This is a genomic window from Arthrobacter sp. 92 (assembly GCF_050260325.1).
Taxonomy (GTDB): Bacteria; Actinomycetota; Actinomycetes; order Actinomycetales; family Micrococcaceae; genus Arthrobacter.
This window is the reverse complement of sequence record NZ_CP189863.1, coordinates 1,247,954-1,478,639: the sequence shown is the minus strand read 5'-3', so window position 1 is coordinate 1,478,639 and position 230,686 is coordinate 1,247,954. Positions and strand designations below refer to the sequence as shown.

At 66.1% G+C, this 230,686-nt stretch carries 194 protein-coding genes, 5 tRNA genes and 2 riboswitches (2 of these 201 cut by a window edge); of the genes, 81 read left to right on the top strand and 118 right to left on the bottom strand.

Translation table 11 applies throughout. The features are described 5' to 3' along the window. On the bottom strand, window positions 1–1,231 hold the 5' portion of the coding sequence (locus tag ACP4XC_RS06735; RefSeq protein WP_427174090.1) for a solute symporter family protein. 386 nt of this gene lie to the left of the window's left edge; the window shows 1,231 of its 1,617 coding nt (coding positions 1–1,231); its start codon is at window positions 1,229–1,231; its stop codon lies beyond the left edge, outside the window. Next, entirely contained in the window at window positions 1,228–1,608 is a 381-nt protein-coding gene (locus ACP4XC_RS06730) for a DUF485 domain-containing protein (protein WP_427175041.1), read from the bottom strand. The genes ACP4XC_RS06735 and ACP4XC_RS06730 overlap by 4 nt, the downstream gene beginning before the upstream one ends. 188 nt (window positions 1,609–1,796) lie before the next feature. On the opposite strand from ACP4XC_RS06730, the gene ACP4XC_RS06725 reads away from it, so the two are divergent. From ACP4XC_RS06725 to ACP4XC_RS06710, 4 genes are read left to right on the top strand one after another with little or no spacing between them, the layout of a single operon-like run. Then, window positions 1,797–3,002, top strand: coding sequence for a sensor histidine kinase (locus ACP4XC_RS06725; protein ID WP_427174089.1), 1,206 nt, complete (start codon window positions 1,797–1,799; stop codon window positions 3,000–3,002). Between the two features lie 60 nt (window positions 3,003–3,062). After that, window positions 3,063–3,782, top strand: a complete 720-nt coding sequence (locus ACP4XC_RS06720) for a LytR/AlgR family response regulator transcription factor (protein ID WP_427174088.1) — start codon at window positions 3,063–3,065, stop codon at window positions 3,780–3,782. Next, complete coding sequence (locus ACP4XC_RS06715) at window positions 3,779–4,129, top strand: hypothetical protein (RefSeq protein ID WP_427174087.1); 351 nt, start codon at window positions 3,779–3,781, stop codon at window positions 4,127–4,129. Before ACP4XC_RS06720 ends, ACP4XC_RS06715 begins: the two co-directional genes overlap by 4 nt. Window positions 4,130–4,136: 7 nt before the next feature. After that, window positions 4,137–5,615: a cation acetate symporter gene (locus ACP4XC_RS06710; RefSeq protein WP_427174086.1), complete on the top strand. Its 1,479-nt coding sequence runs from the start codon at window positions 4,137–4,139 to the stop codon at window positions 5,613–5,615. 10 nt (window positions 5,616–5,625) lie between these two features. On the opposite strand, the gene ACP4XC_RS06705 is transcribed toward ACP4XC_RS06710, so the two are convergent. The 6 genes from ACP4XC_RS06705 to rpsB all read right to left on the bottom strand — a co-directional run bounded on the left by ACP4XC_RS06705 (window position 5,626) and on the right by rpsB (window position 10,688). Further along, a complete protein-coding gene (locus ACP4XC_RS06705) occupies window positions 5,626–6,210 on the bottom strand; it encodes a DivIVA domain-containing protein (RefSeq protein ID WP_427174085.1) in 585 nt (194 codons plus the stop codon). 72 nt (window positions 6,211–6,282) lie between these two features. Then, window positions 6,283–7,203 carry a phosphatidate cytidylyltransferase gene (locus ACP4XC_RS06700; RefSeq protein WP_427174084.1) on the bottom strand — a complete coding sequence of 307 codons (921 nt, stop codon included), beginning with the start codon at window positions 7,201–7,203 and terminating at the stop codon, window positions 6,283–6,285. Further along, a complete protein-coding gene (gene frr, locus ACP4XC_RS06695; protein ID WP_427174083.1) occupies window positions 7,203–7,760 on the bottom strand; it encodes a ribosome recycling factor in 558 nt (185 codons plus the stop codon). The genes ACP4XC_RS06700 and frr overlap by 1 nt, the downstream gene beginning before the upstream one ends. Before the next feature lie 113 nt (window positions 7,761–7,873). Continuing rightward, window positions 7,874–8,611: a UMP kinase gene (gene pyrH / locus ACP4XC_RS06690; RefSeq protein ID WP_427174082.1), complete on the bottom strand. Its 738-nt coding sequence runs from the start codon at window positions 8,609–8,611 to the stop codon at window positions 7,874–7,876. A 149-nt stretch (window positions 8,612–8,760) separates the two neighbouring features. Next, complete coding sequence (tsf, locus tag ACP4XC_RS06685) at window positions 8,761–9,597, bottom strand: translation elongation factor Ts (protein WP_427174081.1); 837 nt, start codon at window positions 9,595–9,597, stop codon at window positions 8,761–8,763. 134 nt (window positions 9,598–9,731) lie between these two features. Beyond that, the gene (gene rpsB, locus ACP4XC_RS06680; RefSeq protein ID WP_427174080.1) at window positions 9,732–10,688 is read right to left on the bottom strand and encodes a 30S ribosomal protein S2; all 957 of its coding nucleotides are present in this window, start codon (window positions 10,686–10,688) and stop codon (window positions 9,732–9,734) included. A gap of 452 nt (window positions 10,689–11,140) precedes the next feature. Between rpsB and ACP4XC_RS06675 the strand changes: the two genes are divergently transcribed. Beyond that, window positions 11,141–11,677 (top strand): murein hydrolase activator EnvC family protein, encoded by a 537-nt coding sequence (locus ACP4XC_RS06675; RefSeq protein ID WP_427174079.1) that lies wholly within the window; start codon window positions 11,141–11,143, stop codon window positions 11,675–11,677. 168 nt (window positions 11,678–11,845) lie between these two features. Here the strand turns inward: ACP4XC_RS06675 and ACP4XC_RS06670 are convergent, their stop codons facing one another. From ACP4XC_RS06670 to ACP4XC_RS06645, 6 genes are all read right to left on the bottom strand, one after another. Beyond that, window positions 11,846–13,036 carry an acyl-CoA dehydrogenase family protein gene (locus ACP4XC_RS06670; RefSeq protein WP_427174078.1) on the bottom strand — a complete coding sequence of 397 codons (1,191 nt, stop codon included), beginning with the start codon at window positions 13,034–13,036 and terminating at the stop codon, window positions 11,846–11,848. 224 nt (window positions 13,037–13,260) lie between these two features. After that, window positions 13,261–13,334 (bottom strand) — tRNA-Ile (locus tag ACP4XC_RS06665). A 120-nt stretch (window positions 13,335–13,454) separates the two neighbouring features. After that, the gene (locus tag ACP4XC_RS06660) at window positions 13,455–14,651 is read right to left on the bottom strand and encodes a glycosyltransferase (RefSeq protein WP_427174077.1); all 1,197 of its coding nucleotides are present in this window, start codon (window positions 14,649–14,651) and stop codon (window positions 13,455–13,457) included. Window positions 14,652–14,776: 125 nt separating this feature from the next. Beyond that, entirely contained in the window at window positions 14,777–15,682 is a 906-nt protein-coding gene (locus ACP4XC_RS06655; RefSeq protein ID WP_427174076.1) for a DMT family transporter, read from the bottom strand. Further along, a complete protein-coding gene (locus ACP4XC_RS06650; RefSeq protein ID WP_427174075.1) occupies window positions 15,682–16,305 on the bottom strand; it encodes a CDP-alcohol phosphatidyltransferase family protein in 624 nt (207 codons plus the stop codon). Before ACP4XC_RS06650 ends, ACP4XC_RS06655 begins: the two co-directional genes overlap by 1 nt. A 43-nt stretch (window positions 16,306–16,348) precedes the next feature. Next, a complete protein-coding gene (locus ACP4XC_RS06645; RefSeq protein ID WP_427174074.1) occupies window positions 16,349–17,215 on the bottom strand; it encodes a phage holin family protein in 867 nt (288 codons plus the stop codon). A gap of 151 nt (window positions 17,216–17,366) precedes the next feature. On the opposite strand from ACP4XC_RS06645, the gene ACP4XC_RS06640 reads away from it, so the two are divergent. Both ACP4XC_RS06640 and ACP4XC_RS06635 read left to right on the top strand, forming a co-directional pair. Then, the gene (locus ACP4XC_RS06640) at window positions 17,367–18,623 is read left to right on the top strand and encodes a multidrug effflux MFS transporter (RefSeq protein WP_427174073.1); all 1,257 of its coding nucleotides are present in this window, start codon (window positions 17,367–17,369) and stop codon (window positions 18,621–18,623) included. Window positions 18,624–18,933: 310 nt separating this feature from the next. Continuing rightward, window positions 18,934–19,341, top strand: coding sequence for a hypothetical protein (locus ACP4XC_RS06635; protein ID WP_427174072.1), 408 nt, complete (start codon window positions 18,934–18,936; stop codon window positions 19,339–19,341). Between the two features lie 93 nt (window positions 19,342–19,434). On the opposite strand, the gene ACP4XC_RS06630 is transcribed toward ACP4XC_RS06635, so the two are convergent. The 6 genes from ACP4XC_RS06630 to ACP4XC_RS06605 all read right to left on the bottom strand — a co-directional run bounded on the left by ACP4XC_RS06630 (window position 19,435) and on the right by ACP4XC_RS06605 (window position 25,881). After that, window positions 19,435–19,507: transfer RNA gene (locus ACP4XC_RS06630), tRNA-Asn, on the bottom strand. 127 nt (window positions 19,508–19,634) lie between these two features. After that, window positions 19,635–19,707: transfer RNA gene (locus ACP4XC_RS06625), tRNA-Asn, on the bottom strand. 90 nt (window positions 19,708–19,797) lie between these two features. Further along, complete coding sequence (gene dnaG, locus ACP4XC_RS06620) at window positions 19,798–21,804, bottom strand: DNA primase (protein WP_427174070.1); 2,007 nt, start codon at window positions 21,802–21,804, stop codon at window positions 19,798–19,800. A 61-nt stretch (window positions 21,805–21,865) separates the two neighbouring features. After that, on the bottom strand, window positions 21,866–23,164 hold the full coding sequence (locus ACP4XC_RS06615; RefSeq protein ID WP_427174069.1) for a deoxyguanosinetriphosphate triphosphohydrolase: 1,299 nt from the start codon (window positions 23,162–23,164) through the stop codon (window positions 21,866–21,868). Continuing rightward, window positions 23,148–24,326 carry a tRNA dihydrouridine synthase DusB gene (gene dusB, locus ACP4XC_RS06610; RefSeq protein WP_427174068.1) on the bottom strand — a complete coding sequence of 393 codons (1,179 nt, stop codon included), beginning with the start codon at window positions 24,324–24,326 and terminating at the stop codon, window positions 23,148–23,150. The genes ACP4XC_RS06615 and dusB overlap by 17 nt, the downstream gene beginning before the upstream one ends. Window positions 24,327–24,426: 100 nt before the next feature. Then, window positions 24,427–25,881, bottom strand: a complete 1,455-nt coding sequence (locus ACP4XC_RS06605) for a YibE/F family protein (protein ID WP_427174067.1) — start codon at window positions 25,879–25,881, stop codon at window positions 24,427–24,429. A 205-nt stretch (window positions 25,882–26,086) separates the two neighbouring features. Here ACP4XC_RS06605 and ACP4XC_RS06600 point away from each other — a divergent pair, with 205 nt between their 5' ends. The 4 genes from ACP4XC_RS06600 to ACP4XC_RS06585 all read left to right on the top strand — a co-directional run bounded on the left by ACP4XC_RS06600 (window position 26,087) and on the right by ACP4XC_RS06585 (window position 30,010). Then, complete coding sequence (locus ACP4XC_RS06600) at window positions 26,087–26,824, top strand: alpha/beta hydrolase (RefSeq protein WP_427175040.1); 738 nt, start codon at window positions 26,087–26,089, stop codon at window positions 26,822–26,824. 2 nt (window positions 26,825–26,826) lie between these two features. Next, window positions 26,827–27,627, top strand: a complete 801-nt coding sequence (locus ACP4XC_RS06595) for a DUF1295 domain-containing protein (protein ID WP_427174066.1) — start codon at window positions 26,827–26,829, stop codon at window positions 27,625–27,627. A 36-nt stretch (window positions 27,628–27,663) separates the two neighbouring features. Then, window positions 27,664–28,494, top strand: a complete 831-nt coding sequence (locus ACP4XC_RS06590; RefSeq protein WP_427174064.1) for a lysophospholipid acyltransferase family protein — start codon at window positions 27,664–27,666, stop codon at window positions 28,492–28,494. A gap of 70 nt (window positions 28,495–28,564) precedes the next feature. Beyond that, on the top strand, window positions 28,565–30,010 hold the full coding sequence (locus ACP4XC_RS06585; RefSeq protein WP_427174063.1) for a short-chain fatty acid transporter: 1,446 nt from the start codon (window positions 28,565–28,567) through the stop codon (window positions 30,008–30,010). 90 nt (window positions 30,011–30,100) lie between these two features. On the opposite strand, the gene ACP4XC_RS06580 is transcribed toward ACP4XC_RS06585, so the two are convergent. The 3 genes from ACP4XC_RS06580 to ACP4XC_RS06570 form a co-directional block, all read right to left on the bottom strand. Continuing rightward, a complete protein-coding gene (locus tag ACP4XC_RS06580) occupies window positions 30,101–31,099 on the bottom strand; it encodes a GNAT family N-acetyltransferase (protein ID WP_427174061.1) in 999 nt (332 codons plus the stop codon). Between the two features lie 2 nt (window positions 31,100–31,101). After that, window positions 31,102–32,487 (bottom strand): glycine--tRNA ligase, encoded by a 1,386-nt coding sequence (locus tag ACP4XC_RS06575; RefSeq protein WP_427174059.1) that lies wholly within the window; start codon window positions 32,485–32,487, stop codon window positions 31,102–31,104. 136 nt (window positions 32,488–32,623) lie between these two features. After that, window positions 32,624–33,724 (bottom strand): DMT family transporter, encoded by a 1,101-nt coding sequence (locus ACP4XC_RS06570; protein WP_427174058.1) that lies wholly within the window; start codon window positions 33,722–33,724, stop codon window positions 32,624–32,626. A 33-nt stretch (window positions 33,725–33,757) separates the two neighbouring features. Between ACP4XC_RS06570 and ACP4XC_RS06565 the strand changes: the two genes are divergently transcribed. After that, complete coding sequence (locus tag ACP4XC_RS06565) at window positions 33,758–33,994, top strand: RNA-binding S4 domain-containing protein (RefSeq protein ID WP_427174057.1); 237 nt, start codon at window positions 33,758–33,760, stop codon at window positions 33,992–33,994. A gap of 19 nt (window positions 33,995–34,013) precedes the next feature. Here the strand turns inward: ACP4XC_RS06565 and ACP4XC_RS06560 are convergent, their stop codons facing one another. Further along, window positions 34,014–34,664: an alpha/beta hydrolase gene (locus tag ACP4XC_RS06560; RefSeq protein WP_427174055.1), complete on the bottom strand. Its 651-nt coding sequence runs from the start codon at window positions 34,662–34,664 to the stop codon at window positions 34,014–34,016. Between the two features lie 148 nt (window positions 34,665–34,812). Here ACP4XC_RS06560 and ACP4XC_RS06555 point away from each other — a divergent pair, with 148 nt between their 5' ends. Together ACP4XC_RS06555 and ACP4XC_RS06550 are read left to right on the top strand one after the other, a co-directional pair. Beyond that, a complete protein-coding gene (locus ACP4XC_RS06555) occupies window positions 34,813–35,610 on the top strand; it encodes an SGNH/GDSL hydrolase family protein (protein ID WP_427175039.1) in 798 nt (265 codons plus the stop codon). Window positions 35,611–35,726: 116 nt separating this feature from the next. Continuing rightward, window positions 35,727–36,257, top strand: a complete 531-nt coding sequence (locus ACP4XC_RS06550) for a hypothetical protein (protein WP_427175038.1) — start codon at window positions 35,727–35,729, stop codon at window positions 36,255–36,257. A gap of 55 nt (window positions 36,258–36,312) precedes the next feature. Here the strand turns inward: ACP4XC_RS06550 and ACP4XC_RS06545 are convergent, their stop codons facing one another. Then, entirely contained in the window at window positions 36,313–37,797 is a 1,485-nt protein-coding gene (locus ACP4XC_RS06545) for a CoA-acylating methylmalonate-semialdehyde dehydrogenase (RefSeq protein ID WP_427174054.1), read from the bottom strand. Window positions 37,798–37,860: 63 nt separating this feature from the next. After that, window positions 37,861–38,763 carry a 3-hydroxyisobutyrate dehydrogenase gene (gene mmsB, locus ACP4XC_RS06540; protein WP_427174053.1) on the bottom strand — a complete coding sequence of 301 codons (903 nt, stop codon included), beginning with the start codon at window positions 38,761–38,763 and terminating at the stop codon, window positions 37,861–37,863. Between the two features lie 232 nt (window positions 38,764–38,995). Between mmsB and ACP4XC_RS06535 the strand changes: the two genes are divergently transcribed. After that, window positions 38,996–39,901 (top strand): LysR family transcriptional regulator, encoded by a 906-nt coding sequence (locus tag ACP4XC_RS06535; protein ID WP_427174052.1) that lies wholly within the window; start codon window positions 38,996–38,998, stop codon window positions 39,899–39,901. 3 nt (window positions 39,902–39,904) lie between these two features. Here the strand turns inward: ACP4XC_RS06535 and ACP4XC_RS06530 are convergent, their stop codons facing one another. The 4 genes from ACP4XC_RS06530 to ACP4XC_RS06515 form a co-directional block, all read right to left on the bottom strand. Beyond that, a complete protein-coding gene (locus tag ACP4XC_RS06530) occupies window positions 39,905–41,023 on the bottom strand; it encodes a zinc-binding dehydrogenase (RefSeq protein WP_427175037.1) in 1,119 nt (372 codons plus the stop codon). An 8-nt stretch (window positions 41,024–41,031) separates the two neighbouring features. After that, window positions 41,032–42,414 (bottom strand): MFS transporter, encoded by a 1,383-nt coding sequence (locus ACP4XC_RS06525; RefSeq protein WP_427174051.1) that lies wholly within the window; start codon window positions 42,412–42,414, stop codon window positions 41,032–41,034. Between the two features lie 268 nt (window positions 42,415–42,682). Next, window positions 42,683–43,882, bottom strand: coding sequence for a homoserine O-acetyltransferase MetX (gene metX / locus ACP4XC_RS06520; RefSeq protein WP_427174050.1), 1,200 nt, complete (start codon window positions 43,880–43,882; stop codon window positions 42,683–42,685). Between the two features lie 12 nt (window positions 43,883–43,894). After that, window positions 43,895–44,010: riboswitch (SAM riboswitch) on the bottom strand. 179 nt (window positions 44,011–44,189) lie between these two features. Further along, window positions 44,190–45,506: a bifunctional o-acetylhomoserine/o-acetylserine sulfhydrylase gene (locus ACP4XC_RS06515; RefSeq protein ID WP_427174049.1), complete on the bottom strand. Its 1,317-nt coding sequence runs from the start codon at window positions 45,504–45,506 to the stop codon at window positions 44,190–44,192. A gap of 45 nt (window positions 45,507–45,551) precedes the next feature. Then, window positions 45,552–45,667, bottom strand: a riboswitch (SAM riboswitch). Between the two features lie 160 nt (window positions 45,668–45,827). Between ACP4XC_RS06515 and ACP4XC_RS06510 the strand changes: the two genes are divergently transcribed. Beyond that, complete coding sequence (locus ACP4XC_RS06510; protein WP_427174048.1) at window positions 45,828–46,466, top strand: VOC family protein; 639 nt, start codon at window positions 45,828–45,830, stop codon at window positions 46,464–46,466. Window positions 46,467–46,609: 143 nt separating this feature from the next. On the opposite strand, the gene ACP4XC_RS06505 is transcribed toward ACP4XC_RS06510, so the two are convergent. Beyond that, complete coding sequence (locus ACP4XC_RS06505; protein WP_427174047.1) at window positions 46,610–47,377, bottom strand: CPBP family intramembrane glutamic endopeptidase; 768 nt, start codon at window positions 47,375–47,377, stop codon at window positions 46,610–46,612. A gap of 145 nt (window positions 47,378–47,522) precedes the next feature. Between ACP4XC_RS06505 and ACP4XC_RS06500 the strand changes: the two genes are divergently transcribed. Continuing rightward, window positions 47,523–48,203, top strand: a complete 681-nt coding sequence (locus ACP4XC_RS06500; protein ID WP_427174046.1) for a histidine phosphatase family protein — start codon at window positions 47,523–47,525, stop codon at window positions 48,201–48,203. Here ACP4XC_RS06500 and hutI read toward each other — a convergent pair. Genes hutI through tdh form a run of 4 tightly spaced genes read right to left on the bottom strand, consistent with a single transcriptional unit; the run spans window position 48,200 to window position 52,960 of the window. Continuing rightward, a complete protein-coding gene (gene hutI / locus ACP4XC_RS06495) occupies window positions 48,200–49,432 on the bottom strand; it encodes an imidazolonepropionase (protein WP_427174044.1) in 1,233 nt (410 codons plus the stop codon). The two genes, ACP4XC_RS06500 and hutI, sit on opposite strands and share 4 nt — an antisense overlap. A gap of 11 nt (window positions 49,433–49,443) precedes the next feature. Next, complete coding sequence (locus tag ACP4XC_RS06490) at window positions 49,444–50,601, bottom strand: NAD(P)/FAD-dependent oxidoreductase (RefSeq protein WP_427174043.1); 1,158 nt, start codon at window positions 50,599–50,601, stop codon at window positions 49,444–49,446. Between the two features lie 50 nt (window positions 50,602–50,651). Further along, complete coding sequence (locus tag ACP4XC_RS06485) at window positions 50,652–51,860, bottom strand: glycine C-acetyltransferase (protein WP_427174042.1); 1,209 nt, start codon at window positions 51,858–51,860, stop codon at window positions 50,652–50,654. Window positions 51,861–51,913: 53 nt separating this feature from the next. Beyond that, the gene (gene tdh / locus ACP4XC_RS06480; protein ID WP_427174040.1) at window positions 51,914–52,960 is read right to left on the bottom strand and encodes an L-threonine 3-dehydrogenase; all 1,047 of its coding nucleotides are present in this window, start codon (window positions 52,958–52,960) and stop codon (window positions 51,914–51,916) included. A 130-nt stretch (window positions 52,961–53,090) separates the two neighbouring features. On the opposite strand from tdh, the gene ACP4XC_RS06475 reads away from it, so the two are divergent. Beyond that, entirely contained in the window at window positions 53,091–53,999 is a 909-nt protein-coding gene (locus ACP4XC_RS06475) for a LysR family transcriptional regulator (RefSeq protein WP_427174038.1), read from the top strand. 80 nt (window positions 54,000–54,079) lie between these two features. On the opposite strand, the gene gatB is transcribed toward ACP4XC_RS06475, so the two are convergent. The 4 genes from gatB to ACP4XC_RS06455 all read right to left on the bottom strand — a co-directional run bounded on the left by gatB (window position 54,080) and on the right by ACP4XC_RS06455 (window position 59,206). Then, window positions 54,080–55,585 (bottom strand): Asp-tRNA(Asn)/Glu-tRNA(Gln) amidotransferase subunit GatB, encoded by a 1,506-nt coding sequence (gene gatB, locus ACP4XC_RS06470; RefSeq protein WP_427174036.1) that lies wholly within the window; start codon window positions 55,583–55,585, stop codon window positions 54,080–54,082. Beyond that, complete coding sequence (gene gatA / locus ACP4XC_RS06465) at window positions 55,585–57,204, bottom strand: Asp-tRNA(Asn)/Glu-tRNA(Gln) amidotransferase subunit GatA (RefSeq protein ID WP_427174034.1); 1,620 nt, start codon at window positions 57,202–57,204, stop codon at window positions 55,585–55,587. The genes gatB and gatA overlap by 1 nt, the downstream gene beginning before the upstream one ends. 5 nt (window positions 57,205–57,209) lie before the next feature. Beyond that, window positions 57,210–57,506 carry an Asp-tRNA(Asn)/Glu-tRNA(Gln) amidotransferase subunit GatC gene (gene gatC / locus ACP4XC_RS06460; RefSeq protein ID WP_427174032.1) on the bottom strand — a complete coding sequence of 99 codons (297 nt, stop codon included), beginning with the start codon at window positions 57,504–57,506 and terminating at the stop codon, window positions 57,210–57,212. 146 nt (window positions 57,507–57,652) lie between these two features. After that, window positions 57,653–59,206: a CitMHS family transporter gene (locus ACP4XC_RS06455; protein ID WP_427174031.1), complete on the bottom strand. Its 1,554-nt coding sequence runs from the start codon at window positions 59,204–59,206 to the stop codon at window positions 57,653–57,655. Window positions 59,207–59,258: 52 nt separating this feature from the next. Here ACP4XC_RS06455 and ACP4XC_RS06450 point away from each other — a divergent pair, with 52 nt between their 5' ends. Both ACP4XC_RS06450 and ACP4XC_RS06445 read left to right on the top strand, forming a co-directional pair. Beyond that, a complete protein-coding gene (locus ACP4XC_RS06450; RefSeq protein WP_427174030.1) occupies window positions 59,259–61,010 on the top strand; it encodes an ATP-binding protein in 1,752 nt (583 codons plus the stop codon). After that, complete coding sequence (locus ACP4XC_RS06445) at window positions 61,003–61,665, top strand: response regulator (protein WP_427174029.1); 663 nt, start codon at window positions 61,003–61,005, stop codon at window positions 61,663–61,665. Before ACP4XC_RS06450 ends, ACP4XC_RS06445 begins: the two co-directional genes overlap by 8 nt. Before the next feature lie 288 nt (window positions 61,666–61,953). Here ACP4XC_RS06445 and ACP4XC_RS06440 read toward each other — a convergent pair whose 3' ends face one another. The 9 genes from ACP4XC_RS06440 to ACP4XC_RS06400 all read right to left on the bottom strand — a co-directional run bounded on the left by ACP4XC_RS06440 (window position 61,954) and on the right by ACP4XC_RS06400 (window position 71,261). Beyond that, the gene (locus ACP4XC_RS06440; protein WP_427174028.1) at window positions 61,954–62,337 is read right to left on the bottom strand and encodes a RidA family protein; all 384 of its coding nucleotides are present in this window, start codon (window positions 62,335–62,337) and stop codon (window positions 61,954–61,956) included. Window positions 62,338–62,376: 39 nt separating this feature from the next. Further along, window positions 62,377–62,880: a GNAT family N-acetyltransferase gene (locus ACP4XC_RS06435; protein ID WP_427174027.1), complete on the bottom strand. Its 504-nt coding sequence runs from the start codon at window positions 62,878–62,880 to the stop codon at window positions 62,377–62,379. 207 nt (window positions 62,881–63,087) lie between these two features. Next, complete coding sequence (locus tag ACP4XC_RS06430; protein WP_427174026.1) at window positions 63,088–63,900, bottom strand: inositol monophosphatase family protein; 813 nt, start codon at window positions 63,898–63,900, stop codon at window positions 63,088–63,090. Then, window positions 63,897–66,176 (bottom strand): NAD-dependent DNA ligase LigA, encoded by a 2,280-nt coding sequence (ligA, locus tag ACP4XC_RS06425; RefSeq protein ID WP_427175036.1) that lies wholly within the window; start codon window positions 66,174–66,176, stop codon window positions 63,897–63,899. The genes ACP4XC_RS06430 and ligA overlap by 4 nt, the downstream gene beginning before the upstream one ends. Window positions 66,177–66,256: 80 nt before the next feature. Beyond that, window positions 66,257–67,234 (bottom strand): PP2C family protein-serine/threonine phosphatase, encoded by a 978-nt coding sequence (locus ACP4XC_RS06420; protein WP_427174025.1) that lies wholly within the window; start codon window positions 67,232–67,234, stop codon window positions 66,257–66,259. A 192-nt stretch (window positions 67,235–67,426) separates the two neighbouring features. Beyond that, window positions 67,427–68,731 (bottom strand): adenylate/guanylate cyclase domain-containing protein, encoded by a 1,305-nt coding sequence (locus ACP4XC_RS06415; RefSeq protein ID WP_427174024.1) that lies wholly within the window; start codon window positions 68,729–68,731, stop codon window positions 67,427–67,429. Next, window positions 68,721–69,329 (bottom strand): PH domain-containing protein, encoded by a 609-nt coding sequence (locus ACP4XC_RS06410; RefSeq protein ID WP_427174023.1) that lies wholly within the window; start codon window positions 69,327–69,329, stop codon window positions 68,721–68,723. Before ACP4XC_RS06410 ends, ACP4XC_RS06415 begins: the two co-directional genes overlap by 11 nt. Further along, window positions 69,322–70,323: a biotin--[acetyl-CoA-carboxylase] ligase gene (locus tag ACP4XC_RS06405; protein ID WP_427174022.1), complete on the bottom strand. Its 1,002-nt coding sequence runs from the start codon at window positions 70,321–70,323 to the stop codon at window positions 69,322–69,324. The genes ACP4XC_RS06410 and ACP4XC_RS06405 overlap by 8 nt, the downstream gene beginning before the upstream one ends. 50 nt (window positions 70,324–70,373) lie before the next feature. Further along, window positions 70,374–71,261 (bottom strand): SDR family oxidoreductase, encoded by an 888-nt coding sequence (locus ACP4XC_RS06400; RefSeq protein ID WP_427174021.1) that lies wholly within the window; start codon window positions 71,259–71,261, stop codon window positions 70,374–70,376. A gap of 203 nt (window positions 71,262–71,464) precedes the next feature. Here ACP4XC_RS06400 and ACP4XC_RS06395 point away from each other — a divergent pair, with 203 nt between their 5' ends. From ACP4XC_RS06395 to ACP4XC_RS06380, 4 genes are all read left to right on the top strand, one after another. Next, complete coding sequence (locus ACP4XC_RS06395; RefSeq protein ID WP_427174020.1) at window positions 71,465–73,048, top strand: acyl-CoA carboxylase subunit beta; 1,584 nt, start codon at window positions 71,465–71,467, stop codon at window positions 73,046–73,048. A 5-nt stretch (window positions 73,049–73,053) separates the two neighbouring features. Next, complete coding sequence (locus ACP4XC_RS06390) at window positions 73,054–73,296, top strand: acyl-CoA carboxylase epsilon subunit (RefSeq protein WP_427175035.1); 243 nt, start codon at window positions 73,054–73,056, stop codon at window positions 73,294–73,296. 61 nt (window positions 73,297–73,357) lie between these two features. Further along, entirely contained in the window at window positions 73,358–75,043 is a 1,686-nt protein-coding gene (locus tag ACP4XC_RS06385) for a DUF885 domain-containing protein (protein ID WP_427174019.1), read from the top strand. 183 nt (window positions 75,044–75,226) lie between these two features. Further along, complete coding sequence (locus ACP4XC_RS06380; RefSeq protein ID WP_427174018.1) at window positions 75,227–76,666, top strand: dicarboxylate/amino acid:cation symporter; 1,440 nt, start codon at window positions 75,227–75,229, stop codon at window positions 76,664–76,666. A 141-nt stretch (window positions 76,667–76,807) separates the two neighbouring features. Here ACP4XC_RS06380 and ACP4XC_RS06375 read toward each other — a convergent pair whose 3' ends face one another. Continuing rightward, the gene (locus ACP4XC_RS06375; protein ID WP_427174017.1) at window positions 76,808–77,359 is read right to left on the bottom strand and encodes a hypothetical protein; all 552 of its coding nucleotides are present in this window, start codon (window positions 77,357–77,359) and stop codon (window positions 76,808–76,810) included. 190 nt (window positions 77,360–77,549) lie between these two features. Between ACP4XC_RS06375 and ACP4XC_RS06370 the strand changes: the two genes are divergently transcribed. Next, window positions 77,550–78,230, top strand: coding sequence for a TetR/AcrR family transcriptional regulator (locus ACP4XC_RS06370; RefSeq protein ID WP_427174016.1), 681 nt, complete (start codon window positions 77,550–77,552; stop codon window positions 78,228–78,230). Window position 78,231: 1 nt separating this feature from the next. Continuing rightward, window positions 78,232–80,769: an MMPL family transporter gene (locus ACP4XC_RS06365; protein WP_427174015.1), complete on the top strand. Its 2,538-nt coding sequence runs from the start codon at window positions 78,232–78,234 to the stop codon at window positions 80,767–80,769. Between the two features lie 26 nt (window positions 80,770–80,795). Here ACP4XC_RS06365 and ACP4XC_RS06360 read toward each other — a convergent pair whose 3' ends face one another. The 3 genes from ACP4XC_RS06360 to ACP4XC_RS06350 are packed head-to-tail and all read right to left on the bottom strand — an operon-like array spanning window position 80,796 to window position 82,671. Further along, window positions 80,796–81,749: a hypothetical protein gene (locus tag ACP4XC_RS06360; RefSeq protein ID WP_427174014.1), complete on the bottom strand. Its 954-nt coding sequence runs from the start codon at window positions 81,747–81,749 to the stop codon at window positions 80,796–80,798. Beyond that, complete coding sequence (locus ACP4XC_RS06355) at window positions 81,746–82,507, bottom strand: cytochrome b N-terminal domain-containing protein (RefSeq protein WP_427174013.1); 762 nt, start codon at window positions 82,505–82,507, stop codon at window positions 81,746–81,748. Before ACP4XC_RS06355 ends, ACP4XC_RS06360 begins: the two co-directional genes overlap by 4 nt. Beyond that, complete coding sequence (locus tag ACP4XC_RS06350; protein WP_427174012.1) at window positions 82,504–82,671, bottom strand: hypothetical protein; 168 nt, start codon at window positions 82,669–82,671, stop codon at window positions 82,504–82,506. The genes ACP4XC_RS06355 and ACP4XC_RS06350 overlap by 4 nt, the downstream gene beginning before the upstream one ends. Window positions 82,672–82,799: 128 nt before the next feature. Between ACP4XC_RS06350 and ACP4XC_RS06345 the strand changes: the two genes are divergently transcribed. The 3 genes from ACP4XC_RS06345 to ACP4XC_RS06335 all read left to right on the top strand — a co-directional run bounded on the left by ACP4XC_RS06345 (window position 82,800) and on the right by ACP4XC_RS06335 (window position 86,330). Beyond that, window positions 82,800–83,486: a Maf family protein gene (locus ACP4XC_RS06345; RefSeq protein ID WP_427174011.1), complete on the top strand. Its 687-nt coding sequence runs from the start codon at window positions 82,800–82,802 to the stop codon at window positions 83,484–83,486. A gap of 232 nt (window positions 83,487–83,718) precedes the next feature. Next, a complete protein-coding gene (locus ACP4XC_RS06340; protein ID WP_427175034.1) occupies window positions 83,719–85,521 on the top strand; it encodes an acetyl/propionyl/methylcrotonyl-CoA carboxylase subunit alpha in 1,803 nt (600 codons plus the stop codon). Window positions 85,522–85,598: 77 nt separating this feature from the next. Beyond that, a complete protein-coding gene (locus tag ACP4XC_RS06335) occupies window positions 85,599–86,330 on the top strand; it encodes a glutamine amidotransferase (RefSeq protein ID WP_427174010.1) in 732 nt (243 codons plus the stop codon). A 91-nt stretch (window positions 86,331–86,421) separates the two neighbouring features. Here the strand turns inward: ACP4XC_RS06335 and ACP4XC_RS06330 are convergent, their stop codons facing one another. Next, window positions 86,422–87,831, bottom strand: coding sequence for an MFS transporter (locus ACP4XC_RS06330; RefSeq protein WP_427174009.1), 1,410 nt, complete (start codon window positions 87,829–87,831; stop codon window positions 86,422–86,424). Window positions 87,832–88,096: 265 nt separating this feature from the next. Here ACP4XC_RS06330 and ACP4XC_RS06325 point away from each other — a divergent pair, with 265 nt between their 5' ends. The 5 genes from ACP4XC_RS06325 to ACP4XC_RS06305 all read left to right on the top strand — a co-directional run bounded on the left by ACP4XC_RS06325 (window position 88,097) and on the right by ACP4XC_RS06305 (window position 95,018). Beyond that, window positions 88,097–89,572, top strand: coding sequence for an MFS transporter (locus ACP4XC_RS06325; protein WP_427174008.1), 1,476 nt, complete (start codon window positions 88,097–88,099; stop codon window positions 89,570–89,572). Between the two features lies 1 nt (window position 89,573). Further along, a complete protein-coding gene (locus tag ACP4XC_RS06320) occupies window positions 89,574–91,763 on the top strand; it encodes a molybdopterin oxidoreductase family protein (protein ID WP_427174007.1) in 2,190 nt (729 codons plus the stop codon). Then, complete coding sequence (locus tag ACP4XC_RS06315) at window positions 91,760–93,346, top strand: FAD-dependent oxidoreductase (protein WP_427174006.1); 1,587 nt, start codon at window positions 91,760–91,762, stop codon at window positions 93,344–93,346. The genes ACP4XC_RS06320 and ACP4XC_RS06315 overlap by 4 nt, the downstream gene beginning before the upstream one ends. A 195-nt stretch (window positions 93,347–93,541) precedes the next feature. Next, window positions 93,542–94,123 carry a hypothetical protein gene (locus ACP4XC_RS06310; RefSeq protein ID WP_427174005.1) on the top strand — a complete coding sequence of 194 codons (582 nt, stop codon included), beginning with the start codon at window positions 93,542–93,544 and terminating at the stop codon, window positions 94,121–94,123. Window positions 94,124–94,265: 142 nt separating this feature from the next. Further along, on the top strand, window positions 94,266–95,018 hold the full coding sequence (locus tag ACP4XC_RS06305; RefSeq protein ID WP_427174004.1) for a YcnI family protein: 753 nt from the start codon (window positions 94,266–94,268) through the stop codon (window positions 95,016–95,018). 90 nt (window positions 95,019–95,108) lie between these two features. On the opposite strand, the gene ACP4XC_RS06300 is transcribed toward ACP4XC_RS06305, so the two are convergent. After that, on the bottom strand, window positions 95,109–95,714 hold the full coding sequence (locus ACP4XC_RS06300) for a cysteine hydrolase (protein ID WP_427174003.1): 606 nt from the start codon (window positions 95,712–95,714) through the stop codon (window positions 95,109–95,111). A 163-nt stretch (window positions 95,715–95,877) separates the two neighbouring features. Between ACP4XC_RS06300 and ACP4XC_RS06295 the strand changes: the two genes are divergently transcribed. Further along, window positions 95,878–96,519, top strand: a complete 642-nt coding sequence (locus tag ACP4XC_RS06295) for a hypothetical protein (RefSeq protein ID WP_427174002.1) — start codon at window positions 95,878–95,880, stop codon at window positions 96,517–96,519. A gap of 34 nt (window positions 96,520–96,553) precedes the next feature. Here the strand turns inward: ACP4XC_RS06295 and ACP4XC_RS06290 are convergent, their stop codons facing one another. Next, a complete protein-coding gene (locus tag ACP4XC_RS06290; protein WP_427174001.1) occupies window positions 96,554–97,969 on the bottom strand; it encodes an NAD(P)H-quinone dehydrogenase in 1,416 nt (471 codons plus the stop codon). Window positions 97,970–98,061: 92 nt separating this feature from the next. Between ACP4XC_RS06290 and ACP4XC_RS06285 the strand changes: the two genes are divergently transcribed. After that, window positions 98,062–98,880, top strand: coding sequence for a purine-nucleoside phosphorylase (locus ACP4XC_RS06285; RefSeq protein WP_427174000.1), 819 nt, complete (start codon window positions 98,062–98,064; stop codon window positions 98,878–98,880). A gap of 66 nt (window positions 98,881–98,946) precedes the next feature. Here the strand turns inward: ACP4XC_RS06285 and ACP4XC_RS06280 are convergent, their stop codons facing one another. Further along, window positions 98,947–99,432 carry an RrF2 family transcriptional regulator gene (locus tag ACP4XC_RS06280; protein ID WP_427173999.1) on the bottom strand — a complete coding sequence of 162 codons (486 nt, stop codon included), beginning with the start codon at window positions 99,430–99,432 and terminating at the stop codon, window positions 98,947–98,949. 162 nt (window positions 99,433–99,594) lie between these two features. On the opposite strand from ACP4XC_RS06280, the gene ACP4XC_RS06275 reads away from it, so the two are divergent. Beyond that, complete coding sequence (locus ACP4XC_RS06275; RefSeq protein ID WP_427173998.1) at window positions 99,595–101,352, top strand: phospho-sugar mutase; 1,758 nt, start codon at window positions 99,595–99,597, stop codon at window positions 101,350–101,352. Between the two features lie 4 nt (window positions 101,353–101,356). Here ACP4XC_RS06275 and nirD read toward each other — a convergent pair whose 3' ends face one another. Next, window positions 101,357–101,722 (bottom strand): nitrite reductase small subunit NirD, encoded by a 366-nt coding sequence (gene nirD, locus ACP4XC_RS06270; RefSeq protein WP_427173997.1) that lies wholly within the window; start codon window positions 101,720–101,722, stop codon window positions 101,357–101,359. A gap of 293 nt (window positions 101,723–102,015) precedes the next feature. Here nirD and nirB point away from each other — a divergent pair, with 293 nt between their 5' ends. The 6 genes from nirB (at window position 102,016) to ACP4XC_RS06240 (ending at window position 108,999) form a co-directional block, all read left to right on the top strand. Next, complete coding sequence (gene nirB / locus ACP4XC_RS06265) at window positions 102,016–104,658, top strand: nitrite reductase large subunit NirB (protein WP_427173996.1); 2,643 nt, start codon at window positions 102,016–102,018, stop codon at window positions 104,656–104,658. 2 nt (window positions 104,659–104,660) lie between these two features. Further along, the gene (gene cobA / locus ACP4XC_RS06260) at window positions 104,661–105,695 is read left to right on the top strand and encodes a uroporphyrinogen-III C-methyltransferase (RefSeq protein ID WP_427173995.1); all 1,035 of its coding nucleotides are present in this window, start codon (window positions 104,661–104,663) and stop codon (window positions 105,693–105,695) included. An 11-nt stretch (window positions 105,696–105,706) separates the two neighbouring features. Further along, window positions 105,707–106,864 carry a uroporphyrinogen-III synthase gene (locus ACP4XC_RS06255; RefSeq protein ID WP_427173994.1) on the top strand — a complete coding sequence of 386 codons (1,158 nt, stop codon included), beginning with the start codon at window positions 105,707–105,709 and terminating at the stop codon, window positions 106,862–106,864. Between the two features lie 153 nt (window positions 106,865–107,017). Further along, window positions 107,018–107,896 carry an FAD-dependent oxidoreductase gene (locus ACP4XC_RS06250; protein WP_427173993.1) on the top strand — a complete coding sequence of 293 codons (879 nt, stop codon included), beginning with the start codon at window positions 107,018–107,020 and terminating at the stop codon, window positions 107,894–107,896. A 92-nt stretch (window positions 107,897–107,988) separates the two neighbouring features. Next, window positions 107,989–108,714 (top strand): deoxyribose-phosphate aldolase, encoded by a 726-nt coding sequence (deoC, locus tag ACP4XC_RS06245; protein WP_427173991.1) that lies wholly within the window; start codon window positions 107,989–107,991, stop codon window positions 108,712–108,714. Window positions 108,715–108,768: 54 nt separating this feature from the next. Next, entirely contained in the window at window positions 108,769–108,999 is a 231-nt protein-coding gene (locus ACP4XC_RS06240; protein ID WP_427173990.1) for a hypothetical protein, read from the top strand. A gap of 119 nt (window positions 109,000–109,118) precedes the next feature. On the opposite strand, the gene ACP4XC_RS06235 is transcribed toward ACP4XC_RS06240, so the two are convergent. Further along, window positions 109,119–109,925, bottom strand: coding sequence for a metal-dependent hydrolase (locus ACP4XC_RS06235; RefSeq protein WP_427173989.1), 807 nt, complete (start codon window positions 109,923–109,925; stop codon window positions 109,119–109,121). Between the two features lie 3 nt (window positions 109,926–109,928). Next, on the bottom strand, window positions 109,929–113,594 hold the full coding sequence (mfd, locus tag ACP4XC_RS06230; RefSeq protein WP_427173988.1) for a transcription-repair coupling factor: 3,666 nt from the start codon (window positions 113,592–113,594) through the stop codon (window positions 109,929–109,931). Window positions 113,595–113,794: 200 nt separating this feature from the next. On the opposite strand from mfd, the gene ACP4XC_RS06225 reads away from it, so the two are divergent. The 3 genes from ACP4XC_RS06225 (at window position 113,795) to ACP4XC_RS06215 (ending at window position 116,213) form a co-directional block, all read left to right on the top strand. Continuing rightward, window positions 113,795–115,318 (top strand): SDR family oxidoreductase, encoded by a 1,524-nt coding sequence (locus tag ACP4XC_RS06225; protein WP_427173987.1) that lies wholly within the window; start codon window positions 113,795–113,797, stop codon window positions 115,316–115,318. 52 nt (window positions 115,319–115,370) lie between these two features. Further along, window positions 115,371–115,868 (top strand): DUF2505 domain-containing protein, encoded by a 498-nt coding sequence (locus tag ACP4XC_RS06220; RefSeq protein WP_427173986.1) that lies wholly within the window; start codon window positions 115,371–115,373, stop codon window positions 115,866–115,868. Window positions 115,869–116,081: 213 nt separating this feature from the next. Further along, window positions 116,082–116,213, top strand: a complete 132-nt coding sequence (locus tag ACP4XC_RS06215; RefSeq protein WP_427173985.1) for a hypothetical protein — start codon at window positions 116,082–116,084, stop codon at window positions 116,211–116,213. Window positions 116,214–116,395: 182 nt separating this feature from the next. Here ACP4XC_RS06215 and ACP4XC_RS06210 read toward each other — a convergent pair whose 3' ends face one another. Then, window positions 116,396–116,533: a hypothetical protein gene (locus ACP4XC_RS06210; protein ID WP_427173984.1), complete on the bottom strand. Its 138-nt coding sequence runs from the start codon at window positions 116,531–116,533 to the stop codon at window positions 116,396–116,398. A 194-nt stretch (window positions 116,534–116,727) separates the two neighbouring features. Here ACP4XC_RS06210 and ACP4XC_RS06205 point away from each other — a divergent pair, with 194 nt between their 5' ends. Beyond that, on the top strand, window positions 116,728–116,952 hold the full coding sequence (locus ACP4XC_RS06205) for a helix-turn-helix domain-containing protein (protein ID WP_427173983.1): 225 nt from the start codon (window positions 116,728–116,730) through the stop codon (window positions 116,950–116,952). Window positions 116,953–117,074: 122 nt separating this feature from the next. Here the strand turns inward: ACP4XC_RS06205 and sufU are convergent, their stop codons facing one another. From sufU to ACP4XC_RS06190, 3 genes are all read right to left on the bottom strand, one after another. Beyond that, window positions 117,075–117,557 (bottom strand): Fe-S cluster assembly sulfur transfer protein SufU, encoded by a 483-nt coding sequence (gene sufU, locus ACP4XC_RS06200; protein WP_427173982.1) that lies wholly within the window; start codon window positions 117,555–117,557, stop codon window positions 117,075–117,077. Continuing rightward, complete coding sequence (locus tag ACP4XC_RS06195; RefSeq protein ID WP_427173981.1) at window positions 117,554–118,885, bottom strand: SufS family cysteine desulfurase; 1,332 nt, start codon at window positions 118,883–118,885, stop codon at window positions 117,554–117,556. The genes sufU and ACP4XC_RS06195 overlap by 4 nt, the downstream gene beginning before the upstream one ends. 124 nt (window positions 118,886–119,009) lie before the next feature. Then, window positions 119,010–121,682 carry a LuxR C-terminal-related transcriptional regulator gene (locus tag ACP4XC_RS06190; protein ID WP_427173980.1) on the bottom strand — a complete coding sequence of 891 codons (2,673 nt, stop codon included), beginning with the start codon at window positions 121,680–121,682 and terminating at the stop codon, window positions 119,010–119,012. A gap of 392 nt (window positions 121,683–122,074) precedes the next feature. On the opposite strand from ACP4XC_RS06190, the gene ACP4XC_RS06185 reads away from it, so the two are divergent. After that, window positions 122,075–123,169, top strand: coding sequence for a hypothetical protein (locus ACP4XC_RS06185; RefSeq protein WP_427173979.1), 1,095 nt, complete (start codon window positions 122,075–122,077; stop codon window positions 123,167–123,169). A gap of 133 nt (window positions 123,170–123,302) precedes the next feature. On the opposite strand, the gene ACP4XC_RS06180 is transcribed toward ACP4XC_RS06185, so the two are convergent. After that, window positions 123,303–124,757 (bottom strand): glycosyltransferase family 2 protein, encoded by a 1,455-nt coding sequence (locus ACP4XC_RS06180; protein ID WP_427173978.1) that lies wholly within the window; start codon window positions 124,755–124,757, stop codon window positions 123,303–123,305. A gap of 1,313 nt (window positions 124,758–126,070) precedes the next feature. Between ACP4XC_RS06180 and ACP4XC_RS06175 the strand changes: the two genes are divergently transcribed. Next, window positions 126,071–127,243 carry a chitinase gene (locus tag ACP4XC_RS06175; protein ID WP_427173977.1) on the top strand — a complete coding sequence of 391 codons (1,173 nt, stop codon included), beginning with the start codon at window positions 126,071–126,073 and terminating at the stop codon, window positions 127,241–127,243. Window positions 127,244–127,424: 181 nt separating this feature from the next. Here the strand turns inward: ACP4XC_RS06175 and ACP4XC_RS06170 are convergent, their stop codons facing one another. The 12 genes from ACP4XC_RS06170 to ACP4XC_RS06115 all read right to left on the bottom strand — a co-directional run bounded on the left by ACP4XC_RS06170 (window position 127,425) and on the right by ACP4XC_RS06115 (window position 147,063). Beyond that, window positions 127,425–128,153 (bottom strand): hypothetical protein, encoded by a 729-nt coding sequence (locus tag ACP4XC_RS06170; RefSeq protein WP_427173976.1) that lies wholly within the window; start codon window positions 128,151–128,153, stop codon window positions 127,425–127,427. A 125-nt stretch (window positions 128,154–128,278) separates the two neighbouring features. Then, window positions 128,279–129,286, bottom strand: coding sequence for a dTDP-glucose 4,6-dehydratase (locus tag ACP4XC_RS06165; RefSeq protein ID WP_427173975.1), 1,008 nt, complete (start codon window positions 129,284–129,286; stop codon window positions 128,279–128,281). A 38-nt stretch (window positions 129,287–129,324) separates the two neighbouring features. Beyond that, entirely contained in the window at window positions 129,325–130,692 is a 1,368-nt protein-coding gene (locus ACP4XC_RS06160) for a nucleotide sugar dehydrogenase (protein ID WP_427173974.1), read from the bottom strand. Between the two features lie 678 nt (window positions 130,693–131,370). Further along, window positions 131,371–134,067 (bottom strand): LuxR C-terminal-related transcriptional regulator, encoded by a 2,697-nt coding sequence (locus ACP4XC_RS06155; protein ID WP_427173973.1) that lies wholly within the window; start codon window positions 134,065–134,067, stop codon window positions 131,371–131,373. Continuing rightward, complete coding sequence (locus ACP4XC_RS06150) at window positions 134,060–136,753, bottom strand: LuxR C-terminal-related transcriptional regulator (RefSeq protein WP_427175033.1); 2,694 nt, start codon at window positions 136,751–136,753, stop codon at window positions 134,060–134,062. Before ACP4XC_RS06150 ends, ACP4XC_RS06155 begins: the two co-directional genes overlap by 8 nt. A gap of 334 nt (window positions 136,754–137,087) precedes the next feature. Next, entirely contained in the window at window positions 137,088–139,769 is a 2,682-nt protein-coding gene (locus ACP4XC_RS06145; protein ID WP_427173972.1) for a LuxR C-terminal-related transcriptional regulator, read from the bottom strand. A gap of 76 nt (window positions 139,770–139,845) precedes the next feature. Then, complete coding sequence (locus ACP4XC_RS06140; RefSeq protein ID WP_427173971.1) at window positions 139,846–142,521, bottom strand: LuxR C-terminal-related transcriptional regulator; 2,676 nt, start codon at window positions 142,519–142,521, stop codon at window positions 139,846–139,848. A gap of 290 nt (window positions 142,522–142,811) precedes the next feature. Beyond that, window positions 142,812–143,396 (bottom strand): aminoacyl-tRNA hydrolase, encoded by a 585-nt coding sequence (gene pth, locus ACP4XC_RS06135; RefSeq protein WP_427173970.1) that lies wholly within the window; start codon window positions 143,394–143,396, stop codon window positions 142,812–142,814. A gap of 87 nt (window positions 143,397–143,483) precedes the next feature. Continuing rightward, window positions 143,484–144,080, bottom strand: a complete 597-nt coding sequence (locus ACP4XC_RS06130) for a 50S ribosomal protein L25/general stress protein Ctc (RefSeq protein WP_427173969.1) — start codon at window positions 144,078–144,080, stop codon at window positions 143,484–143,486. Window positions 144,081–144,353: 273 nt separating this feature from the next. Beyond that, window positions 144,354–145,334, bottom strand: coding sequence for a ribose-phosphate diphosphokinase (locus ACP4XC_RS06125; protein WP_427173967.1), 981 nt, complete (start codon window positions 145,332–145,334; stop codon window positions 144,354–144,356). After that, window positions 145,331–146,881 (bottom strand): bifunctional UDP-N-acetylglucosamine diphosphorylase/glucosamine-1-phosphate N-acetyltransferase GlmU, encoded by a 1,551-nt coding sequence (gene glmU / locus ACP4XC_RS06120; protein ID WP_427173966.1) that lies wholly within the window; start codon window positions 146,879–146,881, stop codon window positions 145,331–145,333. The genes ACP4XC_RS06125 and glmU overlap by 4 nt, the downstream gene beginning before the upstream one ends. A gap of 110 nt (window positions 146,882–146,991) precedes the next feature. Continuing rightward, window positions 146,992–147,063 (bottom strand) — tRNA-Gln (locus ACP4XC_RS06115). A gap of 191 nt (window positions 147,064–147,254) precedes the next feature. Here ACP4XC_RS06115 and ACP4XC_RS06110 point away from each other — a divergent pair. Next, the gene (locus ACP4XC_RS06110; protein ID WP_427175032.1) at window positions 147,255–147,854 is read left to right on the top strand and encodes a TetR/AcrR family transcriptional regulator; all 600 of its coding nucleotides are present in this window, start codon (window positions 147,255–147,257) and stop codon (window positions 147,852–147,854) included. A gap of 214 nt (window positions 147,855–148,068) precedes the next feature. Here the strand turns inward: ACP4XC_RS06110 and ACP4XC_RS06105 are convergent, their stop codons facing one another. From ACP4XC_RS06105 to ACP4XC_RS06085, 5 genes are all read right to left on the bottom strand, one after another. After that, window positions 148,069–149,895: an ABC-F family ATP-binding cassette domain-containing protein gene (locus tag ACP4XC_RS06105; RefSeq protein ID WP_427173965.1), complete on the bottom strand. Its 1,827-nt coding sequence runs from the start codon at window positions 149,893–149,895 to the stop codon at window positions 148,069–148,071. Between the two features lie 48 nt (window positions 149,896–149,943). Next, a complete protein-coding gene (locus tag ACP4XC_RS06100) occupies window positions 149,944–150,906 on the bottom strand; it encodes a 4-(cytidine 5'-diphospho)-2-C-methyl-D-erythritol kinase (RefSeq protein WP_427173964.1) in 963 nt (320 codons plus the stop codon). A gap of 82 nt (window positions 150,907–150,988) precedes the next feature. Next, window positions 150,989–151,876 (bottom strand): 16S rRNA (adenine(1518)-N(6)/adenine(1519)-N(6))-dimethyltransferase RsmA, encoded by an 888-nt coding sequence (gene rsmA, locus ACP4XC_RS06095; protein WP_427173962.1) that lies wholly within the window; start codon window positions 151,874–151,876, stop codon window positions 150,989–150,991. 173 nt (window positions 151,877–152,049) lie between these two features. Further along, the gene (locus ACP4XC_RS06090) at window positions 152,050–153,231 is read right to left on the bottom strand and encodes a ubiquitin-like domain-containing protein (RefSeq protein WP_427173961.1); all 1,182 of its coding nucleotides are present in this window, start codon (window positions 153,229–153,231) and stop codon (window positions 152,050–152,052) included. A 270-nt stretch (window positions 153,232–153,501) separates the two neighbouring features. After that, window positions 153,502–154,389 carry a TatD family hydrolase gene (locus tag ACP4XC_RS06085; protein ID WP_427173960.1) on the bottom strand — a complete coding sequence of 296 codons (888 nt, stop codon included), beginning with the start codon at window positions 154,387–154,389 and terminating at the stop codon, window positions 153,502–153,504. A 165-nt stretch (window positions 154,390–154,554) separates the two neighbouring features. Here ACP4XC_RS06085 and ACP4XC_RS06080 point away from each other — a divergent pair, with 165 nt between their 5' ends. From ACP4XC_RS06080 to ACP4XC_RS06070, 3 genes are read left to right on the top strand one after another with little or no spacing between them, the layout of a single operon-like run. Then, the gene (locus ACP4XC_RS06080) at window positions 154,555–155,688 is read left to right on the top strand and encodes an AAA family ATPase (RefSeq protein ID WP_427173959.1); all 1,134 of its coding nucleotides are present in this window, start codon (window positions 154,555–154,557) and stop codon (window positions 155,686–155,688) included. A gap of 15 nt (window positions 155,689–155,703) precedes the next feature. Beyond that, on the top strand, window positions 155,704–157,182 hold the full coding sequence (locus ACP4XC_RS06075) for a DUF58 domain-containing protein (RefSeq protein WP_427173958.1): 1,479 nt from the start codon (window positions 155,704–155,706) through the stop codon (window positions 157,180–157,182). Then, window positions 157,179–159,719 (top strand): transglutaminaseTgpA domain-containing protein, encoded by a 2,541-nt coding sequence (locus tag ACP4XC_RS06070; protein ID WP_427173957.1) that lies wholly within the window; start codon window positions 157,179–157,181, stop codon window positions 159,717–159,719. Before ACP4XC_RS06075 ends, ACP4XC_RS06070 begins: the two co-directional genes overlap by 4 nt. Window positions 159,720–159,751: 32 nt before the next feature. Here the strand turns inward: ACP4XC_RS06070 and ACP4XC_RS06065 are convergent, their stop codons facing one another. Continuing rightward, a complete protein-coding gene (locus ACP4XC_RS06065) occupies window positions 159,752–161,251 on the bottom strand; it encodes an NAD-dependent succinate-semialdehyde dehydrogenase (protein ID WP_427173956.1) in 1,500 nt (499 codons plus the stop codon). Between the two features lie 142 nt (window positions 161,252–161,393). Then, on the bottom strand, window positions 161,394–162,260 hold the full coding sequence (rsmI, locus tag ACP4XC_RS06060) for a 16S rRNA (cytidine(1402)-2'-O)-methyltransferase (RefSeq protein ID WP_427175031.1): 867 nt from the start codon (window positions 162,258–162,260) through the stop codon (window positions 161,394–161,396). Between the two features lie 138 nt (window positions 162,261–162,398). Here rsmI and ACP4XC_RS06055 point away from each other — a divergent pair, with 138 nt between their 5' ends. Continuing rightward, window positions 162,399–164,105, top strand: a complete 1,707-nt coding sequence (locus tag ACP4XC_RS06055; RefSeq protein WP_427173955.1) for a dolichyl-phosphate-mannose--protein mannosyltransferase — start codon at window positions 162,399–162,401, stop codon at window positions 164,103–164,105. 78 nt (window positions 164,106–164,183) lie between these two features. Beyond that, window positions 164,184–166,013, top strand: a complete 1,830-nt coding sequence (locus tag ACP4XC_RS06050) for an AMP-dependent synthetase/ligase (protein ID WP_427173953.1) — start codon at window positions 164,184–164,186, stop codon at window positions 166,011–166,013. 104 nt (window positions 166,014–166,117) lie between these two features. Here the strand turns inward: ACP4XC_RS06050 and ACP4XC_RS06045 are convergent, their stop codons facing one another. Beyond that, window positions 166,118–167,329 (bottom strand): TIGR01906 family membrane protein, encoded by a 1,212-nt coding sequence (locus tag ACP4XC_RS06045; protein WP_427173952.1) that lies wholly within the window; start codon window positions 167,327–167,329, stop codon window positions 166,118–166,120. 124 nt (window positions 167,330–167,453) lie between these two features. Continuing rightward, window positions 167,454–168,446 carry a stage II sporulation protein M gene (locus ACP4XC_RS06040; RefSeq protein ID WP_427173951.1) on the bottom strand — a complete coding sequence of 331 codons (993 nt, stop codon included), beginning with the start codon at window positions 168,444–168,446 and terminating at the stop codon, window positions 167,454–167,456. 147 nt (window positions 168,447–168,593) lie between these two features. On the opposite strand from ACP4XC_RS06040, the gene ACP4XC_RS06035 reads away from it, so the two are divergent. Then, on the top strand, window positions 168,594–169,403 hold the full coding sequence (locus ACP4XC_RS06035; RefSeq protein ID WP_427173950.1) for an RDD family protein: 810 nt from the start codon (window positions 168,594–168,596) through the stop codon (window positions 169,401–169,403). Window positions 169,404–169,471: 68 nt separating this feature from the next. On the opposite strand, the gene ACP4XC_RS06030 is transcribed toward ACP4XC_RS06035, so the two are convergent. From ACP4XC_RS06030 to ACP4XC_RS06015, 4 genes are all read right to left on the bottom strand, one after another. Then, complete coding sequence (locus tag ACP4XC_RS06030) at window positions 169,472–170,701, bottom strand: L,D-transpeptidase (protein WP_427173949.1); 1,230 nt, start codon at window positions 170,699–170,701, stop codon at window positions 169,472–169,474. Window positions 170,702–170,865: 164 nt separating this feature from the next. Further along, window positions 170,866–172,344, bottom strand: a complete 1,479-nt coding sequence (gene ahcY, locus ACP4XC_RS06025; RefSeq protein ID WP_427173948.1) for an adenosylhomocysteinase — start codon at window positions 172,342–172,344, stop codon at window positions 170,866–170,868. A 127-nt stretch (window positions 172,345–172,471) separates the two neighbouring features. Further along, window positions 172,472–172,702 carry a Trm112 family protein gene (locus ACP4XC_RS06020; protein ID WP_427173947.1) on the bottom strand — a complete coding sequence of 77 codons (231 nt, stop codon included), beginning with the start codon at window positions 172,700–172,702 and terminating at the stop codon, window positions 172,472–172,474. A gap of 91 nt (window positions 172,703–172,793) precedes the next feature. Then, window positions 172,794–173,183, bottom strand: coding sequence for a DUF3499 domain-containing protein (locus ACP4XC_RS06015; protein WP_427173946.1), 390 nt, complete (start codon window positions 173,181–173,183; stop codon window positions 172,794–172,796). 120 nt (window positions 173,184–173,303) lie between these two features. Between ACP4XC_RS06015 and ACP4XC_RS06010 the strand changes: the two genes are divergently transcribed. After that, the gene (locus ACP4XC_RS06010) at window positions 173,304–173,831 is read left to right on the top strand and encodes a metallopeptidase family protein (protein WP_427173945.1); all 528 of its coding nucleotides are present in this window, start codon (window positions 173,304–173,306) and stop codon (window positions 173,829–173,831) included. 55 nt (window positions 173,832–173,886) lie between these two features. Here the strand turns inward: ACP4XC_RS06010 and ACP4XC_RS06005 are convergent, their stop codons facing one another. From ACP4XC_RS06005 to ACP4XC_RS05995, 3 genes are read right to left on the bottom strand one after another with little or no spacing between them, the layout of a single operon-like run. Further along, window positions 173,887–175,524 (bottom strand): DUF5719 family protein, encoded by a 1,638-nt coding sequence (locus ACP4XC_RS06005; protein WP_427173944.1) that lies wholly within the window; start codon window positions 175,522–175,524, stop codon window positions 173,887–173,889. Beyond that, a complete protein-coding gene (locus ACP4XC_RS06000; RefSeq protein WP_427173943.1) occupies window positions 175,517–178,846 on the bottom strand; it encodes a glycosyltransferase family 2 protein in 3,330 nt (1,109 codons plus the stop codon). The genes ACP4XC_RS06005 and ACP4XC_RS06000 overlap by 8 nt, the downstream gene beginning before the upstream one ends. 29 nt (window positions 178,847–178,875) lie before the next feature. Then, on the bottom strand, window positions 178,876–179,421 hold the full coding sequence (locus ACP4XC_RS05995; protein ID WP_427173942.1) for a WhiB family transcriptional regulator: 546 nt from the start codon (window positions 179,419–179,421) through the stop codon (window positions 178,876–178,878). A gap of 366 nt (window positions 179,422–179,787) precedes the next feature. Here ACP4XC_RS05995 and ACP4XC_RS05990 point away from each other — a divergent pair, with 366 nt between their 5' ends. Continuing rightward, entirely contained in the window at window positions 179,788–180,489 is a 702-nt protein-coding gene (locus ACP4XC_RS05990; RefSeq protein WP_427173941.1) for a TIGR03089 family protein, read from the top strand. A gap of 36 nt (window positions 180,490–180,525) precedes the next feature. Here the strand turns inward: ACP4XC_RS05990 and ACP4XC_RS05985 are convergent, their stop codons facing one another. Beyond that, entirely contained in the window at window positions 180,526–181,104 is a 579-nt protein-coding gene (locus tag ACP4XC_RS05985; RefSeq protein ID WP_427173940.1) for a GtrA family protein, read from the bottom strand. A 217-nt stretch (window positions 181,105–181,321) separates the two neighbouring features. Here ACP4XC_RS05985 and ACP4XC_RS05980 point away from each other — a divergent pair, with 217 nt between their 5' ends. The 9 genes from ACP4XC_RS05980 (at window position 181,322) to ACP4XC_RS05940 (ending at window position 190,364) form a co-directional block, all read left to right on the top strand. Further along, window positions 181,322–182,518, top strand: a complete 1,197-nt coding sequence (locus ACP4XC_RS05980) for a 5-(carboxyamino)imidazole ribonucleotide synthase (RefSeq protein ID WP_427173939.1) — start codon at window positions 181,322–181,324, stop codon at window positions 182,516–182,518. Next, on the top strand, window positions 182,515–183,108 hold the full coding sequence (gene purE, locus ACP4XC_RS05975; protein WP_427173938.1) for a 5-(carboxyamino)imidazole ribonucleotide mutase: 594 nt from the start codon (window positions 182,515–182,517) through the stop codon (window positions 183,106–183,108). Before ACP4XC_RS05980 ends, purE begins: the two co-directional genes overlap by 4 nt. Before the next feature lie 10 nt (window positions 183,109–183,118). After that, the gene (locus tag ACP4XC_RS05970) at window positions 183,119–184,753 is read left to right on the top strand and encodes an LCP family protein (RefSeq protein ID WP_427173937.1); all 1,635 of its coding nucleotides are present in this window, start codon (window positions 183,119–183,121) and stop codon (window positions 184,751–184,753) included. A 74-nt stretch (window positions 184,754–184,827) separates the two neighbouring features. Beyond that, a complete protein-coding gene (manA, locus tag ACP4XC_RS05965) occupies window positions 184,828–186,078 on the top strand; it encodes a mannose-6-phosphate isomerase, class I (RefSeq protein ID WP_427173936.1) in 1,251 nt (416 codons plus the stop codon). 4 nt (window positions 186,079–186,082) lie between these two features. After that, window positions 186,083–187,030, top strand: a complete 948-nt coding sequence (locus tag ACP4XC_RS05960; protein WP_427173935.1) for a lipid II:glycine glycyltransferase FemX — start codon at window positions 186,083–186,085, stop codon at window positions 187,028–187,030. Window positions 187,031–187,234: 204 nt separating this feature from the next. Then, complete coding sequence (locus tag ACP4XC_RS05955) at window positions 187,235–187,579, top strand: hypothetical protein (protein ID WP_427173933.1); 345 nt, start codon at window positions 187,235–187,237, stop codon at window positions 187,577–187,579. A 50-nt stretch (window positions 187,580–187,629) separates the two neighbouring features. Further along, the gene (gene istA, locus ACP4XC_RS05950; RefSeq protein WP_427170600.1) at window positions 187,630–188,862 is read left to right on the top strand and encodes an IS21 family transposase; all 1,233 of its coding nucleotides are present in this window, start codon (window positions 187,630–187,632) and stop codon (window positions 188,860–188,862) included. Continuing rightward, window positions 188,859–189,647, top strand: coding sequence for an IS21-like element helper ATPase IstB (gene istB / locus ACP4XC_RS05945; protein ID WP_427173932.1), 789 nt, complete (start codon window positions 188,859–188,861; stop codon window positions 189,645–189,647). Before istA ends, istB begins: the two co-directional genes overlap by 4 nt. Before the next feature lie 78 nt (window positions 189,648–189,725). Further along, on the top strand, window positions 189,726–190,364 hold the full coding sequence (locus ACP4XC_RS05940; protein ID WP_427173931.1) for an endonuclease domain-containing protein: 639 nt from the start codon (window positions 189,726–189,728) through the stop codon (window positions 190,362–190,364). Between the two features lie 107 nt (window positions 190,365–190,471). Here ACP4XC_RS05940 and glpX read toward each other — a convergent pair whose 3' ends face one another. Further along, window positions 190,472–191,494 carry a class II fructose-bisphosphatase gene (glpX, locus tag ACP4XC_RS05935; RefSeq protein ID WP_427175030.1) on the bottom strand — a complete coding sequence of 341 codons (1,023 nt, stop codon included), beginning with the start codon at window positions 191,492–191,494 and terminating at the stop codon, window positions 190,472–190,474. Between the two features lie 191 nt (window positions 191,495–191,685). Here glpX and ACP4XC_RS05930 point away from each other — a divergent pair, with 191 nt between their 5' ends. From ACP4XC_RS05930 to ACP4XC_RS05920, 3 genes are all read left to right on the top strand, one after another. Continuing rightward, window positions 191,686–192,381, top strand: coding sequence for a DUF4245 domain-containing protein (locus tag ACP4XC_RS05930; RefSeq protein WP_427173930.1), 696 nt, complete (start codon window positions 191,686–191,688; stop codon window positions 192,379–192,381). 10 nt (window positions 192,382–192,391) lie between these two features. Beyond that, window positions 192,392–193,006 (top strand): carbonic anhydrase, encoded by a 615-nt coding sequence (locus ACP4XC_RS05925; protein WP_427173929.1) that lies wholly within the window; start codon window positions 192,392–192,394, stop codon window positions 193,004–193,006. Between the two features lie 72 nt (window positions 193,007–193,078). Further along, a complete protein-coding gene (locus ACP4XC_RS05920; RefSeq protein WP_427173928.1) occupies window positions 193,079–194,515 on the top strand; it encodes a class II fumarate hydratase in 1,437 nt (478 codons plus the stop codon). Window positions 194,516–194,689: 174 nt separating this feature from the next. Here ACP4XC_RS05920 and ACP4XC_RS05915 read toward each other — a convergent pair whose 3' ends face one another. Further along, window positions 194,690–195,160 carry an NUDIX hydrolase gene (locus ACP4XC_RS05915; protein ID WP_427173926.1) on the bottom strand — a complete coding sequence of 157 codons (471 nt, stop codon included), beginning with the start codon at window positions 195,158–195,160 and terminating at the stop codon, window positions 194,690–194,692. A 77-nt stretch (window positions 195,161–195,237) separates the two neighbouring features. Continuing rightward, the gene (locus tag ACP4XC_RS05910; protein WP_427173925.1) at window positions 195,238–195,795 is read right to left on the bottom strand and encodes a prepilin peptidase; all 558 of its coding nucleotides are present in this window, start codon (window positions 195,793–195,795) and stop codon (window positions 195,238–195,240) included. A gap of 137 nt (window positions 195,796–195,932) precedes the next feature. Between ACP4XC_RS05910 and ACP4XC_RS05905 the strand changes: the two genes are divergently transcribed. After that, entirely contained in the window at window positions 195,933–196,577 is a 645-nt protein-coding gene (locus ACP4XC_RS05905) for a GNAT family N-acetyltransferase (protein ID WP_427173924.1), read from the top strand. Between the two features lie 70 nt (window positions 196,578–196,647). Here the strand turns inward: ACP4XC_RS05905 and ACP4XC_RS05900 are convergent, their stop codons facing one another. Both ACP4XC_RS05900 and ACP4XC_RS05895 read right to left on the bottom strand, forming a co-directional pair. Then, complete coding sequence (locus ACP4XC_RS05900; RefSeq protein ID WP_427173923.1) at window positions 196,648–198,087, bottom strand: PhoH family protein; 1,440 nt, start codon at window positions 198,085–198,087, stop codon at window positions 196,648–196,650. Window positions 198,088–198,400: 313 nt separating this feature from the next. Then, window positions 198,401–199,162, bottom strand: a complete 762-nt coding sequence (locus ACP4XC_RS05895) for an isoprenyl transferase (protein WP_427175029.1) — start codon at window positions 199,160–199,162, stop codon at window positions 198,401–198,403. 233 nt (window positions 199,163–199,395) lie between these two features. On the opposite strand from ACP4XC_RS05895, the gene trhA reads away from it, so the two are divergent. Further along, entirely contained in the window at window positions 199,396–200,037 is a 642-nt protein-coding gene (gene trhA / locus ACP4XC_RS05890) for a PAQR family membrane homeostasis protein TrhA (protein ID WP_427175028.1), read from the top strand. A 53-nt stretch (window positions 200,038–200,090) separates the two neighbouring features. Here trhA and ACP4XC_RS05885 read toward each other — a convergent pair whose 3' ends face one another. The 3 genes from ACP4XC_RS05885 to mca form a co-directional block, all read right to left on the bottom strand. Continuing rightward, a complete protein-coding gene (locus ACP4XC_RS05885) occupies window positions 200,091–202,280 on the bottom strand; it encodes a thioredoxin domain-containing protein (protein ID WP_427173922.1) in 2,190 nt (729 codons plus the stop codon). Next, window positions 202,258–202,542, bottom strand: a complete 285-nt coding sequence (locus ACP4XC_RS05880) for a hypothetical protein (RefSeq protein ID WP_427173921.1) — start codon at window positions 202,540–202,542, stop codon at window positions 202,258–202,260. Before ACP4XC_RS05880 ends, ACP4XC_RS05885 begins: the two co-directional genes overlap by 23 nt. Before the next feature lie 67 nt (window positions 202,543–202,609). Beyond that, window positions 202,610–203,515: a mycothiol conjugate amidase Mca gene (gene mca, locus ACP4XC_RS05875; RefSeq protein ID WP_427173920.1), complete on the bottom strand. Its 906-nt coding sequence runs from the start codon at window positions 203,513–203,515 to the stop codon at window positions 202,610–202,612. A 115-nt stretch (window positions 203,516–203,630) separates the two neighbouring features. Between mca and ACP4XC_RS05870 the strand changes: the two genes are divergently transcribed. Both ACP4XC_RS05870 and greA read left to right on the top strand, forming a co-directional pair. Continuing rightward, window positions 203,631–204,083, top strand: coding sequence for a DUF4307 domain-containing protein (locus ACP4XC_RS05870; protein ID WP_427173919.1), 453 nt, complete (start codon window positions 203,631–203,633; stop codon window positions 204,081–204,083). Between the two features lie 196 nt (window positions 204,084–204,279). Then, a complete protein-coding gene (greA, locus tag ACP4XC_RS05865; RefSeq protein ID WP_427173918.1) occupies window positions 204,280–204,774 on the top strand; it encodes a transcription elongation factor GreA in 495 nt (164 codons plus the stop codon). Window positions 204,775–204,885: 111 nt separating this feature from the next. On the opposite strand, the gene ACP4XC_RS05860 is transcribed toward greA, so the two are convergent. The 4 genes from ACP4XC_RS05860 to ACP4XC_RS05845 all read right to left on the bottom strand — a co-directional run bounded on the left by ACP4XC_RS05860 (window position 204,886) and on the right by ACP4XC_RS05845 (window position 209,148). Beyond that, window positions 204,886–205,494, bottom strand: coding sequence for a rhomboid family intramembrane serine protease (locus ACP4XC_RS05860; protein ID WP_427173917.1), 609 nt, complete (start codon window positions 205,492–205,494; stop codon window positions 204,886–204,888). A gap of 7 nt (window positions 205,495–205,501) precedes the next feature. Beyond that, a complete protein-coding gene (gene ilvA, locus ACP4XC_RS05855; protein ID WP_427173916.1) occupies window positions 205,502–206,740 on the bottom strand; it encodes a threonine ammonia-lyase in 1,239 nt (412 codons plus the stop codon). A 3-nt stretch (window positions 206,741–206,743) separates the two neighbouring features. Next, on the bottom strand, window positions 206,744–208,099 hold the full coding sequence (locus ACP4XC_RS05850; RefSeq protein WP_427173915.1) for an AI-2E family transporter: 1,356 nt from the start codon (window positions 208,097–208,099) through the stop codon (window positions 206,744–206,746). Window positions 208,100–208,185: 86 nt separating this feature from the next. Continuing rightward, complete coding sequence (locus ACP4XC_RS05845; RefSeq protein ID WP_427173914.1) at window positions 208,186–209,148, bottom strand: aldose 1-epimerase family protein; 963 nt, start codon at window positions 209,146–209,148, stop codon at window positions 208,186–208,188. A 121-nt stretch (window positions 209,149–209,269) separates the two neighbouring features. On the opposite strand from ACP4XC_RS05845, the gene galT reads away from it, so the two are divergent. Genes galT through ACP4XC_RS05830 form a run of 3 tightly spaced genes read left to right on the top strand, consistent with a single transcriptional unit; the run spans window position 209,270 to window position 212,831 of the window. Beyond that, window positions 209,270–210,415: a galactose-1-phosphate uridylyltransferase gene (galT, locus tag ACP4XC_RS05840; protein ID WP_427173913.1), complete on the top strand. Its 1,146-nt coding sequence runs from the start codon at window positions 209,270–209,272 to the stop codon at window positions 210,413–210,415. After that, entirely contained in the window at window positions 210,412–211,572 is a 1,161-nt protein-coding gene (gene galK / locus ACP4XC_RS05835) for a galactokinase (protein WP_427173912.1), read from the top strand. The genes galT and galK overlap by 4 nt, the downstream gene beginning before the upstream one ends. Before the next feature lie 20 nt (window positions 211,573–211,592). Further along, window positions 211,593–212,831, top strand: a complete 1,239-nt coding sequence (locus tag ACP4XC_RS05830; RefSeq protein WP_427173911.1) for an acetyl-CoA C-acetyltransferase — start codon at window positions 211,593–211,595, stop codon at window positions 212,829–212,831. A gap of 226 nt (window positions 212,832–213,057) precedes the next feature. On the opposite strand, the gene ACP4XC_RS05825 is transcribed toward ACP4XC_RS05830, so the two are convergent. Next, the gene (locus ACP4XC_RS05825) at window positions 213,058–213,978 is read right to left on the bottom strand and encodes a Bax inhibitor-1/YccA family membrane protein (RefSeq protein WP_427173910.1); all 921 of its coding nucleotides are present in this window, start codon (window positions 213,976–213,978) and stop codon (window positions 213,058–213,060) included. A gap of 523 nt (window positions 213,979–214,501) precedes the next feature. Between ACP4XC_RS05825 and ACP4XC_RS05820 the strand changes: the two genes are divergently transcribed. The 4 genes from ACP4XC_RS05820 to ACP4XC_RS05805 are packed head-to-tail and all read left to right on the top strand — an operon-like array spanning window position 214,502 to window position 218,630. Next, a complete protein-coding gene (locus ACP4XC_RS05820) occupies window positions 214,502–215,785 on the top strand; it encodes a branched-chain amino acid ABC transporter permease (RefSeq protein ID WP_427173909.1) in 1,284 nt (427 codons plus the stop codon). A 9-nt stretch (window positions 215,786–215,794) separates the two neighbouring features. Then, entirely contained in the window at window positions 215,795–216,763 is a 969-nt protein-coding gene (locus ACP4XC_RS05815; protein ID WP_427173908.1) for a branched-chain amino acid ABC transporter permease, read from the top strand. Continuing rightward, window positions 216,760–217,860, top strand: coding sequence for an ABC transporter ATP-binding protein (locus tag ACP4XC_RS05810; RefSeq protein ID WP_427173907.1), 1,101 nt, complete (start codon window positions 216,760–216,762; stop codon window positions 217,858–217,860). The genes ACP4XC_RS05815 and ACP4XC_RS05810 overlap by 4 nt, the downstream gene beginning before the upstream one ends. Continuing rightward, complete coding sequence (locus ACP4XC_RS05805; RefSeq protein ID WP_427173906.1) at window positions 217,857–218,630, top strand: ABC transporter ATP-binding protein; 774 nt, start codon at window positions 217,857–217,859, stop codon at window positions 218,628–218,630. The genes ACP4XC_RS05810 and ACP4XC_RS05805 overlap by 4 nt, the downstream gene beginning before the upstream one ends. 164 nt (window positions 218,631–218,794) lie before the next feature. Here ACP4XC_RS05805 and ACP4XC_RS05800 read toward each other — a convergent pair whose 3' ends face one another. From ACP4XC_RS05800 to ACP4XC_RS05745, 12 genes are all read right to left on the bottom strand, one after another. Beyond that, complete coding sequence (locus ACP4XC_RS05800) at window positions 218,795–220,144, bottom strand: ABC transporter substrate-binding protein (RefSeq protein WP_427173905.1); 1,350 nt, start codon at window positions 220,142–220,144, stop codon at window positions 218,795–218,797. 165 nt (window positions 220,145–220,309) lie between these two features. Beyond that, window positions 220,310–220,383 (bottom strand) — tRNA-Leu (locus ACP4XC_RS05795). A gap of 20 nt (window positions 220,384–220,403) precedes the next feature. Continuing rightward, entirely contained in the window at window positions 220,404–221,348 is a 945-nt protein-coding gene (locus ACP4XC_RS05790; RefSeq protein ID WP_427173904.1) for an N-acetyltransferase, read from the bottom strand. A gap of 106 nt (window positions 221,349–221,454) precedes the next feature. Continuing rightward, window positions 221,455–222,933: an NAD(P)/FAD-dependent oxidoreductase gene (locus ACP4XC_RS05785; protein ID WP_427173903.1), complete on the bottom strand. Its 1,479-nt coding sequence runs from the start codon at window positions 222,931–222,933 to the stop codon at window positions 221,455–221,457. Window positions 222,934–222,985: 52 nt separating this feature from the next. After that, on the bottom strand, window positions 222,986–224,362 hold the full coding sequence (locus ACP4XC_RS05780) for a S8 family serine peptidase (protein ID WP_427173902.1): 1,377 nt from the start codon (window positions 224,360–224,362) through the stop codon (window positions 222,986–222,988). A gap of 78 nt (window positions 224,363–224,440) precedes the next feature. Next, window positions 224,441–225,388, bottom strand: coding sequence for an exopolyphosphatase (locus tag ACP4XC_RS05775; protein ID WP_427173901.1), 948 nt, complete (start codon window positions 225,386–225,388; stop codon window positions 224,441–224,443). Beyond that, on the bottom strand, window positions 225,385–226,080 hold the full coding sequence (locus ACP4XC_RS05770) for a DUF501 domain-containing protein (RefSeq protein ID WP_427175027.1): 696 nt from the start codon (window positions 226,078–226,080) through the stop codon (window positions 225,385–225,387). The genes ACP4XC_RS05775 and ACP4XC_RS05770 overlap by 4 nt, the downstream gene beginning before the upstream one ends. Window positions 226,081–226,183: 103 nt before the next feature. Then, the gene (locus ACP4XC_RS05765) at window positions 226,184–226,990 is read right to left on the bottom strand and encodes an FtsB family cell division protein (RefSeq protein ID WP_427173900.1); all 807 of its coding nucleotides are present in this window, start codon (window positions 226,988–226,990) and stop codon (window positions 226,184–226,186) included. Window positions 226,991–227,212: 222 nt separating this feature from the next. Continuing rightward, on the bottom strand, window positions 227,213–228,493 hold the full coding sequence (eno, locus tag ACP4XC_RS05760) for a phosphopyruvate hydratase (RefSeq protein ID WP_427173899.1): 1,281 nt from the start codon (window positions 228,491–228,493) through the stop codon (window positions 227,213–227,215). Window positions 228,494–228,615: 122 nt separating this feature from the next. Next, on the bottom strand, window positions 228,616–229,269 hold the full coding sequence (locus tag ACP4XC_RS05755) for a MazG nucleotide pyrophosphohydrolase domain-containing protein (RefSeq protein ID WP_427175026.1): 654 nt from the start codon (window positions 229,267–229,269) through the stop codon (window positions 228,616–228,618). A gap of 121 nt (window positions 229,270–229,390) precedes the next feature. Then, the gene (locus tag ACP4XC_RS05750) at window positions 229,391–230,557 is read right to left on the bottom strand and encodes an adenosine deaminase (RefSeq protein WP_427173898.1); all 1,167 of its coding nucleotides are present in this window, start codon (window positions 230,555–230,557) and stop codon (window positions 229,391–229,393) included. 32 nt (window positions 230,558–230,589) lie between these two features. After that, window positions 230,590–230,686: the 3' portion of a DedA family protein gene (locus ACP4XC_RS05745; RefSeq protein WP_427173897.1), read on the bottom strand. The gene runs 623 nt beyond the window's last position; only the last 97 of its 720 coding nucleotides appear in the window; its start codon lies off the right edge, out of view; it ends in the stop codon at window positions 230,590–230,592.

The window sequence follows — 230,686 nt, the reverse complement described above, 5'->3', positions numbered from 1 at the left end:
CGAAGATGCCGCCGATGATCGCCAGGATGCCGATCACCACAACAGTGCGCCGGGCCACCTTGACCTCCGTGTCGGCGTCGGCTTTGCCCTTGGCAATCACGTTGGCGTAGATGTCGTGTGCAAACGACGCGGCCGCCGTGATGGTGAGGCCGGCCACCACCGCAAGGATGGTGGCGAAGGCCACCGCCGAAATGAAGCCAAGCAGCAGCGGGCCGCCCAGGTGGAAGGCGAGCAACGGTGCGGCGGAGTTGACGCCGCCCGGAGCGGACTTGATGGTGTCGGCCCCAACGAGGGCCGCTGCTCCGTAGCCCAGCACCAGGGTGAACAGGTAGAAGATGCCGATCAGCCAGATGGACCACACCACGGATTTACGGGCTTCCTTGGCGGTGGGAACCGTGTAGAAGCGCATCAGCACGTGGGGCAGGGCTGCGGTGCCAAGGACCAGAGCAAGGCCCAGGGACATGAAGTCCAACTTGGAGGTTTCGGTCTTGCCGTACTGCAGGCCCGGGTTGAGCATGTTCGGGTTCTTCGAGGTTTCCACCGCGCCGCCGAGCAGGTCCGAGAGGTTGAAACCGTAGATGGCCAGGACCCAGAACGTCATGACCGCCGCACCGGCGATCAGGAGCATGGCCTTGATGATCTGCACCCAGGTGGTGCCCTTCATGCCACCGATCAGCACGTACATGATCATGAGGGCGCCGACGACGACGATCACCAGGGCCTGGCCGCCCCAGTCGCTGATACCCAGGAGCAAGGAAATGAGGCTGCCTGCACCGGCCATTTGGGCCAGCAGGTAGAAGAAGCAGACGGCCAGGGTGGAGATGGCCGCGGCGATCCTGACGGGGCGCTGTTTCAGGCGGAACGAGAGCACGTCCGCCATGGTGAACTTGCCGGTGTTGCGAAGCAGCTCGGCCACCAGCAACAGGGCCACAAGCCACGCGACGAGGAAGCCGATGGAGTACATGAAGCCGTCGTATCCGTTGATGGCGATGGCCCCGGTGATACCCAGGAACGACGCGGCGGAGAGGTAGTCCCCCGCAATGGCCGTGCCGTTTTGCGGGCCCGTGAAGGACCGGCCGGCCGCGTAGTAGTCAGCCGCTGTCTTGTTGTTGCGGCTGGCTTTAATCACGATCACCATGGTGATGGCGACGAACAAGGCGAAGATGCCCATGTTCAGGAGGGTGGTGTCCTTGAGGGCGGCCACGTTGACCGCGGGTACCATGCCTGTCATTTCGATGTTCCGATCACTGGGTTGCCGTGCTTGTCGAACTCGTGGCCTTCGATCCCGTGGCGGATCTCGGCCGCGATGGGATCGAGACGCCGGTTGGAATAGCTGACGTACCAGCCTGTGATGGCGAACGTGGAGACAAACTGCAGCAGGCCCAGGATGAGGCCGATGTTGATGTTTCCCCAGACCTTGGTGGACATAAAGCCGACCGCGTAATCGGCCAGGAGGACGTATGCGAAGTACCAGAGCAGGAACGCCACTGCCATGGGGAACACAAAGCTGCGGTGACGTTTGCGCAGTTCCTGGAACTGCTCCGTCGACTGGACTTCCTTGAAGTCCACGGACGCCGCTGCGTCCGGGATTCGGGCATCGTTACCCATCATTCCTCCTCATTGAGTCTTGCCGTCCACACCGGATGCCCTGGTCTCTCACAAACAGCCTCAACCAGTGTGACTGCAATCACTGTGTCCCGTGATGGGGGCTACATTCCATAGCTCTCCGCCGGGCCGTCGCTCAGCGGTCCCGATGCTGCGCCAAACGGCGCCCGGTCCTGCGCTACGCTGGCAGCATGCCGGACTCCCCGCTGCTCACCGCCGCCGCCATCGCCGTGATCGCGATGGCAATCGCCGTCGTCGTGGCTGTTGGCCTGAAAGTCCTGCGGTCCTTCCGTGAACTGGGCACCGACGCCGAGCGCGCCACCTACAAAACCCTTCACGCCGCGTCCCGGGCCGGTCAGCATCTGCGCACCGGGCTGAATCCCGCGGGCGCGGCCAAGGCCAGCCGGCAACTGCGCAGCATCCTGGGCTGCGATGCCCTGGCCATCACGGATACCGCGGGAGTGCTGGCCTGGGACGGTTCCGGCGAGGACCTCAAACCTGCGCTGATGCGGCTCGCCGCCGACGTCCTCTCCGGCGGCCGGACGGCTGTGATCAACGCCGGCGAACTGCTGCCGCCCGGTGCACCCGGGGATAAATCCAGCAGGCAGCGCGCGGCAGTGATTGCCCCCATCAAGGCCGGGACCCGGGTGGTGGGCGTAGTGGCGGCGTTCGCGCCGGCGGCAGGGGCCGGTCTGGTCCGGGCCACCAGCGAAGTGGCCGACTGGGTGGCAGCCCAGGTGGAACTGGCCGAGCTCGATGCATCCCGTACCCTCCTGATGGAGGCTGAAGTGCGTGCCCTGCGCGCCCAGATCAGCCCGCACTTCATCTACAACTCCCTCAACGCGATTGCGTCGTTCATCAACACCGATCCCGTCCGCGCCCGGGAGCTTGTGGTGGAATTCGCGGACTTCACCCGGTATTCGTTCCGCCGCCATGGGGACTTCACCACCCTCGCGGAGGAGCTGCGCTGCATCGACCGGTATCTGCTTCTGGAGCGTGCCCGGTTCGGTGACAGGGTCCAGGTCAGCCTCCGGATCGCCCCCGAGGTCCTCAGCACGGTAATCCCCTTCCTGAGCCTGCAGCCGCTGGTGGAGAATTCGGTCCGGCACGGCCTCGAAGCCAAGGCAGGACCCGGGCATATCACCATTGCCGCCAACGATTCGGGCGCGTTTGCCGAGGTGACCATCGAGGACGACGGCGTGGGCATGGACCCGGAGCAGCTGCGCTCCATGCTCGCCGGGCACAGTGACGGCGACCACGTGGGCCTGCGGAACGTGGACGCCCGGCTCCGCCAGGTCTACGGCGAGGACAACGGGCTGGTGATTGAAACCGCCCCCGGCGAGGGCACACTCATCACCATGCGCGTCCCGAAATCGCAGCCCCGCCACGACGCCTGACCGCGCCGCGTCCAGCGGCCCCGGCGCCGGACCCGCGCTGTGCGGGGCTAACCTGTAACCATGATTAACGTCCTCGTCGCCGACGACGAACTCCCCGCCGTCGAGGAGCTTGCCTTCCTTCTGGGAAGGGATGACCGTATCGGGACGGTGCACCGCGCATCCTCAGGGGCGGAAGCCCTGACGGTCCTCGAGGCCGAAACGGTGGATGCCGTTTTCCTCGACATCCACATGCCCGCATTGTCCGGCCTTGACATTGCGAGGGCCATCGCGCGAAGCAGCCATCCTCCCGCCGTCGTATTTGTCACGGCGGACGAGGACTGCGCGCTCGAAGCGTTCGAACTCGCCGCAGTGGACTACCTGCTGAAGCCGGTCCGGGCAGAACGGCTGGCGAAGTCGGTGGGACGCATCTGCGAGCTCCTGAAGGACGGCGCCGCGACGCCGGAGATGATCACCGTTGATCTGGGCGGAACCACCAGGATGATCCGGCGCGACGACGTCACCTATGTCCAGGCGCAGGGTGACTATGCACGGCTGCACACCGCCGATGCCAGCTTCCTCATCAGGGTTCCGCTGGCCGACCTGGAGCAGCAGTGGGCCGACGCCGGTTTCATCCGAACCCACCGCTCGTACCTGATCGCACTGAATCATGTGGGTCATCTGAAGCTGGCCTCCGCCAAGCCCACTGTCACCGTGGCCGGAGCCGAGCTTCCCATCAGCCGGCGGCACCTGCCCTCGGTCCGGGAGAAGCTCGGGACCACCCGGATCCGGCCGCAGGCATGACGCGCGTCCGGGTGACGGCTCCCCCGTCCGCTGCGAGGCCCGCCGCCGACCCCCATGAGGCCGCCGAGGAATCCGAAGTGGGCCAGGTGTTCGTCCGGTCACTCATCCGCTCACAGTTGCGCCTGGCCCTCGTGGTCGCCGGTGGCTTCCTACTGATCCTGTTCGCCTTCCCCATGATGCTCGGGCTGGTGCCGGGACTGGCCGAGTCGCGGGTTGCCGGGATCCCCTTCGGGTGGCTCCTGCTCGGCGCCGGGATCTATCCCGTGATCGGGCTCAGTGCCTGGCTGTACATCCGCACGGCGGCGCGCAACGAGGCCCGGTACCGGGACCTGGCGGAAGAGAAGTGAGGCCGCTGTGAACCCCGTGGTGGGTATTGCCGCCTTTGCCGCCGTCTCTGTGGCCACGGCGGTGATCGGATTCTATGGGCTGCGGGTTTCCCGGACCACCGGCGACTTCTATGTGGCCTCCCGGACGGTCCGTCCGTGGTGGAATGCCTCGGCGATTGGCGGCGAATATCTCTCCGCCGCCAGCTTCCTTGGCGTGGCGGGCCTGATCCTGCTCTCCGGCACGGACGCACTCTGGTTTCCCATCGGCTACACCGCGGGGTACCTGATGCTGCTGCTTTTTGTTGCCGCTCCGCTGCGGCGCTCCGGCGCGTACACCATTCCGGACTTTACCGAGGTGCGGTTGAATTCCAAGGCCGTCCGCCGCGTCACGAGCCTGGTGGTTGTGGTGGTGGGCTGGCTCTACATCGTGCCGCAGCTGCACGGGGCGGCCCTGACCATCCGGATCACCACCGGTCTGCCGGCCTGGGTGGGGTCGGTGGCGGTGGTGGTGGTGGTCTGCCTGACCGTGGTGGCCGGCGGCATGCGCTCCATCACGTTTGTCCAGGCCTTCCAGTACTGGCTGAAGCTGACGGCCCTGGCGGTACCCATTGTCTTCATCGTCCTGGTGCTCGCCGGCAACGGCTCCCAGGCCGTAGCGGAGGCGTCCGCAAACCCCACGGGGCTGGCTCCGGCCGGGCCCTACCAAAACATCTCGCTGCTGGTGGCGCTGCTCTTCGGCACGCTCGGACTGCCGCACGTCCTGGTGCGCTTTTACACGAATCCAGACGGCCACTCGGCGCGGCGGACAACGCTGATCGTCCTCGGGCTATTGTCCGTTTTCTACCTTTTCCCCACCGCTTACGGGCTGGCCGGCCGGATGTTCGCGCCGGGTTTGGCCCAGAGCGGTCAGTCCGACGCGCTGGTCCTCCTGCTCCCGGGCCGGCTCGTGGGAGGAACTGCCGGCGACCTGTTGTCGGCCCTCGTGGTTGCCGGAGCATTCGCCGCGTTCCTCTCCACAACCTCCGGCCTTGTGGTCTCGCTGGCCGGCGTTATCAGTCAGGACGTGCTGGGTGGGAGCGTCCGCGGTTTCCGGGTGGCGGCGCTGATCTCCGCCGCCGTGCCCCTGGGCTTTGCGTTCATGACGGATTCGATGGCCTTGGCAGGAAGTGTGGGGTTGGTGTTCGCCTTCACGGCCTCAACCATCTGCCCGGCGCTGCTACTGGGCATCTGGTGGCGCGGCCTTACCGATGTTGGCGCCATAGCCGGCATGCTGACCGGAGGAATTCTCTGCGGAGGCTCGATGGTTGCCGGCGCACTCTCCGGCGCCGCGGGCTCCGGAGCCACTGCGCCCGCGTGGCTGGCCCAGCCCGCGGCGTGGACTGTGCCGGCCGCCTTCGCCGTGATGATCCTGGTGTCGCGGGCCACGAAGAACCGTGTGCCGCGGACCCTGACCCGGGTCATGACGCGGCTTCATACTCCGGAGCGTCCGCTGGCAACCGAACGCTGACGGGGGAAGGCTAGTCGATGGCCGCCATCAGTTCGATGACGCGGTCGAGGAACGCATCGACCTGCGTTTCCTCATAGCCGTCCTTGCCTACGGCCGGCCGGAACACGGCGCGGCGGACGTTGTCCACGCTCAGCGGACGGTCCTCCTCCAGGTATCCGATAAGGTCCCGGCACAGGTTGTCGACGTCGATGGTGTTGTAGCTGCTCGCGCGGCCCTTGGCCGGGCGGCGGAAACGCTCGCCGTCCGGGCGGTGCAGGCGGCCCCGCAGGAGCCCGGACAGCTTGCCGATCTCGCGGAGCCATGCGTCCTCGCCGCTCGCCGCGATAAGGTCATCGCGCTCCCGCCGGGCAAATGCGTCCTCCAGCCGGTCCAGTGCAGCGTCCACGCCGGCTGCCGCATAGCCTCCCTTGACCGGGTCGAAGGAGACGGCCCTGACATCGGCGCTCTTGATCACGGGGCTCGCTGCCCCGGGATTCTCGAAGGACACCCGCGCCCGCTGGAGGAACTGGTCAACCTGCTTGGCGTTGTAGCCGTACTGGTTCCGCTGCACGCGGTCAAAGGACGCAGGTATCTGCCGTTGAATATCCACTGTCACAATTTTCCTTCAATGCTGTTCAGATGTTGCTCCGGACCAGTCTAAGGTGTGGACCGATGGCCCGCGGGAACCTCAGGCGCCGGAGAAAGCGGTGAACAGGATAAACGCCGCCGGAGAGGCGAAAACGATTGAATCAAGCCGGTCCATGACGCCGCCGTGGCCGGGAAGAATGCTGCTCATGTCCTTGATGCCGAGCTCCCGTTTGACCATGGATTCGGCGAGGTCACCGGTGGTCGATGCAGCCACCATTCCCACTGCGAGCACCAGCCCCACCCACCACGGTTTATCCAGGACGAAGATGCAGGCAAGGACGCCGACTGCAGCGGCCCCGGCGATGGAACCGGCAAAGCCTTCCCAGGACTTCTTCGGGCTGATCTTCGGTGCCATGGGGTGCTTGCCGAAAGACGCCCCCACCAGATAGCCGAAAGTGTCGTTGGAAACCACCAGGAGCAGCATGGTGGCGATTTGCCAGGCGCCGGCCGGGATGATGCCGCCGGGCCACGGGCCGATGGTGGCCGCGCCTCCCCCCGCGTGCAGGGGCAGGATGGCGAAACTGATGAAGAACGGGACCCAGGCCATGGTGAAGACACCGGCAAAAATGCTGCGGGCCGAGCCGGCGGCGCTCTCAATAGTGCGCCACAACAGCACGGCCACGCTGCTCGCCAGCAACGCGAACAGCAGGCCCTCGAGCCCCCCGAAGTACGCCGCGAACGGCATGCCAACGGTCCCCACCATCACCGGAACGATGGGCAGGCGGGTGCCGCTCACTTCCAGCGCCCGGAAAATTTCCCACACGCCGAAGACGGCGAAGGTGGTGGTGACTGCCACAAAGCCCAGCGGCAGGAACAGAAGGCCCCCCAATACGGCGAAGAGCATTGCGAGCCCCACCACCGTGGCCGCTGGAAGATTCCTCCCGGCCTTGGGTGTGGGGTTTTCCCGCTGCCTCCCCCGTGCCCGGACTCTCGGTCCGGGCGCCTGCTCTGCCTGATTCATCAGACCTCGAGAAGCTCGGCTTCCTTGCGCTTGAGCAGCTCATCGATCCCGTCGACGTGGGCCTTGGTCATGGCGTCGAGTTCCTTCTCGCCGCGGCTGCCCTCGTCCTCGCCGGCCTCGCCGTCCTTCACCAGCTTGTCCAGGGTTTCCTTGGCCTTGCGGCGGATGTTGCGGATGGAGACCTTGGCGTCCTCGCCCTTGGACTTGACGATCTTGACGTATTCCTTGCGGCGCTCGGACGTCAGCTCCGGAATGGTGATCCTGATGACGTTGCCGTCATTCGACGGGTTGGCGCCCACCTCAGAGTCGCTCAGGGCGCGTTCTATGTCGCGAAGGGCCGTCTTGTCGTAAGGAGTGACCAGAATGGTGCGGGCGTCCGGCACGGCGAAGGAGGCCAACTGCTGGAGCGGGGTAGGCGTGCCGTAGTACTCCACGATCACCTTGTTATACAGGCCGGGCGTGGCGCGGCCGGTCCGGATCGAGGCGAAGTCTTCCTTGGCTACTTCAACCGCCTTGTCCATCTTGTCCCCGGCTTCGAGCAAGGTTTCTTCGATCACGATCTCTCCTCAGAAATTTGGTGCATTCCGGAGGGACCGGAGATGCACAGAATTCGTTCCGTCATACTGCCCCACCCGCGGGCGGAACCGTCCATGAATCATCCTAGCCGTTGCTAGGGAGTGACTACCGTGCCCAGTTCCTCGCCGCGGATGGCGCGTGTGACGTTGCCTTCGCCTTCCATCCCGAACACCACCATGGTGAGGTTGTTGTCCTTGCACATCGTCATGGCCGTCTGGTCCATGACGCGGATGTCGCGGCGCAATGCGTCGTCGTAGCTAAGCCGGTCGAGCTTCTCGGCGCCGGGATCCTTCTTGGGGTCTGCCGTGTAGACGCCGTCCACGCCGCTCTTGGCCATCAGGACCACGTCCGCGTGCACCTCAAGGGCGCGCTGGGCAGCTACGGTGTCGGTGGAGAAATACGGCAGGCCCGCACCCGCTCCGAAGATGACAACCCGGCCCTTTTCCATGTGCCGGATAGCGCGGCGGGGAATGTACGCCTCCGCCACCTGGCCCATGGTGATGGCGCTCTGCACCCGGGTTTCGACGCCGGCCTGCTCCAGGAAGTCCTGCAGTGCCAGGCAGTTCATGACGGTGCCCAGCATGCCCATGTAGTCCGCGCGGGATCGGTCCATGCCGCTCTGGGACAGTTCGGCGCCGCGGAAGAAGTTCCCGCCGCCCACCACGATGGCAACCTCGACGTCGGGAACGGCGGCAGCGATCTGCTTGGCGACTCCGCGCACGGTATCCGGATCAACGCCCAGCTTCCCGCCGCCGAAGACCTCACCGGACAGTTTCAGGAGGACGCGCCGCCTGCTCTTCTCTGACTGGACTGAAGTGTTGACGGTTCCCATGGTGCCTTCCCGTAAATAAGCTCTGAGCTAGGTTATCGTGCCTGATGGCCAAAGGTCTCATTGCCCTGGCCGCTATGTGCAGCCCCGGGAGGCTGCGGGTGCATGCAAAAGGGGCGGCCACCGCAGTGACCACCCCTTAGCGTGTCTAACTAGGAACCGACGCGGAAACGCGTGAACGCGGTCGGCTTGACGCCGGCCTCCTGGAGGACCTGCGCCACAGACTTCTTGGCGTCCTTGGCGAATGCCTGGTCAACCAGGACCTCGCCCTTGTAGAAGCCCGTGACGCGGCCTTCCACAATCTTGGTCATGGCTGCCTCGGGCTTGCCCTCGGCCTTGGCCGTTTCCTCGGCGATGCGGCGCTCGGACTCAACCAGCTCAGCCGGCACGTCCTCGCGGGTCAGGTAATTCGGGGACATCGCAGCAATGTGAACGGCGACGTCGTGCGCGGCCGTTGCGGCTGCTTCGCCTTCACCGTCAACGGCGAACAGAACGCCGACCTGAGCCGGGAGGTCTTTGGACGTCTTGTGCAGGTACGCGTCAACGGTGCCGCCCTCAACGCGTGAGATCCGACGGACGACGACTTTTTCACCGAGGACGGCGCCCTCTTCGACGACAACCTCGGACAGCGCCTTGCCATCGACTTCGGTGGCCAGCAGGGTCTCGAGGTCGGCAGCGCCTGAGTCAACTGCCACGGCGAGCACCTTGTCGGCGAGCTGGATGAACTTATCAGCCTTGGCCACGAAGTCGGTCTCGCAGTTAACCTCGATCATCACGCCAACGCCGCCGTCGACCCTGGCAGCAACCAGGCCTTCCGCGGTGGAGCGGCCTTCACGCTTGGTAGCGCCCTTGAGGCCCTTGATGCGGATGATTTCGATGGCCTTTTCGGCGTCACCGTTGGCTTCGTCAAGAGCCTTCTTGACATCCATCATGCCGGCGCCGGTGCGCTCGCGCAGAGCCTTGATGTCTGCGGCAGTGTAGTTCGCCATGTGAACCCCTCTGTCTAGAAATTTATGTGGTGTACGGACTGACAGGACGGCAGCTCACATCGTGAGCGGCCATCCTGTCAGATGCCCCCGGCACTGGATACAGTGCCGGGGACGGTCCAGATTTGCGTGACTGCCTACTTGGCGGAGTCGGCTTCGCCGGCTGCAGCTTCGGTTGCCTCGGCAGCAGCCGGGGCTTCCTCAGCAACCGGAGCTTCCTCAGCTGCGGGAGCAGCCTCTGCTGCGGGAGCTGCCTCTGCTGCGGGAGCTGCGGGAGCGTCTTCAGCAGCAGGAGCGGCGGCCTCGGCGGCGGGAGCCTCTTCAGACTTGCTGCCTTCAAGGAGCTCGCGCTCCCACTCAGCCAGCGGCTCTTCCGGGGTCTCGGTGGTGCCGGTTGCGCGGTTGTGGCGGGCGATCAGGCCCTCAGCAACAGCATCTGCAACAACGCGGGTCAGCAGGTTCACGGAGCGGATGGCGTCGTCGTTACCCGGGATCGGGAAGTCAACCTCATCGGGATCGCAGTTGGTGTCCAGGATGGCAACAACCGGGATGTTCAGCTTCTTGGCCTCATCAACTGCGAGGTGTTCCTTCTTGGTGTCCACGATCCAGAGCACGGACGGTGCCTTGGTCAGGTTGCGGATACCACCGAGGTTGGTTTCCAGCTTGGTGAGTTCGCGGCGAAGAAGCAGCAGCTCCTTCTTGGTGTACGCGGAACCTGCGACGTCGTCGAAGTCGATCTCTTCGAGTTCCTTCATACGCTGGATGCGCTTGGAAACCGTCTGGAAGTTGGTCAGCATACCGCCGAGCCAGCGCTGGTTGACGTACGGCTGGCCAACGCGGGTGGCCTGCTCAGCGATCGCTTCCTGGGCCTGCTTCTTGGTGCCGACGAAGAGAACGGTGCCGCCGTGTGCAACGGTGGCCTTGACGAACTCGTAAGCGCGGTCGATGTAGGACAGCGACTGCTGCAGGTCAATGATGTAGATGCCGTTGCGTTCCGTGAAGATGAATCGCTTCATCTTCGGGTTCCAACGACGGGTCTGGTGTCCAAAGTGGACGCCGCTGTCAAGCAGCTGGCGCATAGTTACGACGGGCATGCCGACGCTCCTTCCGGCAGGTCATTCATGAGACAGCCCATGGCTCTCTTACCCTGCCAATAGTTGACGGTTATTTAGCTTCGCCCAGGTGGGCGTTACTCCTGGCATCCATTGCACGACTCATCCGGACCGTTAAGGTCAGGACCGCAAGAAGCACAATCCTCCGCAGCCTGAAGGCTTGGCTTCGGATGGGAGGTCTGGATACGCGTAGTCAGCCACTGCTCCCCCACACCTCTGAATGAGACGTGCTGACTAGAACGGCTGAAAGGCCAGGTGACTTGGAAGTGACTTGAACCGCCAGCCGGGCATCGTTGAGGGCACAGCAAACTGCTCCGTCAAGTGTACTACAGCAGCCTCCTCCGGTTGGACCATTCCAGGGACCTCCACCGCCCTTTTCCACATAGGCTGCGGCACCGCTTCCCGCCGCCGCGCCCAGGCATCAGGCTGAAGACATGAAAGCCCCAGCACTCCTCGCCATCACCCTCCTGGCGGCCGCAGCAGCACCGCTGTACGGCGCTCCGTCTGCGGTCCCGCCCGGCCCCATCCTGGCTGCGCCGGCGCGGGGAGACTGGAGCTGGCCGCTGCCTCCCAAACCGGTGGTGCTGCGCGGCTTCGATCCCCCGGAAAAACCGTGGATGAGGGGGCATCGGGGAGTGGATCTCCGGACGGCGTTCGACGGCGCCGCGGTCACCTCGCCGGAGTCCGGAACGGTCAGTTTTGTGGGAGTGGTGGTGGACCGCCCCGTGATTACCATCGACCACGGCGGCGGGCTCCGCAGCAGCTTCGAACCCGTGGACAGTGGCCTTGCGGCCGGCGCCCGCGTCTCCAAAGGGGACCTGATCGGAACGGTGCGGCCTGGTCATTGCGGGGCCATACCGTGCGTTCACTGGGGCGTTCGCCGGGGAGAGGACTACATCAACCCATTGTCTCTCGTGACGGATTTAAGGCCTTCCGTCCTGCTCCCGCTGGAGGTGCCAGGTGCCGGCTGAACCGCCGCACGTACTCATACCGCCGCACGTACTCATCGCGGCGGAATCTCCCGGATCCGCGCCGCTTCGAAGTGCCGCTCCTGCCGGCCCGCCCGCCCACGCCGCATCCAGAGACTCTGCTGCCGCCGGCCCGCCCGCGCGCGAACGGCTGACACCGTCGCGCGCCAACTACACGATTGCTGAGATCCCGGTGATGGCACGGCCGGTCACCAGGGTGTTGATCTCGTGGGTGCCCTCATAGGAGTAGATTGCTTCGGCGTCGGCGAAGACCTTGGCCATCTCGTAATCCGTGACGATCCCGTTGCCGCCCAGGAGGCTTCGGCCGATCGCAACACTTTCACGCATGCGTGCGGTGGTGAACGCCTTGGCCATCGCCGACTGCTCATCCCTGGCCTCGCCGGCATCCTCCAACTGGGAGAGCCGGACCATCATGCCCATGGAGCTCACGGTGTTGCCCAACATCTGGACCAGCTGGTGCTGGACGAGCTGGAAGGAGGCGATGGGGCGTCCGAACTGGCTGCGCTCCACGGCATAGCGGCGGGCGACGTCGAACGCGGCCAGTTGCTGGCCGACGGCCTGCCAGGCGACGGACAGGCGGGTGACTTTAAGGACCTTGTTGGTGTCCCGGAAACTGTTGGCGTTGGCCAGCTTGAAGAACCCGGGAACCACCACGTTCTCCAACGTTATGTCCGCGTTCTGCACGGTACGCATGGAGATCTTGTTCTCGATCTTCGTCGCCCTGTAGCCCTCGGTCTTAGTGTCCACAAGGAAGCCCTTGACCTGGTCGTCTTCGATGTCCCGCGCGTAGATGACCACCCAGTCGGAGAAAGTGGCGTTGCCGATCCAGCGCTTCGCCCCATTGAGGACCCAGCTGTCACCTTGGCGGCGGGCAGTCGTGCGGGTGCCACCGGCCACATCAGAACCCCCCAGGGGTTCGGTGAGGCCGAAGGCGCCAATCTTCTTGAGCGCGTAGATGTCCGGAAGCCAGGCGTCCTGCTGCTCCTGGGAGGCGAGGGCTTCAATGGATCCCGTGAAGAGCCCGTCATGTACGCCCATAAAGGTGGCAATCGATGTGTCCGCCCGGGTGGCCTCGGCGTGCAGGATTCCAGCGAAGAGGTTGGAGTACCCCTGCCGCTTGACCGGGCTGACCAGGTCAATTTCAGCGAGCTTCGGAATCAGCTCCATCGGGAACTCGCCGCGGTTCCAGCAGTCGACCGCAATGGGCTTGACCTCCCGGGCGAGGAACTCCCGGACCTCGGCCAGACGGTCTTTCTCCTTCGTGCTGAGCAACTGCTCGAACGCGAAGAAATCTCCGTCGGCATAAGGGAGGTTGCTAATGTCGATTCCAGCTTTGGACATGATGTTCCTTCACTTGCGATCAGCGGCGATCAAAGGTCCCGGGCTCAACGCCACGCGATAAGTTACTCATGAGTAACATAACGCAGGGCCACCCTGACTGCAAGCGGCGGAAACGAAAGTAAAAAACAAGGGGCAAACAAAAAGGAGCCATGGCCGATGTCTGAACATCGGCCATGGCTCCCGCACAACGGGATCCTCGGCGTGAGGACCGTTGGTGTGCTCGGTAGGGCTACTCGGACTTGAACCGAGGACCTTAGGATTATGAGTCCCGCGCTCTAACCAGCTGAGCTATAGCCCCGTGCGTCCCGCCCACCCCCGGCTTGGAACCAAGCCACGGGGTTTCTGGGGCAAAAACACTCTAGCAATAGTAATCGCCCGCACCGCGCAACAGAACTCGGCCAACCCGTGGCGCGGCCCGCTAGACCGCCTTGTCTTCGTAGCTGGCTCCGCGGTAGAGATCCTCGAAGGTCTGCAGTGTTCCTTCGATGCTGTGGGGCTCCACCATGCACCGGCTCGCCTTGCCCATTTGCTTCAGCTCTTCCGGCGGAAGCTGCAGGACGCGGGTGATCTTGGCGGCGAGGTCGTTACTGTCATTCGGAGTGAACAAGTAGCCGTTTTCACCGTCCCGGACCAAATGCGGGAGCGCCATGGCGTCAGCCAGCAGCACCGGAGTGGAGGCGGACATGGCCTCCAGCGTCACCAGAGACTGAAGCTCGGCCGTTCCCGGCATGCAGAACAGATCCGCCCTGATGTAGGCCAGCCGCAACTCGGCGTCGCTGGCCAGGCCAAGGAACTTGACGCGGTCCTGCAGCCCAAGCCGGGCCACCTGGGCCTCCAGTGCGGCGCGGACTTCTCCGCCGCCTACGATCTCCAAGCGAACACCCAGCTCCACCGGCGTCTTCGCTACCGCATCGATCAGAACGTTGACGTGCTTCTCCTCGGCCAGGCGCCCTGCGAAGAGGACTGTCGGGAAATGATGGGGCTCGATGACCTCGCCGTCCTTCACCTCGTAGGCGGCCGAGTCGATTCCGTTGGAGAGCGGAAGCACTTTGCGCAGGAACGCGTGCTGGTGCATGGCCTTCGCCGCGAGCGGTGTCGGCGTGGTGACCACGTCGGCCTGGCCCATGACCTTGCCCATGTCCTTCCAGGAAATCCTGCCCACGATGTCCTTGAACCACTGCGGGAAGGGCAGGAACGGGTTCAGGTTTTCGGGCATGAAGTGGTTGGTCGCCACAACCCTGATCCCACGCTTCACGGCCTCGTAGAGCACGTGCTCGCCGATCATGTAATGGCTCTGAATGTGCACCACATCCGGTTTGACCTTGTCGAAAAGGAGGCTGATCTCCTTCCTGATCTCCCACGGAAAGGTGATCCGGAAGTACTCGTGCGTGGGCACCGAGTGCGAGCGCAGCCGGTGCACGGTTCCCTCTTCGCGGAATTCGGTGTAACTCTTTCCCTTGTCCTGCCGGCATGCAAGCACGTGCACATTGTGTCCGCGGCCGGTCATACCCTTGGCCAGCCGGTATCCGAACTGGGCGGCTCCGTTGACGTGGGGCGGGTAGGTGTCCGCTGCTATCAGAATGGTGAGGGGTCGCTGGCTATCGGGCATGGTCACGTGGAGGGCTCCTGGTGGTCACGGTGCGGTCAGCTGTGGCCGTGGCGGCCGGCTGGCCGTCGGCGCAGTCGCGCCGGGCCTGGTGAAGACTGGCAAATCTGTTGGGGTCTGGACGGTCATCTGCCCTATGACGTTCGCCCCGCAGCCTTCCGCGCGTCCTTCTTGCGCTTGTGGACTTCGGGATGGTGTCGGGAAAGGGCGATTACCCCCACGATAGCAAGGGAACCCGCCGCTCCCATCGAAATGGCCGTCACAGCGTGGACATCCGGACGAAGCTCGCCCAGGATCGCGATGCCAATGGCGATGCCCACCATGGGGTCGATGACCGTCAGCCCGGCGATGACGAGGTCCGGGGGCCCACCGGAGTAGGCGGACTGGACAAACCACGAGCCAAGGCCGCCCGCGACTGCAATGGCCACCACGGAATACCACTGGACGTTGAGCAGGAACAGGCCGTTCGGGTCCAGCAGGTGCTTGCCGATGATGCGGGTAAGAACGGCCACAAATCCGAAGAGGACGCCGGCCCCCAGGATGTAGACGAAGGCGCTCATCCGGTGCTTGAACATCAGCGCCAGTGTGCCGAAGAGACCCACTGCCAGGGCGAGGAGCAGCACAATGGTCAGTTCGTCCTCGAAACTGACGTGATGGTTCTCCTGGGTGACGTTCACAGCAAGCAGGACGAACGTGGCTGAGCCGGTGACGCAGGCGGAGGTGGCCACCACAGTGGCCCTGTTCATGCTCAGGCCTTGGTCCTTGTTGTTCACTATGGTCGTGATCACGAGTGCGATCGCGCCGATGGGCTGCACCACGGTCAGCGGGGCCGAGACCAGGGCGACGGCATTCATTGCCATGCCCACGCACAATAACAGGAGCCCCAGAACCCAGCGGGGGTTTCGGAGCAGCCTCACCAAGCCGTGGGTGTTGAGGGCCAGGCCGCCCGTATCCGCCTTCACCGCGCTGCCTTGGCGCTGAGCGCCGAAAGCCAGGAAAAAAGCGCCCATGACCGCCAGGGAGACCGCAAGCCAGACCATCAGCCGCGTCCGCCGTCGTCGGCCATCCGCATTTTGCCCTTGCGGATGATGGCCCAGAAGTAGTTGTAGGCCGCGATCCAGTGGCCCGCCAGGCCGAGGCCGAGGAAGACCCAGCCGGCCACCAAGTAGAGCTCGGCCAGGGGAAGGGACAGCCTGGAGAGCATCAGGACCGGCGTCCCCACCAGCAGCAGGGCCGTGCGGATCTTTCCGACCCGGCTCACAGGGAGGTCGGGATGGCTGCGGAAGTAGTAAAGCGAGAGCGCCAGCAGGACGGCGTCGGGAACGGCGAGCGCGGCCAGGTACCACCACTGCACAACGCCGGCGATGACCAGCGTGACCGCGACGGTAATGAGGGCGAGCCGGTCGGCTATGGGGTCCATGATCCGGCCAAGGCGGGAGGTCTGGTTGAAGCGGCGGGCGATATAGCCGTCCACCCAGTCGGTGCTGCCCATAACGGCCAGCACCACAATGGCGATGCCGTATTCCTTCTGGGACAGGACGAGCCAGACGAACAGGGGGACGCCCATAAAGCGGACGACCGTCAGCACATTGGGGATGGTGAAGACGAGGTCGTTATCGACCTGCGGCTCACCGGGGCGGCCGCCTGCGCCGATGAACCTCATCCGTTCCCCCTTTCGAGTGCCGGAGACGTCTTCATATCTGAGCTCAGTGGGGTGCCTGGCCTTTAAGCAGCTTCCGCAGCAGGACCAGCAGCACGGTGGTTGACGCGGCCAGGGCCAGCAAAGGCTTCCAACGCGGGTCCGGCTGTCCGTCCGCGCGGGTCAGCATTGACGACGCCGATTCGCTGAGGCCGGCGAACTGGCGGCCAACGCGTTCCTTGCCCGTCTCGAGCCGGTCTTGGGTGGCGCTCAGGAGCGCCAGTGCCTGCGTCTTGACGTCGGTCTCCTCGCCCAGCTCGTCACGGACTTCCGTCAGGTGGCGGCGGCGCTGATCAAGACGTCGCCGCAGCTCCGCTTCCGAAGGCGCGGGGCCGAGGTCAGGCTGGGCGGCCGCCTTTGCCTCTTTCTCTGCTTTGGCGGCCGCAGCCTTCGCGTCTTTGGCTGCCTTTGCCGCCCTGGCCTGTTCGGAGGAGGGATCCAGGACCGCCGGATCGAAGGCTGAGCCTTCCTTGGCGATGCCGAGGTCGTGCTTGAGCCCGCGGATGGTGTCCTCGGGAAGCAGCGGCATGGCTTTTTTGAACTTGCGCAGTCCCACCAGCGCGCCGATCAGGGCGATGATCAGGAACAAGGCGCATACGAGGAGCGCCGCGAGCCACGCCGGCATGATGGTGGCAAGCCCCATGATGGCGGCAACGATCAGCCCGGTAATCAGGAAGGCGACGAAGACCAGGGCGACGGCGAAGAAGGCGCCCGCCACTCCAAGCTGGATGCCTTTTCGCTTGATTTCCACCTTGGCGAGCGCTATTTCGTCATTGAGCTGCCGCGGGGCCAGCCGGGCCACCAGCTTCAGTGTCCTGGGCAGCGCTGACATGCGCAGTCCGCTATTGGTCCGGCCGCTGTGTCGTCCGCTCATCGATCCCGCCTAACTGGTTCCATCTTTGATCCGGATTCCGCTGGATTCCGGGGGCCTGCCCGGTTTCACACAATCCCCGGTGACAAAACTATCATTCAGGTTCCGGCACCTGTTCTGGCAATAAGGCGTGGCGCGGCGTCGAACGCCGGAAATGTCGATTCGGCGGGCCATAGGATGGGTCCCTGTGAGCATCCCCCCTAATCCCGGCGATTCCCTGAGCCGCCGTCGGAGAGTCCTGTACATCCTCATGCTCGGTGCCCTCACCGCGCTGGGCCCCTTTACGATCGACCTGTATTTGCCGGCCTTTCCGGCCCTCGAAGCCAGCCTGAGGGTGTCCGAGACGGCCGTCCAGCTCACATTGACGGGCACCACTGTGGGCTTTGCGCTCGGCCAATTGGTGGTGGGGCCCCTTAGCGACAAGTTCGGCCGGCGTGTGCCGCTGATCCTCGCCACTGCCCTGCATATCAGTGCCTCGCTCGGGGCAGCCCTGTCCACGGACCTGGGCAGCCTGGGCCTGTTCCGGGTACTGATGGGAATCGGCGCTGCCGGGGGCGGCGTGGTGGCCATGGCCATGGTCCGGGACCTGTTCTCCGGCTACGCGATGGTCAGGATGTTTTCGCGGATGGCCATGGTGAACGGGCTGGCGCCTATCCTGGCACCGGTGATCGGCTCGCAGCTGCTGTTGATCATGCCGTGGCCGGGGATCTTCTTCTTCCTGGCCAGCTACGGCACCCTGGTGATCGTCGCGGCCATCCTCCTGGTGCGCGAGACGCTCCCCCGCGAGTTGCGGGGTCGCTCAGGGCTGACGGCGGGCCAGCGGTACAAGGTCCTGTTCACGGACCGGATCTTCGTGGGCCTGCTGCTGCTGGGCGGTATGAACTTCGGGGGCCTGTTCACCTACCTCTCCGCTTCCCCGTTCCTCTTCCAGAACGTCTACGGATTCTCGCCGCAACAGTACGGCCTGCTGTTCGGCATCAATTCGCTGGGCATCGTGGCGGGCGTGCAGACCAGTTCCCGGCTGATCCGGATCGTGGCGCCGCAGTGGATCCTGGCGTGTTCAACGGCGTGGATGGTTCTGATGGCACTGCTGATTGTTGTGTTTGACCGGCTCGGCTTCGGATTGTGGGGCGTAATGGTTCCGCTCTGGTTCTACATCCTGGGCACCGGGTTCACGTTCCCCTGCGTTCAGGTCCTGGCGCTGTCCAGACACGGGGCGCAGGCCGGAACCGCGGCATCCCTGCTGGGCGCCGCGACATTCATGATGGCCGGCCTCGTCTCCCCCGTGGTCGGCTGGTTCGGCGTGGGCTCGGCCACCCCGATGGGCGCCATCCAGGCCGTCTGCATCACCCTCGCGGCGGCAGCCCTCTGGCTCGTGGTCCGTCCGCGCACCGTCCCCTCGATTCACTAGCGTCCCGGGGGACATGCCCATTCTTCGCGGCCGCCCCGGGGGGACATGCCCATTCTTCGCGGCCAGGAACGGGCAGAACGGGCATATGTCCACGCGCCGCGTCCAACACTGAGCATGTCCCGCGGACAGGTGAACGCGCGGGCCGAGCCGAGCAACATGGGCCGCGCCCGTCGTCGCCCCATGCCCTGCAATGCCCCCCGCGCCACCCGCCCTGCCGCCCCCGCACCACCCGCGTCACCGCCGTGGAGGCAGCGCTGTGACAGGGCCCTTGGACCTGTTCCGGCCCGTGCCGCCGCGATAAAGTTGAGGTGTGCCCGACTGGCAGAAGCATCCGCCCCTTCCGGCCACGTGGCAGCGGTGCGATGCCGGCATTCTGCCCCTGTGGTGGGACCGGCTGTGCACGCAGACCAGCGCTCAGTCCGCGGCGATGTACGCGGCCGGCCTTTTCACCGAGGACCGGCGGCGACCCATAGCGCAGTGGTTCAATCCGGCGTTCAACGCGGCGCTCCTGGTTGCCCCGGAAACGTCCCCGGAATGGCCTGTCCAACGCTTCGGCATTTTCTACGCGCCGCCGGGCAGCGGCTTCACCCGCGTGCACTCCGCCCCGCATGAATGGCATCCCCGTGAGCCGCGCAAATCTCCCACTGAGGACGAAGCATTCCAGGCGGCAATCGCCGAAGCGGAGCGCTTCCTCCAAGTCGAGATGGACTTCGTCTGACCGTTGGGCATCCGGGGATCCGGGCAACAGATGAAACAAGGGCAACAAAAAAGATCCCGCGGCCGGCTGTTCGCCGGCCGCGGGACCTGTCCGCTCCTCCTGCTGGACTTGAACCAGCAACCCTTCGATTAACAGTCGAATGCTCTGCCAATTGAGCTAAGGAGGAATGAAGCAGGTATGACATTAGCAAACGTTTTGCCGGTATGGGAAATCGGCCCCGCGGCCCCTTGGCCATACCCCGTCCGGGTATACAAAAAGTCCCCGTGCCGGCGAACCGGAACGGGGACTGCGCGCTCCTCCTGCTGGACTTGAACCAGCAACCCTTCGATTAACAGTCGAATGCTCTGCCAATTGAGCTAAGGAGGAATGAAGCGGCTATAAGCCTAGCAAACACCAGCCCGGGAAACGAAATTGGCCGCCGCGGGGACAAGGTGCCGTGACCCCGGGCGCCTCTGCTTAGGCGTCCGAGCGCAGCGCCCGCCGCTGCATTTCGAGCTGCATCAGCTCCCGGTTCAGCTGCTGGAACAGCTCGGGATCGGCTGAGGAGTCCAAGCGCTGCAGCTGCCCCATCTTGTCCGCTTTAACGCGGGTGATCTGCAGCTCAAACAGGCGGGCCAGGATGTCCCTGCAGTACCGCTGCACGCCCTCGGGTGTGTTGGCGGGCAGCGGGACCACGGACAGCTCGGACACCAGCGGCCGAAGCGGCTCAGGCACCTCCTGGAGCAGCTGCTCCACCCAGCGGACCGGGTCGGCGGCGAAACCGAGCCCCGTGGCCCGGATGGCCTCGTGGATGGCCAGGTACGCCGGCGTGGAGAAACGGGACTCGGAGAAGCGCAGCCAGGTTTCGCCTTCCAGCATTGCCGGCTCCTGCAGGGCGACTTCGAGGGCCTGGCGTTCCATCGCCGCCACGGGATCCCGGGGATCAGGGCGGCTGAATGACGGAAGCACCGCCGACGCCGGCAACGGGGCACCGCCGTGAGCTGCTCCCGGAGGCGGCGAGGAGGGCCCACCATAACCACCGTGGCCGCCCGTGCCTCCCCCGCGCCCCGAAACTCCGCCTTGGGGCCGGTGCGCCTCTGGCGCCTGCCGCTGGCCGGCAGTGGTGCCCTGCGCGGGAACGGCGGCGCGCTTGGCGGCAGATGCGACCACGCGGTTGACCTCCTCCACGGGCATGCCCAGCCAGCCAGCCAGCTCGCGCGCGTAGCCTGGCCGAATGCCGGCATCGCGGATCTGGGCGACCACGGGGGCGGACTCGCGCAGCGCGGCCACACGGCCCTCCACGGTGTCCAGGTTGTGCCTTTTCAGGGTTGCCCTGATGGCGAATTCAAACAGGGGACGGCGGCTCGCGATCAGGTCCCGAACGGCCGAGTCGCCCTTTGACTGGCGCAGCTCACACGGATCCGCGCCGCCGGGTTCCACGGCAACGTAGGTCTGAGCCACGAAGCGCTGGTCCTCCTCGAAGGCCCGCAGGGCAGCTTTCTGGCCGGCGGCGTCGCCGTCGAAGGTAAAGATGACTTCCCCTCCGCTGCCGTCGTCGGAGAGCAGGCGCCGGGCGATCTTGATGTGCTCGGTGCCGAAGGCCGTGCCGCAGGTGGCCACCGCCGTCGGAATTCCGGAGAGGTGGCAGGCCATCACGTCCGTGTAACCCTCCACCACCACGAGCTGCCGGTCCTTGGCTATGCTCCGTTTGGCAAGGTCGATGCCGTAGAGGACCTGGGACTTCTTGTACAGCGTTGTTTCCGGCGTATTGAGGTACTTGGGCCCTTGGTCGTCCTCATACAGCTTGCGGGCGCCGAACCCGATGGTGTCCCCGGCAATGTCGCGGATGGGCCAGATCAGCCGGCCGCGGAAGCGGTCGTAAATCCTCTGCTGGTTACCGGGTCCCCCGGCGCTGAACATGCCCGTCAGCTTCAGCTCCGGGTCCTTGAACCCGCGTCCCCGGAGGTGCTTGAGCAGGCTGTCCCAGCCCTGCGGGGCATAACCGACCCCAAACTGTTCGGAGGCGGCGCGGTCGAAGCCTCGGCCGTAGAGAAAGTTCCGGCCCTCGGCGGCGCCCGGAGTCAGGAGCTGTTCCCGGAAGAACTCGTCCGCGACCTTGTGGGCGTCCAGCAGGCGCTGGCGCTTACCCACATCCTCCCGGTTGGGGCCGGTGCCGCCGTCCTCGTAGTGAAGTTCGAACCCGATCCTTGCGGCCAGCTTCTCCACGGCCTCATGGAACGTGGTGTGGTCCAGTTTCTGGACAAAGGAAATGACGTCACCGTCCTCCCCGCAGCCAAAGCAGTGGTAGCGGCCAACCTGCGGGCGCACGGTGAAGGAGGGCGAGCGCTCGTCATGGAAGGGGCACAGACCCTTAAACGTCCCCAGCCCAGCGCCCTTGAGGGTCACATAGCCGTCAACGACTTCCTTGATGTCGGTCCGCTGGCGTACTTCGTCAATATCTTCGCGTTTGATCAGCCCAGCCACAGAGCCATCCTAGTCCCCGGGCACGACGCCGAAGGCTCGGCTATGGCGTCCAACACCAGCCCTACCAAAGCGAGGGAAGGCTGCCGACGAGCCGTTCGTACATGGCCAGCGCGGAGCCGTCGGTGAGCGAAGCGACCTGGTCGATCACCACGCGCAGGCGGGCGCCGTCGTCCTCCGCAGCGCGCCAGTCCGCGGCGAACATCGGCTCCAGGTGACGGTCCCCGCTGGCATTGAGCTCGGTCACCAAAGCGTGCAGGACCTCGCGCTGGCGCTCATAGATGGGTTGGCGGTGCTCGGTGGTCATCACAAAGGTGGTGGCGAGGCCTTTCATCACCGCGATCTCCATCACCGTTTCGTCCGGCACCATCAGCTCGGCGTTGTACCGGGTCAGGTTTTCGGGACCGTAGACGGCGCGGGTGGTTTCCCGTGCGCTCTGGCAGAACCTGCCAATGAGCTGGCTGGTCATGTTCTTCAGGGCGCCCATGGATTTGCGGCTGCCATCGGCCTCGCGCACCCAGACGTCCGTGGCCTCAAGGCGTGCCAGGGCGGCGTCGATCGCCGCCGGATCGTTGTGGGGCAGGTACCACTGCTTGGCGTAGCCCACCACCCGGGCGCGGTGGTCGGGGTTGTCCATCCAGCGCAGCTGGAAGTGACCGGCCACGATCGCGTCCTCGACGTCGTGCACGGAGTAGGAGATGTCGTCCGCAAGGTCCATGACCTGGGCTTCGAGGCAGGAACGGCGTTCCGGGGCCCCCTCACGGAGCCAGTCGAAGATGGGCAGGTCGTCCTCGTAGGCTCCAAATTTGCTGGTGCGTTGACCATGGATCACCGGCGCATTCAAGGCGGACCACGGGTATTTGGCGGCCGCGTCGAGGCTGGCGCGGGTCAGGTTCAGCCCTGCGGGGTTGCCGGCGGGGTCCAGGACCTTGGGCTCCAGCCGGGTCAGCAGGCGGAGGGTCTGTGCGTTGCCCTCAAAGCCGCCGATGGCGTGAGCCATCTCGTTGAGCGCGGATTCGCCGTTGTGGCCGAAGGGCGGGTGGCCGAGGTCGTGGCTGAGGCAGGCCGTGTCCACGACGTCGGGGTCGCAGCCCAGGACGCGGCCCAGTTCGCGGCCCACCTGTGCCACTTCGAGGCTGTGTGTCAGCCTGGTCCGGACGAAGTCGTCCGTGTCCGGAGCCACCACCTGGGTCTTGGCTCCGAGCCGGCGCAGCGCCGAGGAATGCAGCACCCTGGCCCGGTCGCGTTCGAAGTCCGATCGGTAGGTGGACTTGGGCGGTTCCTCCACCCAGCGGGCGGAGTCATGGGCGGTGTAGCCCTCCAGCACGGGAGCGGTTGTCCTGGTCTCAGCCACCTGATACATCCAGTTCGGCGAAGGAGATGTCCCGTGACTGCTCGGCGTCCAGGGTGCGGTTGAGCAGCCAGTCCTTTGGGAGCGCCGGTTTCTTGGGTGAGCCGGCGCGGCCGCGCGGTCCCTCGGCGTCCAAGCCCGGGTACGGCGAGTCAAGGTCCAGCTGGTCCAGGGTTCCGCGCAGCACCTCGAGGCTGGTCACCAGGGCGAGTTTGGTCCGCAGTTCGCTTCCCACCACATAGCCCTTGAAGTACCAGGCGATGTGCTTGCGGATCTCGCGCAGCGCTTTGCCCTCGTCCCCGAAGGTTTCGACCATCAGCTCGGCGTGCCGGTAGACACTCTCCGCCACCTGGCGCAGGTCCGGCGTGAACCGCTGGTCGCTGCCTTCGAACGCGGCCATGAGGTCTCCGAACAGCCACGGCCGGCCCTGGCAGCCCCGGCCCACCACCACGCCGTCGACGCCGGTCTCCCGGACCATTCGCACCGCGTCCTCCGCGGACCAGATGTCTCCGTTGCCGAGCACGGGGATGTCCGGCAGGGCTTCACGCAGCCGGGCGATGGCGGACCAGTCCGCCTGCCCGGAATAGAACTGCGCTGCCGTCCGGCCGTGAAGGGCGACGGCGGCAACGCCGGAATCGCGGGCGATCCGGCCGGCGTCGAGGTAGGTCAGGTGGTCCTCATCGATGCCCTTGCGCATCTTGATGGTCAGGGGGACGTTTCCCTTGGAGGCTTCCTTGACGGCCGTCTGGACAATCGAGGTGAAGAGATCGATCTTCCAGGGCAGGGCGGAACCGCCGCCGCGCCGGGTCACTTTGGGAACCGGGCAGCCGAAGTTGAGGTCGATGTGGTCCGCACGGTCCTCCTCCACCAGCATCCGGACGGCCTGGCCCACGGTCACGGGGTCCACGCCGTAGAGCTGGACAGAGCGGACTTTCTCGTCGTCGTCGTGCGAAATGATCCGCAGCGATTCCGGGGTGCGCTCGACGAGGGCACGCGAGGTGACCATCTCCGCCACGTACAGGCCGCCGCCGTATTCGCGGCACAGCCTGCGGAAGGCAGAGTTGGTGATGCCCGCCATGGGCGCCAGGATCACGGGGGTGTCCACCGTGATCGGACCCAGTTTGAGGGGCGGGAGTTCCAGCTTGGGGGCGGGAGGCGTTGCTACAACAGTCACCCGACCATTGTCTCAAAGCCGGACAAATCGGGGCGCAGGGTGGTCCCGGGCCGGTTATCCCGTGCCCGCCGCCCCGTTTCCCCGGGTCACCGGCCGGCGATCACTGTCCTGCCGACCGCCGTCCCCTGCGGGGCCCGGACGCCGCGAAATGGTCCTCCTCCGCCGAGGGATCGGGAACGCTCCCACGGACGGCGGCATACCGTGCCCCGCTGTTTGCCGCAAATTCCGGCACACTGTGTTCGGCACGGCTGTTCTCCGCACCGCTGTTCTCACCGCTGTTCTCGGCACCGCCCACGCCGCGGCCGGCCACGCCGCGGCCGGCCGGGACCGCGTTGCCCGCCTGCTTGACGCCGGTCGCCTTGACCACCAGCACCGCAATCACCGTGGTGACCGGGATGGCCAGGACCAGCCCGATGGAACCAACCAGGGTCCTGATAACCTCCTCGGAGAGCTCCGCGCTGGTGAGTGCCTCGCCGAGCGGCCGGTTGTAGAGCATCACAATGATGAGGATGGGCAGGGCAGCACCCGCGTAGGCGAATGCGATGGTGTACACCGTGGACGCGATATGGTCCCGCCCGATCCTCATGGCGGACTGGAATAACTGGCGCGCGCTGGTTTCCGGCGCGAGCTCGTAGAGCTCCCACACGGCGGCGGACTGGGTGATGGTGACGTCGTTGAGCACGCCAAGCCCGGAAATGATGAGGCCGCACAGGATGATGCCGGAGATGGAAATGTGGTCAGACATATTGGTCAGGGTGGCAGCATCGTGGCTGCCGACCCCGGCAAGGTTGGCGGCGTCCGTGGCCCAGGCGGCCAGCAGCGCAGTGATGCCGAGCCCGAAGATGGTGCCGAGTAACGCCGTGGAGGTGCGGGCCGAGAAGCCGTGGGCGAAGTAGAGCACCCCGATCATGATCACCGTGGAACCGACGAGCGCCAGCAGGAGCGGAGGTTTGCCTTCCACGAGACCCGGCAGGATGAAGGCGGCCAGCACGGCGTAGGCCCCCACCAGCCCGATCAGAGCCCGCAGCCCGCGCCAGCGTGCCACGGCGATGACCACCACGGCATACAGGACCGCCAGGAGAATGATCGGCACCGTGCGGACAAAATCCACAAAGATATAGGCGGGCGATCCTTGGGCTGCCGAGGCGCCCGGTGCCTTGGAAAGGTTCAGGTAGCGGATGTTGTCCCCGGTCTTGACGCCGTGGGACTTTGCGATGTCCGGGTTGATGACCACCTTGACCGGGTTGCCGCCCTGGTCCGGCTCCGTGTACGCAAAGGTGCAGTCGCTGCCCTGCGGAGCGGCCTGCGCGGCTTGATCCTGCTGGGAACTCCCCTGGGCGCTGCCCGGGTTCCCCTGGGTGCAGGCTTCCACCACCACGCGCTGGATCTTGCCGGTATCGAAAGTTACCCCCGGCGCCGCCGTGTAGGGGTTGGCCAGGGTGAGTCCCTCCTTGCTCCCTGAGGGCCACATCATGACCATGGCGGCCAGCGTCAGAAGGGTCAGCGGCACCAGCACCGCGGCCAGGAGCCAATTTGCCCTCCGCCGTGCGGCCATCGCCTGCCGTGTCGGCTCCGAATCACCTGTATGACCGTGGGAGTGTCCGGCGCCCATCAGCAGTTAAACCTCATACGTTGAACTCTATGTCCGGCGCCCTAGGGTTTATAAATGTAGGACGAGGAGTCTGGAGGCCCGCGTGAGCAACAGCAGGAACCACGAACGGAAGCCGGCCGGCGCCGCATCCCAGGCGCGGACGGCCGGAGTGGGACACCAAGGAGTCGCGCACCAAGGCGTGACGCGCCGGCCGGCCTTGGCCATACGGGAGGCGTCCGGCACCACCCAGGGTGTGGCCCTTATCCTGCACGGCGGGCGGGCCAACAGCTACGAGGCCGTGGAGGCCCGCCATCTCAGTCCTGCCCGGATGATGCCGTTTGCCCGCGATCTGCACCGCGCGGCCGGCCAATACGGGCTCGCGGTGTGGTCGCTGCGAAACAGCGTGCGTGGCTGGAACGGCGAGGACATGTCCCCGCTGCAGGACGCACGATGGGCGCTGGCCAGGATCCACGAGGAACACCCCGGAGTTCCCGTTTTTCTCCTCGGCCACTCGATGGGCGGCCTTACGGCGGTCTGCGCGGCGGATGATCCCCTTGTGGAAGCGGTGGTGGCGCTCGCCCCCTGGCTCAGTGACGAAACGCCACCGGAACGGGTGGCCGGCTGCAAGGTCCTGATCGTTCATGGAACCACGGACCGTTGGACCAGCCCGGCGGCATCGCTGAAATTCGCGCGCCGGGCCGCCCCGGGCGCCGGGTCGCTTCAGTACGTTTCGCTACAGGGCGCCGGGCACTTTATGTTCCGTCGCGTGCGTCTCTGGCACGATTTGGCCACGGGCTTCTTGTTGAAGGCCTTTAGCGAAACCACCGGTGTTGAGCTCCCCGCAAGTGCGGGCCGCCTCGAATCATCCCTCCCGGCAACCTCCACCACCCTGCCGGTGGTGCTGTGAGCATGCCTTCCTTTCCGTGGCCGGAGTTCCTGGCGAGCCTGCCCTGGACGGCCCTGGCCGTGGCAGGTGTGCTGGCCGTGACGTTCGCTGTGGCACTGGCACAGCACCGGCATTCGGTCATGGACGTCGCGTGGGGCCCCGGTTTCGTGGCCGTCGCCGGGGTGTCCTGGTTGCTCTCGGCCGGAACGGGCGACGACGGCAGGCGCCTGCTGCTGCTGGTCCTCACCGCCGTGTGGGGGCTGCGGCTGGGCGCGCACATTGGCTGGCGAGCCCGGGACGGCCACGAGGATCCGCGCTACCAGGCCATGCTCAGCACGGCTCCCCGGTCCCGCAACGTCTTTGCCCTTCGCCGCGTCTACCTCCCCCAGGGAATCGTGATGCTCTTTGTCTCCCTGACCGTCCAGGTGGGAATGTTCGAAACCGGAGCCCTCGGCTGGCTGGCCCTGCTGGGAGCGGCACTGTGGGTGCTGGGCTTCCTGTTCGAGACGGTCGGTGACTGGCAGCTCGCCCGGTTCAAGAAGGACCCGGCCCGTCGGGGAACAGTCCTGAACACCGGACTCTGGCGCTATACCCGGCATCCGAACTACTTTGGCGACGCAGCCGTCTGGACCGGCCTGTTCCTGATCGCCGCGGACTCCTGGCCGGGAGTGCTGACCATCCTCTCCCCTGCCCTGATGGTGTGGGCCCTGGCCGGCAAGACCGGGAAACCGCTCACCGAACAAGCCATGTCCAACAGGCCTGGTTACCGCGAATACGTGGAATCGACCAGCGGTTTCATCCCCTGGGCGCCCAAACGCCGGTAGTCCCCGGAACGCAACCGAAGCAGAGGAGTCTCCGCGATGCCCTGGCGCCCCAAACCCAACGACCACTTCTACCGGATGATCGTCCGCACCGGACAGCTGTTGCGATGGGCCTTGGACATCCGGGTTCTGGTGACGGGCGCGGAGCACCTTCCCGCGCCGGACCCGCTCAACGGCGCATCCCGGCGCCCAGTTCCGGGCCACGGCGCGGTCATCGCCATCACCCACTTCGGCTACCTTGACTTCGCCTTTGCTGAACTGGTTCTGTGGGCACACGCCCGGGCCCAACCGCGCTTCCTCATCACCCAGGGCGCGGCCGACCACTGGTTCGCGGGGCCGGCCGTCAGCGCCGCGGGGCACGTCGTGGTGGGTTACGGGTCAGGCGCCGGCGCCTACGATGCCGCCGTCGGGAAACTGCGCGGAGGCGAGTACATCGCCATTCTTCCCGAGGCCGGCGTCAGCCGCAGCTTCACGGTCCGCGAATGCAAGACCGGTGCCGTACGGATGGCCGCGGAAGCCAGAGTGCCCGTTATTCCGGTCTCGGTATGGGGTTCCCACCGCCTCATGACCAGGCGCCACGGCTTCTCCATACGCCGGGCCTGGCGTGCCCCTGTCCGGATCCACGTGGGTGAACCCCTCCTGCCGGATTCCCTGCCGGAACCCGCACAGGACGCGCAGGCGGCCACGGAAAGGCTGCGCCGGGTGCTTCAGGCGGGGATCGACGCCGGCATCGCGGATTTTCCGCTGGCCCCGGCCCCCGGCGCGTGGTGGATGCCCGCGCATCTGGGCGGCGGAGCACCCACCGAGGAGGAACGCCGCAGGCTCGACGAGGCGGAAGGACCGCGGCGCGCGGGGGGCCGAAGCCGATAAACCCGCTTCGCTCCAGCGGTTTGACTATGCTCCTTGGGGTAAATCAACTCAATGGAGAGGGATCCTTCCTGTGGCAGACACAGTGCTGACAAAAAGCGGAACCGAAGAACGCGGTCTCGCACGCATCGCCCAAAGGCTCGCGGGCTGGACGGAGAAGTGGTTTCCGGACGCTTACATCTTCGCCCTGGCCGGCGTCGTCCTGATCTCCGTGGCCGCTCTGGCCATCGGGGCCTCGCCCCAGTCCATCGCGGACTCGTTCGGCAACGGCTTTTGGGACCTCACCGCCTTCACCCTCCAGATGGCCATGGTGGTGCTGACCGGTTATGTTGTGGCAACATCACCCCCTGTGGCACGACTGATCGCACGGCTCGCGATGGTACCGTCCACCGCACGTACCGCGGTCACCTTCGTTGCACTGCTGTCCATGTCGGTCTCCTTCCTCAACTGGGGCCTCAGCCTGATCTTCGGCGGCCTGCTGGCGCGGGCGATTGCGCGCCGGAAGGACCTGACAGTGGACTACCGGGCCCTGGGCGCGGCCGCCTTTATGGGCCTCGGCGCCATCTGGGCCCTGGGCCTGTCATCTTCGGCCGCGCAGCTGCAGGCCACAGCGGCGTCGCTGCCGCCGGCGCTCCTGAAGATCACCGGCATCCTGGATTTCGGAACCACGATCTTCACGTGGCAGTCACTGCTCACCTTGGCCATCCTGATTGCCCTGACCGCGGTGATTGCCCATTTCTCGGCCCCAAGCGGCGGCTCCATCCGCACCGCTGCGGACCTCGGCGTGGACCTCGACGATGCGCCAGGCGCCGCCGCTCCCCGTTCCCGTCCGGGCGAGTGGCTCGAATACAGCAGGATCCTGCCCATTCTGGCGGGCGTTCTTACCCTCGGATGGCTGGTCTCGCAGTTCCTCAGCAAACCCTTCCTGGCGGTGGTGAGCAGCCTGAACGGCTACTTGCTGGTGTTCCTGATCCTTGGACTCGTGCTGCACGGCACCCCCCGCAATTTCCTGCAGGCCGTAACGAAAGCCGTGCCCGCGACCGCCGGCATCCTCGTGCAGTTTCCCCTGTACGCGGCCATGGCAGCAATCCTGACCAAGGCCACCGGCAACGGAGGGATGTCCCTTTCCGGGCATCTGGCGGGATTCTTCGCAGACATCGGCGGCGGGGGAGGGTTCGCCGTCGTGATCGCCCTGTACACCGCCGTCCTGGGCCTTTTCGTCCCCTCCGGTGGGGGCAAGTGGCTGGTGGAGGCGCCCTACGTGATGCAGTCCGCCACGGATGTGCACATGAACCTGGGCTGGACGGTGCAGATCTACAACATCGCCGAGGCTCTGCCCAACCTCGTCAACCCTTTCTTTATGCTTCCGCTGCTCGCGGTGCTGAAACTGCGTGCGCGTGACCTTGTGGGCTTCACATTCCTGCAGTTTGTGTTCCATCTCCCCGTGGTGCTGCTGCTCGTATGGCTTCTGGGGATGACATTCGACTTCGTGCCTCCCGTCTTGCCGGCCGGCAAGTAGCAACAAACACCTGCAACAAGACAGAAGGACGGGTGCCTTCCTCAGCGGAAGCCACCCGTCCTTCTCTGTGCCTGGTGTGCCTGAGGCCCGCTACGCGGGGTCGGCCACCACGAGCGTCTCCGCGCCTTGGAGGTGCGCCTTACCGATCTCCAACAACGGCTCGACGACAGCGCGCACTGCGGTCATGGAGTCATCCAGCTCCAGCATGACCGGGTACTGGAACGCGATCAGCGCCAACAGGTCCCGCACGGCGGCCGCGGCGTCCTCCGGGGAGAGCTCCGGCTCGTGGCCGATGAAAACGTCGGAGGGTTGGGCCGGTTGGCCCTGGGCGGCCTGTCCGGGTGCGGGGCTGACCTGGGCATAGCTAATGGCAAACGCCTCGAGCCTGCCCTTCCTGCTCGCCGGCACGCCCTGGCCGAAAGCGCTCGCCTTTGGCGCGCGGAGCACGATAGCACCGTGCGCGCCCGTGAGATCGTCCAGGAAAAGGCGCTGAACGGTGGGGATGCCCAACTCCCCCGGGCTGTCCCAACCGTGCACCGACGTGTAATAGCGGCCCACAACGTCGCTGAGCTCCACCGAGCCGGTGGCGAGGTCCTCCACCTGCTCGGACGCGGCGGCCTCGGAGCCGTCGCCGAAGACCGGCAGCTTAAGCGGCGCCGGGTCCACCACCACCAGCCGTGAACGCTGGATGGGCATCAGTCCCGCCGCCTCGGCGAAGCCGGCGCCAGGGGTGCCCGGCTCAACCTTGCACCGGAGCCGGGACACGCCCGACGGCGAGGCCTTCGTTTCGTGGCGCAGCATGCTCAGCAGGGTGGAACCAATGCCTTGGCGGCGGTGGTCGCGTGCCACCTCGATATAAGCCCACAGCCGTTCCGGATGCAGCGAGGCCTCATGGACCACAGCAGCGGCCACCGGAATGCCGACCCCGTCCACAACGTCCTCGGCCACGATGCAGCGCCGCCACGGTGAGTTGCCTGACGGGGCAAGCGTGCCGCGGAACTGACCGGCCTGCACCGTTTCAGGGTCGCCCCAGATCTCCAGCAGGGCGAGGTCGTCGCCCTCGCGCCACTCCCGGTATTCGATGGCCATGCTCAGGCGCCGATCAGCCGCGCGGCCAGGTAGCCCTCCACCTTGTCCAGGGAGACGCGGTCCTGGCCCATGGTGTCGCGCTCGCGGATGGTGACGGCCTGGTCCTCGAGCGTTTCGAAGTCCACCGTGATGCAGAACGGCGTGCCGATCTCATCCTGGCGGCGGTAACGGCGGCCAATCGCGCCGGCGTCGTCGAAGTCGATGTTCCAGTTCTTGCGCAGCTGGGCGCCCAGGGCCTTGGCCATCGGCGACAGGTCCTCGTTGCGGCTCAGCGGCAGCACGGCGGCCTTGACCGGCGCCAGGCGCGGGTCCAGTTTCAGCACGGTGCGGATGTCCACCCCGCCCTTCGCGTTCGGGGCTTCGTCCTCGGTGTAAGCGTCCACCAGGAACGCCATAAAGGAGCGGGTCAGGCCTGCGGCGGGCTCGATCACGTATGGGGTGTAGCGCTCGTTGGTGGCCTGGTTGAAATAGCTCAGGTCGTGGCCCGACGCCTTGGAATGCGTGGTGAGGTCGAAGTCCGTTCGGTTGGCGATGCCTTCGAGCTCGCCCCATTCAGAGCCTTGGAAGCCGAAGCGGTACTCGATGTCGGTGGTGCCCTTGGAGTAGTGGCTCAGCTTTTCCAGGGGGTGCTCGAAGAAGCGCAGGTTTTCCGGCTTGATGCCCAGGCCGGTGTACCAGTCCATGCGTTCCTTCATCCAGTACTGGTGCCACTGCTCATCGGTGCCGGGCTCCACGAAGAATTCCATTTCCATCTGCTCGAATTCGCGGGTGCGGAAGATGAAGTTGCCCGGCGTGATTTCGTTGCGGAAGGACTTGCCGATCTGGCCGATGCCGAACGGCGGCTTCTTCCGCGAGGTGGTGAGCACGTTGTTGAAGTTCACAAAAATGCCCTGGGCCGTCTCGGGACGCAGGTAGTGCATGCCCTCCTCATTGGCCACCGGACCAAGGAAGGTCTTGAGGAGGCCGGAGAACTCCTGGGGTTCGGTCCATTGACCGCGGGTGCCACAGTTGGCGCAGGCAATGTCCTTCAGGCCGTTCTCGGCCGGTCGGCCCTTCTTTTCCTCGTACTCTTCTTCGAGGTGGTCGGCACGGTAACGCTTGTGGCAGGAGAGGCACTCCACCAGCGGGTCGGAGAAAACGTCCACGTGGCCGGACGCCTCCCAGACCTGGCGGGGCAGGATCACCGAGGAGTCCAGGCCCACGACGTCTTCGCGTCCGCGGACCACGGACTGCCACCACTGGCGCTTGATGTTTTCCTTCAGCTCCGCACCCAGGGGGCCGTAGTCCCACGCAGAACGGGAGCCACCATAGATTTCACCGGCCTGGAATACGAAGCCTCTCCGCTTGGAGAGTGAGATGACCTGGTCGAGAACGGATTTTGCTGCCATGGGGGAAACTCCAATTTCTACAGGGCCGCTGGGTGCGGTCCGCGGTTTCTGGCCCCTGGTCCCCGGCTGGTTGCCGGGCGGGGCGATGCGAAAAGGGGCGTGTAAAAGTAATGTGCAGGAGGCTGCGTGTCCAAGCCTACCGGCCCGGGCTCTCTCCAGGTGGCGCAGCCTTACTGGAGCCGCCCTGTGGCGTCCCGGCGGCGGCTGGAAGCTGGCCGGCTCCGGGTGTGGGTGTGGCGCCCCGTTTCACCGGGCGCTCCCGCCTGAACGCGCCACGGGGCCACGGGAGGGTGGCAAGGATGATGGCTCCAAGAGTGACCACGGTTCCGAGCACCGTTGCCAGTGCCACCACCGTTCCCGGCGTCGGAAAGAACACATCCAGGCCAAGCGAGCCGAGCAACTGTCCCGCGATCATCCCCAGTCCCGTGACCAGCACGCCCAGGCTCCGGACCAGGAGCGCACCCAGCCCGATGAAAGCGCATCCCATGGGGCCGCCCAGGTAGTACCACCACTCCCCCGGCAGCGCGTTACCGGCTCCGGCCACGGCCACTTTGATCAGCCAGGCCGCCCACAGCACGGTGGCGCCGGCGATGAAATTCACCAAGGTGGCCGCAATGGGCGTTCCATAGTGCATCGTGGCCGTTCCGTTCATGGCCTGCTGGAAGCTCATCAGGAAACCGGCGGCAACGGGAAGCAGCACCGGCAGCAGCAGTTGCGCCGGATCCGCGCTGGCGGCTCCCGGGCCACCGCCGAACCGGGGAGACACCGCCCACGCGACGGCTGCAATGGTCAGGACAGTGCCCAGGACCCGGATTCCGGTAACGGACTTCCGGCCCGCCGGTCCGATGCCCATCCGGTCCACCAGGAGTCCGCTAAGGGTCTGGCCTGTCACTGTTGCGACCGTGAACAGGGCCACGCCCAGCAGCCCAACCGTGAAGGACTGGGCGAAGACGAAGAAGGCGCCAATGGCGCCGGCCATCACATAGACGGGCGGGAACCGGCGCTCCCGGAGGGCGGGCACGATCTGCGCCAGTCCGGCGCGGCCCCTGGGCAGCGCCAGGGAAACCGCAATCATCAGGAGCAGGCCGGTGGTGAAGCTCACCACCGCCGCGGCGATGCCGTCGTTGAGGCGGACGCCCAGGGCGCCGTTGATCCGGCCTTGGACGGGTATGGCAAGTCCGGCGGCGACGGCCAGCGGCAGGCCAACGAGGATCGGGAGGCGGGGTGCATGGGTCACTGGATTCACCTTACGTCAGGCATCATTGCTTATATGAGCAACCCCGAAATCGAAGAGATCCCCATCCGCGACGACATGATCCGGCTCGGCCAGCTCCTGAAGCTCGCCAATCTCGTGGAAGACGGGGTCGAGGCCGCTGAGCTGATCAAGAACGGCCTGGTCAAGGTCAACGGGGAAATCGACGACCGGCGCGGCCGGCAGCTCCACGGCGGCGACACCGTCACCGTGAACGGACGGACAGTGCGGGTTTCCACTCCGGCCGGGGCCTGAGGCACTTCGCTGGCCGGGCTTACTTGTTGAGCACCTCGTGGGTGAGGAACTCAGAGACATGGCCAATTTCCTGCTGGTTGATGCTGTGCCACATTCCCGTGTAGAGCACTTTGGTGAGTTTGACGTGCTTGCGGACCCAGCCCATCGTGTAGTCGATCTTGTCGGGGGTGATCACCGGGTCCTGCTGGTCCCGGCCCCAGAACAGCGGCACGGTTCCGGTCAGTTCATCGTCGCGGAAGCTGGGATCGTCACCGGCGTCGATCACAAATCCTGAGAGCCCGACGACGGCGGCGAAGTCGGCGGGACGCTGCCTCAGCACTGTGGTGGCCATGGCCATGCCCATGGAGAAGCCGAGCAACGTGACGGACGGGTGGTTGTCCTTAACTCCGTCGAGCCAGGCCAGGACATAGCGGGCGGCGTCTTTGACAGCCTCCACTGAGTAATCGGGAGAGTCCACCAGCGGGAACCACGTGAAGCCTGGCCCCATGGCGATGGGAGCCCGGACCGCCGCAACCGCGAATTTCCCGGGGAGCATGTCCGCCAGGCTCAGCAGGTCCTGCTCGTTGGCGCCGTAGCCGTGCAGCATGACCAGAAGCGGCTTGCCGGCCCTGGCTTCCTCGGACAGGGACCACTGGACAACGGGGGCAGCAAAGGCATCAGCATGAGTCATGGGTCCATTCTTACAGTTACCCGTCGGTAACAACCTACGGTGGCGTAGCTTTGCGTCGGGAGTGCAGGATAAGAAGGTGACTGAACCAGGAACCGAATCAGAGCCCCGGGATGCCGTGCAAAGCCACCCCTGGGGACGGTATGTGGCCATGGGCGATTCCTTCACAGAGGGGATCGGCGACCCCGAACCCGCAAGTCCGGGCGGCCACCGGGGCTGGGCGGACCGAGTGGCCGAGGAACTGAGCCGCGGGCATGCCGACTTCGCCTACGCCAACCTGGCTGTGCGCGGGAGGCTCCTGCAGCAGATCGTCGACCAGCAGCTTGCTCCCTGCCTCGCCCTGAAGCCGGACCTGGTCACGCTCTCGGCCGGCGGCAACGACCTCATCCGGCCAGGCGGCGATCCGGACGCGCTGGCGGAGAAGCTGGATTCGGTGGTCCACATCCTCACCATGGGCGGGGCCACGGTGGTTTTGTTCAACGGCCCCGATACCGGGTCCTCGGTGCTAAGCCGCATCCGCAGCAAGATCGCCATCTACAACGAGAACCTGCGGACTGTGGCCACCCGCCACGATGCCATCATTGCCGACATGTGGTCGCTGCGCCAGCTAAGTGACCCGCAGATGTGGGACCAGGACCGGTTGCATTTCTCCCCTCTGGGGCATCACACCATCGCGGCCATGGTCTTGGATTCCCTCAACGTCCATCACACGCTCGAGCCGTTGTCGCCCAAACCGATGCCGCAGCGAAGCTGGCGGCAGGCGCGTTCGGGCGACCTGGTGTGGGCACGGGAATACTTTGTGCCGTGGGTGGTCCGCCGGCTGCGCCACCAGTCCTCCGGGGACGGCATCACGGCAAAGCGGCCCACTCCCGGTCCCGTCTTCGGGCCGGGAATGCCGCTGGGCTCGGGCGAAGGTCCGCGTGCTTCGGAGGAGCCCGGCCGGGTCTAGGCGTGCGGACCAGGCGCGCCCGTTTCGCCATGGGCGCACCGGCAACGCCCCGGGGTTAAGCTGCCCGGGGGTTAAGCTGAAGGGACACTTCTGAGAGGCCCGTTACTGTGAGCAGCATGTTCTTCTGGATCATCATTTTGTCGTTCGTGATTCCCGTCGGGATGAGGATGTACAAGCGGTCCGTCCGGGGCCGTAACCGGGACCAGGGCTTCAGCGGACCGTATCCGGGCCAGTTCCCGCAACAGGGCCACGGCCGTCCCGGCGACCAGCCCCGGGACGGTTACACGCAGCAGGACTACTTCGGCGGCTTCGGGCAGATCAACGACCGGCAGCAGCCGACGCCGCCGGGCCCGTTTCCCGTGCCGGGCCAGCAGGCGTACGGTCAGCAGGGTCCCGGGTACGGAACCCCCGGCTATCAGGGTCCCGTCCCGTTCGAGGACAGTCCCGGCTACCCTGCCAACCAGTACCCCGGCAACAGCCCGGCCCAAGAGCGGCAGCAGCCTGCCGCCCCCGCCACTCCCCCTCCGCCGTCGGCTCCGCAGGGTTACCGGGCCCGGAAACTCGCCGAACTGGATCAGCAATACAGCAACGGCGAAATCGCCATGGAGGACTACATGGCCCGGCGCGACGAGATTATGAGGGGCTAGACCGTCCTCAGCGTCCCACCGGGTCCCGCGTCCGCACCCGGACAATCTGCCCGGCTCAGTCCACCTGCGGGAATCCGAGGTCGATGACAGACGTCGACGGATCCGGCCACCGCGTGGTGACCACCTTGCCGCGCGTGTAGAACCTGATGCTCTCGGGGCCGTACATGTGGGTGTCGCCGAAGAGTGAGTTCTTCCAGCCGCCGAAGGAAAAGGTTCCCACCGGCACCGGGATCGGAACGTTGACGCCCACCATGCCGGCCTCGACGTCAAACTCGAACTGCCGCGCCGCTCCGCCGTCGCGCGTGAAGATCGCCACTCCGTTGCCAAACTCATTCTCGTTGACCAGCGTCACGGCCTCGTTGTAGGTGTCCACGCGCACCACGGACAGCACGGGACCGAAGATCTCGTCGTCGTAGACCTTCATTCCCGGCTTGACGTTATCCACCAGGCTGACGCCCAGGAAGAAGCCGTCCGAGTCGAACGCCTGGGAACGTCCGTCCACGACGACGGTGGCACCTTCGGCTTCTGCCCCCGCTACGTAGGATGCCACCTTGTCCCGGTGTTCCGCTGTGATCAGCGGCCCCATCTGGGAGGCCGGATCCGTCCCCGGGCCGATTTTCAGCTCAGCCATGCGGGTGGAGATCGCCTTGACGAGGTCATCGGCGATATTTCCCACGGCCACCAGGACGCTGACGGCCATACAGCGTTCGCCCGCGGAGCCGTAGGCTGCTGAGACTGCGGCGTCGGCGGCCATGTTCAGGTCCGCATCGGGCAGGACCACCATGTGGTTCTTGGCGCCGCCCAGTGCCTGGACGCGCTTCCCGTGGTCGGCGGCGCGCTTGTAGATGGACTGCGCTATGGGGGTGGATCCCACGAAGCTGATTGCCTTGACGTCGGGGTGTTCCAGGAGGACGTCCACAGCCTCCTTGTCCCCGTGCACCACGTTGAGGACGCCGGGCGGCAGACCCGCCTCGGCAAAGACTTCGGCAATGAAGAGGGCCGAGGACGGGTCCTTCTCACTCGGCTTCAACAAAACGGTGTTGCCGCAGGCCAGGGCGCTCCCGATCATCCAGAGCGGCACCATGGCGGGGAAATTGAACGGGGTAATGCAGGCAACCACGCCTACCGGCTGGCGCACCGAGTGGACGTCCACGCCGCTGGAAACCTGCTCCGAGCGTTCGCCCTTGAGCATGTGGGAGAGTCCGGTGGCGAACTCGATGTTCTCAAGGCCACGGGAGATCTCCCCCTCCGCGTCGGAAAGCACCTTGCCGTGCTCGCTCGTGAGGATCGCGGCCAGCTCGGATTTGCGCTGCGTCAGCAGTTCGCGGACGCGGAAGAAGATGGTGGTTCGTTTGGCCAGGCTGGTGGCGCGCCAGCCTGGCAGTGCGGCCCGGGCCGCCGCGATGGCTTCCTCCACGCGGGCTGCGGAGGCGAGGGCAACTTCCTTCTCCTGGACGCCGGTCGCGGGGTTGAAGACGGGGCCAAAGCGGTCGGCGTCGCCAACCCTGCCGCCGTTGATGAAATGCGGGATTCGTTCCATGGGAAAGTCTCTTTCAGGGAGTTCGGTTCAGGGATTGGGGGATCAGGGAGGTGAATGCCGCGGCTAGCCGGCGGACTCCAGTGAACCGTCCACCAGCTTGATGATCATGGAGCAGTCCTTCCCCGACTGGCCTGAGTCGATGAGCCGCTGGAAAAGCTGCTGGACGTGCTGGCCGATTTCCAGCGGGATTCCGGTGTCGCGGGCCGCGCTGATGGCGAGGCCGATATCCTTGTTGGCCAGCTCGGTGGTGAAGGTGGGCGCGAAGTCGTTGTTCGACGCGGCCGTGGGGACCACTCCGGCCACCGGGTACCAGGTGCGCAGCGCCCAGCTGTCGCCGGAGGAGACGGAGGCAATATCCCAGAAGACCTGCTTGTCCAGGCCAAGGCGGTCCGCCAGGACTGCGCCCTCGGCCGTCGCGGCCAGGTTGATGAACAGCATGAGGTTGTTGCAGATTTTCGCGGCCTGGCCGGTGGTGGCGCCGCCGGTCGGGATGATGTTCGCAGCCATCGGCTTGATGTATTCCGTGGCCTCCGCCACGGCGCCCGCTTCGCCGCCGATCATGAATGTCAGGGTCCCGGCCTTGGCTCCGCTCATTCCCCCGGACACCGGGGCGTCCACAAAGCGGAAGCCGGCGGCGCTGGCGGCGTCGTGCAGTGCCTGTGCCGACGCGATGTCGATGGTGGAGGAGTCCACCAGGAGCGTGCGGGTATCGGCGTTCGCCAGGACCCCGCCGTCGCCGAGGTAGACGGCGCGGGCGTGTTCACCTTTGGGCAGCATGGTGAAGACCACGTCCGCTCCGTGCACCGCCTCGGCAATGCTTCCGACGGGCTTGACTCCGCCGGCTTCGGCGGCCGCCACGGCCTCCGGGTTCAGATCGAACCCGCGCACCTCATGCCCGGCTTTCGCCAGGTTCGCTGACATGGAGCCGCCCATGTTTCCCAGACCAATCCAACCGACTACCGCCATGGCGTAAGCTCCTTTGCTTTGTCTAAACGCTTGTGTTGTCTAACGGTTTGTGTGCCGAACCGTGACGAGCGCCCCGCTCTGCGGCCACCCGTCCAAACGCATGTTCCCTGTCCACCATCACACCCTGTTAGAGTGCAATCAAGGGGAAAAACTACAGACGGCGTGTGCATGGATGCACACGAGTCGAAAAGCGCAGGCCACTGACGACCTGCAGAGTGGAAAGGCCCGCACCGTGGATTCGAAACGGCTTCCCAGCCCGGATGACCTGCTGATCCTGCTGACCGTTGCCCGGCTGGGCCGATTCAACGCGGTGGCCGAGACCCTGGGCACTACGCACACCACCATCTCGCGCCGGATCCTGGCGCTGGACCAGCAGCTGGGCGGCCGAACCTTGGAGCGCGCACCCCATGGCTGGGAACTGACCGAACTGGGCGCCCAGGCTGTGACCGCCGCCGAGGCCATCGAGGCAACGCTCGGAGCGCTCTCGGGAGCCATCCGCACGGACGATGATTCCCTCTCCGGGCTGGTCCGGATCAGCACGGCCGATGGATTCGGTGCCTTGTTCGTCACACCCGCGCTGGTGCGGCTTCAGCAGGAAAATCCGCGGCTGAACGTGGAGATGCTCAGCGCCACCCGTAAGGTCAGCCAGAACCGCTCCGGGGTGGACCTCGAAGTTGTGGTGGGGCGGCTGGAGGTCACCAACGCCCAGCCCATCTTCCTCACCAACTACTTTCTGCGCCTCTATGCGGGCAGGCACTACGTGGCGGACCGGGGCGTGCCGGCCACTCTTGGCGATGTCAGTGAACATGGCTTCGTTTCCTACGTGGAGTCGGCCCTGCAGGTGACGGAGCTCGGGCACCGGTCCTCACAGTTGCCGGCCCCGAAAACCAGCTTTCAGGCCACGAGCATCTTTGCCCAGGTGGAGGCCGTGCGCCGAGGCGCCGGCATTGGCCTGCTGCCCAACTTCATGGTGGCCGGCGACCCGGATTTTGTCCCCGTGCTGCCGGAGGTCTTCCAGCGCCAGCTCCCCATCTGGGCTGTGGCGCGCCCCGAGTCGCTGCGCTCGGCGCCGGTCCGCGCCGTGATCGAGGCGATCACGGCCGAAGTGGGCAGCCGGAACGCGGTCCTGGCGGCGTGAGGGCTATGCCCGGAACAGCCGGCGCACCACGTGGCCGGCCGCCAGGGCGTCGAGGCCCTCATTGATCTCGGCCAGCGGCCGGGTGTCCGTATGGAGCAGTTCCACCGGCAGCCGGCCCTCCCGCCACCAGCCGAGATACAGCGGCAGGTCCCGTTCGGGTACGGCATCCCCCATATAGGACCCCAGAAGGCGTTTCCCAGCCCCGGCGAACTGCAGTGCCGGCACGGTGAGTTCTGCCGAGGGATTGGGCAGCCCCACGGACACGACGGCGCCCCCGCGCGTCAGGAAATCCAGGCAGGAGGCTATCACGCCGGCCGATCCCACGGCTTCCACGGCGATGTCCACGCCATCACCGGTGAGGTCCGCGATGAGACGGGGGGCGTCGTCGGGCGTTCCCACGGCTGTTGCACCGCAGTCCCGCGCCAGCTGGTGCTTGGCTTCGTTGGGATCGACGGCGATCACCGCAGCGGCGCCGCCGATTGCGGCCGCCATCACGGCGGACAGGCCCACTGCCCCCAGCCCAAAGACCGCCACGGACTGGCCCGGTGTCAGCGCCGCCGTGTTGAGCACGGTGCCCATTCCGGTCAGCACGGCGCAACCGAACATCGCCGCCGTGGTGTCCGGGACGTCGTCGTCAATCACCACCGCCGACTCCCTGGCCACCACCGCGTAGTCCGCGAAGGCCGATACACCGAGGTGGTGGTTGATCCGCTCACCCGTCCTGCTCCTCAGCAGGGCTTCGCCGTGCAGGAGGTCCCCGGTGCCGTTGACCTCCGCCGCCCGGTGGCACAGCGCGGGGCGGCCCGCCCGGCAAGCCCGGCATTTCCCGCAACTCGGCACGAAGACCAGTACCACATGGTCCCCCACCGAGACGTCCATGACGCCCGGGCCCACGGCAGCCACGCGGCCCACGGCTTCGTGCCCCAGGGCCATGGGCAGCGGGCGTACGCGGGAGCCGTCCACCACCGACAGATCCGAGTGGCACAAGCTGGAGTAGGTGATCTCCACGCCCAGCTCGCCCGCCCGGGGTTTGGGCCGGTCCAGCTCTTCAATGACCAACGGACGGGCCGTCGTGTAGCTGGTTCCGGCCGGAACCGGGGCGTAGAGGACGGCTGCGCGCATCATGACGGCTACTTTCGGGCCGCGGCCAGCAGGTCCGCCGTTCCCTGGGCATCGGCGGCGTCCACATCGTGCAGTGAGATGCCGCGCGTTTCCTTAAGGAAGAACACGGCCACGGCGGTGATGGCGCAGGCGATGAGCAGGTAGATGGCCACCGGGACGGAGGACTTGTACTGGCTCAGCAGGGCGACGGCGATGATCGGCGCCAGCGAACCGGCCACGATGGAGGTCACCTGGTAGCCCAGGGATACACCGGAATAACGCATCCGGGTGGGGAACATCTCCGCCATGATGGCCGGCTGCCCGGCGTACATCAGGGCATGGAACAGCAGGCCGATGATGACCGAGGCCAGGATGATGAGGTCGTTTCCGGTGTCCATCATGGGGAAGGCGAAGAAGCCCCACGTTGCACCGAGCAGGGCCCCAGCCATGTAGACCGGCCTGCGGCCGAAGTGGTCCGAAAGCCTGCCGACAACGGGCACCACGGAGAAGTGGATCAGGTGAGCGACCAGCAGCAGGAGCAGGATCCGTGTGGTGTCCGCGTGGACCACGGTCTTCAGGTAGGTGATGGAGAAGGTGACCACAAGATAGTAGAGGACGTTTTCCGCGAACCGCAGGCCCATGGCGGTGAAGACGCCGCGGGGGTAACGGCGGAAGACCTCGGCCACGCCGTAGCCTTTCTTTTCCAGCGTCACTTCCTTCTGTGCCTCGAGGAAGATGGGGGCGTCACTGACCTTGGTGCGGATGTAGTAGCCAACGACGACGATCACGGCTGACAGCCAGAAGGCGACGCGCCAGCCCCAGCCGAGGAAATCAGCCGAGGACAACATGGAGGACAGCGCAAAGAGCACGCCGGTGGCGAAGAGGTTGCCCAGCGGAACGGCGGACTGGGGCCAGCTGGCCCAGAAACCACGGGACTTGCTGGGGCTGTGCTCGGCAACGAGGAGGACGGCGCCTCCCCACTCGCCGCCGACGGCAAAGCCCTGGGCAAAGCGCAGGAAGACCAACAGGGCCGGGGCCCAGTAGCCAATCTCCTTGAAGCCCGGCAGGCAGCCCATCAGGAAGGTGGATACGCCCACCAGGATGATGCTCAGCTGCAGGAGCTTCTTGCGGCCGAACTTGTCGCCGAAGTGGCCGAACACGATGCCGCCGATCGGGCGGGCGACGAAGCCGACGGCGTAGGTAAGGAAGGCGGCGAGGATGCCGTCCAGCTCCGTGTTGGAGTTGGGGAAGAACATCTTGCCGAAAACAAGGGTGGCGGCGGAGGCGTAGAGGAAGAATTCGTACCATTCCACCACCGTGCCGGCCATGGAGGCCGCCACCACCTTTTTGAGCCCGGAGGCCCTGACATCGGTTTCCTCGACACGCCCCGCGGAGGGGTTTTGCGTAGCCATGATGTGAACTCCTTCGGCGTCTCCATCGACACCCTGTGGACCAGTCGGCACCGGCTGGGTGTGTGATATGCACCACGAGCGCCGGTCCCCTAGAGTATGGACTCACATTGACGCAGGCTCAACGCCCTTTTGTGCAGGTGCGCTCTGCAAAATTGCACACGGCAGCCACACAGCAGCCGCACAGCAGCCGCACGGCGGGACGCGCAGCGGGGCGTGCGGCCGAAGGAGCGCATGCCGCCAGGCGTCCAAATCAGGGATGAACGCGCGCCTAGGAGAAGAACGTGTCCCGCAGCTGCGTGTTCAACTGGCCGATTTCGGTGAGGAATCCATCATGGCCAATGGGCGCCTCGATCACGTGCACGGGCACCTCGCCGGGCAACGCCGCCGCCAGCTCGTACGACTGTGCGGGAAAATACAACCGGTCTGTATCCACCGCCGCCACGAAGAATTCGGCCGTCGCCCGGGCCAGGGCCTCCTTGAGCGGACCGCGCCCCCTCCGGACGTCATGGCTCATCAACGTTTCGGTGATGGCGATGTAACTGTTGGCATCGAAGCGGCGAACCAGCTTGGTCCCCTGGTAATCCAGATAGCTCTCCACCTGATACCGGCCGCGCTCCCCCAGGGAAACACCCTGGAGGGGCGCCTCGCCACCTTGGGCGTTGCGTCCGAAGCGGACATCCAGCTCCTGCGCCGACCGGTAGGTGATGTGCGCAATGCGCCGCGCGAGGGCCAGTCCCGCCTCAGGCTCAGGGCCGCCGTAGTAATCGCCGCCTTGGAAGTTCGCGTCCTGGCGGATGGCGAGCGTCTGCGCCTGCGCAAAGGCAATCTGTTCAGCCGTGCTGCTGGCGCCGATGGAGATCACGCCGCAGCGACGCACCCGGTGCGGGTAGGTGAGCGCCCATTCCAGTGCCCGGGCACCGCCCAGCGAGCCGCCCACCACCGCGTACCAGCTGTCGATGCCCAGCGCGTCGGCGAGCCGCGCTTCCGCCAAGGTGGTGTCCCGCAGCGTGACCAGCGGGAACCGCGAACCCCACGGCCTTCCGTCCGGCGCGGGCGTGGACGGGCCGGTGGATCCATAGCAGCCGCCCAGGATGTTGATCGAAACCACGAAGTATTTGTTGGTGTCCACGGGCGACCCGGGGCCGGCCAGGTGTTCCCACCAGCCCTCCTCGTCAGTCCCGCCCTTGGTGACGTGGGTGCTGCCGGTCAGCGCATGCTGAATCAACACGGCGTTGGAACGGTCGTGGTTGAGCGTTCCCCAAGTCTCGTAGGCAAGGGTGACGTCCGGGAGGTGCCCGCCCGCTTCAAGATCGAGGCTTCCGACGCGCAGGAACTTGACGGTCCCGTCGGGCTGGCTGCCGACGGGTTGGGTGATGTCGGGGGCGGGCATGGCAGGGGCCGGGGCGCCCGCCGTGTGGTTGGTGCTTTGTGTTCCGGGTACACCGCTTCGGGTGACGGCAATCGTCATGTGAGGACCTCTTCATCGCGCTTGCCCGCCGTCAGCTGACCGGCGGACCAGGTCTTCACCCGGGGCACCCCGCCGCGGAAGGAGGGTTGCCGGCCAGCAAGCCGGGGCTGTCGCTGGCACTCATGACCTGATAAGAGTCTACGAAATGGGTTGCGGCAATGGCGAAGAATGTGACACCAATGTGACTCCCGGCGTCCCGGCGTGTGCTGGTCGGAGGGCCGCCGGCTGCGCACGGCTGGACATCCGGAGGCCCGGCAAGGGCCTCCGGATGCCCTGAGTCATCCGTCTTTATTCGCCCCTTGGTCCGCTAGTCGCCCTTGGCGGCGCGGAAGCCGGCGTCGAGGTCGGCAATGATGTCGTCGATGTGTTCCAGTCCCACGGAGAGCCTGACCAGTCCCGGCGTCACTCCGGCCACTTCCTGCTGTTCCCCGGTCAGCTGGCTGTGAGTGGTCGACGCCGGGTGGATCACCAGCGAGCGCACGTCACCGATGTTCGCCACATGGGAGTGAAGCTCCAGTGCATCCACGAACCGCTTCCCGGCCTCCGCTCCACCCGCAATAGTGAAGGCCACCACGGCTCCGGTACCCCTCGGCCCGTACTTGCGTCCGCGTTCGTACCAGGGGCTGGAGGGCAGCCCGGCGTAGGCCACCGATTCCACGTCCTCCCGGGCCTCGAGCCATTCGGCCACGCGGAGAGCGTTGCTCACATGGCGCTCCACCCGCAGGCTCAGGGTTTCCAGCCCCTGGGCGATCAGGAAGGCGTTGAAGGGAGACACCGCCGAGCCGAGATCGCGCAGGAGCTGGACGCGCGCCTTCAAAATGAACGAGAGGTTGGCTCCCAGGGCGCCGTCCTTGCCCAGGTCCCGGGCGTAGACCAGGCCGTTGTAGGTGGGGTCCGGGGTGTTGAAGCCGGGGAACCGCTCCTGGTCCTTGCCGAAGTCGAAGTTGCCCGAGTCAACGATCACCCCCGCGATGGCACTGCCGTGGCCGCCAAGGTATTTGGTGGCCGAGTGAACCACGATGTCCGCACCCCACTCAAGCGGCCGGATCAGGTACGGAGTGGAGAGCGTGTTGTCCACAATCAGCGGGACACCGGCGTCGTGCGCCACCTGCGAAATACCTTCGATGTCCAGCACGTCCTGGCGGGGGTTGGAGACCACCTCGCCAAAGAACAGCTTGGTATTCGGCTGGACCGCGTTGCGCCACTGCTCAAGGTTGTCCGGATCCTCGACGAAAGTGACCGAGATGCCGAATTTCTTCAGTGTGTGCGCCAAGAGGTTGTAGGTGCCTCCGTAGAGGCTGGGGCTGGCCACCACGTGGTCGCCAGCTTCGGCGACATTGAGGATCGCGAAAGTCTCCGCGGCCTGGCCGGAACTGAGCAGCAGCGCCGCGAGGCCCCCTTCCAGGCTCGCCACCCGCTGCTCCACCGCGTCCTGGGTGGGGTTGCCGATCCGGGTGTAGATCGGCGCGAGTTCGGCCAGCGCAAAGCGGTTCGCGGCGCTTTCGGCGCTGGGGAACACAAACGACGTCGTCTGGTAGATGGGGAGCGAGCGTGCGCCGGTAGCGCTGTCCGGCTCCTGGCCGGCGTGGATCTGGCGGGTTTCGAACGACCATGCGTTGGACATCGGAGGACTCCTTCAGCTCAAGGGCACAGCCGGCCGGGCCGGCCAGTGCCGCGCTTGCCGTCCGGCGGGCGCCGGAGGGCCAGGTCTTCACCCGGGGCACCCCACCGCGGAACGAGGGTTGCCGGCCAGCAAGCCGGGGCTCGATGCTGGCGCTCATGACCTGGACCCAGTGTAGGAACGGAAAGCCGGCGCTGAACAGGTTTGTGACGAAGGACGTCAGCGCCCGCTTTTTGGGCGCGTCCGGGCCACCGGGCGAGACATCCCACCACGGTTAGGTAACCCTTAGCTGAGAGCTCCATCACAAAGTGCCAAGATGATGGCATGCGCATGGATCACGTCTCTTACGCCTGTGAACAGGATGGCTTGGCAGCCACCACCGAACGTATTTCTTCCGCCCTCGGCGTCGAAGCCGTGAAGGGCGGGGTACACCCCCGTTTCGGCACACGAAACATGATTATTCCGCTGGCCGGTCACAAGTACCTCGAGGTTGTGGAGGTCCTCAACCACCCGGCGTCGGACAAGGCGCCGTTCGGGCAGGCCGTCCGGGCGCGTTCCGAGGCGGGCGGCGGCTGGATGGGCTGGTGCGTCGAAGTGGACGACCTGGCACCATTCGAAGAGCGCCTGGGCCGCGCGGCAGTCAATGGCAACCGCAAGTTCCCCGACGGACGCGAACTGGTCTGGAAGCAGATCGGCATCCTGGGCCTCATTGCGGACCCGCAGGTCCCCTACATGCTCAAGTGGGAGGGCGATCCCGAGCTTCACCCGTCCAACGCTTATGAGAGCAACGTCAAGATGTCCAGCCTCACCATCGCCGGCTCCGCCGAACGTGTCACTGAGTGGCTGGGCGAGCCGGTGGAGAGGCCGCTGGAAGACGTTGCCGTCAACTGGGTCGCGCCGCACGGAACGCCGGGAATCCTCTCCGTCACGTTCGAGACCGCCTCGGGCGCCGTCACCATCTGAACCCGTCACCATCTGAACCATCCCGATGGTCCGTCAGGACCAGGGCAGTTTGCTGCCCTCAAACTTCGGCCGCTATCAGCGGGTGCCAATGACGCCACCCACCGATAGCGGCCGAATCCTTTTCCCCGCCGGGGCCGCGTGCGCTACCCCAGGCCCATCGCCTTTCCAAACAGGCTGAATCCAACGAATGCCACAATGTCCAGGATCGCGTGGGCGATTACCAGCGGCATCACCCGGCGCGTTTTGGTGTAGATCCAGGCGAAGACGACGCCCATCACGGCGTTGCCGATGAACGGCCCGAACCCTTGGTACAGGTGATAGCTTCCCCTGAGCATGGCGCTGAGGAAGATGGCCAGCGGTGTGCTCCACCCGAATTTGCCGAACCTGTCCAGCAGGTAGCCCACCACTATGATCTCCTCCACCACGGCATGCCGCATTGCGGAGAGGATCAGCACGGGGACCGTCCACCAGTACGCGTCAAGGCCGCTGGGAATGATGGCCGTGGTGATCCCGAGGGCACGGCCTGCGGCGTAGAGGCCCAGGGAAGGAATGCCGATCAGGGCGGCCAGTCCCAGGCCCTGCACCACGTCCATCCCGGGACGGCCAAAGTTGAACCCGAGTTTCTGGAAGGCCGTGGCGCCCGTATGGCCGGCGGGGCGGTGCTCGGACAGGAAGTAAAGCACCAGCAGCACCGGGACCAGCGCGAACACGATGTCCAGCAGCTGGTAGGTCAGGTCGAAGTACTCGCGGCTGCTTTGCGAGCGGTTTAGCGTTGAGGTGCCCTGCGCGAGGGGTGCGCGGGTCATCTTATCCAGCAACTGCACCACCGAATACACGGCGGACTGCCCCAGCGAAAGACCCAGGACAATCCATACTTCTATCCGCAAACGACGGCGGGAGGGAACCAGCATGTTCCTATCTTGCCTGTAGTTGCTGGTACTTTGCTGTTCGCCATGGGAGCCCTCCGGCGCCAAGCGGCGGGCCCGTTCGTAACAGCGGGCAGGCGGCCCGCACCGTCCAAGGTCCGGGACCCGCGCTGGCCTATGCTAGGGACTTATGAGTGCGCCCGGGAAAATCATCATGATCCGGCACGGCCAGTCCGCCGCCAACGCCGACACCTCCATTTACAACCGGGTGCCCGACTACCGGATACCGCTGACGGCGCTCGGTATGGAACAAGCCAAGGCGGCTGGCGAGCAGGTGCGGCGGGAACTCGACGGACGCCCCGTGTGCGTTTACGTGTCCCCCTACCTGCGCGCCTACCAGACGTTGGAGGCCCTCAACCTTGGCTCCCTCACCGAACGCGTGATCGAGGAGCCCCGGCTCCGGGAACAGGACTGGGCTAATTTCCAGATCGCCGGAGACATCGAAGACCAGAAGGAACTCCGCAATGCCTACGGCCACTTCTTCTACCGGTTCCGTGAGGGAGAATCCGGCTCCGACGTCTATGACCGCATTTCCTCATTCATGGAGACGCTCTACCGGCACTGGTCCAAGCCGAGCTATGCGCCCAACGCACTCTTCGTCACCCATGGCCTGACCATGCGGCTGTTCTGCATGCGTTGGTTCCACTGGTCCGTGGAGTACTTCGAATCCCTCAACAACCCGGAGAACGCCGAAGTCCGCACCCTGGTGCGCACCAAGTACGGCAAATACGAACTGGATAGTCCGTTCAGCCAGTGGGTGGACCGCCGGGTGGATGAAACAGTGCTCGACGCCCCGCCCATGATCTTCTAGCGGCCGGCTTCACGGCCGACGCGCTGCTCCACACCCGCGCGCCACACGGAGCGGGTCAGCGGGATGCCGGGCCGGTACGCCAGGTGGGTGGCAGAGGGTGCGTTAAGCAGATGCAGGTCTGCCCGGTGCCCGACGGCGATGGAGCCCACCGCCCGCTCGCCGTCGACGTCGTTCCCTGACTCGCGCCGCAGCGCCAGGGCGCCGCCGTATGTCGCCGCACGGACCGCCTCGTGGACACTCAGGCGCATCTGCAGCACGGCGGTGGTGACGCAGAACGCCATGGAACTCGTGTAGGAGGTCCCTGGGTTGCAGTTGGAGGCCAGGGCTATCTGAACGCCGGCGTCCAGCAGCTGCCGCCCTGGGGCCAAGGCCTGGCGGGTCGACAAGTCACAGGCCGGCAGGCACGTGGCCACGGTTCCGCGCTCCCCGCTCCCTGATGCCTCGTCCCAGCTGGACCAGCTTGAGGCCAGGGCGTCGATGTCCGCGGCGGAGAGATGGTTCACGTGGTCAACGCTCGCTGCGGAGAACTCCACCGCGAGCTGCACGCCGGCTCCTTCACCAAGCTGGTTGCCGTGCACCCGCAGGCCCAGTCCCGCTTCCCTGCAGGCCTGCAGGACCCGGCGGGACTGCTCCGCTGTGAAGGCTCCGCGTTCGCAGAAGACGTCCGCCCACCGCACATAGGGACGGACAGCAGCCAGCATCGGCCCGCTGACCAGGTCCGTGTAGGCGTCCGGATCGGCGCCCTCCGGCACCAGATGGGCGCCAAGATATGTCACTTCATCCACCACGGTGGAGGCAATGCGGGCGCTGCGGGCCTCGTTCTCCACATCCAGGCCGTAACCTGTCTTGGTCTCCAGATACGTGGTTCCCTGGGACACCGCCTCCGCAACGCGGCCCAGGGCCAGCCGTGTTAGATCAAAATCACTCGTGCTTCGGGTGGCGCCGGTGGTCACGGCAATGCCGCCGGCGCTGTAGCTCTCCCCCGCCATCCTGGCTTCGAACTCGGCTGTCCGGTCACCGGCGAAGATCAGATGGGTGTGGGAGTCCACCCACCCCGGCAACAGCGCCCGGCCGCCGGCATCCACGGCGTCATCGGCCGCGGGGGCAGCCGCGGCCGGGCCTATCCACGAGATCCGCTCCCCCTCGATCACCACCGCCGCGTCCTTGAGGACGCGGTGCTGCGCGTCCTGGGTCATCAGCTCGGCGATATTGGTGATGAGGGTGCTCATAGGTCCATTCTTTAGCGCCTGATGGACCATCGGGTGGCGGCAAGCGCATCCACTGTCCGGGATGCCGGACTTCCCTCGCCCGTCCCGGGCAACGCACCCGCGCCCGAGGCTGGGTTCCTGCCTGCGACCTGGCCCGAACCTTGGCCGGCCAGGATCAGCCCGGCCGCCAGCTCGGCAATCCCCGATGACGTCTGGAAGCCATAACCGCCCTGTCCGGCGAGCCAGAAGAATCCCGGCGCCTCCGCGTCGAACCCCACCACAGGAACGCCGTCGGCCGCTTCCGTCCGCAGGCCCGTCCACGCTTTGCGGACGCTGCTGATCCCCAAGGTGGTCACGGTGTTGAGCCGGGCAACGAGGGCCTCGATGTCACCGGGGTGGGGCTGGGCGTCTTCGGGCCCGCTGGGGACCGACTCCGACGGCGAAATCAGCACGTCGCCGCCCTCGGCCCTGAAGTAGAAGGATTCGTCAGCGGCCGCCACCATGGGACAGCCCTCCGGGAGGGGATGGTCGACGGCGACGATCGCAGCCGTGCGGCGGTAAGGCTGGAGTCCGAGCTTCTCGACGCCGCTGATCACCGCAAGCTCGTCCGCCCAGGCACCGGCGGCGTTGACCAGTACCGCGGCTTGGAACGCTTCCTGGCCGGCGCCGATATCCCAGCCTGTTCCAAGGCGTTGGGCGGAGTGGACCCTGGCCCCGGTGATGATGTCCACTCCGCCGGCCACGGCACGCTGGCGGTGGTCCTCCAGCAACACAGGGGCGTTGCAGGCGAAGGAGCCGGTGTCCAGCCCCGCCGCAGCGAAGGAGCCCGGGACCAGGACCGGGCAGAGCTCCAGGGCCTCCTCATGGGAGATCCGATGCATGTGTCCGCTTGCTTCCTGCCGCACCAGGTCTTCGTCGCCGATCAGCATAAAGCTGCGCGGCGAGAGGACCCGCTCCGGAAGTTCGGCGTCCCTCGCCCCGATCAGCCCCAGGGTGCGAAGAGTCAGTTCCTGCACCACAGGAGGACCATAGCTGGGGATCAACTGCCGGGCCGAGCGGGCGGACGTGTGGTAGGCCAGTTCCTGCTCCGCCTCCACCAGCGCCACGCTGCATTGGCCGGCCAGGGCCGAGGCCAGGGACAATCCGGCGATTCCGCCGCCCACAATCACCACATCGTAATTAGCTGACATGGATACATCCTTGCAGACGAGCGCGGGATGCGCCCGGACCGGACGTTCCGTCAGCCGCTGACCGCGGCGCGGCTGGCCACAAACGCCTGCACGCAGGCCTCAACATCCGCCGGGCTGTGGGCTGCGGAAAGCTGGACCCGGATGCGCGCCGCGCCCTTGGGCACCACGGGATAGCTGAACGCGGTCACAAACACACCGTGCTGCAGCATCTGGTCAGCGACCTTGGCCGCCATGACGGCGTCCCCGAACATCACCGGGACGATCGCGTGCTCGCCGTCGAGCAGCTCGAAACCCTCTTCGCCCATGCGGGTGCGGAACTGTTCGGCATTGGCAAACAAGGTGGCCCGGAGCTCTGCCGAGTTCTCCACCAGGTCCAGCGCCTTCAGTGTTGCCGCGACGATGGCCGGGGCCAGCGAGTTGGAGAAGAGGTAGGGCCTGGCCTTCTGCCGAAGCATGGCAACCACCTCGCGGCGGCCCGAGACGTAGCCGCCCGAGGCGCCGCCCAGCGCCTTGCCGAAGGTGCCGGTGTAGATGTCCACCCGGTGCGAGACTCCGGCGTGCTCGGGGGTGCCCGCGCCCGTGGCACCCATAAAGCCCACGGCGTGTGAATCATCCACCATCACCAGTGCATCGTATTTCTCGGCCAGGTTGCAGATGGCTTCCAGCGGGGCCAGGTAGCCGTCCATGGAGAAGACGCCGTCGGTCACGATGATCTTGCGGCGGGCCGGTATTGCCTGGGTGGTGGCTTCGATCAGCTTCGCTTCCAGGTCCGCCATGTCGCGGTTGGCGTAGCGGAAGCGCTGGGCCTTGCAGAGCCGGATGCCGTCGATGATGGAGGCGTGGTTCAGGGCATCGGAGATCACGGCGTCCTCCGCGCCGAGGAGGGATTCGAACACACCGCCATTGGCATCGAAGCAGCTGGAGAACAGGATGGTGTCCTCGGTGCCGAGGAACTTCGAGACGCGGGCCTCCAGGGCGAGGTGCAGGTCCTGGGTGCCGCAAATGAAGCGGACACTGGCCATGCCGAAACCGCGCTCGTCCATGGCGGACTTGGCCGTGGCGATGATCTCCGGGTGGTCCGCCAGTCCGAGGTAGTTGTTGGCGCAGAAGTTCAGAACCTCGGCGCTGGCCTCGCCGATCTGCCCGGCCTTGATGTGGTTGGCCTGCGGCGAGTCGATGTGGCGCTCGGTCTTGAACAAGCCGGCGGAGCGGATCTCGTCCAGTTCGCTCTGCAGTTGGTCCTTGATGGCTGAATACATGGTTTGTGCTCCTGGGCTGGAAGGAATGTTAGCGTGCTGCGGGACCGGGCGGCCTAGAAACAGGTCCAGTCCAGGACCACCTTGCCGCCCACACCGGCGCGGGCGATTTCGAAGCCCTTCTCCCAGTCGCTGGCGGGCAGGGTGTCGGTGACCACCGCGGAGATATTGGCATGGAGCACCGGGTTGGAGGAGAGCATGGCGCTCATGGCGTACCAGGTCTCGAACATCTCACGCCCGTAGATGCCCTTCATGGTCAGCATGTGCGTGACCACTTTGCCCCAGTCGATGGTGATGGACTGGCTCGGCAGGCCCAGCATGGCGATCCGGCCACCGTGGTTCATGTTCTCGATCATTTCCGGCAGAGCCGTGGGGTGGCCGGACATTTCCATGCCGACGTCGAAGCCTTCGCGCATGCCCAGTTCACGCTGGGCGTCCTTGACGCGCGTCTTTGAGACATCGATGGCCAGGTCCACGCCCAGCCTGCGAGCCAGTTCCAGCCGCGGCGCGGAGACGTCCGTGATGGCGATCTTCCGGGCGCCGGCGTGGCGTGCGACGGCAATCGCCATCAGTCCGATGGGACCGGCGCCCGTGATCAGCACGTCCTCCCCCACCAGGGGAAAGCTCAGCGCCGTGTGGACGGCGTTGCCGAACGGATCGAAGATGGCGCCGAGCTCGGGGGTCACGGACGGATCCTGATGGACCCAGACGTTCGTTTCGGGGATCACCACGTACTCGGCGAAAGCACCGTCGCGCTGGACGCCGACGCTCACGGTGTGGATGCACATCTGCCGGCGGCCGGCACGGCAGTTACGGCAGATGCCGCAGACGATGTGGCCTTCGCCGGAGACCCTGTCCCCCACCTTGACATCCCGGACGTCCTCGCCGATTTCCACCACTTCGCCGTAGAACTCATGGCCGGCAATCAGGGGAGCCTGGATCATGCTCTGGGCCCAGGCATCCCACGACTGGATATGCAGGTCGGTTCCGCAGATCCCGGTGGTCATCACGCGGATCTTCACATCATCGGGGCCGGCTTCCGGCTCCGGGCGATCGACCAGTTCGAACCCGGAATGGGCGCCGGACTTATACAAAGCCTTCATTGGCTTCCTCACTCTTGCTAACTCGTGGTTGGTGCTGGTCTCACTTCATTAGAACCACTTAAAAGCATTAGCACAACAGGATTTTCCTCAATCGACGATTTAGTAATTTCTAACGCATAGAATCGGGGGCATGGAAATTCATCAGCTGGAGATGCTGCGGGAGCTCGGCGCCCTGGGCAGTGTCAAGGCGGTTGCCGAAACGCTCCTCGTGACGCCGTCGGCGGTCTCCCAGCAACTCGCTGCGCTGCAGCGCAGCGTCGACGTGCCGCTGACCCGGAAAGAGGGCCGGACCCTCGTGCTGACCGAGGCCGGCCAGGTGCTGGCGGACGCCGGGGCCGCCGTCGTCAGCGCCATGGCTGACGCGCGAAGGGCAATCGGCGCTTATCACGGCTCCACGGTGGCGCCCGTGACGGTCAGCGGCTTCCACAGCGCGGGCCAGGCGCTGTTCGCCCCCCTGGCCCGGCTGCTCGATGCCCCGGGGCAGCCCCGGGTCCTTCTTTCCGACGAGGACGTGGCGCAGCAGGACTTTCCGGCGCTGACGGCGAGGTATGACCTGGTCCTCGCGCACCGCATGGACCACAGCCCCCGGTGGCCGGAGGAGCGCGTGGCCGTGATCCCCCTCGCCCACGAACCCCTGGATGTGGCGCTGGCTGCCGGGCACCGACTGGCGGGACAACTGACGCTGACGGCGGAGGACGTCGTCGGCGAACCGTGGGTGACCAGCCACACCGGCTACTCCCCCGCAGACGTGTTGTCCGCCGTCGCGGCCGTTTCCAGCCGGGAATTGAACATTGTGCACCGGATCAACGACTACTCGACCGTGGCCGCGCTCGTGGAAACGGGCAGCGTGATCGGGCTGCTGCCGCGGCACACGGCCCGGCCGGTGCTCGGCCCCGGGATCGTGCTCCGCCCCCTGCAGGGCATCAGCACCCGGCGCCGCATCGACGTCCTGGCCCGGCCGGAGAACCTCAAGCGCACGTCCGTCATGATCGTCTGCGAGGCACTGCAGACCATCATGACCGGCCTGGTGTCCCCTTAACCCAACTGGGTCGCAGTAGATGCCGTTATGAGCGCTCATAACGGCATTAACTGCGACCCAGTTGGGTTAAAACGCGTGCGTCAGCCTTGGACGCCGAGGCGCTGGAGGATCAGTTCGCGGACGCGGCCGGCGTCGGCCTGCCCGCGGGTGGCCTTCATGACCCCGCCCACGATCGCGCCAATCGCCTGCAGCTTGCCGCCGCGGATCTTGTCCGCGACGTCGGGCTGGGCGGCGAGTGCCGCGTCGATGGCTTCGAGCAGCGGGGCGTCGTCCGAGACCACGGCCAGGCCACGCTTCTCGACGATCTCGGCCGGGGTGCCCTCGCCGGCGAGCACGCCGTCCAGGACCTCGGAGGCCATCTTGTTGTTGATCTTGCCGTCCTCCACCATCTTGTTCAGTTCCACGATGGTGGCCGGGTTGACGCCGAGCTGGCCGGGGTCGACGTCGGCGTTCTTGGCGCGACCCACGATCTCGCCCATCCACCACTTGCGGGCCACCGTGGGGGTGGCGCCGGCGGCGATGGTCTCCTCGATTTCGTCCATGACGCCAGCGTTGACGACGTCGCGGAACTCAAGGTCCGAGTAGCCCCAGTCGGCCTGCAGGCGCTTGCGGCGCGCGGCCGGCGGTTCGGGCAGCGTGGCGCGCAACTCCTCGACCCACTCGCGGGAGGCAACAATCGGCACGAGGTCCGGCTCGGGGAAGTAGCGGTAGTCGTCGGCATCCGACTTCGCCCGGCCCGAGGTGGTGGTGCGGGTGTCCTCGTGCCAGTGGCGGGTCTCCTGGATGACCGGCACGCCGGAGTCCAGGACGGCGGCGTGCCGCTGGATCTCGTAGCGGACGGCGTGCTCGACGGCGCGCAGCGAGTTCACGTTCTTGGTCTCGGAGCGGATGCCGAAGCGTTCGCGGCCGTGCGGGCGCAGCGAGACGTTGGCGTCGCAGCGGACGTTGCCCCGTTCCATCTTGGCGTCCGAGACGCCGAGGTTTTTGACGATTTCCCGGACCGCGGCCACATAGGCCTTGGCGAGCTCGGGCGCGCGGCTGCCGGCGCCCTCGATCGGCTTGGTGACGATCTCAACGAGGGGCACGCCGGAGCGGTTGTAATCCACCAGGGAGTAATCCGCACCCTGGATACGGCCGGTGGCCCCGCCCATGTGGGTCAGCTTGCCGGCGTCCTCTTCCATGTGCGCGCGCTCGATCTCGACGCGGAAGATCGTGCCGTCGGAGAGCTCGACGTCCAGATAGCCGTCGTACGCGATCGGCTCATCGTACTGGGAGGTCTGGAAGTTCTTCGGCGTGTCCGGGTAGAAGTAGTTCTTCCGGGCGAAGCGGCAGGTCTCGGCAATCTTGCAGTTCAGCGCCAGGCCGATCTTGATGGAGGACTCAATCGCGGTCTTGTTCACCACCGGCAGGACACCGGGCATGCCGAGGTCCACCTCGTTGACGTTGGTGTTCGGCTCGTCACCGAAAACATTGGGCGCGGAGGAGAACATTTTGGTCTTGGTGTTCAGCTCCACGTGGACCTCGAACCCCAGGACGGGATCGTACTTCTCCATGGCCTCTTCGAAGCTCAGGGTTGCGTCAGTCATTAGTGTGAACCTCCGTGGCTCGAAGCGGCGCCGGCCGTAGAAGCGGTGGCAGCAGCCGCCGGTGAAGAATCAGAAAGGGTGGGAGCCGTCAGTGAAGGAGCCGTCAGTGAAGGAACCTTGTCCAGCAGCGGTCCGCCCCACTGAGCCTCGAGCAGGGATTCCAGCACAGCGCCGACGCGGTACAGCCGCGCGTCCTGGCGGGCCGGGGCCAGCAGCTGGATGCCCACGGGCAGTCCGTCCTCGTCGGCCAGGCCGCCGGGCAGGGAGAGCCCCGGGACGCCTGCCATGTTGGCCGGGATCGTGGCGACGTCGTTGAGGTACATCGCCAGGGGGTCGTTGAGCTTCTCGCCCAGCTTGAATGCCGTGGTGGGCGCGGTCGGGGAAATCAGCACGTCCACCTTGGCGAACGCGGCCTCGAAGTCGCGCTGGATCAGGGTGCGCACTTTCTGGGCCGAGCCGTAGTAGGCGTCGTAGTAGCCGGCGCTGAGCGCGTAGGTGCCAAGGATGACGCGGCGCTTGACCTCATCGCCGAAGCCTGCGGCGCGGGTGGCGCCCATGACGCGTTCAATCGTCAGCGGACCTTCTTCGGGCAGCACCCGCAGGCCGTACCGGACGCCGTCGAACTTCGCCAGGTTGGAGGAGGCCTCCGACGGCATGATCAGGTAGTAGGCGCCCAGGGCGTACTTGAAGTTGGGGCACGAGACCTCCACGATCTCGGCACCGGCGCCCTTGAGCAGCTCGAGGGCGTCATTGAAGCGGTTCTCGACGCCGGCCTGGTAGCCCTCGCCGTGGAGTTCCTTGATGATGCCGATCTTCATGCCCTCGACGTTGCCGGTCCGGGCGGCAGCCACGAGGTCCTCGAGCGGATCCGGGAGCGAGGTGGAGTCGCGGGGGTCATGCCCGCCGATGACCTCGTGCAGCAGGGCCGAGTCCAGCACTGTACGGGAGACCGGGCCGATCTGGTCCAGCGACGAGGCCATGGCGATGGCGCCGTAGCGGGAGACGCCGCCGTAAGTGGGCTTGACGCCCACCGTGCCGGTGACGGCGGCGGGCTGGCGGATGGAGCCACCGGTGTCCGTGCCCAGCGCCAGCGGGGCTTCGAATGCCGCGACGGCCGCAGCGGAACCGCCGCCGGAACCGCCGGGTATGCGGTCCAGGTCCCACGGGTTGTGGGTCGGGCCGAAGGCGGAGTGCTCGGTGGAGGAGCCCATGGCGAACTCGTCGAGGTTGGTCTTGCCAAGAATCGGCATCTTCGCGGCGCGCAGGCGCTCCACCACGGTGGCGTCGTACGGGCTGTTCCAGCCTTCGAGGATCTTCGAGCCGGCCGTGGTGGGCTGGCCGATCGTCACGATGAGGTCCTTGACGGCAATTGGCACGCCCGCGAGGACGTGGAGCTCTTCGGCGGCGGCACCGCCGGCGGCGCGGATGGCGTCCACTTCAGCGGCGACGGCGAGCGCTTCCTCGGCGTTGACGTGCAGGAAGGCGTGAACCTTCCCGTCGACGGCGGCGATGCGGTCCAGATACGCCTGGGTGACCTCGACGGCGGTGACCTCGCGGGCGGCCAGCTTCTCGGCCAGCGCGGCTGCGGTCAGGCGGATCAATTCGTTGGTATCAGTCATGTTCTCTACGCCTCATCCAGGATTGCCGGGACCTTGAAGCGGCCTTCGTACGCGTCGGGGGCACCGGAGAGGGACTGTTCGGCCGTGAACGTGTGACCCACAACGTCTTCACGGAAGACGTTGGTCAGCGGGATCGGGTGCGACGTGGCCGGGACATCTTCACCGGCGGCTTCGCTTACGGACTTTACTGATTCGACGATGACGGCGAGCTCGCCGGCCATGCGGTCCAGCTCTTCGGCACTCATCTCAATGTGCGCGAGGCGCGCGAGATGCGCCACGTCGTCACGGTTGATCGCAGCCATGGATCTCCCCTGCAATGTAGTTTTGGTTTCCCCCATAGTCTACGTGGCAACAGTGTGCCCGCCTGACGACCCCCAGCGGGCGTCAGACGGGCACGACCGACCCACGGCACAGCCGCAAGCAGCTTGCGGCCGCAGGCAGCTTCACCCTAGCCGATCCCGATAGCTCCCGTCAGCATTCCGACACCGAGCATGACGAGCGAGATGACGGCGGTGCGCCACAGCACCTTCTTGTGGTGGTCGCCGAGGTCAACCTTGGCCAGGGAGACGAGCAACAGGATGGCGGGAACCAGCGGGCTCTGCAGGTGGAACGGCTGGCCGGTGATGGACGCTCGCGCCATTTCGGCGGCGCTGACGCCGTAGTGGGCGGCCGTCTCGCTCAGAACGGGAAGGACGCCAAAGTAGAAGGCGTCATTGCTCATGAAGAACGTCATGGGGATGCTCAACAGGCCGGTGATGACGGCCATGAGCGGTCCCATGTCGGATGGAATGACCTGGACCAGCCAGGTGGACATCGCCTTGACCATGCCGGTGCCGTTCAGGACGCCGGTCAGGACCGCGGCCGCCATGACCATGCTGACGACGGCGACGATGGAGGGCGCGTGCGCGATCAGCTGGGCGCTCTGGTCCTTCAGCTTGGGGAAGTTCACCAGCAGGGCGATGGCGGAACCGACCATAAAGACAAACGGCAGCGGCACCAGGTCCGCGACGAGCAGCACCATGATGGCGACGGTAAGGCCCAGGTTGAACCACTGCAGCTTGGGCCGCAGCGTGGCGCGGTCCGGATCCAGGGCGGTGTCAGCCATGGCGGAGTCACGCTCGTCCACGAGTTCCGCGGTGCGGTCGAGCAGGGCGAGGGAGGATCCGCCGCCTGTGCCGGGGCGCGATCCCTTGCGTCCAAAGCCAAAGCGGGCGGTGCCGTTGCCGCCGTCGGCGGTTCCGCCGTCGAACTCAACGCCGTTGCCCCAGATTTCCGGTGCGGTGGCGCGGAGTCGGTTGCGTTCCTGCAGACCCAGCAGCCAGGCGAAGGCGAAGACCACAACAAGGCCTGCGATCAGCGACGGGATCATGGGAACGAAGACCTCCGAGACGCTGATCTTCAGGGCCGAGGCGGCGCGGGCGGTGGGCCCTCCCCACGGCAGGATGTTCATGGTGCCGTTGGCCAGGCCGGCCACGCAGGTCAGGACAACCGGGCTCATCTTCAACCGCAGGTAGACCGGCAGCATGGCAGCGGTGGTGAGGATGAAGGTGGTCGAACCGTCCCCGTCCAGCGAAACGGCGGCGGCCAGGATGGCGGTGCCGAGGACAACCTTGGCGGGGTCGTTGCCCAGCTTGCGGAGGATCAAGCGGACCAGCGGGTCAAAAAGGCCGACGTCGATCATCAAGCCGAAGTAGATGATGGCGAACATCAGGAGCGCGGCCGTGGAGGTCATGGACTTCATGGAGTCCAGCACCATGGTTCCGATGCCCAGCCCCGCCCCGGCAAACAGTCCGAAAATAGTGGGAACAATGATCAGCGCCAACACTGGCGTCAACTTCTTCGTCATGATCAGCACCATGAAGACCGCAATCATGGCGAATCCAAGTAATACCAGCACAGCCGGCTCCTTCGTCTTTGAACGGCAACACAACGGTGTGATGCGCACTACAGAGATTAGGGTGGCCTCCGTCACGGCTGTGCCTTTGGCTGAATTGATTGGCATACTGCTTATTGGGAGCATTTTGCTCATTTAGCTCAACCGCCCGAGGAGGGCCATGAAGCGCCCCGCGGCCCGTAAGCCCTTGAGGTTTTCCACCCAGACCCTGCTGCTCCAGCTCGCCGTGGTTCTGCTGGTGGTTCTGCTCAGCGGCGCAGTCCATGCGTGGCTGAGCTATGAACGGCTGGGCCGCGAAGCCGAAAACCAGGCTCTCACCCTGGCCCGGACGGTGGCCTCGGATCCCGCTGTGCGTGCCGAGGTGCAGGCCATCAGCGGCGAGGCCGGAACTCCCCCGCCCGCAGCGCTGCTCAAGGGCCCCCTGATGGCGGTGGCCGAGGGCGCCAGGACCCGCACCGGGGCGCTGTTTGTGGTGATCACGGATGAGACAGGCCTCCGGCTGGCCCACCCGGACGCAGAGCGGCTGGGCGAAAAAGTCAGCACCGATCCCTCCGATGCCCTGGCGGGCAAGGAGGTCACCACCCGCAACACCGGCACCCTGGGGCCCTCGGCGGGAGCCAAGGTCCCCGTGTTCGCTCCGGGTTCGGACACCGTGGTGGGCGAAGTGAGCGTGGGGTATTCGACCGAGAGCGTCGTCCAAAGCCTGGCCCGGGACATCGCCCCCATTGCCATGACGGCGGCCGGCGCTCTGCTCGCCGGAATCCTGGCCTCCTTCCTCCTGCGGCGAAGGCTGCAGCGGCTGACCCTGGGCCTGGAGCCTGAGGAAATCAGCACGCTGGTCCACGATCAGGTCGCCGTCCTGCAGGGCGTGGACGACGGCGTGGTGGGCGTCTCGGCCGACGGGCGGATCAGCGTCTTCAACGCCGCGGCGCAGCGGCTTCTCGGACAGCCGGGCCTTACGGGGACCGCGTGGGCGCAGGCCCCGGTGCCGGCACAGCTGAAGGCCCTCACCGAGCCCGACGCCAGTGAAGGCGACGCCGTGGAAATCATTGCCGGCGGCCGCGTCCTGGTTGCCAGCGCACGCAAGGCGTTGCACCGCCAGGAGGACCTGGGCTGGGTGGTGATGCTTCGCGACCGCACCGAACTGCAGCATCTGACCCGCCAACTGGATGCCGTGGGAACCATGTCCGCGGCGTTGCGTGCCCAGCGTCACGAGTTCGCCAACCACTTGCACACCATCGCCGGTTTTATGAGCATCGGGCAGCACCAGCAGGCACGGGAGTATCTGGGGCGGCTCGCCGCCACGGGGCCGCTGAAGTTCCCAGTGGACCAGGTTGAGCTGCTTCAGGACCCCTACCTGCAGGCCTTCGTGGGGGCAAAGGGAGTGGAGGCGGACGAACGTGGAGTGAACCTGCGTATTGGCCCCGAAACACTGGTGCGCGGGCACGTCATTGAGCCCCAGGACGTCACCACCGTGCTGGGAAACCTGATCGACAATGCCGTCAATGCCGCCGTTGCGGGCTCGGCACCCGAGCGCTGGGTGGAAGTTGAGCTACTGGATGAACTGGATTCCGACGGCGGCACCCTTCACATCGTCGTCGCGGATTCCGGGGACGGACTGTTGTCCGCGGACCCCGAGGCGGTGTTCACGGAGGGATTCACGACGTCGGAACGGCCCGCGAGGGCCGGCGCCGGCCAGGGCCTGGGCCTGGCTTTGGCGCGCCAGCTGGCACGCCGGCGCGGCGGCGACGTCCGCGTCCTCGAAACCGGCTCCCCCGGCGGTCCCGGGGCCGTCTTTATGGCAACCCTGCCCCGCACCACGGCCGGCGACCCGGCGCATCCCCCGGCGAAGGAACAGTCGCTGCAGGAGAACCAGCGGGACGGACAACGGAAGAAGGACCACCGTGGCTGAGGATTTCAGGGTGCTGATCGTGGACGACGACTTCCATGTGGCTAAACTGCACGCGGCATACGTCGATTCGGTGGCGGGCTTCCTGGCCCTTCCCCCGGCGGGCTCGGCATCCCAGGCGCTGCAAGCCATCCACAGCCTGCGCCCGGACCTGGTGCTCCTGGATGTGTACCTGCCGGACGGTTCCGGCCTGGACCTGCTGCGCCAGCTCGATGTCGACACCATGATCCTGAGTGCGGCATCGGATGCCGTGTCCCTGCAGCTGGCCTTCCGACGCGGCGCGCTCGGGTATCTGCTGAAGCCCTTCACCGCTGAATCACTGTCCCAGCAACTGCGCTCCTACGCCCGGTACCGCCGGATCCTGGCCCAGCCCGGTGCCGTCAACCAGGACACCGTGGAGCGGGCCAAACGCGCGCTCATTCCAGGGGACGTGACGCCGTCCGCCCGGCCGCGCTCCGCCACCGAGGCTGCAGTGCTGGAATCACTGGAGCCGGGGGAACAGTATTCGGCGGCCGAGGTGGCCGGCCGGGTGGGGGTTTCCCGGGCCACCGCCCAGCGGTACCTGTCCTCGCTGGCCGACGACGGCGCGGTCGAGATCCAGCTGCGCTACGGAACGACAGGCCGGCCGGAACACCGTTACGGCCTCACCGCCACCTAGCGCGAACGGACACTTAAGCACCAGCGGGCGCGTCCGCTGTCGTCGTGCTGAGAGCGGACTGAGCGCGAACGGACACTTAAGCTCCCACACCCGGGCTCAAGTGTCCGCTCGCGCTGCCGTGTCGGGGCTCAAATGTCCGCTCGCGCTGCCGTGTCGGGGCTCAAATGTCCGCTCGCGCTGCTGCGTCCGGGCTCAAGTGCCCGCTCGCGCGGCTGCGTCCAGGCTCAAGCGTCCGATCGCGCCGCTGCGTCCGGGCTCAAGTGTCCGCTCGCGCTGCCGTGTCGGGAGTTAGCCCAAGCTCTTCTGGGCCACGAGTTCGATCTCCACGAGCATATTGGGATCCAGGAACGGCAAAACGTGGACCAGGGACAGGGTGGGCCTGATGTCGCCGAACACCTCGCCATGGGCGCGGCCCGCGTCCTCCCACTTGCTGATGTCCGTGAGGTACAGCTTGGACTGCACCACGTCGGCGAATCCGAAGCCCGCATCCGCCAGCACGGCGCCGAGCTTTTCCAGAATGAATCTGGTTTGCGTGTAAAAGTCCGCGCCGACGGTTCCGTCCTCACCGCTGGCAGCGGTGGCGGAAATGTAGAGGGTGTTGTCCACCTGGACGGCGCGGGAATATCCCAGGGCCTGTTCCCAGACAGAGCCGGTGCCGAATGTCTTGCGCATAGTGTGCCTTTCGCTGGAGTCGGCACCACTTTAGGGCGGCTAGACGTCGAGCCGGTAAACCAGCAGTTTTATGTCGGTGTTCGGGACGAACCAGTCGCGCTCGGGGGCGCGCTTGAAGCCGGTTTTGCGGTACAGCCCATGTGCGCTTTCCCAGGTGCTTCCGGTGGTCAAAGCCACGGCGTTGATGCCCGGGAGCGACTTCGCATGGTCCACGATGGCCTCAACCATGGCCTTTCCCGCGCCGCTGCGCTGGACGGCGGGGTCCACCACAAGCATGCGGAATTCAAGTTCGTCGGCCAAGGCGATGTCGGAAAAGGGCTCTCCGGCGACCGCAAGAGTCACCGACCCCACGATCCGGCCGGCACGCTCGGCGACCCAGATGACTGCCTCGGCGGCCCGCCGGGCGACATCCTGGACCTGAACCATGTAGGGGTGGTCCGCACTCGCAAAATAGCCCGCGGCCAGGTAGGAGTCCCGCGTGATGCGGGCGACGGCGTCGTAATCTGCCGAAACAGCGGGGCGAATGAGTATCTGCGAATGCACTTACCCATGCTAGTCGCGGCAGCATCGCCGGGCCCGCGAAAGAGCATTTTCCGTGACCGAGCTATCAGTCCAGGCGCAACCAGTCCAGGCGCAACCGGAAGTCCAGGCACATTGCCCCCGCCGCGGCTGGCAAGGTGTGGAACAGTCGGGCGGCCCACACGGATGCGCGCCCGGGCACACGACCCTGCGCTGGGAGCCCCGCAGGGATCAGAGCGGGAACTTTCCGGACAGCTCCAGCGTCCCCGCGCAGGTCCAGGCCGCGAGGCGCTCGTCGTCCGAAGGGCCGCCGTCCAGGGGGCTGGTAAGCCGCGGCCTGCGGACCCAGCAACCGGCTTCCTCGGCGATCAAGGCACCGGCGGCGAAGTCGTGTTCGTTGAGTCCACGCTCGCCATAGGCGTCGTGGGTTCCGTCGGCCACCAGGCAGAGGTCCAGCGCCGCGGATCCCAGCCTGCGGACATCGGCGAAGCCGTCCATGAAACCGCCAAGGGCCGCGGCCTGCTCCGCCCGCACGGCGGGATCGTAGCTGAAACCGGTGGCGAGGATCTGGCCGGCGCGTCCCGGTACCGGGCCGCTGAGCTGGGTCCGATGCCCCCGCTCCTCCAGCCAGGCCCCATGCCCGCGTGAAGCGTAGTAGACCCGGCCCAAGGCCGGGGCATGAACGACGCCGGCGAGCCAGACGCCGTCGGAGTCCGCCACTGCCACCGAAGTGCCGTAGTAGACAATGTTCCGGATGAAGTTGGTAGTGCCGTCCAGCGGGTCGATGGACCAGCGGAAGCCACTGGGCTGTTCCCTCCGAACCGTGCCCTGTTCTTCCCCGGTGATGGCATCCTTGGGACGTTCCCGGGAGATGACCTCGCGCACGGCGTTCTCGGCCGCGAGGTCGAACGCCGTCACCCAGTCCCCGGCGGCGCCCTTGTTGCTGACGTCCAGGGCCGCGCCATTCCGGGTGGACAGCACGGCCGCTCCTGCCGCCGCAGCCCACCTGGCCACCGCGAGGAAGGGAGCCGGATCAACGCTCATGCCGGCGAACCCCCGGGGTGGACTTCGAGTTCCTCATCCAGCTCGTCGGTGTCCGGCAGTTCCTCTTCGGCCGGGCCGGCACCTGCTTCGGGACCGGCAGTTGCGCCGGCGCTTTCGCCCGCGCCCGAAGCTGGTCCGTTGGCCAGCAGGGCGCGGAAGCCGTCCTCATCCAGGACCGGAACCCCGAGCTGTTCGGCCTTGTCCAGCTTGGTACCCGCGTTCTCACCGGCCACCACGTAGTCGGTTTTCTTCGACACCGACCCGGCCGCCTTCCCGCCGCGCACCAGGATCGCCTCCTTGGCCTCGTCCCGGCTGAAGCCCTCCAGGCTGCCGGTGACCACGATGGTGAGCCCTTCGAGGGTACGGGGGGTGGACTCGTCGCGTTCATCGGCCATCCGCACGCCGTCGGCTGCCCAGGTGTCCACGATCTCACGGTGCCAGTCCTCGGCGAACCATTCCTTGAGCGCCACCGCGATGACCGGCCCCACGCCGTCGACGTGGGCCAGTTCCTCCTCGGAGGCCTGGCGGATGGCGTCCATGCTGCCGAACGCGGTGGCCAGCGCCCGCGAAGCGCGCGGCCCCACGTGCCGGATGGACAGCGCCACCAGGACGCGCCAGAGCGGCTGCGTCTTCGCTTTCTCCAACTCCTTGAAGAGCTTCTCGGTGGTGGCCGTCGGCTTGGACGGGTTTTTCGCCGTGCCCTTGCTGTAGAAGTACGGCACCAGCTCGAATTCACCCGTGGCAACACCTTTGGAGCGCTTTTCGCGCCGGATGCGGACAGGGGCGAGGTCTTCGGGCGTGAGCCGGAACAGTGTTGCCTCGGTGGTCACCGGGGGGACTTCCGGCTCCGCCGGCTGGGTCAGCGCGATGGCGGCCTCCCAGCCAAGGGCTTCGATGTCGAAGGCGCCTCGGCCAGCCAGGTGGAAGACCCGTTCGCGCAGCTGTGCCGGGCAGGAACGCGAGTTGGGGCACCGGATGTCCACGTCCCCCTCCTTTGCCGGCGCGAGGGGCGTGCCGCAGGCGGGGCATTCCGTGGGCATCACGAAGTCGCGCACGGGCGGATCCTGTTGGTCCCGCAGGGCCAGGACCGGCCCGACGATTTCGGGAATAACGTCCCCGGCCTTGCGGAGCACCACGATGTCGCCGATTTTCACACCCTTGGCCTTGACGACTTCCTGGTTGTGCAGCGTGGCCATTTCCACTGTGGAGCCGGCCACCTTGACCGGTTCCATCACGCCATACGGTGTGACGCGGCCCGTCCGGCCGACGTTGACTGCGATGTCCAGCAGCTTCGTGTGCACTTCCTCGGGCGGATACTTGTACGCCACGGCCCAGCGCGGTACCCGCGTGGTGTAGCCGAGGGCGCGTTGGGTGGCGAAATCATCCACCTTCACCACGATGCCGTCGATCTCGTGCGTGAGGCTGTGCCGCTTGTCTCCGTAGCGTCTGATGAATTCGAGCACTTCCTGCAGTCCGCCCAGGACTTCGAAGTACGGACTGGTGGGCAGCCCCCACCCGCTCAGTTGCCGGTAAGTATCGGACTGGCTGGCCGTATTCAAGCCTTCCCGGGCGCCGATGCCGTGGACGTACATCCGCAACGGACGCTTGGCGGTTTCCGCCGGATCCTTCTGGCGCAGCGAGCCGGCGGCCGCATTGCGCGGGTTGGCCAGTGGCGCCTTGCCCGCCTCAATCAGCGCGGCGTTGAATTCGGCGAAGGCCTTGGACGGGATGAAGACCTCGCCGCGGACCTCCATTTCGGCGGGAAAGCCCGCGCCGCTGAGCTGCTGCGGGATCTCCTTGATGGTCAGGACGTTGTGGGTGATGTCCTCGCCGGTGGTGCCGTCGCCACGGGTGGCGGCGCGGACCAGGACGCCGTCGCGGTAGAGCAGGTTCACGGCCAGGCCGTCGATCTTGAGCTCGGTAAGCCAGGCCGGCGGCGGTGTGCCGTTGCCGAGCTTGGCGATGGAGGCCTCGGCCTTGAGGATCCAGGCCTCGAGCTCTTCGAGCGAAAAGACATCCTCCAGGCTGTACATCCGCTGCAGGTGCTCGACGGCGGCAAACGCGGCGGACACTTCGCCGCCCACTTCCTGTGTGGGGGAATCGTTGGCCACGAGCTCAGGGTGCATGGCCTCAATCGTTTCCAGCCGCCGGTAGAGCTCATCGAACTCGGCGTCGGAAATGATGGGCGCGTCCTCCTGGTAGTAGGCGAAGCGGTGCCTGCGCACCTGCTCAACCAGATCCTCGTACTCAGCGCGCACCGCGTCGGAGGGAACCAACTCCTCAGTGGCCGCGCCGGCAGCGCCGTCCTGTGCTTTACCCTGTGCGGTATTCCCTGTACTCACAGACCTATCTTGCCCTACACCGCTGACAATGTCCGGTTGACCTGGTGCGGCCGCGCATCCCCGGCGCCGTTCGCGCCATCCGTCTCGTGGGGGGCTTCCGGGGTGTCGGCGGCTGCACCGGTGACGGCGGTTCCGTCAGCGGTGTGGATCCGGGGCGCGGCGTCCTGGTCCCCTGCCCCTGCAGCGCGTCGCGATTCAGCGGTGGCAGTGTCGACGTCGTTCGTCACGTTCCTGGCGTCCACCACAATCACCGTCACGTTGTCCCGCCCGCCGCTTCGGAGGGCCGCCTGGATCAATGCATCCACGGCCTCCTGCGGATCGGCCACAGTGCTCAGGACGCGGAACATGTCATCATCAGTCAGTTCCCCGTTGAGACCATCCGAGCAGATCATTATCCGGTCGCCCTCTTCGATGGGCAGCAGCCAGTAGTCCGCCTCGGTTTCGTCTCCGGTGCCCAAAGCGCGGGTCACCACGTGCCGGCGCGGGTGGACCGCGGCCTCCTCCGGCGTGATCTCGCCGGCCTCCACCAGTTCCTGCACCTCCGAATGGTCGACGCTGATTTGCGAGAACCCGCCACGGCTAAGCAGGTACGTGCGTGAATCGCCGATGTTCATGACCAGCCAGTACGGAACACCCATCTGCTCCACCACCACCACACCGGACAAGGTGGTCCCGGCCCGGGATCCGGTGGCCGCACGGATGCGCTCGTCGGCGATCTCCAGATACTGCTGCACGGCGGCGGCGCTTGCGGTGCGTTCGCCGGTGGCCAACTGCGGCATCCCGGCCAGCGTGCGGACGCAGATTCCGCTGGCGACTTCCCCGGCTTCGTGTCCGCCCATGCCATCCGCAACCGCGAAGACGGGATCAGACGCGATAAAAGAGTCCTCATTGAGTTCCCGGCGCAACCCCCTGTCGGTTCCGTAGCCGCAGCTCAGTTGGGGGCCGGGCCCTCGGCCCGCGTGGAAAGTGGCGGCAGCCGGGCCGGAATTCATGCCTGCCTCAGGTGGAGGGTGCGGCCACGCCGGTGCCCGGCGGCAACGGCCCCCGCCGTGGGAACCACATCCAGATTTTTTGCCATACCGGCACCCCCCTGTGTTTAGCCGGCCGGACTATCTCCGCCCCTGCGCTAGGGGGATACTACCGGGAATCACGCCGCCGTGCGCGGCACCCGCCGCCCGGGGCCGTCAGTCCAGAATCAGGCCCTTGCCGCTGCCGCGCCGCAGCAGCACGGGGTGGATCTCGCCGAAGCCACGCACCTGTTCGGCCGGCTGGGGGATCAGCACAAAGCGTTCGTCCTCCTCAAGCGCGGCCGCTGTCATGGAATCCACCAGCACCGCCCCCGGGTCCGCGAGCGCTGTCAGGCGCGCGGCAAGATTGACGGTCGGCCCGTAGATGTCGCCCAGCCGCGAGAGGATCCGGCCCCAGACCATGGCCACCCGGGCTTCGGGCAGGATCTCGTCCTCCGTGAACGCCTGGGATAAGGCAAGGGAAATCTCGGCACCGGCCGCGGGCGTCTCGGCAATGTAGAGCACTTCGTCGCCCACCGTCTTGACCAGCCTGCCGCCACCAACGGAGATGATCTCGGCACACTTGTTCTCGAAGCGCTGCACCAGCTGCGCCAGTGTTTTTTCGTTCATCCGCCGGGACAGGCTGGTGTACGAAACCAGGTCGGCGAATCCCACCGCGCGGGCCAGCGGCAGCGGTGCGTCGTCCTCGTCGCCCTCGCGCCCTTCCTCGCTTGCCTGGAGGCCGGCCTCGGCGCGGACGGCCAGCCGCTGGACGGCGGCGTTGAGCTGGCGGCGCCATGAGTACACGAGCACTTCCTCCAGCGCATCCACCAGTGCCGGGAGTTGGCCGACCAGCTGCTTGCGGGCCACGGCGTCGGGAATGCCCTGTTGGTGGACCATGTCTTCCACGAGGGCTTCCACCTGCCACACCACCATGCGGTCAGTCATCTGGCCGATGGCCCTGGTGACCGAGATGGCAGCCTCCTCGGTCAGCGTCCCCGTCCGCACGAGGTCAACCACGGTGGACAGGGCCGCTTGGTCGCGTTCGGTGAAAGCGACGTCCTCGTCACCAAGATTGGGGAACCCCAAGGCACGCCAAAGTTTCCGTGCGGACAGCAGCGACAACCCTGCCCCGGCCGCCACTTCGCGGCGGCGCAGCTTGCGTTCCCCGCCCAGCAGCCTGGTTTCCAGCGCTTTTGCCGCGAGCCGTTCCGCGGAAATGCTTCCGGTGGGCGGAACCGCCGCGGAAGGTGCGCCGGCGGGCGAGGAACCCGCGGACGGCGGGTCGGCCACGGCAGTCCGCAGGACAGGATTTTCCACGCCTGGCTCGCGGAGCAGCGGGGTGGCCAGCGAGGGATCAGTGGACGGCCCGGTCTCGAGCACGGCGGCTTCGAGGGTGGCTGTTTCCACGACGGCGTCCGGCGGAGAGGCCAGCTCAGAGGTATCCGCCTCATGCACTGGCTGGGCGTTCTCAGCGTTCATCTCTTCCACCTTCTCTCATGTGCCATGTCTCGTGCCGGGCAGCATCGCCGCCCGGGTCCATCCAGCCGTCCGCTTCGGGGACCACGCCGGGCGGGAGGTCGTCCATGGCCTCTAGCACGAAGTTCCGGAACCTTAATACTTCGGGAACATCCGGAACCACCGAATCCTCACCATGGCCGGTATCCAAGGATATATTCCCTGACCGAAATATGCGTTGCAGTAGCGATTGGCTGACACCCACGTGACGAATGGACACCAGCGAAATCTGCTGGTCCCGCCTGCGCAGCATGCCGTAGCGGGCAACTATTCGCCGGTTCGTCAGGACGTAACGGGTGGCCTGCCACCTCAGCACGCGGGGCAGGCAGTACCCCAAGAGTATCCACGCAACCGCTGCGACGCACGCTGCGACAAGCCAGAATGTCCACTCCTTGCTAATCAGCGGAAACAGCCGCGCCGGTTCTCCGCGCACGATCCACGCACTGGCAAAGGCTCCCACGGCAGGGACGAGGATGAACACCGCTACCGGAAAAATCAGCTTCCGCGGCTGCGGGCGGGTTACCACAATGACTTGTTCCCCCGGTTGGAGGTCTTTACGCATAACCGCTTTCGGCGGTCCCCGGCACGGCGCCCGCCGCGCCGGGCGGTGTCCACGGCCGGAGGTGAACCACGTCGCCGGCCGTCACCACGTGCTCATGGGAGGCTGCGTCAACCACCAGGAGCGAGCCGTATTCATCCAGCCGCGTGGCATGGCCGATGATTTCGTGGTCCCCCGGGAGCTGGGCCCGCACCTGCTTGCCAAGGGTGGTCATCACGGCCTCGACGCGCTTGTGCAGCGAAGGGCCGCCCGCAAGTCCGGCAGTAGGGTCGCCGTCGGCGTTGCAGAAACTGCGGTACAGCGCGGCGAACCTGGACAGGTAGCTCTTGAGCAGGACCGTCCGGTCCACCGTCCGGGCATTCTCCAGCAGCACCGACGTGGCTGTGGGAACCGGCAGCTCCGACGCCGTGAGTGTCACGTTGAGGCCGGTGCCGAGCACGACGGCGGGCACGGAACCGTCCCCCATCGACCCCATCTGAGCCAGGATTCCTGCGATCTTGTGACCTCGGACCAGCACATCATTGGGCCATTTGAGCTCGGCCGGAATGCCAGCCGTTTCAAGAAGCGCCTCACGCAGGGCCAGTGCCGCAAGCAGGGAAAACCAGGAGTAGGTGTGGGTTGGGAGCGGACGCCCCTCAGCGTTGGCCGGACGGAGGACCACCGAAACGGAGACGGAGCTGAGCGGCGGCGCTTCCCACCGCCGGTCCAGCCTGCCACGGGCCGCGGTTTGGTACTCGGCGGTCAGCACGGAGAGGTCCGGCCACGCGCCGGGATCCGCGGCCACGCCCTCAAGCAGGTCGGCGTTGGTGGACCCCGTCGAATCGACCACCACTATCCGCGGGATTCCCGTGGCCGAGAGGAAGTCCCCACTGGACAGCGAGGCCCTGTCGAGGCCCTCCCGGACGACGTGGTGCGGGGCCGGCTCCGCTGCCGTTTCAGGTTCCCGGGCGGAAGAGTTGATCGGTTCCTGGCCGTCGGCAGGCTGTGAGGCGTCCATAGTTGAATCCTACCGAGTCGCCGCCTGCCCGGCTGCTGCCGATCCTGTTCTCAGAGGAAAATGTCAGGAACCAGCCGGCCCTCCGGGGCGCCGAGGCTGTACGGCGAGAAATCGGAAACGCCGGCACCGGCGAGCACCTGCTCGTCGGTGTAAAAGTTGCCGCTGCCCGCGCCCGGCGCCGGAGAGTTGCTCCCGGTCAGCACGGCGTGCGCCGCATCGGCCATGATCTCCGGGCCCCGCGCGCCCTTGACGATATTTTCACCACCCGGCATATTCCGGATGGCCGCGGTGTCGATCAACGTGCACGGCCAGAGTGAATTCACGCTGATGCCATCCCCCTTGAGCTCTTCCGCCAGCCCCAGGGTGGTCAGGCTCATCCCGTACTTTGCCATGGTGTAGGCCAGGTGCAGGCCGGCCCACTTGGGGTCCAGGTTCAGGGGCGGGGAAAGAGTCAGGATATGGCCGGCTGTGGATTTCCGCAGGGCCGGCAGCGCGAGTTTGGACATCAGGAACGTGCCGCGGACGTTGATGTCCTGCATCAGGTCGTAGCGTTTCATGTCCACGGCATCGGTCTTGGACAGGTCGATCGCGGACGCATTATTGATGAGGATGTCGATCCCGCCAAAGCGTTCGACGGCGGCGGCCACCGCGCCGGCGACGTCGTCGTCATTGCGCACGTCCCCCACTATGGGGAGGGCCTGGCCGCCGGCTGCCTCCACCTGTTCGGCCGCACTGTAGACAGTGCCCTCAAGCTTGGCGTGCGGCTCGCCTGTCTTGGCCAACAACACGACGTTGGCGCCGTCGCGGGCCGCTCGGACGGCGATGGCAAGGCCGATGCCGCGGCTGCCGCCGGACATCAGGATGGTGCGTCCCTGGAGGGAGGCCGCGGACTGGTACGGGCCCGGAGCGGTGCCGGAAGCGTCGTTGCTTGAAGTCATACCGAACACTCTAACCGAAGCATGTTACTCGCGGGTAACATATCGGGCGCGGTGCCCCGGCGCCCGAAAATTGTAGGTTTTCTACAGCGGTCCGGGTCAATTGCGTCACTAGACTAGCCAGCAGGGCCCAATTTTTGTGCGGAAGCTACTTAATCCGCCGACTCAGGGCCAGCGACTATCAGCTACAGAGCCGGAGACACTTGATGAGCCACGATCTGACCACGACCGCGGGAAAGATTGCAGACTTCCGCGACCGCCAGGCGCGCGCGGAGCAGCCGTCCGGCCCCGAGGCTATCGAGAAGCAGCACGCGCGTGGAAAGCACACCGCCCGTGAGCGCATCGACATGCTGCTGGATGCAGGCTCCTTCGTTGAATTCGACGCGCTGGCCGTGCACCGGTCCACCGCCTTCGGAATGGAGAAGAAGAAGCCCCTCGGCGACGGCTTGGTCTCCGGCTACGGCACCGTGGACGGCCGCCCGGTGGCCGTTTACAGCCAGGACTTCACCGTGTACGGCGGCTCGCTGAGCCAGGTCAACGGCGAAAAGATCGTCAAGGTGCAGGAATTCGCGCTGCGCAACGGCTGCCCCGTGGTGGGCATCCTTGACGGCGGTGGCGCCCGCATCCAGGAAGGCGTGGCCTCACTGGCCATGTTCGCGGACATCTTCCGCAACAACGTGCACGCCTCGGGCGTGGTCCCGCAGATCTCCCTCATCATGGGCCCCTCCGCCGGCGGCGCGGCCTACTCCCCCGCCCTCACCGACTACGTGGTCATGGTGGACAAGACCTCGCACATGTTCATCACCGGCCCGGACGTCATCAAGACCGTCACGGGCGAGGACGTGGACATGGAAACCCTCGGCGGGGCACGGCAGCACAATGCCACCACGGGAACCTCCACCTACCTTGCGTCCGACGAATCCGACGCCATCGAGTTCGTGCGCGAACTGCTGGATTTCCTCCCCTCCAACAACCTCGCGGAGGCCCCTGTCCTGGAGCACCAGCAGGAATTGGAGCTCGACGAGGACGACCTCGCGCTCGATGCGCTGATCCCGGACTCCGCCAACCAGCCGTACGACATGCGCAAGCTGATCGAGCAGATCGTCGACGACGCGCACTTCCTGGAGATGCAGTCGCTGTACGCGCCGAACGTCATCATCGGCTACGGCCGCGTCGAGGGCCACACGGTGGGCATCGTGGCCAACCAGCCGATGCAGTTCGCCGGCACCCTGGACATCGCCGCCTCGGAGAAGGCCGCCCGCTTCGTGCGCCACTGCGACGCCTTCAACATCCCCATCATCACGCTGGTTGACGTGCCGGGGTTCCTGCCGGGCAAGGACCAGGAGTTCCAGGGCATCATCCGCCGCGGCGCCAAGCTGCTCTATGCCTACGCCGAGGCCACCGTGCCGAAGCTGACCGTGATCACCCGCAAGGCCTACGGCGGGGCGTACATCGTGATGGGCTCCAAGAAGCTCGGCGCCGACCTCAACCTGGCCTGGCCCACCGCGCAGATCGGCGTCATGGGCGCCCAGGGCGCCGTCAACATCCTCTACCGCCGCGAACTGGCCGCCGTGGCCGAGGCCGGCGGCGACGTCGAGGCCAAGCGCGCAGAGGTCATCCGGCAGTACGAGGAAGAGCTGCTCAACCCCTACCAGGCCGCCCAACTCGGGTATGTGGACGCCGTGATCGCTCCCTCCGAGACCCGGGTGCAGATCATCAAGGGCCTCCGTGCCCTGCGCGACAAACGCGCCAGCCTGCCGGCCAAGAAACACGGAAACATCCCGCTGTGAGCGAGGTGGAGCCCGTGGGTGGGCCAAGCGATGCCCCGGCGGCGGCACCTGCCGAATCCCTGTTTGCCGTGATCAAGGGAGACCCCACAGCCGAGGAACTGGCAGCATTGGCCGCCGTCGTGCTCTCCCTGGAGTCCGCCGGGACCGAAGAGGAGGCGAAGCCGAGCGTCCGCCACTGGGTACGCCGGCAGCAGCTGCGGCTGGCGCCGACCCCCGGGCCGGGAGCTTGGAAGCGAAGCCAGGGCTGACCTCTCCGGGTGCCGAGGCGGAAGCCTTTCACAACGGCGTCGGCGCCGCTAGTCTCGTGGGGTGACTACCGACTCCACTGCCCCGTTGCGCCCGCGCACCGCCATTGACGCCGTTGCCGATGACTTCACCGAGACCCTTATCGGGCTCAATCCAAGCCTCGCCACCACTCTCGGGGTGGCCGGGCACGAGACCGAGTTCCAGGACTTCTCACCGGCGGGTATCCAGGCATTCGCTGCCGCAGCGCGGAATACCCTTGCCGCGCTCAATGGCCTGGCGCCGGAGGATGACGTGGACGCCGTCACCCTCGATGCGATGCGCGAGCGCCTGGGCCTGCAGCTGGAAATCCACGACTCCGGCTGGGACGCCGCCGAGCTGAACAACATCTCCTCCCCGGCGCAGGACATCCGGAGCATCTTCGACCTGATGCCCACCGACACCTCCGGGCACTGGGAGCACATCGCAGGCCGGGCCCACAGTGTTCCCGGGGCCATTGACGGCTACATCGAATCGCTCAGGTGGGCCAGGGACCAGGGCAAGGTTGCCGCCGCGCGCCAGGTGTCCCTCGTGATCGAACAAAGCACCAAGCACGCCTCGGACGACGGTTTCTTCGCCAAGCTGGCCGCCGGGGCCAAGACCACCGAAGGACCGCTTTCCGCGGAACTGCAGGCGAAGCTCGACGACGGCGCTGCCGCCGCGCGCGGCGCGTACGCAAAGCTTGCCGCTTTTCTGGCGGGGGAACTCCTGGATGCAGCCCCGGCCAGGGACGCCGTGGGAAGGGAACGCTATGCGCTGGCGTCGCGCGCCTTCCTTGGCGCCACCGTGGACCTCGACGAAACCTATGCATGGGGTGTCCAGGAGCTGGAGCGCCTCATTTCCGAACAGGAACGCGTGGCTTCCGAGATCCGCCCGGGCGCGTCCGTCCGGCAAGCCAAGGAGATCCTGAACAGTGACCCGGCACGGCAGCTGAAAGGCACAGACGCCCTCAAGGCCTGGATGCAGGGCCTCTCCGACAAGGCGCTGACCGATCTCGCCGGAGTGCACTTCGAGATCCCGGAGGTCATGAAGAGGCTCGAATGCCTGATCGCGCCCACTGATGAGGGCGGCATTTATTACACCAGCCCGTCGGACGACTTCAGCAGGCCCGGGCGCATGTGGTGGTCTGTGCCCGCCGGCGAGGACACCTTCACCACCTGGGCGGAAACCACCACGGTCTATCACGAGGGCGTTCCCGGGCACCATTTGCAGATTGCCACGGCGATCTACCGCCGGGAACTCCTGAACAAGTGGCGGCGCAGCGTCTGCTGGACTTCCGGCCACGGCGAGGGCTGGGCGCTCTATGCCGAAAAGCTGATGCAGGAGCTGGGGTATCTGAAAGACCCCGGCGACCACATGGGGATGCTGGACATGCAGCGGATGCGTGCCGCCCGGGTGGTGTTCGATATCGGCGTGCACCTGGAACTGGAGGTCCCGGAGCGCTGGGGCTCCGGCACCTGGACGCCGGATCAAGGTTTCGAATTCCTTAAGGCAAACCTGGAGATCAGCGCGGGCCAGCTGCAATTCGAATTCGCCCGGTATTTGGGCTGGCCCGGCCAGGCGCCTTCGTACAAGGTGGGGCAGCGGCTCTGGGAGCAGATCCGCGCCGAACTCGAAGCCCGCCCCGGGTTCGACCTCAAGGCTTTCCACACCAAGGCCCTGAACATCGGGTCCGTCGGCCTGGACACCCTGAAGCGTGCATTGCTGGGGTAAGTCCTCGGCCGCTGCCGGACCGGAGCTCGGAGACAATGGCCACACTGCATTCGGGAATAACTTCATAAAACCGCCTGGATACGCCGTACGCCGGGGAAATCATGGGCGGGGCGCGCACTTATTCCCGTAACATTTCTCAATGTGCGTTCGCGGTGGTACGTGAGGCGGTCCTAGCGTGTTCGGGTGAGCACTCAGACAAGCACCCCCTCCCCCGCAGGACGGCCCGGATTCAGGCTGCCCAACTGGGCCGGCTCGTTCGGCTTCCAGATCATCGCCGCCCTGATCGTGGGCCTGGGCCTCGGCCTCCTGGCCAAGTACACGGGCAGCACCAAGGCGAGCCCCAACGGCCTCGGCGCCACCTTGCAGACCGTCGGCTCCAGCTACGTTTCGCTGCTGCAGACCGCCGTGGTCCCGCTGATTTTCACGGCCGTCGTCAGCTCCATCTCCAACCTGCGCGCCGTCTCCAACGCCGCCCGGCTGGCCTGGAACACGCTGCTCTGGTTCGCGATCACCTCACTGATCGCCGTGCTGATCGGCATCGGACTGGGCGTGCTGCTGCAGCCCGGCGCCAACACAGGGATCACCCAGCAGGCCAAGTACGCCGGCAAATCCGGTGACTGGTGGGCTTTCCTGGTTGGCCTGTTCCCCAAGAACTTCCTGGGCCTCGGCGCCAGCACCACCCTCACCGACGGCGTGGCCACCACGGCCGTGAGCTTCAACGTCCTCCAGATCCTGGTGGTCGCCATCGCCGTCGGCGTGGCAGCGCTCAAGGTGGGCGCACAAGCCGAACCGTTCCTCAAGCTCAACGCCTCGGCCCTGGCCGTCATCCAGAAGGTCCTCTGGTGGATCATCCGCATCGCCCCCCTGGGCACCGTGGGCCTGATTGGCAACGCTGTGGCGGTCTACGGCTGGGACACCATCGGATCCCTGGGCAAGTTCACTGTGGCCATCTACATCGGACTGGCGCTCGTTCTGTTCGTGGTCTATCCGGTACTGGTCCGCTCCCACGGGCTTTCCGTCAGGCAGTACTTCTCCGGCGTGTGGCCGGCCGTGCAGCTGGCGTTCGTTTCCCGTTCCTCGATCGGCACCCTTCCCCTGACCCAGCGTGTCGCGGAACGGAACCTCGGCGTACCCCGCGCTTACGCCTCCTTCGCCGTGCCGCTGGGTGCCACCACCAAGATGGACGGCTGCGCAGCCATTTACCCGGCCATCGCGGCCATTTTCGTGGCACAGTTCTTCGGCATTCAGCTCGACGTCAGCCAGTATGTGCTGATCGCCCTCGTGTCCGTGCTTGGCTCGGCTGCCACGGCGGGGACCACCGGCGCCGTGGTTATGCTCACTCTGACGTTGTCCACGCTGGGCCTGCCCCTGGCCGGCGTCGGACTCCTGCTGGCGATCGACCCCATCCTGGACATGGGCCGGACGGCAGTCAACGTGGCCGGACAGGCGTTGGTGCCGGCGATCGTCGCCAAGCGACAGGGCATCCTCGACGAAGCGCTCTACAACGCACCGCGCAATGGCGATCCCTTCGCGGACGACGCCGGGTCCCCTGCCGCCGTTGCACATGAGCAGGTACAGGCAGTATCGCCGGAAAGCCGCGAGCTTGCCGGTGCGAAGGCCTAACCACAGCCCCATAGCCGCCAGCTGCACCCTTCTGTGAAGAAGTCCCCGGGATTATCCCCGGGGACTTCTTCATTTGGGCCCTTCCATCAGTTCTCCCGCCGGTGCCCGGACCACTCCCGGGACGCCCGCGAATCGGCAGAGTTACCGGCGGCCGCCGCCGATCACGCCCTTTTCGACGGCCTTGGTCACGGCGTCGGCCTCGGCCTGGGTCAGCGTCTTGTCCGTGACTGCCTTGTCCAGTCGGGTCTTCAGTGCCGCGGCACGGTCCGTCCGGGCCTGGGTGCGGAGTTCCTCGAGCGCGGTACTGACCTTGGATTCGTCGATGCCGAGCGAGGATGCGAGGGACTTCGCGAGGGCCGCATCCATTGCGGCGCGGTCCGGCTTCTTACCTTCAGCAGGCGGAGTGGAGGGCTTGTTGGCGTCGCGGAACGCCTTCAGGGCGTCGGCGACCTTCGCCTCGTCCACGCCCAGCTTGGCGGCCAGCTCCTTCGCTTTCGCCCCCATCATGTCCCCGCCCCGCCCGTGGCCGCCGTGCATGCCATGCCCGTCGGCGGGCGCGGTGCTGTTCGCGGAGGCGCTGGGCGTGGGAGTGGGCGTTGTGGTTGCGGAGGCCATGCCGGCAATTCCGAGGCCAGCGCCAACGGCCAGAGCCGTGGCCGAAAGGCCGAGGGTGATTCTCTTCGTGCGTGACATGTACTGTCTCCTGGATCTGCCGTGCCGTGACGGCTGTTCTTGGTGATAGGTCTCTCTCGAGACACGCTTCCATTCTGCCGGGCCAGGATCGGGAAGAGCTGTCCGAAGCCTTTGATCTTCCTGTGAAGCCGCCGTCCCTCCATGGCGAAAAACTTGCACGGAGTGTAAAAATGCACATAGTGTAAGCAACATGCCTGCCTCCCCCGCGCGCCATCCGGTTCCGCCGCCAACCGCCCCGTCACGGCGCGAACTGAACAAGGCCGCCACACGGCAGTCGATCACGGAGGCCGCCTTGACACTCCTCCGCCGCAAGGGGCTGGGCAACTTCACCGTGGAGGAGATAGCGGACGCCGCCGGGGTTTCGCGGCGGACGTTCTTCAACTATTTCGGCAGCACCGAAGCCGCCATCGCGTCAGTGACCTTCGGCTTCCTCGAGACGGCGCTGCAGCAGTTCCGGCTGCGTCCGGCGGCCGAGCCCATCCTGGTGTCGGCACGCGCCGCCCTCGTGGAACTGGCCGACCCCATGACGGTGGCCCCCATGGCCGAGCTATACAGCCTGAGCCAGGGAAGCCCCCAGCTCGTGCGGTCCGAATTGGAAGCCTGGGACCACTGCACCGCCGAAATCATCGACGCGGCCCGCGAACGCCTCGCCCTCGTAACCGGCGGGGAGGTGGACGAGCTGTATCTTCGCGCCCTGGCCGGGTCCATCATTTCCTGCGGCAAAGCCGCCATGGACGTGTGGTTCGCCCGTTGCGGGGCGGACCTCTCGGCCGATTCCCTGTCCGCCCTCCGCCAGCTCCTGATCAAAGCCATGGGCCTCCTCGGCTCAGGCTTCACGTCCCCCGCCACCCCCTCCACAGATCGGCTCTGACATGGCCCTGTTCCTGTACCGCCTCGGGAAATTCTCTTACCGCCACCGCTGGCTCGTCATTTCCCTGTGGCTCGCCGTGATGATTGCCGTCGGAGGTGCCGCTGCCGCCTTCCACGGCACACTGTCCAATAACTTCCAGATTCCGGGCAGCGAAACCCAGCAGATGGCGGACAAGCTTAAGAAGGATCTCCCCGCTTCCTCGGGTGGCTCGGCCAGCATCGTGTTCGAAGCCAATGATGCCCGGTTCAGCCAGGCAGGCAAGGAGGCTGTGTCCGCCGTACTGACTAAGCTGAAGACCATTCCGGAGGTCCAGGGAACGGTAGATCCGTTCGCCACCCAGGCCCAGCTGGACAAGGCCGCCGTGGACCTCGCCGGCGGCGAGCAGCAAAGCGCCGCCGGAAAAGCCCAGTTGGACGCGGCCGCGGCCCAGCTCGCCGACGGCAAGGCCAGGCTGGCCGCCGCCGAACGGCAGATGACAGCCGCGGGGCTGCCCGCCGCCGCGATCGATGCCCAGCTCGGCCAGCAGAAGGCCGCCCTCGCCGCGAGCCAGGCAAAGCTCGATGCCGGGGCCAAGGAACTCGAGGCCGGCAATGCCCGGCTCGCCCTCGGAAAACGCCAGCTGGAGGCCTCCAAGGGCATCCGCTTCGTGTCCGGGGACGGCAAGGCTGCGGTTGCCCAGGTCCAGTTCAAGACTTCCCTCTACGGCCTGACCCCCGCGGTCCGCCAGGAAGTCCAGGACATCGCCAAGGAGGTCTCCTCCGCGAACGTCACTGCGCTGCCCAGCAAGGAAATCAGCGAGGATGTCTCAGAGGTCTTCGGCACCGCCGAGATCGTCGGCGTGGCCGTCGCAGCCATGGTCCTGATCATCATGCTCGGAACCCTGGTTGCCGCAGGGCTTCCGCTGCTGATGGCCGTCGTCGGCGTCGGAGTTGGGGTAGGTGGAACCTTCGCCCTCAGCGGCGCCGTCGATATGAGCTCCATCTCTCCCATGCTGGCTCTCATGCTCGGCCTCGCAGTAGGCATCGACTACTCGCTCTTTATCGTCAACCGCCACCGCGGCCAACTACTGGCGGGCATGGACGGCGAGGAGTCGGTGGCCCTGGCCACCGGCACCTCCGGCAACGCCGTGCTCTTTGCCGGCCTCACCGTCATCATCGCCCTCGCCGCCCTCGTGGTTCCGGGGCTGCCGTTCCTTGAAGTGCTGGGCCTCTCCGCGGCCGCCACGGTGGCCGCCTCGGTCCTCGTGGCTTTGACCCTGACCCCGGCCATCCTGTCCCTGGTGGGCCGGAAGCTGATCTCCAAGCGGGCATGGGCCAAGGCGGAGCGGCACAACGCCGAGCCCGGCCACGAGACCGAGGACCGCTCCAAGGACGAATACCGCAGCAGCCATGGCTGGGGCGGACTCGTCACGAGGCACCCCTGGCTCTCTTTGCTGGCCGGGGTCCTGCTGCTCGGAGTGGTCGCGCTGCCCGCCAGCCAGCTCCGGCTCGCCCTGCCTGACGCCGGCTCCGAGCCCGTTGCCTCCCAAGCATTCAAGGCTTACGACGTCACCAAGCGCAGCTTTGGCGAGGGCGTAACCGGCCCGATCGTCGTTGTGGGCAGCCTTCCGGCCGGGCTCAGCGAAGCCGAGGCCCAGGCCAAGCAGCTCGACGTTGCGGACATCCTCGGCAAGACCGGGAACGTGACCGCGGCGGTGCCGGTGGTCCTGAGTGATGACCGCCGCACCGCGGTGTTCCAGGTCATCCCGAAGGAGGGTCCAGCCAGCGCCAGCACCGTCCAGGTGGTCTCCGAACTGCGCGCGGAGAAGGCCAGGATCGCGGACGCCACCGGCGTCAGCATCGGCCTGACCGGCCAGACCGCCGCCAATGTGGACGTCTCCGCCAAGCTCGGCGACGCCCTTCCCCCCTACCTGGCGATCGTGGTGGGACTCTCGCTGATCCTGCTCCTGCTCGTGTTCCGCTCGATTGTGGTGCCACTGCTGGCCACCGGCGGCTTCCTGCTCTCGCTCGCCGCCGCGTTCGGCGGAGTGGTGGCGGTCTACCAGTGGGGCTGGCTGGGCGCTGTCTTCGGCGTCGAGAACCCGGGCGCGGTGCTCAGCTTCCTGCCGATCATCCTGATCGGGGTGCTGTTCGGCCTGGCCATGGACTACCAGGTGTTCATCGCCTCCGGAATGCGTGAGTCCTATATGCACGGCGAAACAGCCAGGCACGCGGTCCGCTCGGGCTTCAGCCACGCCGCGGCGGTGGTCGCCGCCGCCGCGATCATCATGGTCAGCGTGTTCTCCGGCTTCGTCTTCTCGCATCTGAACATGGTCCGGCCGCTCGGTTTCGCCATGGCGTTCGGCGTGCTGGTGGACGCGTTCGTGGTCCGGATGACGATTGTTCCCGCCGTGATGTACCTGCTACGCGAGAAGGCCTGGTGGCTGCCGCGCTGGCTGGACCGCATCCTGCCGGACGTTGACGTTGAAGGCGCCAAGCTCCGGAAGCAGGCAGCACCGGCCGCGGACGAGCCTGCCGAACCGGAACTCTCAGCCCGGTAACCACCAATGGAGGCCTCGGGGAGGGTTCAGCGATTCCGGTAGTAGTCCCGCCAAATCAGGCGATGAAGCGGCACCTTCCGCGGCAGCGACCTCAGACCCGGGATGAACGGCAAGAGTGTCAGCAACACGGTCAGCACGAACATTGTGGCAACCACCAGGGCATCGGCATTTGGCGAGGACTTGAACGGTTCCACCTGATAGAGGAGCGAGAAGAGCCACAGCCAGGACTGCCCCGGGGTGTCGCCCGTCTCGTTCATCACCCCCCACTGGTCCCCGGTCAAGTGTTGGCTTGCCGCAAGATCCGGAAAGTAACCACCGTCTCCCAGAAACAGGAGGCTTCGGGTGTAGTCCATGTTGTAGAAGGTCCCGCCACCTTGCAGCACGCCGTCCAGACTTCCTTGCCGTGCCATGTCCAGCAACGCGCCGGTCAGCGCGGGGACCGGCCCATAGTCGCCGTCGGCTACCTTGGCCGGATCGTTGTCAGGGGCTGCTGCGAGGGCATCGGAATAGGCAGCTGCCCAGTCGGCCCGTTGCTGGTCCGTGGCGGCAGTCCAGCCGGCGACGGCGGCCGGCGGTGACGGCAGCGTCTCCAGCGGGGCAATCACAAAATCCTTGGCCGTATCGACAGGAAGCCGGACGCCGGCGAGGCTTTGGAGGTCCAGGGGGCCGATCTTCTGTGACGCGTCCGGCGTGGAGTTATACGGCGGCCCGTAACCTGCGGTGTCACTGGTTCCGCCCAGTTCTTTTGCGGCGGTGGCGACGAAATCCGCGGGGGCGGCGGTTGCCCATCCCTTAAGACTGACGCTCGGTTCATCGGGTGACCCAAAGATGGCGGATACAGCGAGCACAAGCAGGCCCACCACAATAACACCGATGGTCAGTTCCTTGACAAGGTCGTACTCGCGCACGCTGCCTGTCCACGGCCTGCCCGCTACATCGTCCCTCTTCCGCCAGGACGTGTTGGCCTTTTTCCTTGTCATCGCGCCACATCCCCGCGTTCGGCGGACTCCGGAAGGGCGGCGGACTCCGGAAGGGTGGTGGACTCGGACGCGTTGGCGGGCTCCGCACCCTCACGCAATAACTGGGCGTCGCCCTCTGCCGCCTCCAGCGGAGGTGCCACTCCGTGGACACGGACAAGCAGGACGTGCAGGATCACCACGGCGCCCACGGCCAGAGGCAGCAGGGTGATGTGCCATACGAAGATCTGTCCGAGGTTGGCCACGTTGAACCAGGCGCCGACTCCGACTGCGTTGAGGGCGTCCTTGGCCTCGAAGGCGATCCACTGGGAATCAAAGTTCGTCTGCAGCAGATAGCCGGTAAAGGCCGCAACGATGGACACGACGAAGGAGAGCATCCCGGTGATCCAGGTCAGCACGCGGCCCCCGCGCCAGGCCGCCATCCAGAACTTCAGCCATAAATGGACCACCATGAAAATGAAGAACAGCTCCACGCTCCACAAATGAGTGCTGTTCACAAAGCTGCCCAGCGACGACACGTGATACCACTGGGGGCCGTTCAACCCCAGCACCACCCCGGAAATGATGATCCAGAGCAGTGAAGCAATAGCCCCCATGCCGAACACATAGGCCCAGGACATCACATAGCTTGGCTGGTCCTCCGGCAGTAATTTGTCCGGCGGAAGCTTCCCCAGCAGCCACCGGCGGGCCTTCCCGGTCCAGGTGTGGGCGTCGCTGTCCTCCACCGGCGAGCCGGGAGTCCGCGTGGCACGGATACTCATTTTCGCCGCTTCCCGCCGGGAAAGGGGAGGACCAGGGCCAGGACAAACAGGATGATCATCACCACGATCACCATCAGGTTTCCCAACTGGATGGTGAAGCCATCCCAGCCAAGATACGTTCCGGCACCCACCGTGCCAAGGCCTGCGACTAGCCATCCGGTCATGGAATGCTCGATTCTCTATGGGACCCGGTTCAACCCGACCACGGCCAGGAGTCCGCAGCCAGAGTCTTTCGCCCCCGTATCCCGCCGGTTCCCGGATCCGGACCGCACCGGTCAACTAGGCTGGAGCGGTGACCCGCCTCATTCTTGCCTCCCAGTCCCCCGCCCGCACCAAGCTGCTGCACTACGCCGGCATCGCACATGAGGTCCTCGTTTCCGACGTGGACGAGGACGCGGTGCAGGCCCGCTACGGCGTGACCGACCCGCACGACACCGCCCTCCTCCTGGCCCGGGCCAAGGCCGAGGCCGTGGCCGCCCTGCCCGAAGCCGAGGGCACCCTGGTCCTCGGCTGCGATTCGGTCTTTGAGTTCGACGGCGAGGCGCATGGGAAGCCGTACACGGCCGACGTCGCCCGGGAACGGATGCTGCGCATGAGCGGGCGGATGGGGGTGCTGCACACCGGACACTGGCTGGTGGACTGCCGCGACACCGATGCCGACGCGTGGGAGGACAGCCCGGCCGACGTCGGCTCCGGCGCTACGCTGGGGGCCGTCAGCTCCGCCGAGGTCCACTTCATGGAGATGACCGCCGCGGAGATTGACGCCTACATCGCCACCGGCGAGCCGCTGCAGTGCGCGGGCTCCTTCACCATCGATGGCTACGGCGGGGCCTTCATCCGGAAGGTCGACGGCGACCCGCACGCCGTCGTCGGACTGTCCGTTTCCACCCTCCGCGGGCTGCTGGCACAGGCAAAGGTGGGCATCACCGATCTGTGGACCGGCGGTGCGGCGGATCCGGCGGATATCCGCGCGGAGTGAGCTAATACGCAGCCGGTTGTAGCTTACCTACAAAGGTCGGGCGCTTTACGCGCGGAATCCGCAAGTAATATCGGCGGAACCCTCAAAACCGCGCTAGGCTCCCTGAAGGAAAGAAGGAGACGCCTTGTCAGCAAATTCGGAGCAGTCCGCACGTCCAGCTCAGTCAGCCACAGCCTCAGGCACCGGCGGGAACGCGAGCACCACAGCAGTCCAGGGTCCCGCTGGCGCGGCCCTGACCAGCTCCAAGCGGCTGAGCAAGGTCCTGATCGCCAACCGCGGCGAAATCGCCGTGCGCATCATCCGGGCCGCCCGTGACGAAGGCATCGCCTCCGTCGCCGTGTATGCGGACCCGGACCGCGACGCCCTGCATGCGCGCCTGGCCGACGAGGCTTACGCCCTGGGCGGCAACACCGCCGCGGAGTCATACCTCGTGATGGAAAAGCTGATCGAGGTGGCCCACCGCTCCGGCGCGGACGCCGTCCACCCCGGCTACGGCTTCCTCGCCGAAAACGCCCAGTTCGCCGCCATGGTCATCGGCTCCGGACTCACGTGGATAGGCCCCTCCCCCGAGGCCATTTCCGCATTGGGTGACAAGGTTCAGGCCCGCCACATCGCCGAAAAGGTCGGCGCCCCGCAGGTCCCCGGCACCGCCGACCCGGTGGAGACCGCCGAGGAAATCCTCGAGTTCGTTGACAAGTTCGGGCTGCCGGTAGCCATCAAGGCAGCCTTCGGCGGCGGCGGCCGCGGCATTAAAGTCGCACGGAACCGCGAGGAAATCCCCGAACTGTTCGAGTCCGCCGTCCGCGAAGCAACCGCCGCCTTCGGCCGGGGCGAGTGCTTCATCGAGCGTTTCCTGGACGCGCCCCGCCATGTGGAGACGCAGTGCCTGGCGGACGCCTACGGCAATGTTGTGGTGGTTTCCACCCGTGACTGCTCCCTGCAGCGCCGGAACCAGAAACTTGTGGAGGAAGCTCCCGCTCCCTTCCTGACCGAGGAACAGAACCGGCGCCTGTACGAGTCCTCCAAGGCCATCCTGAAGGAAGCCGGCTACCTGGGCGCGGGCACCTGCGAGTTCCTTGTGGGACAGGATGGCACCATCTCCTTCCTCGAGGTCAACACCCGGCTCCAGGTGGAGCACTGTGTGTCCGAGGAGGTCACGGGAATCGACCTCGTCCGCGAGCAGTTCCGGCTGGCCCGCGGGGAAGCGCTCGGCTACGGGGACCCCGAGGTGCGCGGCCACTCCATCGAGTTCCGCATCACCGGCGAGGATCCGGGCCGGAACTTCATGCCCGCGCCGGGCACCATCACCAAGCTGAAGAACCCCACCGGCCCCGGCGTCCGCATCGACTCCGGCGTGGAGCAGGGGGACGTCATCAGCGGCAACTTCGACTCCATGCTCTCGAAGCTGATCATCACCGGCGCCAACCGGCCCCAGGCCCTGCAGCGCGCCCGGCGCGCCCTTGAGGAAATGGTGGTGGAGGGAATCCCCACCGTCATCCCGTTCGACCTCGCAGTTGTCACCAACCCCGACTTCGCGCCGGCCGACGGCGCCCCGTTCACGGTGCACACCCGCTGGATCGAGACCGCTTTCGTGAACGATATCCCGGCCTGGACACCGACCGGCGCCGCCACTGAAGCGTCCGACGCCGGCGAACGCCAGCACGTCGTCGTCGAGGTAGGCGGCAAGCGCCTTGAGGTGGTCCTGCCGGCGTCGCTGGGCTCCCGCCCCGGGGCCGGCGCGGGCGGCGGCAAGCCCGCGAAGGCTAAGAAGCGCTCCCGCTCCGGCGGCGCGGTGGTCGCTGCCAGCGGAAATTCACTGACGTCGCCCATGCAGGGAACCATCGTGAAGGTGGCCGTCACCGAAGGCGACGTGGTGGCTGAAGGCGATCTCGTCGTCGTGCTGGAGGCCATGAAAATGGAGCAGCCGCTGACCGCCCACCGGGCCGGCATCGTGATCGGACTCTCGGCAAAAGCTGGCGAGACCGTGTCCGCCGGCGCCGTGATCGCCATCATCGAGGACGCAACCGCCGGGTAAGACATGGCACCCCGGCCCTCCTTCCGGCGCGGGCGCGCCTCTGGCGCCCCCGCGCCGGGCGTGTGCACACTTGTTGTGTGAAGCCATTCCTGCTCCTTGCCTCCCGGGCCGAGGACGCCGCCGCCGAGGACGAGTACCAGGCGTACCTGCGCTATTCGGGACTCGCCGCGGAGCAACTGCACCGGATCCGGATGGAGGCGGCCCCCCTTCCCCGGCTGGACCTCGGCGGGTATTCCGGGGTGATTGTGGGCGGGAGCCCCTTCACCTCCAGCGATCCGCCCGAACACAAGAGTCATGCCCAGCACCGGGTGGAGCGCGAGCTCGCCGCCCTGCTGGACTGGATTGTGGCGGAGGATTTTCCGTTCCTGGGGGCCTGCTACGGAGTCGGCACGCTGGGACTGCACCAGGGCGCACTGATCGACCGGACCTATGGGGAAGGACTCGGCGGTGTGACCGTGAGCGTGACCGAAGAGGGACTGGTGGACCCCCTGCTCAAAGGCCTGCCGGGGAGCTTCACGGCATTCGTGGGGCACAAGGAGGCCTGCACGGTCCTGCCGGGCCATGCCGTGCTGCTCGCGAGCTCGCAGACCTGCCCGGTGCAGATGTTCAGGATCAAGGCCAACCTTTATGCCACGCAGTTCCATCCCGAGCTTGATGTGGACGGCCTGGTGACCCGGATCGACACGTACCGCCATGCGGGCTACTTCCCACCGGAGTCGGCCGAACTGCTGATGGAGAACGCCCGGCAGTTCAGCGTCACCGAGCCCATGACCATTCTGCGGAATTTCGTGGAGCGGTACGCACGCTGATTCCCGGTCCGGCGCGTCCGGAGGCCGGACCCGCAAAAACGCCCGGCGTGTTCAGTGAACACACCGGGCGTTTCCGTTGGCGATGAGCAGATCAGGCCACGTTGTTCTCGTAATCGAGGTCGCGGGTTTCCTTGCTGACGAACAGCGCCACGAGCGTCAGGACGGCCATGACCGTGAGGTAGACGCCCACCAGCACGGGGCTGCCCTTGGCCATCTCCCAGAGCCACACCGCGATGAACGGGGCCACAGCCGCGCCCAGGATGCTGGAGACGTTGTAGCTGATGGCGGACCCGGTGTACCGGACGTTGGTGGGGAACAGCTCAGGCAGGAGCGCGCCCATGGGACCGAACGTCAGGCCCATCAGTGAGAAGCCGATGATCAACACCGCCATGGTGCCGATGAAACCGCCACCGAACAGCGGGACGAAGAGCAGGCCGAACACGAAGATGCCGGCGGTGACGGCGAGCAGCATCTTGCGGCGGCCGTACTTCTCGGCCAGCGGGCCCGAGACCAGGGTGAAGATGCCGAAGAAGACGACGCCGGCAATGAGCATCCAGAGGAAGTCGTTGCGGGTGTAGCCCAGGCCGGGGACGAAGGCGGCAGCTGCCGCCTCGGTCATCGGCTTGCCGGCCTTCTCGGCTGCTGCCTGCGCGCCGGCCAGCGTGGGCTTGGTGCCGTAGGTCAGCGTGAACGTGGTCATCAGGTAGAACAGCACGTACGTGGCGAGCATGATGAAGGTGCCCAGGATCAACGGACGCCAGCTGGTTTTGAAGACGCGGCCCAGCGGCAGCTTGGCAACCTCGTTGGACTCGAGGACCTTGGTGAAGGCCGGGGTCTCGATGAGTTTGAGGCGGACGTACAAGCCGATGATGACCATCACGGCGCTGACCAGGAACGGCACGCGCCAGCCCCAGTCGGCGAAGGCCTGCGGCGTCAGGGTGTAGCTGAAGACCAGGAAGATGATATTGGCGATGATGAAGCCGATCGGGGCGCCCAGCTGCGGGAAGGTGCCGTAGACGGCGCGCTTGTTGGCGGGGGCGTTCTCGGTGGCCAGCAGGGCCGCGCCGCTCCATTCGCCGCCAAGGGCCAGGCCCTGGGCGAAGCGCATGACCACCAGGAGGGCCGGCGCCCAGAAGGACCAGCCTGGAACCAGTGCGGTCGGCAGGCAGCCGATCAGGAACGTGGCGATCCCCATGGTGAGCAGCGAAGCCACCAGGGTGCCCTTGCGGCCGAACTTATCGCCGAAGTGGCCAAAGACGATCGAGCCCAGCGGGCGGGCCACGAACGCGACCCCGAACACCGCGAAGGAGCTGAGCAGCTGGGTGGTCTCGTTCTGTCCGGGGAAGAACAGCTTGGGGAAAACGAGCACGGCTGCCGTGGCGTACACGTAGAAGTCATAGAACTCGACGGTGGTGCCAATCAGGCTGGCGAAGATCACGCGACCGCGCGAGTTCACCTGCTTGGCGGACCCGGGTTCCGTGGAGGTGGCAGTGGATGACATGTAGTGGCGCTTTCGTGAGGACCGGGCCGGCGCCCACGAAAGACTGGCCGGCTAAGGGATACGTATCTCTCGATAATAGTTGGGGCCGTCCACTCGCTGGACAAAAGGTCCACCATATGGACTGTCTGATTCGTCTCATTTTCGGTCCTCACGCTGTGACGTGGGCCCCGATAGGCAAATGTCACAGCACGTTAACACAGCGCGACGGTCCGCGAAACGAGCCGTCCCTACCGTTGAAGGACAACATCCCCTTAGGAGGTACACCGTGACTGTTGACCGCACCGCAGATGCCGGCGCCGGCATTTCCGCCGACATTGACGCCGAGCCGTGGCAGGGACTTGTTGCCACTTCTGCCAGCGCGCAGCCCGGCACCACCCGCACCACCGACGCACCCGCCCTTGACCACCGCCCCGGCCGCTGGATCGCCAACTGGGATGCAGAGAACAAGGACCAGTGGGAATCCCAGGGCCGCTCGATCGCCCGGCGCAACCTGAACTGGTCCATCTTCGCCGAATTCCTCGGCTTTGTCGTGTGGCAGCTGTGGTCCATCGTGGTGGTCCAGCTCCCCGCGGCCGGTTTCAAGTTCTCCACCAACGAGATCTTCTGGCTGATCTCCATGCCAAGCCTCGTCGGTGCCACCCTGCGCATCCCGTACACCTTTATGGTCCCCCGCTTCGGCGGCCGCAACTGGACCATCGTCTCGGCGCTGCTGCTGCTCATCCCCTCGGTGGGGCTGGCCATGTGCGTCGCAAACCCGGGAACACCGTTCGGCGTGATGCTCCTCGTGGCCGCACTGGCGGGCTTCGGCGGCGGCAACTTTGCCAGCTCCATGGCCAACATCACGTTCTTCTACCCGGCCCGCGAAAAAGGCTGGGCCCTGGGCCTGAACGCGGCCGGCGGCAACCTCGGTGCCGCCGTGGCGCAGCTCGCCGTTCCCATTGCCGTCACCCTGCTGGCGGCCGGTACCATCAACCTGCCAGTCGCCGGACTCATGTGGGTCCCGCTGATCCTGCTGGCCGCCTTCGGGGCCTGGAAATACATGAACAACCTCACCAGCGCCAAGGGCGATGTGGCCGGCTCCCTGGCTGCGCTGAAAGAACCGCACCTGTGGATCATGGCGCTGCTGTACATCGGTACTTTCGGATCGTTCATCGGCTTCGCCGGCGTGTTCCCCAAGCTCATCAAGGACTACTTCCCGGCCTTCTCCTCCATCGGCGTCGGCACCGTGGCGCTGTCCCTGGCGTTCCTTGGCCCGCTGGTCGGCTCCCTGGCCCGTCCCTACGGCGGACGGATGGCGGACCGGATGGGCGGAGCCCGCATGACCGTGGCCGCGTTCGCCGCGATGGCGGTCATCACCCTGACCATGATCTGGACCCTGCCGCTGAAGAACTTCTGGCTCTTCCTGGTCCTGTTCCTGTTCCTCTTCACCGCCAGCGGCTTCGGAAACGGCGCCACCTACCGGATGATCCCGGTCATCTTCGCCATCTCCAGCCGCGCTGCACGCTCCGGCGCCAGCACGGTGGCCACCCAGCGCCTGGCTTCCTCCGCACTTGGCCTTATCTCGGCCATCGGCGCCTACGGCGGGTTTGTTATCCCCCAGGTGCTCAACGCCTCCAACACCGCCAGCGGCTCCTACACCCCGGCCTTCTACGGTTTCGTCGGGGCCTACGTCCTGATGCTGGCCGTGTGCTGGTTCTGCTACATCCGCAACGCCAACCGAAACGCGATGGGACACGTCTAACATGACCAAAAGCGCCGACACGCACTGCCCCTACTGCGCCCTGCAGTGCGCCATGACGCTGAAGTCCCCAGCGGCTCTGACCCCGGCTGACCAGCCGGGGTCAGAGCCCGTGACTGCCCGACCCGCTGTGGAGGTCAGCGGACGCGACTTCCCCACCAACCGTGGCGGGCTGTGCCGCAAAGGCTGGACCTCCGCATCGCTGCTGAACCACCCCGGACGAGTCACCGAGCCCATGCTCAAGGGCCCCGACGGCGTCCACCGTCCCGTCAGCTGGGACGATGCCCTCAAACTCATCACGGCGGCCGTCAAGGAAACCCGTGCCCGCCACGGCGCGGACGCCGTCGGAGTCTTCGGCGGCGGCGGGCTCACCAACGAGAAGGCCTACCAGCTGGGCAAGTTCGCCCGGCTGGCCCTGGGGACCTCGCGGATCGACTACAACGGCCGGTTCTGCATGTCCTCCGCCGCGGCCGCCGGGATGCGCGCCTTCGGCCTGGACCGCGGCCTGCCCTTCCCGCTGGAGGACCTCGATTCCGCCAGCACCATCATGATGCTCGGATCCAACGTCGCCGAGACCATGCCGCCGTTTGTCCAGCATCTGCAGGGCGCACGCGACGCCGGCGGGCTGATCGTAGTGGACCCCCGCCGCTCCGCCACCGCGGCGTTCACCTCCGACGGCGGCGGCCTGCACCTCCAGCCGCTGCCCGGCACCGACCTCACGCTTCTCCTGGGCCTTTCCCACGTGGTGATCCACGAGGGCCTGGCCGACGCCGGCTACATCGCGGCCCGCACCAGCGGCTACGAGGCCCTGAGCCGCAGCGTCAACGCCTTCTGGCCGGAGCGCGTCCAGTCCCTCACCGGCGTTCCCGCTCAACTGATCCGCGAGACCGCCCGCAGGCTTGCCGACGGCGCCACCAAGGGTGGAACGTACATCCTCACCGGCCGCGGCGTGGAACAGCATGTGGACGGCACGGACACTGCCACCGCCGCCATCAACCTGAGCCTGCTGCTTGGCCTGCCGGGTTCCGCCCGCAGCGGCTACGGCACGCTCACGGGCCAGGGCAACGGCCAGGGCGGCCGCGAGCACGGCCAGAAGGCCGATCAGCTGCCCGGCTACCGCAAAATCACCGACCCCGCCGCACGGGCGCACATGGCCACCGTATGGAACGTGCCCGAATCCCTTATTCCCGGGCCCGGCCTCCCCGCCGTCCAGCTGCTCCAGTCGCTGGGGAAGCCCGGCGGGGTCCGCTGCTTCTTCGTGCACGCCTCCAACATCGCCGTGGCGTCCCCCGATGCCAACGCCGTGCTTGAAGGCCTCCGCAGCCTGGACTTCCTGGTGGTATGCGACTTCTTTATGTCCGAGACCGCCGCCGAGGCCGACCTGGTCCTTCCCGTGCTCCAGTGGGCCGAGGAGGAAGGCACCCTGACCAATCTCGAAGGCCGGGTCCTCCGCCGCCGCCGCGCCCTGCAGCCGCCGGCAGGGGCCCGCAGCGAACTCTGGATCATGGCGCACCTGGCCGAGGCACTGGACGCGCCGTCCACCTTCAGTGAGGACCCGGAGACCGTCTTTGAGGAACTGCGCCGGGCCTCCGCGGGCGGCCTGGCCGACTACTCCGGCATCGACTACGCCATGCTGGACCGCGGCGAGGCCGCCTACTGGCCATACCCCGCCGGCAGCACCGGCACGCCGCGGCTCTTCCTGGACAGCTTTGCCCACCCCGACGGCAAGGCCGTCATGACTCCGGTGACGCCCCGCCGCCGTCGTACTCCGGCCGCAAATCCGGACCCGGCTGCGAAGACCATGACCCTGATCACCGGGCGCCTGCTGGAGCACTATCAGTCCGGCGCGCAGACGCGGCGGGTGGCGGAACTGCTGGCCACCCAGCCTGAGGCGAAGATGCAGATCCATCCGGCGGCAGCGGCTCCCCTGGGCATTACCGACGGCGCATTTGTGTCGGTGGCCAATGAACGCGGCGAAGTAGTGTGCCGGGCCGAGCTGAGCACCACGATCCGGCCCGAAACCGTCTTCCTCCCCTTCCACTTCCCGGAGCTCGAGAGCGCCAACCGCCTGACGGAGGCCGCCACCGACCCCATCTCGGGGATGCCGGAGTTCAAGTTCAACAAGGTATGGGTCCGGCTGGCGGCGGACTTACCACAGACCAGTCTTCTTCAGACATCGGAGGCCTCCTCATGAGTGAGCGGATTGTAATTGTTGGCTTCGGACCGGTGGCCGCGCGACTGGTCGACGAACTGCTGCCCACCGTGCGCGACGGGCTGGCGCACGTGACGGTGATCGGCGAAGAGACCGATGCCGCCTACAACCGGGTGCTGGTGGCCGACCTCGGCGTGGGCCGCACCACGGCCGAGGCCCTCGCTTTGTCAGACGCCGCGGCCCTGGTCGCCGAGGGTGTGGATGTGCGCCTTGGCGTGCGCGTGCGCCGGGTGGACCGCGCCCGTCAGCGGCTTATCCTCACGGACGGCAGCTCCCCGGGCTACGACCGCCTGGTCTTCGCCACCGGCTCCCGTCCGGTAATCCCCAACCTCACCGGGCTCAACCCTGATCCGGCCGCCCCCGTGCTGCCGCGGGGCGTCACCGCGCTGCGCGACCTGAGCGATGCCGCAGTGCTGCGACGGGCCGTTTCCGGCGGGAAACGCGTGGTGGTGCTGGGCGGCGGCGTCCTGGGGCTCGAGACCGCCCTGGCCGCCGCGGAGGAAGGCGCCACGGTCACCGTGGTCCACAACGGCCCGCATCCGCTGGGCCGCAACATCGACCGGGGCGGTGGATCGGTGCTGGCCGCGAGCCTGCGAAACTGCGGCGTCCGGATGGCCGGCAACGCACGTTCCACCGGAGTAGAACACAACGCTGCCGACGGCGGCTTCTCCGCGCTGCTGCTTGCTGACGGTTCCGCGATCGACGGCGACCTGCTGGTGCTCTCCTGCGGCGTGCGCCCGCGCATCGAACTCGCCGAAGGCTGCGGGCTGTCCACCGCCACAGGCATCCTGGTTGACCACCGGCTCCGCGCGCACCACGAGCCGCACATTTTCGCCATCGGCGACTGCGCCGAGGTCCGCTGCCCGGACCCGGACTGCACCGAATGCCGCTCGGCCCGCGGCCCGTCGGGCTTGGTGGGCCCCGGATGGCGCCAGGCCGAATGGCTCGCGGAATACCTGACCCTCCTGGCCGAAGGTTCCCCGGACAGCGGATCCCCGGACAGCGGATCCGCCGCGGCGGCCGCCCTGGCTGAACTGCCGGCGGAGAAGCCGGGGGTGATCGTGCTCAAGGCCCGCGGCATCAACATGGCCGTTGCCGGAGACAACTCCGCTGACCCCTGGGACGAGGAAGCGCTCACCGCCGGTGCCGTCGCCGGACGCCCCCGGCTCCAGATCGCCCAGTGGGCTGATCCGGAACACGGCCGCTACGTCAAAATGACCACCCGCGCCGGCGTCCTGGAGGGCCTCGTGGCTGTGGGAATGCCCCGCACGGCGGCCGAACTGGTGCAGCTTTTCGAGCGCGGCGACGAACTCCCGGCCGACAGGTCCCTGCTGCTCCGCCTGGACGGGCCGGACCAGCTGGCCGGCGCAGGTCCGGCTGATCCGGCCCGCACGGTGTGCCGGTGCGCGGGCGTCAGCGGATCCACCATCCAGGATGCGGTCGTCGACGGATGCGGCACCGTGGCCGAGGTCTCGGGCGCCACCCGCGCCGGAACCGGATGCGGCGGCTGTCACTCCGATATCAAGGACATCATCGAAAAACACTTCCAGGCGGCGGCCGCCTGAGGGGTCCTGACCCAGCGGGCTGACCGAGGGGCCAGCGTGGGGGGCTGACCGAGGGGCGACCGTGGGGGCAGCCAGAGGCGTGGACCGGGCACGGAACCGTGACTGCGTCAATTAGCCGGTGGAGCAGGGTTCTCCCTAAAATGGAGACCGGCAACACCAGTGACGGAAGGGCGGGCGAATGGCTTGAGTGCCCCCTTGCGTTTTCCTCGTGCCGTTGCCGTGACCGCTTCCATGTTCTTCCTGGCCGCGGGCGCCCACGTGCTGGCCGGCGGCGCCCTGCCCGCTCCGGGAATCCTCGTTGGCCTGGTGGCGTTGACATTGGCTGCGGTGATGATCCTGACCAGGGTCAAACTCACGGCGCCGGCGATGCTCGCCCTGCTCGGTACCAGCCAGTTGGCCCTGCATGAGGCGTTTGCGGTTCTATCGGTGACCGGCAACGTCGCCCCCGCTTCGGGTCAACAGCATCTCCACAACGTGGTCTTGGAGCTTTCCTCCGCCGTAGCCCTGATGCCCGGGCATGCGGCAGAGCCCGGGGTTTCGATGCTGGTGCTGCACGCTGCCGCAACCGTGGTTACGGCGCTGATCCTGGCCCGCGGCGAGGCTGCCCTGTGGGCGCTGGCAGCCTGGCTGCGCCCGCTCATCCGCCTGCTGGCCGCCCTCGTCATACCTCCGCGGCCGCGCTTGCTGGCGCCGGCCGTCGTGTTCATTCCTTCCCGGTGGAGAAACCTCCGGCGGCCCTCGCTAAGGGGACCCCCGCCCGTTCCTGCCGTTCCCTGAGCGGCACAGCCATCCACGCCGCCGCCCGGACCAATCCTGGCCGGATTCACGGGCCCGTCCACCCGGCGGTCATCTCCGTTTCCCCACCTTTGCGCGCCGCGCGCCTCCGGCCTGCCCGCGCATCCATTTGGAAGGCATCTTCATGAAGACTTCAATCCGCCGCGCCCTCAAAAGCCTCACCGCGGCCACAGCGGCGGCCGGGATGCTGGCCCTGGGCGCCGCCGCAGCGTCCGCCCACGTCTCGGTTGACCCCGACGACACCGGGGCCAACGGCTTCTCCCACCTGACGTTCAATGTTCCCAACGAGTCCGCCACCGCGAAGACCAGCAAGCTCGAGGTCAAGCTTCCCACCGACACCCCGTTCACGTCCGTGTCGGTCAAGCCGGTTGAGGGCTGGAGCGCCGAGGTGATCACCAGCGAGCTGCCCAAGCCAATCACGATCGCCGGTGCTACGGTCACGAAGGCCCCAACCTCAGTGGTCTGGACAGCCGATGCGGCCCATCAGCTCGGTCAGCACCAATACCAGGGATTCTCCCTCTCCGTGGGCAGGCTGCCAGCGGCCGGGACCATCGTGACCCTTCCGGCTGCGCAGACCTACACCGACGGCACTGTGGTGAATTGGGACGGGAAGACCGTCGAAGGCCAGGACGAGCCCAAACACCCGGCTCCGGCCTTTATCACCACGGCCGAAGACAGCCCCGCAACGGCCCCCGCATCCGCCGGTGCCTCGCCGGAAGCTTCACCGCCAGCAACGGAGAAACTGGCCCAGGCCGGCCAGGTGTCCAACACCGGGGCCTCGGCCTGGGCCGTCGGCCTGGGGGCGGCCGGGTTCATCCTCGGCGCCGCGGCACTGGCCCTGGTCCTGGCCGGACACCGCAGGCAGGCCGCCAGGTAGCCGGGCCGCCAGGTCATCAGGACACAGTCAGGGTCGGGCAGGCGCTGCATGCCCGACCCTGAGCGTGCGTCCCAGCGACCTCTTGTCCGGTCAGCCGAGGGACTCGACAAACTTTCCTGCCGTCATGGGCGTGGAGAACATCGGGTAGTCATAGGCAATGGCATTCTCGTGCTCCTCCACGGACGTGGCTGCCACGCAATCGCTGAGGGTGATGACCTTGTAGCCGTTTTCGTAGCCGCTGCGCATGGTGGATTCAACGCAGCAGTTGGTCAGGAACCCGCCAAGGGCGATGGTGGTGATCCCCTTGCTGCGCAGGATGAAGTCCAGATTGGTGCTGGCGAAGGTGTCCAGGCCCCGTTTGCCCTCGATGAGGATGTCTCCCTCGGCGGGGGCGAGTTGGTCGATGATTTCCGCCCCCCAGGTCCCCTTGACGAATACTTTCCCATCCACGACGCCCTTGAGGATTCCGTAGGGGTGCGCGCCCAGTTCGTTGTAGCCCTCGGCGAAGGTGATCGGCGCGTGCATGATGGTGGCGCCGGCCGCACGTGCTGCATCCACCATTCGGGAGGTGTTGGCCAGCATGTCGGTCTTCTCCATCACGGGCCGGACGGCATCGTGCAGTCCGCCGCCCTCGGAGGCGAAATCGTTCTGGTATTCAATGAGTACGACAGCGGTGGTGCTCGGATCAATCTGCACGGAAACCTCCTGGCCGGAAAAGGGCCGCTCCCGGTGATCCGGCGCAGCCTCGGCCAGACTAAACCCCCGCACCGAAACCCCACAAGGACCTTGGGCTCTTGCCTCCCCGCCCCGTGCGTCGTCTTATGGATGCAGGAGTCCCCGCGTCCGCAGGAGGCGTTGCATGTTCACCGTCACGATCATTCTCGGCTCGGTCGCGCTGATCATTGTTGCGCTGGCCATGGGCGTCGTCTTCCTTCGGCAACAGGACCGCGCAGTCCGGGCCCGGGCGCTGACCAGGACCGGCGCCTCAATCATGGCGGTCTTCACGGTCCTGGCGGGCCTCTTCGTCAGCGGCTACGCCTTGGCCGATCCGGGCGGCGCCGGGGGAATCGGGCTGGTCCTCGGCTGGATCATTCCCTTGACCATTCTTGCCCTGCTGGCCTGGCTGCGGCCGGCCTGGGCCGCGCCGGTGCTGATTTCCCTGACGGCGGCTCTTATCCTGGCCAGCATCTGGTTCGCCGTTGACTCAGCCCCTTGGCGCGCGTTCGAGAACCAGAACGGTCCGTTCAGGGCCATAGCCGTGCTGGTGCTGGCGTTCCCCGGCGCGGTGCTGGGCCTGAAACGCACCTTGGCCGCGGCCTGGCTGCTGGTGGTCCTTGGCATGGGGCCAGTTTTGGTCTCGGCCATGGGCAGCCTCGCCGGAGTGGTGTCGCTCTCCGCTATCAGCGTGATCCCGCTGATCACCGGGCTGCTGTACCTGGTGGCTGCCGCCATGGTCCGCAACGGCCCGTCACCGGATCAGATCCGGGCCGCGGCTGCCTAAGGTGTCCCCGAACGGGACCAGCTGGCCGTGAGGCCTACATGTGGACGTGCAGGCGCCTGGCCGCTTCGGAGATGGAACCGCTCAGGGACGGGTACACCGTGAAGGTGCTGGCGACGTCGTCCACGTGCAGTTTGTGGGTGACGGCGATCGCGATCGCGAAGATGAGTTCGGACGCGTTGGGGCCCACCACCACGCCGCCAATGACCGTGCCGGAGCCCTTGCGGGCAAAGATCTTAATGAAGCCGTCCCGGTGGTTGCGCATCTTGGCGCGGGCGTTGCTGCGCAGCGAGAGCTTGACCACGTCGCCCTGGTACTTGCCCGAATCGATCTCGGCCTCGGAGACACCCACGGAGGCGATCTCCGGCGAGGTGAAGATGTTCGACGCCACCTGGTGGAGCTTCAGGGGTGTCACGCCGTCACCCATAAAGTGCGCCACGGCTATGCGGCCCTGCATCGCGGCCACGGACGCCAGGGCAAGGACGCCGGTGCAGTCGCCGGCGGCGTAGATGTTCGAAGCGGTGGTGCGTGAGACACCGTCCACCTTGATGTGTCCGCTTTCCGAGAGCGCCACCCCGGCTTCCTCGAGTCCGATGCCCGCGGTGTTGGGGATGGAGCCCACGCAGACCAGGCAGTGGCTGCCGGTGACCTTGCTTCCGTCGCCCAGCGTGACCACCACGCCGTCTTCGGTGCGTTCCACGGTCTCGGCGCGGGAGCGGGACAGGACCTTGACGCCGCGGCGTTCGAAGACCTCCTGCAGCACCTGGGCGGCGTCGGTGTCGGAACCGGGCAGCACGTGGTCGCGGCTGGAAATCAACGTCACCTTCGAGCCCAGGCCGTTGTACGCGGAGGCGAATTCGGCGCCGGTGACGCCGGAGCCCACCACAATAAGCTCCTCGGGGAGTTCATCGAGGTTATAGATCTGGGCCCAGTTCAGGATGCGCACGCCGTCAGGCCGGGCGGTGGGCAGCTCACGGGGATGGGCGCCGACGGCGAGAAGTATCGCATCAGCCTCGATGATCTCGGTGCCCTCGGCCGTCAGCACCTCGATAGTGTGGTTATCCAGCATCCTGCCCGAACCGATCAGGATGCGGACCCGCTGGTTCTCGAGGCCTTTTTGAATGTCATTGGACTGTTGCCGGGCCAGCCCCAGCAGCCGGTCGTTGATGTGCTTGAGGTCCGCCCGCATGACCGGCACGAAGTCCCCGCCGTCGACGTCGAATTTAACGCCCAGCTCCCCCGCCTCACCCACGCGGGTCATCAGATCCGCCGTTGCGATCAGGGTTTTGGAGGGCACGACGTCGGTCAGCACAGCGGAGCCGCCCAATCCGGCGCGCTCAATGATGGTGACATGGGCCCCCAGTGAGGCGGCGACCATGGCGGCTTCGTAGCCGCCGGGCCCTCCACCGAGAATTGCGATGCGGGGTGAGCTGAAATCGGGATGCGTAGTCACAATCATCCATTCTCCCCCATCGGCCGCAGCACCACCAATAAGCCCCGGCGCCGGTGCTGGGCAGTGGCGGGCCGGCACGATAGCTTGTACCAGTGAGTACTACGGAATTCCTGAACACGGACCCTTTTGATGCTGCCCGCGCGGCCGCCGATTACATCGCCGAGGAGACGGGCGTTGACCGGCACGACGTCGCCCTGGTGCTCGGCTCAGGCTGGGCCGAGGCCGCCGAGCTGATCGGCGATACCACTGCCACCCTCTCCGCCGACGAGGTGCCGGGCTTCTCCGCTCCTTCCGTGGAGGGCCATGTGGGAACCATCCGGTCTGTACTGACCAAGGAGGGCAAGCGTGCCCTGGTGCTCGGCGCCCGTACGCACTACTACGAAGGCAAGGGCGTCAGGTCAGTGGTGCACGGCGTGCGCACCGCCGCAGCGGCCGGTTGCAGCACCCTGGTGCTGACCAACGGCTGCGGCGGCCTCAACGAGGACTGGGCCGCGGGGACCCCGGTGCTCATCAGCGATCACATAAACCTCACCGCCGCCTCCCCCCTTGAAGGCGCAACGTTCGTTGACCTGACAGATCTTTACTCGGCACGCATCCGCGGCCTGGCCCGTGAGGTTGATCCTTCACTCCAGGAAGGCGTGTACGCGCAGTTCACGGGCCCGCACTACGAAACCCCCGCGGAGGTGCAGTACGCCAAGCGGATCGGCGCGAACCTGGTCGGCATGTCCACGGCGCTGGAGGCCATCGCCGGCCGCCATGCGGGCATGGAAGTGTTCGGCATCTCGCTCGTGACCAACCTCGCAGCCGGGATCAGCCCGGCGCCGCTGAGCCACGAGGAGGTCCTGGAAGCCGGCCGCGCCGCGGGGCCGCGGATCTCCAAGCTGCTCGCGGAGATCATCGCCAAGCTCTAATACAAACGCCGGCCTGTGGTTACTGAATAACCAGCCGCATGGCCGGACGGCTGGTCGGCCTGGTGGTCAGCCCCGTGCCGGCATGAGCCGCTGCAGGGTATCCTTCTTGGCCGTGGGAAACTTCCGCTCCACGGAGGCCGCGATTCCCGCAATGGTCTGCCTGGACAGCGCCTGCCGCCAGGCAAGTTCCGCCTGCCGCATGGTCTGGGAGACGAGGCAGCTACGGACGTAGTCCTCCAATTGGTCGGCGTCCGGGGAATTGCCTAGGATCGATTCACAGCGGAAGGCCGGCTCCGGCCCTTCGATGGCCAGGACGATGTCCAGAACCGTGATCTTCTCCGGTCGCCGCGCCAGCTGGAATCCGCCGCGGGGCCCGGACACGGAAGACAGAATGCCGGCCCTGACCAGCGCCTGGAGCTGCTTGTTGAGGTAGGCCGAGGGAAGCTTGTAGAGTTCCGCGAGCCTGGCGCTGTTCACGGCTTCCCCGGACGGGGACCACGACATGTTGACGCAGCAGTGCAGGGCCCACTCAACCCCCTGCCCCATTTTCATTTTTCAGACATTACGTGTCCGGAAAAACGGCTGTCAAGGCTCCCGGGGCCTGAGCGTAGGCCTGCCGCCGGGCACGCCGTGCGTGGCAGAAGCACGAAGTGTGACCGGGCCCGACGCTTGTCGGCCAAGGAATCCCGGACGTTAGACGATAGCTTTGTTCCTATGACGTCTTCCGATGCCGAATTCCCGCAACTGCTGAGCGCCGCCCAGGATTGGGCCGCACAGGACCCGGATCCGGCAACCTCCGCCGCCCTGAGCGAGCTGATCCTGCACTCCCAGGAGGGAGTGCTTTCCGCCCGCCAGGAGCTCACGGACAGCTTCAGCGGCACCTTGCAGTTCGGAACGGCCGGTCTTCGCGCCCCGCTCGGCCCGGGCCCCAGCCGCATGAACCGGGTGGTGGTCCGGCGCGCGGCCGCCGGGCTGGCCGCCTTCCTCACCTCCGCGGTGGATGGAGCGTCGCCGGGAACCCGGCCGCGCGCCGTCGTCGGCTACGACGCCCGCCACAACTCCGATATCTTCGCCGAGGAGACCGCCGCGATTTTCACTGCCGCGGGCATCGAGACCTTCCTGATGCCCCAGGCGCTGCCCACTCCGCTGCTCGCGTACGCGGTGAAGTCCCTGGATTGCGACGGCGGTGTGATGGTGACTGCCAGCCACAACCCGCCGCAGGACAACGGCTACAAGGTCTACCTCGGCCGGCACGCTGTGGGGGAAAACGGCCGGGGCGCACAGATCGTGGCTCCCTATGATGCCAAAATAGCCGCCGCAATCGAGAGGGTGGGTCCGCTGGAAGAGATCACCCTCGCTCCGGAAGGGTGGACGGTCCTGGGTCCGTCCATGGCTGCGGAGTACGAGGCCGCGACCGCGGCGCTGGCCCTTCCCCAACACTTCCCGGCCCGGGACCTCAAGATCGTCCTGACCCCCATGCACGGCGTGGGTGGGGACACCGCGGTGAGAGTGCTGAATGCCGCAGGCTTCGCCGACGTCACCCTTGTGGCCGAGCAGGCCCAACCGGATCCGGATTTCCCCACCGTGAGCTTTCCCAACCCGGAGGAACCCGGCGCCTTGGACCTCGCGCTGGAAACCGCGGCCAGGGTGGACGCCGACATTGTCCTGGCTAACGATCCCGACGCGGACCGCGCGGCCGTTGCCGCCAAGGATCCGGATACGGGCGCCTGGCGGATGCTGCGGGGAGATGAGGTGGGCTCACTGCTTGGCGCCCATGTCGTGGCCCGGCTCGCTGCAGCGGCGGCCGCCGGTGATGGCACGTCGCCGCAGGGCGGAGTCTTTGCCAACTCCATTGTTTCCTCACGGCTGCTGGCACGGATCGCGGCGGCGGCGGGCTATGCCCATGAGGAGACCCTGACCGGTTTCAAATGGATTTCCCGGGTTCCCGGCCTGTTGTACGGCTATGAGGAAGCCCTTGGCTATTGCGTGGCACCCGAGCTGGTCCGGGACAAGGATGGCATCTCGGCAGCCGTGCTCATCGCCGAATTCGCCGCAGCGGCCAAGGCGGGGCAGAAAACCATCTTCGACACCCTGGATGAGCTGTACCTGGTGCACGGTCTCCATGCAAGCGACCAACTCAGCATCCGCGTGGCGGACCTTGGACTGCTGGACGCGATGATGAACCGCCTCCGGGTCAGTGCTCCGGACTCATTTGGCGGTTCCGCCGTCGAAACGTTCCGGGACCTGGCGGAGGGAACCGAGCAGCTGCCGCCCACGGACGGCCTGCTGTACCTCACCAAGGACCGCACGCGGGTGATCATCCGTCCCAGCGGCACCGAGCCCAAGCTCAAGTGCTACCTGGAGGTCATCCGCAGCGTGGGATCCGCCGCCGAACTGCCGGAGGCCCGCCAAGGTGCACGGGCAGCACTGGACGCAGTGCTGACCGACGTCCGCGAAGCACTGGGGCTCTAGGTCCCTACAGCTCCACCTCGACGTAACCGTCCACGATGCGGGTGCCGAAAGTGGTCAGGCGCAGGCCCGGCGTTCCGAAGCACTCCCCTGTCCTGAGGTCGTAGACCTCCTTGTGCAGCGGAGATGCAATGGTCTGGCGTGCGCCGCGCGAGCCGAGGATGCCGCGGGCCATGACGTGGGCGCCGGTGGCGGGATCCTCATGGGCTACAGCGAAGACCTCACCCGCGGCGACGCGGAACAAGGCCACCTGGCGGCCGGCAATCAGCGCGGCCTCGCCCCAGGCGAGTTCCAGTTCGTCGAGCGCGCACACCCGGTGCCAGCCCGCTGCGAATCCAATGGTTTGTTCTTCAAGTTCAAGTATGGCGGTCATTTCCGGCCCCTCTCGCATTGCCTGCGGCCTGGCGTTAGTGCCGATGGCTGCCAGGCCCGGACCGCCGACGCGGCCACATATCCAAGCTAGGACCACGGTGTTTCAGCAGCGTGCAGTCAATGTGTCGCGGACGTAAAAGGCGACTCACCTGTCCGGAAATCCGTTCGTGATGCAGAAGTTAAGTTAACGAAACAAAAGGGAAACTGAAGCGAAACTGCCCCTGCCTAGTCTGGATGGACACCTCGATTGAGAAGGTCGCAGATCACCGCTGCGCCCCATGCGAAAGGCCCACAGTGACCGGACAGACTTCAAGCACACAGACACCACGCCGCATCGTGGTCGCCGGCGGCGGCCCCGCGGCCCACCGCTTTGCCGATGCGATGTACGCCCGTGGCCTCGAAGGCTGGCACGTGACTGTCCTCACCGAGGAGGCTCACCTCCCCTACGACCGGGTGGCCCTCAGCAAGGCACTGACGGACAGCGGCGTGGACCTCACCCTCGGCACGGCGTCAATGTGGGACCACGACGCCCTGGCCCTGAAGACCGGCGAACGCGTCACCAAGATCAACCACGCCGCCAAGTCCGTGGAGACCGCAGCAGGGAACACCTATGAATTCGACGAACTCGTGGTGGCCACCGGCTCGGACGCCGCCCGTCTGCCGATCCCGGGCGCCGAACACGTGCACGTCTACCGCACCCTCGAGGACGTCTGGGCGATTAACAAGGCCATCGCCGAACTCACCGAAAAGCTCGGCCGCAAGATCACCGCCGTGACCATCGGCGGCGGTCTCCTGGGCCTCGAGTCTGCGGCGGGCACCGAACAACTGGGCGCGACTCCCGTGGTGATCAACGGCGCTCCGTGGCTCATGAACACCCAGCTGGACGAGGGCGCCGGCCAGGCGCTCGGCCGCCTGATCGAAGCCAAGGGGTTCACCGTCCACGGAGGCGTGTTCCCCTCCGAGGTGCTCTCCGAAGACGGCCAGGTCACCGGCGTGCTAATGGCCGACGGCCGCATCATCCCCGCCGACCTCGTCATTGTTGCCATCGGTGTGAAGCCGCGCGACGAACTCTTCCGCGCCCCCGAAGGCGGAGAACAGCTGTTCGACCTCGGCCCGCGCGGCGGCGTAGTGATCACCGACGGCTGTGAAACCCAGGTCCCCGGCATCTGGGCGATCGGTGAGGTGGCCAACTTCGGCGGCATGTGCCTGGGCCTCGTGGCTCCGGCCAACACCATGGCGGAGATTGTGGCGGACCGCCTGCACGGCGGCGGGGCAACGTTCCCCGGTTTTGACGCCGCCACCAAGCTCAAGCTCTCGGGCGTGGATGTGGCCAGCTTCGGCGATGCGTTCGCCAGGACCGAGCACTCGCTCGAAATCGTCTACGCCGACCCTGCCCGCGGCGTCTACCAAAAGATCGTCACCACCGATGACGCCAAGACCCTCCTCGGCGGCATCTTCGTGGGGGACGCGTCCCCCTACACGAGCCTTCGGCCCATGCTGGGCCGCGAACTGGCAGCCGAGCCCGGCGCCTACCTCACCGCGGCCGGCGGCGGGGAAGCCCCCGACACCGAACTGCCGGACGACGCAACGCTGTGCTCCTGCAACAACGTCACTGCCGGAACCATCCGCGACGCCGTCAACGGCTGCGGCGCCTGCGAGGGCAACGCGCCCGTCCAGGAACTCGGCGAGCTTAAGGGCTGCACCCGCGCCGGAACCAGCTGCGGATCGTGCGTGCCGATGCTCAAGAAGCTGCTCGAAAGCGAACTGACCAAGTCCGGCGTCGAAGTCTCAAAGGCACTCTGCGAGCACATCGAACTTTCCCGCCAGGAGCTCTTCGAGACGATCCGCGTCCTGGAACTCACGTCCTTCGAGGAGGTCATGGCCAAGTACGGCACCGGCGCAGGCTGCGACATCTGCAAGCCGACCATCGCCAACATCCTGGCCAGCCAGAACAGCGCCTACGTCCTGGACGCCGGCCGCGGCACCCTGCAGGACACCAACGACCGCGCCCTGGCGAACATGCAGAAGGACGGCACCTACTCGGTGGTCCCCCGCATCGCCGGGGGCGAGATCACCCCGAAGAAACTCGGCGTCATCGCCGCCGTGGCCGAGAAGTACAACCTCTACACGAAGATCACCGGCGGCCAGCGCATCGACATGTTCGGAGCCCGGCTGGAGCAGCTCCCGGAAATCTGGAAGGAACTCGTGGACGCCGGCTTCGAATCCGGCCAGGCCTACGGCAAGAGCCTGCGCACGGTGAAGTCCTGCGTCGGTTCCACCTGGTGCCGCTTCGGCGTCCAGGACTCGGTGGCCATGGCCATCAACCTGGAACTGCGCTACCGCGGACTCCGCAGCCCGCACAAGCTGAAGATGGGCGTCTCCGGCTGCGCCCGCGAATGCGCCGAGGCCCGCGGCAAGGACGTCGGCGTCATCGCGACGGCCGACGGCTGGAACCTCTACGTCGGCGGCAACGGCGGCGCCACTCCGGCCCACGCCCAGCTCCTGGCCAAGGACCTCGACGACGAGACGCTGATCAAGTACATCGACCGGTACTTCATGTACTACATCCGCACCGCCGACCGCCTGCAGCGCACCGCCCGCTGGCAGGAGGAGCTCGACGGCGGCATCAAACACGTTGAGGACGTAGTGGTGCATGACACCCTGGGCATCGCCGAGGAACTCGAAGCCGCCATGGCGAGGCACGTTGAGACCTACATCGACGAGTGGGCCGACACCCTGAAGGATCCCGAGCGCCTGCGCCGGTTCCGGTCGTTCGTCAACGCCCCCGACCAGAAGGACGACTCCATCACCTTCGTCCCCGACGAGCGCGGCCAGATGCGCCCCGCCACGGCAGAGGAAAAAGAACGCGCCAGCCAGCAGCCAGTCCTGATCGGGTCTTCCATCCCGATGAGGCCCCGCGACGAGAACGAGGCATAGCCATGCAGCTCAACATCGACCTCACCGGCCGAGAAGTCCTCATCACGGGGTCCGACCACGCCGCACGGCAGGCGGTCCGCCGCTATCAGGCCGCAGGCGCCATCATCTACCGCCTCAGCACGCCGAAGGGTTCACCACAGGACGGACCCCTGCCGGAATACCCGTTCCTGGTGGCCGCAGTGGATGACGGCCAGCCCGGCTGGGACGCGCTGCTGGAACGGTGCCGCGCGAACGGTATTCCGGTCTCCGCGGAACCCGCCGCCGGCCCGGTTGGACACGTCACCCTGGTGGGCGGCGGTCCCGGCACCACCGAGCTGCTGACAGTGGCAGCCGTCAAGGCGCTGCGGGACGCCGACGTCGTGTTCTATGACCGGCTGGCGCCCTACCAGGAACTGCCCTCCCTGACCTCGGGTGAGCTGGTGGATGTGGGCAAGAAACCCGGGCACCACAAGGTCAGCCAAAGCGACATCGAGAAGCTGATGGTGGAAAGTGCCCTCGCGGGCAACAACGTGGTCCGCCTCAAGGGCGGGGACCCTTACGTCTTCGGCCGCGGCGGCGAGGAAGTCGCCTCCTGCGTCGCCGCCGGCGTTCCGGTCCGTGTTATCTCCGGAGTCACCAGCGCCATCTCGGTCCCTGCGGCGGCGGGGATTCCAGTGACCCACCGCGAAGTCAGCCACATGTTCACGGTGGTGTCCGGACACGCGCCCCTCACCGAAAAGGAGCACACCCACCTGGCGGGCCTCGGCGGCACCATTGTGGTGCTGATGGGCATCGGCACCCTGCACCAGTTGGCCGCCGGCCTGCGCCGCGCGGGGATGCGGACGGACATGCCGATGGCCGTCGTCGAGCGCGGCTACCGCCCCGGACAGCGGACCACCATCGCCAACCTCGGTACCATTGTCACTGCAGCCGCCAACTGCACCAACCCGGCAGTGCTTGTCATCGGCGAGGTGGTGCGGGTGGCTGAGGCCAACCGCGGCCACGCCGAGGCGGCAGCTGATCTCGACCGCCTCGCGGCGTCACTGATGGGATCGTGAAGAGAAATATCATGAGCGCCACACACACTATCGCCCCGGATTCCGGTCCCAAGGACGCCTCTTCGCCGGACGCCGCCGATTCCCCGCTGGAGGGATTCCGGATCGGCGTCACGTCGCACCGGCGATCCCAGGACCTGATCGAGGCCCTGGAACGGCGTGGCGCCGAAGTCCTGCACGCCCCCGCGCTGAAGATCGCGCCGGTGCAGGAGGACATGCGCCTCATCGAGGACACGCGCGCCATCATCGCCGCCAGGCCCGACCTTTGCATCGCCACCACGGCCTACGGCATGCGCCGCTGGTGTGAAGCCGCGGATGCCTTCGGCATCGGCGAGGAACTCCTGGAGACCCTCGCCGCCACCCGGATGTTCGTCCGCGGCCCGAAGGCCCGCGGTGCGGTCCGCGCGGCCGGACTGGCCGACGTCGGGATCAGCAGCGACGAAACCACGGCCACCCTGGTGGACATGCTCCTGGCGGAAGGTGTTCGCGGCAAGAGCGTTGCCGTCCAGCTTCACGGCTACACCGACGTGCGTCAGCTTGAGCGCCTGCGGATGTCCGGCGCCAACGTGCTCACCGTCACCCCGTACCGTTGGGTGAAACCCGATGGCGAGGACAAACTGCCGCGTCTCATCGAGGCAGCCTGCAGCGGAAACCTCGACGTCCTGACGTTCACCAGCGCCCCGGCCGTTGACGCCATGTGGAGCACGGCCCACGAAATGGGCCTGTACAAACAGCTGGTCCACAGCCTGAAGACCACTGTGACCACGGCCGTAGTGGGCCCCATCACCGCCCAGCCGCTGATCGACGCCGGGCTGTCTCCACTCATTCCCGAGCGCTTCCGGATGGGCGCCCTCATCCGGCTGGTGTGCGAGCACCTGGCCCTGAACCACGTCCGGCGGCTGGAAACCCGCTCGGGCAACGTGGAACTGCGTGGCCGCTCGCTGCGGATCGACGGGGTACCGGTTGAATTAGCGCCTGCTCCGCTGCTGCTGCTCCGGGCCCTGATGGGTGCCGAGGGCGCGGTCCTATCCAGGGAATCCCTGTCCGAACTGCTCGAACTGCGAGGCTCGGTCCATGCGCTGGACATGACTGTCAGCCGGCTGAGGTCCTCGCTGCCCGATGGAAGCCTGGTGGAAACCGTGGTGAAGCGCGGCTACCGGCTCCGGGTGTGACGCGGGGCATTACCGGCCGGTAAACGGCATTGAACAAACGTGGATCGAGCTGCAACCTCCGGGAAACACCCCCGAAAAACCGAAAGCCTACGCTGGGTTTCATCAAGCACAACCGGCCAAACCATGGCCAAAACCCAGCGAAAGGGCCCTCACATGTCCGCTCCGGCAGCGTCCGCCTTCACGTCAACTTCCGTTCCCGCACAGTCCCCGCTTCCGCGGGTGGTTATCGCCGGCGCGGGGCCGGCGGCCCAGGCCCTGGTGACCCAGCTGTCGCGGGCCCGTTTCGCGGGAACCATCACCGTGCTCAGCAACCGCGACGACGTCCCGGCTGAACTGTTGGAGCTTGCATCCCTCCCCCAGGTGTCCGTGCGTTTCGGCCAGCCCGCCAGCTTCATTGACGCCGCCGAGCGCCGGGTGACCACCGCGGACGGACTGGAGTTCAACTACGACCAGCTGGTCATCGCCACCGGGTCCGCCCCCGCACTGGCCCCCGTTGACGGGGCGTCCCGGTGCCTGAGCTACTCCACCATCGACGACGCCGCCCGGATCGGCGATGCCGTGAAGGAGGTAACGCGCGTGCTGGGCAGGCGTCCGTTGGGAATCCTTGTAGGCACCGGCACCGCAGCGGGGCAGGCCGAGGCGGTCCTCCGGGCACGCGGCGTGCGGCCCGTCCGCACCACGCTGCGGCCTGCGAAGGTGGTCCCCACCCTGGCCGGTTCCGTCCTGCCGGCAGCCGGGATCCTCTTTGAGGACGGCAGCAGCATGAACGGCGACCTGGTTGTCCTGGCGGAGGAACGGGTGGCCCGCGATGGCCTGGCCGCCAGCGGCGGAGTAGCCACCGCGGCTAGCGGCGGGATCATCATTGGCCAGGACTTCCGGACGTCGGTTCCCGGGATCTGGGCCATCGGGGACGCGGCCTCGTTCGACGGCGTCCGGCTGGGACTGCTGGTGGCGTCCGCTTCCGCGGCAGGGGTGTGCGCGGCCCAGCTCATGCGTGCAACCCTGCAGGAATCCGTCCCGGCTGCGGCCTAGCGGCGTTGTGGCAAGATGGTCACCTGAGAAGCCAAGAACACCACGGCGCCCGGGCCCACAAAGCCTTTCCGGGCCCATCAGGAAGGACCACCATGAGCAACGAAGCCCGCACTGCGGCAACGGCCGAAGGTAACCGCGCCGACGCTCCGGCGACCATTGCCGCCTTCATCGACCACACGTTGTTGAAGCCGGAAGCCAGCGAGGCCGAGATCCTCAAGGTCTGTGCCGAGGCCGCCGAGTACCACTTCAAGTCTGTTTGCGTGAACCCCGTGTGGGTCAAGACCGTAAAAACCGCCTTGAAGGGGTCCGGCGTCCTGACGTGTTCGGTGGTTGGCTTTCCCCTGGGCGCCACCCCGAGCGACGTCAAGGCGTTCGAGGCACGGGGCGCCGTGCTTGACGGGGCTGACGAGATCGACATGATGATCAACATTGCGGCCGCCCGCGCGAACGACAAGGGCGCGCTGGTGGATGACATCGCACTGGTTGCGGAGGCCGTGCACGCGGGCGAGGCCATCCTGAAGGTCATCATTGAGACCGCCCTCCTCAGCGATGACCAGAAAGTCCTTGCCTGCCAAGCCGCCGTGGACGCGGGCGCGGATTTCGTCAAAACCTCCACGGGCTTCAACGGCGGGGGCGCCACCGTGGAAGACGTGGCCCTGATGCGCCGCATTGTGGGGCCCAATGTTGGCGTCAAGGCCTCAGGCGGAGTGCGCTCCCTTGCTGACGCACAGGCTATGATTGCAGCAGGTGCAACACGTATTGGCGCCAGCTCCGGCATAGCGATCGTCAAAGGCGAACAGGGTTCGTCCTCCTACTGATCGCTGCCGGCTGCGCCACAGTTTTTTGAGCCCCGCGGGGCCGAGGAGGAATGAATGTCCAAGACCGTTGATAGCCACAAGACACCTCAGAACGAGAACAGCCTGGCAGGTAGTGTCGCCCTGTTCGTGGTGATGATGGTCCTGTTCCTCGGCGCAATTTACTCGCTGTCCTTCCTCAGCCTGGGCAACCCGTGGCCGATGGCCGTGTGCCTGGTCCTCTTCGCCTTGGCGTTCTGGATTCCCCAGACCATTTTCGGCCGCTCGGACTCCGCCGGCGAAAACTAACCCGCCGCACGCCTTAAACACCTGAAGCTCCGGATTCTCCGGAGCTTCAGGTGTTTAAGCTTTCAGGTGTTTTGAGGCTTCCGTTGCCTCGGGCTTGCCCCCTTCGACGCCGGAACCGCTCAGCGGAACAGGCTGCTTCCCAGTGCCAGCGCGGCGGGCAAATGCAGCCGCGCGAGGGCCCAGGCCGCCACGGCCATGCCCACCATGGCGTAGGCGCTCACGGGGATCAGCACCAGCCATTCGCGGCGGGAACCGGCCCGGCCCAGGAGCGGGATGGAGAAGGCACCGTTGGACCTCCACACACCGTTGAGGACCGGAAGCTTCCGCAGGACCTTCGGCGGCTTGATCACGATGGGCCACAGGAGGGGAACTCCCCCGGTGGTGATCATGTCCCCCACAATGTGCACCGCCACTCCGGTCAGCATGGACACCGGCAGCCACGTCCACTGGTCGGGCGCGAACCAGGTCACCAGTCCGGCCATGGTCAGGGCGAAGATCCAATTGCTGATGAAACCCGATTTGGGAAACAGCTTGAGCGCCTTGGCGGCGATGTTGATCATAAACATGCACAACAGTCCGGCCCCCAGGGACAGGGTTCCCCAACCGGTGTGGAGCTGGATCTGCCCGGCCAGGGCCGCAAGCATCACGAAGAATGCGGCGCCGAGCACCGAATGAGTGCCCTGGCGGTGGCCGCCGCTGGCATTTTCGATTCCCACCGCGATCACGTTGGAGAGCGGTGGCAGCGAGTGCGCCACCGTGCTGGCGCGGTGGTCCCAGTCGCACACCAGCGCTGTTCCCGCCGTCGCCATTCCGCCGATCAGTATCCCGGTGGGATCCAGCGGATACCAGCCCAGCGTGTACGGGCCGGTGGACGCAATGGCAACCCACGCCGCGGCTCCGGACGCGGCGTGGTGTCCTCCCATCATGGACTAGCCCACTGACAGCGGGGCGTCGGAGAAGATATTCCTGATAACGCCGTTGGCCCACTCGAGGATTTCGGCATCCTGAAGGTCCCTGCCTCCGATCCTTGCCGTCTTCGGCTTCGGGATGAGAATTGCGTCCAGGGCCGGCTTTGACTGCGCTCCCGGGTACATGCGGTTCAGTCGCATGGTCTTGGATTCAGGCAGCTGTGCAGGGGAAAACTTGATGAAGTTCCCTTGAAGTGCGACGTCGGACAGCCCGGCCTCGCGGGCACCCACCCGGAAGCGGGCGACGGCGATCAGGTTCTGCGCGGGCAGCGGCGGCTCACCGTAGCGGTCCACGAGCTCGGCGAGCACTTCGTCGATCGCCTCGTAGGTGATCGCCCCGGCCAGCTTGCGGTACGCCTCAAGGCGCAGACGTTCGCCGGGCACGTAGTCATGCGGCAGGTGCGCGTTGACCGGCAGCTCGATCTTCATTTCGGCCGCCTTCTCCTCGGCCTCGCCGCGGTACTCGGCCACGGCCTCGCCCACCAGGCGGATGTACAGATCGAAACCAACACCCTGGATGTGCCCGGACTGCTCGCCGCCGAGCAGGTTGCCGGCTCCCCGGATTTCGAGGTCCTTCATGGCCAGCTGCATGCCCGCGCCGAGTTCGTTGTGCGTGGCCACGGCCTTGAGCCGTTCCAGCGCCACCTCGCCCAGCGGCTTCTCCGAGGGGTACAGGAAGTAGGCGTAGGCACGTTCGCGGCCGCGACCCACCCGCCCTCGCAGCTGGTGGAGCTGGGACAGACCGTACTTGTCCGCGCCGTCCACGATCAGGGTGTTGGCGTTGGAAATGTCCAAGCCGGTCTCAATGATGGTGGTGCAGACGAGCACGTCGAAACGCTTTTCCCAGAAGTCCACGATGATCTGTTCAAGGCGGCTCTCGGACATCTGCCCGTGGGCCACCTCCACGCGCGCCTCGGGCACCAGTTCGCGGATTTTCGCCGCGGTGCGGTCGATCGTGGAGACCCGGTTGTGAACGAAGAACACCTGGCCCTCCCGCATCAGTTCGCGGCGGATCGCGGCGGAAGTCTGCTTGTCCGTGTAGGGGCCCACATAGGTCAGCACCGGGTGGCGCTCCTCGGGCGGGGTGGCCAGGGTGGAGGTCTCGCGGATGCCGGTCAGCGACATTTCCAGGGTCCGGGGAATCGGGGTTGCGCTCATAGCCAGGACGTCCACGTTGGTGCGCATCTTCTTGAGCGCTTCCTTGTGTTCGACGCCGAAGCGCTGCTCCTCGTCCACGATCACCAGGCCGAGGTCCTTGAAGGCGAAGTCCTTGGACAACAGCCGGTGCGTGCCGATCACGACGTCCACGGAACCCCGTTTGACCCCTTCGGCCGTTTCCTTGGCTTCCTTGCCGGCCTGGAAGCGTGACAGCGGCTTGACCACAAGAGGGAAGCCGGAGAACCGCTCGGTGAAGGTCTCGTAGTGCTGCTGGGCGAGCAGCGTGGTGGGCACCAGCACGGCCACCTGCTTGCCGTCCTGGACGGCCTTGAAGGCGGCCCGAACCGCGATCTCGGTCTTGCCGTACCCGACGTCTCCCGAGATCAGCCGGTCCATCGGGATCTCACGCTCCATGTCCGCCTTGACCTCGTTGATGGTGGTCAGCTGGTCCGGCGTCTCCACGTAGGGGAACGCCTCCTCCAACTCGCGCTGCCACGGGGTATCCGGGCCGAAGGCGTGGCCGCGGGAGGCCATGCGGGCCGAGTAGAGGCGGATCAGCTCGCCGGCGATCTCCTTGACCGCCTTGCGCGCCTTGGACTTGGTGCTGGCCCAGTCAGAACCGCCCATCTTGCTCAGCGCCGGGACGTCCCCGCCAACGTAACGGGTGACCTGGTCGAGCTGGTCCGTGGGGACGAAGAGCCGGTCGCCCGGGGCGCCGCGCTTGGACGGCGCGTATTCCAGGACAAGGTATTCACGCACGCCATCGCCGCCGCCGGCCACCTTGCGCTGGATCAACTCGACGAAGCGGCCGATGCCGTGCTGTTCATGCACCACGGAGTCCCCGGCAACCAGCTGCAGCGGGTCCACGGCGTTCCTCCGCTTGGACGGCATGCGCCGCATGTCCTTCGTGGAGCCGGCGGAGGTGCGGCCCAGCAAGTCCGCTTCGGTCAGCAGCGCAAGCTTGAGCGGGTCCAGGACAAAGCCCCGGCCGAGGGGGGCGGTGGTAATCTCGATCAGCCCGGCCTGGGGCTCGTCGTCCAGCGAGTCCACCCGGGCACACGGGATGTCGTTGTCATGGAAAAGTTCCGCGAGGCGCTGCGCCGGACCGGGCCCTTCGGTGACCACCACAATCCGCCACCGGTCCCGGATGTGGGAGCCGATGAAGTCCATCATCTCGGCGACGTCGCCCTGGTAGCCGCGCGGCTCGCGGGCGTGCAGGTTGAGCACGTCCACGTCAGGCAGCAGCTCTTCATCGGTGGCCAGGGAGGTGATGGACCACCACGAGACACCGTGCGCCAGGGCAGTGGAGCGGGTTTCACTGAGGGAGCGGAAACTTGCCGAGTGCAGGGCTTCGGACGCCGCGGAGCCCAGAGCCGTGTCCAGCACCAAAGGTGCGGTGCCGCCGTCGGACGCCGTTGACCAGGCAGCCTCAAGGAATTCCTCGTTCGTGGCAGCGAGGTCGTGTGCGCGGGTCCGGACTTTTTCCGGCTCGATCACCACCGAGATGGAGCCGGCCGGGAGCTGGTCCAGGAATGGAACCATGGCATCGACGAGCACCGGCGCCAGGGATTCCATCCCCTCAACCGCGATGCCGCCGGCGATCTTTTCCAGCATGTCCCCCGCGGCCGGCAGCTGGGATTTCAGCGTCGCGGCGCGGGACATCACGGAGGGTGTGATCAGGATTTCGCGGCACGGCGGGGCGTGGAGCTCGGTGGGGTGGTGCAGGCCCGGGCCGCTCAGCGAGCGCTGGTCGGCCACGGCGAACCAGCGCATCTGGTCCACCTCATCGCCAAAAAACTCCACCCGGACGGGGTGGTCCTCGGTGGGCGGGAAGACGTCCAGCATCCCGCCGCGGACGGCGAATTCGCCGCGCCGGGTGACCATGTCCACGCGGGCGTAGGCGGCGTCGGCAAGACTCCGGACCACATCGGAGAACGGCACTTCCTGGCCCACCTTCAACGAGACCGGCACCAGGTCGCCCAGCCCCGCAACGATCGGCTGGACGACCGCGCGCACGGGGGCCACCACAACACGCAGGGCCCCGCTCGACGACGATTCGGGGTGGGCCAGGCGGCGCAACACCGACAGCCGGCGGCCCACCGTGTCCGAACGCGGGGAAAGCCGCTCATGCGGGAGCGTTTCCCAGCTGGGGAACTCGGCAACGGTGTCCGCAGGCAGGTAGGCACGCAGCGCCGCGGTGAGATCCTCGGCTTCGCGGCCGGTGGCGGTGACGGCCAGAACCACCCCGGCTTTTGCGTCCGGCCCGGTTGAGCCCTCGCGGCCCGCGCGGGCGAGACCGTCCGACATCTCCGCCAGGAGGGCCGCACGCAGGCCGGACGGAGCGCTGATCTGGTAATCCTCGCTCCGGGCGCCGAAGCCCCTGGCTGCTTCAGCCTCCACCCGGGCATATGTCTTGTCTCCGGCAAGGGCGCGGCGCAGGCCTGACAGGGAGGGGCCGTTGAGGCTCATGGCAGAAGCTCCTGAAATGATGACGGGAAAGCAGGCAACACGAATTCCCGAAATTCGCGAGAATCCCGGGTCTTTCCAGACTACCCCCGCGGCCGGACAGCGGGCACCCGCGTTCGCCATCAGCGCTCAGGCTCCGTTGCTAAGCTTGCCGGGCAGTGTGTTCCGCCCGTGTTTTCCGCCACGCCCGTAAGGAGCCTGCCGTGAACGATCGCCCTGAAGACACCAACTCCGGGCCAGCAGCCGCCGCCCGCACCGTCCTGGTGACCGGTGCGACCGGTTATATCGGTGGCCGGTTGGTGCCCCGGCTGCTGGAAGCCGGCCACCGGGTCAAAGTCCTGGTGCGTTCCCCCGACAAGATAGCCGGTGTCCCGTGGCTGGAGCAGGTTGAGGTGGTCCGCAGCAGCCTTGACGACGCCGCGGCGCTGCAGGATGCCCTCCAAGGGGTGGAGGTCCTCTATTACCTGGTGCACTCCATGGCCACCGGGGCGGGCTTCGAAGCCAAGGAGAAATCGATGGCGGAACTCGCCGCGAAGGCTGCCGCCGCCGCTGGCGTGCGCAGGATCGTGTATCTGGGCGGCCTGCACCCACGGAACACCAAGCTGTCCACCCATATGAGGTCGCGCGAGGCCGTGGGTGAGACGTTCCTCTCCGGGGCCGTGGACGCCGTGGTGTTCCAGGCAGGCGTGGTCATCGGCTCAGGATCTGCCTCCTTCGAAATGATCCGTCACCTGGCCGAGACGCTGCCCGTGATGCCGGCGCCGAGTTGGGTCCGGAACCGGATCGAGGCCATCGCCGTAAGGGACGTGCTCTATTACCTGGTGGCTGCCGCCAGCCTGGACCGGCCCGTCAACCGCACGTTCGACATCGGCTCCCGGGACGTCCTGACCTACGCGGGCATGATGAACGAATACGCCACCGAGGCGGGGCTGCCGCGCCGCCTCATCCTGGCATTGCCTGTGCCGGCGCCGAAGCTGGCAGGGCTCTGGGTGGCCCTGGTGACGCCCATTCCACTCTCCATGTCGTTGCCGCTCGTGGAATCTCTCCAGCATGACGCTGTCTCAATGGAGCACGATATCGACAACTTCATCCCCCAGCCTGAAGGCGGACTGACCAACTACCGCACCGCCGTCGCGCTGGCCCTCGGCAAGGAACGGGACGGACAGGTCGAAACCACGTGGGCAAATGCCGGAGTGGACGCGGACCCCCTGCCGAGCGACCCTGACTGGGCCGGGCACAGGGTCTACGTGGACGAACGGACCTTCCATAGCGACGTTGATCCCCGCCACGTCTGGACGGTCATCGAAGGCATCGGCGGCCGCAACGGCTGGTACTCGCTTCCGCTGGCCTGGCAGGTCCGCGGCTGGCTGGACAAGCTGACCGGCGGCGCCGGGCTGCTACGCGGACGCCGGCATCCAAAGAACCTGGCTCCAGGCGAAGTGGTGGACTGGTGGCGGGTAGAACGGATCGACCGGGGCAGGCTGCTGCGGCTGCGCGCCGAAATGAGGGCCCCCGGACGCGCCTGGCTGGAGCTCTCCGTGGAGCCCGATGGCACCGGAAGCCGGTACCGCCAACGGGCCATTTTCTTTCCCCGCGGCCTGAGTGGCCGGCTCTACTGGCTGGCCGTCCTGCCGTTCCACAGCATCATCTTTCCGGCCATGTCGCGCAATATCACGGCGGCGGCCCAGACGATCGCCAATGCGGAGGCCAGCCAGAGGGCAACGTAGGATGTTGAGGGCAAAAAACCGATGCCCCACACCACCACCCCTTGGAGGAACAATGGCACTGAGTGCTTCCACCACCCTGCCGCACAGCGTTGAACGTGTAGCAGAGGTACTTGTCAATGAGGATTTCCAGCGCCACACCAGTGAGCTGGTGGGCGGCACCCTGGAATCGTTTACTGTCGACGGCGATGTGGCCGGCGCCTTCAGCACCACCTCGGTGCGGACCCTGCCCACCACCCGGCTACCCGAAATTGCGCGGAAGTTCGTCGGCGACAGCCTCACCGTCACCCAGCTCGAAAAGTGGGACGCACCGGCGGCGGACGGTTCACGCCAGAGCAACATCAGTATGAAGATCGCCGGCGCTCCCCTGGACGTCAGCGCCGTCCAGCGCCTGGTTGCCGAGGGCGGCAGCACCCGCATTGAGCTCGAAGGCAACGTGACGTCCTCGGTGCCATTCCTGGGCGGCAAGATCGCCGAAGCGGCCGAGCCCATGGTGGGCAAGGCACTGAACATCCAGTCCCAGCAGGCCCAGGCCTGGCTGGAAGGGCACTGATCCCGGCACGTTAGGTGCTGATTGCCCGGATCCAGCCCGGCTGAACCAGTGGCCGGCCCCGGCCGTGGAGAGCCCCGCCTTGCCTCGCGGGACTCTCCACGGTCAGCGCGCCCCGGCACTCGAGTATCCGGGCCCGCAAATGGAGTGGTCCGCCTGGCAAGAGCAGTGGGCGCCACGCTGTTACCGGACCGTGATAAGGCCTAAATTTCTGCTATGGACGCGAACAATATGGAACGGGTCTGGCACGGAAATCACCGCAAGGTGGACCGAAAGAATTGGTCTCTATATTTCGCCCTGACCCTGTTGGGCATCATTTCATGGGTGATCATCGTATTCCCCCACTAAAACTCGGATCGTCTCCGATGTATTAAGCTCCGGCCGGCCAATACCAGCCGGAGCTTTGTTTTTATCGGCTAAATTGTCCCTTGCGCGCCGGGTCCGGAGGGGGCCTTCGCCGCCGACTCCGCAGGCCTGAATAGGGCCGGCGGCCTGGATTGCCGACCGGTCGTCGCCGCCACCTGCGCGTCTCAGTGGACGAATTTCGAGAGGGCTGCTGCGATGGTGAGAACTGTCAATATAACCAGCGCCGCGACCACAATAAACTCGGCCCGGTGAATTCGGTGCTCCGTCTGGCGCCATTCGCGCCGATCATCCATCTCAATCATTTTAAAATACTAGGTCCAGCCCGGAGAAGCCACTAGAGTAGTCACTACTTGTCTTTATCCCCATAGCTGCGCGCTCTTCACATGAGGCTCACGGTGCCATAAAGTATCCATAGGATCAGCGATCGGCTCAGCGACGTTTGTCTTTGGAATGACTGTCTTAGGATTGAACTACGTCCCAGGGAGAGCTGAGCACCGTGGCCGCTGAAGGTTTTTCAAACACCCGCTTCCTCACCGTTTCCGAAGTCGCCGAAGTCATGCGTCTTTCGAGAATGACCGTTTACCGCCTCGTCAAGGCGCACGACCTGCCGGCAGTCCGGTTTGGCCGGTCCTACCGGGTTCCCGAGCATGCCATCGAGGACTACGTCCAACACCACTCAACACTGGCGGAGGATGAAAAACCGGGGAGCCCCCACGACTAGGCCGCCCTTATGTGCCTCTTTCGCCCCGGACCGGTCCCCGCGGTCAGACCCGGTCTAAGTCTTGGTCCAGGCGTCTTGGTCCAGGCGTCTTGGTCCAGGCGTCTTGGTCGAGGCGTCTTGGTCTAGGCAGAGACAGCCTGATGGAGGGCGTCCTCCGCAGCCACCCAGGCCAGCATGGCGCACTTGACCCTGGCCGGATACCTGGCCACGCCGGCCAGAGCGGCGGCATCCCCCAGCTTTTCCTCGTCTGCCTCGATGCGGCCCCGCGAGCGCATGAGCTCCCGGAAGTTTCCAATGATTTCCTCCAGCGCCTGAGGCGTCATGCCCTCGCCCAACTCGCTGAGAATCGAGGCCGATGCCATCGAGATGGCGCACCCGTCCCCGTGCCAGCGGATGGCCTTCACCGTTGGATATGCCCGGCCTGCAGGGTTCAGTTCGAGCCGCAGGGTTATTTCGTCGCCGCAGACCGGGTTCAGCTGGTGGCACTGTCCCATTCCATGCGGGATCGGGGTGGCGCCGGCCTCCTCCACCGTGAGGTCCGCTCCGCTGCGGCTCTTCGCATGCTCGAGGATCAGTTGCTGGTACATCGCATCGAGGGCGCTCATTTGGCGGCTCCCGCGGTGACAGCACCGAAGTACGGCCGCACCTGGGCAACAGCATCAATCAGCATGTCCACTTCCTCAGTGGTGTTGTACAGGTAGGTGCTCGCTCGGGTGGTGGCCGTCAGGCCCAGCCGGCGGTGGAGCGGTTGGGCGCAATGGTGTCCCACGCGAACGGCGATGCCCAAGCTGTCGAGGTACTGCCCGACGTCGTGGGCGTGGACGCCGTCGACATCGAAGGCGGCAAGGCCCAGGCGCTCCCTGCCGGCCGCAGGCCCCAGGACCCGGACACCGTCGATGGCGCCGAGCCCGGCTACAAGGCGCTCCCCCAGGACGGCCTCCCACCCCGCGATCCGTTGCATGCCGGTCTCACGAAGGTAGTTTGCGGCAGCAGCCAGAGCCACTGCCTGGGAGATCGGCTGGGTGCCGGCCTCGAACCGCTGGGGGGACGGGAGGTACTGCGCCTCTTCCATGGTTACGGTGGTGATCATGGAGCCACCCGTCAGGAACGGGGGCATGGCGTCCAGCAGTTCCTTGCGGCCGTAGACGGCGCCGATTCCCGTGGGCGCCAGCATCTTGTGTCCGGAGAAAACCGCGAAGTCAACGTCGAGCGCCTTGAGGTCAAGGGGCAGATGAGGCGCGGATTGGCAGGCGTCCAGCACCACCAGGGCACCAACTTCCCTCGCCATGGGCACCAGCTCCGATACGGGGTTGATTGTTCCGAGCACATTGGAGGCATGCGTGAAAGACAGCACCTTGGTCCGGCCGGTGACAAGGCGCCGGGCCTCCTCGAGCCGCAGCGCGCCGTCGTCGTCGATGGGAATGAACTTCAAGGCGGCGCCGGTCCGCCGGCACAGCTCCTGCCAGGGAATTAGGTTGGCGTGGTGTTCCATCTCCGTGACCAGGACCTCGTCGCCGGGGCCCAGGGTGAAGCGGGCGGCCGCGCTGCCCACTGTGCCGACGCTAGCGTTGGAAAAAGAGTAGGCCAGCAGATTGAGTCCGGCCGTGGCGTTTGCGGTCCAAACAAGCTCATCATCCCGCACGCCCACAAAAGCGGCCACGGTGGCGCGGGCGTCCTCGAACGCATCCGTTGCCTGCACGGCAAGGTGATGCGCGCCGCGGTGCACAGCAGCGTTCCGTAGTTCGTAGAACTCCTGCTCAGCTTCAAGCACGCTCCGGGGATTCTGCGACGTGGCACCGGAATCGAGGTAGACGAGGCGCTTGCCATTGACTTCCTGCTCCAGGACGGGGAAGTCGTTGCGGATTCGCTGGACCTCATCGCCGCTGAGCGCAGCGTGGATTTCACCGGTAGCGGGCGTGGACACCATGGCCAAACTGGATCTCCTTGATGGGAAAAACCTGCCAACGTGCGTGATGCCGTCACCAGGCGCACCGCGTGGTCGGGCGGTGCTACACCACCATTGTCCCACTAATGCCGCAGGGCAGTTCCGGGAACGGTTACTGCTGCCCGGCGTTCTGGTTCCGCCAGAGTTCGGCCAGCTCACGGCGCCGGGAAACACCGAGTTTCCCGTAGATCCTTTGCAGATGCGCATTGACCGTATTGACTGCGATGCCGAGCCGAGCGGCGACGTCGGCGCTCCCCAGTCCGGAGACCACCAGGACCGCCACTTCACGCTCCCTCGCGGAGAGCTTTGCGGTGTCCGCACCGGTGCCGCGTCCTTCCCCGGAGCCGGGTTGGACCCCGGCCATGCCCCCCACCGGCTGGCGTCGAGACCCGACGGGCAGCCAGTCCAGGGAATCGACGGGGAGTGCCCCCCTGCCGGCAACGCTTCCCCAGTTCCAGTCCGGCGGCCCTTCCCCGGGCCGCGGCGTCTCTGCCCGTGGCGCAACGCCGAGGTTGAGCAGTTCCATTGCCCGGCGTCCGCGGTTTCCACCGGCGGTTACCGGGTTGCGGACTCCGCGCTGGCGGGAACCAACCGCATTCGCGGATGTGGCGGCCGTGAAATATCGGGCGGGTGTAGCCGCATCAGGCGCAGAAACGGCAGGCACCGTGGCATATTCCCCGGTCGGCCCGGCAATGAATCCCCCGCCCGCGGGGTGGCCGCCCCGCGGGGCCGGTGAGCTCCGCAGCTGATCGAGGTCCCAGGTCAGCCACGCGGCGGTTGCCTGGGTCCCCAGCGTCAGGGTCAGGAGGTCATCGGGATCTCCGGCGTCCCCCTGCCACGGCTCCTGGCACGGCTGCCCCGGGTGGCCCGCACCGGTGTGCCGGCACAACATCATCGCCCGAAAAAGCTGCATGGGGCCACCGGGATAACTCATCCATCGCGTGCTCCCGGCGCAATCGGCGGCCGCCGACCCGGTCTCCGGCGACTGCCCCAGCCTGGTCAGGTTGGAGGCGTGGATGGTGAGCACCGTGGAATGGAAATCAACGTTGCAGCGGGGCAGGCATTCCACGGCGCCGAGCGCGCGGCTGGAAAGTGCGACCGCGTCGGCAAGCTGGCCGCGTGCGGACAACCCCTGCGAAGCGAGCGCCAGCAGGAGAATGCCCGCGTGGCTTCCGGGAACTGGGTCCGGGCCAATGTCGGTGCTGGCCTCGCTGTCGGCGCCCGCTGCAGCCCGGTCCGGACAAAGCCGGTGGAACAGCTCCCCTGATGGGCTGGGCCACGTTCCATCCCTCGATTCCAGGTACAGCTGGAGAACGTCCAGTTCGTCCTCCACCGCGTGCTGGTAATTGTCGGCGGCACTATCACCCCCGGAGGCCGCAGCTGCCATGCTCAACCGCTGCCTGGCCCTGTCCAGGACGGCCTGTAAGGCGTCCCTGCCCGGGTTTGTGGGAACAAGCGCTTGAATCAGCAACGCCACGGCCCGCGCAAATTCGATGCTGAGGACAGCAGGGGTGGTGTCCACCAGGGTTCTGAGCAGAGCCACGCTCTTGCCGTATTTCCTCAGATGAAACCAGGCCCGGGCCATTTCGGTCTGGGCCAGAAGGTGCAGCTCGGGGGCCCTCACGGCTTCGGCGGCGCGGAGGGCACGGTGGCTGTCGTAGAGGTTGTTCGCGGTTGTGGCGACCGCCATCAGGTCCAGGTCCGGCACCATGGTGCCGTTGTCCAGGTCGCTGTCCACCCGCCGCAGGAAGTCCCACAGCGAGTCGTCCCGCAGCGGCGCCGGCTGACTGAAGAGCCTACCGCGCAGTTCCCGTGCCCGCGCTCCGGATAACTCCTGCCGCGCGACCTCCCCTTCAAGGGGATGGCGCAGGCAGACGGCGGCGTGACCGTCCCGCCGAATCTGGATAATGTCCCGCTGTTCCAAGGCCGTCAAAGTCTCCGGCGGAGCCATGTGGGTCAACGCCGCCAAGGGCGCCGGCTCGCCTGCCGCCAGGCAGTCAACCACGCGGCGTTCCTCCGGGGTCAAGGCGCCCAGCCTCAGCCGCGCCAGGTCCTCCTCCTGCCTGCCATGGGATGCCAGCGCACGCATCAGGACGCAGGTTCCGGACTGCACCACGATATCGCCGTCGGCCAGCGCCTTCTCGGTCAGCCAAAGAGCCATGAGCGGGCTTCCGCCCGATTGTGCGTGGACTGCCTTGATCAGTGCGCGATTGGGCCGGGCAGGCAGGAGCAGCTGAAGGTAGTGGCGCATCCGTTCCGGGGTGAGAGCCTCCAGCGAGACCACGGACAGCTGCCTCGCCACCACCGCCTCCATCAGGCTCATCTGCAATTGCCGGTCCGAGCGATGGCTGGCGAGAATCTTGATGTCGGGCTCGGCAAGGAGTTGGCTAAGCACCCAGAGCGAGAGGCCGTCCAAATGGTCCACGTTATCCAGTACCACGACGATTCCCGTGGCGCCGGGATCCCGGTTCCGGAGGGCGTCCCGGCAGGCCCGGACAATCGTGAGGGGCGATACCTTGGCCCCTGCGGGCAAATCAGGGGCGAGTATGGCCCCGATGCCCAACTTCGTGCGCGCGCATGACTCCGGAATGCTGTATGTGCCAACCGCAAACTGCCGGGACAACACATCGGCGGCGGCGTCAAGGAGCGTGGACCGGCCGGAGCCGGCAGGGCCTGTGACGATCACTCCTGAACTTTCGGACCCGGCCAGCGCGCGCACCACAGCCTTGAGCTCGGCCGCACGTATGACCGGGGGGAAAGATGCACTCCCAGCCCTCAGTTCCATGGTTTCGTCGATTCCTCTAGCCACCGGAGCCCAACGTTCCGGACTGCCCCCAATCTCCTGCCGGCATTAACAACTACAACGCTACCCACCGTCCGGACGCAGTTGCGCGAGTAGTGACTACTCGAAAATCCAGCCTGCTGCGCGCAGTCCGGGTCGGGCTACTCACGCCGCCCGTGTAGAGTTGGGCGCGTATTAACGGTCTCTACGGGTCTCATGACGGTCTCGCTAGCTGCTTCTGGGGAGTAAACGGCTCAGCTGGTTTCACCACCGGCTTTCTTCACGCGCGCCGGCATCCGCCGCGCCCTGTCGGGCGGTCATGACCCGTGCTCAGAGTGCCCCCGCGGGCCCTGCCGAGCATGTTAATGTCCCCAACAGATATGTATCCCAAATTAATGAAACGCTTAACCACAACCCTCATGATGGCTGTGTTGATCCTCCTTGTCGGCGGATTGACAGTTGGCTGCGCGGCGCAATCAGCGTCCAGCCCTTCGGCCTCGGCCAGCCGGGCGGCCCGCACCACGCCTTCGGCCTCGGCCTCGGCCTCCGGCTCCGCCTCACCATCCCCAAGCTCGACGCCGGCTCCAACGACGCCGGCTCCAACCGCGGCGACGACCACCGTCGCCGCTCCCGCGCCCGCACCGTCAGTGGCGGCCCCGCAGCCGAGCGCCGCGGCGCCGGCAACGGCGGTCGCACCGGCTGCTGTGGCTCCGGCCCGCGCTCCGGGCGCCTATCCCCTCCACACCAATATCGTCAGCACCACGTTCTGGGTGGGCGAAATCTTCAACGCGAGCCTGTCCGACGGCTCACAGGTGTGCTCCACGTACAACGGACAGTGGGCCTTCGCACACACGGGTATTAACGGGGGCACGACTCCGGCCGGAGCTTCCGGCTGCCCCGGGAGCATCTATGGTGGCTGCGACGGTGTCAGTTCCGGTTCGGGCAGCGGCTTCACGTGTGCCACCGAGGCCCGTGACGCTTCCAATGGCTACTTCCCGAAGCATCAGCCCAAGCCACTGCAGAACCCGTTCTACCTCGACTTGCCGTATGACGACGTCAACGACACCGTGGCGTTCCAGCAGCGGTGCCAGGTGATCCCGTGGGCCGCGGCAGATAACGCTGCGACCGGCGTCAACCATTGCGCCGACGGGAGCTACTCGTACATGAAGAACCAGTGGGTCCAGCTCACAGGACCCAATGGCAAGGTCTGCTACGGCCAGGTTGAAGATGCCGGACCCTCCAGCGGCTCTGCCTACCACGACGCGGGTTACGTCTTCGGCACCAGCAACGCCCGCCCTGCAAACACCGATTTCTCGGCCGACGCCAGCCAGGGAGCAGGAATGGATGTATCCCCTGCGCTGAACGGCTGCCTCGGCTTTGCCGAGCTCAACGGAAGCGGCGACCACGTATCGTGGGCGTTCGTGGACCGTGCGAACGTCCCGGCCGGCCCGTGGCTGAGCGTGGTTACCACCTCGGGTGTGAGCCAGTAGCCCGGTTCGTCGAAACCGCAGCTCACCCGCTTCGTCAGGAAACGGGAGCCTTCCGCGCCCCTGCCGCCGGACTTAACCGTCCTTCGGCGGGGGCGCGGAAGTTCCCCACCGGCCGTTGTTTCCCGCCACCGCCCTAGCGCGGACCCCCTGCGCCCGCGGTGGCCTCGGCCAACTCCCTGCTCTCACCCTGAACGCGGCGGAGCGGACTGGCCCAGACCCCCGAAGACACGGTGGAAAAGGCCCGGGGAAGAACCATAAGGCAAATCACGGAGTCGAGGATCCGCACCAGGGGAAACAGCGGGGCCATCAAGAGCAGGCTCGGGCGGCGTAAGGCGATGGCCGCCACAATGCTCAAAATGAAGTCTGGAATAAGGACCCCCAGCAGCACGTCCTGAGGCCGCAGCAGTCCCGAGAGAAGAACGAACGATTGCGCGTCGCCGCCAAAGTTATGGACCTGCATGGAGGCAACGACAGATAACAGGAATACCGGGATCAACAGCACAAAGAAGATGCAACTCATCACCAGTTCCACCATGTACAGCAGCAGCACCATCCAGAATTTCCCGGCCTGCAGCCCATGGCGACGAACCGTCTGCCAAAAGCCCAGAATCCACCGGCGCACCTGCTTGATGTAGTCCTGGAGGTTGTCCGGGTCCTGCGTGTAGGCCACTGCGGCGGATGGGTGGAAAGCGATCCGGCCCAGCTTCTTCGCATGGATCTCGAACGTCATATTGAAGTCCTCGATCACCAGGCCCGGGGCCAGCACCTTGATCTTGGCCAGGGCGCTGGTGCGGTACATACTGGCGAAGCCCGGAACGATCGAAACGACGTTCGCCCCCCGCGCCGCCTGGCCATACTTCAGCAGCAGTTGGACCACAACATAAAGCCGGTCACGGTAAGCCACCAGGAACCGGCCCAGCGCGGTGGAGGGCGGCGGTGTGGTGATGGATCTGGCCCGCCCGGCAACGGCCACCACGGAGGGATCGGAAAAGAGCGGCAGCCCGGTCTCCAGATAGTCCGGCGTAGGGCGCGTGTCCGCATCCAGCAACATCACGACCTTGAACTTCCTGCACAGGTCAAAGTGGGCAATTCCTTCGGCCAGCGCCCCGGCCTTTCCCCTGTTCGCTTCCAGTTCCAGCACCTTCACCCCTGCGGCACGGGCGAGCGCCGCCGTATCATCGGCGGACATATCCGAAATCACATGGATGTTGCGCACCGGCACAAGTGCCGCGGCCGCCCGGATGGTTTCACTGATGACCAGTGCCTCATTGTGGGCGGCGATCAACACAGCTACGTTTGCCGGAAGTATCCGGACGCCCCGGGCCCGGTGGCGGCCGTGCTCCTGCTGGAGTTGGCTTCTCTGGAGTGGCCGGCTGCTTGCCCCTCCCCGGGACCGCGGGCCGTTCGAAAGCCCGCGGGCAGCGATCCCAAAAGGCAACCTCTGCAGCATCCGCGCAACCCGCACCCCGAAGGTGGGGCCAAGCGCTATGCGCTTGACGTACTGTTCGGTGGCCAGCCGGATCAGGCCCACAAGGGACCAGAAGATGGTGCTGACGCCCAGGACCAAAATCGCGTAGAGGATAATCATGGCTGCCTCGCTCCCACAATTTTAAGTGATATCGACGCCGAAGGTTCCTCCCAATTCGTTCTCCGGCGCTGCCCAACGTCGACGAACAGCTGACGTCCAAAAAAACCGGAAAATTTGATCTTCATGGGAATCGACTCAATTCTTGATTTCGAACCCGCGGAGCCTCTTTGCTGCCGACGGGCTGGCCTACGGGGCTGCGGGAGCCCCCGTATCAAACAATTCGTAGTGATCCGTTGCCAACTCCCCATTGCTGAACAAATTCAAACCAGAACTGATGCCGACGGCGTCTGCCGGCGTGGGCGGTGCGGTCCACTCCACCTGCTGGTAAGCAGTTCGGGTGGGAGACCGGGGGGGGGGCTGGCTGTCCAATAAGTCCAGGTGCCAACCGTGTTGCGGCAGTAAAGCTCAAATTGCGTGGGTGCTTCGGTGTTCTCGCCATACGATGCCAGCCATTGGACAAAATCGATGAACACTTTCGGACTCACGGAGCGGGGTGCGCCGCCTTCATCGATGTCATGGCAATCCAGCTGCCGAGCGCCGCCTGCCGCCTCGGCTGACATGACCGATTGCTGGAGGCCGTCTACACCCCAGGCGGCACCGGCTTCCGTGGTTCGCTCGACTCGTGTTGTGAGCCTGGACCAGAACGGATCGCCTTGGCTGTTATCCGCTTGCTCCCAAGCTTGTGTTGGGGTCATGGCAGGTAGCCCCTCTCGCACCGTCCTCCGGATTGACCGGCCGCCTGAGGTTCCCCCCGGCTGCGGCAACTCCATGGTTGTGCACGTTGAAGGGGTCGGTGACGACTGGGGGGAAGCCTTGGTCTCAAAGGCTTGTTCGCCACCGACCCCCGTTCATGGGCCCCGGGCCAAATCGCCGGAGCTGGCTGCCGAGTGGCAGCGTCGTCGGCTGGAACAAAGGAGAACAACCTGGCCGCTCCAGCCCACTGCGTGTTCTGCGGTGTTGCAGCGGTGGCAGGCTGTTGTGTCGCTGACCGCCGGGCCGCAAACTGCCATTCAAGGGCTTGGCTGCAGGTTTTCGCCCGCAGTGGTGCGTCCATTCCCATTGTGAGACCCGATTCTCCCCCGGAACTTTCGAACTATCCGACATTCACAGCCTATTAACAGGAAGTACCAGCGGCACGAGTGGTCCCTACCCGTCTTTCTCAGTGACCGCCGGCCGATGCGGCGGCCTCTACTCGATTTGGTACTCGTCGGGCATCGGCCGGCACTCGTGTTCACAGGAGAAGTAGAGCCCCCGCGCCCCCGGCCGTGGTGAAATGGTGTCATCGCAGAGCGGACGGGGCACGGGGGGTTCAGATGATAAATATTCGCGGCGCCGGCCCGGGCAATGAAGCCGGGTCCACGCCGCCGCGATCCCCCATCGCCAGGATAGGGGCGGCCCTGCGCGGGGAGGGAATGCACACCCGCGGGCTTTCCAGCCCGCTCGTCACCGCGGGTGCCATAGCGGCGATCCTGGCCTCCGTCATCTTTTTCTGGAGCTGGCGGTCCGGCCTGGATGCGGGGGCGTCGAACCCGACGTGGTTTGCAGGGTATGTGGATGTCACGGTTTCGCCCCCCTACGCCTTTGAACAGGCGTCGACTCCCAGCACCAAGGACGTGGTCCTGGCGTTCATCGTTGCCTCACCCGACCGTCCTTGCGCTGCAAGCTGGGGCACGGGCTACAGCCTTGACGAGGCCGGGCGCGTCCTGGGCCTGGACAAGCGAATAGCGGCACTCCGGTCCAAGGGAGGCTCCGCATCTGTTTCCTTCGGCGGCGCTCTGAACACTGAACTCGCCAGCTCGTGCCAGGACGAATCCCAGCTCCGGGTCGCCTACCGGGACGTGGTGGAGCGTTACGACCCCGCCTTCATCGAATTCGATCTCGAGGATGCGAACTTGCTCGATGAAGCCGCCGGGCAGCGCCGCGCAAAGGCAATCGCCGCCTTGCAGGGGGACCGCGGCACCTCAGGGAAGAAGCTCGGCGTCTGGATGACGTTGCCCGTGACGCCACGGGGACTGACGGATCCCGGGATCACCGCCATCAATCAGATGCTCGAGGCCGGCGTGGACCTGGCGGGAGTGAACATCATGACCATGAACTATGGGGCCAGCCGCAGCGGTTCCCAGACCATGTCCGATGCGGCGACGGCCGCGGCCGACGCCACGCACGACCAGTTGGGCATCCTCTACCAGCGGGCCGGCATCAACCTCAGCAGCGAACAGGCGTGGAAGAAACTGGGCGTTACGCCCATGATCGGCCGCAACGACCTGCCGGGAGAATTCTTCGATCAGGACGCCGCGCGGAACCTGAAGGACTACGCGTTGAACCGCGGCATTCAGCGACTTTCCATGTGGTCATTGAACCGGGATGTCCCCTGCGCCCCGGGAGCCAACAGCGACGCCGCCAGCCATATTTGCAGCGGACTGGATCAAGGAAACACCCGGTTCTCCGAACTGCTGGGCGGGGCGCTCCCTGGCCGGATGGGCTGAACCGGAGGTCTTCCGGCCAGGGGCCGCGGGACCCGGTTCTACTTCTCCTTTACGGCGTCCCTGGCTTCCAAAGGGCGGGCAAGGTGCCGGCCGTGGTTGTGCTGGAAGAGCTTCTTGAACCATCGCATTGGATACCTCCGGGAGTGTGCTCGATTGACTTCGGGTGGGGCGTTACCGGGGACTATTTCACTTGGCTGACGGTCACGATGTTGAGCCAGGGTCCGGGAGCAACATCCTTCTGGTCAACAAATTGCCAGTCGACTTTGTCCGATTCGCCGTTCAGGTCGCTGAACCCCAGGCACCCATTGAGCGCAGGCGAGACATCCATGCCCGCGTTGTTGAATTTCTTGTTGGCCGGGCGCGCATCGTCGGACCCGAAGACGTAGGCCTTGTCCTGGTATTCGCCCGGACCCGCATCCTGAATTTGCCCATAGCAGACCTTGTCGCCCTTGCGGATCTTCACCCAGCGGTTCTTCATGTAGCTGAATGACCGGTTCGTCGCCTGGCCTTTGTAGCCCTCGTCGTTGGCCCACGGGATGACCGTGGCCCTTTCGTTAAACGCCGCCGGATTATTGATGTCGTCATAGGGAAGATCGAGGTAGAACGGATTTTCCTTTGGCTTTACGGCGCTCGGAGCATAGCCGTTGGAACCAGCCCTCGCTTCAGTCTGGCAACCATCCTTCGTGGTCACGCCGTCGCACCCGCCGTAGCTCGCCATCCACCGTGAATCGTAGGTGGAGGTCACCTGGCTGCCGTCCTCGGCGGTGGGGTCGAAGACTTCGCCCACCCAGAACGTTGTTGCCACAATATTGGTGTGCCACGGGTACTTTTCCTTGCCGCGGTCCTCCGGAGCAGGCTTATTTGGTGTGCAGGCAGAGGCGAGCAACGCAAGAGTCAAGGCGACCGCCACGGCTCCGCTCGGGCGCTGACTGCGCCGCAACGCTGACTTGTTCACGTTTCCCCCCGGATTCGTTGCAGTGTGAAAAAAATTGGGAGTGCCGGTATCCCGGCACTCCCCGGAACCGTTAGCAGTGATCAGCCTGCCGCCATGGTGACTTTCCAGGCCTTCGGATCGGGTGCCGTATTGGGTCGGTTATCAGCGGCAACGTTCAGGATGATCTGATCCAGCGTTGTCTTGGGATCAAATCCCACCAGGCTGCGTGCCTTTCCATTGTTGGGCACCCGCCTTCGCATGTCCTCGTAACCCTCCGCGTAGGCCTGCTCGTAAGGCACCAGTTGGATGGTGCTTTCGCTCCCCAGCAGCTCCACAATCCGCTGTGCCAGGGTCAGGATGGAAATCTCGTAGCTGCCGCCAAGGTTGTAGGCGTTGCCGTAGGCCGCGGTCTCCTCGGAGATCCTGGTAATGGCCGGCACGATGTCCCCGACGTACGAAAAACACCGTGTCTGGTGTCCATCGCCGTAGACAGTCAGCGGCTCACCGGCGAGCGCCTGCTTAACCAGGCGTGGGACCACCATGCCGTACCTCCCCGTCTGCCGGGGGCCCACCGTGTTGAAAAGCCGCACAATGGCCACGGGAAGTCCAAACTGCCGCCAATAGGCGTGGGCGAACGCCTCGTCGATGCCCTTGGCTGCGGCGTAGGTCCAGCGGGATTTCAAGGCGGAACCGAGGATTCGGTCCGATTCCTCGGAGAGGCTGTCCGAGGTGTTCTTGCCATAGATCTCGCTCGTTGATGCAAGCAGCAGGCTAGCCCCGGCCTCCAGGACAGAGTCCAGCACCACTTCAGTTCCGTGGATATTGGTGCGCAGGCTCTCCAGCGGGTGTTCGACGATCAGGTTCACGCCCACGGCCGCGGCAAGATGGAAGACCCGGTCGGCGCCAGCAACGACATTGTCCACTGCCGCCCGGTCCAGGATGCTGCCCTCAACGAAGCGGAAATCGCGGTGACCAATCACGTTCCGGAGGTTCTCCAGCCGTCCGGTGGACAGGTCGTCCAAGACTGTGACCTTGTCGCCGGCCGCCAGGAGGTGCTCCACAAGATGGCTTCCGATGAAGCCGGCACCGCCGGTGATTGCTGTTTTCACTTCTCCTTCTTCCTTTGCTTCCCAGCGCAAACGCGGGGTCACAATCTGGTGACGTTGGGTCCGGCGGCAAGCCGGTACGTGGTGTCGAGAACCGCGGGCACGTCCTGCAGCCAAGCAACGTCCATCGCCGAGTGCCTCGTGTGAAGGATGACCAGATCCGAATCCCAAGCCGCCGGCTCTTCCAGGGAGGCCAGCTCACCGCCTGCCCCGTCCGGCGCCGTCGGGCACCACGGATCGTGATACGCCACCACCGCGCCGTCGGCGATGAGTTCGGAGATGATCTCCAGCGCCGGCGATTCACGAAGGTCTTCAACATCCGGCTTGTAGGCTACGCCGAGCACCAGCACGCGCGCCCCGGCGATGCCGTGATTGCGGTCCGAGAGGATGCGGCGTGCCTTGTCCACCACCTGGTGCGGCCTGCCGGCGATTCCGGCCATGGCGTGTTCAATCACCGGGGCCGTCATCCGCGCCTTGCGCAGTTGCCACAGGAGGTAGTGCGGGTCGCAGGGAATGCAGTGGCCGCCCACGCCGGGACCCGGCGTGAATGGCATAAACCCGTAGGGCTTGGTGGATGCCGCGTCGATGACGTCCATGACCTCCATCCCGAGTTGGTGGCAGATATCGGCAAACTCGTTCGCCAGGGCAATGTTGACCGCGCGGAACGTGTTTTCCACGAGCTTGGTCATCTCCGCTACGTCGGCGGACGGGACCACATGCACCAGCTTCGTGCTCGCCCTCAGCAGGGCCTCTGCCGCGTCTCCACAGGCCGGCGTTACTCCGCCCACGACCCTGGGGACGTCTTCGTGGGAGAAAGCGTCCACGCCCGGGTTGATGCGTTCAGGTGAAAACGCCACATACACGTCCCTCCCGGGGATGAGGCCCTTGGCGGCCAGCGGCACAGCCAGGAGGTCCCTCGTGGACCCGACGTAGGTGGTGGACGTCAGCATCAGCAGCTGGCCCGGAACCGCGAACTCGACCACGGAGGCGCAGGCCGCACGGAGGATCCCCAGGTCCGGGACCAGATAGGGATCGACCGGTGTGGGCACGCAAACCACCACCGCCGCCGCCCGTGCCAGCAGGGACAGGTCCGTGCTGATCATGAAGGACGGGTCCTCCAGGGCGTTGCTCAGGCGGTTCTTGTCGGAATCCAGCAGGTCTGCCTGCTGCGAACGGATTACAGCCAACCGGGCTTCGGAAACATCAAGCCCCAGGACGCGTCGGCCGGAGGCATTGACGGCGAGCGCCGTCGGCAGTCCCACGTAGCCGAGCCCAACGATGGCAACATCGAAGGTGAACGTGAGGTCCTGCAGGGCCGTCTCCGCGGCTTGGGCTCCCCCGGATTCCTGGGGCTGCACTTGGGCCGCACCTTCGGGCCATTCGTGGGCATCCTCAAGCAGCGGTGCCAATGCTCCCCGTGTCGGCTGTCCCTTATGACTTTTCAACTTGGTATTCGGTGTCACGGTAACCCGACCTCCCGATGTTCGTTTTGTCCCTTGTGAAGTAAAGCCGGCGACGGACGGCGGCTGGTCCCGGTCTCAGAGGACGCTGCCTGACTCGTCGCCGGCTCGAATGGGGTTCCCGCGGCGCGCGGGATGCTGGTCATCCTGGAGTGTTTCCGGCGGTATGTACTAGGGGATTCAAATAGCCGAGTGTCAGCTGAACGCTGCATTTCGAGACCCACATCTTCCTAAAGTTTGCCTGCGGACCAACAAGGAAAGCGTATTAACCAAACACCTGCCGGGGCGCGAGTGGGCCCTACCCGTCTTTGCGGAAGCTTCCCGGGAGGCCGTGGGCAGATACCCGCCCAGTTCGGCTCCAGTACTCGCATCGGTACTCGCTGCGGGTACGACGCCAGCGTCCCAACCCCAACGTCGAAAGAGCAGGCCAAGGGAACCAGGCCAAGGAAACACGCCAAGAGGACAGTATGAAAAGGGGGCCCAGGGACCCCAGGGCAGGCTGAAAAACCGGGAATAGGCGCAGGAAGCCAGCGGTCCTCCGGGCCTGCGGAAGGCGTCGACGGGCCCCGCATCAGGCAGCGGCAGCCGGGGCCCCCGGAAACGCGATCATTGCCACCGCCGGGACGGCTACGCCCTGGCCGGACCTCCGGCTTGGCGTGCGCCGTACGCGACCGTCACGAGGTCCTCCCGGTGGCTGATGCCGAGTTTCGCGAACATCCTGTACAGGTGGCCTTCAACGGTACGGAGTGACAGCCCCAGCTGAAGCGCGATTTCCCGGTTGCTTGCGGAGGCCTGCACCAGGGCGGCGATTTCCTGTTCCCGCCGGGTCAGTTTGTGCAGGTCGGGCGGAACTTCCGCAGCGGACAGACCGCTTTTGTTCAACGCGGCCGTCCGCTGTTTTACCAGCTTCTGGGCCTCGAACTGACGGGGTCTGTCTCCCCGTGTCTCCAGTATCCGCAGTGCGTGGGCCGCGCACTCCGCAGCCGCTAGGTCCAGGCCTTCCTGGGCCGCCGCGTCGCTCATTTCGACGAGACGGCTCACGTCTTTGGCTGCGATCGCCCGGGAATATGCGGCGACAAACTCCGCGCTGCGGCCTTCGCAATTGTCCGCCGCGGAGGCGAGGCGCTGAATCACGCTCAGGTCGCCCAGCCTGAGTACCAACGACAGGATATCGACCTCGTAGCTGATGAGCCCCGAGGCCGACGCAGCGTCCGCAAGGGCCAGCAGTTGAGCCACGGTGGCGGGAACACCGATACGGTCTGCCTTCGCGGCGACGGCGTGGGCGCGCCCCAGCAGGCTCGGATGGCTCTGATCAGGGGCCAGGGCGTCGTAGGCGTCAGCGCTTGCCCTGGCCGTCTCAACCCGGCCGAGGATGGACGCCGCGTAGGCCGTGGCGGCCAACGCCTCGGGGAGGTCGCGTCCTGCGTCGGAGAGCCGCAGCACCTCTGCCGCCTGGCTGAGTTTTGGAAGGGCGGAGCCCACCGTTCCCCTGCGGAGATCCGCGGTTCCGGCTGCCAGATGCAGCATCCCGCCAAAGTAAATCAGGGAGTTCGATGCCTGGGCTATGTGACTCTCCAAGTAGCGGTCAAGGACATCCAGCTCGCCGGCCAGCAGGAGAGCCAGCAGATGCCGGCGCATCACGAATTCGGTGTACTCAAGGCGTCGGTCACCGCTTGCGGCGAGGATATCCTGGACGACCATCATGATCTGGAGTGCGGACACGGCCCGGCCGGTCAAGGCCAGAACCTCGGCCAACAGGGTGCCGGCCAACAGCCTGGAATCGTCGTCCCGGGTGGACTCCCAGATTTGCTGGAGTTCGTTCTCGGTTTCAGCATGACGGCCTGCGGCCTGGTAGCCCTGCAGGGCCAGGAGCCTGCTGCCCAGACGAGCCGTCTCCACCTCGTTCGCGTCGAGCCCTGGATCGGCGCCCTCCAGCCGTGAAACCGCATTGGCCCAGGCGGCGGCGGCACGCAGCACATCCTCAGGCCCGTCCTGATGGCCCATGGCCAGTTGCGCCGCGAGCATGGATGCCTGGCGCACCGTTCGTAGATCGGAAGCCTGATCCACCACGCCTTCCAGGCAGAGGGCTGCGCCCATCGGGTCCCTGCCGTACAGCTTCGCGCGGGCCAGTTCCACCTGTGCCGCGAGCTTGGCGGCCGGGTCCTTGATGGCGCCCACAACGCGCTCGACGTAGTCGGGGATGAAGAGCCGGTTAGCCAGCTGGGCCGCCTCCAGGATATCGGCGTCCGGAACGCTTGCTCCCGATTCCAAGGCCCACGTCACGTGGCGAAGGCGCCCGTCCAGTGTCTCGGGCTGCGAATCCATGAGCGCCACAATGCGCCGCCGTATCGTGACGCTGCGCGCCGTGGGGACAAGCTGGCGGATGACTTCGCCAATCAGCGGCTGGGCGAGACGAACGTGCCGCGCCGCATCCTGGGAAATGACGATGAACTGCAGTTCCTTGAGCTCGTCGACCGCGCGGCTGTCGCTTGCCCGTTGCAGGACGCTTAGCGGAATGGCCTCTGCGAGCGCAACTGACTCCAACGCCTGGCGCTGCTCGGAGTTCAACTGGATGATCTGGTTCCGCACCAGGTCCATGAGCCGGACGGTTGCCCCGCCCGGCTCGCCCAGCAACACCCACGTGTCGTTCCGCTGCAGCAGGTGGCCGCGCTTCCTCGCATGCTGCAACAGCTCCAGGAGGAACATCGGATTCCCTCCGGAGGAACGGAAGAGGACCGCGCTGGCGCTGGGCACCAGTGGAGAGCCCAGGACCCGGGCACAGAGTTCGTCCACCTCGTCCTTCGTCAAGGGCGGCAACTCGAAGCGGTCCACGAGTCCCTCCGACCACATCGACAGCACTTCAGGCGGGGGTGAGGGGTGGGGCCGGCACAGGAGTACCACTCTTGCAGCCTCGGCCGCGGCCAGTTGGGCAAGAACGGCGGCGCTGTGGTCGTCCAGATGCTGGGCATCCTCGACCACAAGGACCGCTTGCGCCGAGCCCCGCTGGGACGCCGGATTCAGTTCGCTCATCAGCGCTTTAAGCACCGCGCGGGGCTGGTCGGTCTCCCCCGGCGTGAGGGAGGTCAGCAACGGTGCCAGAGCCGCGTAGGGGACATGGGAAAGCGTGGGTCCGGCGTAGACGTAGAACGGGCGGATGCGGTTTCCCAGTTCGAGGACAACCTCGTTGATCAGGGCGGTCTTGCCGATGCCGGCGTCCCCAAGGATCAGGGCGCCCGGGCCGTTGGCGTCCAGAAGGCAGTCGACGACGGACGCCACCAGGCCAAACCGTCCGACCAGCCGCTCGGCGGTAAGGGTTTCAGTCATCCGAATCATCTCCTGAACTGCCAAGCGCCACAGGAAGCTCGAGGCGTTCCTCGATCTTCAACTTGCCGTAGATCTGGTAAAGGTGTCCTTCAACCGTTCGCACGGATACGTGCAGCTGAGCGGCTATGGACTTGTTGCTGGCGCCACTGGCCGCCAGTTGGGCTATTTGGAGCTCCCTGGCAGTCAAGGTGAGCCTGTCGTGGAGGCCGTCCTGGGGCGCCCGCAGTCGCCGGCGGCTGGACTCGGCAAGGTGCTTTGCCTGCCGGATGAGGCTTCTCTCCAGCTGTGCCTGGTCGAGGTTCAGGACTGCCTCGGCAACGTCCAGGGCGAACCTGTCGTTGTGCAGCCGTGCCGCAAGGTTCGCGGCAGCCATCAGCTCCACCGGGTTTCCGGAAATCACGCCGCCGGCGAACCGGGAGCACAGATCGGCGAACGGACCCTGGCACTGCGCCGCCGTGGCCAGCAACCGCGGTGCCAGTGCTGCTTCCCCGAGTCTGACGATCGAGCTCAGGCAAATGAGTTCGTGGCCCACTGTGCCGGCGACGCGGTCCTGATCCGCGAGACTCAGGAGCTGCTCGATCGCATCCCTGGGCCCTTCCAGCTGCGCCCGCGCGAGAGCGGAGAAGTAGCGCCGGGCGGTTGATATCGTCCAGGTCTTCCGCCTGGACGTCGACGTCGGTTCCGCCTCTGCCTCTGCCAGATAGGCGAACGCATGCGCTTGATCCCCCTGCAAGGCCGCGGCATAGGCGGCAGCGGCGCAGGCGAGAGGGAGCACCCCGTGGGCATCGTGAATGCGCAGCTGGCTGATTCCGGGTATCAGCAGATCCAGGCCGTCCCGTCCCCTGCCCTGCATGCAGACACTAAGCGCCTCGGGAACCTCGGTGGCAGTGAACCTGCGATGGGTGTCTTCAACGGGAGCCCGGTCGTCATTGGAGAGAACTTCCGTGGCATCGTCCCATTGCGCGGCAACCATGTAGGCGCAAATCAACCGCGACAGCGCCGTTTGTGCGGTGGCCAGCGGGATATCGGGGCGAAGGCATTGCTGCTTCAGCTGATCCGCGAGGGCGGTGGCCTCAGCCTGCCTGCCCGTCAACGCCCAGGCCTCGCAGAGCCAGCTGGCCGCCAACAATCTGAAGTCCAGGCTGTGGTACTCAGAGCCATCCAGAACGCTGGACAGGCTTTCGGCCAGCTCCGGATAGGTCCCGGCAAATCCAGCCACCTCGGCTTCGGCAAGCACGAGGTCTTCGCGCATCCTTCTGAGCTCCGGTCCGGAAATATCGCCGGTTGGACCTGTTACCTCGTCGTAGAGGATCTTCCGCGCCAGGGCCAGGCACTCAGCGGCCTGTTGTTCCGATGCCTGGCCGGACGCCAGGACGCCGCTCTCCGCAAGGAGTAAATCGATCCGCTCGGCCACGGCTGGATCAGTGCCGGATGCTTCGTGGTAGCGGCGGATAACGTCCATGGCCTGGACCACTTCGCCAAGCTTCATCAGCGCCGTCGCCTCTTCGGTGACCACGGCGGCGATGCCTTGGTGGCCGGGGATGGTCCGGACAAACCGCAAGGCCACCTCGGCGTCGGAGCGGCGGTTCGCGAGCCGCGCGGCGGATAACGCCGATTCCGGCGAGAGCTCAGCACCGCAGTCCAAAGCCCAGATCGCAAATGGCAACTCCATGGCCTGCTGGGAAACTGACTGCTCCGACGCCGAGATAACGAGCTCGCGAAGTTCGCTGCTGCGCCCTGGCGGCACGTTCTCCCGGACCACATCGGCAACCAGTTGGCTCTGGATTCGAACACGCCGGGGCAGGGAGTCCTCCACGGCCAGGACGCCGCGCTCTTCGAGTGCATCAACGTCATTGGCGTCGACGAGCTTCAGAAGGGTGTCCAGCGGAAGGGTTTCGGCCAGGGAGAGGATTTCCAGGATGCGCCGTTCGGCGTCGCCCATCCTGCCCAGACGGGTGGCGATGAGGTCGGTGATCGCCCTGCCGTGCACGTGCCGGCCAGAGGTCAGCACCCACACCCCGTCCCGCATCTCCAGGGACCCGGAGTCGGCCAGCTCCATGGCAAGCATCTTCAGGTAGTGCGGGTTTCCGTCGCTGGCCGTCCACAGGGCCTCCACGGCCGAATGCGAAACCTTGGCGTTCAGGCCCTCCTCGAGCCACTCGACCGCCTCCCGGAAAGTCAGGGGTTCAAGATTGACCCGGGTCAGGAATCCGCCGTCGCAGAGCCCTGAGATCTCAGCGGAGAGCCGGAGCGGGTCCGCGCACGTTAGCACCAGCCGCACGGCACGGTTTCGGGCCAGTTGCGCGATTGTCACGGCCGTTAGTTCATCGGCTTCACCGGCGTTGTCAACAAAGAGGTACAAGGTCCGGCCCTGGGCACGCTCACGCAGGAGTCGCATAAGGCCGGAGAGCACGAGCACAGGATGGTTAAGATATCCGGGTTCCAGCTCGCCCAACAACATATTGAGAGCTCCGTATGGCGATTGGGACATGGCCGCGCTGCAGCGCAGTGTGACCACGAGTGAGTCCTCCCGGAACTGCTTAAGCGCATGGGTGGTGAGGAACGTTTTCCCGGTGCCGGAAATACCTGTGACCAGCAGGCCGCCCGTCGACTCAGCCAGCGCCCGCGTGATCTCGCTCATGGCCCGTTTCCTGCCGATCAAGGGCCACGCAGCGCCCCGCACCATCCCGGCAGGTCTGCCAGCTGCTGAGCCGGCAACATTATCAGCTGTCAACATCGGTGAGACCTCTGTAATCAGGATCGATTGGTGGTAACTCAAACTAACCAGTCAGCGCGGCTCCCGGCACCAGTAGTGAGTACTCGAATTCGGCTTCCACCCATACCTGCACCAGAGAAGCAAGTACCCCTGAGGGTGCGCTCCGTTACGCATCATGCCCGGCATTCCCACGAAAATGCGGTGCGCGAGGCTCCTGCGCGCCGCCAAAATAGTTAACGCGTTTCGAGTGGCACGGACCCCATCGGCGGTTGTTTAGCAGCCTCAAGGAGGCCGTGAAGCCCGGTCATTTCCCGGGTGTTTCGGCCTCCGGCGAGGGGCTTCCATCGGAGATGATCCCGGCTACCGCCGCAAGCTCATCGCGGCCGGCGATGCCAAGTTTCAGGTAGCAGCGGTAGAGGTGACCTTCGACCGTCCGGACGGATATCTGCAGCTTGTCGGCGATCATCCGGTCGCTCATCCCGGTGGCGGCGAGGCTAACGATGTTGCGTTCACGCTTGGTCAGGACCGGGGCCATGGGTTCCGCCTGTGTGTCCTGGCCGGCATTGCCTAATTCCTCGTTGCAGCGGGAGATGCCTGCCCGCGCGAGGGACGCGAGCTCCCGGTTCCGGTTGCGGTCCAACGACGTCAACGCTGATGAATACGACTGTGCTGCAAGTTGAAATGCCGAGACGTCCAGCAGGGCGTCGCCAGCCCGCAGGTATTGCTCGGCGCTGGCGTCCGCGACGGCGTCGCAATAGGTGGCAACGGCGCCCGCCCACTTACCCTCGACCGAGCCGGCAACTCCGCGGAGGCGTTCCACCACGGTCAGGTCTCCGAGTTCCAGGGCCAGCGTCAGGGCGTTGAGTTCCAGGAAGCGTGCCTGTTGCCCCGCCGCCCGGTCGGCGCTCGCGTGGAGGGCTTCAATGCCGTTTCCATCACGGGCCACGCGCTCTTGCCCCGCGGCAAAGAAGTCCCGTGCCAGGGCGTTGACAAGGTGCATTCCGCGTTCACCCCACGCCTCGTAATCCGCTCGCAGCCGTTCGGCTTCCAGCTGGCGCCCTTGAGCGGCGGCCACGTAAAAGGCCATGGCCGCGCACAGCCGGAACATCTGCTGGGGGTCGCTGTCACGAAGCGCCTCCAGGCCCGTCGTCAAAAGCTTCAAGGCTTCGCCGACTTTGCCTTGAAGCATAGCGACGTAGCCCATCACCACGTACGCCGCGCCGCTGAAGGACACCATGGCAGAGCCGAAGGATGCGGACATGTAGCCGTCGAGCATCTGCTGCGCTTCTGCCCAGTTACCGGCTGCGAGGTCGCAGGCAACAAGGCGGACCACGATGAATTCGGGGAGGAAGAAGATGTCATTCTCCGGGGACTGGACGTGTGCGTAGGCGTCCATGGCGAGTTCGCGGCCCTGCAGGGGATAGCCAAGTGCGCACAAGCGCTCAGCCTGCAGGGCCTTCGCCATGGCGCCAGCCAGAGCGGCGTCCGGCCCGTCTGTGACCGCTCCGGCGTTCAGGAGCGACTCCAGGACGGGCCCCATCTGCCGGTAGTCCCCTTGCAGTGACAACGCCATGAGCTCCACGAGGGAAGCCCTGCTGGAGGTCGCGGCGAGAATGCCGCGGGCGTCTTCGGGATGGGCCCGCGCCTCATCCGCCCCCCATTGGCGGAGCGACGCGGCGTCGGCCGCTATTTCCGCCGCGGGGTGCCCCAATGCGGTGCGCGTTGCCGATCTCAGGAGACTGTTGAAGACCACGTGGCTGAGTCCGCTCCGGGTTTCAACGTCGCGGTTGAGGAGCGCAGCCGCCTCGTCGTAATGGCCAAGGTTGTAGTGAGAGCGCGCCATCACCGCGCGGGCGGTCGGCTGGAGCTGCGGGTCCTGGACGGCCCAGGCGATCCGGAGAGCCGTTTCGCTTTGAAAGAGCTTGCACGCGAGGACCGCGGCCCGGAGCAGCACGTTATCAGGCACCTCAGCTCCACAGTCCAAGGACCAGCAGACCATGCGCAGCAAGGATTCCGGCTTGTCCGCGGGCATTGACATCCGGTCAACAAGCTGCCGGTGCAGCTGGAGGCTTCGGGCCGCCGGGACAATCCGCCGGAGCACCTCCCCGTAAACGGGACTTACGAGCCGCAGCGTCGGCTGGCTGTCCACCGACTGGACCACCAGCCGCTGTTCCAGGAGCTCCTTCACGGCTGGTTCCCCGGCGATATCGCTGACGATGGATCTGTCCACCGGTTCAGCCAGGGCGATGAGGTTCAGGGCCTCCCTGCCCTCCGCGGAAATGCGCATGAGCTGGACCTTCACTACCGCGGTGAGTTCAAGCGACCGGACGTTGGAGTCGGTACTCAGCCAGACACCATGGCGCTGGATCAGGGTCCCGGACCGTTGTGCCTCCAGCACCAGGGTCTTGAGCAGCAACGTGTTGCCGCCGGATTCCTGCCAGAACTCCCGCGCGGTGCTGTTCAGCACCGTGCCGCCCAGGAGGGCTTCGCACAAAGAGTGCCCCTGTTCCAGGGTCAAGGGAGCGATGTCGAACCGCTCCGCTGTCCCGTCATGCCACAGTCGCAGCATGGGTTGCGGGATTCCTGGCCTGGGAATGCAGGTTGCCACAAGTTTGGCCCAGCCTGCCTGCACGAGTTCTGCGACCATTTCGGCAGTGGCACTATCGAGGTCGTGCGCATCGTCCACGAGCAACAGTGCCGGTCCCGGGTGCGGCCTGGAGCGTTCAAGATGTGCCCACAGTGCCCGGAGGACCGCAACTTTGGAGGTCACGTCGGCGACGGACAGCTCAGAGAGGTAGGGGGAAAGCGCCCCGTAGGGGACGGCAGCCAGGGACGGGCTTCCATGGACCGTCATGATGGCGCTCCGATTGGCCCGCGACTGGTGGAGGTGGGCAAGCAGGGATGAGGCGCCCAGGCCGGGATCCCCCACCACAAAGACAGCCCAGCAGTCGTCCGAGTCCAATGCCTCGGTAACGCTGGACAGCATGTCCCCCCGGTCGATCCAGGGGTCCCCATTATTCTGACGGTGCGCCCCGACTGTTTGCCGGTGTGCAGCCTTCCCATCAGACTTGAGCGGATCCTTCAAGCTCACTCCTCGATGAAATCCCCATTTTCGTGAAGATCTGGTAAAGATGGCCCTCCACAGTACGTATGGAAAGCTGCAGCCGGTTGGCGACTTCCTTGTTGCTCAACCCCTGGCTGGCCATCTTGGCGACCTGTCGTTCCCGTTCGGTCAATTCCGGACCAATCGTGCGGGGCATCAGGGGAAGAACGGGCAGTGTTTCCACCAGCCTGTCAAGCCGGTGCTGGGCCGCACGCGCGGACTGGGAGTCTCCCCTTTCCCGGGCCATGTCCAGTGCCAGTACCACGCATCTGGATTCCACCGCATCCAGATGGAGTTCCTGGGCCAGGGACGCAGCCTGAAGCAGAACCTTGGAATCCTTCTTCCGGCTTCCCTCCCCCACCAGTCGGTTGACGCTGGCCATTTTTCCCTGTCGGTGGGACGAGACTTCAGCCAGCAGCGCCAGCTCTTCGTCCGTTCCATGCACGGTAGCACCAAACAGGCTGATGGATGCAGTGGTTGTCCGCCCCTTGGAAATATCCTCCTTGGCTGACTCGATGAGCTTTTGTTTAGCCCCGGGATCGTTGAGCCATCGGCGTGCCATGCGCACGCAGAATTCGGCCATCCACGAGGTGAACCAGGCCACGTGCTGTTCCTCCTGGGCCGCAAGGTCCAGGAAATTGCGGGATTCCTGGACATCGCCGGCCTGGGCATAGGCAAAGGCGAGGGCGGAACATGCCAATGCCGGGCCATAGTAGCTTCGCCTGATTTCCAGCTGGGCCTGTGCTCCCAGCAGTGTATCTATTGCAAGGTCGGCCCGCCCGGCGTAGGTGTAGGCCACGCCCAGTGCCAGTTCCGCGGCACCACCGAGGTATTGCATGATCTTTGGCCGCTGGTCGAGGGCATCGGTCAGAATTCTGACGCAGTCCTCCCATTGACCGCTGCACAGCAAAGCGGCAAAGAGCCCCTCGGTCCGCCAGCTCAGCATTCCCGGCGCAAGCTTGGCGTGCTCCATTCGTTGCTGCACGTCCGCTGCGAGCGCGATCGCCTCTGCTTCACGGCCCAGCACCGCCCATGCCATGGTCAGCAGGCAGGCGCAGTTCACCACGTATGTGGGATCCCCGTCGGAACGGTAGGCCTTCTCCAGGTCGTCGGCAACGCTCGCATACTCGCCCTGGTGGATTGCCAGCTCGTATCCGGCCAGCTTCACCAGTTCATGGGCGCGGGCGAAGTCTTCCGGTGTTTCATTTCCTATGGACGCCCTCTCCCGCCGGGAAAGATCAAGGGCTGCTCCGGCAATGACTTCCCTGATCCGGTCGTAGCCGCCCGGGACCCACAGGAGGGAGCTGCAGAAATTGAGGACGTAGTCCGCATAGGCCGTAGCCGCGAGCTCGGACAACTGCTCCGCGGTGACTTCTTCAAGAATGGACACCGCAGCCTCGTGCTCCGCGAGGGTGATGTGCGCCGCGGCGCGCTGCTGTGCTGCCTCGGCCCAATGCGGGTCTTCCACACGGATCTGACTCAAGCACTCCAGTGCGAACAGCGGGTCATAGAGCTTGTTGGCCGCTTCAGCCGCGGCAAGGGCGAAAGCGGGTTCCACTGGTTCCCGGCAATCCAGGGTCCAGGCCACATAACCGAGCAGTTCTTCCACATCCATGTCAGCGGGAGTGGCTCCCACCGCCCTCGCCACGAGGCTGTGCAGTTCCTTGCGCCGCGGCAAGTCCATCCAACCGCGGATCACTTCCCCGACGTACTCGTCTTTCAGGCTGACCCAACGCCGGCCGGTCTCCCCCACCTGCAGATAGCCGGCTTTCTCCAGGTCAGCCACCACGGCGGGATCCAGGACATCGAGGAGGACAAACAGCGGCACCCTGCGGATCAAGGCCAGCCATTCCAGTCCCTCCCGCACGCGGGGGGTCTCCCTCGCCAGGCGCGAGCGCACCAGGTCCACCAGGGCATCTGCCGAGGCGAGGTTGATTTCTCCCTTGAGGGCCCAGACCTTTCCTGCCTGGTGCAGGTTCCCGGATCTCAGTTGCTCAATGACAATGGCCTGGAGCACCAACGGGTTTCCGCCGCTTGCGGCGTACAGGGCACTTGCCGCCGTCGCCGAGACGGGCCGTCCCAGCACCCCGGCCAGGAGCCTGGCCACTTCCGTCCGGGAAAAAGGCTCAAGCCGGATCTCCTCCAGCGACTTGTTCCGGAGCAGCCGGATCAGGTCCTCGGGCAGGTCCGTCACATTCCGCACGGTAACCATAAGCTTCGCGGCGCCGCTTAGGAGCAGATGCATCAATACTGCCGTGCTCATGCTGTCAATGGCGGGCAGATCTTCGAGCACCACCAGTACGGGCCGTCCGCCAGCGTCCTCGCGAATGAGCCGGGAAATGCCGTGGACGATTTCGCTGGGTGATTCCAGGACCGGCGCAGGTAATCGGGCCACGAGAAATGCGAGCTGGCCAAATGGTATTGCCGGATCAGTTGGCGAACCGTGCAGATGGATAATGTGTGTGTGGCCGACCAGTTGGGATTCAACCGCGCGCGCGAACGTGGACTTTCCCACTCCCTGGGCGCCGGCGATCACCACGCCGTGCAAACTGGAGTCCTCAAGGACGGAGATAACAGCTGCCTGGATGTCCTGCCGCACCATGGACGACCATTTACGCCGCTCTGAGGCCCCCATGCCCCGGCGTTCAGTCTCCAGCAGCCCCCCTGGTTCGGGGCTCGGTGATGCAAGCAATTTCGATCACGCTACCTTCGTAGCTCCGGCCGATGCGAATTGGCCGAGCCGTCGGGTGTTCAGTTTTCCGATGCCACCGTGCTGGCAGCACCCCCATGGATGTGAAAATTACCATAGCAGAGAATGGCTAAACAATTGGACATGGTTTATTCAATTGGTTAACCATTCCGCGTCTCCAAGCCTACGCTCAAGGCGTTAGTCCAGGGGCCTCAAAAACACATCGGATCATAAAGTCACTGCACCACTGTGTGGTGTTTCTGCTGCGCGGCGGCGAGGCCCTCCTTGATCACTGCCTCCACAGCGTCAGCGGCCTCGTCCAGCAGGAAGGGCAGTTCCTTTTTCTCAGCCGACGCGAAGTCCCGGAGCACAAAGTCCGCTGTGTCCATCCTGCCCGGCGGACGCCCGACCCCCACGCGGACCCGAACATAATCTTTGGTGGCCAGTGCCTTCGAAATATCGCGAAGCCCGTTGTGTCCGCCCTCGCCGCCGCCGATCTTCAGCTTGACCGTGTTGAAGGGAATGTCGATCTCGTCGTGCACAGCCACCACCCGGGAGGGTTCGATGTCATAGAACTTCGTCAAGGCCGCAACCGGTCCTCCGGAGACGTTCATATAGCTCATGGGCTTGGCCAGCACAACTCGCGGCCCCCCAATTCCCAGCCGTCCCTCGAGTACGTGGGCCCGGGCCTTATGCACCTTAAAGCTGCCGCCGATGCGTCGCGCCAATTCGTCCAGCACCATGTGGCCGACGTTGTGCCGGTTCTTCGAGTACTCGCTGCCGGGGTTGCCGAGGCCTACGATCAGCCAGGTGTCATTCATGCGTCAATCCTAAGATGGTCCGGTTTGGCGGTGATACGGCAGTGGCCGGGCCCCAGAGGGACCCGGCCACGGGAGAAAACGGGAGAACTACTCGGCTGCGACCGAGGAGCCTTCCGTGGTGTCGGCCGAGGCCTCTTCCTCGGAGACCTCGGTGGCCTCGGAGATGTGAACGACGAGGGACTCGGCGTCGGCCAGGAGGACTGATCCCTTCGGCAGAACGAGGTCCGACGCGAGGATGTGCTCCCCCGCGGTGCGGCCTTCGATGCTGACCTCGATGGCAGTGGGCAGGTGCGTTGCCTCTGCCTCGAGGGAGACGACGGTCATTTCCTGGTTGTACACGTTGCCCGGAGCCAGCTCGCCGGTCAGGTGAACGGGGACGTCGACCGTGACCTTTTCGCCGGTGCGGACCGTGAGGAGGTCCAGGTGCTCGATGATCTGCTTGATCGGGTCGCGCTGGATGTCCTTGACGAGGGCAAGGTGCTGTTCGCCGTTGATGTCCAAGGTCAGCAGTGCGTTGGCAACGCGAACGGCCAGGGTGGTGGACTTGGCCGGCAGGGTGATGTGGATCGGCTCGGCGCCGTGGCCGTAGATAACGGCCGGGATCTGGCCGGCCATACGGGCGCGGCGGGCAAAGCCCTTGCCGAATTCGGTGCGTACTTCTGCTGCGAGCTTCTGCTCAGCCATATTTATCTCCTTGAAAACTAAACGGTGTTCAGCAAGGGCGGAGGTCTGTTTGCGACCTTCAACGCCGGGCGGCCTGCGGCCGACCTTCAAGAAGGGAGATTCAGACCCAGTCGATAACGGAGACCTGCACTCCCGGTTTCCCGTGAATACGGATTACCAGTGCTCTCCCTCGCCAAGGTATCGGAAAGAGTCTACCAGCGCCGGGCCCTGATCCTGAAACCGGCCATCGCCGGGCCCCTGGGCACCGGGGTGCCGAGGGGCCCGGCAGACGAGTCAGGCGTTGCCGTCGAACAGGCTGGTGACAGAGCCGTCGTCGAACACTTCACGGATGGCCCGCGCGATCAGCGGCGCGATGGACAGCACTGTGAGCTGCGGGAAGTACTTGTCCGCAGTGATCGGAAGAGTGTTGGTGACTACAACCTCGCGTGCACCGGACTCGGACAGCCGACGGGCTGCCGGATCGGAGAACACCGCGTGGGTCGCGGCGATGATGACGTCCTTGGCGCCGGCGTTCTTGAGCACCTGGACGGCGCCGGAGATGGTTCCGCCGGTGTCGATCATGTCATCGATCAGGACGCAGGTGCGTCCCTCGATCTGGCCAACCACCGTCTTGGAAACGGCCTGGTTGGGGACCGTGAGGTCACGGCTCTTGTGCACGAATGCCAACGGAGCCCCGCCAAGGCGCTCGGCCCACTGCTCGGCGACGCGGACGCGGCCGGTGTCGGGCGAAACCACCGTGATGTTCTCGGCGCTGACCCTGGTCCGGATGTAGTCGGCCAGCAGCGGGATGGCCATGAGGTGGTCCACCGGACCGTCAAAGAAGCCCTGGATCTGCGAAGTGTGCAGGTCCACGCTCATGATGCGGTCGGCGCCGGCGGTCTTGTACAGATCGGCCACCAGGCGTGCCGAGATCGGTTCGCGTCCCCGGCCCTTCTTGTCCTGGCGGGCGTACGGGTAGAAGGGCGACACAACGGTGATCCGCTTGGCCGAGGCCCGCTTGAGCGAATCGATCATGATCAGCTGTTCCATGAGCCAGTTGTTCAGCGGCGCCGGGTGTGCCTGGATCACAAAGGCATCAGTGCCGCGGACGCTCTCGCCAGCGCGGACATAGATTTCCCCGTTGGCGAAATCGTAGGCATCCACCGGCAGCAACTCAGTGCCCAGTTCCTTGGCGATCTCCCGCGCAAGCTCGGGATGTGCCCGCCCGGCCGCGAGAACCAGTTTCTTCTCGCCGCGTGCCGTAATTTCGGTCATGATTGCTTGCCCTCTTCTGTAGGTGCCGGAGTACTTGAGGAATCCTTGTGGGCCGGTGCCGCCGCCGTAGCGGGGTCCTCGGCGGGCAGTCCGGGGACTGTCGCGCCGGCGGCCTGGGCCAGTTCCGCGGAAACGGTGCCCGGGCGGTGGGACAGGACCCAGCCCTCGACGTTCCGCTGCCCGGCGACGGACAGTGCCAGAGCGCCGGCCGGGACGTCCTTGCGGATCACGGCGCCGGCGCCGCTGTAAGCGCCGTCACCCACCTGGACGGGAGCCACAAAGACCGTGTTGGACCCCGTGCGGACGCCCGAGCCGATCACGGTGCGGTGCTTCTTCTCGCCGTCGTAATTAGCGGTGATGTTGCCGCAACCGATGTTGGTGTCCTCGCCGATCTCGGTGTCCCCGGCGTAGCCGAGGTGGGACAGCTTGGAACCGCGGCCGATAGTGACGTTCTTGGTCTCGTAGAACGCGCCGATCTTGCCTGTCTCCCCCAGCACCGTGCCGGGCCGGAGGTACGTGAACGGGCCGACGCTGGCCCCCGCGCCGATCGTGGAGCCGGAACCATGGGTGCGGACCACTTTGGCCCCCTGGCCGACGGCGACATCGGTCAGGGTGGTGTCAGGGCCGATGACGGCGTCGCGCGCCACCGTTGTGGCGCCGTGCAGCTGGGTGTTCGGCAGGATCCGGACGTCCTCGTCGAGCGTCACCGTGGAATCGATCCAGGTGGTGGAAGGGTCGACGACGGTAACACCGGCGCGCATCCATGCTTCCACGAGGCGCCGGTTGTGTTCGGCGCCCAGTGCGGAGAGCTGGACGCGGTCATTGGCGCCTTCGACCTGCCAGCGGTCTGTGGTGGCCACGGCTGCCACCCGGCCGCCGGCGGCACGCGCCAGGCCTAGGACATCGGTGAGGTACTTTTCGCCCTGGGCGTTGTCCGTGGTGACGTGTGCCAGGGCTTCGCGAAGGACCGCGGCGTCGAAGGCGTAGATTCCGGAGTTGATCTCACGGATTGCGCGTTCCTCATCGGAGGCGTCCTTGTGTTCCCGGATGCCCGTGACTGTTCCGTCCGCGGCGCGCAGGATCCGGCCGTAGCCGGTGGCGTCGTCCAGGACGGCAGTGAGCACGGTGACAGCGTTGTTGTCGGCCTCGTGGATGGTCACCAGTTCCGCGAGCAAACCTGCGGTCAGCAGGGGCACGTCGCCATAGGTGACCACCACGGTACCGAGGAGTGTGCGCTCCGGGTGAAGCGCATCGAGCGCGTCGAGCGCCACTTCCACGGCGCGCCCGGTACCGGGCAGGTCATCCTGGTCCACCAGGAGGGCTTCGGGGTCCAGGGCCGAAATGTGGGCGGCGACGAGGTCGCGTTCGTGCCGGACCACCAGCGCCAGTTGCTGCGGGTCCAGTGCACGGGCTGTCTTCAGTGCGTGCCCAACCAGGGATCGGCCGCCTATTTCGTGAAGGATCTTAGGGGTCCGGGATTTCATCCGGGTGCCTGCACCTGCAGCTAGGACGATCACGGCGGCCGGGCCGGTATTCTCTGGGCTCACGTACTGGCTCTCCTTGCTTTGGTGGATCTCAGTTGCGCCTTGCACACCTGCTGGACGCTTTTTCACACCTTGCCGACTGCTTTGCCCCCAGAACCCGGCAACTGCGGCAGTTCCGCCCATAGGATTCGAACCTATACTCCACGGCTCCAAAGGCCGGGGTGCTGCCATTACACCAGGGCGGACCGTGCCCGGGCGTCTAGCCCATGGCACGAGAACCAATTCTGCCATGAAGGTCCACGCTCTTGCGACTCGGCCAGGCGCGGCCCCCTTAAGGCATGATGGGACAGTGAGCAAGAGCGCAGGCGAGTCCAATGGTGCCGGGAGTCATAGCGGCAGGCCGGTGAGGGCTCCCGGATACGTGCCCCGGCCCCGGATGACCGGTCCGCAACGCCGCTCCCAGCTCATCGAAATAGGCCGCGGGCTGTTTGCCATCCGCGGATTGGACGGCACCACCATCGAGGAAATCGCCGCAGCCGCGGGTGTCTCGAAGCCGGTGATCTACGAGCACTTCGGGTCGAAGGAAGGGCTCTACACCCAGGTGGTGGAATACGAGTTCCGGATCCTGCTGGCGGCCATCAATGATGCCCTGACGGACGAGGCCAAGCCGCGCGTCCAGGTGGAGCGGGCCGCCCTGGCCCTCCTGACCTACATCGAGGACCGGACGGACGGCTTCCGCATCCTGATGCGGGACGCCCCGCCCTCCCAGCCCGAGGGCGCCTTCTCGACTCTGCTCTCCCACGTCACGGCGCGGGTGGAGCACATCCTGTCCGACGAGTTCGCCCGCCGAGGCTTCAGCGCGGCGGATGGAGCGATGTACGCCCAGATGCTGGTCGGAATGGTCGCGATGACCGGGCAGTGGTGGCAGGACAGCCGGACGCCGGACAAGCGCGAAGTGGCCGCGCACCTGGTGAACCTTGCCTGGAACGGCCTCACTGGACTGCAAAAGGAACCTGAGCTCCGGTCCGACGCTTAGTCCCATGGTCACCTTCGCAGTGCCGTGGCCCTTCGCCGTCGCTTAGACACGACGCAAAGGGGCCGCTGCGGTCGCTGAGCGACCTCAGCAACCCGATGCGCCACTACGCGAAGGTCCCCCGCCCCGCTATTGCCAACGTTCCCGTTCCCGGATGCCTGCTGTTCCACAGCATGAGGGCGACGATCGGCTCCGGCACCCAAGCCGGCGCCGCAGGTTATTCCCCGAGGACTTCGAGGGCCCCGAGCCATTCGAGCTCCAGCGCTTCGCGTTCTCCCGCGAGGTCCTTGAGCTTCTTGGTGAGTTCCGCCATGGCGTCGAAGTCGTTCTCGGCGGTGCTCTTGACCATCTGGGAGTGGATCTTTTCCTCCTGCTGCGTCAGCTTGCCCAGCTGCCGCTCAATGCGGTTCTTGGCCTTGCGGGCGTCGCGTTTCTCGGCCTCGGACGGACCTGCAACGGCCGGGGTCTGGCCGCCGCTCGCAGCGGTCACGGGGTTGCCGCCGCCGGTGATCGTGGAGCCGGCCAGTGCCGATTCCCGCAGTTCGAGGTACTGGTCAACGCCGCGCGGCAGGGCCCGGATCTTGCCGTCGCCCAGGAGCGCCATCTGGTGGTCCGTGACGCGCTCCAGCAGGTAGCGGTCGTGGCTGACGACGACGAGCGTGCCGGGCCATCCGTCGAGCACGTCTTCGACGGCGGCCAGGGTGTCGGTGTCGAGGTCGTTGGTCGGTTCGTCGAGCATCAGCACGTTGGGCTCCCCCACGAGCAGGCGCAGGAGCTGGAGGCGGCGCCGTTCGCCACCGGAGAGGTCCTTGACCGGGGTCCACTGCTTCTCGTTGGTGAAGCCAAGCTGCTCCACAAGCTGGCCGGCGGTGAATTCCTTGCCGCCAACGTTGAAGGAGCGCTTTTCGCGCTCGATCACTTCGATCACGCGCAGGTCCGCGACGTCGTCGAGTTCCTTCACCTCCTGGCTGAGGACCGCGGTGACAACGGTCTTACCGCGCTTGACCTTGCCCGATGTGGGCTGGATCTCGCCGTTGAGGAGCTTCAAAAGGGTGGTCTTGCCGGCGCCGTTGACGCCCACGAGGCCCAGCCGCTCGCCGGGTGCCAGCCGCAGCGTGATGTTGTCAAAGAGCTTCTGCCCGGGTTCGCCGCCGAGGAAGTCAAGGGAGACGTTCTCAAGGTCCAGGACGTCCTTGCCGAGGCGGGCAGTGGCCATCTTGCTCAAAGCCGTCGAGTCGCGCGGCTCGGGGACGTCTGCGATCAGGGCGTTGGCCGCCTCGATCCGGAACTTGGGCTTGGCGGTGCGGGCCGGGGCGCCGCGGCGTAGCCACGCGAGCTCCTTCTTGACGAGCTGCTGGCGCTTGCTTTCCACCACGGAGGCGGAGCGGTCACGCTCGGCGCGGGCCAGCACGTAGGCGGCGTAGCCGCCGTCGAACGGATCCATGATGCCGTCATGGATCTCCCAGGTCTTGTTGCAGACTTCGTCGAGGAACCAACGGTCGTGGGTGACCACGAGGAAGGCGCCCTGGTTGGGCCGCCAGCGGGTCTTCAGGTGCCGGGACAACCACGCGACGCCCTCGACGTCGAGGTGGTTGGTGGGCTCGTCGAGCATGATGACGTCGTGGTCCTCGATCAGGAGCTTGGCCAGGGCCACACGCCGCTTCTGGCCGCCGGAGAGCGCGTGGACGTTGGCGTGCCAGTCGACGTCGGACACGAGTCCGCCCATGACTTCGCGGATCTGGGGATTGCGGGCCCATTCATAGTCGGCCTGGTCGCCGACGATCGCCGCTCCGACGGTGAGGTCGCCGTCGAGCACGTCGCTCTGGTCCAGGTAGCCGATGTTGACCTCGCTGCGCTTGGTCACCCGGCCGGAGTCCGGGGTGGAGCGCATCGCCAGCAGCCGCATAAGGGTCGACTTGCCGTCGCCATTGCGGCCCACCATGCCGATCCGGTCGCCCTCTTCAAGGCCGACAGTGATGCCATTGAGGACGGTACGGGTTGCATACGAAACCGTGAGGTTCTCGCCGCCGAGCAGGTGTGCCACTGGGAACTGCTTTCGTCGTTAATGAAGTCGGTAAATAGGTTCAAGCTACTAAAGGAGGGTATCGGAGATGATGCGCGCGCCATGCACTGGACCGTGAACCGCCATGGCGTTCAGGCCGTGGTGGCGCAGGTCCTCCGCGAGGCTGGCGGCCGCCGCCGGGCTGTGGGTGAGCAGGGCGACAGTGGGGCCCGAACCGGAGATGAGCCCCGCTATGGCGCCGCAGGACTCCCCAAGCCCCAGCGTGTCACGGAGTCCGGGCGCCAGTTCGATGGAAGCCCGCTGCAAGTCGTTGACGAGTACCCGGCTGAGGGCGTCGGCATCGCCGCTGCGGAGGGCCTGCAGTATCTTTGGATCCACGGCGGTGGGTTCTTCCACGGCCGCACCTTCGGCAACACGGAGACGGTCCAGCATCCGGAACACCTCCGGCGTGGACAGCCCGAAGTCCGCTGTCACCAGCACCCAGTCCGTCTGCGCTTTCGCCAAGGCGGGTGAGAGCTCATCGCCCACCCCCAGCCCCACGGCCGTGCCGCCAAGGAGCGAAAAAGGAACGTCGGCGCCAAGTTCGCCGGCAAGGTGCGCAAGCTCGTCGCGCGAGAGTCCGCTGTTCCAGAGTGCATCGCAAGCGAGCAGGGTTGCCGCGGCATCCGCCGAGCCGCCGCCCATGCCCCCGGCCACGGGAACCCTTTTGGTAATTTCCAGATGGACTCCGGTGGAGTGTTCGGACACGTCAGCCATGATCGCCGCTGCCTTGTAGGCGAGATTGCGTTCGTCCAGCGGAATGTCCACGCCGTCCAGGTCAAGGGTGCTCGCCGGACTGATGCTGACAGTAATGCCTGCCGTGGCTGTGCTCGTGGCCGCCACTTCCTCGTAGAGGGAAACCGCCAGGTACACGCTGGCCACGGAATGGTAGCCGTCTTCACGCAGCGGCCCCACATCCAGTGAGACGTTGATTTTGCCGGGAGCTTTGACCCGGACAGTCCGCGCCGCAAAGCGCCCTCTCACTGCGTTCATGAGTCCAAGCTATGGCATGGCAGGGTCAGGCTCCAAGCATGCGTACGGGGCCGGCCGCAGATTTCGGGGACTGCTGCGCGCTTCAATCCTGGGGCGACTGACGGGCCTCGGCGATCCTGGCGAAAGCCTCGATGTCGATCACTTCGCCCCGGGCCGTGGGATCGACGCCGGCGGCCAGCAGGCAACGTTCGGCCTCCGCGGCGCTTCCGGCCCAGCCGGCCAGGGCCGCCCGCAACGTTTTCCGCCGCTGCGCGAAGGCGGCGTCGATCACGGCGAAAACCTGTTGCCGGGTGGCTGTGGTGACGGGCGGGTCGTGACGGGTAAAGGCCACAAGCCCGGAGTGGATCTTGGGCGCGGGCCAGAATACGTTCATGCCGATCACCCCGGCTTTTCGCATGCGGCTGTACCACGCGGCCTTGACCGAGGGAACGCCGTACGTTTTGGAGCCGGGGCCGGCAGCCAGCCTGTCCGCCACCTCGTCCTGGACCATCACCAGGCCGTGCCGGAGGCTGGGGAAATGCTGCAGCAGGTGAAGCACCACCGGAACCGCAACGTTGTACGGAAGGTTGGCCACGAGCGCGGTCGGTTCCACCGGAAGTTCGGTGACCTTCATGGCGTCTGCGAGCACCAGGTGGAAGTCCTTGGCGGCCTGCGGGCGCCACTGTTCGACTGTGCCAGGCAGCTTGGCGGCCAGGACCGGATCAATCTCGACGGCGACCACGGACTTCGCAGCGTCCAGCAGCCCGAGGGTGAGGGAACCAAGTCCGGGCCCCACCTCCAGGACGGTCTCGTCGGGGTGGATGCCCGCGGCGGCAACGATCCGGCGGATGGTGTTGCCGTCGATCACGAAATTCTGGCCCAAGGTCTTCGTGGGGCGGACCCCGATCTCCTCGGCCAGCCTGCGGACATCGGAGGCACCCAGCAATGGCGCGGGGGCGGTGCCGGAGGCGGCGGGGGTCGGTTCAGTCACCTAGGTATCCTATCCCGTCCCGCATGAGTGCACGCGGGCACGGCGGCAGGTGGGGGCACGGCAAGGCCGGGTCCGGAGAATCCGGGCCCGGCCTGTCCTTGGGGTCCAAGGCGGGGTTTCCCCGCCGCGGCGTTGGTCAGCTGCCGCGGCGGAGAGCCGCCCTGGCGCGGTGGCTAGCTGCTGGCCGCCCAGCCGCAGCCCCACGGTGAAAGTCCGCGCGTTGCATAGATACGGTTGGCGATGTCGATCTGCTGGGCCTTGGTGGCAAGGCTGGCGTTCGGAGCATACGCGCCGCCGCCTGCGCCGAGCCAGGTCTGGACATCAAACTGCAGTCCGCCGTAGTAACCGTTGCCGGAGTTGATGGACCAGTTCCCGGTGGACTCGCACTGGGCGATCTTGTCCCACATGGCTTCGTTCATCATTCCCGGAGCGGAAGCGCCGGTGTTCGCGCCGGTTGCGGCCTCGACCTTGGGCTTTTCCTTGGTGCCGACAGTGACCTTCTCGGTGACCGGCTGAACGGTAACGTCCTGCGAGACGAGGGTCCGCGCCGCTTCCCTGCCGTCCACGAGCACGAGCTTGAATTTCTTGCTGACCTTGCCCACCGAACCGGCCTGCGTGACGTTCTTCGTACCCTTGTCCAGGTCAGCGCTTTCGGACGTCAGTGTTTCAAACGGCACATCCTCGGAGGTTTCGTCCGTCTTGGCGGAATCCACGCGGGAGACCTTGACCACCATGTCGTTAACCACGCGGGCGTTGCCCGGCTGGGAAAGCCGGTCGCCGGCGCCCACGCTCACGCCGGCGTCCTTGAGGACCTCAGCGACCGTGTCCGCCGTCGTGGTGGTTTTGGAGGCCTTGCCGTCCGCGAGGATGCTGACGGTCTTGGGAGTGGAGATGGAGACGAACGATCCGGACACGGCGAGCTGCGCGTCCTTCGGGGCCGAAACTTCCGAAGAGCCAGCCACGCCAAGTTCGGTGACGAGTCCTTCGACGTTGGACGAGGTGGTGTTCACGGTCTTCTCCGCGCCGTCCAGGCTGATCTTCACGGCCTTGGCGAGGTTGACGTTGATCACCGAGCCGTCCTCCACACTGGCATCCGCGGCCGGCGAAACCCTGTCCGCGGCCTGCAGTTCAACCTTGGCACCCTTGACCACCTGGCCAACGGTCCCGCCGAAGGTCTGGACCGAACTGACCTTCCCATCCACATTCAGGGTGACTGTCTTGTTATTGCCAACAAAGGCCACGAGGCCCAGCACGAGTGCCGAAAGCACCACCAGCTGGGCGCCGACCTTGACGAAGCTGAACTTGCCATCCGAAGTGAAGAACTTGACCACGATTGCCCGTAACTCTAGGACCATCCGGGCACGGGGAATAACGCACACTCCCACCGACGCAAACACCCTCAGGGCAACTCCGGACGAGGTCCGGATGTTTGCAGCAGACGTGTGCGCCGCCACACTCCTATCGGCCCGCCCCGGGGACCCGGAGGGGCTCGATACTGAGCGAAATTATCCGAAGGCCTTCCCCGACCCCGGCTAATAGTTTTCCACTGTAACCGAAGCGTTATAAAGCAGCCAAGAAAGTGTGCATACGTGGTATTGCTGAACGGCAGGTGGAAGGCGCGGCTTTTAGTTCCAGGATCCGTATGCCCGCAAGGAATTTTCGGCAATTCGGGAGCACAATTCGGACAGCTCTGATCCTGTCAATTCAGCCATGGACCGTACGGTATACGGGATCAGGTAACTTGCATTCGGGCGGCCCCGGAAGGGATGGGGGGTAAGGAAGGGGGCATCCGTTTCCACGAGAATCCTGGCGGGATCTGCAATCGCCAGCGCGGCGCGAAGATTTGCGGCGTTCTTAAACGTGACCGTTCCCGCGAAGGACATGTACCAGCCTTCGTTATTGCAGGTCCGCGCCAACGCCTGGTCCCCGGAGAAGCAGTGGAAGACCACCCGCTCGGGGGCACCCTCCTCCCGCAGCACCTGGACGACGTCGTCGTGGGCGTCCCGGTCGTGGATCTGCAAAGTGAGGTCCAGCCTCTTGGCGATATCGATGTGACGGCGGAATGAGTAGCGCTGATGCGCCAGCCCCTCTCCTTCCGTGCGGAAGAAATCAAGCCCGGTCTCGCCAATAGCGCGGATCCGCGGGTGCGAGGCGAGGGATTCGATCTCGGTAAGGGCCCCCTCCAGTTCCCCCCGGGCCGCATAGTGCGGCGCATCATTGGGGTGGATCGCCACGGCGCCCAGCAGGCGCCGGTCCAGTTCTACCGCGCGGACCGTGAACCGGGAGGACTCAAGGTCGCATCCCACCTGCACCGCGCCCTGCACGCCAACGGATTCCGCGGCATCCATAGCCGCCGCCACCTCCACCTGGACAAGGGCGTCGGGGAAGTCCAGATGCGTGTGGTTGTCCATCACCGGAACAGGGAGCGGCTCGGGCGCCGGCGGGTAGCCTTGCCGGCCGGAGCCATCGCTGCCGGGCGCGCGAAATGGAACGGGCGTCAAGGGGGTGTCCATCGTTCTACCCTAACCGCCCCGAACTGCAGGGGAATTACCGGAACTCTCTGTCAGCCCCGTCAGTTGTGTTAGTAGTCTGGTGGCATACGGGCGAATGCCCGATGGCGGACGGCGGCGGCAAGTGTCGTCCCGTTCCAGGCTTCCACATGGTCTGAAAGGCTGCCGATGGACCCCCACCACCGACGCACCACCCTCGACGAGGCACTCCCGGACGGGCAGGCCCTCTCCGGCGGTGCGGAGGGTCTCGGAAACCGCCTCGACGGACTCGCGCCGGCCGCCATGGACGCCGCGTCCTTCCATCTGGCCAGCGAACGAATCCTGTCCGCCATCAACACTGTGATAGACGGGAAATCCGAGGCCGCCAAACTGGCCCTCACGGTGCTCCTGGCACAGGGCCATCTACTTCTCGAGGACGTCCCCGGCGTCGGGAAGACATTGCTCGCCAAAACCCTGGCCCGCACCATCGATTGTTCCGTCAGCAGGATCCAGTTCACTCCGGACCTGCTTCCCTCGGACGTGACGGGCGTATCGATCTATAACCAGGCTTCCAGGCTCTTCGAATTCCGGCCCGGCGCCGTTTTTGCGAATATCGTGATCGGCGACGAGATCAACCGCGCCTCGGCCAAGACCCAGTCCGCGCTCCTTGAATGCATGGAAGAGCATCAGGTCACGGTGGACGGCGACTCGTACCGCCTCGACGAGCCGTTCATGGTGGTGGCCACGCAGAATCCCATTGAGATGGAAGGAACCTATCCGCTGCCGGAGGCGCAACGGGACCGCTTTATGGCCCGGATCTCCATGGGTTACCCGGACAAGGATTCCGAAATCGAAATGCTGGAGACCCACCAGGCCACCTCCCCCTTGGACAAGGTGTCCGCGGTGGTGACGTCATCCGATGTTGCCGCCATGATCGCCACCGTCCAGCAGGTCTACGTCTCCCAGGCGGTGAAGGAATACACCGTGTCGCTGGGCCGCGCCACCCGCCAAAGCGCCATGCTCCGGCTCGGCGCCAGCCCCCGGTCCCTGCTCCAGCTCCTGCGTGCCGCGAAGGCCACCGCAGCACTGGAAGGGCGTGACTTCGTGCTGCCGGACGACGTCATAAGCGTCGCGGAATCGGTGCTGGCCCACCGGATCATCGTTGACCGAAAGGCTGCCAGCACGGGCGAAACGCCACACAGTGTCATCCGGAGCATCCTGGCCAAACTTCCTGTGAGCCAGGAGTCCCCAGGGCCGGCCGTCCGCTCGGGCGAGCGGCAGGGTGAGCCGGACCGGCCACCGGACGTCAAGCACAGCCGTTAGGGGCGAAACTCCACCATGGCCGTGACGGACAAGCTTCCGGGACATCTGTTCAGCCCCCGCGGCTGGGGATTGCTCGCGGCCGGTGTGGTCTCGCTCCTTGCGGCCCAGGTCATGGGACGCCGGGACCTCCTGACGCTCGGGATACTGCTGGTTGCCTTGCCCCTTGTGAGTCTTGCAAGCCTTCGCGTGCTCAAGCCCCGCTTCAAGGTATACCGGGAGTTCAGTCCGTCCACCGTGGAGACCTCCGCCACCGCTACCGTGCGGCTGGCGGTGGCACGGACCGGAATGGCAGCAGGCCAGGTGTCGATGGAAGAACACCTTCCGCCCCGTTTCGGAAAATCGCCGACCTTCCGGTTCCCGGCACGCTCCGCCGTTGGCGGCACGAGCCGCTACGAGTACCACTTGCGGTCAGGGAAGCGGGGGCAGTTCGTCATCGGACCTGTGACCGCCGAATTTATCGACCCCTTCGGGCTCGCCCTCCACCGCCACGCAATCGACGACGGCGACTTGCTCACCGTGACGCCCGCCGCCGTCGAGCTCCCTTCAACGGGCCTGGCCGGAGCCCGGGGAAATGACGGCGTGACGGCCACCCGCATTCGGGCCAATCCCAGCGATGACGACGTGATGACCCGCGAATACCGACACGGCGATCCCATGCGGAGGGTGCACTGGGCGGCCACCGCGCGGCACGGGGAACTGATGGTGCGCCAGGAGGAATCCGTCACCACTCCCGAAGCCACCATCATCCTCGACCAACGGCTAGCCGCCTTCTCCCGCGGACCGGGATCGGTCTTCGGCGGCGGGGGCGAGGACGGGCGTGAGCTGGTGACCAGCGAGGCGTTCGAGTGGGCGGTGACCGCCGCGATGTCCGTCAGCGCCCACCTCGTGGAGCGAAATTACGCGCTGCGCTTCCTCGATCCCGCCGGAGGCCCGGCGTTCCTGCACTCGCCCTCCGCTCCGGAGCCCGAAACAGAGGAATACAGCGGAGCCGGCGGACTGCAGTCCATTGCCGAGAGCCTGGCCGCCATCCACCTCACCGGTCCGCACCATGGCCCCCACGTCCACCACGATGACGGCGGCAGGGCCGGCCCCGAGTCCAGTGACACGCTCCGCCGCCAGGCGGACTCAGCACCCGACTCCACCCCGCGTCCTTTTGACGACCGGCTCATGGACAAGCTGTCGGCGCACCGGCTCCGAGGTCCGGTGCTGGCCATTCTCGGACATCTCCAGCACCAGGATGCACGGTCGCTGGCGGCCGCGGCGGCCTTCGGCGCCAATGCCTTTGCGATCGTGGTCACCGACCACCCCCGGGGTGCCCAGGCTAACCAGGACACCCGGGACACCCTGGAGGTACTGCGGTCAGGGGGCTGGCGGGCAGTGGCGGTCACCACCGCTACTGCCCTGCCTGCCGCGTGGTCCTCCTTCGACCAGGGCGACGCGGGTGCCGCGTCCGCCGCCGCCGACGTGCGCCGTGGAACAGGAGTGGGCAGATGACCCTCACGCCCCACGGGCGGACCCGCCACGGCCAGGGTCCGGACGGTTCGCCGGCCGCGCCGGAGACGACGGCGGCCCGGCGTAAGGCCCGCCGGGTGGGAGCCTACCCGTGGGTCATGGCCTGCGCCGTGTCCACCGCCGTTGCCGGTGCTGCGCTGGGGCTCAACGGCGTGCTGCGTGGCTGGGCCTGGTATCCGGCAGCGCTCACCACAGTTGCCGTGGTGGCCCTGGCCATGGCCACCCTCCGGTCAGTAAGGGCCCAGCCGTTCGTAGTGATGCTCGGCGGGTTTGCCTCGCTGGTCTTCATCCTGACCTTCCAGTTCTTCCGCAGGGACAGCTTTGCTGGTTTCATCCCCACAGACCGGACCATGACCGCGCTGGGCACGTACCTGCGGCGCGCCAGCGAGACCGTCTTGGCGGAGAGTTCACCGGTGGCGCCCAATGCCGGAATCGTGCTGGTCACGTGCGCGGTCCTTGGCCTCGTGGTGATTCTGGTCGATGCCCTTGCGCTGCCGCTGGGGATGCCTGCCACCAGCGGGCTCGGGCTCCTGACCATCCTGCTGGTCCCGGCAATGATCAAGCCGCAAAGCGTGGGCGTGCTGGGGTTTACGGCGGCGGCCGCCGGCTACCTCCTGATCCTTGCGTGCGCGCAGTGGTACGCGCCGGACGAGCGGATCCTGGCAGACACCGTGAGGAACCCGGGGCAGTTCCGGCGCGCAGTCCTCACCGGTGGCGTGGCCGTGGCCATCTCGCTCCTGCTGCCACTCGTCATTCCCGGGTTCGACCAGGGCACCTTTCCGCAGGGCTCCCGATTGAACCCCTGGGGCTCCTCCGCCGGGCTCAACCCGATGATCAGCCTGGGCAACAACCTCCGCAGCCAGTCCGGGGCCGGCCGCATCACCTACGCCTCCAATGCCACTACTCCGCTCTATCTGAGGTCGGTCACGGTGGACCGGTTCGATGGTGATTCCTGGGCCCCGGATGACCGGGACGCCACGCGGCGGCTGGGGGTGGGCCGAATGGACCCCGGCTACGAAATCCTTGCGGACGAGCAACTCCGCCAGGTCACGGCGGTGAATACCGGTCTGTTTACGAGCCCCTACCTGCCCGTGCCTTACGCGCCCGATTCCGTCAACGGCCTGGACGGACGATGGACCTGGGACCCTGCCACCTTGAGCATCAAGGGCTTGGACACCAACTCGCGGAATCAGCAGTACGTGGTGCAATCCACGGTTCCGAAGCTCACCCCGCAGTTGCTCGCGCAGTCAACAGCCCCGGCGCGGGACATTTCTGATGAGTTCGTCCGCACCCCCGGCAACGTGCCAGACATCGTGAAGAGGACGGCCGACTCCGTGACGAAAGGCAGCGCCACACCGTATGCCAAGGCCATGGCGATCCAGAAGTACCTGCGCTCCTCCGAATTCACCTACTCGCTGCAGTCTCCGGTGCAGGGCGGATACGACGGCAACGGCCTTTCCGTCCTTGCGGACTTCCTCACGCAGAAGAGCGGCTACTGCATTCACTTCGCCTCGGCAATGGCCGTGATGGCCAGGCTTGAGGGTATTCCGAGCCGGATCGCGGTGGGGTACGCACCGGGCCGCTCCACGGGCGCCACCGTGTCCGTGGCGGGACAGGGCGCCCTCCCCGAGTACGAGGTTGACTCCCGCGACGCCCACGCATGGCCGGAGCTCTACTTCCAAGGTCTTGGCTGGGTTCCGTTTGAGCCCACGCCGTCCCGGGGCGTTGTGCCGGATTACGCCAGTGAAGCCGCCGCGTCGAGCGGCGCCAGCACCACCGAAAACAACGACGACCTCATTCCATCCGGGACCGCAACGCCCGGCCCCACCCCCACGGTGACTCCGGTGCCGTTGCCGGGTGCGGGGCCTGCAGCTGACGCGGGTCACGTCCTGGCCCCGTGGCTGTTCGGCGCGGGCGGGATCCTGTTTCTCGGGCTGGTGGCGGCGTCGCCGCGGCTGGCCCGGGCCGGGCTGCGCGCCCGCCGGCTCAAGGATTCCCACAACGCGGGGGCCGGCCCCATGGCCCGCTCCGCCTGGGCAGAACTGCAGGACCTGGCCACGGACTACGGCTTACGCCCGCGGGCCAGCGAGACCGCCCGACTGTTTTCCCGCCGGCTCCTCAGTTCCGGTGCCCTTGGCCCCCCGGGCGGCCAGGACGACGGCGCGCGCCGGGCCGTCGAGTCACTCACCGCCGACTTTGAACGGCAACAGTACGGCCGGCCGGTCCGCGAACGTCCCGCCGGCCACCGTCCGGCGTTGGATCGTGAGGCAAGCGGGGCGGGGGCAGGCACGTCGGCTTCGGACAGGCTGGCCGAGGTCCAGTGGTCGTTCCGGGCCCATTCGCGGCCGCTTCAACGCCTGCGGGCCGCATGGCTGCCCCCGTCGGTGCTTGCCCGCTGGGGGCAGGGAGCGGCGGCTCCATTCCGGGCCGGCTCACGTGCGGCAGCCCATGCGCGGCGCGCCGGAGCGCGGTCCTGGCGCAGGTTGCGCGACGGCCTGCGACGGCTCCGCCAGGGGTAGCTGGCGGAGCCGGACGGCCAGGAGCGGGGTGGTTAGCCGGCGTAGGGGTCGGCGATGCCGATGTACTGGGTGTAGAGGTATTCCTCGATGCCCTCCAGGCCGCCCTCGCGGCCCAGGCCGGACTGCTTGACCCCGCCGAAGGGAGCCGCCGCGTTGGAGACCACGCCGGCGTTCAGGCCCAGCATGCCGGTCTCAAGGCGTTCGCCCATCCGGATGCCGCGGTTGAGGTCCCTGGTGAAGACGTAGGCCACCAGGCCGTACTCCGTGTTGTTCGCCAGGCGCACGGCCTCGTCCTCGGTGCCGAAGGTGATGATCGGGGCGACGGGGCCGAAGATTTCCTCGGACAGGATCCGGGTGCCCTCGGTGACGCCCTTGAGGATGGTGGGCTGGTAAAAGTACCCGGGGCCCTCGACGGCGGAGCCGCCGATCACCGCGACGGCGCCGGCGGAGACGGCGTCGGAAACCAGTTCGTGGACCTTGTCCCGGCTCTTGGCATCGATCAACGGGCCCACCTTGGACTCCGGCTCGGTGCCGCGGGCGGTGGTCATCTCCGCCATCTTCGCGGCGAACTTCTCCGCGAACTCATCGGCCACGGACTCGTGCACGATGAACCGGTTGGCCGCGGTGCAGGCCTCGCCCATGTTGCGCAGCTTCGCCAGCATCGCACCGGCGACGGCGGCGTCCACGTCTGCGTCCTCGAACACCACGAACGGGGCGTTGCCGCCGAGCTCCATGGAGGTCCGCAGCACGGTCTCGGAGGCGTCGGCGAGCAGGCGGCGGCCGACCTCGGTGGAGCCGGTGAAGGAAAGCTTGCGCAAACGCTGGTCCTTGATCAGCGGACCAGTGGTGGCACCGGCGGTGGAGGTGGGGATCACGTTCAGCACGCCGGCGGGGAGCCCGGCCTCGACCATCACGGCTGCGAACAGCTGTGAGGTCAGCGGCGTCAGGTTCGCGGACTTGAGCACCATGGTGCAGCCGGCGGCCACGGCGGGGGCAATCTTGCGGGTGGCCATGGCAAGGGGGAAGTTCCACGGCGTGATCAGCAGGCACGGACCCACCGGCTTCTTGGTGACCAGCAGCCGGGATTTGCCGTCCGGGGAGACCGAGTACCGGCCGAATGCGCGGACGGCTTCCTCGGAGAACCAGCGCAGGAACTCCGCCCCGTAGGTGACCTCGCCACGGGCCTCCGCCAGCGGCTTGCCCATCTCCAGGGTCATCAGCAAGGCGAAATCCTCGGCCCGGGCGGTCACGAGCTCGAACGCCCGGCGAAGGATCTCCCCGCGCTCACGCGGCGGGACCTTGGCCCAGGAATCCTGCGCCGCGGCGGCGGCGTCCAGGGCCGCGGCACCGTCCTCCGGCCCGGCGTCCGCGATGCTCAACAGCACCTTCCCGGTGGCGGGATCCTCGACGTCGAACGTCTTGCCCGACGCCGCAGGGCGCCACTCACCATTGATGAGCAGCCCCGTGGGAACAGAGGCCAGCAGTTCGCTTTCACGGCCTGCGGTAACAGTGGGCTGTGCAGTAACAGTCACGATGACTCCCTCGTCAGCAAATCGGTAGGGTTTGGGTTCAGCTCTATGCTGGTTTAAAGCCACGGTACTGCCCGGCTCTTCGGGGTGTCTACGCATGGCCGCACTACCAAGCGCGTGGACTGCTGTGCAACTGCACAAGTTCCTAACGGGCGGCCAGAACCGCCGAATACAGCTCCCGCTTGCTGACCTTGGCGTCCTCGGCCACGGCCGCCACAGCGTCCTTGAGCCGGATCCCCTTGGCCACGAGCCCGTTGACGGCGGCCACATGATCCTCCGGCTTCCCGGGCTCCTTTTCCGGGGCGCCGCCCACAACGACAGCGATTTCCCCTCGCACCTCGTTCGTTTCAGCCCATTCCAGGAGCTCGCGCAACGGACCCCGGATGACTTCCTCATACGTCTTGGTCAGTTCACGGCAGACTGCCGCCGGGCGCGCGGGGCCAAAACGGTCGTGGAGGGCACGGAGCATGACTTCAAGCCGGTGGGGCGCCTCGAAGAAGACCATGGTGCGGCGTTCGGTGTCCAACTCAGCCAGCCGGGACGCCCGTTCGCCCGCCTTCCGGGGCAGGAACCCCTCGAAGCAGAAACGGTCGGTGGGCAGTCCTGAGAGGGCGAGCGCCGTCAGGACTGCCGAAGGTCCGGGGACGGCGGTGACGGTGAGTCCCGCAGCCACCGCGCCCTCCACCAGGCGGAAGCCGGGGTCGGAAACCGCGGGCATGCCGGCGTCGCTCACCATCACCATCGTCTTGCCCGCCCGGACCAGGTCAAGCAGCTCGGCGGTCTTGGTGTCCTCGTTGTGCTCGTGATAGCTGATCACGCGTCCGCCCACCGTGATTCCGAGGTTTTGGACCAGCCGGTGCAGTCTCCGGGTGTCCTCGGCGGCAACGATGTCCGCAGTGGTGAGGAGCTCTATGAGCCTCGGGGACGCGTCGCCCACGTTCCCGATGGGTGTGGCAGCCAGCACAATCCTGCCGGGCTGCCCCTCGGAGCCTGGAGTTCCGGGACCGGTCACTGCCCCCGGCGCCGGGCCCGAATCCTGGGCGCCGCTGAGGTGATCGGGGCTGCCGGTCCGGGAAGCGCTGAGTTGTTGGTCCACCCGACCAGCCTACTGCTGACAGGCGCCTCCAGCGGCAAAAGGTAGCATGGGCTCGTGACGCAGACTTCCGCGCCCCCTGCCGGGACCGACTCAGCCAGCCCCCCGCCGGCGGCCTCCTTGCCCCGGGGACGCAACCTCGAAGGCCACCGCTGGATCCGCAGGCCAAACGAGGCGTTCACGGCGGAGGCCCTCCAGGAGCGCCTGATCGGCGGCCTCAGGAGCTGGCGGGACTATCCGGCCTCGCTGCGTTTGTGGTTCTGGCTGATTCCCACCATCACGGCGGCCCTTGGCGGCGTGCTGCGCTTCGTCCGGCTGGACACGCCCCGCAACCTGGTCTTCGACGAAACGTACTACGTCAAGGACGCCTACTCGTTCCTGGTCAGCGGCTACGAGCGCAGCTGGCCGGACAAAGCCAACGATTCCTTCATCGCCGGCAACCCCGGTGTGCTGCTGGATACCCCCGAGTACGTGGTCCATCCGCCGGTGGGGAAATGGATGATCACCGCCGGCATGTGGCTATTCGGACCCGACAACCCTTTCGGCTGGCGGTTCAGCGCCGCCCTGACCGGAACACTGTCCATCTTTCTGGTCGCATTGATCGCCCAGAAGCTCTTCCGGTCCCTCACCCTCGGCGCGGTGGCAGGACTGCTGCTGGCGGTGGACGGGCACCACCTCGTGATGTCCCGGACTGCCTTGCTGGACATATTCCTGATGTTCTGGATCCTGGCTGCCTTCGGAGCGCTGCTCCTGGACCGGGACGACGGACGGCGCCGGCTGGCCCTGCGGCTCGCCCGGCAGGCGGCGGACGCGCCGGATCACAGACCGTCGGTGCTCCAACTCGTTTCCGGACCATGGCTCGGAGTGCGCTGGTGGCGCGTCGCCGCGGGAGTCTGCCTGGGCCTGGCCGTGGGCACCAAGTGGTCCGCCTTGTTCTTCCTGGCCGGCTTTGGCCTCCTGACGGTCTTCTGGGACCTCAACGCGCGGCGGGTTGCGGGAATCAAGGGATGGATCAGCGGCGGCATCATCAAGGACGGCATACCCGCCTTCCTGAGCATCGTGCCGGTGGTCGCGGCCGTCTACACCGCCACCTGGACGGGTTGGTTCCTTTCCAAAGACGCCTACTTCCGGCACTGGGCGGACACCAATCCCTCCGCCGAGTGGGGCTGGCTGCCCGGTCCGCTGCGGTCACTGGCGCATTACCACTTGGAGGCCTACAAGTTCCATCAGGGGCTGACCGCCGAGCATCCCTATGAGGCAAGTGCCTGGAGCTGGCTGGTGATGGGCAGGCCCACGTCCTTCTTCTACGAATCCCCCAAACAGGGCACCGGGGGCTGCGACGTTGCCAGTTGCGCCGCCGCGATCCTGTCGGTGGGCAATCCCCTGATCTGGTGGAGCGCCGCCGTTGCCCTGGTGGTGCTGCTGTTTTGGTGGGCCGGCCGCCGCGACTGGCGTGCGGGAGCCATCCTGGCCGCAGTGGGCGCGGGGTACCTCCCCTGGTTCATGTATCCGCAACGGACCATGTTCACGTTCTACGCACTCTCCTTCGAGCCCTTCCTGGTGCTGGCCCTGACGTACTGCCTGGGTCTCGCGCTGGGGCGCCCGTCGGATCCTCCATGGCGCCGCCGCTCGGGTCTCTACGTGGTGGCGATCTTTGTGGCCGGTGCGGTGTTGTTGTCAGCTTTCTTCTATCCCATTTGGACCGCCGAGGTGATCCCCTACCAGGAATGGCGTCTGCGGATGTGGATGCCCTCCTGGATCTAAGGCAGGATTACAGGGGACCACCGGCCGCGGAAACCGGCGCCGCTATTGGATTCAAGGACCCGGAAACGGAGACTGGCTGTGAGAGAAGCAAGCACTGAACTGCTCGTTGAGCTGGATGGGCACAGCAACGTGACGGACCTGCTGCTGGAACGGCACGCCGCCGATCCCGCCCACGCCGTGTATGCCCGCAAGGGCCCGAACGGCTGGGTGGACGTCCCTGCCCGGCAGTTCCTTGACCGGGTCACAGCCCTCGCGAAGGGCCTCATCGCCGGCGGTATCACTCCCGGCGACCCCGTTGCCGTGATGTCGGGGACCCGTTACGAGTGGACTCTGGTGGATTTCGCGGTCTGGTTTGCCGGCGGCGTCACGGTTCCCATTTATGAGACCTCCTCCGCCAGCCAGATCGAATGGATCCTCCACGACTCAGGTGCGCGCCGGATCTTCGTTGAGGACAGGGCGAAGGCCGCGTTGGTCCATGGAGTCCTGGCCGCCTCGGAGCTGCTGGGGAACACTCTCGTTTCGGTGATGAGAATGGACGACGACGGCGAGGCCCCCAACCTGGCCAGCCTCGCCGCCGCCGGAACGGGAGTCAGCGACGCCGAGCTGGAGCGCCACCGCAGCGCTGCCGGCCTCGCCGACCTGGCCTCGCTGGTTTACACGTCGGGAACAACCGGCAAGCCCAAGGGCTGTGAAATCACGCACGGAAATTTCGCCTTGGTGGCCGCCAACATTGTGGCGTTCCTGCCCGGGATCCTGATGCAGGAGGGCGCACGGACCCTGATGTTCCTGCCTTTGGCCCACGTCCTGGCCCGCGCGGTCCAGGTTGTCTGCCTTAGCGCCGGAGCCACGCTGGGCCACACCTCGGGGGCCGCCGCGCTCTTGGAGGATCTGGAAACCTTCAAGCCCACGTTCCTCCTGGTTGTGCCACGCATCTTCGAAAAAGTGCATGCCGGCGCCGCCCACAAGGCCGCCCTCGGCGGCAAAACGGGGCTGTTTGCCGCAGCCTCCGCCACCGCCGTCGGATATTCGCAGGCCCTCGACGACGCCGCCCGCGGCAAGGGTAAGGGGCCTGGGCTGCTGCTCCGGGGCAAGCACGCCCTCTTCGAGCGCCTGCTGTATCCACGGCTCCGGCAGGTCTTCGGCGGCCGTCTCAAATACACGGTATCCGGAGCAAGCCCACTGAGTTCGAACGAGGCGCATTTCTTCCGCGGCGCAGGCATTCCCGTGTTGGAGGGCTACGGCCTGACCGAGACCACAGCGCCCTGCACGGCCAACACGCCGTCCAGGACCAAAGTGGGCACCGTGGGAATACCCGTGCCGGGAACCACCATCCATGTGGCCGACGATGGCGAGATCCTGGTCAAGGGCATCGGCGTGTTCAGGGGGTACCACGCCAACGAGACCGCCAACGCGGAGGCTTTTGTGGACGGTTTCTTCCGCACCGGCGACCTTGGCGTGCTGGACGAGGACGGCTTCCTGACCATCACCGGACGCAAGAAGGACCTCCTGGTCACGGCGGGCGGGAAGAATGTGGCGCCGGGGCCGCTCGAGGAAAAGATCCGTGAGCACCAGCTCGTGGACCATGCCGTGGTGGTCGGCGACGGCCGGCCGTTTGTCTCCGCGCTGATCAACCTCGATCCGGAGGGCCTGGAAAACTGGTGCTCAGCGAACGGGGTCCCGGTGATGGGCGCGGCCGATGCGAAGTCGGATGCACGGATCCGCGAAGCCCTGCAGCACGCGGTGGACCAGGCCAACACCTTGGTCTCCAAAGCCGAGTCGATCCGCAGCTTCGCGGTGCTGGATGCAAATTTCAGTGTCGATTCAGGGCACCTGACGCCGTCGTTGAAACTCAAGCGGGCAGCGGTGGTCCGCGACTTCGAAACGCATATCAACGGCCTCTACAGCTGATGGAGCAGCCCGGCGGCTGACGGAGGGAACCGGCTGACAACCGGTAACAGAAAGGCTGCCGACCCGAAGGGGCGGCAGCCTTTGCCTTGATGATTGCCAGATTCTTAGACTCGGGCGGAGGCGCTGCGTGAACCGTCGGAGTCAGCGGCAGCAGCAGGGTCCGCAGCCTCACCGGACGCGTTCTCCCCGCTGCGGGTTTTCTCAGGCTTGACCAGGCCACGGCGTTTACGGGTGGGCCATGTCAGCACCAGCGTCAGCAGGGACGCCACCAGTACCAGGGCTCCGATGACGATTCCGGCGTCCATCCAGAACTGCCCCGGGAAAAGCCGGATCAGGGTGTCGTCCATGGCGAAGGTCCACGAGCCGTTGGCAAAGAAGATGCGGTGGAACTCCGTGAAGAACTGCTCCCAGCCCAGGAAGGCCAGGACACCCAGGCCAATGATCACTACGAGGGTCACGATGGATCCGGCGAAAAGGCCCCGGCGGATTCCCCCGGTGCTGCGCCGGCGCAGGTAGATCATGGCGATGAGGCTCAGCAGGATCAGCAGCACGCCCGCACCGAACGTGGAAAGGATCACGAGCTTGACGTCGGCCATATGGCTGACCTCACCGTCCTTGAACAGCTTTTCCCCGCTCCGGTTGACCAGCTCGCCAAGGTAGCGCGGGCCGGCCCAGTTGCTGAGGTAGTCCACCGTGTAGGACCCGTAGGTCATGCGGTCATCCGCGTTGAAACCGTAGCCGTCGCCGGGGAACCCCGAGCGGTAGTACTCCACCCACAGGAAGAGCGGGCTTGTCACGGCGCGGACCGCAAGGACCAGGAGGATCACCGGGTAGAAGATGGCCAGGAGGACCTGCATCACCCGGGGCAGCACCGGCTTGGCATTGGCGGCGAGCTCGCGTTCGGCATTCCTCCGCTCCACTTCCTCCTCGGGCGGCCGGACTTGAAGCGCCGACGTGGGCAATGGCTCCCTGAAGTGCGTACCCCTCCCCTGCAGTTCGGGTTCGGCTTCTGGCACAGCGGGCTCGACGGCGGCTTCCGCGGCTTTGCGGCCGGCCCGGCTCTCCGCCTGCGGCCGCTCGGACGCCGCCGGGATTCCCGCCTGGGCGGTTGCCGGGTTCGGCTGGCGGGAAGCGGGAGCCCCGGCTCCCGCCGGGGAAGCCGGCCGGCCCTCCGAGGAGGCCTCACGCGGAGCCTCCTGCGAAGCTGACGGCGAGGCCGCCGGCTTCATCCATTCGAAGGCAGGTTCGTCAGTGTCATCGACCGGATCGGGGCGCGGAACCTGTCGATTCGGAGGGGTGGGATTCTTCTCAGTCACTGCTGCTTCACTTCCGTAGGCGTCAGCGCTGCCAGGCATCCGCCCGGCAGCGCTACATGTCTCCTCTCGAGCCTACCGTCAGGCACTGCGCCGCGGCAGGTGCCACCCCGGTCCACCACGGGATTCAGGCAGCCAAACCCGTGTAGCCGGCGTCGGACTCGGCGAGGTCGCCCGTGGCACCGGAACGCACGGCCCGCCTTCCCAGGACCAGGGTGTACCCCCAGTACGCGGCCAGCACCGTGGAGCCGATCCCGATCTTGGCCCAGACCGGAAGACTGCTGGGGGTGACGAAGCCCTCCACCAAACCGGACACGAACAGCACCAGGACCAGACCCAGCGCCACCGTGATCAGCGATCTTCCTTCCGCCGCCACCGCCTGGCTTCGGCTCCGGGGGCCAGGCGCCACCATGGCCCAGAAGATTTTCAGCCCGGCGGCGCAGGCGATGAACACGCCGGTCAGCTCCATCAGGCCGTGCGGCAGGATGTAGCTGAAGAATACGTCGGTCTTCCCGGCGGCGGCGAAGACGCCCGCGGCTATTCCCACCCCTTTCGCATTGCTGAAAAGGATCATGGGCACCCAGAACCCGGTGATGCCCAACGCCACGGCCTGGGCGCTGATCCAGGCGTTGTTGGTCCACACCTCGCCCGCAAAGGAGGCTGCGGGGTTCTCCGAGTAGTAGTGGATGAAGTCCTGTTCCACGTACTGCTTGATCGTTGCGTCTGAACCGAGGGCCCGCAGCGCATCCGGCGACGTGGCGATCCAGAATGAGTAGGCGCCCGCGATCAGGCAGAACGCAAGTCCGCAGCAGACTGTCAACCATCTGAGCCGGTAGAACGCGGCAGGAAGAGCAATGATGAAGAACCGTGCCAGGTCATCCATAAAGTTGGACCGGGCACCGGTAAAGCGGGTGCGTGCCTGGGCGAGTGTGGCCGACAACTGGGCGGACAGACCACTTTCCGGTGCCACCGACCGCAGCAGCGACAGATGCGCCGACGTTGCCTGGTAGAGGCGCAGCAGTTCGTCTGCCTCCCTGCCGCTAAGCCGCCGTTTGCGCGCGAGCACCTGCAGCCGTGACCATTTGTCCCCGTTGACCGCGGAAAAGGCATCGATATCCACGGCACCACCCTAGCCTGCCCGGTTTGACCCAGGGACGATTGGACTGTGCCCGATTTGGACCGTGCCCGGTTTTGGCTGTGAACACTTTCTTACAGCGTCCTACACTGGGTTCATCCGGGATGGTGCGCAAGGGAGGGGGCCCAGGCTTTGAGCTCAATCATCACAGGCGAGGCGGTTGTGCTGGAGCTGCGTCCTGCCTCGTTCGCGGCACGGGCGCTGGGACTCCTGCTGGATGTCCTGGCCAATGTCGCGCTGCTGGTGGGAATGATGATGCTGGTTTCCGCTGCCTACCAGGACCTCGACGGCGCCGCCGCCCGCATGTTGGTCCTGGTCAGCGTGCTGTTTTGCTTTGTGATCCTCCCCGTGTCCGTGGAAACCCTCACGCGGGGGCTCTCGTTGGGCAAGCTCGCGGCCGGGCTCCGCATCGTGCGCGACGACGGCGGAGCCATCCGGTTCCGGCACGCGCTGATCCGCGGACTTATCGGCTTCCTCGAGATCTACCTGACTCTCGGCGGCCTCGCGGTGGCCGTCGCACTGTTCAGCGGCAAATCGAAGCGGCTCGGCGACATCGTGGCGGGAACATATGCGCTCCGGACCCGGGTCCCGGCGGAACCACCCCTGGTTCCGTTCGTCCCGCCAGGGCTGCGGTCCTGGTCGGCGCTGGCGGATATCGGCCGGATTCCCGATGCCGTGGCCCGGCGCTCCTCGCAGTTCCTCCGCCAGGCCGGACGGATGTCGCCGGCATCGCGCGCCTCAATGGCTGCCGCGCTGGCCACCGAGATCGCGGCCAATGTCGCCCCGCCGCCTCCCCCCGGGACGGGTCCAGAGGACTACCTCGCGGCCATCCTGGTGGAACGCCGGCAACGGGAGATGAACAGGCTCACGCAGGCCCGGCAGCGCAGCGCGGGAGTTGGCGAGCGCCTGGACAGGCTGCCCTACCAGCGCGGGGAGCTTTAGCCCACCTGCCGCGTCCGCCTCGGCCGCCGCTCAGCGCGGCCCGGCCGACTTATCGCACGGACGGAGGGTCAGTTCGCGTATTGCCCCGCGGGGATGTTCCAGTCACCAAAGCCGTCATCGAAGTTGGCGAAGTCTCCGGCTGTGTTGATCACCTGCACCACGTCGCCGGCCGTCATGTTATCGAAGACCCATTTTGCGCCCTCCGGGCCCAGGCCTATACAGCCGTGGGAGAGGTTCTCCACGCCGACATACGGCATGGCGGAGTCCGTGGCCTGGTGGATGAACTCCCCGCTGGGGGTCAGGCGCGTGGCGTAGTTGACATCAAGCTGGCCATAGTAGGCCGGGTCCCCGGGCTTGAGCCCGATGGTGGACGCATCCATGTGTTCCACCCGGTACTTCTCCATGAGCACGAGGAAGCCACGGGCCGAGGGGAACCGTGCGTCGCCCATGGTTGACGGCCACTGCCCCACCTGCTGGTCGTTGACGCTGACCGTGAACGTGTGTGCCTCGGCGTCGGCCACGGCAACTTTCTTGTCCCCGATGTGGACCGTCACTTTCTTGTTGAAGTTACCGATCTGCCCCTTGCCAAGGTCCACGCCGAAGAGCTGCATATCCATGGTGATGGTGCTGTTGGCCGCCCAGAAGTCCACCGGCCGGTACCGGACCATGGTGTCGCTGTACCAGTGGAACGCCCCGGTCTGGCCGGAGGTCGAGGTGATCTTGATGGCCTTCTCCACGGCGTCCCGGTTCACCACAGGTTCGCTGAAAATGACCTGCAGGGGCTGGGCGACGCCCACCTTCATGCCGTCCAACGGGTAGACGGCCGCGTCCGCCTCGTTGGCCGCGGAGACGGTGGTGAACGTGCGGGTGTTGTTTGCGGTCCGGCCGGCCGCGTCCTTCACGGCGAACGTATACGTGTAGCGCGTGTTGAATTTCAAGGGACCGGATGCCGTCCAGCTGGCGGAATCGGCGCTGAGTTTGCCGTCGACCGCGTCACCGGCCTCCGAGGTCAGCGCGACCCGTTCGATGGTTCCGTGGCTCACTGTGAGCGTCACCGGCGCAGCCGGGTTGACCTGTTTGGCGGCGTCCGCGGGGGCGACCACCAGCGTGGCGGGGGGCACCACGGGAGCGGCGAGTCCCGGCGTCGTGCGTTCCGGCGATCCCGCTTCGGAGGCGAGGGAGGCGTGGGCCGCCCCTGGCGCGACCGCCGCGAAGACGCCCCCGCCGGCCGCCAGCACGCACACCGCGGCCAGGAGAAGCAGTTTCCGTCCCGTGCTCCAGCGTTTACGTTCGGTCACAGCGTTGGGGTCATCACAGTGGTCATGGAGCCAGCATAGGCGACGACCCTTGGAGGTTCCGTCGAAATCCGCTACGGATTGGTCACAAAAAGGGCTCCGGACGGTAATCCGGAGCCCTTTGCGGACTCGGCAAGCGGGAGTTGGCCACGCAGGGCCAGGTGACCCTAGTAGCGGTAGTGATCCGGCTTGTACGGTCCGGCAACATCCAGGTCAAGGTACCCGGCTTGTTCCTTGGACAGCTCGGTCAGCTCCACGCCAAGGGCGTCGAGGTGCAGCCGGGCAACCTTTTCGTCGAGGATTTTCGGCAGCACGTAAACCTGCTTCTCGTATTCGCGCTCCCCCTCCGGCTGGTCCTTCTTGGTGAACAGCTCGATCTGCGCGATGGTCTGGTTCGCGAAGGAGTTGCTCATGACGAAGGACGGATGTCCGGTGGCGTTGCCCAGGTTAAGCAGGCGGCCTTCGGAGAGCACAATGATGGACCGTTCTTCCGCGGTTCCGGCGTCGAGGACCCACTCGTGTACCTGCGGCTTGATCTCCACCTTCTTGATGCCGGGGATCCGGGCCAGTCCGGCCATGTCGATCTCGTTATCAAAGTGACCAATGTTGCCCACGATGGCCTTGTCACGCATCGCGGCCATGTGCTCGGCCATGATGACGTCCTTGTTGCCGGTGGTGGTGATGAAGATGTGGCCCTCGCTGAGGACAGTCTCAAGCTTCGCCACCTGGTAGCCGTCCATCGCCGCCTGGAGCGCGCAGATGGGGTCGATTTCGGTGACGATCACGCGTGAGCCCTGCCCGCGGAACGCCTCCGCGGCGCCCTTTCCGACGTCGCCGTAGCCGCAGACCACCGCCACCTTGCCGCCCATGAGGACGTCGGTGGCGCGGTTGATGCCGTCAGGAAGGGAGTGGCGGATGCCGTACTTGTTATCGAATTTGCTCTTGGTGACCGAGTCGTTGACGTTGATTGCCGGGAACAGCAGCTTGCCCTGCTCGGCCAGCTGGTAGAGCCGGTGCACGCCGGTGGTGGTTTCCTCGGTGACACCCAGGATGCGGGAGCCGGTGCGGGTCCACTTCTGCGGATCGGCCTTCAGCGAGGCGCGCAGCACGTCAAGGAAGACCCGGCCTTCCTCCGACTCGTCGGCGGCGGTGTCCGGCACGGCACCCAGGGCTTCGAATTCCACGCCCTTGTGCACCAGCATGGTGGCGTCCCCGCCGTCGTCAAGGATCATGTTCGGGCCCAGCTCGGGGTTCGTGTCAGCGCCCGGCCAGGTAAGGATCTGCTCAGCGGTCCACCAGTACTCCTCCAGGGTCTCGCCCTTCCAGGCGAAAACCGGCACGCCCTGGGGGTCCTGGGCTGTACCGTTGCCCACCACCACCGCGGCGGCGGCTTCGTCCTGAGTGGAGAAGATGTTGCAGGACGCCCACCGCACCTCGGCGCCGAGCGCGGTGAGGGTTTCGATCAGCACGGCGGTCTGGACCGTCATGTGCAGCGACCCGGCAATCCGGGCGCCCTTCAACGGCTGGCTGGCGCCAAATTCCTCGCGCAGGGACATCAGGCCGGGCATCTCGTGCTCCGCGAGGCGGATCTGGTGGCGGCCGGCCTCGGCCAGGGAGATATCAGCAACCTTGTAATCGAAAGTCATGTGAATCCTTTGTTGTGTCCGGAAGATCTGGAACGAAAAGCGGGAACAGACGGAAGTTCGTCGCCGGCGGCACGCGCGATGGGTCTGGCGGGCGGCTACCCGGCGGAGGGATTAGCCCGCGAAGCAGTTACCCGGCGGATCCGCGCGGGCCGTCGTGCTGGTCCGAAGGCGCCGCGTTCGAGGCCGCCACAAGTTCCGGGGGCAGCAGCAAGGGGATGCCGTCCTCGATGCGGTAGCGGAGCTTCGCACCCGATGTGCCTGCGGCGGTCGAAACGAGTTCCTCACCTTCCTGCACAAGGGGAGAGCCCGTGACCGGGCAACGCAGGACAGACAAAAGTTCTGGACTGATCTTTGGCATGGTGGATGCTCCCTGACGGGCGCCGCAACAGGCGCCGGTGGCTGACGGATTTGCAGATTCCAGCCTACAAGCTTCCAGCGCCAGCCGCGGCTCAGGACGGTTCGCGGAGGATGCGGAGGTGGCCGCGCCTGGCACCCTCGGGCGTGGCAGGGGCCTCCAGGGCCGGGTGCACTGCACGCTGGCCGGACGGGGTTTCCGGGGCTGGCGGCCGGGAAGCCGCCTCGCGGACCGCATGCGCAAGGGCCAGGAGGTCATCCGGGCCGGGCTGGGGAGCAGTGGCGGGCATGGCCAGGCGCAATACTTCCCAGCCACGCGGCACGGTCAGGGTGCCGGCGTGCTGCTCGCACAAATCGTAACAATGAGGCTCGGCATAGGTAGCCAGCGGCCCCAGCACGGCGGTGGAGTCCGCATAGACGTACGTCAGGGTCGCCACCGCAGAATTGCGGCAAGCTGACCTTGAACATTGACGAATTGCACCCACGACATCACAGACTACTCCCCGTTGGGGCCGGAGCCGTGCATTCGGGCGTGCGACGCGGCGGCGCCGTGTTGCGCTGACGGCTATGTCGCGTATTTCAGGTGGCGGGTTTAGAGTCAATGTATGCAGTCATCGCACCATGTTCCGGGTTTTACGGTCCGGTTGGCTGACCCGGAAAGCGGCCAGCAGGCCGGCAGCTCCAAGCCTTCGGAATCCAGGCTTGGGAAGAGTTTCCGCGCGCGCCGCAGGAACCGTCACGGCCGCGGCCTGCGGGGCGAGTTGATGTTGCCCACCCTCCCCGGGTACCGCACCCGCTCCGAGCGCTTTGATGAGATGGTGATGGACTCCGCACAGAGGCTCCATGACATCTGGGGCAAGCCCCTGGACGGGGTGCGGTTCGCCGTGGACGAGATCCCTCAGGGGCTCGAACAATTGGTGGCGGACCGGACGCCGGCACCCATGGGACTGTACGAACCCGCCACAGCTGACGAGGGGCCCGTGATCACGCTCTACCGGCGCGTCATTGAGCAGGCCTGCGGCAGCCGCGAGGAACTCCAGGACCTGGTGCACGACGTCGTGGTGGAACGTACCGCGGAAATGCTCGGCGTCGCTCCCGAGACATTGGATCCGGTGTACCGCAGGCGGTACTGACACTCGTCCGCGATGACGCCCCGGGGCTGCAGCCGACCGCTGCGGAGCGCTGCCGCTAGTAGCTCAGCGTCACCGGAACTTGTTCCTGGCCGTCGGCGCCCGGTTCAACAGCCACGGTGGAGACGTCATCGCTGCCCGTTTTCTGAAGCAGGACGGCGCCGTACGCCGCGCCGCCGGATGCCGAGACCACGTAGCCCAGAACCGGGGATCCTTCCACGTCGTTCGGTACTTTGACCACCGACGTTGTTCCCCCACCAATATCCAAGGATCCGGCTTTCCGGACTGTTCCGTCCGCGGTGACCGGGGTGTAAGTGATTTTGGCCCGGTCATCGGGCGCACCGAAGACGAGATACCGCTCGCCGTCCCGGGGGACGGCCACCACGTGCTGGCTGCCGAGCCTGGCCGATGCCGGCGACCACGCGAAATCCACCGCGTTCTCGGCTTTGACACCACGCGTGACCCGAACGGCAGCGGCGAACGAGACGTCGGAACTGGCCGCCACCGTGTAATGGCCTGCGGGGACTCCCACCAGCGGGACTTCGGTCACGGAGCCGCCCTTGGCGGTCACCACTCCCCCGCCGGGCAGCGCCTTCTGCCCGTCGCGTCCGTACAGCTTGATTTCCACCACTGCGTCGGCCGGTCCCGGAACCGCGATCTGGAGGGCGGCGCCGGCGTCGGCGAAGCCCTGCTTGGAGATGACCGCCTTGACGGAGGCCGACTCCTGGATGTCGATGCCGGACATCACCTGCCGGGTAGCCGGCGCGGCCCCCGGCGAGATGAAGTCGACGCCGCCCGGGGTCAGCCCGCGAAGAACGCTTTGCTGAATGACCGCCGCCACGGGGCCCCCGGCGCTGCGGGCGTGGACACTCAACTGGTTCTGTCCCGGAGCGAGGCCGGCCAGGATGATGGACCGGGTGGTCCCCGGGGCAACCAGAAGACCCCTGCTGCCGGGAGCCTGGATCTGGCCCTTGGCGCCGAACAGGTCCAGGCTTACGGTGGCCGGGGTGCTTGACGCGTTGCTGAGCTGGAGAATGGCGGTGCGGCCCAGCGAGGTGTTGGCGCCCACCAGCCACAGATCATTCGAGGGCTGCTGGCACCCGGCGGCGGCAGAGCCCCTCAGGTCCCCGTCGGTGGCGCTGTAGTTCATAAGTCCGGCCGCCGCGGCTTGCTGGTTCCCGGTCGCATCAGCGCTCAGGACACTTACGTCATCCACGGCGCGCTGGGGCAGCACCCCGGCCCGCAAGGCGGGAGGTCCTGCCGCCGGCGTGGCCGTTCCCGGATTCTTGGCGATCTCGGCGATCGGATCGCCTTTCAGTGCCGCCAGGCGGCTGCCGGGAACCACTCCCGCGTTCGTGCTGAGCACGGCGGCGTTGACGAGGCTTTTCGCCGTCGCGGACTCGGGGCTGAACTGCGGGTCGGTTCCCACAGGTGTGCCTTCCAGGAGGCGGGCAGGGCCGGGGCAGATGCCCACCGTGCTGCCGGCCGGGACGGTGGCAAGCGGCGCGTCGAGTGGCCGGCTACTGACGGGCCGGGGCGCCAGCGTGGCGGCAGCGACCAGCCCGCCGGCCGCCGCCACGATGGCCACCGCCGAAATCATTCCAGCCACCAGGCCGCCACGGGACAGCCTGCCGCGGCTGGCCCCGGCGGCGTCGCGCCCGGGTTCCCGCGGGCCGTCGTTCTCTTCCTTATGCATGCTGATGTTCCTTACGCAGGGAGCCTTCGTCCCGGGAGAGCCCCGTATTCGGCCGTCGGGCGGGCATGGGAAGCGCCAGCAGCACAGTCAGTCCGATGACCACGGCCTGGGCGATTTCCGCCCAGGGCGCCCACGGGCTTTCGAAGCGGATGGTCAAGTGGCCGGGCTGTGCGGGCAGGGTGAAGGCCTGTGCCCAGCCGGACGTGGTCGAGGTCAGCCGACGACCGTCCACCCAGGCAGTCCAGCCCGGGTCCGCCCGCTCGGCCAGCACTACGAGCCTGCCTTCGGGGCCGGCCGGCACGTCGGTATCCACAGTGTCGAGTCCGGATGGCAGCAGCCCGATCGCAGCGCCGGTTCCGTCAACGATCCGGGCACGGTGCGCGACGTCGGCGGCCTTGATGGCCGGCTGGTTCAGCGGGGTGGTGCGCCACAGCCACCCCGTGTCCGTGCGCCCCACACTGACGAGGCCCGGCACGGCGTCCATCCGGCTGGCTGTTAACTGGGCAGCGGTGTCCGCGGCCCGGAGAACCACAAAGCCGGCGCCCAGCCGCTCAAGTTCGGGGCGCGGATCAACCCCTTGGCCGGCCACCACGGTGGCCACCACGCCACGCAGCGTCGCAGTGACCTCGTCATCGTCCTTGAGCGTTTCTTCCCCCGGCTCGCCCATGATGTTCCGGGCGGCCGCAATGGTGGACAGCCCGTCCAAGGTGGTGCCGGCGCCCCGCATCAGCGAGGCGTCATAGTTTCCGTTCTCGCCCGCTGTGATCAGGAGCGTGCGGGTCTGTTCCGGCCCCTCGCCACGGTCGATGGCAGTGGCCGGAAGGGTGCGCGCCGTAGTGGGCTGGATCAGGCGCGGGGTCCCCAATGGATTCGAACCGGCTACCGCGGGCGCCCCGGCCGAAGCGCCCTGCAGCAGGTTCTGGGCGGTCCACGCGGCCATACTCGCCAGCGGTCCCGCCAACAGAAGGGCGGTGGCCAGCAGCGCCGCGGACCGCACCGCCATTTTGCGTCCCGTCGCTCCTGCCACCGCTCTTTCGGAGATGCGCAGCAGGTTGTCGGCGCCCAGCAGCGCCGCACCGAGAAGGGCGAAGCCGGCGGCTGAAACAGCGGGCCCGGTGAACGGCGCCACGAGGGTGTCGGCACTGGCGCCCGTGGCAACGTGGCCGGTCAGCCAGCCGGAGATGAGCATGATGAGGGCCGCAACCCAGAGCGCGCGGGCCACCCGGGTGCGTTTTCCGGGAACAAACAGTGCCGAGGCGGCCATAAGGACGGCCGGTGCCCCCACCAGGCATGCCAGGATGAGCGCCCAGGGCACGGGCGAGCTGCCGAATGCCGGGAGCCCGGAGAGGCCGGCTCCGGCGTCGAAGTCAAGGGGTTGGCCAAGCAACTGCTGCCACATGGGCGCGGCATTGAAGCCAAGCGGGAGGCCAGGATCGGCCAGCAAGGCGCGGGGACGGTCAAGGACGGATAATCCGAAAGGAACAAAGAGCACCGCGCTTGGCAGCAGGGCCCACCACACGGTGCGCCCGCGCCGGCCGAGTAGCAAGCCGCACAGCACAACCACTATCACTGATGGCGCCAACAGCGACGGGGCGGCGGATCCCACAACGGCCATCGCCAGGCCGCCAGCGGCGGCTGCCGTCCATGACGGTGTTCCATTCACCCCCGGCTTGGCCGGCGGCTCCTCGGTGAAACTTCTCTCACCTGGCTCGGGCGCGGCGAACCGGCCATGGCCCCGTGCGGTGCCCGTGGCGCGAATCAGCGCAAGAACCAGCAGCGGGATCATGATGTGCGCAATCAGGGCGCCGGCGCGGCCTTGGTTGAGGGCAACCTGCAGCGCCGGGGCGCTCCCCCACACCAGGGCGGCCGCCAACCGGAACCGCCGCCGCGTCGTCAGGGCGCCCGACGCGAACCATGCTGTCACGGCGGACAGGGGCATGGCCAGAAGCAACAGCCAGGCCAGTGCGCTGTTCGCATCACCGCCGCCTGAGAGCCCCAGTACCCACAGCACGAAGGCGAACGGATCGCCGTGGCCGGGGAGTCCGGCGCCCAGGCCGATCCACCAGCTCGTGGCATGGTGCCAGATGTCCGCCACACGCGAGGACGCCGGGAGCAGCGCGCCGCCGGTGACAGCCTCTGCGCGGAAGAGGCCGAACAGTCCGATCAGCGAGGCAAGCGCGGTGAGGAACACGGCAAGCAGGGCGCCGTTCCCCACCCAGCCGCGCTCGGAAGTGGTCAGTGCGGCGAAGTCGTCGGCCGAGTCCCCGCTGGGTTGTTCGGCCAGTGGATCGCTTCGGGCGGCATCAGGGGAGGAGTCCTCGGCCCCCAGGGCTTCCATCAGCGAGCGGCGGTGGGCCCAAACTTCGCGTCTCGAGGTTTGGAGCCCCTTGATAACGGTACGGCGGATCCGTCGCGTCCGGGCGGCCTCACGTCGTCCGCGGAAGATAGCGCCGGGCCTGGCCAGGGCCACCAATGTGGAGACCAGCTGCGCGAGCCCGTGACCGGGGTCCTTCACCACAATGCTGAGGACCAGTTTGAAGAGGCTCCCGAGCAGGGCGCCGACCGCATGCAGGGGAACGTTCCACCACGCTGTGTGCTTGAGCCGCAAATGCACTTGGGCCTTACGCGCCGCGCTGGCGCTTCCAAGTGCATGGGGCCGGCGCGCCACGTGGAACATGCGGGCGCTGGGCACCACTACCACACGGTGGCCCGCCAAGCGGTTCCGCCAGCAGAAATCGACGTCGTCGCCGGTTCCAGGCAGTGCGGGGTCGAACCCGCCCAGCTCTTCCCAGACATCACGGCGCACCAGCATGCCCGCGGAATTGACGGCAAAGGTGTCGCTGCGTCCGTCGTACTGGCCCTGGTCCAGTTCGTCTGCCTCGATCAGGGTGAGACGCTCAGCCCAGCGGCTCGTGGAAAGTCCCACGTCAATCAGGCGCCGCGAGGAATTCCAGTCCAGCTGCTTGCAGCCAGCCACTGTCACTGACGGCGCGCGCTCCACCGCGCGCAGCAGTTCAGCGAGCGCTTCAGGCCCAGGCGCGGCGTCATCGTGGAGGAGCCAGATCCATTCGGCGGTTGCCTGCCCCCGGTCCGGGTTCCATGGCGCCAGGGCGGAAAGTCCGGCTTTGACGGCATCCCCCATGCCGCTTCTGCCTTGGTTGAAAGTGGTGACGTGTGTCCTGCCGAACGCCTCTTCGAGCAAGGCCAGCGAGTTGTCACGGGAACCGGTGTCCACCCCGATCAGCGAGTCCGCCGGCCTGGTCTGTGCCGACAACGCCGCCAGGGTCCTGGGGAGATAGGCACCGCCGTCGTGGGAGACCACGACGGCGGTGACGTGTACTACTTCAAGAATTAGACTGCTCGCTTCCTCAGCCGACGGCGTTCACGCTCGGAGAGGCCGCCCCAAATGCCAAAGCGTTCGTCGTTGGACAGCGCGTACTCCAGGCACTGCGAGCGCACATTGCATGCTGCGCAGACCTTTTTCGCGTCGCGGGTGGATCCGCCCTTTTCAGGGAAGAATGCCTCCGGGTCCGTCTGCGCGCACAATGCGTCAGTCTGCCACCCGAGTTCGCCTTCGTCATCGAAGTCCTGCTCAAAGGGAAGCCCGATCCATACCGGCTGCGCGGTGGTGTCCGCATGAAGGGTCCGCAGTTCCATCGGAGGATCGTGCAGATCGCCGTCATCATCCGGATTCCCGGCCAGGAGCGCCTCATGCGCCGCCAGGAAGGCAGTGGCCTGGTCCTGCAGTAAATCACTGGTGCTCTGGTTGTACCGCTCCGCGGCCTCCGGATCGGCCGGATCCACATACCAATCGCTCGGTACCCCCCGTGAACGATACTTCGCCGAGGCCTGACCGGCCACGACCGCATCTTCATGGATTCGCTCAGCTTGCCCCATGGCGTCCCCCTCTTGGTGTTGCTGCCGTGCTTTAAGACCAGGCCACTCGGTTGTGTGGACCATATTTTGCGCAACGGCTTTCGATAACTAATTACACGTGTGTAAGTAGTGGGGAGTCAAGCGGTAGCCGGGATAATAATCAATTCCCGGCGCGATGGGCCGCCGCGCCACGCCCGGATTTTTTCAGCCGTAAGGCGACAAGGCCCAAAAATCCACAGCATACTGACTAGTTTTGGTGGCTTTTCCCTAAAATCCGGGCTAACCTGCCCTTCCGCCATAATTCGCCCAGCAAAGTTACTTAGTCAGGTGTGTTGGAGATCACACCGCGCAAAAGCCCTCATCATGCAGCCGTGGCAAGATATTGCCATGAGCATCCCGGCGATTCAACTGATGAGCACCCTGCGCTCCGGCCAGTCCACCTCCCCCCGACTCACTTGGTACGGACCGGATTCGGAGAGAGTGGAGCTCTCCGGCCGTGTGCTGGACAACTGGGTGGCCAAAACCAGCAATCTGCTCCAGGACGAACTGGACGCCGAACCCGGGACGCGGCTGCGGCTTGATCTGCCGGCTCACTGGAAATCGATGATCCTAGCCCTGGCAGCCTGGCAGCTTGGAATGGAGGTTGTCCTTGGTTCCGGGGAGGCGCAGGTGCTGGCCACCGACGAGCCCGGCAACAGCGCCCCCGCAGAGTACGACGCCGTGATGGCAGTGCCGCTGCCCGCCCTGGCCATGCGGTGGCCCGGATCGCTGCCGCCCGGCGTGGTGGACTACGCGGCGGAGGTGCGCTCCCACGGCGACGTTTATATGGCTCACACGGACCCGGATGCGTCGGGGCCTGCCGTGGTCACATCCGCCGGAACCGCGCTCCCCCACTCGGATCTCCTGACGGGCTTCGCGGCCGCACACGATGCCGGGGTCAGACTGCTCATCCAGGCTGGCGACGGACTTGAGGCGGCCCTGAGGGAATCCCTCGGGGCATGGAACAGCGACGGTTCCGTGGTACTCGTGCATCCCGCCGTCGATGTAACGGAAAAGCTCCTCAACGACGAACGCGTGCAGGGCAAATAGCCCAGCACGCGCTGCGTCGGTCCCGGCTCAGTGCATCTACTTGCGGGACGGGCCGGGCAGGTCCGGATCCCTCACTTCCACATCGGCTTCGGGGACCTGGACGGCATGCCGCGCGCCGTCATGGTGATGGACCTCGATGATCTCGTGGTCATGCGAGAACTCCGGCTCTTCGTCCAGCTCCTTGTTGAAGACCAGGAACCGGTACGCGAAGAACCGGACCACGGTGGCAACGAGGATTCCCACGACACCTGCGAGGAACAGCATGTTCTTGTCGGTGATGCCGAAGTAGTACTTGGCGAGCGCGGTGAAACCGGTGGAGATGCCGATCCCGATGCCGTTGATCAGCACGAACATCACAAACTCGCGCACAACGTTGTCCTGGCGGCGGTGACGGAAAGTCCAGAACCGGTTGGCGATCCACGAGAAGACGGTGGCAACGGTGGCCCCGACGAACCGGGCCTTGGCCTCGCTGTCCGTCATGGGTCCGTGCATCAGGTAGTACGTCAGGCCGTTGTCGATAACGAACGCGACGCCGCCGACCGCACCGAACTTCGCCACCTCGCGCCAGAAAAGCGAGGCAAGTCCCCGGATGCGTTCTGCAAGTGTGTTAATCATGACCCTCCATGGCCGTTTGAATCTTGGGGCCACAGGGCCAAGTCCCCATTTTAGCCCGGAATCCTGATAGCGGCCCAAGAGCGGGGGCCCCCGGGAGTGCCCACGCCCGCTGCGGAGCCCTCGCGGACCCCGGCGCAGGAGGACGACATGAAGTGGATTCCGCCCCGGAACAGTGTGAAAGCGCCGATCCGGCGCGCTCTTCTGTAGGCTGGCTGTTGTGACTTTTCCTGTAATCGGCGTGGTTGGCGGCGGCCAACTCGCTCGTATGATGGCCCCTGCCGCAACCGCCCTCGGCTTCGAACTGCGCGTCTTGGCTGAAGGCGAAGACGTTTCCGCGGTCTCGGCAGTCCCCACCTCGCCCGTGGGTGACTATCGGGATCTGGACGCCCTCCTGGAGTTCTCCCAAGGCCTGGACGTGATGACGTTTGATCATGAGCACGTCCCCACGGAACACCTGCGCGTCCTCCAGGCCGCCGGCGTCAATGTCCAGCCCGGACCGGACGCGCTCGTCAATGCCCAGGACAAACTGGTGATGAGGGCCGCGATCGACCGGCTGGAGTTGCCAAACCCCACGTGGGCCTCCGTTGAGGACGTCGAGGCTCTGGTTGCATTCGGTGAACAGACCGGCTGGCCCGTGGTGTTGAAGATGCCGCGGGGCGGCTACGACGGCAAGGGTGTGCGGATCGTCGATTCCCCCGAAGAGGCGCGCCAGACGACTGAATGGTTCGAAGCCATGGCTCCCCTGCTGGCGGAGGCGAAGGTTGATTTCAGCCGGGAGCTCTCGGCCCTCGTGGCGCGGACCCCGGACGGAGAGTCCCGTGCGTGGCCGGTGGTGCACACCATCCAGGTTGATGGTGTCTGCGACGAAGTCATCGCACCTGCCCAAGACATCCCCCTGGAGGTGGCCGCGGCCGCCGAGGACGCCGCTGTCCGCATTGCCAACGAGCTTGGCGTCACGGGCGTGATGGCAGTGGAGATGTTTGAAACGCCCGGGGTAGGTGCCGGGTTCCTGATCAATGAACTGGCCATGCGACCGCACAACACCGGACACTGGACGCAGGACGGCTCGGTCACGAGCCAGTTCGAACAGCACCTCCGGGCGGTCCTCAATCTTCCCCTTGGCGCCACGGACGTCCTTGGCCCCATCGTGGTCATGAAGAATTTCCTTGGCGGTGACAACCAGGAGCTGTTCTCGGCCTACCCCATGGCCATGGCCAGCGAGCCTGCCGCAAAGATTCATTGCTACGGCAAGGAGGTCCGGCCCGGCCGAAAGATCGGGCACGTGAACCTCGTTGGCGCGTCGGCCGCCGACGTCGACTCGGTCCGGCAGCGGGCCACTACAGTTGCCAACATCATCCGCGACGGCCGGGCCCCCGCCCGGCCGGGACCCGGGAACTCCGAGGAGCACTCATGAGCACACGCCCCACGCCCATCCACGCGCCGGACACCGGTTCCGCCGCCCCGCTGGTGGGACTGGTGATGGGGTCCGATTCGGACTGGCCCGTCATGGAGGCCGCTGCGGACGCCCTTGCGGAGTTCGGCATCCCTTTCGAGGCGGACGTTGTCTCTGCCCACCGCATGCCCCTGGAAATGATCCGCTATGGCCAGACCGCCCACGAGCGGGGGCTGCGCGTGATCATCGCCGGGGCTGGCGGAGCCGCACACCTGCCCGGCATGCTCGCTTCCGTGACTCCGCTGCCTGTTATCGGTGTCCCCGTTCCGCTCAAGACGCTTGACGGCATGGATTCCCTGCTCTCCATCGTTCAAATGCCTGCCGGGGTTCCGGTGGCCACAGTTTCCATCGGCGGCGCGCGGAATGCCGGCCTGCTCGCGGTCCGGATGCTGGCCGCCGGCACAGATGACCTCGCCGGCCGCCTCCGCGCGGATCTGCTCGAGTTCGCCCAAGAGCTCAACGACGTCGCCACCCGGAAGGGCGCGAACCTGCGGCAAAAGGTCAGCGAAGTGTTCTCCGACGGCAACGTCGTACTCCGGAGCAGCCGTTAGGAATCATCAGATGTCCATGACCCCTTTACGCCCGCCGGTGTCCGGCCAGGCTTCCACGGACCCCGTCCGTAACCCGGCAGGCGCCAGCGCTCCCGTGCGGACCAAGCGCGCATTCGTCCTCTTGCTGATGACCCTGCTGGTCCCGGGCAGCGCACAAATTGTGGCCGGGGACCGGAAGCTTGGTCGGATCGCGCTGCGCGTGACCTTCAGCGTCTGGGCATTGGTGGTCCTGGCGGCCCTCCTGTTGATCGTCAACCGGACGCTGCTGATCGGCATTCTGGCCAATCAGGCGGCATCGCTGCTCATCGTTGTTCTCCTGGTCGCGTTGGCCCTTGGCTGGGCGGCCCTGTTCGTCAACACGCTCCGGCTGATCCGCCCTGTCCTGCTGGCACCGGGAATGCGTCCCGTGGTGGTGGTCTCACTGGTCCTGGCCATGGTGCTCAGCAGCGGCACCCTCGGATACGCCGCCTACTTGCTGAACGTCGGCCGGAATGCCATCGGCAGCATCTTCAGCGCGGGGCCGGCGATCGATCCGGTCGATGGCCGGTACAACTTCCTCATGATGGGCGGCGACGCCGGGGCCGACCGCACCGGGCGCCGTCCCGACAGCCTTTCGGTGCTGAGCGTGGACGCCAGCAGCGGCAGGACCGCCATCATCTCTGTGCCCCGAAACCTGCAGAATGCGCGTTTCAGCGACGACTCACCGATGCGGAAAATCTACCCGGACGGCTACAACTGCGGTGATGAGTGCTTAATCAACGCCATCAACACCGAGGTCACAGACAAGCACAAGGACCTCTATCCCGGCGTGGAGGACCCCGGCGCCCAGGCGACCCTCGAAGCCGTCTCCGGGACCCTGGGAATCAAGGTCCAGGCCTACGTCCTAGTGGATATGGACGGTTTCGCCAAACTCATTGACGCCATGGGAGGCATCCGGATCAGGGCCGGCGGCTGGGTGCCGTTGAGCGGGGATATGGTGGATGAGGCCCGCGGAATCCACGGGATGCCCACCGGGTGGATCCCGGCCGGAGACCAGAAACTCGATGGCTACCATGCCCTCTGGTATGGCCGCTCGCGGGAGTTCGTGGACGACTACGCCCGCATCCAACGCCAGCAGTGCGTCCAGCAGGCCATGCTCAAGCAGTTGGACCCCGCCACGCTCCTGGCCAAGTTCGAGGACATAGCGAACGCCGGCACCAAGGTGGTGGAGTCCAACATCTCCGCCAGCCAGCTGGGAAGCTTCGTGGACCTTGCGGTGAAGGCCAAGGGCCAGAACGTGAGCCGCCTGACCATCGGACCGCCGGACTTTGATGCCTCGTTCTCCACAGTTCCGGACTTCGACCAGATCCACGACCGCGTGGCCAAGCTCCTGGCTGCCCAATCGTCGAAGAGCGCAGGGGCCGCCGACGACGTTCTCCTGCAGCCCGGAACTGCCGCCAGCCGGCTGTCGGCAGGAGCCGTGCCGGCGCCGCTTACCAAGCCGTCGCCGTCGCCGTCGTCCGGTTCAACTGATTTCACTCCCGTGACCACCACGCCCGAGGGCGCGCCCATCACGGAAGAGATGCTGAACCAGTTCAAGCGCGAGGGCAACGAGCAGGCCATCCGCGATCTGGTGGCCACTAACGGCCAGTGCGCCCCGCTCTAACAGCCCTCACTCCCCCGAGCACCTCCGCCAGCAGCGCAGCACTAGGCTGCAGCAACGAGACAAGGACACCCGGCGTGTACGAAATCCAGAATGTCCTCAGGCCTTATGCCTGGGGGTCCACCACCGCTATCGCGGAGCTTCTCGGCAGGCCCGCATCCGGCGGCCCTGAAGCCGAACTGTGGATCGGCGCCCATCCGGATTCACCGTCACTGGCGTCCATTCCAGACGGCGGCCAGCTCCCGCTCGATGCCCTGATCGCATCCGACCCCGAGCACCATTTGGGCTCCCCCAGCGTGGAAGTGTTCGGGCCGCGCCTGCCGTTCCTGCTCAAGGTGCTGGCAGCCGAGAGTCCCTTGTCCCTGCAGGTGCACCCCACGCTGGAGCAGGCGCGTGCCGGCTACGCACGCGAGGAGGCCGCCGGCATCGACCGGTCCGCGGCGGAGCGGAACTACAAGGACGACAACCACAAGCCCGAAATGATCTTTGCGCTGACGCCCTTCGAGGCCCTCTGCGGTTTCCGGCCCGCGGCGGCTTCGCGCGCGCTCTTTGAGCACCTCGCCGCGTCCATGGCGGAGATCTCCGGCGAGGTTCCGCCGGTGTTCCTGGATGTGATCCGTGACCTGTCGGGGCCTGTGGAGCAAGATGCCCTAAAAGCGGCGTTCACCCGCCTCATCGGCGGCGGCCACGCCGTATCGCACGCGGTACGCGAGCTCGTGGCGGTGATCAATGCCGGTCTGCCCGTGGGTCAGTATCAGACCGAACTCGCCACGGTGGTGAGCCTGCACGGCCACTACCCCGGGGATCCAGGGATCCTGATTTCGCTGCTCCTGAACCGGATTTCACTCGCCCCTGGCGAGGCTGTCTACCTTCCGGCCGGCAACGTCCACGCCTACCTGCACGGACTGGGGATTGAGGTGATGGCTTCCTCCGACAACGTGCTCCGTGGCGGCCTGACGCCGAAATTCGTGGACGTGCCTGAGTTGCTGCAGACCATCGCCTTCGAGTCGGTGGGAGTGCCGATGCTCCGGGCCGAAACCTCCGTTCTGGGCCAGGAGCTCTACCGTCCGCCGTTCCGGGAGTTCCAGCTGCAGCGGATCGAGCTGCAGCCAGGGTCTGAACCTGTGCCCGTCACGCAGTCCGGGGCAGCGCTCATCCTGGTGGTGTCCGGCTCCGTGCTGCTGGATTCGCCGCGGGGCGACCTTCAGCTGGACCGCGGTGCCAGTGCGTTCCTGCCTGCCGCGGAGGCACCGGTCAACGTCCATCCGGTGTCAGGCGCGGCGGAACCCGCCCTGGCCTTTGCCGTAACCACCGCCGTGGAGGCCTAGGACCGTGGAGTACTTCCTGCAGACCCCCCAGTGGGGCCAGTTCCAGCGTTCCTTGGGGCGCACCGTGCACGAGGAATCGGGGCCGGGCTGGCATTTCCTGGCCATTGAGGAAAAGAATCCCGCCGGCAAGGTCCTTTACGCCCCCTACGGTCCGGTGGCCGAGTCCCTGCAGGCGTTCGACGCCGCTCTGGCGGCTCTGTCGGCACTGGCACGAAAGTGCGGGGCCGCGTTTGTCCGGATCGAGCCGGTGAGCGCCGGATTCGAAACGGCGGAGGCCGATTCCTTGCTGCGAAGCCGCGGTTTGCGTCCCGCCCCAACAAGCCAGCAGCCGGAACTGAGCTGGATCGTGGACTTGGACCAGGACTTCAAGGACGTCCTCGCGGCCATGAAGCCGGTCAACCGCAACCTGTACCGGAACATTCACAAAAAGGATGTGACCTTCCGGTCATCCCAGGACCCGCAAGACATCCGTATCCTGCTGAACTTCCTGCACATGACGGCCAGACGGAGCGGCTTCAAACCGCAGAGCGATGAATACCTCACCCAGGTTGCCCGCTCCCTGATGCCCGCCGGCGCGGCCACCCTCTTCATCGCCGAGCGCCATGGGGGCCCGATCGCCGCAGCCCTGGTGTACGACTCTGCCGACACCCGGACCTATGCGCACGCTGCCTTGGACGATGCCCACCGGAAGCTCAGCGCGGGAATCCCTCTTGTGGTGACCCTCATGGCCGACGCCAAGGAAAGGGGCCTGAAGTTCGTGGACCTGTGGGGCGTGGCCCCCGAGGATCAGCCGGATCACAAATGGGCCGGGTTCACAGCGTTCAAGAAATCCTTTGGCGGCCGCGGAATCGCCTACCCGGGAACGTGGGACCTGCCGGTCAACAGGCTGCGGTACGGCGCCTACCAGGTGGCCCGCAAAGCGAGGGAAAAGCTCAGGACCCTCCGCTCCTGAAGCCCCTTTCCCCTCACCCCCTCAGCGCGAACGGACACTCCAGCCCCACCCCCTCAGCGCGAACGGACACTTCAGCCCCACCACCTCAGCGCGAACGGACACTTCAGCCCCACCCAGGGGTGCTCAACTGTCCGCTCGCGCTTGCCGGAGCAATTCACCTGTGGATAACGTCCCGGGCCTCTTGGGTGCGTTGCAGACTGGAGCATGCCCAGAAGTCCACTTCCGAAGGAACTGCTCGCCGGCTCGTTCACTTCCTGCGCCGCCAAGGCCTTCAGCGTGTCCCGAAGACGGCAGCGCGCTTCCGACGTCGTCATTCCCTCCCGCAGTATCCGAGTCCCCCTGGACGGGGCCGCCAGCACCGCGGCGATCCTGCGGGCCTACACGGACCTGGACAACGAGTCGGTCCTGACGCATCATTCGGGTGCGCGGATTTGGAAGCTGGGACTTCCGGCCTGGGCGCAGGAGGATTGGCGGATTCACGTTGCGCGCGGTCGTGCGGGAAGTAAGCCCCGGCGGGGAAACGTGGTGTCGGTGACGGTCGAAAAGTGAGCCATTCTGACGGTTGAAAACTGAGCCACCCGGTCCGAACGATTGGATGGGTGATCACAGTGGAAGATTGGGCACTGATACGGCGGTTGCATCTGGCCGAGGGTGAATCGATGAGGTCGATAGCGGCTCGGCTGGGTGTCTCGCGGAATACCATCGCGAAGGCGGTGGCGTCCGGGAGTCCGCCGAAGTATGAGCGGGCGGCCGGGGACTCCGCGATCCGGGCCATCGAGCCGAAGATCCGGGCGCTGTTGAAGGACAATCCCAGGATGCCGGCGACGGTGATCGCCGAGCGGGTGGGCTGGTCCGGTTCCCCGGCGTGGTTTCGGGAGAACGTGGCACGGATCCGCCCCGAGTACGCACCGGCGGATCCTGCCGACCGGATCAGTTACGAGCCCGGAGACCAGATCCAGTGCGACCTGGTGTTCCCGGAGGGAAGGATTCCCTGCGGGCCCGGCAGGGAGCGGGTGTTCCCCGTGCTCGTGATGGTCTGTTCACACTCGCGGTTCATCATGGCCCGGATGATTCCATCCCGCACTACCGGGGACCTGCTGGCGGGGATGTGGGAACTGCTGGAGGGCCTGGGCGCGGTGCCGCGGCGGCTGGTCTGGGACAACGAAACGGGCATCGGCCGCGGCCGCCGGCTTGCGGCCGGCGTCCCGGCGTTCGCCGGGGTCCTCGCGACCAGGATCGTGCAGCTCAAACCCTATGATCCGGAGAGCAAAGGCATCGTGGAGCGGGCCAACGGTTACCTGGAAACCTCCTTCCTGCCCGGCCGGACCTTCGCCTCCCCGGAGGATTTCAACGCCCAGCTCAGTGGATGGCTGCCCGGGGCGAACCGCCGGCTGGTCCGGAACACCGGAGGACGTCCTGCGGAGCTGATCGGCGCCGACCGGGCCGCGATGCTGGCGCTGCCGCCGGTGCCACCGCTGACGGGATTCTCCTCCCGGGTCCGTCTGCCCCGGGACTACTACGTCCGGGTCGCGTCCAACGACTACTCGGTGAACCCGCAGGCCATCGGACGTTTCGTGGAGGTCCATGCGGATCTGGAGACGGTGCGGATCAGTTTCGAGGGACGGGACGCCGGGATTCACCGGCGGTCCTGGGGCAGGGGCCAGACCATCACCGACCCGGCCCACGTCGAGGCGGCAAGGGTGCAACGGACAGCCTTCCAGAACGCCGCCGCGGCGCCGGAAGAATCCGGCCTGGACGCCGAGCTCCGCGATCTGGCCGACTACGACCGGGCGTTCGGTGTGGTCTTCGAAGACGGGCAGGTCCTCCCATGACCGGGGACAGGGAGATTTCCGGGCAGATCGAGTACTACGCCCGGGCCATGAAGGCACCGCGGATCCGCGAGTCAGCGGCCCGCCTGGCCGACCAGGCGCGCGAGGCCGGCTGGTCCCACGAGGAATACCTGGCCGCCGTGCTCTCCCGGGAAGTTGCGGCCAGGGAAGCCTCCGGCGCGGAAACCCGGGCCCGGGCTGCAGGATTCCCGGCCAGGAAGTCACTGGAGGACTTCAACTTCGACCACCAACCCGGGCTGAAACGGGAACTGATCGCCCACCTGGCGACCGGCGCGTTCCTGGCCGAGGCCTCCAACGTGGTGCTCCTGGGACCGCCAGGGACCGGGAAAACCCATCTGGCCACCGCGCTCGGCCTGCGGGCCACCCAGCTTGGCCACCGCGTCCTGTTCGCCACCGCAACAGGATGGGTGACCCGGCTGCAGGGCGCGCACCAGGCCGGCCGTCTGCCCTCAGAACTCATCCGGCTCCGGCGCTACGGTTTGATCATCGTCGACGAGGTCGGCTATATCCCGTTCGAACAGGACGCCGCGAACCTGTTCTTCCAGCTCGTGTCCTCACGCTATGAACATGCCTCGCTGATCCTGACCTCAAACCTGAGCTTCGCCCGCTGGGGCGATGTCTTCGGGGACCAGGTCGTCGCCTCCGCGATGATCGACCGCATCGTCCACCACGCTGAGGTCGTCACCCTCAAGGGCTCCAGTTACCGGCTCAGGAACCACCAGATCGAGTCCCTGCCCTCGACAAGACCGGAAAATACGGCAGAATAATTTCGTCAACGTGGCTCAGTTTTCACCCCACGAAACGGCTCACTTTTCGACCAGCACTGACACGTGGTCGGTCACCGCATGACCTTCCTTGCCGGAGAAGTGGTGATGCACGACGGCGTCCGGGTCACCTCGCCTGCCAGGACGTGGCTCGACCTGGCAGCAGCGCTATCCGTCGACGAACTGATCGCAGTTGGCGATTCCCTCGTCTGCGCCCACGATTGGACCTTCCCGCACCCCCGAACTGCTCTATGCACGCTTGAAGAGCTGCGAAAAATGGTTGGTGCCCACCCTGGTCTGCGCGGAATGAAAACCGCGCGGCTGGCGATGCCTGAGATCCGGGTAGGGTCCGATTCCCCACAGGAAACGAGGATGCGACTGACGCTGGCCCGTTCGGCCCTCGGCGAACCCGTACTGAACCACGTTCTTGCCAACGCCTGGGGACAAGCCGCGGTGTGGCCGGATGCCGCCTACCCACGGCACCGGATCGCGCTGCAGTACGACGGCGGCCACCACGCCGACCCGGACCAGGCGCACAGGGACGCCCGGCGCTGCGCCGTCACCGAACGCCTGGGCTGGCGGGAAGTCAGGGTTTTCAAGGAGGACCTCGACGGCGAGAAACCGTTTGTGCTCGAAAAGGTCCGGGCGGCCATCACGGCCCGCGCCGCAAAGAGCCCCGCCGCAACCAGCCTGCCCCCGGCGGAAGACGCCGTCGGCTGAACCGCACAGGACACATCGCCAGGCAAGGCAATCCCGAAACGGCTGAGGCCCCGAATCGCATGATTCAGGGCCTCAAGTGTCCGTTCGCGCTGAACGGCTTGCGCGTGCTAGCTCTTGCGGGCGTAGCCTTCCCACTTGCTTGCCTGGTGCTCGCCGTCCACGAAGCGGATGGTGCCCGACTTGGAGCGCATCACGATGGACTGGGTCAGAACCTTGTCCTTCGAGTAGCGCACGCCCTTGAGCAGGTCGCCGTCGGTGATTCCGGTGGCAGCGAAGTAGCAGTTGTCGCTGGAGACGAGGTCGTTGGTTGAGAGGACCCGGTCAAGGTCGTGGCCGGCGTCGATCGCCTTCTGCTTCTCGTCATCGCTCGTGGGCCACAGCCTGCCCTGGATCACGCCGCCCAGGGACTTGATGGCACATGCGGCCACGATGCCCTCGGGCGTTCCGCCGATGCCCATGAGCGCGTCAACACCGGTTCCCGAACGGGCCGCGGCAATGGCGCCGGCGACGTCGCCGTCCATGATGAACTTCGTGCGGGCGCCGGCCTCGCGGATTTCCTCGACGAGGGGGCGGTGGCGGTCGCGGTCAAGGATCATCACGTTCAGCTGGTTGACCTTCACGCCTTTCGCCTTGGCGATCAGGTGCAGGTTCTGCTTGACCGGCAAACGCAGGTCCACCATGTCCGCAGCTTCGGGCCCGGTGACGAGCTTTTCCATGTAGAACACAGCGGAGGGGTCGAACATCGAACCGCGTTCGGCCACGGCCAGCACGGCCAGGGCGTTATTGATGCCAAGGGCCGTCAGGCGGGTTCCGTCGATGGGGTCGACGGCGACGTCGCACTCCGGACCTGTGCCGTCGCCGACACGCTCCCCGTTGAAGAGCATCGGGGCCTCGTCCTTCTCGCCCTCGCCGATGACCACCACGCCGTTGAAGTGAACGGTCTGGAGGAAGGAGCGCATGGCGTCGACGGCGGCGCCGTCCGCCTTGTTCTTGTCTCCGAAGCCCACCCAGTGGCCGCCGGCGATGGCCGCGGCCTCGGTGACGCGCACCAGTTCAAGGGCAAGGTTGCGGTCCGGCTCGTCGATCCCTACTGCGAGCGACGGGGAAAGCGTGGAGTACTTCTGGGTCATGGACGCTGGTGACACGTGAACCTCTTCTTCGAGTGGCGATCATTGAACCCGCACGGCCGGAAAGTCCGTGGCGGTGATTCCTCTGGTACTGATCATAGTCGCGGGAGCATCCGAAGGTCATGGGATGACCACCCCGTGAACACGCTGTGACCTCACGTCCGAAAGCCGGCGAATGTGAGAACGGCGCTCACATGCGCGACTATAGAAGCGTGAGTGAAACGCAGGACAAGTCCACCCCAGAGACCCTCGGAGCCGGGACCGGCTCCCCCGGGGACACGGCCGCGGCTCCGGTCAAGCCCGTTATCCCCGCCGCTGCGGCGAAACGTGCCAACGCCTCGGTGATGGGGATGATCATTGCGCTGGTGGTGAGCATCGCCGCGTTCCTGCCCATCGTGCTGATGAACCCGTCCCCCAAGACCGACGGGTACCGGCCAAACGTCAATGTCAGCGCCGTGGCGCAGAACGCCACGGATGTGGCGGGATTCACACCGGTGGCGCCCGTAACGGGCGACACATTCCGCCCGAACTACGCCCGCTGGGAGTCCGGCACCGGCAGCGGAGTGCCCACGTGGGAGGTCGGCTACCTCACGCCAAAGGAATCCTTCATCGGCCTGGTCCAGACGGTCCGGTCAAATCCCACGTGGCTGCTCCAGCAGACCCACAACGCCCCTGTCACTGGCCGCCGGAGTGCCGGCGGTATGGACTGGGAGCTGCGGGACACCGGAAAGGGCGAAAAGAGCATGGTGCTCGTGTACCGGGGCAGCACCGTTGTGCTGACTGGGTCCGCACAACTGGACGAATTCACCACGCTCGCGGACGCCGTCGTGAAATCCCTGCAAAGTAACCCGGCCGCCTCGATTTCACCTTCTTCCACACCTTCACCGTAAGGTAAAAGCCGTGGCTACCTATCTGACTCCCGCTCTTGCCTGGCGCCGGCTTCGCGAAGGCAATGAACGCTTCGTTGCCGGCGAATCCTCCCACCCCAACCAGGACGCCTCGCGCCGTTCCTCGCTCGTGGAGAACCAGCACCCCTTTGCCGTCATCTTCGGCTGCTCCGACTCACGGCTGGCCGCCGAGATCATCTTCGACCTGGGCCTGGGCGACGCCTTCGTCGTCCGCACCGCCGGCCATGTGATCGACGACGCCGTGCTCGGCTCGCTCGAATACAGCGTCAGCGTTCTCTCGGTGCCGCTGATCGTCGTCCTGGGACACGACAGCTGCGGGGCGGTCACGGCCACCAAGAACGCGATGGAGACCGGACAGATGCCCGTGGGCTTCATGCGCAGCCTCGTGGAACGCATCACACCCTCGGTACTGACCTCGCTGCGCAACAACCAGCACGACGTCAACGAGATGGTGGTCGAAAACGTCAAACAGACCTCGCAGCGGCTCGTGGACAGCTCGCGGGTGATTTCCGAGGCTGTCGGCAGCGGGCAGGCGGCAGTGATCGGGCTCGCCTACAGCCTGGCCGATGGCCGGGCGGACCTCGTTTCCGGGATCGGCGAGCTCTAGGCTCCAGCAGCAGCCGGGCAGCAGGCCCTTCATGGTTTTCGATGGAACGCCTCCGCCCAATAAGCTAGCCCCATGACTTCCACAGAAGAGTTGAACACCGAAGAGTTCCGCATTGAACACGACACGATGGGCGAAGTCCGCGTCCCCGTGAACGCCCTGTACCGTGCGCAGACGCAGCGTGCGGTCGAAAACTTCCCGATCTCAGGCAAAACCCTGGAGCGCGCGCACATCGAGGCCCTCGCCCGGGTCAAGAAGGCCGCCGCCCAGGCGAACGCAGAACTGGGAGTGCTCGACGGCGAGCTCGCTCAGGCAATTGCTGATGCCGCCGACGAGGTTGCCACCGGAAAGTACGACGGCGACTTCCCGATCGACGTTTTCCAGACCGGCTCGGGCACGTCCTCGAACATGAACACCAACGAGGTCATCGCAGAGCTCGCCACCCGCGCACTCAAAGCCGCCGGCAGCGAGAAAGTGGTCCACCCGAACGACCACGTGAACGCCTCGCAGTCCTCCAACGATGTCTTCCCGACATCGGTCCACGTTGCCGCGACTTCCGCGCTGATCAACGACCTCATCCCGGCCCTCGGCTACCTGGCAGATTCCCTGGAGCGCAAGGCCGTTGAGTTCAAGGACGTCGTCAAGTCGGGCCGCACGCACCTGATGGACGCCACGCCCGTAACCCTGGGCCAGGAGTTCGGCGGCTACGCCGCGCAGGTCCGCTACGGCGTCGAGCGCATCAATGCCTCGCTCCCCCGCGTCGCCGAGGTTCCCCTTGGCGGAACCGCGGTGGGCACCGGCATCAACACGCCGGCAGGCTTCCCGGAGCGCGTCATCGAGTTGCTTGCGGCCGACACCGGCCTGCCGCTGACGGAGGCCCGCGACCACTTCGAGGCCCAGGCCAACCGCGACGGTCTCATCGAGGCCTCCAGCCAGCTGCGTAACATCGCGATCTCCTTCATGAAGATCAACAACGATCTTCGCTGGATGGGTTCCGGCCCCAACACCGGCCTCGGCGAAATCGCGATCCCCGACCTGCAGCCCGGGTCCTCGATCATGCCCGGCAAGGTCAACCCGGTCATCTGCGAAGCCTCCATCATGGTGTCCGCGCAGGTTATCGGAAACGACACCGCCATCGCCTGGTCCGGAACCAACGGCGCCTTCGAACTGAATGTCGGCATCCCCGTGATGGCCGCCAACCTGCTCGAGTCCGTGCGCCTGCTGGCCAACACCAGCCGCGTGATGGCCGATAAAATGATCGACGGCATCACCGCCAACGTCGAGCGCGCCCGCTTCCTCGCCGAGGCCTCGCCGTCCATCGTGACCCCGCTGAACAAGTTCATCGGGTACGAGAATGCCGCCAAGATCGCCAAGAAAGCCGTCGCGGAAGGCCTCACCATCCGGGAGACCGTTGTGGCCATGGGCTTCCTGGAGCGGGACGAGCTGACCGAAGAGCAGCTGGACACCGCCCTCGACGTGATGTCCATGACACGCCCGCCCCACAAGGCATAGTTTTCCGGCACGCACGACGGCGGCCGCCCACCTTCCCGGCGAAGGCGGGCGGCCGCTGGCGTTAAGTCAGTTAATGCAGGCTGTGCCCGGGCGCTGGAAGGCGGCGCCCAAGTGTCCGTTCGCGCTCAGAGGCGGGGCTCAAGTGTCCGTTCGCGCTCAGCCACCGTGTGGGCCTCAGGACTCGTAGTGCGCCGACTCATCCGCTTGCACTGCCCGCCGGATGCAGTCGTGGTCTCCTGGCCTGAGCTCCGGCAGCCCTTCCAGCGGAAACCAGCCCACGGCCAGCGATTCGTCGTCGTTGACCCGGGCTTCACCGGAAATGTGCCGGCACCGGAACACGATGTCCAGGAAGTCGCACACATCCCCGTTGGGAAAGGTGACCGGACCCACCACGCCCACCGAGACGATGCGCTCGGTTTCAGCCACCACGGCAGTTTCCTCGAAGATCTCACGCACCAGGCCGGGAGCGGGGTGTTCGCCGGGTTCCAGCATTCCGGAGATGAGTGCCCACCGGCCATTGTCTGCACGCTGGCCCAGCAGAACATGACCGTCGTCGTTGAACACCACTCCCCGCACAGCCGGAACCCAGAGCGGATCGTGTCCAATTTTTTCGCGGAGCTTGAGGACGAAGTCGGGTGCAGCCATGCCTTCAGCCTAGGCCAGCCGGTGCCCCGGCTGCACCGGGCTGGTCGACGCTCAGCCGGGCGCCCGGCAGGCCTGCCTCATCCGGCCGGGAGCAGAAGCATCGCTGCCGCGGCGCCCGCCAGCATAAAGGGACCGAAGGGAATGTCCGATTTCAGGGTTCCGCGCCGTGCCGCCAGCAGCAGCAGGCTCCAGAGTCCGCCGAAAAGGAAGGCTGCGAAGGTTCCGGCAAAAACGTGTCCCCAGCCCAGGTAGCCGAGGTACATTCCCAGCACTCCGGCCAGCTTGACGTCGCCGAATCCCATGCCGGGCGGATAAACCATCCGCAAGACGAAGTAAAACAGCCACAACACCGCTCCCCCGGCCGCAATACGGGCTCCCGGGATCCCGAAAAGCCGGGCGCCGCCGTCGGCCGATGCAGTATCCGCACCGAAAACGACGACGACGGCCGCAGCCGCGAGCAACAACGCCCCACCCACGCCGTAGGCCGGAAAGACGATGCGGTTCGGCAGCAGGTGGTGCCGGACGTCAATCACGGTCAGCTGCGCGGCGATAAGCGTGAAATAGGCGCAGGCCGCCAGCACCAGCCAGAACGCGAGGGGGGCGGCTCCCCAGAGTTCGCCAAGTCGTTGGATCACACTCGGATGCTACTGGATTTCCCGGTGCGCCGTCCGCGACCGGGGGGAAGCTGTGGTGGATATGTCCCCGGGTCGGGCGGCCGCGTGCCGGGGCCGTGTGACTGGATGGGCGAAACGGCACCCGCTATGCTTCCCGGATGACTGAGCTATCCGCCATTTGGCCGCCCTTCGGGCTCACCCTGACCACACCCCGGCTGGTGTTGAGACCCATACGCGATGAAGATATCCCCTTCGCCGTGGACGCGGCCCTGTCCGGCATCACCGAGCCGGGCCGAAACCCCTTCAGCACCCCGTGGAACGAATCCCACCCCGGGGAATTGGGAGCCAATATGGCCCGGTGGTACTGGCGGTGCAGGGCCGGAATGTCACCCGAGAACTGGACCCTGCTGCTGGGGATCTGGCACGACGGCGGTTTCGTCGGTTGCCAGGACGTGGGCGCCGCCGACTTCGCCCTCCTCCGCACTGTGAGCACCGGGTCCTGGCTCAGGCGGTCCGCCCAGGGCAACGGTCTCGGCAAGGAGATGCGCGCCGCAGTCGCGCTGTACGCATTCGACTACCTCGGCGCCGAGCTCGCGACCTCCGAAGCCGCGGTCTGGAACCAGCAGTCCCTCGGCGTCTCGCGTTCCCTCGGCTACGAGCTCAACGGAATCGTCAGGGCGTCCTGGGGCGGCAAGGCGCAGGAGGTCCAAAACGTCCGCCTGACCCCCGCCACCTTCAAGCGCCCCGGCTGGGCCCTGCAGGTGCAGGGCCACGAGGCCACCGCACAGTACCTGGGCATCTAGCGGCAGCCGAGCGCAACCGGGCCGGAACATGTTCCTTCGGGGGGTGAGGCAGCCACCTGCCGGGACGGGCCTAGATTTCCGCCCCCTCCAGCAGATCAGTCACGAGCGCCGCGATGGGCGAGCGCTCGGAACGGGTCAGGGTGATGTGCCCGAAGAGAGGATGGCCCTTGAGCGTCTCCACGACGGCCGCCACGCCGTCGTGCCGGCCCACGCGCAGATTATCGCGCTGGGCGACGTCGTGGGTCAGGACGATCTTGGAGTTCTGGCCGATCCGGCTCATCACCGTCAGCAGCACGTTCTTCTCCAACGACTGGGCTTCGTCCACGATCACGAAAGCGTCGTGGAGGGAACGCCCGCGGATGTGGGTGAGCGGCATGACCTCGAGCATGCCCCGGTCCATGACCTCCTCAACCACCTCCTGGCTGACCAAGGCGCCAAGGGTGTCAAAAACAGCCTGGGCCCAAGGGTTCATCTTCTCCGACTCCGAACCGGGCAGGTAGCCGAGCTCCTGGCCGCCCACGGCGTACAGGGGACGGAACACGATGACCTTGCGGTGTTCGCGGCGTTCCAGCACGGCTTCCAGCCCTGCACACAGGGCCAGGGCGGACTTTCCGGTGCCCGCGCGGCCGCCAAGGGAGACGATGCCCACGGCCGGGTCCATCAGCATGTCGATTGCGAGCCGTTGTTCCGCCGAACGCCCGTGCAGTCCGAAGACATCGCGGTCGCCCTTCACCAGGCGGACGTGTTTGTCCGCGCCCACCCGGCCCAGGGCAGAGCCGCGGTTGGACAGCAGCACCAGCCCGGTGTTGACTGGCAGCTCGGCCGCCGCCGGGAGGAATACCGGCTCGTGGCCGTACAGAGTGGTAATCTCCTCTTCGCTCGCGTCCACCTCGGCGATCCCGGTCCAGCCGGAGTCCTTCACCAGCTCATTCCGGTATTCGTCCGCCAGCAGTCCCATGGCCGAGGCCTTCACGCGCATGGGAAGGTCCTTGGACACCACCGTGACGTTGCGTCCTTCGTTGGCGAGGTTCTTGGCAACGGCAAGAATGCGGCTGTCGTTGTCTCCGCCGCGGAATCCGGCCGGGAGCACTTCGGCGGAGATGTGGTTCATCTCCACCACGAGAGTGCCCCCGTCGCTGCCGAGCGGGATGGGATGGTCCAGGCCGCCGTGCTCGATCCGGAGGTCGTCAAGGAGCCTGAGGGCCTTACGGGCAAAATACCCCAGCTCGGGGTCGTGCCGCTTGGCCTCAAGCTCGGTGATCACCACGATAGGCACAATGACCTCGTGCTCGGCGAAGCGTAAGAGCGCTCGGGGATCGGATATCAATACAGAGGTGTCGATGACGAAGCTCCACTTGGTCTCCTCAGGTCCGGCTTGGTCACCGGATGCAGCAAGACCGGCCGCAGCGTCGTGTGCTGCACCGGTCTTTGAGGTGGCTCGCTTGGCGCGAGAGGTAGCTTTCTGTCCCTGGTCGGAAATGACGTTGGGCAGTTGCTCAGAAATAGCCACATCGACTCCAGCCCCGGGGCGCGTGCCCGGAATTGATTATTAGTGAGGCGGCTCGGCCGGGAGGCCGGACGCGGCCTCCCATACATCCGGTGCGAAAATTCGCTCCATGTATTGGCCTCCCCGATTGGCCGGCGGTTTGCCTGCTAATAGGGTTAACGTAAATCCCTCCCGCATGGTTTCCGCAACCATTTTCCGGCGATTCTTGTTGCCGCCGTGTGAATTCGGCGTGAACCGCGGGCCCTGCGGTTATGCGGCACGGGATGCGGGCACGGGCACGGGACCCACGCATGGCAGAGGCGGAGGGGTTTGGTCTTCAGGACCCGAAGCGGCGTTGCCGGCCGGCATAGTCCCGGAGGGCGCGCAGGAAGTCCACCTTGCGGAACGCCGGCCAGAGCGCCTCGCAGAAGTAGAACTCGCTATAGGCGCTTTGCCACATGAGGAAGCCCGAGAGACGCTGCTCCCCGGAGGTCCGGATCACCAGATCGGGGTCCGGTTGTCCCCGCGTGTAGAGGAACTTGGAGATGTCGTCGACGGTGAGCTCGTCTGCCAGCTTGCTGATGTCCCTGCCCCGGGCGACGGCGTCGTGGAGCAGTTCGCGCACGGCATCGACGATTTCGCGGCGGCCGCCATACCCGACGGCGACGTTGACGTGGAGTTTCTCCTGAGCGGGGGTGCGGGCGGTGAGCTTATTGAGCCTGTCCGCAAGGTAGTCCGGGAGCAACTCCGGGGCGCCCATGGCGTGGACGGATATGTCCGCATCCTCGTCCAGCCGGTCCAGCGTATTGGCGATAATGCCCATCAGCAGATCGAGCTCCTCGCCCGACCGGCTCATGTTGTCCGTGGAGAGCATGTACAGCGTGACAACCTTGACGCCAAGTTCCTGGCACCACCCCAGGAACTCATGAATTTTGTCCGCTCCCGCCTGGTGGCCCTGGCTCGTTGGAGCGTTGAATTGCTTCGCCCAGCGGCGGTTGCCGTCCACCATGACGCCAATGTGCTTGGGGATGCGGTCCTTGTCCAGCGACCGCAGCAACTTGCGCTCATAGAAGCCATAGAGGAACCCGGGCCATTCCATCCGGAGACTCACCTGACTTCCCTAATGTGCGACTGCAGTGCAATCCTAGGCTACCCGTCGGAGCGGCGGCCCGAGTGCAGGGGCCTGCCCCTGCACGCCTGGCGCCGCGCTACCGGTCGGTAACTTACTGGCTCGTAGTTTATTCTTGAGGCATGGGACGCAACACTCCACAACGGGGCCTCAGGCCCGGCGACGGCGGCCAACCAGGCCCTCTGGACGAGGCAGCCATCAGGATCGCTGAGCTCCTGACGATCAAACCCAAATGGCGTGGCTGGATCCACACCGTAACAGCCCCCCTCGCGTTCGCCGCGGGTCTTGTCCTGGTGTTTCTGGCACCCACGGCAGACCTCAAGATCGCTTCAGCCATCTATGCCCTGACGGGCGTTCTGCTGTTCGGCGTCAGCGCCGTATACCACCGCGGGAACTGGTCTCCCCGCGTGAAAATCGTCCTCAAACGGCTTGACCACACCAACATCATGCTGGTGATTGCCGGCAGCTACACGCCGCTGGCCTGGGCGCTGCTGGAACGGCCCAAAGCGGAGATCCTGCTGTGGCTGATCTGGTCCGGCGCCATTCTCGGTGTCCTCTTCCGGCTCATCTGGACCCACGCTCCGCGCTGGCTTTACGTCCCCGTCTACATCGCGCTGGGCTGCGGAGCGCTCTTTTACCTGCCGGACTTCTTTAGCGCCAGCGTTCCCGCCGCCGTCCTGATATGTGTGGGCGGAGCGCTCTACATCGCGGGGGCCGTCTTTTACGCCCTGAAGAAACCAAACTTCAGCTACGAGCACTTTGGCTTCCACGAGCTCTTTCATGCGTTTACCGTTCTGGCCTTCGCCGCGCACTTCCTCGCCATCGCGATCGCCGTCCTGAACTGACCCCTTGACGTCCCGGGAACGTTCCGGCCAGCTGCTTGGCGGCGTCCCGGAGCTCATCCGGTCATGGCCGCGAGGGTTTCCAGCAGCTCGGCCACCGACGTCACCGGACGCTGGCAGACCATCCCTCGGCACAGGTACACCTGTGGCGAGCCGTCGGACCCGGCCATCCGGCCTGCCAGCAGCGGCACCGCGGGAGGGACCCCGCCGTCGGACGCCCTTCCGGCGTCGGCGGTCATCGCCACCACCAGCCCAGGGCTTGGAGAGAGCAGCAGTGCCCGGTGCAGCACGGACTTCTCCGGGCCGTCCGGCCCCGCCACAGCGGCTTCGACCGGGCCTGCCAGGGCCGCCTGGGCGGTTGCCAATAGCCAGCCGGCAACCCGCGGAGCCCGGGTAGCCACAGCCGGCAGCAGCGAGAGGACGTTCCCTGCCATGATCCTGTGCCCGGTGGAACCTGAGAGCGCCGAGTAGCTTAAGAGCGCCCCGGCGAAGGCCGCGGCGCCACTGGGAGCAGCGTTATCGAACGGATCAAGGCCGGGACGCTTCCCTTGGGCATTGACCACCTGGGCGGATTCACCGGAGCTGTCCACCAGGGTACCGTCCGCCGCGAACCTCCGGCAGGCGGCAAGCAGGATGTTTTCAGCCAGGAGGTACCACCGCTGGTTGCCGGTGACGGCGTACAGGGCAAAGAGGCCCTCGCAGCAAAATGCGTAATCCTCAAGGAGGCCGCCGATCCCGCGGGCCGCGCCGCTGTGCGAAACCCGCACGAGTATCCCGGGCGAGGAGCCCTGGCCGGCCCGCCAGTGCACCCGCTCCAGATATCCGGCTGCCCGCTCGGCTGCTGCCACGAGCCCGGGACGGCCAAGGATCGCTCCGGCGTCGGCCAGCGCGGCCACGGCCAACCCATTCCAGCCAGCCACCACTTTCTCGTCCCTGGCCGGCTGCGGACGGAGAGCACGCGCGCCGAGGAGGGTTGGCCGGACCCGGTCCCATAGCTCCCGCTCAGCGGCGGTCAGGGCCCGGCCCGGGTGCAGCGGCGAGGCTGACCCCGTCACGGTGCCCCGGATCCCGACGTTCATCAGGAGCGCCACCGCGGCGCCGTCGGCAGGGCCCAGGACCTGCTCCTGGTCCGCCGGGGTCCACAGGTAGCTGGCACCTTCGTGGTGCTCGCCCTCCACCACAGTGTCCGCGTCCAGGGAGGAGGCGAAAGCCTCCGGAGCGTCGCCGGGCGCGGCAGCCAGGCCCAGTGAGGAGAGCAGCCAGTCAGCGGTGCGCTCAGCCACGGCCGCCGCCTCGGCCGCCGGGTACACCGCGCTGCCGCCAAGCCGGACCCAGTGCACATGGACGCGAAGCAGTTGGGCGTTGTCATAGAGCATTTTTTCGAAGTGCGGAACGGACCAGTCCCGGGTCACGGAGTACCGGGCGAACCCGCCGTCGAGCTGGTCGAAGAGGGCCGAGCGCGACATCGCCGCGAGAGTCCGGGCCGCCATGTCGCGGGCAGCCGGGGCGGTGCCGGAGTCCACGGCAGCGTGCCGGATCAGGAACTCCAGGACTGCCGACGGCGGGAATTTAGGCGCCGCGCCGAAGCCGCCCGCAACGGGGTCCTCGGACCTGGCCAGCGCCTCAACGGCCGCAGAGAGCATCTCCGCGTCCAAGGGATCGGGTGTTACGCCAAGTGTGATGGCCGTTGCAGACTGTGAGTCGGCGATGCCTCGGGCAAGCGACTCCGCGTTGTGCTCCACCGCGGCGCGGCGCTCCACCCAGGCTTCGTGAACAGCCTCAAGGACCTGCCGGAACGAGGGCCTGCCCGGCATGGGACGGGGCGGAAAGTAGGTCCCTGCGTGAAACGCCCTGCCGTCAGGAGTCAGGAACACAGACATGGGCCAGCCGCCCTCACCGCTGATCGCTTGTGTGGCGGCCATGTACACCGCGTCCACGTCGGGCCGCTCCTCCCGGTCCACCTTGATGGCCACGAAGTTGGCGTTCAGGTAGTCCGCGGTTTCCTGGTCCTCAAAGGATTCGTGGGCCATGACGTGGCACCAGTGGCATGCCGCATAGCCGATGGACAGGAAAACCGGTACGTCCCGGGCGGCAGCGAAGCCGAACGCCTCGTCACCGAAAGGGCGCCAATGAACCGGGTTATCGGCGTGCTGGCGCAGGTACGCGGACGGCTCCCCGGCCAGGGCATTTGCTGCTCCCGGCCGGGGTTGGGAGGCTCCGCTGTCAGCGCTCTGAGCGTCCTGCATCCCCGTTGGCTTCCGTAGTGGCATCGGGTCCCGGCTCTCCGGCCCGGCCCTGGCGTTCTTCCTCGACCTGCGCACGGTAGCGCACCCGGCGGACCCGGCGGACCATGTCCACGATCAGCAGGGCGGTCAGCACCACAATGAATGCTGTCAGCAGGAAACCCAGCAGGCCGGGGGTCACCTGGTCCTCGGAGAGGCCGGGGCGCAGCGACGGCGTGGGGCTGGGCGCCGGGGCTGTTGCCAGGGCGATGAGCAAATGATGCACGGTGTTAACCTTCTATGGAGCTGGTTGCGGCCCCGACTTCTACGGGGCATAGAAAAGGCCGTTTGATCTATCTTAGCCCGGCGAACAGGTCCTTCTCGGGCAACTGAACCGGCACTCTCGATTGAATCAGGGAGTAGTCCTCCCACGGCCATGCCCGTCGTTGCATCGCCGGTGATACCGCGAAGAAGAACCCCAGCGGGTCCACTTGGGTCTTATGGGAACGAAGGGCATCGTCCCGGGCTTCAAAGAAGTCGCCACAGTCGATCTGGGTGGTGGTGGGGTGGGTGGGGGGCGGAGGGGTGTGGCCCTCCGCGTCGGCCTCCAGCCATGCGGCCAGCCGTTCCGCGTACGGCGACTGCAGTCCGGCTTCCTCAAGCGCGAAATGGAGGGCCCGGAACCGGTCCGGGCTGAAGGCACGGTCGTAATAGAGCTTGCTCGGTTCCCAGGGTTCACCGGCTCCCAGGTAGCGGTCCGGATCCCCTGCTGCCTCGAAGGCCTCCACCGCAACCCGGTGCGCCATGATGTGGTCCGGATGCGGATAGCCGCCGTTTTCGTCATAGCTGACGATCACGTGCGGCTTGAAGTTACGGACCAGCCGGACAAGGGGCGCGGCTGCCCGCTCCAGTGGCTGAACGGCGAACGAACCGGCCGGAAGCGGCGGCAACGGGTCTCCTTCCGGCAGACCGGAATCGACGAAGCCGATCCAACGCTGGCGGACGCCCAGGACCTTGGCGGCGTGGTTCATTTCCAGCCGCCGTGCACCTGCCATGTCGCGTTTGGGGTGCGGTTCATGTTCCATGGCGGGATTCTGGATGTCACCGCGGGAGCCGTCGGTGCACGTGGCCACCATCACGTCCACTCCGGCCGCGGCGTACATCGCCATGGTGGCAGCGCCCTTGCTCGATTCGTCGTCAGGGTGGGCGTGGACGGCCAGCAGGCGAAGCGGCGTTGACTGGCTGGTGGACGCTGTCATCTGGAACGGCTCCTCTTCCTGCTGTTGCGGGTTTCTCGTATTGCTGGCGTTGCTGCGGGCACGGTGCCGCCCTGGTGCGGAAATTGTCCGTCCGGATCCACACTAAACTGGAATCGTGACTTCCGAGGATCAGCCGGCCGCCTCCACGCCGGCAAACACCACCCTAGCCAATCGATACGGCGGCCAAAAGCGCGTACTTGCGGGCAGGACCAGGCGCAACGTCGTCATCGCCGGACTCGCGGCCGGGATCGGAATTATGGCGTGGATGTCCACCTCCCTGACAACGGAGACGGTGAGTTTCAAGGACATCGGCTACAGCACCACGGATTCGACGCAGGCTGAAATCGATTTCCAAGTCACCAAGGAACCGGGCACGGCAGCCAAATGCGCGGTGAAAGCCCTTGACGCCAAGTTTGCCGTGGTGGGGTGGAAAGTAGTGGATATCGGCCCGAACCCCGCGGACGCCAGCGCCGACGGGGGGCGCACCACGGCCCATCGTGTGGAGCTGCGCACAGAGTCCCAGTCGGTGTCAGGCGTCGTGGACAACTGTTGGATCCCCGGCAAGTGACGAGATGGCCCTGAACAGCGGTTTGCCGGCCGCGGGTGATGCGCCCATGTGACCTGCACCGCAGCCCATCTTGGGTTTGTCCACAGGATTGACTACAATGGATCAATACCTTTACCCCGCTTATCTGGTTACTGAGTCCCACAAGTGGCCAATGCAGCGGGGTCTTTGTTTGTTAGACCCACAAGAGGAGAAGTCCGTGTCTACCACCAACAGCGCGCCTGCAGCTTGGCTTACCCAGGAAGCTTTTGACCGCTTGAAGGCAGAGCTGGACCACCTTTCCGGCCCCGGCCGGGCGGAAATCGTTCAGAAGATCGAAGCGGCCCGTCAGGAGGGCGACCTCAAGGAAAACGGGGGTTACCACGCTGCCAAGGAAGAACAGGGCAAGATTGAAGCCCGTATCCGCCAGCTCACCGCCCTCCTTCGGGATGCCCATGTAGGGGAAGCACCCGCGGATGACGGCATCGTTGAACCCGGGATGCTCGTCGTAGCCAGGATTGCCGGCGACGAGGAAACCTTCCTGCTCGGCTCCCGCGAGATTGCCGGCGACTCCGATCTTGACGTCTTCAGCGAGAAGTCGCCTCTCGGCGCGGCGATCGCCGGCCACAAGGAGGGCGAGAAGCTCAGCTATACCGCCCCGAACGGCAAGGAAATCAGCGTGGAGATCATCTCCGCGAAGCCCTACACGGGCTGATACCCTCCGCGCCCGTCGAAGCGGGCACTGAGTGCGACGAAAGCACGACGCCGGCACTCCCGAAAAGGGAGCCGCCGGCGTCGTGCTTTGTGTCGTCTTTTCGGCAGTGTCTTAGTTGCTCGCCTTCGGGCGCAGGAGCACGGCCGCGCCAACGCCCCCCAGTGCGCCACCAAGGTGGGCTTGCCACGAGACATAACCGGCCACGCTGGGAAGAACTCCAAACAGAATTCCGCCGTAGGCAAGGAACAGGACCACGGACAGGGCGATCTGCCACCAGTTTTGGTTGAAGAATCCGCGGACCAGCAGGAAGGCAAACAGGCCGAACACCAACCCGGAGGCACCAATGGTGATGCCCCATCCGCCGATTAGCCACACCACCAGGCCGGATCCGAGCCAGCTCAGTGCAACCGCGGTCAGGAACACCCTCAGCCCCGCCATAAACACGATAAAGCCGAAGATCACCAAGGGCAGCGCGTTGGAGAGCACATGCCCCATGTTCGCGTGAAACAGTGGAAACGTGAGGATGTCCACAAGCCCGTCCGCGCTTCGCGATCTCAAGCCAAAGATCCGGTTCAGGGCATGGAACGTGGCCTCATTGACGAGCTCGATGCCGAACAGCAGAGCGACGAACAGCCCCAGGACCAGCAGGCCTCCCTGGGCCCGCGCTGCTGGTGTATGCCGGTTGTGCGAGCGCTTCTCCCCCGTGGCGTTCAGCACCATGGCCGCCCTAGTGCACCACGATCGGCTGGAAGCCTTCGGCCCGAAGCGCCGCGAGGACCTGCTCGCAGTGCTCGTGGCCTTTTGTCTCCAGGTTCACGGTGATGGACACATCGCCCATGCTGATCGAGCCGCCCACCCGGGTGTGGTCCAGGCCCGTCACGTTGGCGTCATTCTCGGCGATGATCCGGGCAATCGTGGCGAGGGAACCGGGACGGTCATCCAGCATCATCCGGACGGTCATGTAGCGGCCGGCAGCGGACAGGCCACGTTGGATCACCTTGAGCATCAGCATCGGATCGATGTTGCCACCGGAGAGCACCACGGCCACAGTCCCAGGGTTCTCGATCTTGCCTTCCATCAGCGCCGCGACGCCCACGGCCCCCGCTGGCTCCACGACCATCTTGGCGCGTTCGAGCAAGAAGATGAGCGCCCGGGCCAGGGCGTCCTCGCTGACGGTGACGACGTCGTCGACGAGTTCGCGGATGATGCTGAACGGCAATTGGCCGGGGCGGCCCACGGCAATGCCGTCCGCCATGGTGGAAACCTTTTTCAGCGGCACCAGCGCGTCGGCGGCCAGTGACGGCGGGTAGGCTGCGGCGTTTTCCGCCTGCACACCGATGATGCGGATCTCCCTGCCCAGTTCCCGCGCCCTTGCTTTCACTGCCACTGCGACGCCGGCGAGGAGGCCCCCGCCGCCCACCCCCATGAGGATGGTGTCAACGTTCGGGATCTGCTCGAGGATTTCCAGCCCGACGGTGCCCTGGCCGGCCACAACGTCGACGTTGTCGAAGGGGTGGACAAAAACGGCGCCGGTCTCGTCGGCGTAGCGCTGGGCTTCGGCGAGCGCCTCATCGACGTTGTGCCCGTGCAGGACCACTTCGGCGCCGTGGCTGCGCGTTGCCGCCAGCTTGGGCAGGGCAACACCGAGGGGCATGTATATGCGGGCTTTGATGCCCAGGCTCTTGGCGGCGACAGCAACACCCTGCGCATGGTTTCCGGCCGAGGCAGCCACCACGCCGCGCTTCTTCTCCTCGTCGGTGAGCTTGGCCATGCGGACATAGGCGCCGCGGACCTTGAACGATCCGGCCCGTTGGAGGTTTTCGCACTTGAAGAAGACCTCGCCGCCCACCATGGCGCCCAGCGCCCGCGACGATTCAACCGGAGTGCGCGTAATAATTCCCTCAAGCAACTTCTGCGCCTCCAGGACATCGTCCAGTGTCACGGGCAGGGTCTCGAGGGTTTTCACGAGCTAGTCTCCTTTGTGGGATTCGGCTGGGGTGTCCATTCCGGCGTGGCCGGCGGGCGCACCTGTTGGCTGTGCGGCTTCCTTGCCGCGTCCCGGATTGGAACCCGGGAGGTAGACATCCTTGAAGGTGGTGTCCTGGCTGGCTTCCGGCGAACCCGCGAATTCACGCAAGGCCGCCGCTGCCAGCACTTCATCATGTTCCCACGTTCTGGCAGCAATATATCGAATTGCCGAGTTTGCTACGGCCAGGATGGGAACGGAGAACAGTGCCCCGGGGATACCGGCGAGGTAGGAACCGGCCGCAACGGAGAGGATAACCGCCACCGGGTGCAGCGCCACTGCCCTGCCCATGACGAGCGGCTGGAGGATGTGGCTTTCCAGCTGCTGGACGGCCAGGACGATCGCGAGCATGATGAGCGCGTTGACGGGCCCGTTGGCCACCAGGGCCAGCAGTACGGCGATCGCTCCGGTCACGAGGGCGCCAACCACCGGGATGAAGGAACCGATAAACACCAGGACACCCAGTGGCAGCGCCAGGGGCACCCCGATGATGGCTGCGCCCGCCCCGATTCCGACGGCGTCCACAAACGCCACGAACATCTGAATTCGCGCATAGCTGACCATGGAGGTCCATCCACGGCGGCCGGCGCCGTCGGCGGCGGCGCGGGCCTTCCTGGGCAGAAGCCGGACCATAAAGCCCCAGATCCGCTCGCCTTCGAGGAGGAAGAAGATGAGGATGAAGAGCGAGAGCACCAGGCCGGCGGCAAAATGACCCGCTGTGCTGCCAAAGGACAGCGCGCCGCTTAGTATGCTGCTGCTGTTGTTCTGCAGCGCCGCGGTGCCTTCCTGGATGTACTTGTCGATCTGGTCCGCCGTCAGGTGCAGCGGACCGTCTGCGAGCCACGCCTGGACCTGCTGGACACCGGTCAGCGCCTCGGTCCACAGTTCACTGAACCCTGATACGAGCTGCCGGCCAACCATGGCCAGGGCGGCAACGATCAGTCCGATGAATCCCAGCACGGTGATGGCGACGGCGGCGCCGTTGGGAACATGCCGCTTCCTGAGCCAGCGCACCACCGGACTGAGGAGTCCGGCAAGCAGCGCCGCCACCATGACCGGGATGATGAGGAAGCTGACCTTGCTCAGCAGCCAGATCAGGGCGCCGCCCACCACCAGGATGAGTCCAACCCGCCAGGCCCAGGACGCGGCAATGCGCACGCCGTAGGGAATGTCCTCATCGAGCTCCCGGTCGGTCCGCGGCCGCGCCGTTAAGACGGCGTCCGCAACCTCCCCGGACCCGTAATCCGAAAGCTCGGGGTCGGTACGGTTCGGAGTGCTGGCGTCCTTAGGTGGCGTCATGATCCAATCTTTCCCCAGCGGCGCCCCTATGGGAAATGGCTGGGAAAGGGCTGGCGAAGGGATGGGGGGCTTTTCCGGAACGCGCGTTACACCGCCGGGTCCAACCGGGCGCTGATCCCCCAGGACATGGTGAAACCCTCGTCTGCGGGCAGCCAGCGGAGGCCATCGCCGCTGTTGAAGGCGTTGGCCGGACCCGTCATCGGCTCCATGGCCACAGCCTTGGCACGTCCCGGGTACTTGTCGGTCACAAAGATGTGCACGTAGGCACATGAATCGTCCTGCCACAGGCTGACGCTGCGCCCGTCATCCGCTTCCAGCGTCTGGCGTGCCACTCCATGATCGAAGGCCAAGTCCGTGTACGCCACGTCGATGTCCAGCTCCGAGAGCCGCCGGCCACCGCGAAGGTCCAGTTCCCCGGACACGGGCTCCGAGCCGCGCGGGATGAGCCGCTCGTCGGCCTGCAGCCGGGTGCCGGCAGCTACCGTGAGCGTCAGCTCGCTAGCGGGAACGTCGCCAAGCCTGAGGTAGGGGTGGGATCCCAGCACAAACGGTGCGGGCTCCTGCGAGTCGTTGTGCAGGCTCTGGTGGACCACCAGGCCCAAGTCATCGGCCAGCTCGTATTTCACCCGGTGGCGGAGCAGGAAGGGGTATCCGTGCTGGGGAAAGATGGGCGCCTCCAGCGTCACCGAGAACTCGGATTCGTCCACCAGTTCATAGCCGGCGTTGCGAAGCAGTCCGTGGCTGGCGTTGTTCCTGGATACTTCAGTGATGTCCAGCTGCTGCTTCTTCCCGTTCAGCTGCCAGGCGCCGTCCTCCACCCGGTTGGCCCAGGGCGCCAGCGTTATGCCAGCCGCTCCGGGCGGAATCTCCGAGTCCGCATATGTCTCCGTGAGCTGTATGCCACCGCGGCTGTACAGCCGCAACCCCGCTGCGAGCTCGGTCACCACCGCCAGTGCCTCACCGCGGCGGAGTTCATACTGCCTGCCGGAAGCGTAGCGCCGGGGCGCTCCGTGGGTAATGCCGGCGTCGGAAGGGCTGCTCAGATTCATGGGCACAACCGTACCCCCTCGCGGCCGAGGAGGAGCTGGCCGCACGGCGGCGCAGGAAACAATTCTGTTATCTTTTGTTCGAAAACTGTTGTTTCTGATCGGTTTATGGAACCATTGACTCATGACGAACATCACCAGCACCAACCTTGCCGATGGCCGGGAGTTGCTCTATTTCGACGACGCCGGGTCGGACAGCCCCGGCCGGACAGGTGTGGAGGCCCCCGACCGCCGGGACCTGCCGCCGCGGAGTGAGCCTGGTGAAGTCCGGTTCGATGCCCTCACAGAAGAGTGGGTGGCCGTTGCCGCGCATCGTCAGGGCCGGACGCATCTTCCTCCGGCCGACCAGTGCCCCATCTGCCCCACGACGGCCGGCAACGCGTCCGAGATCCCGGCTCCGGACTACGACGTTGTGGTTTTCGAGAACCGCTTCCCGTCACTGGGTCCGGCGCTCGGCACCATTCCGGACCATCCCGCTTGGGGAACCAGCGGCCCGGCCTTCGGCCGTTGCGAAGTCGTGTCGTTCACCCCGGACCATACCGGATCCTTCAGCGGCCTGGGTGAGGTGCGCGCACGGACAGTGGTGGAGGCCTGGGCCCACCGCACCGCAGCCCTGAATCAACTGCCCGGCATCAAGCAGGTCTTTCCCTTCGAGAACCGTGGCGCGGATATCGGCGTGACCCTCCATCACCCGCACGGTCAGATTTACGCGTATCCGTATGTCACTCCGCGCGCCGGCGTGATCGGCGCGGCGGCACGGAAATTCTTTGACGACGCCGGCGGCCGCAAGACCCTGACGGGCTCGCTCCTGCGGGCCGAACGCGAGGACGGCAGCAGGATGGTGCTCGAGGGGGAAAACTTCAGCGCCTATGTTCCGTTCGCGGCCCGCTGGCCACTGGAGATCCATCTGGTGCCGCACCGTCAGGTGCCGGACCTGGCCGCGCTCAGCGGCGAGGAAAAGGACGAGCTGGCCCACGTCTACCTTGACCTGCTCAAGCGGCTGGACGCCCTCTACCCCACCCCGACCCCCTACATCTCGGCGTGGCATCAGGCCCCGCTGGACGCGTTGTTGCGGCCCGCCGGGTACCTGCACCTGCAGTTGACGTCACCCCGCCGGGCGGCGGATAAGCTGAAGTACCTGGCCGGCTCGGAAGCGGCCATGGGCGCATTCATCAACGACACCACCCCGGAACTGGTGGCGGAACGGCTCCGGGCCGTGGCAACCACCGGCCCTGCCCTCGCCCCAGCCACGGAAGGCGCACCCGCATGACCGTCACCCGAAGCACCAGCGATCTCGCCGCCCGGTTCCAGGCGGCCTTCGGCGACGCGCCCGACGGCGTCTGGCAGGCTCCCGGCCGGGTCAACCTGATCGGTGAACACACCGATTACAACGAGGGATTTGTCCTTCCGTTTGCCATCGACAGGACCGCACGGGTGGCCATCCGGGTCCGGGCCGATTCCACCCTGCGTCTCCTGTCGACCTACGGGGATCAGGGCATGACCTCGGCGGACACCTCTTCCCTGACCACGTCAACGGCCAAGGGCTGGACCAAGTACCCCCTGGGAGTCATCTGGGCGCTGCAGCAGCGCGGGGTCGCAGTGCCCGGCCTTGACCTGCTGCTGGATTCGGACGTTCCCCTCGGTGCAGGGCTCTCCTCGTCCCACGCCATCGAATGCGCTGTCATCTACGCCCTCAATGAATTGACGGGGGCGCAGTTGGAGGCCGAGGAGATGGTCCTCGTCACCCAGCAAGCCGAAAACGACTTTGTGGGAGCACCCACGGGCATCATGGACCAGTCGGCGTCCCTGAGGGGCGCCACAGGCCACGCTGTCTTTTTGGACTGCCGGGACCAAAGCGCCCGGCTGGTGCCCTTCGAAACCGCTTCGGCGGGACTGGTGTTGCTGGTCATTGACACCAAGGTTTCGCACTCGCACGCGGACGGCGGCTACGCCTCCCGCCGGGCCTCCTGCGAGCTTGGCGCGGAGGTGCTGGGTGTCAGGGCGTTGCGCGATGTGGAAGTGGCCGATCTGGAAGAAGCCAGCGGCCTGCTGGACGACCTGACGTTCCGGCGCGTACGCCACGTCGTCACCGAAAACGAGCGTGTGCTGGAGACCGTGGATCTCCTCGGCACTTCCGGACCCGCGGCCATCGGCCCACTGCTGGATGCCAGCCACCGGTCCATGCGCGACGACTTCGAGATATCGTGCCCGGAACTGGACCTGGCCGTGGAAGTGTCCCGGGCCAATGGGGCCATCGGGGCGCGAATGACCGGCGGCGGCTTCGGCGGAGCCGCCATCGCTTTGACGCCTGTTGGCGCGGAGCAACAGGTTCGCATCGCCGTCGAACAGGCCTTTTCCGAGGCGGGGTTCAGGAAGCCCGATATTTTCACCGTGACCCCCGCGGCCGGGGCGATGCGACTCTCGTAGCCCGGGCGTAGGCTGGGCGCATGCCAGAAGCCGTCATAGTTTCCACCGCCAGAAGCCCCATCGGCCGGGCGTTCAAGGGCTCGCTAAAGGACGAACGTCCGGATGACCTCGCCGCGGCAATGGTCACGGCCGCTCTTGCCGGAATACCGGCGTTCGATCCGCGCGCGCGGAACGGCGCCGGACTCGATGACCTCTACCTCGGCTGCGCCGAGCCCAGTGGCGAGGCCGGGTCCAATATGGCCCGGGTGGTCACCATTTTGGCTGGCCTGGACAACGTTCCAGGTGCCACGATCAACCGGTTCTGCGCCTCCAGCCTGCAGACCCTCCGCATGGCGTTCCACGCCATCAAGGCAGGCGAGGGCGACACCTTCGTTGCTGCAGGCGTCGAGGCGGTCTCCCGCTACCGCACGTGGGCCGGCGCCGGCGAAACCGATGCCGACACCCACAACCCCCTCTTCGAATCCGCACGGCGCAGAACGGAATCGCGGGCAGCCTCCAACACTCCGTGGACCGACCCCCGGCTGGGCGGCCGTCTGCCGGATATCTATATCGCGATGGGGCAGACGGCCGAGAACGTGGCCACAAGCTATGGCATCAGCCGGGCCGAGCAAGACGCCTGGGCGGTTCTGAGCCAGAACCGGGCCGAGACGGCCATCGCCTCGGGGTTCTTCGCCCGCGAAATCACGCCCTACACGCGGCGGGACGGAACGGTCCTCACCCGCGACGACTCCCCCCGCCCCGGGGTGACGATGGAAGCCGTGAGTGCCCTGCCCCCGGTGTTCCGCAGCAACGGGACGGTCACGGCCGGGAACGCCTGCCCGCTCAATGACGGCGCCACCGCGCTGGTGGTGATGAGCGATGTGCGGGCGCGCGAACTGGAGCTGGAACCGCTGGCCAGGATCGTTGCAACCGGCGTCAGCGCATTGTCCCCCGAGCTGATGGGGATGGGGCCAGTCGAGTCGACCCGCCGGGCCCTGGCCCTGGCCGGGCTGCGCATCGGGGACATCGACCTGGTGGAACTTAACGAGGCATTCGCCGTCCAGGTGGTGGCCAGCGCCCGTGAGCTCGGGATCGATCCGGGCAAACTCAACGTGCACGGCGGTGCCATCGCTCTGGGCCACCCCTTCGGCATGACGGGCGCACGCATGGCCGCCACGCTGGTGAACGGCCTCCGCGAACGCGACGCCACGCTGGGTCTGGCCACTCTCTGCGTAGGTGGCGGCCAGGGCATGGCGGTGGTGCTGGAACGGCTCAGCTGACGCACCCGCTGCACGGCCCAGGAACATGCAGGGCCAGGAACATGCACGGCCCAGGAAAAGAGGTCAGGGACGGGGCAGCGGCGTCGAGAAGGGACAACAAAAAAGGGGTCCCGCCGTTGGTATGAACTGCTCCCCGAACGTTGGACTGACAATTCAGTTCAAATTTTCGGGGAGCAGTCCAGAACGGTGGGGCCCCCTTTTGCTATGCCCTGTGGCTCAGACCTCGTCAGTCGTCACCACGGAGGATTGCCAGGAGGCGGATGATTTCCACGTACAGCCAGACCAGGGTGACGGTCAGGCCAAACGCCGCAGTCCACGAGAAGCGCTGCGGGGCGCCGCTTCGGACGCCGGCTTCAATGCTGGTGAAGTCCATGATCAGCGAAAACGCGGCCAACCCGATCGCCAGCAGCCCGATGAAGACGCCCAGCGGAATGCCGAAGATTTCAACGCTGGTGCGCAGGCCGAACGGGGAATTGACCGCTCCGGTCCACATCATCACCATGTTGACGAGGGCAAAGACCGCGTAACCGATAATGGCGATCATAAAGAAGCGCATCGCCCTCGGCGTTGCCCGAACCTTGCCGCTCTTGAAGAGCAGCAGAGTGACGGCGAAGACCGAGAGAGTCCCGATGACGGCCTGAAGGCCCACCCCAGGGTACATGGCGTCAAGCACTCGCGTCAGTCCGCCGAGGAAGAGCCCCTCGAGGCCCGCGTAGGCAAGGATCAAGGCCGGCGAGGGCTGCTTCTTGAAAGTGTTAACCATCGCGAGCACAAAGCCGCCGAGGGCGCCCACCAGCATCAGCATCATGGCCAGGCCCTGGGCGACGACGAGGGTCACCGCTGCGCCGGCCACCAGCACGCCGAGGCAGGCCGCTGTCTTCACGATGACATCGTCAAAAGTCATCCGCCCGGTGTCGGCGGGTCCTGCGGCCGGGCGGTTGTACAGGTCCTGGAGTTGGTCCTGGGTCATGCCCTGTTGCGCGGGATTCCAGCCGGCCTGGGCCTGGCCGTACGCTCCCTGGCCGAACTGGGGCTGGCCGTACTGCGGCTGGCCGTACTGTCCATAGTGAGCCTGCGGGGCAGGCGGTGCCTGGGTGGCTCCACGGAAATTCTTTCCGTTGAAGATCGGGTTTCCGCCAAGTGCCATTGCGGGTGTCCTCCAAATAAGGGGGTTGAGTGATGGTCCTGATAATTCAAGCTATCAATTTCCACGCGCGGGTAGCAGGGATAGTTCCCCTCATGGCCGACCCGCAACCCAACCGTGACAAAGCGGAGAAAAATTCCCCGCCGGAATGCAGTGCGCCGATTGCGGCGTGGGAACTGTTTAGACGCACGGGGGCTCAACAAAAGTTTTCTTCAGCTGGAGTTAATCGATACTCAGGCGGGGCTTCACGGTTGTTATCTGATCGCGATCTTCACTGTGCTTTGGCGCACGTTCTTTGACTCCGGGTGGCTGTAACATTGGCCAAGCAGGGTGACGAGTATCACAAAGTAATCCGCTTTGTGAACACCATTTTGAACAATGCACCGCCAGTCCCAGTACCCGTCTTCCTCACCGTTCGCAGCGGTTGCAATGGCGCAACCCACACCACCCCCATGTGGAGGTTTTCATTTTGAGAAGCACACCGAGAGGCCTGCCGCAAAGACGGCGCGGCAGACTGCTGAAAGCTGTGGGGGCCGTTTTCGCCGCCGTAGCCGCGCTACTGCTTATCGTTGCCCCTGCATCCCAGGCGACGACTCCTTCCCCGACACCATCCCCGTCGGCCACCCAGTTTACGAACAGCATCAGCGGCTTCCTGCGTGGCGATGACCGCGCTCCGATCGCCGGCGTGACCATTACCGCCACAAGCGGCAATTTCACGGGAACTGCAAAATCAAGTGCCAATGGCGCATGGACCATCGGCGTTCCCACCCAGGGGACGTACGAGGTCAAGCTCGATGAATCCACCCTGCCGCAGGGCATCAAGCTCGCCGAAGGCCAGGAAAACCCCCGCAAAGTCACGTTCAGCCAGACCTCCAACCTCTCGGTGATCTTCGCTTTTGGCAAGGGCATCGTGATCCAGCAGCAGGACTTCGGCCAGAACCTGCTCAACCGGCTCGTGGCGGGTCTGAGCTTTGGACTGTTGCTTGCCCTCGCATCCGTGGGCCTCTCATTGATCTTCGGCACCACCGGCCTGACCAACTTCGCGCATGGCGAGATGGTCACACTAGGGGCCGTCCTTGTGTTCGCGTTCAACGCCATGAACCTGCCGTTCTGGCTTGCCATCGTCCTCGCCCTGCTTGGCGGCGGGCTGTTCGGCTACGTCCAGGATGCTGGCCTGTGGAAGCCGCTTCGGCGACGCGGCACCGGCCTGGTCCCGATGATGATTGTCAGCATCGGCCTGGCGCTCGCCGTCCGCTACGTGATCCAGTTCTACTTCGGCGGCGCGACCCAGCAGCTGCCGTTCGCCCAGAGCGCCGAGATCCAGATCGGTCCAGTGTCGATCTCTCCCAATAACCTCTGGTCACTCGTCATCAGCGCGGTGGTTATCGCCCTGATCGGCATCGTCCTGCTCAAGACCCGGCTGGGCAAGGCCACCCGGGCGGTGGCCGACAACCCGGCTCTGGCTGCGGCATCGGGCATCGACGTCGACTCCGTCATCCGAATCGTCTGGGTGGTCGGCGGTATGCTGGCCTCCCTCGGCGGCATCCTCTGGGCGTACTACCGGCCCGGCGTCACCTTCGACATGGGATCGCAGATCCTTTTGCTCATTTTCGCCGGCGTCACCCTCGGCGGCCTCGGCACGGTCTTCGGCGCACTGATCGGGTCCGTCATCGTCGGCATCTTCGTGGAGCTGACCACCGTGTTCGGCCTCGCCGCCGACCTAAAATATGTGGGAGCACTGTTCATCATGATCGTTGTCCTCTTGTTCCGGCCTCAGGGCATTCTGGGCCGCCGCGAGCGCGTGGGTTAGGAGACTGCCATGAACTTCGGATTCATTCTCTCAAGCGCTGCCGGCGAACTGTTCAGCCCGACGACGGCGGCCTACGCCCTCGCCGCGCTGGGCCTTGCAGTCCATTTCGGCTACTCGGGCCTGTTGAACTTCGGCCAGGCCGGCTTTATGGCGGTGGGAGCCTACGGCTTCGCCATCTCCACCCTGACGTTTCATGTGCCCTTCTTCGTGGGCCTGCTGATCGCGGTGGTGGCATCTTCCATCTTTGCCCTCCTTCTGGGTATCCCCACGCTGCGCCTGCGGGCGGACTATCTGGCCATCGTCACCATCGCGGCGGCGGAGATCGTCCGCTATATCGTCACAACCAACCAGTTGACGTCGGTGACGGGTTCGGCCAACGGTCTCGCCGCCTTCGAAGGCGACTTCTACGCCATGAACCCGTTCCCCGAAGGAACCTACCTGGGCATGAACAACAGGGACTTCTTCATCCGCGTTGCCGGTTGGGGACTGGTAATCGTTTGCTGCATCCTGGTGTGGCTGCTGATGCGCAGCCCCTGGGGACGTGTGCTCAAGGGCATCCGCGAGGACGAGAACGCTGTCCGTTCCCTCGGCAAGAACGTGTACTCCTACAAGATGCAGGCCCTCGTGATCGGCGGTGTCCTCGGCGCCCTCGCCGGCATGATCTTCACCCTGCCCCGGGGCGCGGTCCAGCCAGCCAACTACGGCACGGAACTAACGTTTTTCCTCTACACCTGCCTCCTGCTGGGCGGCCTCGGCACCGTGCTGGGACCGGTTGTGGGCGCCATGATCTTCTGGGTGGTGCTTTCCCTGACGCAGGGCATCCTCTACGGCCTGATTGAATCCGGCACCGTCACCTGGCTGAATACGGTGCAGGCAGGCCAGCTTCGTTACATCCTGGTGGGCATCGCGCTGATGCTGCTGATGATCTTCAGGCCCCAAGGCGTCTTCGGCAACAAGAAGGAGCTGGCGTTCGCATGAGCACGCAAAGCGAAGAATCCGGAAACTCAACGAATTCCGGAAATGCAGGAGAAATCGACTACATGACGGACACACGGCCCATTGCCGCCGGCGAGAACGTGCCCGGCTGCAAGAAGCGGGATCCGATCGTGGTGGCTGACAATGTCACCCGAAGCTTCGGCGGCATTAACGCCGTCGACGTCGAACACCTTGAGATCCCGCGCCACAAGATCACCGCTCTGATCGGGCCCAACGGCGCGGGCAAGACCACCCTGTTCAACCTGCTTACCGGATTCGACACCCCCAACTCGGGCAAGTGGCAGTTCGAAGGGCAGAGCATCGCAGGCGTCTCGTCCTACAAAGTTGCCAGGATGGGAATGGTGCGGACGTTCCAGCTCACCAAGGTGATGGGCAAGCTCACGGTCATGGAGAACATGCGTCTCGGCGCCTCCAACCAGGCCGGCGAGCGGCTTTCCAAGGCCCTTTTCAAGGGACTCTGGGGCGGCCAGGAGAAGAAGATCACCGAAGATGCCAACGTGCTGCTGCAGAAGTTCAAGCTGGATGCGAAGAAAGACGACTACGCGGCGTCCCTCTCCGGCGGCCAGCGCAAGCTGCTTGAAATGGCCCGTTCGCTGATGGTCCGCCCCAAGCTGGTCATGCTCGATGAGCCGATGGCAGGGGTCAATCCGGCCCTGACCCAGTCGCTGCTGGACCACATCAAAAACCTCAAGGCGGAGGGCATGACTGTGTTGTTCGTCGAGCACGACATGCACATGGTCCGCCACATCGCCGACTGGGTTGTGGTGATGGCCGAGGGCAAGATCGTGGCTGAAGGACCGCCCGCCGAGGTGATGAAGAACCCCGCCGTTATTGACGCTTACCTGGGCGCCCATCACGATGTGGACCTGGGTGATACGGAGGGGATCAAGGAACTGGCAGCGGAACTGGTGGCAGACGAGGAATCGATCGTCGGCACGGAGAACGCCGGCATTATCTCCCTCGACGTCGTCGCTGCCGAGCAGGAGGACGACAGACGCGGACGTCCCGCAACCGGCGGGGCCGCGAACGGCAAGCACAGCGCCGAAGAGCCCCGCCGCACGGAAAAGGATACAGAATGAGCGCCACCAGCGCGGCCGCCGCCGCACAGCCCGTGCACGATGCGGATTCAGTCGTCAAGGTCACCGATCTGGTCGCCGGGTACATCCCGGGCGTCAATATCCTCAACGGTTGCAGTATCGAAGCCCGCAAAGGCGAGTTGATCGGAATCATCGGACCCAACGGCGCGGGCAAGTCCACACTGCTGAAGGCAATGTTCGGCCTGGTCAAAGTTCACTCCGGCTCGGTGGTGGTCCGCGGCCAGGACATCACGGGACTGAAGGCGAACAAACTCGTTAGCCGGGGTGTCGGGTTTGTGCCGCAGACCAACAACGTGTTTGCCGCGCTCACCATCGAGGAAAACCTGCAGATGGGCATGTTCCAGCGGCCCAAGGACTTTGCCCAGCGGTTCGACTTCGTGACCAGCCTTTTTCCCGAACTCGGCAAGCGCCGCGCCCAGCGGGCAGGCTCGCTTTCCGGTGGCGAACGGCAGATGGTGGCGATGGGGCGGGCACTGATGATGGACCCTGCCGTGCTTCTGCTCGACGAGCCCTCCGCAGGCCTCTCCCCGGTCAAACAGGACGAGACCTTCCTCCGGGTTCACGAGATCAACCGGGCCGGCGTTTCCGTGATCATGGTGGAGCAGAACGCACGGCGCTGCCTGCAGATCTGTGACCGCGGCTACGTTCTGGACCAGGGCAAGGATGCCTACACGGGCACCGGCCGGGAACTCATGAAGGACCCGAAGGTCATTCAGCTCTACCTCGGAACCCTCGCCGATACTGTCGAGTAGGCCGCACCGGGCACCGTTCTGAAGGGCCGTCACCGCTTGGTGGCGGCCCTTCAGTGTGTGCCGGGCGGACTCCCCCTCCGGAGCGCCCCAGGTTGATCGCGGGCAACAGAAGACCCCCGTCCGGGCCGGACGGGGGTCTTCTGTCAGTCGTTCGGGAAAGCGGCTTAGAGCTTGCCGAATTCTTCCTTCACGGGCTTGTAGGTGTTGTCGTCCTGGTACTGGTAGATGCCGATGTAGGCTTCCGTCGGGTCACCGGCGTCGGAGAAGGTTACGGGGCCGGACTGACCGTCGTAGTCGATGTCCTTGCCGTTACGGAGCAGGGTGACGCAGGAGGCGAAGTTGTTGCATTTCTCGCCGCCTTCGGAGACGTCCTTGAGGTGCTTGGCAATCTCTGTGCCCTTGGTGCTCTTGGCTTCTTCGGTGGCCAGCGCGATCAGGTTGACGGCGTCGTAGGACTCTCCGGCGTAGCTGTAATCCTTGAGGCCCGGATCGATGGCCAGCAGCTTCTTCTTGAAGTCATCCTTGGCGAAGGTGCCGGGGATGGTGCCCTGGGCGCCCTTCAGGGTGCCTGCCTGGAAGTCCTTGCTGTAGTCGGACATGTTGCCGTCCACCATGAAAATCTGGGTCGGCTTGACGCCCTTGCCGGTCATCAGCGGCACAATGCTCTTGGCCTGGTCGAAGGTGATCAGGGCGATTGCGTCGGGCTTGGCTGCGAGGACCTTGTCCACCTGGCTGCTGAACTGTGAATCACCCTCATTGAAGAGTTCCTGGGCGACTACCTTGCCCCCGGCTGCTTCGACTGACGCCTGAACGTTCTTGGCAAGGCCGGTTCCGTAAGCGTCGTTCAATACGATCATGCCAACGGTCTGGGCGCCACAGGTGGCCATGTAGTTGCCGAGGACTTTGCCCTGGAGCACATCCGAGGGTGCGGTCCGCCAGTAGAGGCCCTTGTCATCCCAGGTGGTGAAGTCCGGAGAGGTGTTGGCCGGGGAGAACTGAATCACACCGGCGCCGGTGATCTGGTTGATGACGGTCTTGGAGACGCCGGAAGAAGCCGCGCCGATGATTGCGCTGACGCCCTGTCCGAGGAGCGCCGTGGTGGACTGGGTGGCGATGTCGGTCTTGGTGTCACCGGAGTCGCGGTGGATCACTTCGACCGGCTTGCCGAGCACTCCGCCTGCATCATTGACTTCCTTGATGCCAAGGTTGACGCCCGCAATTTCGGGCGGCCCGAGGAATGCCAGCGAGCCCGTTGTCGGCAGGAGGGATCCGATCTTCAGGGGGGTGTCCGTGGTGGTGGTGGAAGGAGGCACGGAGCCGCCTGCTGCGGCTGAGCTGGTTCCTGCACCGCTTGCGCTGGCAGTCGGGCATGCGATGCCGGCTGCCGCGGCTGAGCTGGAGCCTGTCGAACTCGGGGTGGACGAGCCGCCACAAGCCGTAGCCAGAAGGGCGACGCCGATGCTAAGCGCTGTGAGCTTGGCAATGCGCGGCGCCGCCTGGGGGAGTGCAATCATCTAGAGTCTCCTCGATCGAAAGGTGCGAACGGCCTTTGATGCGAATCATCAGGTATTCCTGATTCCACTTCAAGCTAGTGCAAATCGCCCTCGAACATAAGTGACTATGGTCACATCCTTATAACACTCGTTGCATATGGGAAACCATTGTCTGGAGTAAATAAGTGCCCCAGGTGGGACTCGAACCCACAACACGCGGATTTTAAGTCCGCTGCCTCTGCCAATTGGGCTACTGGGGCGCCCCGTCAATGGTATCCCGTCACATCGCCGCCAACGGTCCGGCATACCGGAATGTTCCGTGAATGCCGCCAGGCCAGACGGCCAGCGGGAGTAGCTGAAAGTCGTCCCCCCACTCCGGTTTGGGCGGTTGGATGCCCAGCGAAGTCGAGGACACGAACCCGAAGCGCGAGTAGTATTCGGGGCTGCCCAGCAGCGCTATGCCCCGCTCCCCCGCAGCGTTGGCCCGCATCACCGTTTCGTGGATCAGGGCGGATCCGATCCCGTGGCGCTGCAGGCGCGGAACCACCCCGATGGGGCCAAGACCGAGCAGTCCAAGCTCCCCCACCCACCCCCGGGTGCTGATGGCGTACCCCACGATTTCGCCGTCGAGTTCGGCCACGATGCTGAACGCCGGAAGGTACTCTTCGCAGTCGAACAACTGCCGAAGAAGCCCCACCTCCGCCGGCTCACCGTCCACCGGGAGGCCCGTGAGGGGCGAAACCGAAAAGGCGGCGGCCGTCAGGGCCAGGATCGCGTCCCGGTCCTCGGGCGTCTCGGTGCGCAGGAGCAGTTTCGCGGCGGTCCGCTGGGAAGTGTCCCCGGCAAGCTCGTGCAGGACTTCGAGGGCCCGGTCGGCGTCGGCCACCGGCACGAGGAGGTGGTCGTGGTGAAACCCGGCTAATACGTTGCAGTTGATCTGCGCGTCTGTGAGGGCCGCGCTCACTGCGGCGGTGAGGCCAAGCGCTTCCGAGGTGGAATGCACCTCCAAAGTGATCCAGGCGCCGACGAAGTCGTAATGCAGCCCCATCGCGTCCGCTTCCGCCCGCGGAAGGACGGCCGTCAGTCCTTCGGCTTCCCGCACGGCCGCCTCGATGGCAGGCGCCAGGGGTTTGCCGTACGGCCACAGGACGTAGACGTACTCGCCCTCACGCCGCACAGGGTGGATTGTGGCCAGAAGAGTCCGGATATCCTTTTCGCCAGTCATTGGGCCATTAAACATCACGGCCCCGCGTCTGCGCCCAATAACAACGGCGGCTGCCCCCGTGAGGGAGCAGCCGCCGTCGTGCGTTTGGACCGTTTGCTTCGTCTTTTTACTTCGTGTCGGCGGAAACGGTTTGCTTCTGCGGAGCGTTGTTGCCGGCGCTGCCGGAGGCGGCCGGCTTCTCGGCAGCCTCGGCGGCGGGTGCGGCGGCAGGCTTGGGAGCCGGCGTGGCAGCCGCGACGAACGCGCCGCGCGGGTTGTCCAGGTCCATCAGCTGCGTGGTGTCGCGGCCGAGGAACAGGGCCCAGAACCAGCCGGAGATCACGCGGATCTTGCGCTCGATCGTGGGCATGGCCAAGCCGTGGTAGCCACGGTGCGCCAGCCAAGCCAGCGGGCCCTTGAGCCCGATGCGGCCAACCAGGTTGATGTTGGCCACGCCCTTCCATTCGCCGAAGCCGGCAACGGCGCCCAGGTTCTTGTGCTTGTAGTCCTTGAGCGGCTTGTTCCAGCGGGAGGCCCACAGGTTCTTGGCCAGGCGCTTGGCCTGGCGAAGGGCGTGCTGGGCGTTCGGCACGCAGGTGCCGTCCGGCAGGCCGCTGCCGGTGAGGTCGGGGACCGCAGCGACGTCGCCGGCTGCCCAGGCGTTCTCGATGATGCCCTCGTCGCCCGCGATACGCAGGTCCGGCAGGACCCGGACTCGTCCGCGCGGCTCAAGCGGGAAGTCGGTGGACCGGACCATCGGGTTGGCCTGCACGCCGGCAGTCCAGACAAGGGTGTCCGACTCGAATTCCTGCGCGGGGGTCTTGTCCGGAAGGTTGATGAGCTTCAGGGAGCCTTCGGCGTTGTCCAGCGAAGTATTAAGCAGCACCTCGATGCCGCGGCTGCGCAGGTGCTCCACAACCCATTCGGCCTGCTTGGCCGTGACCTCGGGCATGATCCGCCCCATGGCCTCGACCAGGACGAAGCGGATTTCCTCCTGCTTGACGCGCGGGTTGTTCTTGACCGCGGCGCGGGCGAGGTCTTCCATTTCGGTGATGCACTCGATGCCGGCGAAGCCGCCTCCGACGACGACGAAAGTCAGGGCGCGGGCGCGCTCCACGGGGTCGGTCATGAGGGAGCCGGTCTCGATACGCTCAAGGACCTTGTTGCGCAGGGCCACCGCTTCCTCGATGGTCTTCAGGCCGATGCCCTTGTCCGCCAGGCCCTTGATCGGGAACGTGCGCGTGATCGCACCGGCGGCCACAACGACGTCGAAGTAAGGGATCTCAAAGTTTTCGCCGCCGTCTGCCGGTGCAACCACGGCTGTACGGTTGGCGTGGTCAATCGAGGTGACGCGGCCTTCGATCAATTCCGTCTGCTTCAGGTGCTGGCGGTGGGAGACGACGGCGTGCCGCGCCTCGATGTTGCCACCGGCAACTTCCGGCAGGAAGGGCTGGTAAGTCATGTAGGGCAGGGGATCCACGATGGTAACGATGCCACCGGCATTCGCGATCTTGTTCTGCAGTTTGAGGGCTACGTACAGGCCGACGTACCCGCCGCCGACGACGAGTACCCTGGGACGGTCCTGGAGCTGAGGGGAGGATGCCATGCGTCAAGAATACAGTAGTTTGTGAAAAACTTCACTAACTTCTAGTGAGCTCTCACTGCGTCCCCGGATCCACCCGTTCAAGGTCTCCCGTATCGGGTTCCTCAGGGGCCGCCGCCGCACTCCGTGACGCTTTTTTCAGCTGGAAACCGGCCGCCACGATAATGGCGACGAACAGCGCGCTGAAGCCCAGGACCACCAGGGCGGGGACGGCGTTGTCCAGCTGGGACGGGGCCTCGGCCACCGGGACCGTGGCATTGGGAAGGGTGGGCGCAGCACTCGTGGGGCTGTTGCTGGGAACCACCGCGGGCACGCTTGCGAGGTTGCCGCGGCGGTGGACCCTGATCCAGTCAGCGATGGAGCCCAACGGATTGACCTTCGTTTCCGGCACGTCCTCTTTCAGGGCCGCCTCGGCGTTGAGCACGCCGAAACCGTAGATGGGGTCCTTGCCCGGTGCTCCTGCGTCCTTGGCGGTGGTGACGATGCGGTTGATGACCTGGCTCGCCGTCATCTCCGGCCACTTGGAACGGATCAGCGCCGCGACGCCGGAGACTATGGGGGTGGCCCCGGAGGTCCCGGCCCATTCCGCGTACCCTCCGCCGGGCATGCCCCCGATCAGGTTCTCAGCCGGAGCCGCCACGCCGATGCTGATTCCCTGCGATGACGAATCAATGCTGGCGGCTCCTGCCCGGTCGAGCCCTGCCACCGTCAGGACGCCCGGGATGGTGGCGGGTGCGCCCACCTGTACGTTGCCGCCCTGCCGGTTTCCGGCCGCGGCGACTATGACGACGTCTTTCTGCTCCGCGTACAGAAAGGCCGCGTCCCAGCTCTGCGGCCATTCCGGTGACGTGCTGCCGAGGGAAATGTTGATGACGCGGGCGCCATTGTCCACGGCCCAACGCACGGCGGCCGGAATCTGCTCCTGGTCGCTCTTGCCGCCGGGGTTGGGCGATCCCAGCCACGTGGATACGGACAGGATCTGGGCTTCGGGCGCCACGCCGACGATGCCGTCGGGGCCGGTTGACGGCGAGGCGCCCGGGGAAGGCTTGGCGGTGGAGTCTTTGGGCTGGTGGCCGCGGCCGGCAAGCATGGTGGCCACCAGGGTGCCGTGCTCCGGTTTGGCCCCGATACTTTTCTGTCCGTCGGGGTTGCCGGCCCCCGACGCGTCCGATCCGCCCACCACCACGCCGCCAAGGTCCGGGTGTCCGCCGTCCACGCCGCTGTCAATAACCGCCACTTTGACGTTGGCGCCCTTGGAGACGTCCCACGCCTTGGTGATGCCGGACTCGGACAGCCAGTATTCCTTGTCACGCCAGGAATCCGCGTGGGCGTCCGGGCCCACCAGGAGTGTCCCCGCCATGGCGCCGGCGGCAAGGACCGCGGCCGTCAGGGCGGCGGCAATCCGTCCGGGACGGGTTGATGCTCTGGTCATTGGGGTCCAATCGGCTCTCTGTCTGGTCTCCTGCGCTGTTTGTCTGTTGTCCCGCGCAGCGGATTTGTCCGGCGCCAGCTAGAGGATGCTCAAGGCGATTCCGTCGAGGATGTCATGCTCGCTGGCGAGGGCACTGGTGATCCGTCCCTCGGTGGCCTGTTCGAGCCGTTCCAGGACACGCCGCCACACCAGCCCTCCTGCGCCGATGACGTCCACGCGTCCCGGATGCATGTAGGGAAGGTCGGCCCGGGCGGCCCGGGTCATTTCCAGCAGGTCCGTGCAGGCGTCGCTGACCGTCCGGAGCGGAAGCTCAGAGCCGTGAATCGCCGAAGGTGAATATTCCGGCAGGCGGAGCGCATGGGCCGTGATGGTGGTGACGGATCCCGCCACGCCTACGACGGCGGTGGTGCGGTCCAGCGGAACAACCAGCGCCGCTTCAGTGATGGCGGCGTCGATGTCGGCCTCCGCCGCGGCGATCTGCTCCGGCGTCGGGGGGTCGTTACGCAAGTGGCGTTCGGTCATCCTAACGCAGCCGACGTCCACGGACTTGGCGGCGATGACTCCGTTGGCGTCGCCGAGCACGAATTCGGTGCTCCCGCCGCCCAGATCCACCACCAGCACAGGATCCGCGCCTCGGGACGGGAGGACGCTGCTTGCACCCGCGAAGGAGAGCGCGGCTTCCTCGTCGCCGGAAATCACTTCCGGCTCGACGCCCAGCAGCTCCCGGATGCCGTCCACAAAAACCTGCCGGTTCCGGGCGTCCCGGGTGGCCGAGGTCGCCACGAAGCGGACTTTGCCGGCGCCGTGTTCCCGGATCAGCGCGGCGTAATCCGCCGTCGCGGCGAAGGTGCGCTCCAGCGCATCCTGCGCCAGTTCGCCGGTGGCGTCCACGCCCTGCCCCAGCCGGACAACGCGCATTTCGCGCACCACGTCGGTGAGCTTTCCGTCGGATCCGTCCCCCTCGGCGTCCGCAATGAGCAGTCGGATGGAGTTTGTTCCACAGTCGATGGCGGCAACACGGGTCATTCGGCGGCCTCCGTCGAATCGGCGGTTTGGGATTGCTTGGTCTTTCGGACTGGTGCGGGACGGCCCACGATGCCGGGCAGTCCCTGCGGGCCGTGGCGGCTGAGGTCCCGGGAGGGGGCCTCCCCCCCGGTGTCCCAGGCGCCGTCGCAGTAGCAGCGGTCCGGAGTCCACCATTCGGCGATGGCGTCCAGTGCCTCATCGCCGAGCGGGTTGACGCCGCGTCCGGCGGCGAGGGAGTGGCCGGCCAGTACGTGCAGGCACTTCACGCGGGTGGGCATCCCGCCGGCGGAGACGCCGTCGATCTCAGGCACGTCCCCGGTCCCGGCCCGGCCGCCGATTTCCGCCCGGGACGCCAAATAGGCCTCGTGAGCGGACCGGTAGCGGGCGGCAAGATCGGGGTCAACCGCGAGGCGGTCGTTCATCTCGTTCATCAGTCCGGTGGCCTCGAGGCGGGAGACTGCGGCGGTGATGACGGGGTGCGTCAGGTAGAAAGTTGTGGGGAACGGGGTCCCGTTGCTCAGCCTGGGGGAAGTGGCGGCCACCAGCGGGTTGCCGCAGACGCACCGGGCGGGGATCTCGACGACGTCCCGGACCGGGCGCCCCAGCTGGCGGCTGAGGACGTCCAGGTCCTGCGCAGACGGCTGACGGGACCCCTCAGCCGTTGCTGTTGACCCTGATTGCCTTTCGTTCACGTCCACTGCGTTGTCACCGGTTGATTTCTCGTCCACTGGCGCGGCCGCCTTCCTGCCCTTTTGGGGCCGCCCCGTGGGGTCAGCCCGGCGGCGGGCACCGCTGCTAGTCTGTTGCCGAACGCCTGATGGATTCCCAAAGGGAGTCCACCCACGGCAGGTTGGCCGGGTCCTGCGCCGATCCCGCGCTGGTCTGGCCGTTGGTGGTTCCGGCCGGCAGATCGCTGCCAAAAACCCAATAGCCCGTCTCACCCGGCATAACCATGTTAATGCGGTCGCGGGCCTGCTGTTTCACGTAGTTCGGATCCTGCCACCGCGAAACCTGCAGTTTCAGGTTGTCCTGCTCCGCTTTGCGGGCCGCGATGTCGGCTTCCAGCCCCGCGATCTCGGCCCGCTTGTCGATAAAGATCTTCACGGTCGGAGCCAACATGATGGTGATGGCGATCATCACCACGGCCAACGCAAGCATCCTTCCCGAGAAAGCCTTCGCGGGCACGGGATCGTGATGGTCATCGGGGCCGGAGGCCCGGTCCTTCTTCCATTGACCGGTCGCCGTATCAGCCGGGGCGCGGTGAGGTGCGGAGGGGCCGCCGGCGCCCTGCCTTGGGGCAGACGCACCGGCCTTGGCTGATCCTGTCCGGGCGGATCCTGTTCTGGCGGAAGCTGTTCGAGCGGAAGCTGTTCTGGCCGAGGCAGCCGTGCCCGTATCGCGTGCGGACGTGTCCTTGGCAGCGCCAGCGCCCCGCGCGGAGCTCTCCTTGGCCGGCGGATGCGCCGGCCTGGCTTCCGTGCCGGTTGAGGAGTTCCGGTGGGCGCCGAAATCGGCGCGGATGACGTCGGCGTCGTCGCTCGTGTCCTGGGACTGACGTGCCACCGGGGTGGCCCGGGGAACCTTGGGACGGCGGGTAGCCATGACACTCCTGTAATGCCCGGTCCTCACTGGGCTGTGTTGCTTCTCGTGCTGCTGTTGGTCTGTTGCTGCCTGTGCCGTGTTGCCGCTTGTGCAGTTTTACTGCCTGTGCCGTGTTGCCTGCAGGGAATGGCCTGAACCGGCGGCACAAACACAGCCTGCACATACAGAACCGGTGGCCATGGTCTTTCAACCATAGCCACCGGTCAATTGTTTTCGCGGATACTAGCCCTTGAAACGCGGGAAGGCGCTGCGTCCGGCGTAGCGTGCGGCGTCGTCGAGTTCCTCTTCAATGCGCAGCAGCTGGTTGTACTTCGCGACGCGCTCGGAACGGGCCGGGGCACCGGTCTTGATCTGGCCGGCGTTGGTGGCAACGGCAATGTCGGCGATCGTGGTGTCCTCGGTCTCGCCGGAACGGTGCGAGGTGATGGTGGTGTAACCGGCACGCTGGGCGAGGGAAACGGCGTCCAGCGTTTCGGTCAGGGAGCCGATCTGGTTGACCTTCACGAGCAGGGAGTTCGCCGTGGCGGAGTCGATTCCCTGCTGCAGGCGGATCGGGTTGGTGACAAAGAGGTCATCGCCCACGAGCTGGACCTTGTCGCCGATGGCGTCGGTGAGGGTCTTCCAGCCTTCCCAGTCGTTCTCGTCCAGCGGATCCTCGATGGAGACCAGCGGGTAGTCGGCCACGAGTTCGGCATAGTAGTTGCTCATCTCGGTGGCCGTCAGGGCCTTGCCTTCGAACTGGTAGGCGCCGTCGGTGAAGAATTCCGAGGAGGCGACGTCCAAGGCCAGGGCGATGTCCTTGCCCGGGGTGTAGCCGGCGTTCTTGATGGCTTCCTGAATCAGGTCCAGGGCAGCGCGGTTGGACGGCAGGTTCGGGGCGAAGCCGCCCTCGTCGCCCAGGCCGGTGGAGAGGCCCTTGGCCTGCAGGACGGACTTGAGGTTGTGATACACCTCAACACCCCAGCGCAGGCCCTCGGAGAAGGTCTCGGCGCCGATCGGGGCGATCATGAATTCCTGGATGTCGACGTCGGAATCCGCGTGCGAGCCACCGTTGAGGATGTTCATCAGCGGCACCGGCAGGACGTGGGCGTTCGGGCCGCCCAAGTACTTGTACAGCGGCAGGTCGGCCGAGGCAGCGGCGGCGTTGGCCACGGCGAGGGACACACCGAGGATGGCGTTGGCGCCCAGCTTGGCCTTGTTCGGGGTGCCGTCCAGGTCGATCATGGCCTGGTCGATGCTGCGCTGGTCTGTGGCGTCGAAGCCGGTCAGAGCAGGGGCGATCTGATCGATTACGGCGTCGACGGCCTTCTGGACGCCCTTGCCGAGGTAGCGACCCTTGTCGCCGTCACGGAGTTCAACGGCCTCGTGCTCGCCGGTGGAGGCACCAGAGGGAACTGCTGCGCGGCCGATCTGGCCATCGGAGAGCAGAACTTCAACTTCTACGGTCGGGTTGCCACGGGAATCGAGGATCTCGCGGGCGTGAATGGCATCGATAAGCGCCATGAATATGCTCCTTATGGTGAAGCGATTTACTGGGAATCTAGCGGAAAATCTCGACGTCCTCGTCAGGGACTAGCGTAGTCGAGAGTGGTGAAGGTTACTGAAACCTATCCAGTACCCGGACGTCATGCTGGCGGCAGTTGGGGGTTTTCCCGGCTGCCCTGATATCGCCGGACGGCCCCGCGAAGGGCCCGTTCGGCGTCGAATCCACTGGCACGGGCTGCCGCTACGACGCTGAAGAGCAGGTCTCCGAGTTCCTCCTCCGTTGCCGGCAGGCCTGACGCGGGTGCGTGTGAAGCCGGCCCGGGCGAAGCCGGTGCCTCCACGGGCGGACCGGCGTCGGGCTCAGGCACCGGCGGCGCCAGGCCTGCCCGCTCGGCACGGTCCAGGGTCTTCTGTGCCCTGGCCAGGGCGGGTAGGTCCCGGGGAATCCCCTCGAAGGGGCCGCCGCGGTCCGGCTTCTCAGCCAGTTTGACGGCGTCCCACTTCCGCACGATTTCATCCACCGTGGCCGGGAAGGAATCCTGCAACGAGCCGTCCGGCCGGAACACATGCGGATTCCGGCGGATCATTTTCGCAGCCAGGCCCCGGGCGACGTCGTCGAAATCAAAGGCGCCGCGCTCCTCGGCGAGCCGGGCGTGCAGCACCACCTGCAGGAGAACGTCACCGAGCTCGGCCCGAAGTTCCGCCTCCCCGGCGCCCGTTTCGATGGTTTCGGCGACTTCAAAGGCTTCCTCAAGGAGATATTCCACAAGGGACCCATGGGTCAGCGCCCCCATCCAGGGGCAGTGCTCGCGCAAAGCGGCTATCGTCCGTAGCAGTTCCCCCACTGCGCAGGCCCGGCCGGGGACCCCGCCGGTGGCGGGGCCGTCCGGCGCGGACACAGTACCGGACCCGTCGTTAGGCGAGGTTGGCGTAGGCGTCGTTGATGTACTCAACGAGGGCTTCCTTCTCCTCCAGGGGCAGGAATGCAGCCTCGGCGGCGTTCAGGGTCAGTTCCAGCAGGTCGTCAAGGTCGTAGTCGAACGTCTCTACGAGGAGTTCGAACTCGTCCGTGAGGGTCACGCCGCTCATGAGGCGGTTATCGGTGTTGATGGTGACGTTGAAGCCGAGCTGGTAGAGCATGTCCAGCGGGTGGCTTTCGATGCCCTCGCCGAAACCTGCGATGGCGCCGGTCTGCAGGTTCGAAGACGGGCAGATCTCCAGGGCGATGCCGCGGTCGCGCACCCAGCTGGAGAGCTCACCCAGGGTCACCATGCCGATGTTGTCGTTGACTGCGTCTCCGGCCGCATCCTCCGAGGCGTTGTCTTCGTCCTCTTCGAACTCAACGGCGATGTCCTCGGCGATCCGCACGCCGTGGCCCAGGCGCAGGGCGCGGCCATCCACCAGGGCGGACTGGATGCTTTCAAGTCCTGCGGCTTCGCCGGCGTGCACCGTGGCCGGGAAGTTGTGCTGCGCAAGATAGGTGAACGCGTCGCGGAAGCGGGACGGCGGGAATCCGTCCTCGGCACCGGCAATGTCGAAGCCCACGGCGCCCTTGTAGCGGTGACGGACGGCCAGCTCGGCGATCTCCTGGCCCCTGTCAGCATGGCGCATGGCCGTAATGAGCTGGCCCACCTGGATCTCGCGTCCGGTTTCGGCCACTGCGTCAACGCCAGCCTCAAGGCCGGCCTGGACAGCTTCAACCACTTCGTCGAGGGTCAGGCCCTTCTGAAGGTGCTGTTCGGGGGCCCATCGAACCTCGCCGTACACCACGCCGTCGTCGGCCAGGTCTTCGACAAACTCCTGGGCCACCCGGAACAGGCCCTCCTTGGTCTGCATCACGGCAACGGTGTGATCGAATGTTTCGAGGTAGCGGACCAGCGAGCCGGAGTCCGCGGATTCGCGGAACCACTCCCCCAAGGCCACGGGGTCCGTGGAAGGGAGCGTGTGGCCCGCGGCCTCGGCAAGCTCAATGATGGTGGCCGGCCGGAGCCCGCCGTCCAGGTGGTCGTGAAGGGATACCTTGGGGAGGCCCTTCAGGTCGAAGTCGAGGGCAGGGGCAGCATCAGGAATGGTCTCAGTCACGTACCAACCTTAGGGTCGGCGGCCGCCGGGCGCTACTTTCTGCCGGGCTCGGTGTCGGCGGCCGGTCCGGCCAGGACCGCGTCCAGGCCCGGTGTCACCGCATGGGCCGCTTCCCCGGTGTCGGAAGCG

Coding starts and splice junctions, on each gene's coding strand:
- ACP4XC_RS06730 (WP_427175041.1), bottom strand. CDS start 1,608: ATGGGTAACGATGCCCGAATCCCGGACGCAGCGGCGTCCGTGGACTTC.
- ACP4XC_RS06725 (WP_427174089.1), top strand. CDS start 1,797: ATGCCGGACTCCCCGCTGCTCACCGCCGCCGCCATCGCCGTGATCGCG.
- ACP4XC_RS06720 (WP_427174088.1), top strand. CDS start 3,063: ATGATTAACGTCCTCGTCGCCGACGACGAACTCCCCGCCGTCGAGGAG.
- ACP4XC_RS06715 (WP_427174087.1), top strand. CDS start 3,779: ATGACGCGCGTCCGGGTGACGGCTCCCCCGTCCGCTGCGAGGCCCGCC.
- ACP4XC_RS06700 (WP_427174084.1), bottom strand. CDS start 7,203: ATGAATCAGGCAGAGCAGGCGCCCGGACCGAGAGTCCGGGCACGGGGG.
- pyrH (WP_427174082.1), bottom strand. CDS start 8,611: ATGGGAACCGTCAACACTTCAGTCCAGTCAGAGAAGAGCAGGCGGCGC.
- tsf (WP_427174081.1), bottom strand. CDS start 9,597: ATGGCGAACTACACTGCCGCAGACATCAAGGCTCTGCGCGAGCGCACC.
- rpsB (WP_427174080.1), bottom strand. CDS start 10,688: ATGCCCGTCGTAACTATGCGCCAGCTGCTTGACAGCGGCGTCCACTTT.
- ACP4XC_RS06675 (WP_427174079.1), top strand. CDS start 11,141: ATGAAAGCCCCAGCACTCCTCGCCATCACCCTCCTGGCGGCCGCAGCA.
- ACP4XC_RS06670 (WP_427174078.1), bottom strand. CDS start 13,036: ATGTCCAAAGCTGGAATCGACATTAGCAACCTCCCTTATGCCGACGGA.
- ACP4XC_RS06655 (WP_427174076.1), bottom strand. CDS start 15,682: ATGGTCTGGCTTGCGGTCTCCCTGGCGGTCATGGGCGCTTTTTTCCTG.
- ACP4XC_RS06650 (WP_427174075.1), bottom strand. CDS start 16,305: ATGAGGTTCATCGGCGCAGGCGGCCGCCCCGGTGAGCCGCAGGTCGAT.
- ACP4XC_RS06645 (WP_427174074.1), bottom strand. CDS start 17,215: ATGAGCGGACGACACAGCGGCCGGACCAATAGCGGACTGCGCATGTCA.
- ACP4XC_RS06640 (WP_427174073.1), top strand. CDS start 17,367: ATGTCGATTCGGCGGGCCATAGGATGGGTCCCTGTGAGCATCCCCCCT.
- ACP4XC_RS06615 (WP_427174069.1), bottom strand. CDS start 23,164: ATGTATCAGGTGGCTGAGACCAGGACAACCGCTCCCGTGCTGGAGGGC.
- ACP4XC_RS06605 (WP_427174067.1), bottom strand. CDS start 25,881: ATGGCCGCACGGCGGAGGGCAAATTGGCTCCTGGCCGCGGTGCTGGTG.
- ACP4XC_RS06595 (WP_427174066.1), top strand. CDS start 26,827: ATGCCTTCCTTTCCGTGGCCGGAGTTCCTGGCGAGCCTGCCCTGGACG.
- ACP4XC_RS06590 (WP_427174064.1), top strand. CDS start 27,664: ATGCCCTGGCGCCCCAAACCCAACGACCACTTCTACCGGATGATCGTC.
- ACP4XC_RS06580 (WP_427174061.1), bottom strand. CDS start 31,099: ATGGCCATCGAATACCGGGAGTGGCGCGAGGGCGACGACCTCGCCCTG.
- ACP4XC_RS06575 (WP_427174059.1), bottom strand. CDS start 32,487: ATGGCAGCAAAATCCGTTCTCGACCAGGTCATCTCACTCTCCAAGCGG.
- ACP4XC_RS06565 (WP_427174057.1), top strand. CDS start 33,758: ATGAGCAACCCCGAAATCGAAGAGATCCCCATCCGCGACGACATGATC.
- ACP4XC_RS06560 (WP_427174055.1), bottom strand. CDS start 34,664: ATGACTCATGCTGATGCCTTTGCTGCCCCCGTTGTCCAGTGGTCCCTG.
- ACP4XC_RS06555 (WP_427175039.1), top strand. CDS start 34,813: ATGGGCGATTCCTTCACAGAGGGGATCGGCGACCCCGAACCCGCAAGT.
- ACP4XC_RS06550 (WP_427175038.1), top strand. CDS start 35,727: ATGTTCTTCTGGATCATCATTTTGTCGTTCGTGATTCCCGTCGGGATG.
- ACP4XC_RS06545 (WP_427174054.1), bottom strand. CDS start 37,797: ATGGAACGAATCCCGCATTTCATCAACGGCGGCAGGGTTGGCGACGCC.
- mmsB (WP_427174053.1), bottom strand. CDS start 38,763: ATGGCGGTAGTCGGTTGGATTGGTCTGGGAAACATGGGCGGCTCCATG.
- ACP4XC_RS06530 (WP_427175037.1), bottom strand. CDS start 41,023: ATGCGCGCAGCCGTCCTCTACGCCCCGGTTCCGGCCGGAACCAGCTAC.
- ACP4XC_RS06525 (WP_427174051.1), bottom strand. CDS start 42,414: ATGGCTACGCAAAACCCCTCCGCGGGGCGTGTCGAGGAAACCGATGTC.
- metX (WP_427174050.1), bottom strand. CDS start 43,882: ATGACGATTGCCGTCACCCGAAGCGGTGTACCCGGAACACAAAGCACC.
- ACP4XC_RS06515 (WP_427174049.1), bottom strand. CDS start 45,506: ATGTCCAACGCATGGTCGTTCGAAACCCGCCAGATCCACGCCGGCCAG.
- ACP4XC_RS06510 (WP_427174048.1), top strand. CDS start 45,828: ATGCGCATGGATCACGTCTCTTACGCCTGTGAACAGGATGGCTTGGCA.
- ACP4XC_RS06505 (WP_427174047.1), bottom strand. CDS start 47,377: ATGCTGGTTCCCTCCCGCCGTCGTTTGCGGATAGAAGTATGGATTGTC.
- ACP4XC_RS06500 (WP_427174046.1), top strand. CDS start 47,523: ATGAGTGCGCCCGGGAAAATCATCATGATCCGGCACGGCCAGTCCGCC.
- hutI (WP_427174044.1), bottom strand. CDS start 49,432: ATGAGCACCCTCATCACCAATATCGCCGAGCTGATGACCCAGGACGCG.
- ACP4XC_RS06490 (WP_427174043.1), bottom strand. CDS start 50,601: ATGTCAGCTAATTACGATGTGGTGATTGTGGGCGGCGGAATCGCCGGA.
- ACP4XC_RS06485 (WP_427174042.1), bottom strand. CDS start 51,860: ATGTATTCAGCCATCAAGGACCAACTGCAGAGCGAACTGGACGAGATC.
- tdh (WP_427174040.1), bottom strand. CDS start 52,960: ATGAAGGCTTTGTATAAGTCCGGCGCCCATTCCGGGTTCGAACTGGTC.
- ACP4XC_RS06475 (WP_427174038.1), top strand. CDS start 53,091: ATGGAAATTCATCAGCTGGAGATGCTGCGGGAGCTCGGCGCCCTGGGC.
- gatB (WP_427174036.1), bottom strand. CDS start 55,585: ATGACTGACGCAACCCTGAGCTTCGAAGAGGCCATGGAGAAGTACGAT.
- gatA (WP_427174034.1), bottom strand. CDS start 57,204: ATGACTGATACCAACGAATTGATCCGCCTGACCGCAGCCGCGCTGGCC.
- gatC (WP_427174032.1), bottom strand. CDS start 57,506: ATGGCTGCGATCAACCGTGACGACGTGGCGCATCTCGCGCGCCTCGCG.
- ACP4XC_RS06455 (WP_427174031.1), bottom strand. CDS start 59,206: ATGCCAATCAATTCAGCCAAAGGCACAGCCGTGACGGAGGCCACCCTA.
- ACP4XC_RS06450 (WP_427174030.1), top strand. CDS start 59,259: ATGAAGCGCCCCGCGGCCCGTAAGCCCTTGAGGTTTTCCACCCAGACC.
- ACP4XC_RS06440 (WP_427174028.1), bottom strand. CDS start 62,337: ATGCGCAAGACATTCGGCACCGGCTCTGTCTGGGAACAGGCCCTGGGA.
- ACP4XC_RS06430 (WP_427174026.1), bottom strand. CDS start 63,900: ATGAGCGTTGATCCGGCTCCCTTCCTCGCGGTGGCCAGGTGGGCTGCG.
- ACP4XC_RS06420 (WP_427174025.1), bottom strand. CDS start 67,234: ATGAATTCCGGCCCGGCTGCCGCCACTTTCCACGCGGGCCGAGGGCCC.
- ACP4XC_RS06415 (WP_427174024.1), bottom strand. CDS start 68,731: ATGAACGCTGAGAACGCCCAGCCAGTGCATGAGGCGGATACCTCTGAG.
- ACP4XC_RS06410 (WP_427174023.1), bottom strand. CDS start 69,329: ATGCGTAAAGACCTCCAACCGGGGGAACAAGTCATTGTGGTAACCCGC.
- ACP4XC_RS06405 (WP_427174022.1), bottom strand. CDS start 70,323: ATGGACGCCTCACAGCCTGCCGACGGCCAGGAACCGATCAACTCTTCC.
- ACP4XC_RS06400 (WP_427174021.1), bottom strand. CDS start 71,261: ATGACTTCAAGCAACGACGCTTCCGGCACCGCTCCGGGCCCGTACCAG.
- ACP4XC_RS06395 (WP_427174020.1), top strand. CDS start 71,465: ATGAGCCACGATCTGACCACGACCGCGGGAAAGATTGCAGACTTCCGC.
- ACP4XC_RS06375 (WP_427174017.1), bottom strand. CDS start 77,359: ATGTCACGCACGAAGAGAATCACCCTCGGCCTTTCGGCCACGGCTCTG.
- ACP4XC_RS06370 (WP_427174016.1), top strand. CDS start 77,550: ATGCCTGCCTCCCCCGCGCGCCATCCGGTTCCGCCGCCAACCGCCCCG.
- ACP4XC_RS06365 (WP_427174015.1), top strand. CDS start 78,232: ATGGCCCTGTTCCTGTACCGCCTCGGGAAATTCTCTTACCGCCACCGC.
- ACP4XC_RS06360 (WP_427174014.1), bottom strand. CDS start 81,749: ATGACAAGGAAAAAGGCCAACACGTCCTGGCGGAAGAGGGACGATGTA.
- ACP4XC_RS06355 (WP_427174013.1), bottom strand. CDS start 82,507: ATGAGTATCCGTGCCACGCGGACTCCCGGCTCGCCGGTGGAGGACAGC.
- ACP4XC_RS06350 (WP_427174012.1), bottom strand. CDS start 82,671: ATGACCGGATGGCTAGTCGCAGGCCTTGGCACGGTGGGTGCCGGAACG.
- ACP4XC_RS06330 (WP_427174009.1), bottom strand. CDS start 87,831: ATGTCATCCACTGCCACCTCCACGGAACCCGGGTCCGCCAAGCAGGTG.
- ACP4XC_RS06320 (WP_427174007.1), top strand. CDS start 89,574: ATGACCAAAAGCGCCGACACGCACTGCCCCTACTGCGCCCTGCAGTGC.
- ACP4XC_RS06315 (WP_427174006.1), top strand. CDS start 91,760: ATGAGTGAGCGGATTGTAATTGTTGGCTTCGGACCGGTGGCCGCGCGA.
- ACP4XC_RS06305 (WP_427174004.1), top strand. CDS start 94,266: ATGAAGACTTCAATCCGCCGCGCCCTCAAAAGCCTCACCGCGGCCACA.
- ACP4XC_RS06295 (WP_427174002.1), top strand. CDS start 95,878: ATGTTCACCGTCACGATCATTCTCGGCTCGGTCGCGCTGATCATTGTT.
- ACP4XC_RS06280 (WP_427173999.1), bottom strand. CDS start 99,432: ATGAAAATGGGGCAGGGGGTTGAGTGGGCCCTGCACTGCTGCGTCAAC.
- ACP4XC_RS06275 (WP_427173998.1), top strand. CDS start 99,595: ATGACGTCTTCCGATGCCGAATTCCCGCAACTGCTGAGCGCCGCCCAG.
- nirD (WP_427173997.1), bottom strand. CDS start 101,722: ATGACCGCCATACTTGAACTTGAAGAACAAACCATTGGATTCGCAGCG.
- cobA (WP_427173995.1), top strand. CDS start 104,661: ATGCAGCTCAACATCGACCTCACCGGCCGAGAAGTCCTCATCACGGGG.
- ACP4XC_RS06255 (WP_427173994.1), top strand. CDS start 105,707: ATGAGCGCCACACACACTATCGCCCCGGATTCCGGTCCCAAGGACGCC.
- ACP4XC_RS06250 (WP_427173993.1), top strand. CDS start 107,018: ATGTCCGCTCCGGCAGCGTCCGCCTTCACGTCAACTTCCGTTCCCGCA.
- deoC (WP_427173991.1), top strand. CDS start 107,989: ATGAGCAACGAAGCCCGCACTGCGGCAACGGCCGAAGGTAACCGCGCC.
- ACP4XC_RS06240 (WP_427173990.1), top strand. CDS start 108,769: ATGTCCAAGACCGTTGATAGCCACAAGACACCTCAGAACGAGAACAGC.
- ACP4XC_RS06235 (WP_427173989.1), bottom strand. CDS start 109,925: ATGATGGGAGGACACCACGCCGCGTCCGGAGCCGCGGCGTGGGTTGCC.
- mfd (WP_427173988.1), bottom strand. CDS start 113,594: ATGAGCCTCAACGGCCCCTCCCTGTCAGGCCTGCGCCGCGCCCTTGCC.
- ACP4XC_RS06220 (WP_427173986.1), top strand. CDS start 115,371: ATGGCACTGAGTGCTTCCACCACCCTGCCGCACAGCGTTGAACGTGTA.
- ACP4XC_RS06215 (WP_427173985.1), top strand. CDS start 116,082: ATGGACGCGAACAATATGGAACGGGTCTGGCACGGAAATCACCGCAAG.
- ACP4XC_RS06210 (WP_427173984.1), bottom strand. CDS start 116,533: ATGATTGAGATGGATGATCGGCGCGAATGGCGCCAGACGGAGCACCGA.
- sufU (WP_427173982.1), bottom strand. CDS start 117,557: ATGAGCGCCCTCGATGCGATGTACCAGCAACTGATCCTCGAGCATGCG.
- ACP4XC_RS06190 (WP_427173980.1), bottom strand. CDS start 121,682: ATGGAACTGAGGGCTGGGAGTGCATCTTTCCCCCCGGTCATACGTGCG.
- ACP4XC_RS06185 (WP_427173979.1), top strand. CDS start 122,075: ATGAAACGCTTAACCACAACCCTCATGATGGCTGTGTTGATCCTCCTT.
- ACP4XC_RS06180 (WP_427173978.1), bottom strand. CDS start 124,757: ATGATTATCCTCTACGCGATTTTGGTCCTGGGCGTCAGCACCATCTTC.
- ACP4XC_RS06175 (WP_427173977.1), top strand. CDS start 126,071: ATGATAAATATTCGCGGCGCCGGCCCGGGCAATGAAGCCGGGTCCACG.
- ACP4XC_RS06155 (WP_427173973.1), bottom strand. CDS start 134,067: ATGACTGAAACCCTTACCGCCGAGCGGCTGGTCGGACGGTTTGGCCTG.
- ACP4XC_RS06150 (WP_427175033.1), bottom strand. CDS start 136,753: ATGGTGCGGGGCGCTGCGTGGCCCTTGATCGGCAGGAAACGGGCCATG.
- ACP4XC_RS06145 (WP_427173972.1), bottom strand. CDS start 139,769: ATGCTGTCCAGCGTTACCGAGGCATTGGACTCGGACGACTGCTGGGCT.
- ACP4XC_RS06140 (WP_427173971.1), bottom strand. CDS start 142,521: ATGGGGGCCTCAGAGCGGCGTAAATGGTCGTCCATGGTGCGGCAGGAC.
- pth (WP_427173970.1), bottom strand. CDS start 143,396: ATGAATGACACCTGGCTGATCGTAGGCCTCGGCAACCCCGGCAGCGAG.
- ACP4XC_RS06130 (WP_427173969.1), bottom strand. CDS start 144,080: ATGGCTGAGCAGAAGCTCGCAGCAGAAGTACGCACCGAATTCGGCAAG.
- ACP4XC_RS06125 (WP_427173967.1), bottom strand. CDS start 145,334: ATGACCGAAATTACGGCACGCGGCGAGAAGAAACTGGTTCTCGCGGCC.
- ACP4XC_RS06110 (WP_427175032.1), top strand. CDS start 147,255: ATGACCGGTCCGCAACGCCGCTCCCAGCTCATCGAAATAGGCCGCGGG.
- ACP4XC_RS06100 (WP_427173964.1), bottom strand. CDS start 150,906: ATGAACGCAGTGAGAGGGCGCTTTGCGGCGCGGACTGTCCGGGTCAAA.
- ACP4XC_RS06090 (WP_427173961.1), bottom strand. CDS start 153,231: ATGGTCCTAGAGTTACGGGCAATCGTGGTCAAGTTCTTCACTTCGGAT.
- ACP4XC_RS06085 (WP_427173960.1), bottom strand. CDS start 154,389: ATGGACACCCCCTTGACGCCCGTTCCATTTCGCGCGCCCGGCAGCGAT.
- ACP4XC_RS06080 (WP_427173959.1), top strand. CDS start 154,555: ATGGACCCCCACCACCGACGCACCACCCTCGACGAGGCACTCCCGGAC.
- ACP4XC_RS06075 (WP_427173958.1), top strand. CDS start 155,704: ATGGCCGTGACGGACAAGCTTCCGGGACATCTGTTCAGCCCCCGCGGC.
- ACP4XC_RS06070 (WP_427173957.1), top strand. CDS start 157,179: ATGACCCTCACGCCCCACGGGCGGACCCGCCACGGCCAGGGTCCGGAC.
- ahcY (WP_427173948.1), bottom strand. CDS start 172,344: ATGACTTTCGATTACAAGGTTGCTGATATCTCCCTGGCCGAGGCCGGC.
- ACP4XC_RS06020 (WP_427173947.1), bottom strand. CDS start 172,702: ATGCCAAAGATCAGTCCAGAACTTTTGTCTGTCCTGCGTTGCCCGGTC.
- ACP4XC_RS06010 (WP_427173945.1), top strand. CDS start 173,304: ATGCAGTCATCGCACCATGTTCCGGGTTTTACGGTCCGGTTGGCTGAC.
- ACP4XC_RS06005 (WP_427173944.1), bottom strand. CDS start 175,524: ATGCATAAGGAAGAGAACGACGGCCCGCGGGAACCCGGGCGCGACGCC.
- ACP4XC_RS05995 (WP_427173942.1), bottom strand. CDS start 179,421: ATGGGGCAAGCTGAGCGAATCCATGAAGATGCGGTCGTGGCCGGTCAG.
- ACP4XC_RS05990 (WP_427173941.1), top strand. CDS start 179,788: ATGAGCATCCCGGCGATTCAACTGATGAGCACCCTGCGCTCCGGCCAG.
- ACP4XC_RS05985 (WP_427173940.1), bottom strand. CDS start 181,104: ATGATTAACACACTTGCAGAACGCATCCGGGGACTTGCCTCGCTTTTC.
- purE (WP_427173938.1), top strand. CDS start 182,515: ATGAGCACACGCCCCACGCCCATCCACGCGCCGGACACCGGTTCCGCC.
- ACP4XC_RS05970 (WP_427173937.1), top strand. CDS start 183,119: ATGTCCATGACCCCTTTACGCCCGCCGGTGTCCGGCCAGGCTTCCACG.
- ACP4XC_RS05955 (WP_427173933.1), top strand. CDS start 187,235: ATGCCCAGAAGTCCACTTCCGAAGGAACTGCTCGCCGGCTCGTTCACT.
- istB (WP_427173932.1), top strand. CDS start 188,859: ATGACCGGGGACAGGGAGATTTCCGGGCAGATCGAGTACTACGCCCGG.
- ACP4XC_RS05940 (WP_427173931.1), top strand. CDS start 189,726: ATGACCTTCCTTGCCGGAGAAGTGGTGATGCACGACGGCGTCCGGGTC.
- glpX (WP_427175030.1), bottom strand. CDS start 191,494: ATGACCCAGAAGTACTCCACGCTTTCCCCGTCGCTCGCAGTAGGGATC.
- ACP4XC_RS05930 (WP_427173930.1), top strand. CDS start 191,686: ATGCGCGACTATAGAAGCGTGAGTGAAACGCAGGACAAGTCCACCCCA.
- ACP4XC_RS05920 (WP_427173928.1), top strand. CDS start 193,079: ATGACTTCCACAGAAGAGTTGAACACCGAAGAGTTCCGCATTGAACAC.
- ACP4XC_RS05915 (WP_427173926.1), bottom strand. CDS start 195,160: ATGGCTGCACCCGACTTCGTCCTCAAGCTCCGCGAAAAAATTGGACAC.
- ACP4XC_RS05905 (WP_427173924.1), top strand. CDS start 195,933: ATGACTGAGCTATCCGCCATTTGGCCGCCCTTCGGGCTCACCCTGACC.
- ACP4XC_RS05895 (WP_427175029.1), bottom strand. CDS start 199,162: ATGGAATGGCCCGGGTTCCTCTATGGCTTCTATGAGCGCAAGTTGCTG.
- ACP4XC_RS05885 (WP_427173922.1), bottom strand. CDS start 202,280: ATGCAGGACGCTCAGAGCGCTGACAGCGGAGCCTCCCAACCCCGGCCG.
- mca (WP_427173920.1), bottom strand. CDS start 203,515: ATGACAGCGTCCACCAGCCAGTCAACGCCGCTTCGCCTGCTGGCCGTC.
- ACP4XC_RS05860 (WP_427173917.1), bottom strand. CDS start 205,494: ATGGTGCTGAACGCCACGGGGGAGAAGCGCTCGCACAACCGGCATACA.
- ACP4XC_RS05850 (WP_427173915.1), bottom strand. CDS start 208,099: ATGACGCCACCTAAGGACGCCAGCACTCCGAACCGTACCGACCCCGAG.
- ACP4XC_RS05845 (WP_427173914.1), bottom strand. CDS start 209,148: ATGAATCTGAGCAGCCCTTCCGACGCCGGCATTACCCACGGAGCGCCC.
- galT (WP_427173913.1), top strand. CDS start 209,270: ATGACGAACATCACCAGCACCAACCTTGCCGATGGCCGGGAGTTGCTC.
- galK (WP_427173912.1), top strand. CDS start 210,412: ATGACCGTCACCCGAAGCACCAGCGATCTCGCCGCCCGGTTCCAGGCG.
- ACP4XC_RS05830 (WP_427173911.1), top strand. CDS start 211,593: ATGCCAGAAGCCGTCATAGTTTCCACCGCCAGAAGCCCCATCGGCCGG.
- ACP4XC_RS05825 (WP_427173910.1), bottom strand. CDS start 213,978: ATGGCACTTGGCGGAAACCCGATCTTCAACGGAAAGAATTTCCGTGGA.
- ACP4XC_RS05815 (WP_427173908.1), top strand. CDS start 215,795: ATGAACTTCGGATTCATTCTCTCAAGCGCTGCCGGCGAACTGTTCAGC.
- ACP4XC_RS05810 (WP_427173907.1), top strand. CDS start 216,760: ATGAGCACGCAAAGCGAAGAATCCGGAAACTCAACGAATTCCGGAAAT.
- ACP4XC_RS05805 (WP_427173906.1), top strand. CDS start 217,857: ATGAGCGCCACCAGCGCGGCCGCCGCCGCACAGCCCGTGCACGATGCG.
- ACP4XC_RS05800 (WP_427173905.1), bottom strand. CDS start 220,144: ATGATTGCACTCCCCCAGGCGGCGCCGCGCATTGCCAAGCTCACAGCG.
- ACP4XC_RS05790 (WP_427173904.1), bottom strand. CDS start 221,348: ATGACTGGCGAAAAGGATATCCGGACTCTTCTGGCCACAATCCACCCT.
- ACP4XC_RS05785 (WP_427173903.1), bottom strand. CDS start 222,933: ATGGCATCCTCCCCTCAGCTCCAGGACCGTCCCAGGGTACTCGTCGTC.
- ACP4XC_RS05780 (WP_427173902.1), bottom strand. CDS start 224,362: ATGACCAGAGCATCAACCCGTCCCGGACGGATTGCCGCCGCCCTGACG.
- ACP4XC_RS05775 (WP_427173901.1), bottom strand. CDS start 225,388: ATGACCCGTGTTGCCGCCATCGACTGTGGAACAAACTCCATCCGACTG.
- ACP4XC_RS05765 (WP_427173900.1), bottom strand. CDS start 226,990: ATGGCTACCCGCCGTCCCAAGGTTCCCCGGGCCACCCCGGTGGCACGT.
- eno (WP_427173899.1), bottom strand. CDS start 228,493: ATGGCGCTTATCGATGCCATTCACGCCCGCGAGATCCTCGATTCCCGT.
- ACP4XC_RS05755 (WP_427175026.1), bottom strand. CDS start 229,269: ATGGGGGCGCTGACCCATGGGTCCCTTGTGGAATATCTCCTTGAGGAA.